The 230,686-nt window shown below is 57.7% G+C and carries 203 protein-coding genes and 10 tRNA genes (2 of these 213 cut by a window edge); 74 read left to right on the top strand and 139 right to left on the bottom strand.

What is annotated here, in order from left to right; translation table 11 throughout:
* Together C7H10_RS15010 and edd are read right to left on the bottom strand one after the other, a co-directional pair.
* On the bottom strand, window positions 1–474 hold the 5' end (the start) of the coding sequence (locus tag C7H10_RS15010) for a glucokinase (protein WP_106695502.1). 492 nt of this gene lie to the left of the window's left edge; the window shows 474 of its 966 coding nt (coding positions 1–474); it begins with the start codon at window positions 472–474; the stop codon falls past the left edge of the window.
* The gene (gene edd, locus C7H10_RS15005) at window positions 471–2,291 is read right to left on the bottom strand and encodes a phosphogluconate dehydratase (protein ID WP_106695501.1); all 1,821 of its coding nucleotides are present in this window, start codon (window positions 2,289–2,291) and stop codon (window positions 471–473) included. The genes C7H10_RS15010 and edd overlap by 4 nt, the downstream gene beginning before the upstream one ends.
* A gap of 198 nt (window positions 2,292–2,489) precedes the next feature.
* On the opposite strand from edd, the gene gap reads away from it, so the two are divergent.
* Together gap and pyk are read left to right on the top strand one after the other, a co-directional pair.
* Window positions 2,490–3,494: a type I glyceraldehyde-3-phosphate dehydrogenase gene (gene gap, locus C7H10_RS15000; protein ID WP_106695500.1), complete on the top strand. Its 1,005-nt coding sequence runs from the start codon at window positions 2,490–2,492 to the stop codon at window positions 3,492–3,494.
* A gap of 22 nt (window positions 3,495–3,516) precedes the next feature.
* A complete protein-coding gene (gene pyk / locus C7H10_RS14995) occupies window positions 3,517–4,965 on the top strand; it encodes a pyruvate kinase (RefSeq protein WP_106695499.1) in 1,449 nt (482 codons plus the stop codon).
* An 81-nt stretch (window positions 4,966–5,046) separates the two neighbouring features.
* Here the strand turns inward: pyk and C7H10_RS14990 are convergent, their stop codons facing one another.
* The 3 genes from C7H10_RS14990 to zwf are packed head-to-tail and all read right to left on the bottom strand — an operon-like array spanning window position 5,047 to window position 7,931.
* Window positions 5,047–5,697 carry a bifunctional 4-hydroxy-2-oxoglutarate aldolase/2-dehydro-3-deoxy-phosphogluconate aldolase gene (locus tag C7H10_RS14990; RefSeq protein WP_106695498.1) on the bottom strand — a complete coding sequence of 217 codons (651 nt, stop codon included), beginning with the start codon at window positions 5,695–5,697 and terminating at the stop codon, window positions 5,047–5,049.
* A gap of 52 nt (window positions 5,698–5,749) precedes the next feature.
* Window positions 5,750–6,463 carry a 6-phosphogluconolactonase gene (gene pgl, locus C7H10_RS14985; protein WP_106696012.1) on the bottom strand — a complete coding sequence of 238 codons (714 nt, stop codon included), beginning with the start codon at window positions 6,461–6,463 and terminating at the stop codon, window positions 5,750–5,752.
* Complete coding sequence (zwf, locus tag C7H10_RS14980; RefSeq protein WP_106695497.1) at window positions 6,456–7,931, bottom strand: glucose-6-phosphate dehydrogenase; 1,476 nt, start codon at window positions 7,929–7,931, stop codon at window positions 6,456–6,458. The genes pgl and zwf overlap by 8 nt, the downstream gene beginning before the upstream one ends.
* 204 nt (window positions 7,932–8,135) lie before the next feature.
* Between zwf and C7H10_RS14975 the strand changes: the two genes are divergently transcribed.
* The 4 genes from C7H10_RS14975 (at window position 8,136) to C7H10_RS14960 (ending at window position 14,475) form a co-directional block, all read left to right on the top strand.
* A complete protein-coding gene (locus C7H10_RS14975) occupies window positions 8,136–9,008 on the top strand; it encodes a MurR/RpiR family transcriptional regulator (protein WP_058089493.1) in 873 nt (290 codons plus the stop codon).
* Window positions 9,009–9,276: 268 nt separating this feature from the next.
* A complete protein-coding gene (gene lamB, locus C7H10_RS14970; protein WP_106695496.1) occupies window positions 9,277–10,602 on the top strand; it encodes a maltoporin LamB in 1,326 nt (441 codons plus the stop codon).
* A gap of 224 nt (window positions 10,603–10,826) precedes the next feature.
* Window positions 10,827–13,985 (top strand): pullulanase-type alpha-1,6-glucosidase, encoded by a 3,159-nt coding sequence (pulA, locus tag C7H10_RS14965; protein WP_106695495.1) that lies wholly within the window; start codon window positions 10,827–10,829, stop codon window positions 13,983–13,985.
* 61 nt (window positions 13,986–14,046) lie between these two features.
* Window positions 14,047–14,475, top strand: coding sequence for an early set domain-containing protein (locus C7H10_RS14960; protein ID WP_061331164.1), 429 nt, complete (start codon window positions 14,047–14,049; stop codon window positions 14,473–14,475).
* Between the two features lie 71 nt (window positions 14,476–14,546).
* On the opposite strand, the gene C7H10_RS14955 is transcribed toward C7H10_RS14960, so the two are convergent.
* The 6 genes from C7H10_RS14955 to tig form a co-directional block, all read right to left on the bottom strand.
* Window positions 14,547–16,400, bottom strand: coding sequence for a SurA N-terminal domain-containing protein (locus C7H10_RS14955; RefSeq protein WP_106695494.1), 1,854 nt, complete (start codon window positions 16,398–16,400; stop codon window positions 14,547–14,549).
* Window positions 16,401–16,545: 145 nt separating this feature from the next.
* Entirely contained in the window at window positions 16,546–16,818 is a 273-nt protein-coding gene (locus tag C7H10_RS14950) for an HU family DNA-binding protein (protein ID WP_008174603.1), read from the bottom strand.
* Between the two features lie 237 nt (window positions 16,819–17,055).
* Complete coding sequence (gene lon, locus C7H10_RS14945; protein ID WP_106695493.1) at window positions 17,056–19,473, bottom strand: endopeptidase La; 2,418 nt, start codon at window positions 19,471–19,473, stop codon at window positions 17,056–17,058.
* Between the two features lie 172 nt (window positions 19,474–19,645).
* Window positions 19,646–20,929, bottom strand: coding sequence for an ATP-dependent Clp protease ATP-binding subunit ClpX (gene clpX, locus C7H10_RS14940; RefSeq protein ID WP_106695492.1), 1,284 nt, complete (start codon window positions 20,927–20,929; stop codon window positions 19,646–19,648).
* A gap of 76 nt (window positions 20,930–21,005) precedes the next feature.
* Complete coding sequence (clpP, locus tag C7H10_RS14935) at window positions 21,006–21,641, bottom strand: ATP-dependent Clp endopeptidase proteolytic subunit ClpP (RefSeq protein WP_058090435.1); 636 nt, start codon at window positions 21,639–21,641, stop codon at window positions 21,006–21,008.
* Between the two features lie 164 nt (window positions 21,642–21,805).
* Window positions 21,806–23,110 carry a trigger factor gene (gene tig, locus C7H10_RS14930; RefSeq protein WP_061330964.1) on the bottom strand — a complete coding sequence of 435 codons (1,305 nt, stop codon included), beginning with the start codon at window positions 23,108–23,110 and terminating at the stop codon, window positions 21,806–21,808.
* Between the two features lie 946 nt (window positions 23,111–24,056).
* On the opposite strand from tig, the gene C7H10_RS14920 reads away from it, so the two are divergent.
* Entirely contained in the window at window positions 24,057–25,805 is a 1,749-nt protein-coding gene (locus C7H10_RS14920; protein WP_146136822.1) for a P-loop NTPase family protein, read from the top strand.
* Between the two features lie 36 nt (window positions 25,806–25,841).
* On the opposite strand, the gene C7H10_RS19485 is transcribed toward C7H10_RS14920, so the two are convergent.
* The 5 genes from C7H10_RS19485 to C7H10_RS14895 form a co-directional block, all read right to left on the bottom strand.
* Complete coding sequence (locus C7H10_RS19485; protein ID WP_425269125.1) at window positions 25,842–26,060, bottom strand: hypothetical protein; 219 nt, start codon at window positions 26,058–26,060, stop codon at window positions 25,842–25,844.
* Window positions 26,061–26,372: 312 nt separating this feature from the next.
* Window positions 26,373–26,457: transfer RNA gene (locus C7H10_RS14910), tRNA-Leu, on the bottom strand.
* A gap of 68 nt (window positions 26,458–26,525) precedes the next feature.
* Window positions 26,526–26,601, bottom strand: a tRNA-His gene (locus C7H10_RS14905).
* Between the two features lie 87 nt (window positions 26,602–26,688).
* Window positions 26,689–26,765, bottom strand: a tRNA-Arg gene (locus C7H10_RS14900).
* Window positions 26,766–26,797: 32 nt separating this feature from the next.
* Window positions 26,798–26,874: transfer RNA gene (locus C7H10_RS14895), tRNA-Pro, on the bottom strand.
* Between the two features lie 247 nt (window positions 26,875–27,121).
* On the opposite strand from C7H10_RS14895, the gene folD reads away from it, so the two are divergent.
* Window positions 27,122–27,976, top strand: coding sequence for a bifunctional methylenetetrahydrofolate dehydrogenase/methenyltetrahydrofolate cyclohydrolase FolD (folD, locus tag C7H10_RS14890; RefSeq protein ID WP_106695489.1), 855 nt, complete (start codon window positions 27,122–27,124; stop codon window positions 27,974–27,976).
* A 338-nt stretch (window positions 27,977–28,314) separates the two neighbouring features.
* Here folD and C7H10_RS14885 read toward each other — a convergent pair whose 3' ends face one another.
* From C7H10_RS14885 to C7H10_RS14875, 3 genes are all read right to left on the bottom strand, one after another.
* The gene (locus C7H10_RS14885) at window positions 28,315–30,495 is read right to left on the bottom strand and encodes a malate synthase G (protein WP_106695488.1); all 2,181 of its coding nucleotides are present in this window, start codon (window positions 30,493–30,495) and stop codon (window positions 28,315–28,317) included.
* Window positions 30,496–30,646: 151 nt separating this feature from the next.
* A complete protein-coding gene (cysS, locus tag C7H10_RS14880) occupies window positions 30,647–32,032 on the bottom strand; it encodes a cysteine--tRNA ligase (RefSeq protein ID WP_106695487.1) in 1,386 nt (461 codons plus the stop codon).
* A complete protein-coding gene (locus tag C7H10_RS14875; RefSeq protein WP_106695486.1) occupies window positions 32,032–33,711 on the bottom strand; it encodes a glutamine--tRNA ligase/YqeY domain fusion protein in 1,680 nt (559 codons plus the stop codon). The genes cysS and C7H10_RS14875 overlap by 1 nt, the downstream gene beginning before the upstream one ends.
* Before the next feature lie 160 nt (window positions 33,712–33,871).
* Here C7H10_RS14875 and C7H10_RS14870 point away from each other — a divergent pair, with 160 nt between their 5' ends.
* Window positions 33,872–34,372: a peptidylprolyl isomerase gene (locus C7H10_RS14870; protein WP_072677569.1), complete on the top strand. Its 501-nt coding sequence runs from the start codon at window positions 33,872–33,874 to the stop codon at window positions 34,370–34,372.
* Window positions 34,369–35,100: a UDP-2,3-diacylglucosamine diphosphatase gene (gene lpxH, locus C7H10_RS14865; RefSeq protein WP_106695485.1), complete on the top strand. Its 732-nt coding sequence runs from the start codon at window positions 34,369–34,371 to the stop codon at window positions 35,098–35,100. Before C7H10_RS14870 ends, lpxH begins: the two co-directional genes overlap by 4 nt.
* A gap of 28 nt (window positions 35,101–35,128) precedes the next feature.
* On the opposite strand, the gene C7H10_RS14860 is transcribed toward lpxH, so the two are convergent.
* On the bottom strand, window positions 35,129–37,462 hold the full coding sequence (locus C7H10_RS14860; RefSeq protein ID WP_106695484.1) for a PQQ-dependent sugar dehydrogenase: 2,334 nt from the start codon (window positions 37,460–37,462) through the stop codon (window positions 35,129–35,131).
* A gap of 169 nt (window positions 37,463–37,631) precedes the next feature.
* Between C7H10_RS14860 and C7H10_RS14855 the strand changes: the two genes are divergently transcribed.
* Window positions 37,632–39,491 carry an LTA synthase family protein gene (locus C7H10_RS14855; RefSeq protein WP_106695483.1) on the top strand — a complete coding sequence of 620 codons (1,860 nt, stop codon included), beginning with the start codon at window positions 37,632–37,634 and terminating at the stop codon, window positions 39,489–39,491.
* A gap of 1 nt (window position 39,492) precedes the next feature.
* On the top strand, window positions 39,493–41,298 hold the full coding sequence (locus C7H10_RS14850) for a glycerophosphodiester phosphodiesterase family protein (protein ID WP_082780488.1): 1,806 nt from the start codon (window positions 39,493–39,495) through the stop codon (window positions 41,296–41,298).
* Between the two features lie 23 nt (window positions 41,299–41,321).
* Here C7H10_RS14850 and C7H10_RS14845 read toward each other — a convergent pair whose 3' ends face one another.
* Window positions 41,322–42,092: a ferredoxin--NADP reductase gene (locus C7H10_RS14845; protein WP_061330955.1), complete on the bottom strand. Its 771-nt coding sequence runs from the start codon at window positions 42,090–42,092 to the stop codon at window positions 41,322–41,324.
* A 221-nt stretch (window positions 42,093–42,313) separates the two neighbouring features.
* Between C7H10_RS14845 and C7H10_RS14840 the strand changes: the two genes are divergently transcribed.
* Window positions 42,314–43,102, top strand: a complete 789-nt coding sequence (locus C7H10_RS14840) for a universal stress protein (protein ID WP_061330954.1) — start codon at window positions 42,314–42,316, stop codon at window positions 43,100–43,102.
* Window positions 43,103–43,192: 90 nt separating this feature from the next.
* Complete coding sequence (locus C7H10_RS14835; protein WP_061330953.1) at window positions 43,193–44,071, top strand: LysR family transcriptional regulator; 879 nt, start codon at window positions 43,193–43,195, stop codon at window positions 44,069–44,071.
* Window positions 44,072–44,124: 53 nt separating this feature from the next.
* Here C7H10_RS14835 and C7H10_RS14830 read toward each other — a convergent pair whose 3' ends face one another.
* Window positions 44,125–44,733, bottom strand: a complete 609-nt coding sequence (locus C7H10_RS14830) for a MiaE family protein (RefSeq protein WP_106696011.1) — start codon at window positions 44,731–44,733, stop codon at window positions 44,125–44,127.
* Between the two features lie 260 nt (window positions 44,734–44,993).
* On the opposite strand from C7H10_RS14830, the gene C7H10_RS14825 reads away from it, so the two are divergent.
* Complete coding sequence (locus tag C7H10_RS14825; protein WP_106696010.1) at window positions 44,994–47,588, top strand: bifunctional aconitate hydratase 2/2-methylisocitrate dehydratase; 2,595 nt, start codon at window positions 44,994–44,996, stop codon at window positions 47,586–47,588.
* Between the two features lie 301 nt (window positions 47,589–47,889).
* Here C7H10_RS14825 and putP read toward each other — a convergent pair whose 3' ends face one another.
* From putP to C7H10_RS19430, 12 genes are all read right to left on the bottom strand, one after another.
* Entirely contained in the window at window positions 47,890–49,380 is a 1,491-nt protein-coding gene (gene putP, locus C7H10_RS14820) for a sodium/proline symporter PutP (RefSeq protein ID WP_106695482.1), read from the bottom strand.
* 301 nt (window positions 49,381–49,681) lie between these two features.
* Window positions 49,682–50,461, bottom strand: a complete 780-nt coding sequence (locus C7H10_RS14815) for an AraC family transcriptional regulator (RefSeq protein WP_061331911.1) — start codon at window positions 50,459–50,461, stop codon at window positions 49,682–49,684.
* A 98-nt stretch (window positions 50,462–50,559) separates the two neighbouring features.
* Window positions 50,560–51,201, bottom strand: a complete 642-nt coding sequence (gene tmk / locus C7H10_RS14810) for a dTMP kinase (RefSeq protein WP_106695481.1) — start codon at window positions 51,199–51,201, stop codon at window positions 50,560–50,562.
* Window positions 51,201–52,262, bottom strand: coding sequence for an endolytic transglycosylase MltG (gene mltG / locus C7H10_RS14805; protein ID WP_167392915.1), 1,062 nt, complete (start codon window positions 52,260–52,262; stop codon window positions 51,201–51,203). The genes tmk and mltG overlap by 1 nt, the downstream gene beginning before the upstream one ends.
* Before the next feature lie 5 nt (window positions 52,263–52,267).
* Complete coding sequence (gene pabC, locus C7H10_RS14800; RefSeq protein ID WP_106695480.1) at window positions 52,268–53,086, bottom strand: aminodeoxychorismate lyase; 819 nt, start codon at window positions 53,084–53,086, stop codon at window positions 52,268–52,270.
* 7 nt (window positions 53,087–53,093) lie between these two features.
* Window positions 53,094–54,341 (bottom strand): beta-ketoacyl-ACP synthase II, encoded by a 1,248-nt coding sequence (gene fabF, locus C7H10_RS14795; RefSeq protein WP_061331908.1) that lies wholly within the window; start codon window positions 54,339–54,341, stop codon window positions 53,094–53,096.
* A 125-nt stretch (window positions 54,342–54,466) separates the two neighbouring features.
* On the bottom strand, window positions 54,467–54,700 hold the full coding sequence (gene acpP, locus C7H10_RS14790) for an acyl carrier protein (protein WP_008938713.1): 234 nt from the start codon (window positions 54,698–54,700) through the stop codon (window positions 54,467–54,469).
* 132 nt (window positions 54,701–54,832) lie between these two features.
* Window positions 54,833–55,576 (bottom strand): 3-oxoacyl-ACP reductase FabG, encoded by a 744-nt coding sequence (gene fabG, locus C7H10_RS14785; RefSeq protein WP_061331907.1) that lies wholly within the window; start codon window positions 55,574–55,576, stop codon window positions 54,833–54,835.
* Window positions 55,577–55,591: 15 nt separating this feature from the next.
* Entirely contained in the window at window positions 55,592–56,530 is a 939-nt protein-coding gene (gene fabD / locus C7H10_RS14780) for an ACP S-malonyltransferase (protein ID WP_106695479.1), read from the bottom strand.
* 125 nt (window positions 56,531–56,655) lie between these two features.
* Window positions 56,656–57,660 carry a phosphate acyltransferase PlsX gene (gene plsX / locus C7H10_RS14775; protein WP_208622842.1) on the bottom strand — a complete coding sequence of 335 codons (1,005 nt, stop codon included), beginning with the start codon at window positions 57,658–57,660 and terminating at the stop codon, window positions 56,656–56,658.
* 43 nt (window positions 57,661–57,703) lie between these two features.
* A complete protein-coding gene (rpmF, locus tag C7H10_RS14770) occupies window positions 57,704–57,883 on the bottom strand; it encodes a 50S ribosomal protein L32 (protein ID WP_011785345.1) in 180 nt (59 codons plus the stop codon).
* Between the two features lie 30 nt (window positions 57,884–57,913).
* Window positions 57,914–58,471: a YceD family protein gene (locus C7H10_RS19430; protein WP_106695477.1), complete on the bottom strand. Its 558-nt coding sequence runs from the start codon at window positions 58,469–58,471 to the stop codon at window positions 57,914–57,916.
* 146 nt (window positions 58,472–58,617) lie between these two features.
* Between C7H10_RS19430 and C7H10_RS14760 the strand changes: the two genes are divergently transcribed.
* Window positions 58,618–59,220: a Maf family protein gene (locus C7H10_RS14760; protein ID WP_106695476.1), complete on the top strand. Its 603-nt coding sequence runs from the start codon at window positions 58,618–58,620 to the stop codon at window positions 59,218–59,220.
* Between the two features lie 19 nt (window positions 59,221–59,239).
* Here C7H10_RS14760 and C7H10_RS14755 read toward each other — a convergent pair whose 3' ends face one another.
* From C7H10_RS14755 to rluC, 3 genes are read right to left on the bottom strand one after another with little or no spacing between them, the layout of a single operon-like run.
* A complete protein-coding gene (locus C7H10_RS14755; RefSeq protein ID WP_106695475.1) occupies window positions 59,240–60,295 on the bottom strand; it encodes a S49 family peptidase in 1,056 nt (351 codons plus the stop codon).
* Between the two features lie 24 nt (window positions 60,296–60,319).
* The gene (locus C7H10_RS14750) at window positions 60,320–60,967 is read right to left on the bottom strand and encodes an HAD family hydrolase (RefSeq protein ID WP_106695474.1); all 648 of its coding nucleotides are present in this window, start codon (window positions 60,965–60,967) and stop codon (window positions 60,320–60,322) included.
* Window positions 60,967–62,043, bottom strand: a complete 1,077-nt coding sequence (rluC, locus tag C7H10_RS14745; protein ID WP_106695473.1) for a 23S rRNA pseudouridine(955/2504/2580) synthase RluC — start codon at window positions 62,041–62,043, stop codon at window positions 60,967–60,969. Before rluC ends, C7H10_RS14750 begins: the two co-directional genes overlap by 1 nt.
* 591 nt (window positions 62,044–62,634) lie before the next feature.
* Here rluC and rne point away from each other — a divergent pair.
* Both rne and C7H10_RS14735 read left to right on the top strand, forming a co-directional pair.
* The gene (gene rne / locus C7H10_RS14740) at window positions 62,635–65,763 is read left to right on the top strand and encodes a ribonuclease E (protein ID WP_106695472.1); all 3,129 of its coding nucleotides are present in this window, start codon (window positions 62,635–62,637) and stop codon (window positions 65,761–65,763) included.
* 2 nt (window positions 65,764–65,765) lie between these two features.
* The gene (locus C7H10_RS14735) at window positions 65,766–66,308 is read left to right on the top strand and encodes a YecA/YgfB family protein (RefSeq protein WP_106695471.1); all 543 of its coding nucleotides are present in this window, start codon (window positions 65,766–65,768) and stop codon (window positions 66,306–66,308) included.
* Here C7H10_RS14735 and C7H10_RS14730 read toward each other — a convergent pair.
* On the bottom strand, window positions 66,305–67,171 hold the full coding sequence (locus C7H10_RS14730; protein ID WP_106695470.1) for a PHP domain-containing protein: 867 nt from the start codon (window positions 67,169–67,171) through the stop codon (window positions 66,305–66,307). The genes C7H10_RS14735 and C7H10_RS14730 overlap by 4 nt on opposite strands.
* Window positions 67,172–67,258: 87 nt before the next feature.
* On the opposite strand from C7H10_RS14730, the gene C7H10_RS14725 reads away from it, so the two are divergent.
* The 3 genes from C7H10_RS14725 to C7H10_RS14715 all read left to right on the top strand — a co-directional run bounded on the left by C7H10_RS14725 (window position 67,259) and on the right by C7H10_RS14715 (window position 68,657).
* The gene (locus C7H10_RS14725; RefSeq protein ID WP_058090407.1) at window positions 67,259–67,558 is read left to right on the top strand and encodes a YciI family protein; all 300 of its coding nucleotides are present in this window, start codon (window positions 67,259–67,261) and stop codon (window positions 67,556–67,558) included.
* A gap of 134 nt (window positions 67,559–67,692) precedes the next feature.
* A complete protein-coding gene (locus C7H10_RS14720) occupies window positions 67,693–68,361 on the top strand; it encodes a TIGR04211 family SH3 domain-containing protein (protein WP_061331897.1) in 669 nt (222 codons plus the stop codon).
* Window positions 68,362–68,366: 5 nt separating this feature from the next.
* Window positions 68,367–68,657 (top strand): PilZ domain-containing protein, encoded by a 291-nt coding sequence (locus tag C7H10_RS14715; RefSeq protein ID WP_061331896.1) that lies wholly within the window; start codon window positions 68,367–68,369, stop codon window positions 68,655–68,657.
* A gap of 52 nt (window positions 68,658–68,709) precedes the next feature.
* Here C7H10_RS14715 and rraA read toward each other — a convergent pair whose 3' ends face one another.
* Window positions 68,710–69,189, bottom strand: coding sequence for a ribonuclease E activity regulator RraA (gene rraA, locus C7H10_RS14710; protein WP_058090404.1), 480 nt, complete (start codon window positions 69,187–69,189; stop codon window positions 68,710–68,712).
* 49 nt (window positions 69,190–69,238) lie between these two features.
* The gene (ppsA, locus tag C7H10_RS14705) at window positions 69,239–71,611 is read right to left on the bottom strand and encodes a phosphoenolpyruvate synthase (RefSeq protein WP_072677590.1); all 2,373 of its coding nucleotides are present in this window, start codon (window positions 71,609–71,611) and stop codon (window positions 69,239–69,241) included.
* A gap of 132 nt (window positions 71,612–71,743) precedes the next feature.
* On the opposite strand from ppsA, the gene ppsR reads away from it, so the two are divergent.
* Entirely contained in the window at window positions 71,744–72,559 is an 816-nt protein-coding gene (gene ppsR, locus C7H10_RS14700; RefSeq protein ID WP_106695469.1) for a posphoenolpyruvate synthetase regulatory kinase/phosphorylase PpsR, read from the top strand.
* A 22-nt stretch (window positions 72,560–72,581) separates the two neighbouring features.
* Here the strand turns inward: ppsR and C7H10_RS14695 are convergent, their stop codons facing one another.
* Complete coding sequence (locus C7H10_RS14695; RefSeq protein WP_106695468.1) at window positions 72,582–75,506, bottom strand: insulinase family protein; 2,925 nt, start codon at window positions 75,504–75,506, stop codon at window positions 72,582–72,584.
* A 100-nt stretch (window positions 75,507–75,606) separates the two neighbouring features.
* On the opposite strand from C7H10_RS14695, the gene C7H10_RS14690 reads away from it, so the two are divergent.
* The 3 genes from C7H10_RS14690 to C7H10_RS14680 all read left to right on the top strand — a co-directional run bounded on the left by C7H10_RS14690 (window position 75,607) and on the right by C7H10_RS14680 (window position 78,645).
* Window positions 75,607–76,062, top strand: a complete 456-nt coding sequence (locus C7H10_RS14690) for a hypothetical protein (RefSeq protein ID WP_106695467.1) — start codon at window positions 75,607–75,609, stop codon at window positions 76,060–76,062.
* Between the two features lie 114 nt (window positions 76,063–76,176).
* Window positions 76,177–77,496, top strand: a complete 1,320-nt coding sequence (locus C7H10_RS14685) for a PEGA domain-containing protein (RefSeq protein WP_106695466.1) — start codon at window positions 76,177–76,179, stop codon at window positions 77,494–77,496.
* A gap of 51 nt (window positions 77,497–77,547) precedes the next feature.
* Complete coding sequence (locus C7H10_RS14680) at window positions 77,548–78,645, top strand: response regulator (RefSeq protein ID WP_106695465.1); 1,098 nt, start codon at window positions 77,548–77,550, stop codon at window positions 78,643–78,645.
* On the opposite strand, the gene C7H10_RS14675 is transcribed toward C7H10_RS14680, so the two are convergent.
* The gene (locus C7H10_RS14675; protein WP_244178294.1) at window positions 78,628–79,278 is read right to left on the bottom strand and encodes a nucleotidyltransferase family protein; all 651 of its coding nucleotides are present in this window, start codon (window positions 79,276–79,278) and stop codon (window positions 78,628–78,630) included. The two genes, C7H10_RS14680 and C7H10_RS14675, sit on opposite strands and share 18 nt — an antisense overlap.
* 75 nt (window positions 79,279–79,353) lie before the next feature.
* Between C7H10_RS14675 and C7H10_RS14670 the strand changes: the two genes are divergently transcribed.
* Window positions 79,354–80,226, top strand: coding sequence for a 6-pyruvoyl trahydropterin synthase family protein (locus tag C7H10_RS14670; RefSeq protein ID WP_106695464.1), 873 nt, complete (start codon window positions 79,354–79,356; stop codon window positions 80,224–80,226).
* Between the two features lie 285 nt (window positions 80,227–80,511).
* On the opposite strand, the gene C7H10_RS14665 is transcribed toward C7H10_RS14670, so the two are convergent.
* The 3 genes from C7H10_RS14665 to gltX form a co-directional block, all read right to left on the bottom strand.
* Window positions 80,512–80,587, bottom strand: a tRNA-Glu gene (locus C7H10_RS14665).
* Window positions 80,588–80,594: 7 nt separating this feature from the next.
* Window positions 80,595–80,670, bottom strand: a tRNA-Ala gene (locus tag C7H10_RS14660).
* Between the two features lie 116 nt (window positions 80,671–80,786).
* Window positions 80,787–82,268: a glutamate--tRNA ligase gene (gene gltX / locus C7H10_RS14655; RefSeq protein WP_061331886.1), complete on the bottom strand. Its 1,482-nt coding sequence runs from the start codon at window positions 82,266–82,268 to the stop codon at window positions 80,787–80,789.
* Window positions 82,269–82,413: 145 nt separating this feature from the next.
* Here gltX and C7H10_RS14650 point away from each other — a divergent pair, with 145 nt between their 5' ends.
* From C7H10_RS14650 to C7H10_RS14635, 4 genes are all read left to right on the top strand, one after another.
* A complete protein-coding gene (locus C7H10_RS14650) occupies window positions 82,414–83,376 on the top strand; it encodes a zinc ABC transporter substrate-binding protein (protein WP_061331885.1) in 963 nt (320 codons plus the stop codon).
* Between the two features lie 289 nt (window positions 83,377–83,665).
* Window positions 83,666–84,052 carry a nucleoside diphosphate kinase regulator gene (gene rnk, locus C7H10_RS14645; protein ID WP_106695463.1) on the top strand — a complete coding sequence of 129 codons (387 nt, stop codon included), beginning with the start codon at window positions 83,666–83,668 and terminating at the stop codon, window positions 84,050–84,052.
* A gap of 103 nt (window positions 84,053–84,155) precedes the next feature.
* A complete protein-coding gene (locus tag C7H10_RS14640; RefSeq protein WP_106695462.1) occupies window positions 84,156–85,331 on the top strand; it encodes a cytochrome P450 in 1,176 nt (391 codons plus the stop codon).
* A gap of 68 nt (window positions 85,332–85,399) precedes the next feature.
* A complete protein-coding gene (locus C7H10_RS14635; protein WP_106695461.1) occupies window positions 85,400–86,572 on the top strand; it encodes a trans-sulfuration enzyme family protein in 1,173 nt (390 codons plus the stop codon).
* Between the two features lie 68 nt (window positions 86,573–86,640).
* Here C7H10_RS14635 and C7H10_RS14630 read toward each other — a convergent pair whose 3' ends face one another.
* Complete coding sequence (locus C7H10_RS14630) at window positions 86,641–87,666, bottom strand: AraC family transcriptional regulator (protein ID WP_106695460.1); 1,026 nt, start codon at window positions 87,664–87,666, stop codon at window positions 86,641–86,643.
* 147 nt (window positions 87,667–87,813) lie between these two features.
* On the opposite strand from C7H10_RS14630, the gene C7H10_RS14625 reads away from it, so the two are divergent.
* The 3 genes from C7H10_RS14625 (at window position 87,814) to secD (ending at window position 91,567) form a co-directional block, all read left to right on the top strand.
* Window positions 87,814–88,692, top strand: a complete 879-nt coding sequence (locus C7H10_RS14625; protein ID WP_106695459.1) for a fatty acid desaturase family protein — start codon at window positions 87,814–87,816, stop codon at window positions 88,690–88,692.
* Between the two features lie 116 nt (window positions 88,693–88,808).
* Window positions 88,809–89,186 (top strand): hypothetical protein, encoded by a 378-nt coding sequence (locus C7H10_RS14620; protein ID WP_106695458.1) that lies wholly within the window; start codon window positions 88,809–88,811, stop codon window positions 89,184–89,186.
* Between the two features lie 74 nt (window positions 89,187–89,260).
* Window positions 89,261–91,567, top strand: coding sequence for a protein translocase subunit SecD (gene secD, locus C7H10_RS14615; RefSeq protein WP_106695457.1), 2,307 nt, complete (start codon window positions 89,261–89,263; stop codon window positions 91,565–91,567).
* A 62-nt stretch (window positions 91,568–91,629) separates the two neighbouring features.
* On the opposite strand, the gene C7H10_RS14610 is transcribed toward secD, so the two are convergent.
* Window positions 91,630–92,406, bottom strand: coding sequence for an SDR family oxidoreductase (locus tag C7H10_RS14610; protein ID WP_106695456.1), 777 nt, complete (start codon window positions 92,404–92,406; stop codon window positions 91,630–91,632).
* Between the two features lie 212 nt (window positions 92,407–92,618).
* On the opposite strand from C7H10_RS14610, the gene C7H10_RS14605 reads away from it, so the two are divergent.
* Both C7H10_RS14605 and C7H10_RS14600 read left to right on the top strand, forming a co-directional pair.
* Window positions 92,619–93,059, top strand: a complete 441-nt coding sequence (locus tag C7H10_RS14605) for a methylglyoxal synthase (protein ID WP_106695455.1) — start codon at window positions 92,619–92,621, stop codon at window positions 93,057–93,059.
* 76 nt (window positions 93,060–93,135) lie between these two features.
* Window positions 93,136–93,876 (top strand): hypothetical protein, encoded by a 741-nt coding sequence (locus tag C7H10_RS14600; RefSeq protein WP_106695454.1) that lies wholly within the window; start codon window positions 93,136–93,138, stop codon window positions 93,874–93,876.
* A 234-nt stretch (window positions 93,877–94,110) separates the two neighbouring features.
* Here the strand turns inward: C7H10_RS14600 and C7H10_RS14595 are convergent, their stop codons facing one another.
* Window positions 94,111–94,704 carry a class I SAM-dependent methyltransferase gene (locus C7H10_RS14595; protein WP_244178293.1) on the bottom strand — a complete coding sequence of 198 codons (594 nt, stop codon included), beginning with the start codon at window positions 94,702–94,704 and terminating at the stop codon, window positions 94,111–94,113.
* Window positions 94,701–97,832, bottom strand: a complete 3,132-nt coding sequence (locus tag C7H10_RS14590) for a DEAD/DEAH box helicase (protein ID WP_106695453.1) — start codon at window positions 97,830–97,832, stop codon at window positions 94,701–94,703. The genes C7H10_RS14595 and C7H10_RS14590 overlap by 4 nt, the downstream gene beginning before the upstream one ends.
* Window positions 97,833–98,126: 294 nt before the next feature.
* Here C7H10_RS14590 and C7H10_RS14585 point away from each other — a divergent pair, with 294 nt between their 5' ends.
* Together C7H10_RS14585 and C7H10_RS14580 are read left to right on the top strand one after the other, a co-directional pair.
* The gene (locus tag C7H10_RS14585; RefSeq protein WP_106695452.1) at window positions 98,127–98,756 is read left to right on the top strand and encodes an HPP family protein; all 630 of its coding nucleotides are present in this window, start codon (window positions 98,127–98,129) and stop codon (window positions 98,754–98,756) included.
* Window positions 98,750–99,781: an NAD(P)H-dependent flavin oxidoreductase gene (locus tag C7H10_RS14580; protein ID WP_106695451.1), complete on the top strand. Its 1,032-nt coding sequence runs from the start codon at window positions 98,750–98,752 to the stop codon at window positions 99,779–99,781. Before C7H10_RS14585 ends, C7H10_RS14580 begins: the two co-directional genes overlap by 7 nt.
* 45 nt (window positions 99,782–99,826) lie before the next feature.
* Here C7H10_RS14580 and C7H10_RS14575 read toward each other — a convergent pair whose 3' ends face one another.
* A complete protein-coding gene (locus C7H10_RS14575; protein WP_146136821.1) occupies window positions 99,827–100,741 on the bottom strand; it encodes a hypothetical protein in 915 nt (304 codons plus the stop codon).
* Between the two features lie 173 nt (window positions 100,742–100,914).
* Between C7H10_RS14575 and C7H10_RS14570 the strand changes: the two genes are divergently transcribed.
* Window positions 100,915–101,364 carry an acyl-CoA thioesterase gene (locus C7H10_RS14570; RefSeq protein WP_106695449.1) on the top strand — a complete coding sequence of 150 codons (450 nt, stop codon included), beginning with the start codon at window positions 100,915–100,917 and terminating at the stop codon, window positions 101,362–101,364.
* Window positions 101,365–101,370: 6 nt separating this feature from the next.
* Window positions 101,371–101,814 (top strand): gamma-glutamylcyclotransferase family protein, encoded by a 444-nt coding sequence (locus tag C7H10_RS14565; protein ID WP_061331871.1) that lies wholly within the window; start codon window positions 101,371–101,373, stop codon window positions 101,812–101,814.
* Window positions 101,815–101,817: 3 nt separating this feature from the next.
* Here C7H10_RS14565 and C7H10_RS14560 read toward each other — a convergent pair whose 3' ends face one another.
* From C7H10_RS14560 to C7H10_RS14550, 3 genes are read right to left on the bottom strand one after another with little or no spacing between them, the layout of a single operon-like run.
* Window positions 101,818–102,162 (bottom strand): YdbL family probable chaperone protein, encoded by a 345-nt coding sequence (locus tag C7H10_RS14560; RefSeq protein ID WP_061331870.1) that lies wholly within the window; start codon window positions 102,160–102,162, stop codon window positions 101,818–101,820.
* Window positions 102,163–102,202: 40 nt separating this feature from the next.
* Entirely contained in the window at window positions 102,203–102,382 is a 180-nt protein-coding gene (locus tag C7H10_RS14555; RefSeq protein ID WP_058092783.1) for a YnbE family lipoprotein, read from the bottom strand.
* A gap of 32 nt (window positions 102,383–102,414) precedes the next feature.
* Window positions 102,415–103,923 (bottom strand): intermembrane phospholipid transport YdbH family protein, encoded by a 1,509-nt coding sequence (locus tag C7H10_RS14550; protein WP_244178292.1) that lies wholly within the window; start codon window positions 103,921–103,923, stop codon window positions 102,415–102,417.
* A 97-nt stretch (window positions 103,924–104,020) separates the two neighbouring features.
* Between C7H10_RS14550 and C7H10_RS14545 the strand changes: the two genes are divergently transcribed.
* Together C7H10_RS14545 and C7H10_RS14540 are read left to right on the top strand one after the other, a co-directional pair.
* Window positions 104,021–104,878, top strand: coding sequence for a PA4780 family RIO1-like protein kinase (locus C7H10_RS14545; RefSeq protein WP_106696007.1), 858 nt, complete (start codon window positions 104,021–104,023; stop codon window positions 104,876–104,878).
* A gap of 128 nt (window positions 104,879–105,006) precedes the next feature.
* On the top strand, window positions 105,007–105,735 hold the full coding sequence (locus C7H10_RS14540) for a DUF3581 family protein (RefSeq protein ID WP_106695447.1): 729 nt from the start codon (window positions 105,007–105,009) through the stop codon (window positions 105,733–105,735).
* On the opposite strand, the gene C7H10_RS14535 is transcribed toward C7H10_RS14540, so the two are convergent.
* A complete protein-coding gene (locus tag C7H10_RS14535) occupies window positions 105,732–106,586 on the bottom strand; it encodes a putative RNA methyltransferase (RefSeq protein ID WP_106695446.1) in 855 nt (284 codons plus the stop codon). The genes C7H10_RS14540 and C7H10_RS14535 overlap by 4 nt on opposite strands.
* Window positions 106,587–106,814: 228 nt before the next feature.
* On the opposite strand from C7H10_RS14535, the gene dusA reads away from it, so the two are divergent.
* The 5 genes from dusA to C7H10_RS14510 all read left to right on the top strand — a co-directional run bounded on the left by dusA (window position 106,815) and on the right by C7H10_RS14510 (window position 111,327).
* Window positions 106,815–107,843, top strand: a complete 1,029-nt coding sequence (gene dusA, locus C7H10_RS14530; RefSeq protein WP_061331866.1) for a tRNA dihydrouridine(20/20a) synthase DusA — start codon at window positions 106,815–106,817, stop codon at window positions 107,841–107,843.
* A 119-nt stretch (window positions 107,844–107,962) separates the two neighbouring features.
* Window positions 107,963–108,931 (top strand): transaldolase, encoded by a 969-nt coding sequence (gene tal, locus C7H10_RS14525; protein ID WP_106695445.1) that lies wholly within the window; start codon window positions 107,963–107,965, stop codon window positions 108,929–108,931.
* 33 nt (window positions 108,932–108,964) lie between these two features.
* On the top strand, window positions 108,965–109,414 hold the full coding sequence (locus tag C7H10_RS14520) for a tellurite resistance TerB family protein (protein ID WP_106695444.1): 450 nt from the start codon (window positions 108,965–108,967) through the stop codon (window positions 109,412–109,414).
* A 15-nt stretch (window positions 109,415–109,429) separates the two neighbouring features.
* Window positions 109,430–110,557: a 3-deoxy-7-phosphoheptulonate synthase gene (locus C7H10_RS14515; RefSeq protein WP_106695443.1), complete on the top strand. Its 1,128-nt coding sequence runs from the start codon at window positions 109,430–109,432 to the stop codon at window positions 110,555–110,557.
* Window positions 110,554–111,327: a glycerophosphodiester phosphodiesterase gene (locus C7H10_RS14510; RefSeq protein ID WP_106695442.1), complete on the top strand. Its 774-nt coding sequence runs from the start codon at window positions 110,554–110,556 to the stop codon at window positions 111,325–111,327. The genes C7H10_RS14515 and C7H10_RS14510 overlap by 4 nt, the downstream gene beginning before the upstream one ends.
* 28 nt (window positions 111,328–111,355) lie before the next feature.
* Here the strand turns inward: C7H10_RS14510 and sthA are convergent, their stop codons facing one another.
* The 10 genes from sthA to C7H10_RS14460 all read right to left on the bottom strand — a co-directional run bounded on the left by sthA (window position 111,356) and on the right by C7H10_RS14460 (window position 121,717).
* Entirely contained in the window at window positions 111,356–112,747 is a 1,392-nt protein-coding gene (gene sthA / locus C7H10_RS14505; protein ID WP_061331861.1) for a Si-specific NAD(P)(+) transhydrogenase, read from the bottom strand.
* A gap of 62 nt (window positions 112,748–112,809) precedes the next feature.
* Window positions 112,810–113,052 carry a (Na+)-NQR maturation NqrM gene (gene nqrM / locus C7H10_RS14500; protein ID WP_058090108.1) on the bottom strand — a complete coding sequence of 81 codons (243 nt, stop codon included), beginning with the start codon at window positions 113,050–113,052 and terminating at the stop codon, window positions 112,810–112,812.
* Window positions 113,053–113,063: 11 nt separating this feature from the next.
* Window positions 113,064–114,113, bottom strand: coding sequence for an FAD:protein FMN transferase (locus C7H10_RS14495; protein ID WP_106695441.1), 1,050 nt, complete (start codon window positions 114,111–114,113; stop codon window positions 113,064–113,066).
* 9 nt (window positions 114,114–114,122) lie between these two features.
* The gene (nqrF, locus tag C7H10_RS14490) at window positions 114,123–115,349 is read right to left on the bottom strand and encodes an NADH:ubiquinone reductase (Na(+)-transporting) subunit F (RefSeq protein WP_061331858.1); all 1,227 of its coding nucleotides are present in this window, start codon (window positions 115,347–115,349) and stop codon (window positions 114,123–114,125) included.
* A 41-nt stretch (window positions 115,350–115,390) separates the two neighbouring features.
* Window positions 115,391–115,999: an NADH:ubiquinone reductase (Na(+)-transporting) subunit E gene (nqrE, locus tag C7H10_RS14485; protein WP_072677623.1), complete on the bottom strand. Its 609-nt coding sequence runs from the start codon at window positions 115,997–115,999 to the stop codon at window positions 115,391–115,393.
* Window positions 115,999–116,664, bottom strand: a complete 666-nt coding sequence (locus C7H10_RS14480; protein ID WP_058090112.1) for an NADH:ubiquinone reductase (Na(+)-transporting) subunit D — start codon at window positions 116,662–116,664, stop codon at window positions 115,999–116,001. The genes nqrE and C7H10_RS14480 overlap by 1 nt, the downstream gene beginning before the upstream one ends.
* Window positions 116,665–116,666: 2 nt before the next feature.
* A complete protein-coding gene (locus C7H10_RS14475; protein ID WP_106695440.1) occupies window positions 116,667–117,461 on the bottom strand; it encodes a Na(+)-translocating NADH-quinone reductase subunit C in 795 nt (264 codons plus the stop codon).
* Complete coding sequence (locus tag C7H10_RS14470; protein WP_061331856.1) at window positions 117,454–118,662, bottom strand: NADH:ubiquinone reductase (Na(+)-transporting) subunit B; 1,209 nt, start codon at window positions 118,660–118,662, stop codon at window positions 117,454–117,456. Before C7H10_RS14470 ends, C7H10_RS14475 begins: the two co-directional genes overlap by 8 nt.
* Window positions 118,663–118,666: 4 nt before the next feature.
* Window positions 118,667–120,013 (bottom strand): Na(+)-translocating NADH-quinone reductase subunit A, encoded by a 1,347-nt coding sequence (locus tag C7H10_RS14465; RefSeq protein ID WP_061331855.1) that lies wholly within the window; start codon window positions 120,011–120,013, stop codon window positions 118,667–118,669.
* A 234-nt stretch (window positions 120,014–120,247) separates the two neighbouring features.
* On the bottom strand, window positions 120,248–121,717 hold the full coding sequence (locus tag C7H10_RS14460) for a glyceraldehyde-3-phosphate dehydrogenase (RefSeq protein ID WP_061331854.1): 1,470 nt from the start codon (window positions 121,715–121,717) through the stop codon (window positions 120,248–120,250).
* Window positions 121,718–121,888: 171 nt separating this feature from the next.
* Between C7H10_RS14460 and mfd the strand changes: the two genes are divergently transcribed.
* The gene (gene mfd / locus C7H10_RS14455) at window positions 121,889–125,422 is read left to right on the top strand and encodes a transcription-repair coupling factor (protein WP_106695439.1); all 3,534 of its coding nucleotides are present in this window, start codon (window positions 121,889–121,891) and stop codon (window positions 125,420–125,422) included.
* Window positions 125,423–125,515: 93 nt separating this feature from the next.
* Entirely contained in the window at window positions 125,516–126,232 is a 717-nt protein-coding gene (locus C7H10_RS14450) for a CsiV family protein (protein ID WP_106696006.1), read from the top strand.
* Here the strand turns inward: C7H10_RS14450 and C7H10_RS14445 are convergent.
* Genes C7H10_RS14445 through C7H10_RS14425 form a run of 5 tightly spaced genes read right to left on the bottom strand, consistent with a single transcriptional unit; the run spans window position 126,216 to window position 130,414 of the window.
* Window positions 126,216–127,004 carry an S-methyl-5'-thioinosine phosphorylase gene (locus tag C7H10_RS14445; RefSeq protein ID WP_106695438.1) on the bottom strand — a complete coding sequence of 263 codons (789 nt, stop codon included), beginning with the start codon at window positions 127,002–127,004 and terminating at the stop codon, window positions 126,216–126,218. The two genes, C7H10_RS14450 and C7H10_RS14445, sit on opposite strands and share 17 nt — an antisense overlap.
* Window positions 126,988–128,196, bottom strand: a complete 1,209-nt coding sequence (locus tag C7H10_RS14440) for a mechanosensitive ion channel family protein (protein WP_106695437.1) — start codon at window positions 128,194–128,196, stop codon at window positions 126,988–126,990. The genes C7H10_RS14445 and C7H10_RS14440 overlap by 17 nt, the downstream gene beginning before the upstream one ends.
* A 23-nt stretch (window positions 128,197–128,219) precedes the next feature.
* Window positions 128,220–128,729: a L,D-transpeptidase gene (locus tag C7H10_RS14435; RefSeq protein ID WP_416376907.1), complete on the bottom strand. Its 510-nt coding sequence runs from the start codon at window positions 128,727–128,729 to the stop codon at window positions 128,220–128,222.
* Window positions 128,730–128,779: 50 nt separating this feature from the next.
* Complete coding sequence (locus C7H10_RS14430; RefSeq protein ID WP_061331848.1) at window positions 128,780–129,457, bottom strand: TetR/AcrR family transcriptional regulator; 678 nt, start codon at window positions 129,455–129,457, stop codon at window positions 128,780–128,782.
* 60 nt (window positions 129,458–129,517) lie between these two features.
* Window positions 129,518–130,414, bottom strand: a complete 897-nt coding sequence (locus tag C7H10_RS14425) for a hypothetical protein (RefSeq protein WP_106695436.1) — start codon at window positions 130,412–130,414, stop codon at window positions 129,518–129,520.
* 157 nt (window positions 130,415–130,571) lie between these two features.
* Here C7H10_RS14425 and C7H10_RS14420 point away from each other — a divergent pair, with 157 nt between their 5' ends.
* A complete protein-coding gene (locus C7H10_RS14420) occupies window positions 130,572–131,195 on the top strand; it encodes a riboflavin synthase subunit alpha (protein WP_106695435.1) in 624 nt (207 codons plus the stop codon).
* Window positions 131,196–131,199: 4 nt separating this feature from the next.
* On the opposite strand, the gene C7H10_RS14415 is transcribed toward C7H10_RS14420, so the two are convergent.
* The 5 genes from C7H10_RS14415 to C7H10_RS14400 form a co-directional block, all read right to left on the bottom strand.
* On the bottom strand, window positions 131,200–132,333 hold the full coding sequence (locus tag C7H10_RS14415) for a class I SAM-dependent methyltransferase (protein WP_106695434.1): 1,134 nt from the start codon (window positions 132,331–132,333) through the stop codon (window positions 131,200–131,202).
* 185 nt (window positions 132,334–132,518) lie between these two features.
* Window positions 132,519–133,586 (bottom strand): class I SAM-dependent methyltransferase, encoded by a 1,068-nt coding sequence (locus C7H10_RS14410; RefSeq protein ID WP_106695433.1) that lies wholly within the window; start codon window positions 133,584–133,586, stop codon window positions 132,519–132,521.
* 144 nt (window positions 133,587–133,730) lie between these two features.
* Window positions 133,731–133,904, bottom strand: coding sequence for a hypothetical protein (locus C7H10_RS19220; protein WP_167392914.1), 174 nt, complete (start codon window positions 133,902–133,904; stop codon window positions 133,731–133,733).
* Window positions 133,905–134,028: 124 nt separating this feature from the next.
* Entirely contained in the window at window positions 134,029–134,706 is a 678-nt protein-coding gene (gene can / locus C7H10_RS14405) for a carbonate dehydratase (RefSeq protein WP_106695432.1), read from the bottom strand.
* Window positions 134,707–134,771: 65 nt separating this feature from the next.
* Window positions 134,772–139,652 (bottom strand): NAD-glutamate dehydrogenase, encoded by a 4,881-nt coding sequence (locus tag C7H10_RS14400; RefSeq protein WP_106695431.1) that lies wholly within the window; start codon window positions 139,650–139,652, stop codon window positions 134,772–134,774.
* A 165-nt stretch (window positions 139,653–139,817) separates the two neighbouring features.
* On the opposite strand from C7H10_RS14400, the gene C7H10_RS14395 reads away from it, so the two are divergent.
* From C7H10_RS14395 to C7H10_RS14370, 6 genes are read left to right on the top strand one after another with little or no spacing between them, the layout of a single operon-like run.
* Entirely contained in the window at window positions 139,818–140,780 is a 963-nt protein-coding gene (locus C7H10_RS14395; RefSeq protein WP_061331841.1) for an AAA family ATPase, read from the top strand.
* 32 nt (window positions 140,781–140,812) lie between these two features.
* Window positions 140,813–141,751: a DUF58 domain-containing protein gene (locus tag C7H10_RS14390; RefSeq protein ID WP_106695430.1), complete on the top strand. Its 939-nt coding sequence runs from the start codon at window positions 140,813–140,815 to the stop codon at window positions 141,749–141,751.
* Window positions 141,748–142,218, top strand: a complete 471-nt coding sequence (locus tag C7H10_RS14385) for a DUF4381 domain-containing protein (protein ID WP_106695429.1) — start codon at window positions 141,748–141,750, stop codon at window positions 142,216–142,218. The genes C7H10_RS14390 and C7H10_RS14385 overlap by 4 nt, the downstream gene beginning before the upstream one ends.
* Entirely contained in the window at window positions 142,212–143,231 is a 1,020-nt protein-coding gene (locus C7H10_RS14380; RefSeq protein WP_106695428.1) for a vWA domain-containing protein, read from the top strand. The genes C7H10_RS14385 and C7H10_RS14380 overlap by 7 nt, the downstream gene beginning before the upstream one ends.
* Window positions 143,224–145,026 (top strand): VWA domain-containing protein, encoded by a 1,803-nt coding sequence (locus tag C7H10_RS14375; RefSeq protein WP_106695427.1) that lies wholly within the window; start codon window positions 143,224–143,226, stop codon window positions 145,024–145,026. The genes C7H10_RS14380 and C7H10_RS14375 overlap by 8 nt, the downstream gene beginning before the upstream one ends.
* The gene (locus tag C7H10_RS14370) at window positions 145,020–146,747 is read left to right on the top strand and encodes a BatD family protein (protein WP_106695426.1); all 1,728 of its coding nucleotides are present in this window, start codon (window positions 145,020–145,022) and stop codon (window positions 146,745–146,747) included. The genes C7H10_RS14375 and C7H10_RS14370 overlap by 7 nt, the downstream gene beginning before the upstream one ends.
* Before the next feature lie 28 nt (window positions 146,748–146,775).
* On the opposite strand, the gene ccmI is transcribed toward C7H10_RS14370, so the two are convergent.
* From ccmI to ccmA, 9 genes are read right to left on the bottom strand one after another with little or no spacing between them, the layout of a single operon-like run.
* Window positions 146,776–148,053 (bottom strand): c-type cytochrome biogenesis protein CcmI, encoded by a 1,278-nt coding sequence (gene ccmI, locus C7H10_RS14365; protein WP_106695425.1) that lies wholly within the window; start codon window positions 148,051–148,053, stop codon window positions 146,776–146,778.
* 36 nt (window positions 148,054–148,089) lie between these two features.
* On the bottom strand, window positions 148,090–148,575 hold the full coding sequence (locus tag C7H10_RS14360; RefSeq protein ID WP_425269124.1) for a cytochrome c-type biogenesis protein: 486 nt from the start codon (window positions 148,573–148,575) through the stop codon (window positions 148,090–148,092).
* Window positions 148,575–149,111 (bottom strand): DsbE family thiol:disulfide interchange protein, encoded by a 537-nt coding sequence (locus C7H10_RS14355; RefSeq protein WP_106695424.1) that lies wholly within the window; start codon window positions 149,109–149,111, stop codon window positions 148,575–148,577. The genes C7H10_RS14360 and C7H10_RS14355 overlap by 1 nt, the downstream gene beginning before the upstream one ends.
* On the bottom strand, window positions 149,108–151,114 hold the full coding sequence (locus C7H10_RS14350) for a heme lyase CcmF/NrfE family subunit (RefSeq protein ID WP_106695423.1): 2,007 nt from the start codon (window positions 151,112–151,114) through the stop codon (window positions 149,108–149,110). Before C7H10_RS14350 ends, C7H10_RS14355 begins: the two co-directional genes overlap by 4 nt.
* A 36-nt stretch (window positions 151,115–151,150) precedes the next feature.
* Window positions 151,151–151,630, bottom strand: a complete 480-nt coding sequence (ccmE, locus tag C7H10_RS14345) for a cytochrome c maturation protein CcmE (protein ID WP_106695422.1) — start codon at window positions 151,628–151,630, stop codon at window positions 151,151–151,153.
* 14 nt (window positions 151,631–151,644) lie between these two features.
* Entirely contained in the window at window positions 151,645–151,881 is a 237-nt protein-coding gene (ccmD, locus tag C7H10_RS14340) for a heme exporter protein CcmD (protein ID WP_106695421.1), read from the bottom strand.
* A gap of 3 nt (window positions 151,882–151,884) precedes the next feature.
* Complete coding sequence (gene ccmC, locus C7H10_RS14335; protein ID WP_106695420.1) at window positions 151,885–152,628, bottom strand: heme ABC transporter permease CcmC; 744 nt, start codon at window positions 152,626–152,628, stop codon at window positions 151,885–151,887.
* Window positions 152,629–152,681: 53 nt separating this feature from the next.
* The gene (gene ccmB / locus C7H10_RS14330; RefSeq protein ID WP_072677645.1) at window positions 152,682–153,407 is read right to left on the bottom strand and encodes a heme exporter protein CcmB; all 726 of its coding nucleotides are present in this window, start codon (window positions 153,405–153,407) and stop codon (window positions 152,682–152,684) included.
* Window positions 153,400–154,035 carry a cytochrome c biogenesis heme-transporting ATPase CcmA gene (ccmA, locus tag C7H10_RS14325; protein ID WP_106695419.1) on the bottom strand — a complete coding sequence of 212 codons (636 nt, stop codon included), beginning with the start codon at window positions 154,033–154,035 and terminating at the stop codon, window positions 153,400–153,402. The genes ccmB and ccmA overlap by 8 nt, the downstream gene beginning before the upstream one ends.
* A gap of 135 nt (window positions 154,036–154,170) precedes the next feature.
* Here ccmA and fliK point away from each other — a divergent pair, with 135 nt between their 5' ends.
* Together fliK and C7H10_RS14315 are read left to right on the top strand one after the other, a co-directional pair.
* Window positions 154,171–155,568: a flagellar hook-length control protein FliK gene (fliK, locus tag C7H10_RS14320; protein ID WP_244178290.1), complete on the top strand. Its 1,398-nt coding sequence runs from the start codon at window positions 154,171–154,173 to the stop codon at window positions 155,566–155,568.
* A complete protein-coding gene (locus C7H10_RS14315; protein WP_106695418.1) occupies window positions 155,565–155,882 on the top strand; it encodes an EscU/YscU/HrcU family type III secretion system export apparatus switch protein in 318 nt (105 codons plus the stop codon). The genes fliK and C7H10_RS14315 overlap by 4 nt, the downstream gene beginning before the upstream one ends.
* On the opposite strand, the gene C7H10_RS14310 is transcribed toward C7H10_RS14315, so the two are convergent.
* From C7H10_RS14310 to flhA, 16 genes are all read right to left on the bottom strand, one after another.
* The gene (locus tag C7H10_RS14310) at window positions 155,868–156,971 is read right to left on the bottom strand and encodes an ATP-binding protein (protein ID WP_106695417.1); all 1,104 of its coding nucleotides are present in this window, start codon (window positions 156,969–156,971) and stop codon (window positions 155,868–155,870) included. The two genes, C7H10_RS14315 and C7H10_RS14310, sit on opposite strands and share 15 nt — an antisense overlap.
* Window positions 156,968–159,247: an ATPase, T2SS/T4P/T4SS family gene (locus tag C7H10_RS14305; RefSeq protein ID WP_106695416.1), complete on the bottom strand. Its 2,280-nt coding sequence runs from the start codon at window positions 159,245–159,247 to the stop codon at window positions 156,968–156,970. Before C7H10_RS14305 ends, C7H10_RS14310 begins: the two co-directional genes overlap by 4 nt.
* A 26-nt stretch (window positions 159,248–159,273) precedes the next feature.
* The gene (locus C7H10_RS14300; RefSeq protein ID WP_061331825.1) at window positions 159,274–159,666 is read right to left on the bottom strand and encodes a DUF2802 domain-containing protein; all 393 of its coding nucleotides are present in this window, start codon (window positions 159,664–159,666) and stop codon (window positions 159,274–159,276) included.
* A gap of 65 nt (window positions 159,667–159,731) precedes the next feature.
* Window positions 159,732–160,220, bottom strand: coding sequence for a chemotaxis protein CheW (locus tag C7H10_RS14295; protein WP_072677648.1), 489 nt, complete (start codon window positions 160,218–160,220; stop codon window positions 159,732–159,734).
* Between the two features lie 160 nt (window positions 160,221–160,380).
* On the bottom strand, window positions 160,381–161,184 hold the full coding sequence (locus C7H10_RS14290) for a chemotaxis protein CheW (protein ID WP_106695415.1): 804 nt from the start codon (window positions 161,182–161,184) through the stop codon (window positions 160,381–160,383).
* A complete protein-coding gene (locus C7H10_RS14285) occupies window positions 161,177–161,974 on the bottom strand; it encodes a ParA family protein (RefSeq protein ID WP_072677650.1) in 798 nt (265 codons plus the stop codon). The genes C7H10_RS14290 and C7H10_RS14285 overlap by 8 nt, the downstream gene beginning before the upstream one ends.
* Before the next feature lie 187 nt (window positions 161,975–162,161).
* Window positions 162,162–162,944: a flagellar motor protein MotD gene (gene motD, locus C7H10_RS14280; protein WP_072677651.1), complete on the bottom strand. Its 783-nt coding sequence runs from the start codon at window positions 162,942–162,944 to the stop codon at window positions 162,162–162,164.
* Window positions 162,945–162,961: 17 nt separating this feature from the next.
* The gene (locus C7H10_RS14275; RefSeq protein ID WP_058090151.1) at window positions 162,962–163,702 is read right to left on the bottom strand and encodes a flagellar motor protein; all 741 of its coding nucleotides are present in this window, start codon (window positions 163,700–163,702) and stop codon (window positions 162,962–162,964) included.
* Window positions 163,702–164,868 carry a protein-glutamate methylesterase/protein-glutamine glutaminase gene (locus tag C7H10_RS14270; protein ID WP_106695414.1) on the bottom strand — a complete coding sequence of 389 codons (1,167 nt, stop codon included), beginning with the start codon at window positions 164,866–164,868 and terminating at the stop codon, window positions 163,702–163,704. The genes C7H10_RS14275 and C7H10_RS14270 overlap by 1 nt, the downstream gene beginning before the upstream one ends.
* 44 nt (window positions 164,869–164,912) lie before the next feature.
* Window positions 164,913–167,006: a chemotaxis protein CheA gene (locus tag C7H10_RS14265; protein ID WP_106695413.1), complete on the bottom strand. Its 2,094-nt coding sequence runs from the start codon at window positions 167,004–167,006 to the stop codon at window positions 164,913–164,915.
* 20 nt (window positions 167,007–167,026) lie between these two features.
* A complete protein-coding gene (locus C7H10_RS14260; protein ID WP_106696002.1) occupies window positions 167,027–167,812 on the bottom strand; it encodes a protein phosphatase CheZ in 786 nt (261 codons plus the stop codon).
* Window positions 167,813–167,832: 20 nt separating this feature from the next.
* The gene (cheY, locus tag C7H10_RS14255) at window positions 167,833–168,216 is read right to left on the bottom strand and encodes a chemotaxis response regulator CheY (protein ID WP_011785448.1); all 384 of its coding nucleotides are present in this window, start codon (window positions 168,214–168,216) and stop codon (window positions 167,833–167,835) included.
* Between the two features lie 159 nt (window positions 168,217–168,375).
* Window positions 168,376–169,119: an RNA polymerase sigma factor FliA gene (locus tag C7H10_RS14250; protein ID WP_106695412.1), complete on the bottom strand. Its 744-nt coding sequence runs from the start codon at window positions 169,117–169,119 to the stop codon at window positions 168,376–168,378.
* Window positions 169,120–169,151: 32 nt separating this feature from the next.
* The gene (locus tag C7H10_RS14245; protein ID WP_058090155.1) at window positions 169,152–169,964 is read right to left on the bottom strand and encodes a MinD/ParA family protein; all 813 of its coding nucleotides are present in this window, start codon (window positions 169,962–169,964) and stop codon (window positions 169,152–169,154) included.
* A 70-nt stretch (window positions 169,965–170,034) separates the two neighbouring features.
* The gene (gene flhF, locus C7H10_RS14240; protein WP_106695411.1) at window positions 170,035–171,351 is read right to left on the bottom strand and encodes a flagellar biosynthesis GTPase FlhF; all 1,317 of its coding nucleotides are present in this window, start codon (window positions 171,349–171,351) and stop codon (window positions 170,035–170,037) included.
* Between the two features lie 57 nt (window positions 171,352–171,408).
* A complete protein-coding gene (gene flhA, locus C7H10_RS14235; RefSeq protein WP_106695410.1) occupies window positions 171,409–173,583 on the bottom strand; it encodes a flagellar biosynthesis protein FlhA in 2,175 nt (724 codons plus the stop codon).
* Window positions 173,584–173,808: 225 nt separating this feature from the next.
* Between flhA and upp the strand changes: the two genes are divergently transcribed.
* Window positions 173,809–174,447 (top strand): uracil phosphoribosyltransferase, encoded by a 639-nt coding sequence (gene upp / locus C7H10_RS14230; RefSeq protein WP_106695409.1) that lies wholly within the window; start codon window positions 173,809–173,811, stop codon window positions 174,445–174,447.
* 2 nt (window positions 174,448–174,449) lie between these two features.
* Window positions 174,450–175,703: a uracil-xanthine permease family protein gene (locus C7H10_RS14225; RefSeq protein ID WP_106695408.1), complete on the top strand. Its 1,254-nt coding sequence runs from the start codon at window positions 174,450–174,452 to the stop codon at window positions 175,701–175,703.
* 280 nt (window positions 175,704–175,983) lie between these two features.
* Here the strand turns inward: C7H10_RS14225 and flhB are convergent, their stop codons facing one another.
* From flhB to C7H10_RS14105, 23 genes are all read right to left on the bottom strand, one after another.
* Window positions 175,984–177,120, bottom strand: a complete 1,137-nt coding sequence (flhB, locus tag C7H10_RS14215; protein ID WP_106695406.1) for a flagellar biosynthesis protein FlhB — start codon at window positions 177,118–177,120, stop codon at window positions 175,984–175,986.
* A 2-nt stretch (window positions 177,121–177,122) separates the two neighbouring features.
* On the bottom strand, window positions 177,123–177,908 hold the full coding sequence (gene fliR, locus C7H10_RS14210) for a flagellar biosynthetic protein FliR (protein ID WP_106695405.1): 786 nt from the start codon (window positions 177,906–177,908) through the stop codon (window positions 177,123–177,125).
* Window positions 177,909–177,912: 4 nt separating this feature from the next.
* Complete coding sequence (gene fliQ, locus C7H10_RS14205) at window positions 177,913–178,182, bottom strand: flagellar biosynthesis protein FliQ (RefSeq protein WP_106695404.1); 270 nt, start codon at window positions 178,180–178,182, stop codon at window positions 177,913–177,915.
* Between the two features lie 10 nt (window positions 178,183–178,192).
* A complete protein-coding gene (fliP, locus tag C7H10_RS14200; protein WP_106695403.1) occupies window positions 178,193–178,954 on the bottom strand; it encodes a flagellar type III secretion system pore protein FliP in 762 nt (253 codons plus the stop codon).
* A gap of 4 nt (window positions 178,955–178,958) precedes the next feature.
* Complete coding sequence (gene fliO / locus C7H10_RS14195; protein ID WP_106695402.1) at window positions 178,959–179,405, bottom strand: flagellar biosynthetic protein FliO; 447 nt, start codon at window positions 179,403–179,405, stop codon at window positions 178,959–178,961.
* A 1-nt stretch (window position 179,406) separates the two neighbouring features.
* Window positions 179,407–179,910, bottom strand: a complete 504-nt coding sequence (gene fliN, locus C7H10_RS14190) for a flagellar motor switch protein FliN (RefSeq protein ID WP_106695401.1) — start codon at window positions 179,908–179,910, stop codon at window positions 179,407–179,409.
* Window positions 179,903–180,901, bottom strand: coding sequence for a flagellar motor switch protein FliM (gene fliM / locus C7H10_RS14185; RefSeq protein WP_106695400.1), 999 nt, complete (start codon window positions 180,899–180,901; stop codon window positions 179,903–179,905). The genes fliN and fliM overlap by 8 nt, the downstream gene beginning before the upstream one ends.
* Window positions 180,902–180,941: 40 nt before the next feature.
* A complete protein-coding gene (locus C7H10_RS14180) occupies window positions 180,942–181,442 on the bottom strand; it encodes a flagellar basal body-associated FliL family protein (protein WP_106695399.1) in 501 nt (166 codons plus the stop codon).
* A gap of 180 nt (window positions 181,443–181,622) precedes the next feature.
* Entirely contained in the window at window positions 181,623–182,765 is a 1,143-nt protein-coding gene (locus C7H10_RS14175) for a flagellar hook-length control protein FliK (RefSeq protein ID WP_106695398.1), read from the bottom strand.
* Between the two features lie 85 nt (window positions 182,766–182,850).
* Window positions 182,851–183,201 carry an Hpt domain-containing protein gene (locus tag C7H10_RS14170; protein ID WP_106695397.1) on the bottom strand — a complete coding sequence of 117 codons (351 nt, stop codon included), beginning with the start codon at window positions 183,199–183,201 and terminating at the stop codon, window positions 182,851–182,853.
* Window positions 183,194–184,987, bottom strand: coding sequence for a SpoIIE family protein phosphatase (locus C7H10_RS14165; RefSeq protein WP_425269123.1), 1,794 nt, complete (start codon window positions 184,985–184,987; stop codon window positions 183,194–183,196). Before C7H10_RS14165 ends, C7H10_RS14170 begins: the two co-directional genes overlap by 8 nt.
* Window positions 184,962–185,267 carry an STAS domain-containing protein gene (locus C7H10_RS14160; RefSeq protein WP_058090171.1) on the bottom strand — a complete coding sequence of 102 codons (306 nt, stop codon included), beginning with the start codon at window positions 185,265–185,267 and terminating at the stop codon, window positions 184,962–184,964. Before C7H10_RS14160 ends, C7H10_RS14165 begins: the two co-directional genes overlap by 26 nt.
* Window positions 185,268–185,400: 133 nt before the next feature.
* Window positions 185,401–185,844, bottom strand: a complete 444-nt coding sequence (gene fliJ / locus C7H10_RS14155) for a flagellar export protein FliJ (protein ID WP_106695395.1) — start codon at window positions 185,842–185,844, stop codon at window positions 185,401–185,403.
* The gene (gene fliI / locus C7H10_RS14150) at window positions 185,844–187,235 is read right to left on the bottom strand and encodes a flagellar protein export ATPase FliI (RefSeq protein WP_106695394.1); all 1,392 of its coding nucleotides are present in this window, start codon (window positions 187,233–187,235) and stop codon (window positions 185,844–185,846) included. The genes fliJ and fliI overlap by 1 nt, the downstream gene beginning before the upstream one ends.
* Complete coding sequence (locus C7H10_RS14145; RefSeq protein WP_106695393.1) at window positions 187,216–188,106, bottom strand: flagellar assembly protein FliH; 891 nt, start codon at window positions 188,104–188,106, stop codon at window positions 187,216–187,218. The genes fliI and C7H10_RS14145 overlap by 20 nt, the downstream gene beginning before the upstream one ends.
* On the bottom strand, window positions 188,106–189,152 hold the full coding sequence (gene fliG / locus C7H10_RS14140; protein ID WP_106695392.1) for a flagellar motor switch protein FliG: 1,047 nt from the start codon (window positions 189,150–189,152) through the stop codon (window positions 188,106–188,108). The genes C7H10_RS14145 and fliG overlap by 1 nt, the downstream gene beginning before the upstream one ends.
* A complete protein-coding gene (gene fliF / locus C7H10_RS14135) occupies window positions 189,145–190,848 on the bottom strand; it encodes a flagellar basal-body MS-ring/collar protein FliF (protein ID WP_106695391.1) in 1,704 nt (567 codons plus the stop codon). The genes fliG and fliF overlap by 8 nt, the downstream gene beginning before the upstream one ends.
* A 15-nt stretch (window positions 190,849–190,863) precedes the next feature.
* Entirely contained in the window at window positions 190,864–191,232 is a 369-nt protein-coding gene (gene fliE / locus C7H10_RS14130; RefSeq protein ID WP_072677674.1) for a flagellar hook-basal body complex protein FliE, read from the bottom strand.
* 251 nt (window positions 191,233–191,483) lie between these two features.
* Window positions 191,484–192,941, bottom strand: coding sequence for a sigma-54-dependent transcriptional regulator (locus C7H10_RS14125; protein WP_106695390.1), 1,458 nt, complete (start codon window positions 192,939–192,941; stop codon window positions 191,484–191,486).
* A gap of 25 nt (window positions 192,942–192,966) precedes the next feature.
* A complete protein-coding gene (locus tag C7H10_RS14120; RefSeq protein ID WP_106695389.1) occupies window positions 192,967–194,205 on the bottom strand; it encodes a sensor histidine kinase in 1,239 nt (412 codons plus the stop codon).
* A 202-nt stretch (window positions 194,206–194,407) separates the two neighbouring features.
* Window positions 194,408–195,856, bottom strand: coding sequence for a sigma-54 dependent transcriptional regulator (locus tag C7H10_RS14115; protein WP_061331801.1), 1,449 nt, complete (start codon window positions 195,854–195,856; stop codon window positions 194,408–194,410).
* A 70-nt stretch (window positions 195,857–195,926) separates the two neighbouring features.
* Entirely contained in the window at window positions 195,927–196,256 is a 330-nt protein-coding gene (locus C7H10_RS14110) for a hypothetical protein (protein WP_061331918.1), read from the bottom strand.
* Between the two features lie 90 nt (window positions 196,257–196,346).
* The gene (locus C7H10_RS14105; RefSeq protein WP_106695388.1) at window positions 196,347–197,705 is read right to left on the bottom strand and encodes a DUF1329 domain-containing protein; all 1,359 of its coding nucleotides are present in this window, start codon (window positions 197,703–197,705) and stop codon (window positions 196,347–196,349) included.
* A gap of 222 nt (window positions 197,706–197,927) precedes the next feature.
* On the opposite strand from C7H10_RS14105, the gene C7H10_RS14100 reads away from it, so the two are divergent.
* Both C7H10_RS14100 and C7H10_RS14095 read left to right on the top strand, forming a co-directional pair.
* The gene (locus C7H10_RS14100; protein ID WP_106695387.1) at window positions 197,928–198,410 is read left to right on the top strand and encodes a DUF6586 family protein; all 483 of its coding nucleotides are present in this window, start codon (window positions 197,928–197,930) and stop codon (window positions 198,408–198,410) included.
* A 61-nt stretch (window positions 198,411–198,471) separates the two neighbouring features.
* Complete coding sequence (locus C7H10_RS14095; protein ID WP_072677681.1) at window positions 198,472–198,732, top strand: hypothetical protein; 261 nt, start codon at window positions 198,472–198,474, stop codon at window positions 198,730–198,732.
* A gap of 6 nt (window positions 198,733–198,738) precedes the next feature.
* Here C7H10_RS14095 and C7H10_RS14090 read toward each other — a convergent pair whose 3' ends face one another.
* Both C7H10_RS14090 and lexA read right to left on the bottom strand, forming a co-directional pair.
* The gene (locus C7H10_RS14090) at window positions 198,739–199,230 is read right to left on the bottom strand and encodes a cell division inhibitor SulA (RefSeq protein WP_106695386.1); all 492 of its coding nucleotides are present in this window, start codon (window positions 199,228–199,230) and stop codon (window positions 198,739–198,741) included.
* Window positions 199,231–199,270: 40 nt separating this feature from the next.
* A complete protein-coding gene (lexA, locus tag C7H10_RS14085; protein WP_058090186.1) occupies window positions 199,271–199,879 on the bottom strand; it encodes a transcriptional repressor LexA in 609 nt (202 codons plus the stop codon).
* Window positions 199,880–200,045: 166 nt separating this feature from the next.
* Between lexA and C7H10_RS14080 the strand changes: the two genes are divergently transcribed.
* From C7H10_RS14080 to C7H10_RS14070, 3 genes are read left to right on the top strand one after another with little or no spacing between them, the layout of a single operon-like run.
* On the top strand, window positions 200,046–201,047 hold the full coding sequence (locus C7H10_RS14080; protein WP_106695385.1) for an amidoligase family protein: 1,002 nt from the start codon (window positions 200,046–200,048) through the stop codon (window positions 201,045–201,047).
* Window positions 201,040–201,783, top strand: coding sequence for a gamma-glutamyl-gamma-aminobutyrate hydrolase family protein (locus C7H10_RS14075; RefSeq protein WP_106695384.1), 744 nt, complete (start codon window positions 201,040–201,042; stop codon window positions 201,781–201,783). Before C7H10_RS14080 ends, C7H10_RS14075 begins: the two co-directional genes overlap by 8 nt.
* Before the next feature lie 2 nt (window positions 201,784–201,785).
* A complete protein-coding gene (locus tag C7H10_RS14070) occupies window positions 201,786–202,472 on the top strand; it encodes an SIMPL domain-containing protein (RefSeq protein ID WP_106695383.1) in 687 nt (228 codons plus the stop codon).
* Window positions 202,473–202,482: 10 nt separating this feature from the next.
* On the opposite strand, the gene C7H10_RS14065 is transcribed toward C7H10_RS14070, so the two are convergent.
* Together C7H10_RS14065 and C7H10_RS14060 are read right to left on the bottom strand one after the other, a co-directional pair.
* Window positions 202,483–206,262 (bottom strand): translocation/assembly module TamB domain-containing protein, encoded by a 3,780-nt coding sequence (locus C7H10_RS14065; protein WP_244178289.1) that lies wholly within the window; start codon window positions 206,260–206,262, stop codon window positions 202,483–202,485.
* Window positions 206,259–208,007, bottom strand: a complete 1,749-nt coding sequence (locus C7H10_RS14060; RefSeq protein WP_106695382.1) for an autotransporter assembly complex protein TamA — start codon at window positions 208,005–208,007, stop codon at window positions 206,259–206,261. Before C7H10_RS14060 ends, C7H10_RS14065 begins: the two co-directional genes overlap by 4 nt.
* Window positions 208,008–208,224: 217 nt before the next feature.
* On the opposite strand from C7H10_RS14060, the gene C7H10_RS14055 reads away from it, so the two are divergent.
* Genes C7H10_RS14055 through C7H10_RS14045 form a run of 3 tightly spaced genes read left to right on the top strand, consistent with a single transcriptional unit; the run spans window position 208,225 to window position 211,816 of the window.
* Window positions 208,225–209,529 (top strand): acyl-CoA dehydrogenase family protein, encoded by a 1,305-nt coding sequence (locus C7H10_RS14055; protein ID WP_106695381.1) that lies wholly within the window; start codon window positions 208,225–208,227, stop codon window positions 209,527–209,529.
* A 17-nt stretch (window positions 209,530–209,546) separates the two neighbouring features.
* Window positions 209,547–210,755, top strand: coding sequence for an acyl-CoA dehydrogenase family protein (locus C7H10_RS14050; RefSeq protein ID WP_106695380.1), 1,209 nt, complete (start codon window positions 209,547–209,549; stop codon window positions 210,753–210,755).
* A 53-nt stretch (window positions 210,756–210,808) separates the two neighbouring features.
* The gene (locus C7H10_RS14045; protein WP_106695379.1) at window positions 210,809–211,816 is read left to right on the top strand and encodes a hypothetical protein; all 1,008 of its coding nucleotides are present in this window, start codon (window positions 210,809–210,811) and stop codon (window positions 211,814–211,816) included.
* A gap of 23 nt (window positions 211,817–211,839) precedes the next feature.
* On the opposite strand, the gene C7H10_RS14040 is transcribed toward C7H10_RS14045, so the two are convergent.
* The 4 genes from C7H10_RS14040 to C7H10_RS14025 form a co-directional block, all read right to left on the bottom strand.
* The gene (locus tag C7H10_RS14040) at window positions 211,840–212,346 is read right to left on the bottom strand and encodes a shikimate kinase (RefSeq protein ID WP_106695378.1); all 507 of its coding nucleotides are present in this window, start codon (window positions 212,344–212,346) and stop codon (window positions 211,840–211,842) included.
* The gene (gene sstT / locus C7H10_RS14035) at window positions 212,346–213,566 is read right to left on the bottom strand and encodes a serine/threonine transporter SstT (RefSeq protein WP_106695377.1); all 1,221 of its coding nucleotides are present in this window, start codon (window positions 213,564–213,566) and stop codon (window positions 212,346–212,348) included. Before sstT ends, C7H10_RS14040 begins: the two co-directional genes overlap by 1 nt.
* A gap of 139 nt (window positions 213,567–213,705) precedes the next feature.
* Window positions 213,706–213,782, bottom strand: a tRNA-Met gene (locus C7H10_RS14030).
* Between the two features lie 97 nt (window positions 213,783–213,879).
* Window positions 213,880–215,154 (bottom strand): acetyl-CoA C-acetyltransferase, encoded by a 1,275-nt coding sequence (locus tag C7H10_RS14025; protein WP_106696000.1) that lies wholly within the window; start codon window positions 215,152–215,154, stop codon window positions 213,880–213,882.
* Window positions 215,155–215,406: 252 nt separating this feature from the next.
* On the opposite strand from C7H10_RS14025, the gene C7H10_RS14020 reads away from it, so the two are divergent.
* On the top strand, window positions 215,407–216,813 hold the full coding sequence (locus tag C7H10_RS14020) for a 3-oxoacyl-ACP reductase (RefSeq protein WP_106695376.1): 1,407 nt from the start codon (window positions 215,407–215,409) through the stop codon (window positions 216,811–216,813).
* A 136-nt stretch (window positions 216,814–216,949) separates the two neighbouring features.
* Here the strand turns inward: C7H10_RS14020 and C7H10_RS14015 are convergent.
* From C7H10_RS14015 to C7H10_RS13990, 6 genes are all read right to left on the bottom strand, one after another.
* Window positions 216,950–217,025 (bottom strand) — tRNA-Val (locus tag C7H10_RS14015).
* 10 nt (window positions 217,026–217,035) lie between these two features.
* Window positions 217,036–217,112, bottom strand: a tRNA-Asp gene (locus C7H10_RS14010).
* 50 nt (window positions 217,113–217,162) lie between these two features.
* Window positions 217,163–217,238, bottom strand: a tRNA-Val gene (locus C7H10_RS14005).
* Between the two features lie 190 nt (window positions 217,239–217,428).
* Entirely contained in the window at window positions 217,429–217,686 is a 258-nt protein-coding gene (locus tag C7H10_RS14000; protein WP_061331734.1) for a hypothetical protein, read from the bottom strand.
* Between the two features lie 49 nt (window positions 217,687–217,735).
* Complete coding sequence (locus C7H10_RS13995; RefSeq protein WP_061331733.1) at window positions 217,736–218,596, bottom strand: DUF2846 domain-containing protein; 861 nt, start codon at window positions 218,594–218,596, stop codon at window positions 217,736–217,738.
* A gap of 146 nt (window positions 218,597–218,742) precedes the next feature.
* Entirely contained in the window at window positions 218,743–219,699 is a 957-nt protein-coding gene (locus tag C7H10_RS13990; protein ID WP_106695375.1) for a hypothetical protein, read from the bottom strand.
* Between the two features lie 173 nt (window positions 219,700–219,872).
* Here C7H10_RS13990 and purE point away from each other — a divergent pair, with 173 nt between their 5' ends.
* The 6 genes from purE to C7H10_RS13960 all read left to right on the top strand — a co-directional run bounded on the left by purE (window position 219,873) and on the right by C7H10_RS13960 (window position 227,245).
* On the top strand, window positions 219,873–220,364 hold the full coding sequence (purE, locus tag C7H10_RS13985; protein ID WP_061331731.1) for a 5-(carboxyamino)imidazole ribonucleotide mutase: 492 nt from the start codon (window positions 219,873–219,875) through the stop codon (window positions 220,362–220,364).
* A gap of 174 nt (window positions 220,365–220,538) precedes the next feature.
* Entirely contained in the window at window positions 220,539–221,657 is a 1,119-nt protein-coding gene (locus tag C7H10_RS13980) for a 5-(carboxyamino)imidazole ribonucleotide synthase (RefSeq protein WP_106695374.1), read from the top strand.
* Window positions 221,658–221,731: 74 nt separating this feature from the next.
* Window positions 221,732–222,310, top strand: a complete 579-nt coding sequence (gene sodB, locus C7H10_RS13975; RefSeq protein ID WP_058091808.1) for a superoxide dismutase [Fe] — start codon at window positions 221,732–221,734, stop codon at window positions 222,308–222,310.
* A gap of 255 nt (window positions 222,311–222,565) precedes the next feature.
* Window positions 222,566–224,626 (top strand): putative bifunctional diguanylate cyclase/phosphodiesterase, encoded by a 2,061-nt coding sequence (locus C7H10_RS13970; protein WP_106695373.1) that lies wholly within the window; start codon window positions 222,566–222,568, stop codon window positions 224,624–224,626.
* A gap of 23 nt (window positions 224,627–224,649) precedes the next feature.
* Window positions 224,650–225,237 carry a LemA family protein gene (locus tag C7H10_RS13965; RefSeq protein WP_058091810.1) on the top strand — a complete coding sequence of 196 codons (588 nt, stop codon included), beginning with the start codon at window positions 224,650–224,652 and terminating at the stop codon, window positions 225,235–225,237.
* A 10-nt stretch (window positions 225,238–225,247) separates the two neighbouring features.
* Window positions 225,248–227,245, top strand: coding sequence for a M48 family metallopeptidase (locus C7H10_RS13960; RefSeq protein ID WP_106695372.1), 1,998 nt, complete (start codon window positions 225,248–225,250; stop codon window positions 227,243–227,245).
* A 216-nt stretch (window positions 227,246–227,461) separates the two neighbouring features.
* Here C7H10_RS13960 and gspD read toward each other — a convergent pair whose 3' ends face one another.
* The 3 genes in view from gspD to gspN are tightly spaced (at most 32 nt apart) and all read right to left on the bottom strand, a layout consistent with a single transcriptional unit that may run on beyond the window.
* A complete protein-coding gene (gene gspD / locus C7H10_RS13955) occupies window positions 227,462–229,417 on the bottom strand; it encodes a type II secretion system secretin GspD (protein WP_106695371.1) in 1,956 nt (651 codons plus the stop codon).
* A 32-nt stretch (window positions 229,418–229,449) separates the two neighbouring features.
* The gene (locus C7H10_RS13950; RefSeq protein ID WP_106695370.1) at window positions 229,450–230,304 is read right to left on the bottom strand and encodes a type II secretion system protein N; all 855 of its coding nucleotides are present in this window, start codon (window positions 230,302–230,304) and stop codon (window positions 229,450–229,452) included.
* Window position 230,305: 1 nt separating this feature from the next.
* Window positions 230,306–230,686 carry the final stretch of a type II secretion system protein N gene (gspN, locus tag C7H10_RS13945; protein ID WP_106695999.1) on the bottom strand. It continues 411 nt past the right edge of the window, so only the last 381 of its 792 coding nucleotides appear in the window; the start codon falls outside the window, past its right edge — the gene reads right to left on this strand; it ends in the stop codon at window positions 230,306–230,308.

The following is a 230,686-nucleotide window of genomic DNA, read 5'->3' as shown; positions in this document are numbered from 1 at the left end:
CATCAGGGGGACCCAGCCGTTACGGATGGGCACAAGACCCGACACGCCAAGGCCCGTCCCCGGCCCCATCACCAGCCGCGGACGACGGGGGTCGCCCGGGCCACCGCAGACGTGTACGAGATTGGCTTCCGGCACATGGGGCACGCCCAGGGCCATGGCAGTAAAGTCGTTGATGACCTTGAACGCCGACCAGGCAAACTGCCGGCGAACCTCTTCGGTATCAAAGCGCCAATGATTGTTGGTCATTCGAACGTGAGTACCACGGACCGGAGATGCAACCGCCAGGCACGCCTGGCCAACCCCTTTCACTCCAACACGCTGGAGGTAATCCACCACGGCAAAGTCCAGGTTTTCGTAGTCACGACAGGCAAGCACCTCGATTTCCCGAGGTCGCACATCGCCCTGCGCCACCAGAGCAAAGCGCGCGTTGGTACCCCCGATGTCGCCAACCAGCGAATACAGCTTGTCTGTCATGACTCGTGATTCCAGAAAAAACTCGCCCCCTGTTCCGGGTTGCTGGCCGACCGACGCAGCCAACCGAACAGCTCCCTGCCAAACCCGTGATGATAGCCGCTAATGTCCGCCTTTTCAGGCTCGCGGACGGCAAGCTCCTGGCCACTGACTTCAATACTCAAGGTACCTTTAATGGCATCCAGGCGGATGAGATCACCGTTTTGCACCCGCGCCAGCGGGCCGTCATCCAGGGCCTCAGGGTACACATGAATCGCCGCCGGCACTTTACCGGAAGCCCCGGACATCCGCCCGTCGGTCACCAGGGCCACCTTAAAGCCACGATCCTGGAGCACCCCGAGGTAAGGTGTCAGCTTGTGAAGTTCCGGCATGCCATTGGCTTTCGGGCCCTGGAAGCGCACCACAACAACACAGTCTTTATCCAGATCGCCGGCCTCAAACGCAGCCTTCAGTTCGTTCTGCTCATTGAACACGACGGCGGGTGCCTCAATCACATGATGTTCCGGGGCAACCGCAGATACCTTGATCACCCCCCGGCCAAGGTTGCCATCCAACACTTTCAGGCCACCATCAGGGGCAAAGGGCTCATCCGCGCTGCTAAGCACTTCTGGGGCCAGGCTTTTCTCAACGGCAGGCTTCCACACCAGGCGCTCGCCTTCCATTTCAGGCATCTGAGTGTAGCGCTCCAGACCCTGCCCCACGACAGTCTGCACATCATTATGCAGATAGCCGCCCTCAAGAAGTTCCCGAATCAGGAACGGCGTGCCGCCGGCTTCATGGAAGGCGTTGATATCTTCCTGCCCGTTCGGATAAATGCGGGTCATGGACGGCACCACCGACGACAGCTCCGAGTAGTCGTTCCAGTCAATGATAATGCCGGCGGCGCGGGCGATCGCAATCCAGTGAATGGTGTGATTGGTGGAGCCACCGGTCACCAGCAAGGCCACCAGCGCGTTGACGATGGCTTTCTCATCCACCATATCGGCCAGCCCCAGATCTCCACCGTGGGGCCTGGACAGCTTGATCACCTGTTCGGTGGCGGCGCGGGTCAGCGAATCCCTCAGCGGCGTGCCCGGGTTGACGAACGCTGAACCCGGCAGATGCAGCCCCATCACCTCCACCAGCAACTGATTACTGTTGGCGGTGCCATAAAAGGTGCAGGTGCCCGGGCTGTGATAGGACTTGCTTTCCGCTTCCAGAAGCTCATCCCGGCCAATTTTACCCTCTGCATACAGCTGGCGGATGCGCTGCTTCTCTTTATTTGGCAGCCCGGACGGCATTGGGCCTGCAGGCACGAGAATCGTCGGCAGGTAGCCGAAGCTCAGCGACCCAATCAGTAAACCGGGTACGATCTTGTCACAGATGCCCAGCAGCAGGGTGGCGTCAAACATGTTATGGCTGAGCGCCACCGCCGTGCTCATGGCAATGGTATCCCGGGAAAACAGACTCAGCTCCATGCCCGGCTGGCCCTGGGTAACACCATCACACATGGCCGGGGTGCCGCCAGCAAACTGCGCTACAGAGCCCATGCCGTGGGCGGCCTCGCGGATGATGTCCGGGAACCTTTCATAGGGCTGATGGGCCGAAAGCATGTCGTTATAGGCCGAAACGATGGCCACGTTGGCCTTGTTCATAAACTTCAGGGTGTCTTTGTCGGCCTGGCTGCACGCAGCAAAACCATGGGCCAGGTTCCCGCAGGAGAGTGTGCTGCGGTGGGGCGATTGGGCCTTGAGCGCGGCCATCCGCTGCAGATAGTCCTGGCGGGTGGCGCGGCTGCGCTCGATGATGCGCTGGGTGACCTTGTCTACGATGGGGTGCATGGCGAACTCCAAGTGGGCTTTTGCAGTGATGGGGCACCGCAATCCGTTTGTTATGACTATCGTCTTTGTGAATGTAATTTTACCTATTTATTTTACTCTTTGAACCCATCAAACGTTCATTTTTCGTTTTTTTGTTGTTATATTTACTACATCGCAAACCGTAATCGAACAAAAAACAGCCAATACAGGAGTCGAGTCATGACCATCCGCATTGCCATCAACGGTTTTGGCCGCATCGGCCGCAATGTACTGCGCGCACTTTACGAAAATGACTACCGCAAGCAACTCCAGGTGGTCGCCATCAACGACCTCGGTGATGCCGAAACCAACGCCCACCTGTTGAAGTATGACAGCGTTCATGGTCGCTTTGACGGCGTCGTCAGTCACGACGCAGAATCGCTGACCGTCAACGGCGACCGTATCGCCATTACCGCCATCCGTAACCCGGAAGATCTGCCCTGGAAAGACTATCACGTGGATGTGGTGTTCGAGTGTACCGGGCTGTTTACCCAGCGGGACAAAGCCGCCGCACACCTCAACGCCGGCGCCCGGAAGGTGATTATCTCCGCCCCATCCGCAGACGCCGATGCCACCGTTGTCTATGGCGTTAATCACCGGGAACTGACTGCCAGGCACGAGATCATTTCCAACGCCTCCTGCACCACCAATTGCCTGGCACCGGTGGTCGCTGCCCTGCACAAGACCGTGGGCATCGAGAGTGGCCTGATGACCACCATCCACTCCTACACCAACGACCAGAAACTGAGCGACGTTTACCACTCTGACCTGTACCGGGCCCGGTCTGCCACCCAATCAATAATCCCCACCAAGACCGGTGCTGCCGCTGCCATCGGCAAAGTTATCCCGGACCTGGACGGAAAACTCGACGGCCTGGCCGTCCGGGTTCCAACCATCAATGTGTCGCTGGTGGATTTTGGATTTATTGCCAACCGTAATACCAGCGTAGCCGAGATCAATGAAGCCGTCCGCGAAGCCGCGCAGCACAGCCCGATACTCGGCTACAATACCGAAAAGCTGGTCAGTATCGACTTCAGTCACAACGCCCTGTCCAGCGTGTTTGACGCAAATCATACCCGGGTTATCGGCCGTCATGTAAAAGTCATGGCCTGGTATGACAATGAATGGGGCTTTTCAAACCGCATGCTCGACAACGCCATCGAGCTTATGAAAGCCGCTCAGTAACACCCAATAAAGGATCCACATCATGCTCAGGCGCACCAAAATTGTCGCCACACTCGGCCCCGCTACCGATACCCCGGAAGCCCTGGCCGCCATTATTGCAGCCGGGGTAGACGCCACCCGGCTTAACTTTTCTCATGGCAGTGCTGATGAGCATATCGCCCGGGCCCGGCGGGTAAGAGAAACAGCCGCAGCCCAGGGGCGCTTCGTCGCCTTGCTGGCCGACTTGCAGGGCCCGAAACTGCGAATAGCAAGGTTTGCCGAGAACAAAGTGACTCTGGTGGCCGGCCAGACCTTCGTCCTGGATGCCACCATGGACAAAGCAGCCGGCACCAATGAGCGGGTTGGCATCGATTACGAGCAACTGATCGAAGATGTAGAACCGGGGGACATTCTGGTCCTGGATGATGGCCGCATCGAAATGGAAGTCCAGAGCGTGGATGGCCACAGCATCACATCCCGGGTTCTGATTGGTGGCCCGCTTTCCAACAACAAGGGCCTGAACAAACGGGGAGGCGGCCTGTCTGCCGAAGCCCTCACCGACAAGGACAAACAGGATATCGTCACCGCGGCCCGCCTGGGCGCGGACTATGTCGCCGTCTCTTTCGTTCGAACGGCCGATGATATGCACATCGCCCGGAAACTGCTGCAAGACGCCGGCTCAAATGCCGGGCTGGTAGCCAAGATCGAGCGGGCCGAACTGGCCCATGATGAAGCGGCACTGGATGCCGTTATTCTGGCGTCCGACGCTGTCATGGTTGCCCGGGGTGATCTGGCGGTGGAAATCGGCGATGCCGAGCTGGTTGGTGTTCAGAAACACATCATCTCCCGAGCGCGGGTATTGAACCGGGCGGTGATCACGGCCACCCAGATGATGGAATCGATGATCACCAATCCCATGCCAACCCGGGCAGAAGTGTCGGATGTGGCAAACGCCGTGATGGACTACACCGATGCAGTGATGCTGTCGGCGGAAACGGCCGTGGGCGACTACCCCACGGAGGCCGTTGAAGCCATGGTGCGCATCTGCCTTGGGGCGGAACGCCACCCTTCCATGCATCAGTCCAAGCACCGGATCCACGAGAGCATGGAGCGGGTTGATGAGGCCATCGCCCTTTCGGCCATGTATGCCGCCAACCATCTGGAGGGCGTTCGCGCCATCATCTGCATGACCGAAACCGGCGCCACTCCCAGACTGATGTCCCGCATCAAGTCCAGCCTGCCGATATTTGCTTTCTCACGGCATCACTCCACACAACACCGCGTTGCCCTGTTCCGCGGGGTGCAAACCGTGCCTTTTGATTCCGCCAAGATTGCCAACGAGCAAACCAATGCCAATGCCGTTGCCGAACTCAAACGCAGGGGCGTGGTGAAGGAAGACGACCTGGTAGTGATTACCAAGGGTGATTACGTCAACGCCCAGGGAGGCACCAACACCATGAAGATTGTCCGTGTTGGAGCCGACATTCGCTGACGTCGGGCCCGAGCAACGCAGCTTGATAGCAAAAAGCCCACTCCTGAAAGTGGGCTTTTTCATGCCTGTGGGCGAGCAACATCACTTTAGCCGATCAAGACTGGCCCGCGCCACTTCGGTGATCACCTTCCACTCCCGGCGCTGGATAGCCTCTGCCGGCGTCAACCAGGAACCACCCACGGCCGCCACATTGGGCAGCGCGAGGTAGTCCCGCGCGGTATCCTGGTTAATCCCGCCAGTCGGGCAAAAGGTCACGTCCGGGAAAGGGCCCCGAAATGCCTTCAGCGCCGGCATCCCGCCCGACACCTCGGCCGGAAAGAACTTGAATTCGCGGTAACCCAACGAGTAACCCAACATCAGCTCGGAAACCGTGGCAATACCCGGTAACAATGGCGCCTCGGAGGTTAATGCAAACTCCAGGATCGCCTCGGTAACGCCCGGTGTAATCACGAACTGGGCGCCCGCAGCCTCCACTTGCCGGTACTGGGCAATACTGGTTACCGTACCCGCGCCAACCCACGCCTCGGGAATGGCTTTTCGAACCTGCTCAATCGCCCGCACCCCATGTTCAGTTCTCAGCGTAATTTCCAGCACCCTGATACCGCCATCCACCAGCGCACGACACAAGGGAATGGCATCTTCCAGTTCGTTGATGGCGATTACCGGCACCAGCGGCGAGGCACTAAGTACAGCCTGAACACGGTCTCTGTGATAATCGGAAAGTTGTGTCATCTATGTCTCCTGCATGCAGTTACTGACCGCTTTGTTTCTTACTGCCTCGTCATCACGGACTCCAGAACACCTTCAGTCCCGGCTTGAGAAATGCCCTGACCGGCATGGCCATAATGGCCTCTGGCCTGGCCATGGCTGCGGTCAGGGTGTCCAGCTTGTCATCCCCCTTCAGGTGCAGGGCGGTATACCTGGCACCGGCCAACACCGGACGCGTCAAGGTAATGCGCTGCTGGGCCTGGGACAGCGGGTTCATTGCCAGGACCAGATCCCTGGACTCCGGGTCCATGGCCTCTGGCAACTCCGGCGCATCCGGGAACAGAGACGCGGTATGACCATCATTCCCCATACCCAGGATCAACACATCCAGCGGCAGCTTTAGCCCGGCAAGTGCAGAGCGAACCCGTGGCAAACCCTCCTCAGGCGTTGCACCAACCTGTTTCAGCGAGAGAAAGCTGGCATCAGAAGCCTTGTTCTGCAGCAGATTCTCGCGCACCAGGGTGGTATTGCTGGCCGGATCTCCCTCGGGCACCCAACGCTCATCGGCCAGGAGCACATCCACCCGTGACCAATCCAGATCCACCTGTGAAAGTGCCTTAAAAAACGGCAAAGGCGTGGACCCACCGGAAACCACCAGGCTCGCCCTGTCAGCTCTCTCCAGACGCTGCACCAGAAAACGGGCGACATCAGCGGCAAGGGCTTCAGCCACCTGTTGAGGATCTTCCCCCGCCTCCAAAACCACACCATCCGGCAGGCGAATATCAGGCATCTTCATACCAGCTTCTCCCATCCCGGGTAATCATGGCGATGGATGCCACCGGCCCCCATGTTCCTGCGGCATAGCGCTTTGGTGGTTCGCCGCTGTCATGCCAGTTTGCAATAACCTGATCCACCCAGCGCCAGGCGTACTCAACCTCATCACGACGTACAAACAGGTACTGATTCCCCTTCATCACTTCCCACAGCAAACGTTCATAGGCATCAGGAATTCGGTCGGTTTCGAATGTCTCCGAGAACGTCAGTTCCAACGGCCCCTGGCGAAGGCGCATACCTTTATCCAGCCCCTGGTCCTTGGTGAGAATCTTCAGGGACATGCCCTCATCGGGCTGCAGGCGGATAATGAGTTTGTTATTGGCCAGATGCTTCTGGTCTGGATCAAAGATGTAATGGGGCGCCGGCTTGAAGTGGATAATAATCTGGGACAGCTTTTCCGGCAGCCGCTTGCCGGTACGGATATAGAACGGCACGCCAGACCAGCGCCAGTTGTCGATCTCCGCCTTCAAGGCCACAAAGGTTTCCGTCTCGCTGCCCTTGTTAGCCCCCTCTTCTTCCAGGTAACCCGGTACCGGCTGGCCGCCACTGGTGCCTGCGGTGTACTGGCCACGAACCACGTGGCTGCCCATCAATTCCGGGGTAATCTGCTTGAGCGCCTTGAGCACCTTCACTTTCTCGTCGCGAATGCTGTCCGCGGACAGATCCGCCGGCGGATCCATCGCAATCAGGCAAAGTAACTGCAGCAGGTGATTCTGGATCATGTCCCGAATCTGGCCGGCCTTGTCAAAATAACCCCACCGCCCCTCGATACCCACGCTTTCCGCAACCGTAATTTCCACGTGGGAAATGTGGTTCTGATCCCACTGGGAAGCAAAGAGGTTGTTGGCAAAGCGCAGGGCAATCAGGTTCTGAACGGTTTCCTTACCCAGATAGTGGTCAATCCGGAAGATCTGATTCTCGTTGTATACCTGCCCCAATTCGTCATTGATCACCCTGGAGGTTTCCAGGTCGTGGCCAATGGGCTTTTCAACCACGACTCTCGTCCGCTCATTGCAGCAACGGGTTGCCTCCAGATTGCGGGCAATCACCCCGTACATTGATGGCGGAGTTGCCATGTAGACAATCAACTGGTTATCCGGCTCGTCCCGCCAGTCCCGAAGCGCCTGGTAGCCCTCCGGGTCACTGAAGTCGAGACGCTGGTATTCCACTCGCTGGAGAAAAGCCTGCGCGATATCCGGGTCAAACTCCTCGGACTTCACGTGCTTTTTCAGTTTCTCCAGCAGCTGTTCTTTCACCTTGTCCGTGCTGGCCTCGGTTCGCGCAACGGCAAGTACGCGACTGCCAGGCGCCAGCAAGCCCGCCCGTTCAAGTTGATACAAGGCCGGGAAGAGTTTGCGCTGGGCAAGATCCCCCAGCGCCCCGAATAGCATTAGGTCACAACGGGTAGCGGTACGGTTGACCATCGGTTCCTTCTCTCAGTTGACAGCGACACCAGTCGCCTAAAAGGCATTATGTAGTAATTTTATAAAAATAATGACAGCTTGACCGGCATTTTCCAAGGGTATTTTTCATTAGTTGATATTTTTACTACACCAAAAAGTTCATAAACACGGTATAATCACTACAATTTCCGACAACGATGGCTCACCCCGAGGGAGTACCCAAACATGGCCGCAAACCATGCGCACCGTGACGACAATCTGCTGGAAGACATTCAGTCCCGGCTCGACAGCCTGAACAAATCTGAACGCAAGGTCGCGGAAGCCATCCTTCGTGATCCCAGCGCAGCCACTCGTTACAGCATAGCTGCCCTCGCCCGCGCTGCCGATGTCAGTGAACCCACGGTGAATCGTTTTTGCCGGGGGTTCTCCGCCACTGGGTTCCCCGACTTCAAAATCCGCCTCGCTCAGAGCATCGCCACCGGCACCCCGTACGTCGGCCAGAATGTTGAGCCAGACGACACCGTGGCAGAGTTCGCAGACAAGATCATGCTCAGCACCATCGCCAGCCTGGACAAAGCCCGTCAGTCCCTGGACCCCAAAGCCCTGGGCACCGTCATTGACTACCTGATTCAGGCCAAACAGATCAACTTCTTCGGCATGGGTGGTTCAGCCTCCGTTGCTCTGGATGCGCAACACAAATTTTTTCGTTTCAATATCCCGGTCACCTCTTACGACGACGCCCTGATGCAACGCATGGTCGCCGCCGGTGCCCAGGTAGGCGATGTCATCGTCTTAATCTCCTACACCGGCAGAACCAAAGAGGCCGTTGAGATTGCCAAGGTGGCACGTGCCAATGGTGCCACCGTGATTGGCATCACAAATCCGGAATCTCCGCTGGCTGAATGCTGTACAGCGGTGCTTGGCGTAACCGCTCCGGAGGACACCGAAGTCTATATGCCGATGTCCTCCCGCATCATCCACCTGACCGTGATCGACATTCTCGCAACCGGCGTGACACTCAAGCGCGGAAAGGATTTCCTGAGCCATCTCAAGAAGATAAAGGAAAGCCTCAAGGCTACCCGCTATCCGCTGGAGTAGTCACCCATAGTACTCGACTGCACCATGCAGACATCCTCCGGCAGGGGCGCAGCCATCTACGCCCCTCCTCCCCCCTGAAACTCACCCCCCAAATTCCCCGACTCGGAGGATGCACAAACACGCGGCTTGAGGAACCATGAAATCCGGTTTCCCAATGTCTGATTGGCAGAAGCTGCAATCAAGGGAACCGGAAGCCTGACCGGGACCTAGGAACCGGAAATTCCGCTTCCCTGACATGCAAGAATGACAAAAACACAGGACTCAAACGATGCACAATAAAAAGCCTCTCTTCGCTAGCAAGCTCCCACTGGCAGCTGCCATCACCGCAGCGGTCATGGCAACACCGGCCATCGCGGTGGACTTCCACGGCTATGCCCGGGCCGGAGCCTCCACCAATATCGGCAGCGGCGGCGAACAAACCTGTTTCGGCAATGGCGCCAGCGGTCATTATGTAGGCCGCTTGGCTGACGAATGCGACACCTATGCCGAGCTGTCACTGGGCGACGAGCTGTTCAGCCAGGACGGCAAAACCTTCCGCATTGATTCCATGCTTGCCTACAGCGCTGAGCCCCAGGGCAACGATTACCAGGCACTGAATGGCGGTAACAACATCAGCGGTATCGACTTCGCCAACGAAGAAGTCACCCGCAACAACGCAGACCCCTTCGGCGGCGGTGAGATTGCCCTGAGACAGCTTTATGTGTCTGCCAAAAACGTCGTCGAGTCGTTGCCCGGCGCCACCCTCTGGGCCGGCAAACGCTTCTATCAGCGTAAAGACATCCACCAGATGGATCTCTTCTACGTCAACAACTCCGGCTACGGCGCGGGTATCGAGAACATCAAGGCTGGCGCCGGCCACCTGTCCGTTGCCTATACCAATGCCGACACCAGCGACGGTGATGGCCTGGTGCAGAACAACAAAGTTGACGTTCGCTATGCCTTCCCCGTTGCCGGCGGCCACACCCTCGAGCTGATCGGTATCTACGCCATGGCGGACCTGACCGACCAGCAGAAAGACGCCGGCATTGAAGACGAGAACGGCTACTTTCTCACCGCCGAACTGTCTTCAGGTGTTATGGGTGGCTTCAACAAGTTCGCCGTGCAGTATGGTGCTGATTCCATGGGCTTCGCCAATGCCGAAGGCAGCAGTGGCGGGCGAGTGGATAACGGCAACGTTGCCGGCTACTTCGAGTCCAGCTGGCGCGTGCTCAACCACGGCGTGATCAAATTGGGCAATAACTGGGACCTGGGCCATTCCGTTGTCTATGAGAAAGCCAAACCCCATGATGCCGGCGCCCGTGATGGTGAGCGCCTGAGCATCATCGCCCGACCGATCTACAACTGGTCAACCGTAATGAGTACCGCGATTGAGATCGGCTACAGCGATACCGACCGCCCCTGGTTCACCGAATCCCAGGATCTCGGGAAAGTGGCCATCGCCCAGCAATGGCAGGCCGGCCCTGGCTACTGGGCGCGCCCCGTTATCCGCGCCTACGCCGCTACCTTCTTTGGGGATGAAGCCGAGGCCGCACGCGGTGGCGAGGGTATTGATGGCGACATTCAGATCGGCGCCCAGATCGAAGCCTGGTGGTAAGGCTCTAAACTCCACACGCTCTACTTGGACCTCCTTCAGGGCCGGCATTTGCCGGCCCTTTTTTTGCTCCTCGCCCAAGGACATCTACGCCCCGCTGCCACGTACGGCTACGCCCCGAAAATCCGCTCCCGGAGGGATGTCCTCGTGCACGCTTCACGCAACCATGAGGAAGATCCGGAGCGGATCTTCCACCAACAAAAACAATTGGAAAGAGGATGTTGACAATGCCTGACCATAAACGGCTCACGGGTGGCATAGTGCTGACCCTTGCGCTGGCTCTTACCGGCTGCAACTCCGGCAGTAGCAGCGACTCTCCGGCCAACGGCGGAAATACCGGCGCTGACGGCCTGCTCGAACCCGGGGCCAACGAGGCCCTGCTCTATTACAAGCGACCAGATGCCAGCTATGACGGCTGGGGCCTGCACCTGTGGAACGACGCCGGCGCTGGCTGTGACGGCCTGGCCGATGGTGTGCCGACCGACTGGGACAACCCAAGACTGGCCGACGGCATCAGCGACACCTACGGCGCCTATTACCGGATACCCATGCGCGAAGCCGGGGACTGCCTCAACTTCATTGTCCACAAGGGTGATGAGAAAGATATTGGCGGCCAGGACCACCGCTGGCACTTCGGTGCGCTCGGCAACCGCATTTTCACCGTCAGCGGCAGCCAGCTGTTATCCAGTACACCGATCGAGACCGACGGTATTACCATTGCTGGCGCCAGTGCCCATTGGGTGGATCGCAACACCCTGGTATTCCGGGACACCGGAAATCTGCCACGGGTTGAACTTCGCTATGACCACAATGCCGGTATTAACGTCAGCGACTCCGACACCCTGAGTGGTGGCAACATAGTGGAACTGACACCCACCACGTTACCTGAAGCCAGTGCAGACAAGTTCCCCCACCTGGTGGATTGGCCGGCCTACGAGATCAACGCTGACAGCGAAACGATCAAAGCCGCGTTAAAAAGCCAACTGGTCGCCGCAGCCTATAACAGTAACGACGAGCTGGTAACCGCCACTGGCGTGCAGATCCCCGGGGTGCTGGATGATCTGTTTGCCTTTAGCGGAGAGCTGGGCGCCATCGTCGACGCAAGCTCCGTTACCTTTTCGGTCTGGGCACCAACCGCCCAGAACCTGAAGCTTCATGTGTTCGATGAAGCCGGAAATCTCCTGCCCGGATATCCGGCCGAGATGATCGAATCCGACGGGGTGTGGAGCCATTCAGGAAGCCGCAGCGACCTGCTGGAGATGTATTATCAATACGAAGTCTCCGTTTACCACCCGAGAACCGGCGCCATCGAAACCACCCTGGTATCCGACCCTTACGCCCTCAGTCTCTCGGCGAACGGCCAGTACGCCCAGGTGGTGGACCTTGGCGAAGACTACAAGCCATCCGGATGGGACAGTCTTACGATTCCAGCGAGGTCAGCGCCGGAGGATGTCGTGGTGTATGAGGTGCACGTTCGCGATTTCAGCGCCACAGACGAAACCGTTGAGCCGTCCCATCGTGGCAAATACAAAGCCTTTACAGCCCCTTCTGATGGTAGTGTCGACAGCGTCGCACACCTGAGGGCCCTGGCCGAGGCTGGTGTAACTCACCTGCACCTATTGCCTGCCTTTGATATCGCCACCGTGAATGAGAACCCGAATCAGGTGGTCGATATTCAAGACGATTTCAACCGGCTGTGTGAGCTTTCTGAAGCAGCCGCCAGCGAGTTTTCTGAATACTGTGCAAGCGGGCAAACGATTCGCCAGGTTCTGGAAGGGTTTGACCCACTCACCGGTCACGCCCAGGCGCTGTATAACACGTTCCGCGACCTGGACAGCTTCAACTGGGGCTATGACCCGGTTCACTTCACCGTGCCGGAAGGCAGCTATGCCACAGAAGCCCAGGGCCCTCAACGCATCACCGAGTTCCGGGAACTGGTGATGGCAGCCTCCGACTTGGGCCTGAACGTGGTTCTGGATGTGGTCTACAACCACACCAATTCGTCCGGTCTTGCCGACAACTCGGTTCTGGACAAGCTGGTACCCGGCTATTACCACCGCCTGAACCCGGAAACCGGAGCCGTCGAGCAGTCCACCTGCTGTGAGAATACCGCCTCTGAGCACACCATGATGGAAAAGCTGATGGTGGATTCCCTGGTCACCTGGGCCCGGCACTACAAAATATCCGGGTTCCGGTTTGATCTGATGGGCCACCACATGCTGAGCAATATGGAAAAGGCCCTGGCGGCGGTGCAGGCGGTCGATCCGGACACCTATTTCTACGGTGAAGCCTGGAACTTCGGCGAGGTGGCCAACAACGCCAGAGGCATTAACGCCATCCAGACCAACATGGCCGGAACCGGTATTGGCTCCTTCAACGATCGCCTGCGAGATGCCGTACGTGGCGGTGGGCCCTTCGATGGGGGTGATGCCATTCGGGCCAATCAGGGGTTTGCCAACGGCCTGTTCACCTACCCCAACGATCGGAACACAGGCAGCGAGGATGAAAGAAACCGGTTACTGCAGATCAGTGACTGGATTCGTGTGGGCATCGCCGGCAGCCTGGCAGACTACCCGTTTGAGACCGCCACAGACGAGCTGAAAACCGCGGCCGAAATTGACTACAACGGGCAGGCCGCCGGTTACACGGCAGATCCCCAGGAAATCATCAATTACGTTTCCAAGCACGACAACCAGACTCTCTGGGACAACAACCAGTACAAAACCGACTACGCCGCCAGCACCCTGGAGCGGGCGCAGATGCAGGTTGTTGCCCTGGCCGTTCCGATTCTCAGTCAGGGCATCCCGTTCCTGCATATGGGCTCCGAGCTACTGCGTTCCAAATCCATGGAACGGGACAGCTATGATTCCGGGGACTGGTACAACGAGGTGGATTTCAGCTTCCAGGCCTCCGCCTGGAATCGCGGCCTGCCCCGCCAGGACAAGGATGGCTCTAACTGGGACCTGATCACCGAGGTCATCACCTCCGCTGGCAGTCACGCCAACCCCACTCCGGCGACGATCAGCTACACCAGGGATCAGGTGCTGGAGCTGCTAAGGGTGCGCAAGGAAAGCCCACTGTTCCGGCTGCAGACCGCGGAGGACATCAAGAGCCGCCTCAGCTTCCTCAACACCGGCTCGCAGCAAACTCCGGGGCTGATCGCGTTCAGCCTGCTGGATGACGGTACCGCCGGTTTGCCGGAGCTGGACCCTGCCAATAACGAGATTGTGGTGGTGATCAACGCCAGCAACACCACACAGACGCTGAACCACACCCTGGACGGGGATTTCTCCGTCAGGGCCGATACCTCCCCTGCCCAGTCTGCGGCTGCCGACGCTGGCGAGTTCCTGGTGCCCGGGCTCTCGGTTGCGGTATTTGCCCGCTGACCGGCGGGCCTCAACACAGCCGGCCATGCCGGCTGTGACCATTGATAACAAGGAGAACAACATGAAAAAAGTACTTGGCAATCTGGCACTGGTCTCTGTGCTTGCCATGACCGGTTGTGCCACCACCGGTGGTGAACGTGACTATAGCCAGTCACTGTATCTGCGCGGGCAGTTTGCCTGGTGGGATGCCCTGCCCGAATACAAGGTCAAGAAGGTCGACACCGGCGTCTACCGAACGGAAATCGAATTAAAGGCTGACGGCCAACCCTATGAATTCAAGTTTGGCGATGCCAACTGGAGCAATGGGACCAACTGCGGTTACCTGTCCGAGAAAGACGACAAGGAAGTAACGCTCAACACGCCGGTTCGAGCGAACTGTTCAGCCGTGTTTGAGAACTTCCGTTTCACGCCACCGGAATCGGCGGTATACGGCTTTTATTTCGACGTCACCGGTGAGACTCCCACGGTGTACATCAAAAAAGCCAACTGATTCCCTAACACGTAAAAAAAAGGGTGCCTGATGGGCACCCTTTTTTAATCACTCTTGATCGCACCCGGGAATCAATCCCTGTCGACCTCCGCGGTGTTTCTCAGGTATTGCTGATAAGCCATGTACTCACGCTGGCCCTCGAGCTGGGTCAGGAATTGACGCAACTGCTGGTATTCAGCGCCATCTGTATCCACCGCACCTTCGTTTACGGCATCAACCAGAATGATCGCTGCTTCACGCTGGCCAACGGCTTTGGCCATGGAAGGATTACCTTCGTCCGGGCGTGGCATGGCAAAGGCACGCTGAACCACAAATCGGCTCAGGTTAGCACCGTCTCGCCCCTGGTTCTCGAAACGCTGCCAGTCACCGGCATTCAGCGATTCGGGATCGTCTCCCGCCTCCAGGGCAGCCATCAGCTCATCCACTCTCGCCTCAAGCACCTGCCGGGTCTTGCGCGCTTCCAACATGGCGGCAATGTCGTCACGAACATCGGCCAGCTCACGCTGACGAGGCTCGAAATATTCGCGGACGCGAGCCACCACAGACGCATTGTCACCAACATCGATCAGTTCGGTATTGAAACCGGCCTGCAGTACGTCATCGGAAAACAGCTGACGCACCAGCCCGGCGTGATCGAAAGGCGCGGCTCCACCCTCCCGGGTTACCCCGTCCACTTCCCGCACGTCCAGACCAAGCTCTGCGGCAGGGCCCGCCAGATCGTCCGCCGCGTAGGCTGCGTCCGCCAACTGGGCACGCACTTCAGCAAAACGCTCGCTGGCACGGCTACGAGCCAGTTCATCACGCAGCTCGTCCCGCAACGACTCAAACGACGGCACATCGGAACGACGCACGCCCTCCAGTCGGATCAGGTGAATACCAAAGCTGGTTTCAACAGGGCCGGACACTTCACCGTCTTCCAGGGCAAAGAGCGCGTTCTCGAAGGCCTCATCGTAGACACCACGGCCGGCATAACCCAGGTCACCACCGTCACGGGCGGAAACCGTATCAGCGGAAAATTCCTCGGCCAGGTCCGCGAACGATTCACCTGCCTCCAAACGCTCCTGAATGGACGCGATGGTGGCTTCAGCGTCGCTACCGTCTTCAATCAGGATATGGGCAGCGCGCCGCTCCTCACGGGCGTATTCTTCGGCCTGCTCATCGTAAAAGGCCCGCAGGTCTTCCTCGGAGATTTCGATCGCATCCGCCAGGGCGCCCAACGACAGCGTAATGTAAGCCGCGTTAACCTGCTCGGGCTCACGGAACTGATCGGCGTTGTCGTCGTAAAACGCCTGAATCTCTTCCTCGGTTACCGTAATCTGCTCAGACAGGGAGTCTGCGTTGACGGTCAGCACACGGAAATCGCGGGTCTGATTCTGGATACGCAACAGTTGTGCGGCGTTTTCACTGGTCACAATACCGGTCTGCGCGATGGACGCACGAATCTGGTTGACCACGTAGTTCTTCCGCATGTTCTCGCGGAATTCACCCACGCCCATGCCAACATTGCGCACAGTCGCCACAAACCGGTCACGGTTAAACTGACCGTCTACCTGGAACTGGGGCATCTGGGTAATCAGCGCATCGATGTCGGCATCCGACAGCTCCAGTCCCTGAGCCTGGGCGTCGAGGGTCAGCACCCGCTCCTGGATCAGGGATTCCAGCACATCCCGACGGATCTGATCTTCATCCAGCATGGAGGGATCCGGGCTGTCCATCTGCATGAGCCGCTGCTGTGTTTCCAGCTGCACGGTGCGCAAAAACTCCCGCTCGGTGATGGAGTCTCCGTTAACAGTGGCCACTTCCGGCTCACCGGAAAAACCGCCAACAATGGCGTCCATCCCCCAGATTGACAGAGAAATGATCAGAAGGCCGATAATAACCTTTGCAATAGTACCCTGGGCGTTATCCCGAATATCTTGAAGCATGTTGTTCCTGAATCCCTGTTCAAGGTCGTGCTGGTGTTATTGGTGAGGCGGCTGCACTTTAACGTAAAAAGGCGCACCCTGTCCGGAATGCGCCTTGAATTCTTGCGGCAGCTTTCGCAAGCGAAAGCTGCCAAAGAAAGAGCCTTTACTTAACGGCGTCTTTCAGGGCCTTGCCTGCTTTGAATCCAGGCACTTTAGAGGCCGGAATCTTGATTTCAGCGCCAGTCTGCGGGTTGCGGCCAGTACGGGCGGCGCGCTCTTTCACAGAAAAGGTACCGAAGCCGATCAGGGTAACCTGATCGCCTTTCTTCAGTGCTCCAGTGATGGAGTTGGTCATGGCATCCAGCGCACGGCCAGCTGCAGCTTTGGAGATATCTGCGGACTCTGCAATTGCATCGATAAGTTCGGACTTGTTCACACTAAACCCCTTCGATTTCAGGTTGAAGATGTTATAGGTCGGTTTGTTTTTCGAGGACGTTCCCGACTATCGCATATGCGGTCGGAGAATTCCATTCTTCAGTTTTCTTATTCCTTTCGGTAGTACACCGGTGTTCGGAATAGGCACTTACTGCGCGGGAGCCCTTGGTATTGGCTGCTTCACGGCGAAACAGTTATACCAACGGGCTCTCAGGCATGTCAACAACTCATCGGGGGTTTAATGTGTATTTATGCGCTCGGCAGCATCGCCGGCGTCATCTCCGGCTTTCGACGAGGCGCCCTCTTTTGCCGAATCGGCGGTGCGCGGTTCCGGCTGGTAAGCCAGTGCAATGTCCAGAACCTCGTCAATCCACTTCACCGGACGAATCTCAAGAGAGTCTTTTATATTGTCCGGTATCTCTTTGAGATCCCTGACATTTTCATCGGGAATAATGACGGTCTTGATGCCACCCCGATGGGCTGCCAGCAGCTTCTCCTTGAGCCCGCCAATCGCCAGAACTTTACCCCGAAGGGTAATCTCACCGGTCATGGCCACCTCGGCCCGGACCGGAATTTTGGTCAGTGCAGACACCAGCGCTGTGCACATGCCAATACCGGCACTGGGGCCATCTTTTGGCGTTGCACCCTCAGGTACATGCACGTGGAGATCGTGCTTTTCGTGGAAGTCATCGGCAATGCCAAGGCCAGAAGCCCGGCTGCGAACCACCGTCAGGGCCGTCTGAATCGACTCCTGCATGACGTCCCCCAATGAACCGGTCTTGACCACTCGACCTTTACCTGGGGTCAGAGCACATTCGATGGTCAACAACTCGCCACCCACCTGGGTCCAGGCAAGCCCGGTCACCTGACCAATCTCGTTCTTCTCTTCCGCCAGACCATACTTGAATTTCTTGACGCCGGAGTAGTCCTCCAGCATCTCGGGCGAGAGGGTCACAGAGGCCTTGTCGTTGGCCTCTACGTGCTCCCTGACCACTTTCCGGCAGATCTTGGCGATTTCCCGCTCCAGGCCCCGCACACCCGCCTCACGAGTGTAGTAGCGGATCAGGTCACGCAGTGTCTGTTCGGGAATCTTCAGTTCGTCCTTGCGCAAACCGTTCGCCTTGATCTGCTTGGGCAACAGGTAGCGCAGAGCGATATTGACCTTCTCTTCCTCGGTGTAGCCCGGAATCCGGATGATCTCCATCCGGTCCAGCAGGGCCGGCGGAATATCCATGGAGTTGGAAGTACACACGAACATCACGTCAGAGAGGTCGTAATCCACCTCCAGGTAGTGATCGTTAAAGGTGTGGTTCTGTTCAGGGTCCAGCACCTCAAGCAGGGCAGACGCCGGATCACCCCGGTGGTCCATGCCCATCTTGTCGATTTCATCGAACAGGAACAGCGGGTTCTTCACGCCAACCTTCGACAGCTTCTGCAAAAGCTTGCCTGGCAACGCGCCGATGTAGGTTTTCCGGTGGCCGCGAATCTCTGCTTCGTCCCGAACGCCGCCCAGGGCCATCCGGGTATACTTGCGGTTGGTCGCCTTAGCGATGGACTGCCCAAGCGACGTCTTGCCTACGCCGGGAGGCCCAACCAGGCAAAGCACAGGCCCCTTGACCTTCTTCACACGGCTTTGCACTGCCAGGTACTCAAGGATGCGCTTCTTCACCTCATCCAGGCCGTAGTGGTCCTTATCCAGGATCTCACGGGCCTTCTCCAGATCGTGACGCACGCGGCTGCGTTTTTTCCAGGGCACCGCCAGCATCCAGTCGATGTAACCCCGCACAACGGTGGCTTCCGCTGACATGGGCGACATCATCTTCAGTTTGTTGAGTTCTGTTTCGGTTTTCTTGCGCGCCTCTTCCGGCAGGCCCGCTTCCTCGAGCTTCTGCTCAAGCTCTTCGAAGTCGTTATTGCCTTCGCCCAGATTGCCCATCTCTTTCTGGATGGCCTTCATCTGCTCGTTCAGGTAATACTCGCGCTGGCTCCGCTCCATCTGTTTCTTGACGCGTCCGCGAATGCGCTTTTCCACCTCAATCAGGTCGATCTCACCGTCCAGCTTGCCCAGCAGCAGGTCAACACGCTTGCGAACGTCCAGCGCCTCCAGCAGTTCCTGCTTCTCGGGAATACGCATTTCAAGATGGGCCGCCATGGTATCCACCAGGCGCTCCAGCTCCTGAATCCCCGTCAAGGCATTGGAAACCTCTGACGGCACCTTCTTGGACAGCTTCACATACTTTTCAAACTCGTCCATCAGAGTCTTGGTGAGCACATCCTCTTCGCGCTCAGGTAAAGACTCTTCTTCCATCAGAATGGCCTGTCCTGACAGGAAATCACCCTCGGAAATATCGGTAATGCTGGCCCTGGCATTGCCCTCAACCAGCACCTTGACGGTACCATCCGGCAGACGAAGCATCTGCAGTACGGTGGCCAGAGTACCCATGGAGAAGACATCCACGGCACCAGGCTCATCGGTTGAGGCGTCTTTCTGGGCGACCAGAAGGATTTCCTTGCTGCCCTCCATCGCGGCTTCCAGTGCCTGGATGGACTTCTCCCGGCCCACAAACAACGGGACCACCATGTGCGGAAACACCACCACGTCCCGCAGCGGGAGTAACGGGTAGTCTTGCACGGTTTCTTCAGATATACGGGTCATAGGGAATCCTCTGACAGCATTTTATTCAGCATATCACCCATCATTGGGGCGGCGGCGAAAATTGCAATCTTTTTACGAAAGGAACCGATGGGCAGGAACAGCATTCAGCGTCATGAAAAAGGGGCGATAGTCGCCCCTTTTCAATGCACTGCCAAATGACCTCAGAACTCAGTCAGTCCTCGGGTACCGCCTTGGCATGGTCGCTGCTTGCGTAGATCTTGAACGGCTCGGAGTCACCGCTGATGACGCTGGCATCAATCACCACCTTGGAGACGTCATGTTCAGATGGAATCTGGTACATGGTATCCAGCAGTGTGGCTTCCATGATTGAACGGAGGCCCCGGGCGCCGGTTTTACGCTCCATCGCCTTGCGCGCCACGGCACGCAGTGCGTCTTCCCGGAAGTCCAGCTCCACGCCTTCCATATCAAACAGTTTCTGGTACTGCTTGGTCAGCGCGTTCTTGGGCTCGGTGAGGATCTGCACCAGGGCTTCTTCATCCAGCTCAGTCAGCGTAGCAACCACCGGCAAACGGCCAACAAACTCCGGAATCAGGCCAAATTTCACAAGATCCTCGGTTTCGACATCACGGATGATGTCACCGGTATTCTTGCTGTCGTCCTGGCTCTTCACCGTTGCGGAAAAGCCTATGGAACTGCGCTCCGAACGCTCCTGGATCACTTTCTCCAGGCCGGCAAAAGCGCCACCGCAAATAAACAGCATGTTGGTGGTGTCTACCTGCAGAAACTCCTGCTGCGGATGCTTGCGACCACCCTGGGGCGGAACCGACGCGACCGTACCCTCGATCAGTTTCAGGAGCGCTTGCTGCACACCCTCACCCGACACATCACGGGTGATGGAGGGGTTATCGGATTTACGGGAAATTTTGTCGATTTCGTCGATATAGACAATGCCGCGCTGCGCCTTTTCTACATCGTAGTCACACTTCTGCAGCAGCTTCTGGATGATGTTCTCGACATCTTCACCCACATAGCCGGCTTCGGTGAGCGTGGTGGCGTCTGCAATGGTGAACGGCACATTCAGCATCCGGGCCAGCGTCTCAGCCAGCAGGGTCTTGCCACTCCCGGTCGGACCGATCAGCAGGATGTTACTCTTACCCAGTTCAACGTCGCTTTTGCCTTCGCCATAGCGCAGACGCTTGTAGTGGTTGTAAACCGCGACAGACAACACAACTTTGGCGCGATCCTGGCCAATCACATATTCGTTCAGGGTCTCGCGGATTTCCGCCGGCGTGGGAAGACGATCGCTGGCCTCTTCCTGGGCGTTTTCCTGAATCTCTTCGCGAATAATGTCGTTGCACAGGTCAACGCACTCGTCGCAGATGAACACCGAGGGCCCTGCAATGAGCTTACGGACTTCATGCTGGCTCTTTCCACAAAACGAGCAGTACAGCAACTTGCCGTTATCGTCGCCTCTGCCGTTTCTTTCATCTGCCATTGAAATACCTCTGTTCTTCGTTGGTCGGCGCAATCAAACAATACGCCGACCAGGGATGATGCGATGACTTTCAGTATTATTTATTCGGTACGCGCTTATCAAGTATTGTATCGATCAACCCGTACTCTTTCGCCTGCTGCGGATCCATGAAATTGTCGCGGTCAGTGTCGCGCGCGATGGTCTCGAGATCCTGGCCGGTGTGCTCCGCCAGCAAGGTGTTGAGGGTATGGCGAATCTTCAGGATTTCGCGAGTATGAATCTCGATATCCGTCGCCTGCCCCTGGTAACCACCCAGCGGCTGATGAATCATCACCCGGGAATTCGGCAGGCACGCCCGTTTACCCTTGGTGCCCCCTGACAGCAGGAAGGCGCCCATGCTGGCCGCCTGGCCGATACACAAGGTGGCAACATCCGGCTTTACAAACTGCATGGTGTCGTAGATGGACATACCAGCAGTCACAGAGCCGCCTGGGCTGTTGATATAAAGGTGGATGTCCTTGTCCGGATTTTCGGATTCCAGGAACAGCAGCTGAGCAACGACCAGGTTTGCCATGTGGTCTTCGACCGGGCCAACCAGAAAAATCACCCGTTCCTTGAGCAGCCGGGAATAGATATCAAAGGAACGCTCTCCGCGTGCCGTCTGTTCAATTACGATCGGCACCAGACCGGCGTTGGTTATCATTGTAGGGCCATCAAACGGTTTCTGCGTCATGTGCGCCTGAACTCCTTATGGACAATGGGCATGGACTCCTGTGGCAGGATATCCGGAAGTGATCGTCAGGATACCCTTATACTCTGCCACCAGTGAGCCCAGATGAAAACAGCCGGACACGCCGGCTGTTTCCAGAAAGCGACTCCGGGCCAGGCCCGGGGCCATCAGCGCTGGGGCTGACCGGCCTGAACCGCTTCTTCGTACTTCATTTTCTTCTCTTTCACTTTGGCCTGACCAAGCACATAGTCCACCACGGCATCTTCCAGAACAGATGACTCGATCTGAGCTTTCTGGTCCGGGTTGTTGGTGAAGTGCGCAACAACCTCTTCAGGCTGTTCATACGTAGATGCGATCTCCTGGATCTTTTCATCCACCTGGGCCGGCTCGGCCTTCAGGTCGTTCTTCTTGACCACTTCCTGGAACAACAAACCAGTCTTCACGCGGCGCTTGGCCTGCTCTTCGAAGATTTCCTTGGGCAGCTGCTGGAAGTCAACCTGGCCACCGAAACGCTGAACGGCATCCTGGCGCAGGCGATCAATTTCCTGATCCACCAGGGCAGCCGGAATCTCCAGCTCGGTGGTTTCCAGCAGTCCGTCAACAACGTCGTTCTTGACCTTGTTGGACACCGCCTGCTTGAGCTCGCGCTCCATGTTTTTCTTCACTTCTTCACGGAAGGTCGCTTCGTCTTCGGCTTCAATACCGAACTTCTTGAAGAACTCCTGGTCCAGTTCCGGCAGCTGCGGCTCTTCTACCTTGTGGATCTTGATATCGAACTTGGCAGGCTTACCAGCCAGGTCTTCGTTGTGGTAGTCCTCGGGGAACTCCACTTCGATTTCCAGATCTTCACCGGCCTTACCACCAACAATGGCCTTTTCGAAGCCCGGGATCATCTGACCAGAACCCAGAGTCAGACGATGGCCTTCAGCGGCGCCGCCTTCAAACTCTTCACCTTCGATGAAGCCTTTGAAGTCGATGGTCAGAACATCTTTGTTCTTGGACTTGCGCTTGACTTCTTTCATGGTGGCCTGCTGACGACGCAGGTTGTCAATCATGGTATCGATGTCTTTGTCGGTCACTTCAGCAACCGGCTTCTCTACCTCAACCTTGGACAGGTCGCCCAGCTCGATTTCAGGCAGCACTTCGAAGATGGCCACGAACTCGAGGTCTTTGCCCTCTTCCATGGTTTTCGGTTCAAACTTCGGCCAGCCAGCCGGGTTGATATCCTGCTCCTGCAGTGCCTTGATGTAATGGTCGCGCATGGCCTCGCCAACCACTTCCTGGCGAACGCTGTCACCGAAACGACGCTTGACCACGCTCATGGGCACCTTGCCAGGACGGAAACCGTTCAGGCGCACGGAACGGGCAGTTTCCTGCAGGCGTTTCTGAACCGCCTGATCGATTTCCTGGGCGGGCACACCAATCGTCATGCGACGCTCGATGTTAGAGGTCGTTTCAACAGACACTTGCATGGAAGTTCCTCAAATTACAGATTCTGTAGGTGAATGAAAATTAAGACAAAACCCTGTTCAAAGCGACAAGCCCGAAAGGGACGCAAAATTAAAAGCCGGTAGTTTATCACGGTTTACCCCACCGAGAGAATCACCCGGTAAGGCTGAATATCGCTTTGAGACCAGCGCCACAACCGACATAGATAAAAATGGGGGCATTACTGAAAAAAGAAAGGGTGGTGCGAGAGGAGAGACTCGAACTCTCACGGGTTGCCCCGCTGGAACCCAAAAGAGACACACCCTTATAAACCCCTTGTAAATCAGCATATTACAGGATTACTTCAAACTAAAAATTTACATTTTTGTGTCATTCTGGCACAACTTTGACACCCTTCAGGCACCCTGTTTAGCTGCTATTCCTCCTTCCTTTATATGCGTCAAATCGTGGCCACATATACGTCAAATCGTGGCTATTTTCGGGGGTAGGGTCAATCAAGACGGTAGCACCTCTGCTAACGAGTGGGGCGTTAGATCACAGAGAGCCCCGGATGCGGTTAAAGGTGCACTGGTCTGCGGGGCCCCAGAGGTGGTCAGTAGCAAAGTCACCCGTAAGCTGATGGTCGGTACTAACATCAGTATTCCCGTATCTATCACCGTACAGGCTCAGCAGGGTATGTCAGATGACGAGGCACGCAAGCAAAGCCGCGTAATGGGCGCAAGTTCCGAAAGCCAGATACGCAAGACTGTAATGGATATGCCCCTTCGGATGATGAGCTGTATAACCGTTTTCAACACGATGGATAGATAATCTGTCGTGCAACTCTCTAAGCAATTCTTTTTATTATAAAAGGAAGCCATGAGACACAAGGATGTGTCTTTTTCGTGCCAAACTTTCGAAAAATGCACCATAACCGGGGTATCTGGTAGTCTTCTATCAATCCGTATACACAGCATGGAGATACAACCGGTGTCATTGGACGTGATAAAAACACAGATGCGGCATTTTCTGGCGTCGAAAGAAGAAGAGGTTTTAGCTATCCGGGGTGATTGGGGGGTAGGTAAAACTTTCACATGGGATCAGACCTTACGCGAGGCTCAGGCGTTAAAACAATCCGGCGAAGACCCTAACGCTATCGGATTGAATTACTATGCCTACGTGTCACTTTTCGGTGTGTCTAGCCTACAGGATTTAAGGACTGAGATAGCTTTCAACAAATTAAATACAATTGATCTAAAACACGCAGAAGGCGTAAGGAAATTTCAGCAGGCATCCGGTAAATTCTTACCCAAAATCGTTACGCAAGCGCTTAAATATGCCGGCGTCAGTGCCGGTACCTTAGTTGATACCATGTTTGCGTCTATGTCTAACTCAATGATACGTAACACCATAGTTTGCATCGACGATTTTGAACGCTGCGACATTCCAGAAAAAGAAACTCTTGGCTTTATCAACGACCTTAAATGCAAACGTGGCTGCAAAGTTGTCTTATTACTTAATGAAAAACAAACCAAAGATTTCAAAAGCTATCGAGAAAAGGTAATAGATTACGATCTAGAGTTTAAATTACACCCATCTGAAACTAGGCAGCTTCTAAAATACGAGGTTGACGACGGGTTAATTGACCTAGTATTTGATCATTGCCAAAAGCTAAAAGTTACAAACCTACGAATAATAATAAAAACCCTTAAGCTATTAGAGCAAGCAAGAACAAGCCACAATTTAGAGAGCTATGGACTAGATTTACAAATTCAGTTCGTCAATACGCTTACTTTAGCAAACTACTGCTTTTATGGTCACGACACCAACACGCCAGATATAGGTTTTCTACTTGACCTAGAGGCCAGAAGCTCTACAAAGGTACTTCGATTGCTTCAAGACCAATACAAGGACGATAAAGTTACACCGGATCAAAAAGAAATAAATGAAAAATATAAAGTGTGGGACGATTTATTAATTAGATACGGATACCAAAGCACAGACAACTTTGACGAAGCTATAATAATGTCTGTCATATCTGGCTACATAGATAAAGATGAATTTAAGATAGTGGCGAAAGCAAAAGACGAAATATATAAATTTGAAAGCTCATCCAATGACATAAACGATGCAATAAATGCTTTCTACACATTGCTGATGAATGAAGAAAATCTAGAATTTCGCTCAAAAGAATTAATAAATTGCCTGATAGAAAATATTGAGAATGTAAGGCCAAAGAAACTAAATGATGCATACAAGATATTAAAGAGGATAGGAAAAAAAGAAGAAGCCAAAGAAATTATCAACCGATATATTGCCGTAAATATCGGACAGCACCACTATTTTTCTTTCGAAGATTCAGCACGGCGTTTAAGTTGGGACGATGACTTGAAACCCCTAATGGAAAAAGAATACAAATCAGCGATTAAAGTGCGCCCCGCGATAGATACTTTCAAAGCGATTATTTCACAGGACAATCCAATACCGTCAGAGCTAGACATAGAATCTTTAGAAGACCTAACATCAAATGACATTGAAGAGTTAATAAGGAATCATGAGGTTGGAAAACTGAAAAAGACTATAAAATTACTATTGGAGCTAAATGCTCATGACATGAGGTTAAGTCACATTTACACCAATACAATTAGTGTTTTACAGAAAATAGCCTGTGAATCAGAGCAAAAGAGAATGCTAGTTGAACATTATGGTATTCCAATGGACAACAGACTTGATGAATAACATTAAAAGAAAAAGGGGCATTCAGCTCCTTTTCAATCACTTTTTCCAGCTTGCTACAGTGTCAGCCCCGTACTTTACACGCCACTCTTTCAGCGTCTTATGGTTACCACCAGCGGTAACTACCTTTTCGCCCGTGTGAGGGTTAGTCCAAGTACTGGGAGTACGCTTAGAGCGTCCGCCAGGTGCTACCTCACCACCAATAATCTTAGCTACATCCTTAGCGTGTTTGGCGTGTTCATCCTTAAAGCTTTTCAAGCGCGGCTACACCCACCATCAAGGCACCTGAGAAGCCACAGGAGACGTATTTAAAAGAAAGTTGACCCCAGGTAGCACCATCCCTATAAACGTTCCCAGAAGGGCCTACAGGACCTGCCTTTTACCTACAACCAGCCATAAAAAAAGCCTCTAGATCGTCTCTAGAGGCTTTCTCAAATCAGACCGAAAGACGTTCAATCTGAATCTAGACCCTCAATGTTTGGCAGGACGTACTGACACTGATTGGCACATTTTGAATTCACACTCAAAAGGCCCTGCTCTACCAAATCCCGTAAGCCTTTGATTTAAAAGTGGTGCGAGAGGAGAGACTCGAACTCTCACGGGTTGCCCCGCTGGAACCTAAATCCAGTGCGTCTACCAATTCCGCCACTCTCGCGTATCTGGCACTGTACCGAAACGACCCAACGCCGTACAGACAGGCAGAAGAACAAACAAGGGGAAAAGTGGGGTGGACGAAGGGGTTCGAACCCTCGACCGCAGGAGTCACAATCCTGAGCTCTACCAACTGAGCTACGTCCACCACATCAGGGAGGTGCCTTTGGCGGCACTCACTACTGCTTGCTTCAACTTTGCTGGTTTGGCGATCCGGTCCGGACTCACGACTTGATGGCGCGCCCGGCAGGACTCGAACCTGCGACCATCCGCTTAGAAGGCGGATGCTCTATCCAGCTGAGCTACGGGCGCTTGACCGTTCGCCCACCTGAATATCCAGAAAATGGTCGGGGTAGAGAGATTCGAACTCCCGACATCCTGCTCCCAAAGCAGGCGCGCTACCAGACTGCGCTATACCCCGTTTCGACTGAACAACAAGTGCCTCAGCAAAGTTGGCGCGCATATTACCGGCGGCTGAGGCATCCGTCAACAACGATTTCAAAAATCATAGAGATAACGTTGCCTAAGAAGACCCGGGCAGGCACAAAAAGTTCCCCAAGGAGCTTTGCCTGAGTCCCGGTTCAGCGCATTGGCGTAAATGCCGAAGCATGAGACAATGCCCGGCCTTCACTTCTTCACTATTCATGCCCAACCGACAAGACGGAAACATGAGCGCCAAACTGATTAACGGAAAAGAGATCGCCGCCCGGGTTCGACAACAGGTGGCTGCGGGCGTACAGGCCCGGAAAGCCAAAGGCCTGAGAGCACCCGGCCTGGCAGTGGTTCTGGTGGGCAACGACCCCGCCTCCCACGTGTACGTGGGCAATAAACGCAAAGCCTGCGATGAAGCGGGCATTCTGTCGCTGTCCTATGACCTGCCCGAAGACACCTCTCAGGCGGCCCTGGAAGCACTGATTGATGAGTTGAACGAAAACCCCGCGGTAGATGGCATCCTGGTTCAGCTCCCCCTGCCCTCGCACCTGGACGCCGACCCGATCCTGGTGAAGATTCGCCCGGATAAAGACGTGGACGGGTTTCACCCCTACAACATCGGCCGCCTGATGCAGCGCAAGCCCTGCCTGCGCCCTTGTACACCGGCCGGCGTGATCACCCTGCTCGACTCCATAGGCACGCCCTACAAAGGTCAGCACGCGGTGATTGTGGGCGCCTCAAACATCGTGGGTCGCCCCATGAGCATGGAACTGCTGCTGAAAGGCGCCACGACCACCGTGTGCCACCGGTTCACCGACAATCTGGAGAAATTTGTGGGTGAGGCGGATATTCTGATTGCCGCCGTCGGCAAGCCCGGCATTATCAAAGGCGAGTGGGTAAAACCCGGCGCCACCGTGATTGACGTGGGCATCAACCGCATGGACGACGGCAAGCTCTGCGGCGACGTAGACTTCGCGGCAGCCGCCGAACGCGCCGCCTACATCACCCCGGTCCCTGGCGGCGTAGGCCCCATGACCATCGCCACCCTGCTGGAGAACACCCTCTACGCGGCGGATGTGCTTCACCGCTAGCTGTCTGTCAGGGTCTGTCCCCAAAGGGGACTGACCCACCTTTGCCCGTCCCCGCCCCGAAGCTCGAGCCCATGGATCTAAAAAGGGTCAGTCCCCATTCGGGGACAGACCCCAATGCCAAAGCTCGAGCCCATGGGTCCAAAATGGGTCAGTGCCCCAAGGGTCTGTCCCCAAAGGGGACTGACCCCCTTTTGCCCGCCCCTGCCCCGCAGCTAGAACCCATGGGGCCAAAATGGGTCAGTCCACGAGTGGAAGTCAGCAAAGGTGGGTCAGACCCCGTTCGGGGTCAGACCCGAAAAAAAACCCGCCGGAGCGGGTTTTTTTGAACGCGGAGCAGATTACTGCCCGTACTTGGCCTTGGCCTTCTGGCGGTAGGCGTGCAGAAGCGGCTCGGTGTAACCAGCCGGCTGCTCACGGCCTTTCAGAACCAGATCCACAGCTGCCTGGAAGGCGATGCTGTCGTCGAAGTTCGGGGCCATGTTGCGGTACGCGGCATCACCGGCGTTCTGCTTGTCTACTACGGCAGCCATGCGCTTCATGGTTTCCATGATCTGCTCTTCGGAGCAGATACCGTGGTACAGCCAGTTGCACAGCAGCTGTGAAGAGATACGCAGGGTCGCGCGGTCTTCCATCAGGCCTACATCGTTGATGTCCGGCACCTTGGAACAGCCCACGCCCTGGTCGATCCAGCGTACAACGTAGCCAAGGATACCCTGGGCATTGTTGTCCAACTCCTGCTGGATGTCTTCCGCGCTCAGTGAAGACGGATCGTCCATCACCGGAACCGTCAGGATGTCGTCCAGAGACGCCCGCTGACGGTTAGCCAGCTCTTTCTGCACATCAAACACGTTCACCTGGTGGTAGTGGGTGGCGTGCAAGGTAGCGGCCGTCGGCGACGGAACCCAGGCGGTGTTGGCGCCAGACTTCGGGTGGCCAATCTTGGCTTCCAGCATGCCGGCCATCAGGTCAGGCATGGCCCACATACCCTTACCAATCTGCGCAACACCAGACAGACCCGCTTCCAGGCCGATATCTACGTTCCACTGCTCGTAGGCGTTGATCCAGGTGGCCAGCTTCATCGGGCCCTTACGGATGAACGGACCCAGCTCCATGGAGGTGTGAATCTCGTCGCCGGTGCGGTCCAGGAAGCCGGTGTTAATGAACACGGTGCGATCTTTGGCAGCGTGGATACAGGCTTTCAGGTTCACCGTGGTACGGCGCTCTTCATCCATGATGCCCACTTTCAGGGTAAAGCGCGGCAGGCCAAGCGCATCTTCAACACGACCGAAGAATTCGTTGGTGAACGCCACCTCTTCCGGACCGTGCTGCTTGGGCTTAACAATGTAAACAGAGCCCTTGGTGCTGTTCTGGAACTTGCCATCAGCCTTCAGATCGTGAATGGCGATCAGTGAAGTGACCAGGCCATCCATCAGGCCTTCCGGAATCTCGTTACCGTCTTTCAGCAGGATGGCCGGGTTGGTCATCAGGTGGCCAACGTTACGAACGAACAGCAGGCTGCGGCCCTTCAGGGTCAGTTCGCTGCCATCAGCACCGGTGTAGGTGCGGTCGCCGTTCATACGGCGAGTCATCATCTGGCCGCCCTTCTCGAAGGACTCTTCCAGGTCACCTTTCATCAGGCCGAGCCAGTTCTTGTAGGCTACTACCTTGTCGTCTGCATCAACCGCCGCAACGGAATCTTCGCAGTCCATGATGGTGGTCAGGGCGGATTCCATCAGCACGTCTTTGACGTTGGCACCATCGTCTTTGCCGATCGGATGGCTGGCATCGATCTGGATTTCAAAGTGCATGCCATTCTTCACCAGCAGAACGCCAGTGGGGGCATCGGCGGCACCGGTGTAGCCAACAAAGCCGGACTCGTCTTTCAGGCCGGCGACTTCACCATTCTGCAGTTTCACCGCCAGTTTTCCGCCGTCGATGTAGTATTTGGCAGCATCTTTATGGCTACCGGAAGCCAGGGGCGCAGAGCCGTCCAGCAGGTTGCGGGCCCACTCGATGACCTTGGCACCGCGAACCGGGTTATAGCCGCGACCTTTATCAGCGCCATCTTCCTCGGAAATAGCATCGGTGCCGTAGAGGGCATCGTACAGGCTACCCCAGCGCGCATTGGCGGCGTTCAAGGCGAAACGGGCGTTCATCACCGGAACAACCAGCTGCGGGCCGGCCATGGTAGCGATTTCCGGATCTACGTTGGCAGTAGAGATTTTGAAATCGGCAGGCTCATCGACCAGGTAACCGATCTCTTTCAGGAACGCCTTGTACTCGGCCATGTCCAGCTTCTGGCCCTTGTGGTCACGGTTCCAGGCATCCATCTTTTCCTGGAGGGCGTCACGCTTGGCCAGCAATTCGCGGTTGCGCGGAGCCAGTTCGTTCACAATTTTGTCGAACTCGGCCCAGAATTTGTCAGCGTCAACACCGGTGCCCGGGATCGCTTCGTTATTTACGAAATCGTACAGATTCTTGGCGATCTGGATGCCGCCAACTTGAACGCGTTCTGTCATCGTTGCTTGCCTCAATGGGTTTGTAGTTCCCGACTCCCCTTCTAGCGCCACGGGCGCGGGGCATTCTGATTTGAGCGCCGCATTGTACGTGAAATTCCCTACAAGGTCATTCCCATGCAGCACAATGCGGCTTTAGGTGTAATGGTGCGAGTCAGGCCCGGCGCCAGGTGGTGCCTTCGCGACTGTCGTCCAGAATAATACCCTTTTCGAGCAGCTCATCCCGGATACGATCGGCCCCAGCAAAATCTTTCGCTTTGCGGGCATCGGCGCGGTCCTGAATCATGGCCTCAATATCTTCAGCAGTCAGCTCACTACCGGTATCGGCCTGGAAGAAAGCTTCCGGGTCTTGCTGAAGCAGCCCCAGCACGCCACCCAGACGAACCAGAATGGCTGCGCTGCGCTTGGCCTGCTCGTCATCGCCTTCACGGCGGTGATGATTGATGTCGTTGGCCACGGCATGCAAGACCGCGATGGCACCGGCGGTATTGAAATCGTCGTCCATCACTTCGGCGAACCGGCGATCGTGGTCGGTTTCCGGCACGTCACTGTCCTTGGCCGGGGTAATACCCCGCAGGGCATGATACAGCTTGGTCAACGTCCGCCCTGCCTCAGCAAGACTTTCCTCGGAATAGTCCACCTGGCTGCGATAATGGCTGGAGACCAGAAAGTAGCGCACCACTTCCGCCGGATACTTTTCCAGGATCTCACGGATGGTAAAGAAGTTGCCCAAAGACTTGGACATCTTCTCTTTGTTCACCCGAATGGCGCCGGCGTGCATCCATGTATGTACAAACTTGTGGCCGGTGGCACATTCCGACTGGGCAATTTCGTTCTCGTGGTGCGGGAACAGCAGATCCGGCCCGCCGCCGTGAATGTCGAAGGTGTCGCCCAGGCACTTGGTGGACATAGCCGAGCACTCAATATGCCAGCCCGGTCGGCCATCGCCCCAGGGAGACTGCCAGCTAACTTCGCCAGGCTTGGCGGCTTTCCACAAGGCAAAATCCGCAGGACTACGCTTGGCTTCCTGCACATCCACCCGAGCACCGGCCACCAGGTCTTCGAGTTTTTTCTTGCTCAGTTTGCCGTAGTCCGGGAAGGAATCCACCGCGAAATACACGTCACCGTTATCAGCCGCGTAGGCATGGTTGCCCGCAATCAGCGTCTGGATCATGGCGATGATATCGTCGATGTAGGCGGTAGCCCGCGGCTCATCGCTGGGAGCCAGCACACCCAGGCGCGCTTCGTCTTCATGCATGGCGTGAATCATGCGGTCGGTCAGGTCGGTGTAGACCTCACCATTTTCATCGGCCCGGCGCAGGATCTTGTCGTCGATGTCGGTGATGTTACGCACGTAAGTCACATCATAGCCACGGTGGCGCAGGTAACGGGTAACCACATCGAAGGCCACCAACACCCGGGCGTGGCCCAGGTGGCAGTAGTCGTAGACCGTCATGCCACACACGTACATGCGCACCTTACCCGGCTCGATGGTCTTGAACGCTTCCTTCTGCTGCGTCAGCGTATTGTAGATACGCATTACTTGCCTCCCTTGCCCCAGGAATCCCGAAGTGTGACTGTCCGGTTGAACACCGGCTTGCCGGCCTTGGCTGTCAGCTCCTGATCACAGAAGAAATAGCCCTCGCGCTCGAACTGATACGGTAAATCGGTCCTTGGCTCGGCCAGACTTTTCTCAACCCGCGCGCCCTTCAGCACCACCAGAGACTCCGGGTTCAGGTGATCCAGGAAGTCACCTTCCTTGTCGCTGTCCGGGCTCTCGTGGTTAAACAGTCGGTCATACAGGTTAATATCGGTTTCGATGCTGTCATTGGCCGATACCCAGTGAATCACGCCGTTAGGCTTGTAACCTTCCGGGTTCACACCCAACGTGTTCGGATCGTACTCGCATTTGAGTTCAACGATCTCACCGCTGTCATCGCGCACCACCTCTTTACAGGTCATCACGTAACCTCCGCGCAGACGCACCGCCTGCTCCGGCGCCAGACGTTTCCACTTACGCGGCGGCTCCACCTCGAAGTCTTCCCGGTCGATGTACAGAGTCTGGCTCCAGGTGACGTCCCGCTCACCCATCTCCGGCTTCTGCGGGTGCACCGGCAAGGTCAGGGTTTCGGTCTGATCAGCCGGGTAGTTGGTGAGAGTCACTTTTAGCGGGCGCATGACGCACATGGCGCGGGGCGCCCGGTCGTTCAGGTCTTCCCGGATGGCATACTCCAACATACCTACATCAACGGTACCACCAGCTTTGTTAACACCGATCATGTCGCAGAAGCTGCGAATGGATTCCGGGGTGTAACCACGGCGGCGCATGCCGGAAATTGTCGGCATACGCGGATCGTTCCATCCCTCTACCACATGTTCGTCCACCAGGCGCTTCAGCTTGCGTTTGCTGGTGATGGTGTAATTCAGGTTCAGCCGCGCAAACTCAATCTGGCGCGGATGGCACGGAACGGTGATGTTATCCAGCACCCAGTCGTACAGGGGGCGGTGGTCTTCGAATTCGAGCGTACACAGGGAGTGAGTAATCCCCTCCAAGGCATCAGAAATCGGGTGGGTGAAGTCGTACATCGGGTAGATGCACCACTTGCTTCCGGTCTGGTGATGGTCGGCGTAGCGAATGCGGTAAAGAATCGGGTCCCGCAGGTTGATGTTCGGGGAGGCCATATCGATCTTGGCCCGCAACACCAACTCGCCGTTCTGGAACTTACCGTCGCGCATGTCCCGGAACAACTGCAGGCTTTCTTCCACCGGGCGGTCCCGGTATGGGCTGTTCTTGCCGGGCTCCTTCAGGGAACCACGGTATTCAGCCATCTGCTCAGCATTCAGTGCACACACATAGGCCTTGCCTTTTTCGATCAACTCCTCGGCAAAGGCGTACAGCTGGTCAAAGTAATCTGAGGCGTAACGTACGTCGTCCGCCCACTCGTAGCCCAGCCACTCGACGTCCTGCTTGATGGCATCGATGTATTCCTGACTTTCCTTTTCCGGGTTGGTGTCGTCAAAGCGAAGGTTACACTCGCCACCGAAGGTTTGCGCAATACCAAAGTTCAAGCAGATCGACTTGGCGTGACCAACGTGCAGGTAGCCGTTGGGCTCCGGCGGAAAACGGGTAACGACCTTGCCAGTGTGCTCACCCTTGGCGATGGCGTCTTCGATCAGGCTCTGAATAAAATTGTGGGCTTTCTTCGACTCGGCGCTCATACAATCTCTGTCAACGGGGAATGGATCCGGGGAGCACGGTGCAGGCTCCCTTAAACCGCCTATTATACTCACAAATCGTTGCCGGACTCATGCACAGGACGAAACTCTTGAGTACAATGCAACCTTCAGACCCACAACCCCTATTTAACAGGACGACCTGATGATTCTGCTGCAGACCAACCACGGTGATATCAAACTGGAACTGGACTACGAAAAAGCCCCGGAAACCGCAAAGAACTTTGAGCAGTACGTTCGCGACGGTTTTTACGACGGTCTGATCTTTCACCGTGTTATCAGCAACTTCATGGTTCAGGGCGGCGGCTTTGAGCCGGGCATGACCCCGCGCAAAACCCGCGAGCCCATCCAGAACGAAGCCGACAACGGCCTGAGCAACATGGTCGGCACCATCGCCATGGCCCGAACCATGGACCCGCATTCTGCCACTGCCCAGTTCTTCATCAACGTGGAGAACAACGGATTCCTCGACCACACCGCCAAGAATGCCGAGGGATGGGGCTACTGTGTGTTCGGCAAAGTGGTTGACGGCATGGAGACCGTAAACAACATCCGCGCCGTTCGCACCACCATGCGTGCCGGCCACCAGGACGTGCCATTTGAGGACGTCATTATTGAAAAGGCCGAGGTTCTGGAGGACGCGTGACCACGCTGTTTATCTCGGATCTGCACCTTGAGGAGTCGCGCCCGGATATTACGGACGCGTTCCTGACGTTCCTGCGAGAGAAGGCAGCAGGGGTTGAGCAGCTCTACATTCTGGGCGATTTTTTTGAGGCTTGGATTGGTGACGACGAGCGCACACCGCTCCAGGAGCAGGTTGCTGGCGCCCTGAAGCAACTCAGTGACAGCGGGACGGCCATCTTCCTGATGCATGGCAACCGGGACTTCCTGATCGGAGAAGATTTCTGCCACCGGTCCGGCGCCACCCTGCTGGACGACCCGACGGTGATCGATCTGTATGGAACGCCTACTCTGCTGCTGCACGGCGACAGCCTGTGCACTGCCGATGTGGAATACCAGAAATTCCGCGCCAACATGCGCAACCCGCAGATGCAGAAGATGATGCTGGCCCGCCCCCTGGAAGACCGCCAGCAAATGGCAAAGCAATTACGGGCGCTGTCGATGGCCAAGAACCAGGGCAAGGCGGAAGACATCATGGATGTGACGCCAGAGGAAGTAGTCAAGGAGCTCGAAGCCCACGGCGTTCAGCTGATGATTCATGGCCACACCCATCGTCCGGCCGTGCACCACCTCGAAGCCAATAACAAACCAGCGCGCCGGATTGTGCTCGGTGACTGGCACAGCCACCTTTGGTGGCTGGAAGTACAGCCCGGCAAGGAAGCTGAGTTGAAAAAGCAGCCCCTGCAGCCTTAATGCCGCAGGGGCGCCCCTTCCTCAGGCCTTACCCGTCGGTGGGCTCCCGATAGGTTTCCAGACGGCGCAGCCAACCCGGCAACCAGCGTTCCCGCTCTATGGCCTGCTCTGCCAGCTCGGCGCGCCGGGTAAGCACCCGGCCCGCGGCCACCCGAAAGCGATCCAGCGGGCGAAGCCCCGGGCTCTTATCCATAGCCTGCAAGACCTGCAACAACCCCCAACCTTCGCCCTCATAGCGCTCCGTTTCTGAAAGCCCTTCGCCCTTGAAGTTGACGTAGTCCATCAACGCGTAGACACCACCGGGCGTTTGCCCAAGCTGCCACAAGCGTTCCCGAATAACCGGCCGCTGCGCTTCGGGCGCGGCATTAACCACCGTTTCCAGGGAGCGGGCGGCGCGTTCCTGGATAAAGCGCACCTGATAACCGCGGGTTTCATAAAGGAGTGCCCGCAGCGCCTTTACCTCATCGGTCGCACTCGAACTACTGAGAAAACCGGCACGGTCTGGCCAGGGCGCGCCTTGGGTGCGGGCGTCTTCCAGCCAGCCGGGAAGCTGCACACCGCGATCAACCATAAAGTCCAGAAGCGCCGGGAAACTCTCGGTAAAACGTCCGCTTTCGCCCTCCGGATACCAGATAAAGTGGCCAATCCCCAACGAAGGAAACGCTTCGCCCTCATTCCAGTGCACCAGGCATTCATGCCGCCCGGCACATTCGTTTCGGAAAATTCGTTCTCCAACCCAGGCCAGCTCTTCGGCCGTCAACGTCATGGCCTGTGCCTGCTCCAGCACCTGGCCCGACACTCGCAGCAACCGCCCATCGGCTGAGTCGGTCAAGAGATACAGGGCGCCGTCGGGCCCTTGCCGCACATCGCGGATACGCTCACCAAGCTCAGAAAACAGGCGCTCGCTTTCCACAACCCGGCCCTCGCTGAGAACAACCCGATGCACACTCTTATTGGCCAGGGCGCCGACAAACAGGTTGCCTCGCCAATGGGGGAACTGATGGCCGTCATACAATGTCAGGCCCGATGGTGCGATGGACGGCGTCCATGACCACAGGGGTTGCTCGGTACCCTCATATCGTTTGAATGGCGTTACCATAGCACCGGTATAGTCACGGCCATCGGTGGCCAACGGCCAGCCGTAATTGCGCCCGGCCTGGATCAGGTTGATCTCGTCACCGCCACGGGGGCCGTGTTCGTGAGCGATGACCCGGTCATTACCGGCATCGTAGACCAGCCCCTGAACATTTCGATGCCCCAGGCTGAAGATCTCCGGCAGAGCGCCGTCCACCTGTACGAACGGATTATCCGCCGGAATGGAACCGTCCGGATTCAGTCGCACGATGGTGCCCAGATGGCTGGACAGTTTCTGTGCTTCCTCCCGGAAATCGAAGCCATCCCCCAGGGTTACCAGCAAGGTGCCGTCGGCCAGCCAGGCCATGCGCCCACCGTAATGGGCATCACCATATTTACCCGGCCTGGCCCTGAAGATTTCCCGCACTTGCATCAGTTCGCTTCCGACAAGCTGGCCACGGGCGACGCACAGATGATTTTCCCGAACCGTGCCACAGGCATAGGCGAGGAACACACCACGACGGCGATCATCCCCCGCCCTGCCATCAAAGCCGGGCTCGAGTAGCACATCAAACAATCCGGCCTGGCCGGAGGCGAATACGTCCGGGACACCCGACACCTGCACCTGATGCCCATCCGGCGACACTTTTTTCAGTTCTCCAGCGCGCTCGGTCACCAGAAAATCACCCCCTGGCAGGAATGCCAACGACCACGGGTGATCAAGCCCTTCAGCGACCACGTCTATCCGATAATCGGCCGCTTCCTGGGCCAATGTCGGCTCCGGAGCGCCCACGCCGGCCAATACCAAGAAAGGTGCTATCAGACCATGACGGGCCACGGTCATGGTCAATTTGCCCGTCAGTTGCGCAAACACCCATCCCGCTACCGCTGCGGTCCCCAGCATCGCCAACAGCCCGGGCAGGGTTCGGGTTGCTGCGATCAGTGTCGGCATGGGCGCCAACACATCAACCAGGGCCAGCGTTGCCCACAACGCAAGAGCTCCACCAAGGGCATACCAGAAATCCCGGTAGGGCCAGCCCAACAACCGGAGCAATCCCGCAGTTACCAGGAAGCCCGGAACCAATGCAGCGGCCAGCAGCACCCCATAGACGGGCGCGAACCCAACCAGGTCCTGCCCCATGACAACGAGGCGATCCACCAGGCTGAACGAGGCCCCAAGGGCCGACAACGCCGACAGGTTGAACTGAGTCTGCACCAGACTGCCGAGAAACGCGCCGCACACCACCGCGATGGCTCCCGCAATTACGATTTGGACACTTTTTTTCATTCCCCTGCGCTTCCCGTAGTGATGATTTTCTGACAAAGGCTCTGATAACGAAGGAATTTTCAGAAACTTCCCGGCCATCTGATCCGTTACCTTAGCAAGCTCCAGCGGTTGAAGCACAAGCCTCTTGCCTCATACTGTTCATATAACGCAACTGACACGAGTGAACCCTATGACAGGGAACCGGGCTTCTCTTGCAGCCTGTTTCATACGCACCTTCTTCCTTGCCTGGATCTGGCTGGCAGTGATTCGCGGCCTGCTGATCATTCAAAGCGGGGTACTCCCGAGCCTGCCCGGTACCCTGGGCGGCGACGTTGCCGGGGCTTTTTTGCTGGCCGTATTCCTGCATCTATCCGTTGGCGTTGTCCGCGCCCTGTTGATCACCGCCCTGGGCGTCGCACTCTATGTGGCCGGCATGCACCTGACAGCCCATGGCACGCTTTTCCAACTGGCCTTCGCCGGCAAGGGTATGGACAGTACGTTCATTACCGGCAGCCTGCTCAACATCTATCTGATAACCCTCCCGGGCTACCTCATGCTGGCCTGGCTGTTGCACTGGCTGCATCGAAAATGGGCGCCCACCACAGAGCGTGCGCCAGTCCTGCTTATCAGTTCCGCCGTTCTGGTCACCGGCCTCTACACTCTGTCGTTTCCGAGCCTGACGACACCCGCCAATAATGTGGTGGCCAGCACCGTCGCCCAGGTTCCAGGTGCGTTGCTCAATCCGGTTGGCACTGCTATCGGTGACGAAACCACTGAACTCAGTGAGCAACTGGACAGACGAACAAACTTTTTCCACCAACAAACCAGCAACTTTCAGAATCCCGAGCCACCCAATGTTCTGTTGATCATGATCGAGGGGCTGTCCGGAGGCTACCTGCCGAAAATCAGCCAATATCACAACCTTCAGCCCATCGTCTCTCTCGACACTCTGGAGGCGACGTTCGACGCCTTCGGTTTCCGGGTCTACAACAACGTGCTGAGCATGGAACGGCAGACGGATCGCGGCACCTTTGCCCTGGTGTGCGGGCGCTACCCCGACTTGCGCCGGCCATCGGAGAAGATGTTGGCCGTCGCGGAAGACAAAGCCAATCCCGACTGCCTTCCGGGGAAGCTGAAAGATCAGGGCTACACCACCGCTTACTGGCAAGCTGCGCCAATCGAATACATGAAAAAAGATCAGTTCATGCCCCGGGCGGGCTATGAGAACGTTACCGGCGCAGAGGCATTTGGTCACGCGCAGGAACAGGATGGCTGGGGACCGCCAGACCCGACGTTCTTCCCGGACATTGCTGAACGCCTGAGTGAACTGGATAGCCAACCCGGCCCCTGGTTTGTCACAACCCTGAATGTCGGCACCCACCATCCGTTCAACATCGGACCAGAAGCCGAACAGGAACTGGAAGCCGAGCAGGCCAACCAATCTCCTGCTGAAGAAACAACGGGGCTCCCTGCCACCCAGATGGCTCGCAAAAAGGCCATGGTGGTCATGGCCAACTCCCTAGAACGCTTTCTGACACAGCTTGAGCAGGAAGGACTGCTAGACAACACTCTGGTGATTGTCACATCCGATGAATCCGGCGGCTTTGTTCGCGACGACCATGAGACCTTGCCGCTGAACAGCAACCTCGGCGTGCTGGCCATACGCTCGCCGGGCCGGCCAGACCTCAGTGAATTCGCACCGGAAAACCGGATTGTTGCCCAGTTCGACATCCCGATGACCATTCTGGATGCTACGGGCAACGGCCACCTGGCCGGGGACATGCTTGGCCGAAGCCTGCTGTCTGAGCCGACGGAGCCTGCTCGCGACCTGATGCTGGCCGACACCTACACCGGCATGAAGTACTTTCTCCGGGAATCCGGCACCCTGCTCGCCTGTACCGAATTGACTACCCGCTGCAGCAACTGGGCGTTCGATCCAGACAGACTGTTCGGAAGCCTGCAACAAACCGAAGACGAACCCTTCCTGTCCTTCGATGAGCGCCTGGCACTGCTGGAGAAAGCCACACTGCTGACCCAGGAAGGCGAATAACGTGCTACCCCTGCTAAGACAAGGCTTGGCCCTGTTCCGCCACCATCATCGGTCATTGCTTGCGCTCTACCTGACCTTCACCGGTTTATCCATCGCGGTATTTACACCGCTGATTACTGCCGCGGTGTCTCTGCTCAGGCCACTCACCGGTGACGCGGCCATCACAACCGGTGGCCTGCTGGACTTTCTGGCATCGCCGGGCGGCGTGCTCTGGCTGCTGGTAACCCTGTTACTTGCAGCGGTACTGATCGTCCTCCAACTGGCCGGGGTTACTTTGATCGCCGCCCAGACTGGCAATCACACCTCGAGGGCAGCCATCCGTGCCTTGGTGGGGATTGGTCGGCGCTTGCCGCAACTGGCTCTACTGGCCATCATTCAAACCCTGGCGCATTTGTTGATTGCCTTGCCATTTCTGGCGGCCATGGGCTTCGCCGCACATCTGTTGCTCAACAACTTCGACCCTTACCTGCTAAACCTTGAGCGCCCACCGATTCTCTGGTGGTTCCTTGGCTTCTGTCTGGTCATGCTGGGTGCCATTGTGGTGGCCAACGGCACCCTGTTTCTCCGCTGGATTCTTTCCATCCCGGCCCTGATGCTGGACCAACAAACACCGATGGCGGCCCTTCAACAGAGTGCCCGCGACACCCGCGGCGCTCATCGCGAAACGGTCGGTCTCCTGTCGCTTGGTATTGTCGCGGTGCTGGCCATGCCGGCCGTGGTAACGCTGGTGTTTGATTTGCTGGCGGCCAGTGTGTTCAGGGTTGTGCCAGCGAAAGCCAGTATCCTCTTGCCCGTGGTTATCCTGTTGGTGGGGAGCTACCTTCTCGTCAGTCTTGCCCTTACCTTCCTGGCCAGCTCGGCACTGGGCACCCTCATCGTCGCCCGCTACAAAGCAATACCCGGGCGCAAGCTGCAATGGCAGCAGCCGTCTCCGGACCGACAGGATGCAAAAACCGGGCGCCGGCTTTGGCTGCTCGAGGTCGTGATCATCGCGCTGGTACTGACCCAAAGCGTCCAAGTGGTCAACTCGCTGAACCAGCAAGACAAAGCGACCATAACGGCCCACCGTGGCAGCGCCTTCAAAGCTCCGGAAAATACTCTCAGCGCCATACACCAAGCTGTAGAGGACGGTGCCGACTACGTTGAAATTGATGTCCAACTGACCGCAGACGGCGTACCAGTGCTCTGGCACGACCAGGATATGGCGAGGATATTCGGAAAGCCGGAACGGATTGGCGATGTCCGGTATGACGACATCCATCATCTGGATGCCGGCTCATGGTTTGGTGATCACTTTGCCCATGAGCGTATCGCAACGCTGGAGCAAGCGGTCAAGGCCACCCGTGGCCAGGCCCGACTGTTTGTTGACCTGAAACCGAACCGCAACGAGCGGGCACTGGTAACCGCCGTTGTCCAGACCCTGCAAGAAAATAATGCCGTGGAAGGCACTATCATTGCAGCAGCTGACTGGCCCAGCCTGGAACTGGCAAAGCAAATGGAACCGGGCCTGAAAACCGCGTTGCTGGCACAGTTCGTGGTAGGCCCCTTGTGGCAGGATCGTTACGACATTCTGGCGCTGCGCCTGAACCGGGCCACCCCGGCAGCGGTCGCCAGGGCGCACAAGGCGGGCAATGAGCTGCATGTGTGGACTGTCAATCAACCGTCCGACATGGCACGCTTTCTCGATATGGGCGTTGATAATATCATTACCGACCGCCCGGATGTGCTGGCTGAGCTGATGGCAGAGCGCGCGGCGCTCAGCGATGGTGAGCGCCTGGCAATGCAGATCCGCAACTGGCTGAGGTAGACCGCAGCAGGCCCAAAGGCGGTTTACTGCTCCACAAACGCCCGTTCAATAACGTAGTGGCCCATGTCGCCGCCGCGAGCCTCACGGAAGCCCATGTTATTGAGAATGCTGCAGGTGTCCTTGAGCATGCTCGGGCTGCCGCAAATCATGAAGCGATCCTGCTCCACATCAAAATCGGGCAAACCGAGATCACGGGTGATCTTGCCAGTCTCCATGGCATCGGTCAGGCGACCCTGGTTGCGGAAGGGCTCACGGGTGACCGTCGGGTAGTACAGCAATTTGCCGTGCACCATCTCACCGAAAAACTCGTTTTCCGGCAGGTCCTGGATATCCTGCTGGTAAGCCAGCTCAGACACATACCGTACCCCGTGGGTCAGGATGACCTTGTCGTAGGCTTCATACACCTCAGGGTCTTTGATAATACTCATGAACGGCGCAAGCCCGGTGCCGGTGCTGATCAGCCAGAGATTGCGTCCCGGCAACAGGTTATCCAGCACCAGGGTGCCGGTGGGCTTACGACTGACCAGAATTTCATCCCCCACCTGAATCTTCTGCAGTCGTGACGTCAGTGGGCCGTCCGGAACCTTGATCGAGAAAAACTCAAGCTCTTCCTCATAGTTGGCGCTGGCGATACTGTAGGCCCGCATAAGCGGCTTGCCGTCTGTTTCCAGACCAATCATGACAAAGTGCCCGTTCTTGAAACGGAACCCCGGGTCCCGGCTGGTCTTGAAACTGAACAGAGTATCGTTCCAGTGGTGAACGCTGGTGACCGTTTCTTTCATCAGATTACTCATGGCAGCCTCGTTGTTGCGACTTCATACAGGTTATATGGGAATTCAATGGGTAAAGTTTAACCCGACAGGTTAAATCGACAAAACAGGCAATACTCATATATGTGTTCGATTTTATAGATATACATCGATAACAAACTGACCGGGGTCATGGTCTTCAGGTTACTCCTGAACTAGCCTGAAAGAAATTGGTCCCAGAACAAACAACCACCAGGGAGAACACCATGCTCGATCACCTGATTCTGACCGTGGACTACACCAAGGAATGGGAACAGGCTATGGAACAGCTGCCAGCTTTGCTCAAACTCCTGGGCACCCGGAAGATTACGCTCACCTATGTCCTGCAGACCCATAAACGACTGCATCCGGACGACACCGAAGGCTCGGCTACAGAACGGTTACGGAGGATCGGGGAACACCTCAAGAACAGCCTGGGCATAGAAACCGCCACCCACGTTTCCAAGGGTTTTGTTGCCCAGGAAGTCCAGGCTCTGGCCAAGAAACTCAACGCCGACGGCGTCGTAGCGTGCAACCGCAGCCATCGGGCAGCCAAGGAACTGTTCTTCGGAAACACCGCCCTGAACCTCGCCCGAATGACCAAAGTTCCGCTCTTGATCATTCCGGTCCAGGACGAGCCACCGGCGGCCGAAGAGGAGATTTTGCTTGCCACCGATGGATCAAAGGCGTCATTCAATGCCCAGGCAGTCTTTGAAAAGCTCATGGCCAACCAGCGCACCGGGCGCGTGGTATGGGCACATTCCGAGGAGCCGGAACAATCTGATGAAGCCACGGAACAGAGGATCAATGAACTGGCAGAGCGTCACCCAAACGTACACCGGAATATCCTGACCGGCCGGCCGGTGGACCAGATCCTGAAAACCATCAATGACACCCGCCCCCTGTTGACCATTATGGGGAAACGGGGCTCAACACCCATTCAGGAGATCATGATCGGCAGTACCACGGAACATGTGGCGGCCGGCAGCCCCTACCCGGTACTGATGATCCCCTGAACCGGCCATCACGGTTGTGTTGGCGGCAGTGACCGGCTAACGTATCGATCAGACAGGACATTTTCTTTCATCTATCCGGCCTGATCGATTATGAAGTACAGCTTCCGCCAACTCGAGGTCTTCCTCGCCGCCGCCCATTTCCAGAACATCACCCGGGCGGCGGAATCCCTTGCCATGTCGCAATCCGCGGCCAGCAGTGCCCTCAAGGAGCTGGAATCCCAGTTCGATATCCAGCTGTTTGACCGGGTGGGCAAACGGCTGCAACTGAATGAGCTGGGCCGACTGTATCGGCCGAAAGCCGAAGCCCTGCTGGCTCAGGCGAGGGAGCTGGAACAGGCCTTCAGCAAACACTCCGAGGTCGGCGCTCTGAAAGTGGGTGCCACACTCACTATCGGCAATTACCTGGCGGTAGGCGTGATGGCCGAGTACATGAGCTCGCCAAACCACCCGAAAGTCTCTCTGGAAGTTGCCAACACCAGCACCATTGCAAGACGGGTTCGAGACTTTGAACTCGATATCGGTTTGATCGAGGGCGAACTGCAGGCGTCGGAGCTGGAAGTGATTCCCTGGCGAGAAGACCGGCTGGTGGCCTTCTGCTCCCCTGACCACCCGCTGGCCGGCAAGGGCGAACTGACCGACGACGATCTGCGCGCCGCCACCTGGATTCTCCGGGAACAGGGCTCCGGCACCCGCCAGAGCTTCGAACGGGGCATGCACGGGCTACTGCCAGACCTGAACGTGCTACTGGAACTGGAACACACCGAGGCCATCAAGCGGGCAGTAGAAGCCAACCTGGGCATCGGCTGCCTGTCAGAGGTGGTCCTGGCCGACGCCTTCAAACGCGGCAGCCTGGTGCCCCTGGCCATCCCTCACCGCCAGTTCGACCGGCACTTCTACTTCATCCTGCACAAGCAGAAATACCGAAGTGCGGGGATTGCCCGGTGGATGACGCTGTGTGAGGAGCTTTAGAGATTTTTTTTCTCTTTTGTCCGTGAGCGTCTGTGAATGTCCGTGGCGAAGAGTCAGTAAGCGAGAGGCCCACTGTGAAACCGGAATTCCGTATCCGGCTCTTCAATCAGCTTCTGCTCGATGGCCATAAACTCCGCCACCCGATCTTGCACCGGGCCACCGTTGGCCCGCTGTGCCAGCACCAGATAATCCTGGTAATGCCGCGCTTCAGATTTCAGCAAACTGTTGTAGAACTCCGCCAGCTTGTCATCAAGGTGCGGCGCCAGGGCGGCAAAGCGTTCACAGGATCTCGCCTCGATGATGGCGCCTACAATCAACACATCCACCAAGCGGCCAGGGTCATCATTGCGAACGGCTTCACGCAGGCCTGCAGCGTAACGGGCCGGCGAAAGATGTGAATAAATCACCCCCCGCTTCTTCATGATCGCCAGCACCTGCTCAAAATGCCGCAATTCCTCCCGGGCCAGGCGGGACATCTTGTTGAGCAGATCGGTGTTGTCCACATAGCGGTACATCAGGCTCAGCGCGGTGGAGGCCGCTTTCTTCTCGCAGTGGGCGTGGTCAATCAGCATCACATCCTGATTGGCCAGCGCATTCTCAATCCACTGTACCGGCGTGCGGCAGGGCAAAAATTCGTGTATCTCTTTCAAGGCGTCATTCATGGCTTCAGCAGCAGTCTGATTCATCAAGCGCGGCAGTATAGCGCAGCTAGCAGATCTCTCCGACCTCTGTCCAACTTAACTTTATAAGGGGTTTCCTATAGAATGCAGCGCCAGATCAAGGAGTCTCTGAATAAATCCTGAAACCCCATCGGTGATTTGAGGCGTTATTCAGAGGCTCCTGCGGCCTTTTCGCCAAAAAACCTCCCGCCAGGCAAGCTTGCCTCCGGCGCGGGACATTCCAACTGATGAGGGTCCATATCGTGTTAGAAGCCTACCGTGAACACGTTGCCGAACGTGAAGCCCTGGGTATCCCACCCAAGCCCCTGAACCCCGAGCAGACTGCTGGTCTGATCGAGCTGCTGAAAAACCCGCCGGCCGGCGAAGAAGCCACCCTGGTTGACCTGTTGGAAAACCGCGTACCACCGGGCGTGGACGAAGCAGCTTACGTTAAAGCTGCGTTCCTGACCGCGATTGTTAAGGGTGAAGCAACGTCTCCTCTGATCGACAAAAAGAAAGCTGTGCAGCTGCTGGGCATGATGCAGGGCGGCTACAACATCGCGACTCTGGTTGACCTTCTGGACGACAGCGAACTGGCCGAGCTGGCCGGTGAAGAACTCAAGCACACCCTGCTGATGTTCGACGCGTTCAACGACGTTAAAGAAAAGATGGACGCTGGCAACGCCGTTGCCAAGTCTGTGGTTGAGTCCTGGGCCAACGCCGAGTGGTTCACCAAGAAGAACAAGGTTCCCGAAAGCACCAAGATGGTGGTGTTCAAGGTAACTGGCGAAACCAACACCGACGACCTGTCTCCGGCTCCGGATGCCTGGTCCCGTCCGGACATCCCACTGCACGCCCGCGCCGCTTACAAGATGGAGCGCGACGGCCTGAAGCCCGAAGAGCCCGGCGTAACCGGCCCGATGAGCCAGATCGACGAAATCAAATCCCGCGGCCTGCCGGTTGCTTTCGTCGGTGACGTAGTCGGTACCGGCTCTTCCCGTAAGTCTGCCACCAACTCCGTTCTGTGGTTCTTCGGTGACGACATCCCGGGCGTGCCGAACAAGCGTGCCGGCGGTGTGTGTATCGGTAACAAGGTTGCCCCGATCTTCTTCAACACCATGGAAGACGCTGGCGCCCTGGTATTCGAAGCACCGGTCGACAACATGAACATGGGCGATGTGATTGAAATCCGCCCGTACGAAGGCAAGATCCTGAACGAAGCCGGTGACACCATCTCCGAGTTCAAGTTCAAGTCTGACGTGATCCTGGACGAAGTTCAGGCTGGCGGCCGTATCCCGCTGATCATCGGCCGTGGCCTGACCGCCAAGGCCCGTACCGCACTGGGCATGGGCGCAACTGATCTGTTCCGTCTGCCAAAAGATCCGGAAGCCGGCACCAAGGGCTTCACCCTGGGCCAGAAGATGGTCGGCAAGGCCTGCGGCCTGGAAGAAGGCCAGGGCGTGCGCCCGGGTACCTACTGCGAGCCGCACATGACCACCGTTGGTTCCCAGGACACCACCGGCCCGATGACCCGTGACGAGCTGAAAGACTTGGCGTGTCTGGGCTTCCAGGCTGACCTGGTGATGCAGTCGTTCTGTCACACCGCCGCTTATCCGAAGCCGGTAGACGTAGAAATGCAGCACACCATGCCGGACTTCATCCGCACCCGTGGCGGTGTTTCCCTGCGTCCGGGCGACGGTATCATCCACTCCTGGCTGAACCGCATGCTGCTGCCGGACACCGTAGGTACCGGTGGTGACTCCCACACCCGTTTCCCGATGGGCATTTCCTTCCCGGCCGGTTCTGGTCTGGTTGCGTTTGCTGCTGCCACCGGCGTTATGCCGCTGGACATGCCGGAATCGGTTCTGGTTCGCTTCAAAGGCGAAATGCAGCCGGGCATCACCCTGCGTGACCTGGTACACGCCATTCCGCTGTACGGCATCAAGCAAGGCATGCTGACCGTTGAGAAGAAGGGCAAGATCAACGAATTCTCCGGTCGTATCCTGGAAATCGAAGGTCTGGAGCACCTGACCGTTGAGCAGGCGTTCGAACTGTCTGACGCTTCCGCTGAGCGCTCTGCAGCCGGTTGTACCATCAACCTGTCTGAAGAGTCCGTGGCCGAGTACCTGCGCTCCAACATCACTATGCTGCGCTGGATGATTGCCGAAGGTTACGGCGATCCGCGCACCCTGGAGCGTCGTGCCCAGCAGATGGAAGAATGGCTGGCCAATCCGAAGCTGATGCGTGCTGACAAAGACGCCGAATACGCTCACGTGGTTGAGATCGACCTGGCCGACATCAAAGAGCCGATCGTTTGCTGCCCGAACGACCCGGACGATGCCAAGTTCCTGTCCGAAGTGGCTGGCGACAAGGTGGACGAAGTGTTCATCGGCTCCTGCATGACCAACATCGGTCACTTCCGTGCCGCCGGCAAACTGCTTGAGCAGCACAAAGGCCCCCTGAGCACCCGTCTGTGGATGTCTCCGCCCACCAAGATGGACCAGGCCCAGCTGATGGAAGAAGGCTACTTCAACACTTACGGCACCGCCGGTGTTCGCACCGAGATGCCGGGCTGTTCCCTGTGCATGGGTAACCAGGCACGTGTAGCGCCGAAGTCGACTGTTCTGTCTACCTCTACCCGTAACTTCCCGAACCGTCTGGGTGATGGTGCCAACGTGTACCTGACCTCTGCGGAACTGGCAGCTGTGGGCGCGGTACTGGGCAAGCTCCCGACTCCGGCGGAGTACATGGAGTACGCCAAGGACCTGAACAGCATGTCCAAAGAGATCTACAAGTATCTCAACTTCGACCAGATGGACGAGTACACCAAGAAGGCGTCTGAGGCTTCTGTAGCCTGAGACCCTCCGAGGTAACTTACCTCTGATCTGAAAACGCCAGCCTTCGGGCTGGCGTTTTTTTGTGTCTCTAGTTTGGAGTTGGCTGTCTCTGGCATTCAGGTTTCGGAGTGTGCTGGCCGCGAGGTGGGGGAGTCTTTTCTTCCGGGAAAAACAACTCGCTTCGCTCAAACATCTTTTTCCCTGCAGAAAAGACTCCCCCACCCCGCCGCCAGCGCTGAACCATGTGCAGTTTTCAGGTACAAAAAAAGGGCTCCCCGCAGGGAGCCCTTATCAGATCACTGAATAGTATCAGTGACTGCTGTTACCGCTCGATATGCTGGTACTCTCCAGCATCGCTGGTAGCCAGGGTGACTACTACGATAGCGATGAAGGCGGCGATGAAGCCTGGGATGATTTCATAGACGCCCGGGCCACCCATGAAGCTGCCGTTCCAGCCCAGAGCAATCCACGCCATTACCGTGACAGCACCCACGATCAGACCAGCAAGTGCACCGGCACCGTTGGTACGTGACCAGGTCAGGCCGAGAATGATCAGCGGGCCGAAGGCGGCACCAAAGCCTGCCCAGGCGTTACTGACCAACGCCAGAACCTGAGAGTTGGGATCAGAAGCAATGAGCGCTGCAACCAGACCCACCGCAACAACACAGGCACGGCCGATGTTCACACACTCCTTGTCGGAAGCCTCTTTACGCAGGAACAGGCGGTAGAAATCCTCGGTCAGGGATGAGGAAGCCACCAACAGCTGACTGGAGATGGTACTCATAACCGCTGCCAGCAGAGCCGCATACAGGAAACCGGTGATCAACGGGTGGAACAGCAGGTCCGCCAGGATGATGAAAATGGTTTCCGGGTCCGCCACGTCCATACCGTTACGGATAGCATAGGCCCGACCGAAAACGCCCAGGGAGATGGCGCCAATCAGGGAGATGGCCATCCAGGACATGCCGATGTTACGGGCCACAGACACTTCGTGCACGGTGCGGATCGCCATGAAACGCACAATGATGTGCGGCTGGCCGAAGTAACCCAGACCCCAGGCTACGGCCGAGAGCCAACCAATCAGTGTCAATCCTTCGGTCCACGATAGCAACGTTGGGTCAACGCTGTTCAGGGTTTGAGACGCCTGAGCGAAACCGCCGCCGCCTTCACCAAACAATACCACTGCCGGCATCAACACCAGAGCCAGCATCATGATGCAGCCCTGTACAAAGTCGGTCATGCTCACCGCCAGGAAGCCGCCAACCACGGTGTACGCCAGAACCACACCCAATGTGATCACGATGCCCACGCCGTAGTCGCTTAACCCGCCGAAATTAAAGATGCCCGCAAAAGCACTTTCGAACAGCTTACCGCCGGCAACCAAGCCGGAGGAGGTGTAAACCGCGAAGAAAACAACAATAACAATCGCCGATACCGTGCGCAGCGGCAATGCTTTGGTTGGAAATCGGTTGGCCAGGAAGGCCGGTATGGTCAGGGCATTACCGTAGTGAACAGTTTGTTCACGCAATCTGGGTGCAACAATCACCCAGTTGATGAACGCGCCCACAAACAGGCCGATACCGATCCAGGCGTCCGCCAGGCCGGTAACAAACAACGCCCCGGGCAAGCCCAGAAGCAGCCAGCCACTCATGTCGGAAGCACCGGCCGACAAGGCCGCTACTTTGGGGCTGAGCCCACGTCCACCCAACATATAATCTTCAGCTGTCGCCGAGGCTTTCCGCATGGCGTAAACGCCAATGCCGATCATAATCGCAAAATACGCAAATAGACTGATCCAAACGCCAATAGCCATAAGGCTCCTCCGGTTTATTGAGTCGGACTGAGTCCGCTCTTAAGGCACAGGTACCACATCACTGTTGGTTGACTGGCCGTTGTTCTTGTTTACCCAAAATCCATCCGAATTGGAGCGAGGCAAGCCCCCGCACAGCCACTCCTTCACTATAGTTATTATTCACACCTTTACGACCAGGATTGCCGAGCAAAAAGTGCGATTCTACAGATGCATTAAGTTAGTATTACTACGGACCTACGGCTTACAAAATCCTACGATTCTTTTGCATAATCCTACGGGACTACCGAATTTACCGCCCAGTTCAGGCAACACTTTCATTAATCTGCAATCTGGAGGGTGTTGTGCCCTTGTATTTGCGCAACGCATTGGTCAAGGCACTCTGGGAGGAGAACCCGGTTCGGTAGCTTATTTCCGACACCGAGAGAGACGATGAAGCAAGCAGGTGAGCGGCCTGCTCAAGGCGGGTCTGCAGCAGAAACTGATGAGGGGTTATGCCCGCCACCTCCCGAAAAACCTCATGGAATCGACTGACACTGAGGCACGCCTCACTGGCCATTTCCTCGACAGTAATTTTTCGATGCAGGTTGGCCAGGATATAACGTCGGATCACCTCTGGGCTGATGCTTGCCCGGCTGGAAGACTGGACCTGACGGTCCACAATGCGGTCCGCCATGCAGTAAAGAATACTCGAAGCCAGATGCTGCTGCAGGGTGAGGTTGTCTGGCGCGCGGTCAAATTCACCGGCGGTAAACTGGACCAGCCCCTGTAACCGGCTGTCCATCTGCAGGGTGCGCGGCTTCTCGAAAAACCGCATCATCCGTTCGTAATCCGCATGGGCCGGCGTATTGATAGCGGGGGTGAGCGGGTCAAGATTGATCACCAGAACGTGGTTCTGATCATCGCCACAGTAATCGTGGCTTGCCTCAGTGGGCACAACACAGGCTTTCCAGGTATCCAGGTGAGCCCCGGTGCCACCGACACTCAACTCAGCCTCTCCCCTCACCCCGATGACAATCTGGTGGTGTTCGTGCCGATGCTGGTGAGCGGCGATGGGAAGCTTGAGAAGTTTTGCGTTGAGCATTAATGCTGCCGGCCGTTAACTGAGAATGTACATCAATTAAAGCAGAACATTACAAAAAGTGCACGAAATCGACGCAACTATGGCCGTACTCCGGTTAATCAGGCGGATTCCGCCATTTTAACCAGGGCAGCCAACAACGCCGACACACTGGCCGATACCTGCTCCAGCGGCAATGCTGCATTAACCACATGGTAGTTGCCAGGCATCGCCGTAGCCCGCGCCAGGTAGGTATCGCGAATGCGCTGGAAAAAGGCCAGGGTTTCCTGTTCAAATCGGTCGAGCTCTCCCCGCTTTTTCGCCCGGGCCATACCGGTTTCCACGGGCGCATCCAGCAGGATGACGTGGTCTGGCCGTACCTCACCCTGAACCAGGGTTTCCAGCAACGCGATACGCTCGGCGGGCACACCCCGGCCGCCGCCCTGATAGGCAAAGGTGGCATCGGTGAAGCGGTCGCACAGTACCCACTGCCCCTTGTTGAGGGCCGGAAGAATCCGGTTATGCAGGTGCTGGGCCCTCGCTGCGAACATCAACAGCAATTCTGTGGTTTCATGAACCGGCTCCTCCCGGGGCGACAACAACAACTCCCGGATGTTTTCCGCCATAGGCGTGCCACCGGGCTCTCGGGTAACGATAAAATCGATGCCGAGGTCCTTGAGGGTGTTCGCAGCGTTTTCCAGTTGTGTGGATTTGCCAACGCCCTCGGTGCCTTCGAAGGTAATAAAACGGCCTCTGTTGTGCATCATTCTTCCCGGCTGTTGTTCAGGGTTCCCGGTGCCGGAAACGAGCGGTAGCCCTCACGGCGATTCAACTGATACTCCCTGACCGCCTTCTGGTGCTCCGCCAGGGTTCGGGAGAACTTGTGGCTACCATCACCACGGGCAACAAAGTAGAGGGTATCGCCGTCCTCCGGATGCAAAGCGGCGTGCACAGAGTCCCGCCCGGGCAGCGCAATCGGTGTGGGCGGAAGACCGTTGATTCGGTAAGTGTTATAGGGGGTGTAGGTCTGAAGGTCGCTGCGGCGAATACGCCCCTGGTACTGGTCCCCCATGCCGTAGATAACGGTGGGATCGGTCTGCAGCCGCATTCCTTTTTGCAGTCGCCGCACAAACACGCCCGCCACTTCCCCACGCTCCCAGGGCACACCAGTTTCCCGCTCAACAATAGAAGCCATGATCAAGGCTTCATAAGGGGTATCGTAGGGCAAACCTTCGGCCCGGCTCTGCCATTCTTCCTCAAGCACGCTCACCATACGATTGTGGGCACGCTTGAGAATATCCAGATCAGACTCACTGGAGCTGAACATGTAGGTATCCGGAAAAAACCAGCCTTCAGGATGCTGATCTTCCGCGCCAACCGCCGCCATGACCTGTTCATCAGTCCAGTCACTGGTGACCTTTTTGAGCCGCTCAGAACGCGCCAGCGCAGCACGCATGTCGCGGAACGTCCAGCCTTCGATAAACTGGACCGACCAAAGCTTTACCTTACCTTCGACCATGGCATCTACCATGGCCACTGGTGTCATGCCGGGCAAGAATTCATAGTCACCCGCCTTGATCCTGGTCTGGTCCGGATAGAGGCGGCCATAGAGCCTGAGCCAGAGCGCATCCGACACATAGCCTTCATTCTCCAGCTGCCGTGCCACCCGGCTGAACCCTGTGCCTGCCGGCACGTTAAACAGCACCGGCTCGTCCAGTGCGACGGGTTGCTTCAGGGTTTGCAAACCCTGCCAGGCCCACAAGCCACCGCCGGCAGCAGCGAGCACGAATACAGCAACAACAACGATCAGTAACTTCTTGAACACGCGAATCAATCCAGTCTTGCCGGTGAACCGACGATTGTCGCAAGTCGCTGGTCAACAGGCAAATCGTGCCCGGCCAGATTGCGAACCGGCACCACCCCGACAACACTGTTGCTGAGCCAAAGCCCCTGACAGCCGCCGCCCAACAGTGTATCAAGCGTCAGTGGCATCTCCCGGAATTCGTGGCCGGCGATTCTCAGCCGGTCAAGCACGTAACGACGCATCACACCCGCAACCGCCAGGGTTGAAGCGGGCGGTGTCAGCCATACGTCTTCAAACAGCATGAACAGATTGGTCCGGGTGCCTTCCACCACATGGCCATCACGATTGCTCATCAGCACTTCAAAGACATCCCCTTGAAGTTCCCTGGCCGCCATCACCTGCTCAAGTCGGTTCAACGACTTGATCCCGGCCAGAAGCGGGTTCACTGTCAGCGGAACACGGGAGAAGTCGGCCACCACACCTTCCGGCCCGGGAACACTGGGGAAAGCGGAATGGGACACAATGAGAGACGGCTTCATGCGGGGCTCCGGGCGGTAGCCCCGCCCACCCGAACCACGGGTGAGGGTCAGCTTGAGCACCCAGTTTAAGGACGGGTACAGGCCGGAATATCGTTCCAGGGCGCGAGCGCAGGCTGCCTCAAGTTCCGGGCGCGCCACCGGGATGGCAAGCCGGCCGGCATCACGGACCATCCGGTCAAGATGATAACCCAGCAGGCTGGCCTTACCGCCCATGATGGCAATGGTCTCGAACAGACCATCGCCGTAGGCAAGGCCCCGGTCTCCCGGTGGAACACCACCGTCTTCAGCCCAATACAGATCAAACACAGTAGGGTCAGTCTTCGTAACGACTTACAATCAGCGTGCCGTTGGTGCCGCCAAAACCGAACGAATTCGACAGAGCAATCCGGACGTCCGCCTCTCGGCTCTTATGCGGCACCAGGTCCAGATCACAGCCCTCGTCTGGCTCGTCCAGATTGATGGTCGGCGGCAAAACCCCGTCACGCACGGCCAGTATCGAGAAAATGGCTTCGACAGCGCCAGCGGCCCCCAGCAAGTGGCCGGTCATAGACTTGGTGCTGCTCATGGCAAGCTTGTGTGCGTGCGCACCAAACACCGACTTGACCGCTGCCACTTCCGCTACATCCCCGACCTGGGTGGAGGTGCCATGGGCATTGATGTAGTCGACCTGTTCCGGTTGCAGACCTGCGTCACGGATGGCGTTGACCATGGACCGGCCGGCACCTTCGCCACTGGCGGGCGGCGCCGTGATGTGATGAGCATCATCGCTCATACCAAAACCGATCACCTCTCCATAGATGGTGGCTCCGCGAGCGCGAGCATGCTCCAGCTCTTCCAGCACGACCACCCCGGCACCGTCACTCAATACGAAACCGTCACGGCCTTTATCCCACGGACGGCTGGCTTTTTCTGGCTCATCGTTACGGGTTGATAAAGCACGGGCCGACGAAAAGGCCGCCACGCCAGAGCGGGTTGTTGCCATTTCCGAGCCACCAGCCAGCATGACATCCGCATCGCCATAGGCGATGGTCCGGGCAGCGTAGCCAATATTATGGGTACCTGTGGTGCAGGCGGTGACAATGGCAATATTCGGCCCCTTGTACCCAAAGCGAATGGCAGCATTGCCAGAGATCATGTTGATAACCGAGGCGGGCACAAAAAACGGAGACACCTTACGGGGGCCGGATTTCTCCATCTGGATCACGTTCTTCTCGATGTACTCCAGGCCACCGATGCCGGATCCGATGGCAATACCAACCCGCTCCTTGTCGAGATCGCCAAACTGCTCCAGGCCACTGTCGTCCACCGCCTGCTGGGCAGCAATCAGTCCGTAGTGGATAAAGGCATCCAGTTTGCGCGCCTCCTTGCTGGACAGGTAGGGTTCAATATCAAGATCCTTTATCGCACCTCCAATACGGGTGCCATAGTCAGTTGCATCAAACCTATCAATCAGCCCGATACCGCTGCGCCCTGCCCGGATGGCAGCCCATGACGACTGTACATCATTCCCCACCGGAGACAGCATTCCCATGCCCGTGACAACAACCCGTCGTTTACTCATAACCCTGTTCACCCGATTATTCCGTGTAACATCCAAACACTGAGACTTTCGTTCCACCAATAAAAAAGCCGTCCTTCATCAACCCCAAAGGACGGCTTTAGCCTGGCTATCTGATCAGCAGAGTATCAGGTGTGCGCGACGATGTAGTCGATCGCGTCCTGAACCGTGCCCAGCTTTTCGGCCTCTTCATCAGGAATTTCAGTCTCGAATTCCTCTTCCAGGGCCATAACCAGCTCAACAGTGTCCAGTGAGTCAGCGCCAAGATCCTCTACAAAAGAAGATGTGTTCTGAACCTCGGACTCTTTCACGCCCAACTGTTCACAAACAATCTTCTTAACGCGCTCTTCAACTGTACTCATAATGTCCTCACTTTATGTGTCAACCAAGCAACTCTATGGCTGCCAGTTTAGTTTAAACCCTACCTGCAAACAAGCAGGGATTCTGTCAAACATGTTGTGCGACAAGGGGTTGCACATCAGCCCGCAACGGGCTTAACCCATGTACATGCCGCCATTCACATGAATGGTTTCTCCGGTAACGTAAGCAGCGCCTTCCGATGCCAGGAACGCCACCACCGAGGCAACCTCCTCCGGTGACCCGAGGCGACCAGCCGGTATGATTTCCAGCATAGCCTCACGCTGCTTATCGTCCAGTTTTTTGGTCATATCCGTGTCAATAAAACCGGGCGCCACGCAATTGGCGGTAATGCCACGGTTGGACATCTCTTTCGCCAGGCTACGAGTGAAACCCTCCACCCCGGCCTTGGCTGCACAATAATTACCCTGCCCGGGGTTGCCCATACCGGCCACCACCGAGCTGATGTTGATAATCCGGCCCCAACGGGCCTTGGCCATGCCGCGAAGCACCGCCTTACTGGTGCGATACACACTGGAAAGGTTGGTTTCCAGCACGGCAGCCCAGTCATCGTCTTTCAGACGCATCAGCAGGTTATCACGGGTGATACCGGCATTGTTGACCAGGATCGCAGGCGCACCGGATTGTTCAGTCAACTGCTTCAGGCCCGCTTCAATACTTTCCGGTTCGGCTACGTTCATCACGATGCCATAACCCTGGTAGCCGGCTTCTTTCAGTCCACTGGTGATGGCCTCTGCGCCGGCTTCACTGGTCGCGGTACCAATGACTTCTGCACCCTGCCGGGCCAGCTCATGGGCAATGGCTTTCCCAATACCACGGCTTGCACCGGTAACCAGCGCAACCTTGCCTTCCAAAGACATAAACAACTCCGTTTATCAGGACTGGCCGAATGCCGCCAGGGCGCCGGCCAGAGAATCGGGATCTTCAATACCGTGCACCGGCAAACCGCGCTCAATCCGCTTGATCAACCCGGCAAGCACTTTACCAGCACCGCATTCAACCGCAACCGTCACTCCTTCATCACTGAGCGTGCGGATCGAGTCCGTCCACAACACAGGAGAGTATAGCTGCTTCAGCAGATTGCTCTTGAGCGTGTCTGCGTCTTTGACAACAGTAGCATTCACATTCTGGACCACCGGGATGACAGCATCGTTAAACCGGACATCTTCCAGGGCTTCGGCCAACTGTTCGGCAGCACCTTTCATCAGGGCACAATGGGACGGCACACTCACCGGCAGCGGCATCGCCTTCCGCGCCCCGCGGCCCTTACAGGCTTCAATAGCCCGCTCAACGGCAGCGGCGGAGCCGGCAATAACCACCTGCCCCGGGGCGTTAAAGTTCACCGCAGCCACCACATCGCCCTGGGCCGCCTCTTCACAGGCCGCAGCAACGTCTGCGTCTTCGAGCCCCAGAATAGCAGCCATGCGACCTTCACCGGCAGGGACAGCATCCTGCATAAGTTCGCCACGAAGCTGAACCAGTTTGACTGCTTCAATGAAGTCCAGACTTTCCGCGGCCACCAGCGCGCTGTACTCGCCCAGACTATGACCTGCGACGAAATCAGGACGTGGCCCATCCGAGACACACCACTGGCGCCACAGGGCAACACTGGCGGTTAACAGGGCCGGCTGGGTAACCATGGTCTGATTCAGCTCTTCAGCGGGACCGTGCTGGCACAGGTGCCAGAGATCGTAACCAAGAACGTTAGACGCCTCATCGAAGGTTTCGCTGATCATTGGCCACGCCTCGGCAGCATCCTTAAGCATGCCGACCGATTGGGAGCCTTGTCCGGGGAAAATAAACGCTGATTTCATAAGCGGAATCTTATCGTCATTGATGGGTTACTGGAGATTAGCCAATAGTACAATTCAGGCCAATTATCCGCGATTAACCCTGAAAATGCGGGTCTACTTTAGTCGGGACCCGACCGGGACAGGCATCATAACATCAGATCATCGAGTCTTTCGTTGATCCTTCGTGGCACTTCGAGCTCCACTTCCCGAACGGCCTGGCGAATAGCGGCCAGCATGGCGCGCTCGTTGGCATTGCCATGGCTTTTAATGACCACACCCTGGAGCCCAAGCAGGCTCGCACCGTTATGACGGGACGGGTCCATCAACTGAAGAAGGCGGCCAATAATCGGTTTTGCCAACCAGCCCACAAAGCGACCATAAAGCGAGCGGGTAAATGCCTGCTCAAGAAGCTCGATCAGCAACCCGGCGACACCTTCGCCGGTTTTCAATGCAATGTTGCCGACAAAACCGTCACAGACTACTACATCGGCGACATCCCGAAACAGGTCACTGCCCTCGACATAACCAATGTAATTGATGGTGTCGCATTGGGCTAACATATGGGAGGCAAGGCGAACCTGCTCGTTGCCCTTGATCTCTTCCTCGCCAACATTAAGCAAAGCAACACGAGGCTCAGGCTGGGCACAAATGGCCGAGGCCATGAGCGACCCCATCAGCGCATACTGATACAGGTTCTCCGCCGTGGAATCGACATTCGCACCGAGATCCAGAACGTGGCAACGGCCACGGAGGGAAGGAATAAGTTTGGCGATGGCCGGCCGTTCAATACCGGGATACATGCGGATAATCGACCGGCCGAACGCCATCAGGGCGCCGGTATTGCCAGCACTGACACACCCCTGGGCCTCGCCGTCCCGGACAAGCCCGAGCGCAATAGCCATGGAGGAGTTTTTCTTATGACGAATGGCGTGGGAAGGGCGCTCGTTCATGCGTACCACATCCGCCGCCTCAACGATGCGAATCCGTTCGTGCCCATCAACCAACAAGGCCTCGAGCTCGCTCCGGATTCCCACCAGAACAAGACTCAAGGCCTCATTTTCACGCACTGCTTCCAGCGAAGCATGAACCACCACCTCGGCGCCACGATCACCGCTCATGGCGTCGATAGCAATGGTGACCGGTTTACTCACCGCTCGTCCATGCGTCACGGGTCAGAAGGGTATCCCGACGATCTTACTCGTCGCGAGCCTCAACAACCTGCTTTCCGCGGTAAAAACCGTCCGGAGAGACGTGGTGACGACGATGAACTTCGCCGGTGGTTGCGTCTGTAGACAGAGCGGCGGCGCTCAGTGCGTCGTGCGAACGGCGCATGCCACGCTTGGAACGGGTCTTGCGATTTTGCTGTACAGCCATGGTTATGCTCCTGACCTATTTACGAAAACGTTAATGCTTTGTCGTCTTGAGACCCGCCAGAACACTGAACGGGTTATCTTCTCTTTTCTTTACCTCTGGCTCACTGGCAACGTTTGATGGTTCCAGTGCCTCCAGGTCTTCCTTTGCCGGGCATTCGTCCCTCTCATGGAGAGGAAAGGGTGGTAATACCAGCAATAGCTCGTCTTCCACCATGGCCCACAAGTCTGCGCTGAAGTCCTCGAACAGAAAGGGTTCCAGTGCTTTCGGCAATCGTTGGGCCTGCTCATCGTTGATGACCAACCCGAGATCAAAACGGGATTCCAGTGTCGTATGCATATCAGTCATGCAACGCTGGCACTCCAGTGTGACCGGCGCAGACAGCTCGCCCGACACAACCCTTCGGCGCTCACTATCCTGATAAAAGGACAGCTTAACATGGCATTCACTGCCATCCTGCAAGCCAGGAACTGCTTCTCGAAAACGAGCGAGACCCCTGAGTGGAACTACCCCCTCAAGTGTTCTGTTCTGCTCAGCCAACCGGATAGGGTCAACGGATTTCGGCAGTTCGGCGATCGGCGCTTTAGACATAGGCGCGCAATTTTAGGGGCGCGACCCGCCTCTGTCAAAGACTTAATCCACTTTCTGTCGGGGGTTCCGCTCCGTGTAGGGGTATTTTACGATATGGACCGGTAAAGCTGACAGATTCATCAATCCACCATCTCTATAAGGCAGCCATGACCTCACCCGGCCTTTTGCTAGCGTCATCATCCCCTTACCGCAAACGCCTGCTCGACCAGCTCGGCCTGCCCTTTGAGACCGCCAGCCCGAATATCGACGAATCGCCGCTACAAGGCGAACTACCGGATGCCCTGGCGGTTCGACTGGCCACCCAAAAAGCCCAGGCGCTTGCACCGGAGCACCCCGGAAAACTCATCATCGGCTCGGACCAGGTCGCCGCCCTGCCGGACGGCACACTGTTAAGCAAACCAGGCAGCCATGAGAGGGCGCTTGAACAACTCAGCCGGAGCAGCGGGAAAAGCGTGCATTTCCTCACCGGCCTGGCGGTGCTCGACACCCGGACAGGCGTTCTCGAACACTGCTGCGAAACCTTTATTGCACATTTCCGCGACCTTACCAGGGAGGAAATCAGCAACTACCTGCACCGAGAGCAACCCTATGACTGCGCTGGCAGCTTCAAGATGGAGGGGTTAGGCATAACCCTGTTCAAGGGGTTGGAAGGGCGAGACCCCAACAGCCTGATTGGATTGCCACTGATTGCCCTGAACGAGATTCTGATCCGGCTCGGTAACAACCCACTGCTACACCCCGAACCATAATCCGGGGTGTAGCAGGCCGTTAACGCAATTCGAGGCGCGATTCCAACATACGGGTAGCGACACCCTCGCCGACCGAGACGCCCAACTGGTCCACAAGCTCACGGAAGGGCGAGCGACGGCGACTGTAGTCCACCAGCTTCTCCTCACCCACCAACTGACGGGCCACCCAGGAGGTGCTGCCCAGCCCGTCCACCAGCCCCAGCTCAACAGCTTGCTCGCCACTCCACACCAGACCGCTGAACAACCGCTCGTCGTCTGCCAGGCGTTCACCCCTGCCCTCTTTTACGGCACTAATAAACTGCTGGTGAGTGTTTTCCAGCACGCTCTGCCAGAAAGCAACATCTTCATCGCGCTCAGGCGAGAACGGGTCAAGGAAAGCCTTGCTCTCTCCGGCAGTATAAAGGCGGCGATCCACACCGATTTTGTCCAGCATTTCACTGAACCCGAATCCACCGGCAATAACGCCGATCGATCCCACCAGGCTGGCCCGATTGGCGTAGATTTCATCAGCCGCCGCCGCGATGTAATAAGCACCAGAGGCGCCGATGTCCGAGATAACCGCGTAGACCTTCTTGTCTGGGTACTCTTCCCGTAGGCGTTTAATTTCATCGTAGACGTAGCCTGCCTGCACCGGGCTGCCGCCGGGGCTATTGATCCTTAACACCACTGCCTTTGAGCGCTCAGCCTCAAAGGCATTGCGCAGTGATGTCACCAGGTTATCAGCGCTCGCCAGCTCGTCTGCGGCAATAGTGCCCCTGACCTCCACCAATGCGGTGTGGTGACCGGCAACAGAATCAACACTGTCACCAAGAGGCGAACGTATAAAGAAAAGCAGCGCAAACAGGTAACCAAACGTCAATATCTTGAAAAAGATCCCCCAGCGACGGCTTCGACGCTGCTCTGCCTGCAGCGACATCACCAGCTTCTCGATCAGTCGCCAGTCGCGCCCCGATTCCGGCGGCAACGCCGGCTCTTTACTGCCAAACAAACCTCGCTTTCGCGCCGGCGCACTCTGCTCAGGCTCTGCAGGCTTGTCACCCCAGCCCGGCTCCTTATCCGATTCCCAGTCACTCATCCGCTATTCCTTAACCACAAACGATCATAGCCCCAGCGTACGCCGAAGCTCATCAACAGAACTCACTACCGCATGGGGATCATACTGTTCCAGCACGTCACGCTTATGCACTCCCCACTCAACCCCGATCGCCGGCATACCAATACGGCGAGCCATATCCAGGTCGTAGCGGGTGTCACCGATCATCACCGCCTGCTCAGGCCGGTAACCGTAGAAATCCAGAATTTCCTCAAGCATCAGCGGGTCGGGCTTGGATTTGGTTTCGTCAGCACACCGGGTAATGTCGAAATGGGTGCCCAGCCCGCTGGAGGTAAGTGCCACTTCCAGACCCCGGCGGCTCTTGCCGGTGGCCACCGAACAACTCCGGCCGGAGCCACGCAAGTCGGCCAGTATGTCCGCCATACCCTCGAATACGTTCTGGGGCGTGGTCACTTTCTGGAAAAAGTAACCCGCGTAACCCTCCCGAATCCGCATCATTTCCTCGCGACTCAACCCCGGGTACAGACGCTCCAGAGCCTCGATCATGCCCAGCCCAATAATATCCCGATAGGCTTCGCGCTCCAGCTCCGGGTACCCCAGCTCGGTTGCAGCCTGGTGCAAGCTGTCTGCAATATGGTCCACGGAATCAATGAGCGTTCCGTCCCAGTCAAAAATAACAACCTTTACATCCATCAATAACCACCCTTGCTACGCTGCTCAAGCTCTTTGAGCACCTTGGCGAATGGCTCATCATACGGCGCTTCGAGGCTCATTGCCTCATCAGATCCCGGCAATGTGAACTCGAGGGCCCTGGCATGAAGCATCAGCCGCTGCCCACCGATGGCCCGAAATGCCTTGAGACTGGCATCGTCCATATATTTGTCATCGCCGGCTATCGGGTGACCAGCCGAGGCGCTGTGTACGCGAATCTGGTGCGTGCGACCGGTTACTGGCGACGCCTGCACCAGACTGTACCCCTGGTATTGCTGCAAACAGCGAAACAGCGTCAGCGATTCCTTGCCTTCGGGACTTACTTTCACCCGCCGCTCGCCATTCGGCATCTCATAGCGCAGCAGCGGTTCATCAACCCGACCAATGCCTGCTGGCCAGGTGCCCGCCACCAGGGCGTGATAATGCTTACGAATGCGTTTGTGCCGCAGTTCATCCTGGAGAAAACGCAACGCCGACCGTTTTTTAGCCACCATCACCAAACCGGACGTATCCCGGTCCAGCCGATGCACCAACTCCAGGAACTTTGCCTGCGGCCGGGCCGACCTGAGCACTTCGATCAAACCAAAACTCAGGCCACTGCCACCATGAACGGCAATACCCGAGGGCTTGTTCACCACCAGCATATCGTCATTTTCAAAGACCACCGCCGCTTCCATAACCGATTGCACCCGATCACCGGGCGTAGGCGACTCCGGCTTGCTCTTCTGGACAATCGGCGGAATGCGCACCACGTCGCCAGCCTGAAGGCGGGAATCCGGCCTTACTCGACCTTTGTTAACCCGCACCTCACCCTTGCGAACAATTCGATACACAATGCTTTTCGGCACGCCCCGCAGGCGGGCGAGGAGAAAGTTGTCAACCCGCTGGCCGGCCATATCCTCGTCCACCGTCACCCACTGGACACCCTTCTGCACCTGGCCTGCCGGCAACTCTCCGCGATGCCCATCAGAGGACACCGGTCCTGCCCGGCCCGATCCCCCACGGGACGGATTGCCGCGTTTTGGCGGCTGACGACGGGCTACTGGCTTGCGCGACATGGGATACCTTTTACTGGGTGATAAACGCGGGATTGAACGAACACCGCTTTACTGTTATATTCCGGCGTGCTCTGCCGTTTGTCTACGGCCTGACGAACTCTGGTCAGAAGCCGGAGCGGCAGCAGTATACCGACACTGATTAAGAGATTGAACGCCGAAGCCCAATCATTACCGGGCCCGGCGTGAAACAAACTCCCGGACCACAGGGCAGACCCAGAGAGGCTGCGGCCTGCTCCGGGAGAGGAAAAACCGACCGGAAAACCGTCGGGCGACATCGCGAAGAATCACTACCATGCAAACCCGGGCCGTCCAGCAAACCAATACGACGTGAGACCCAGGAGTTTGTGTGAACCTGAAAACGGATATTATGCGTCAACAGACACTCACCCTATTCGACCTCTCCCTGCTGTCAGGCAGGCGGATCGTCGGCGGTGGTCTCAGACTTACAGGATCAAGCCCCATAAGGGTCTGATCCGTCTGGCCGCCGGCCCGCCCTGCTGTAACAGGGCCCGCGGCACGCACATCCCGCTTCGCTGATGCGAATCCCCCCGGTTTTCTGTCACTAACAAACGACAGGAACCCTTTCTTTCCATGAAAAGAATGCTGATCAATGCAACTCACCCTGAAGAGTTGCGCGTAGCTCTGGTAGACGGCCAACGGCTTTTTGACCTGGATATCGAATCCAGCACCCGCGAACAGAAAAAAGCCAACATTTACAAAGGCCGGATCACCCGTGTAGAACCCAGCCTTGAAGCGGCGTTCGTCGACTTTGGCGCAGAGCGTCATGGCTTCCTCCCGCTGAAGGAAATCTCCAAAGAGTACTTCAAGAAGTCTCCCGGCCAGATCGAAGGCAAGATCAACATCAAGGACGTCCTGTCTGAAGGGCAGGAAGTCATCGTACAAGTTGATAAAGAAGAGCGTGGCAACAAGGGCGCAGCCCTGACCACCTTTATCTCTCTGGCCGGCCGTTACCTGGTGCTGATGCCCAACAACCCACGCGCCGGCGGCATCTCCCGCCGTATTGAGGGTGATGACCGTTCCCAACTGAAAGATGCCATGAACGGCGTACAAGTGCCTAAATCCATGGGAATCATCGTACGCACCGCTGGAATTGGCCGTACCACCGAAGAGCTCCAGTGGGACCTTGATTACCTGGTACAGTTCTGGGAAGCCATTACCCAGGCGGCTGGCGAGCGCAAGGCGCCATTCCTGATTCACCAGGAAAGCAACGTTATCATCCGGGCGGTTCGTGACTACCTCCGCCAGGACATCGGCGAAGTCCTGATCGACGCCGACGGCGTTTATGAAGATGTACTCAGCTTTGTACGCGCTGTGATGCCCACCTTCGAGAACAAGATCAAGCTGTACAAGGATGAGATCCCTCTGTTCAGCCGCTATCAGATCGAAGGCCAGATCGAAACCGCGTTCCAGCGGGAAGTGAAGCTGCCCTCCGGCGGCTCCATCGTGATCGACCCCACTGAAGCACTGGTCTCCATTGATATCAACTCCTCCCGGGCCACCAAAGGTCACGATATCGAGGAAACTGCCCTGCAGACCAACCTGGAAGCGGCAGAAGAAATCGCTCGCCAGCTGCGCCTGCGGGACATGGGCGGGTTGATCGTTATCGATTTCATCGACATGACACCCGCCAAGCACCAGCGCGAAGTCGAGCAGAAAATGCGTGAAGCCCTGGAAATCGACCGGGCCCGCGTTCAGGTCGGCAAGATTTCCCGCTTCGGCCTGCTGGAGATGTCACGTCAGCGCCTGCGCCCATCACTGGGTGAAACCCGCAGCGAAGTGTGCCCGCGCTGTGAAGGCCAGGGCACTATCCGGGGTATTGAATCCCTGGCCCTGAGCATCATGCGACTGATCTACGAAGAGTCGTCCAAGGAAAAGACTGCCGAAGTCCGCGCCATCGTGCCGGTGTCCGTGGCTACCTTCCTGCTGAACGAAAAACGCAAGCAGTTGGCCGACATCGAGGCACGCCAGGGCGTTTCCGTGGTGGTTGCTCCGGTGCCAAATATGGAAACACCGCACTTCGAGATCATCCGTCTGCGTCAGGATGAAGCAACCCCTGAGCACATTGCCAGCCATCAGGTTGCTCAGGAATACAACGAGCGGGAAGAAGAAAGCGCCGAAGTACAGACCACCGAAAAGCCGGTTCGTGAGCAGGCTGCCGTGAAGGCCATCCGCCCCACAGCCCCTGCCCCGACAGCACCCCAGGCCGCCGCTGAACCTGCGGAGCCAGAAGAAGGCCTGTTCCGCAAGCTCGGCAAGAAAATTGCCTGTTTCTTCCGCGGTGAGCAGGAGCAAACCGACACCAAACAAGCCGCCGGTAACCGTGACCGCGCCGGAGACCGTCGTAACCAGGGCCGCCAGGACCGCCGCAAATCACGGGTAGCCCGTGACGACCAGCGCCAGGGTGGCAATCGCACCGGAAACGACCGCCGCCAGAGTGGCCAGCCAAACCGCGCTGATGATAACCGCAACCGTAATCGCGGCAACCGCAACGATGACCAGTCCCGCGGTGCCCAGAATCGTTCAGGGCAGCAGGACAAGGCCGGCGATAACCGCGGCGCGGACACAAAAGGCAGTGAGAACCGTCGGGACAACCGCAAGGACTCACAGGGTCGCAACCAGAACCGCAATCGTCCGCAGCGCGATGCGAAAGACCAGAAAGACAATCGCGAACCGCAACAAGATGCCCAGAAGGCGCCGGCCGAGAACAAGCAGGGTGGTGACGACAAACGTCGCAAGCCACGCCGCCAGCGTAATCGCGACGGCTCACCTGCCGAGTCTCCGGCCAGCACACCGGCCGCTCGCAAGGCAGAACGCAGCGAAAGGCACCAGAAGGATACTCAGCCCGAGAAAGGCGTAGAGACCGATAACGAAGAGGCGAAGCAACAACCAGCCCAGCAACCGGTTGAACAGCCCAAGAAGGTTGAAGCACCGAAGAGCGCTGCCTCCGAAGACAAGGCCACGGTGGAGACACCCAAGGCTGACAAGCAGGAACAACCGAAAGCCGACAAGGTGCCGGAAGAGAAAGCCGAGCAACCTGCCCAGCCGGCAGAGCAAGGCAACCAGGCTGACGGCCAGAAGGCGAGCGAAACAACCGACGCCACGGCTGACGCCGCGAAGCCGGCTGACGCGCCTGAATCCGGTAACGCCGAGAAGGACAAGGAGCCCAGGGAACCCCGCAAGGCTCGCCCGGCAAACCGTCAGCGCAAACCGAAAGCCGCAGACAAGGCTGCAGATAGCGCTAATGCTGAAGCGCCGGCCACCAAGACCGACAGCGAAGCAAAAGCAGCAGAGCCAACTGACAAGCCGGAAGCAACGCCGAAGCCCGAGAGCAAGCCTGCTGAAGCGACGGAAGCTTCAAAGACCGAAAGCAAGGCAGCAAACAGCGAAACGGCGAATGCCCCGAAGGCTGAAAAGGCAGAGCAAGCTGAAACTGCCGAAAAGCCCGGGGGTGAAGAACCAAAAGCTCAGCCAGAGAGTCCCGAGCCCGAGGCCAAGGCTGACCAGGCAGAACCTGAAGCTGAGTCTAAGACTGACGCAGAGCCCAAGGCAGAAGCAAAAGCCGAAGATGCGCAGAACGCCCCCACACAGGACGAAATGCCAGACGTTCCGGTCACTCCGGGCCGTGCATACAATGACCCACGTGAGGTCCGTAAGCGCCAGCGTGCGGCCGCCGAAGCCAAGAAGGCCGGGAGTAACTGAATATGCTGACCAATTCGGATATCGAGGCGCTGGAAGACATACTGTTCGCCGAGCCCTGGGGAGATGAAGCCCTGGATTTCTTCGGGTTCCACGGTGTGGTGTGTGCCAGCGTTATCGGCCCGGTCAGCCTGGAGGCGGAAGATATCTTCCGCCTCGCCACCGGCGCAGACACCCTGCCGGACGGCAAGGTACCGGAGGTCTTCGCTCACTGCGTGAAGGTATTGGCTTCTGATATGGCCCATGCCCTGGACATGGGGCAACCCCTGGAATTGCCCGAACCGGAAGATGGCGATCCCATGAACGCACTGGAAAACTGGTGCGCCGGGTTTGTTGATACCTTCCTGGAAAATGAAGAGGCCTGGCTCGATGCCGCCAGCGAGGAAGACGTCGCGGACCTGATGGTGCCGATGCTTACCCTGTCCGGCCTGTTCGAGGACGAGGACTTCCAGAACGTGCGTAACGATGAGAAGTTATCAGGTCGCATGGCGGAAGCCATTCCGGATTCACTGACGGACCTCTACCTGCTGTTCCACGCACCGGACTAAGCGCTCACCGGTTGCCTGAAATGATGCCAGACGGGCTCCAGCCCCTCTGGCATTTTCATGATACGGCCCAGCTCACACCAGGGCGCACCGGGAAAATGAAAGTCGCTGCCCTGAGACGCCAGCAACTGCTCCCGTCTTGCCAACTCTGCCACAAAACCAAGATCACCACTGGACTGCCCGGATACCGATACCTCAATGGCCCGACCACCAGCCCGGCGAAAATCCGCTGTCAGTTCACGCAGGCGGGTTGCCGTCAGCCGGTATTTTCGGGGATGCGCAAGCACAGCGATGCCGCCAGCATCAGTGATCCATTGCACCACTTCAGATAATTCGGGCCAGCAGGCCTTCACATCACCGGGCTTACCGGAGCCAAGGTAGCGTTTGAACGCATGGGCGGTCTTTGGCACCACCTCGGCGTCTACCAGAACCTGGGCAAAATGCGGTCGTCCGGGCACATCGCCTCCGGCCAGGGCTGTCGCTTTCTCCAGCAACCCGTCAACCTTCAGGCGAGCCAGCCTATCGGCAATCAACCGCGCTCGCTGCCACCGGTTCTCGTTCTGCTGCGCCAGCGCCTCCAGAAAGGCCGGATCCGCTTCATCGAAGTCCAGGCCGACCACATGAATGGTGTGGCTGCGCCAGACACAAGACAGCTCAACACCGCTAATCAGTGACAGCCCCAGTTCCTGCCCCCGGGCGCGAGCCTGAGCGAGACCAGCAATGGTGTCATGGTCGGTCAGTGCAAGATGGCTGACACCCTGCTCTGCTGCCCGAGCGACCAGGTCCTCCGGCGTTAACGCACCATCGGATGCGGTGCTATGGCAATGCAGATCAATGCACGGTTTCGGGTCTTGAGGTATAGTCACAAACAGTCCTGAACTGGGCGATAGCCGCCAGTGTACCAGTGTTGGCTATCCGGCCCTAACCAAACCGAGATTTGCACCGGAGCACCCATGTATTACGCCATTATCAGCGAAGATGTCCCCAACAGTCTGGCCCTTCGGATGACCGCCCGCCCGGCTCATGTTGCGAGGCTGGAAGCACTGAAAGCCGAGGGGCGTTTACTGGTAGCCGGCCCCCACCCGGCCATCGACTCCCCGGACCCGGGCGAAGCCGGGTTCAGCGGCAGCCTGGTCATCGCCGAGTTCGAATCACTGGAACAGGCACAGGCGTGGGCGGATGCCGACCCGTACATTGAAGCAGGGGTGTATCAATCCGTTACCGTCAAGCCCTACAAGGTTGTGCTGCCCTGAGCTGGTGATAGCGTAACCAGACAACAGCACTGCATGAGCGGATTGTAACCCGCGATTGCTTGAATACCCGTCACTGTGTGACAAAATTGCGTGTTTGAATGACCGTCAATAGACCATACCAGGGAACGTAATCCGTGACATCGCTCCGTCTTCTTCTCAGCCTTTTGCTTATCATCGCTTCGGTTTCCGTCGCTCAAGCCCGCACCGTATGGGTTGACGACAAGCTCTACCTGCCCGTTCGATCCGGAGCCGGCTCCCAGTTCCGGATTATTGAAAACGCGGTTCCCAGCGGCACACCGCTGGAGGTGCTGGAAGTAGGCGATGGTTACACCAAGGTGAGAACTCCCAAAGGCACTGAAGGCTGGGTTTCAAGCCAGTATCTCAGCAACCAGCCGATTGCCGCTGACCGGTTACGACGCGCCACCCAGCAACTGGAGCAGGCGCGATCGGAGCTCACGAGTGTCCGCGAGCAGTTGTCGGCCGTTACGGAAGAACGTGACAACCTGCAGAATGCCGAAAGCAGCCTTTCCAACCGCGCAGGTGAACTTCAGGAAGAACTCACCCGAATCAAGAATATCGCGGCGGACTCCATCAACCTGGAGCGACGCAACCGGGAGCTGCGCGAGGAGAATCAGAAACTGCGTAACGACCTGGAAGTACTGACGGCAGAGAATGAACGGCTTGAAGCCAGCAAGGATTCCGATTTCATGCTGCTAGGCGCCGGCCTGGTGCTCGGCGGTGTTCTGCTGGCCCTGCTCATTCCGATGCTCAAACCAACAAGAAAAACCGACAACTGGGCCTAAATGCCATGAAAGACTACTCGGAAAAACGTGACTTTCACCGGATGCAGGTAAACAGCCGCATTGAAATCACCAATGCCAGGGGCGATACATTCACCGGCATCTGCCGGGACCTGAGCGCCGCGGGCATGCAGCTGTTTATTGACGAGGCTGTCGCCGTGGGCAGTGAACTCAGAACCCGCCTGGAAGGCGCAGATAACCAGCTACCCCCGCTGGAGACCGTGTGTGAGGTCATTCGTTGCGAGCCAGAGGGCGAAGGTTATCTGATCGGCGTCAACATCACAGAAGTTACCCAATAAAAAACGGCGGCCTTCTGGCCGCCGTTTTTTATTTCTCCAGGACACCCCCGGGTCAAACCAGGGGCTTCTCGGATACGATGATGCCATTGTTATCGGCATACACGTAATGCCCCGGGTGAAAGGTCACGCCGTGGAAAGTAACCGGAATGTTCAGGTCACCAATACCACGCTTTTCAGTCTTCCGGGGAACCGTGCCCAGGGCCTGCACACCCAGGTGGGTCTGGCCAATTTCGTCCACATCCCGGATGCATCCGTAAATTATCAGCCCGGCCCAGCCATTCTCTGCGGCTTTCTCCGCCAGCATGTCGCCCAGCAGCGCATTGCGCTTGGATGCACCACCATCTACCACCATTACCCGACCGTTGCCCGGCAGGCCTACCTGCTCCTTGACCACGGAGTTGTCTTCAAAGCACTTCACGGTAACAATTTCGCCGCCAAACTGGCGCACACCACCGTAGTTATTGAAGCCAGGCTCAACCACCTGCACTTCCGGAAACTCGTCGCACAGATCCGGCGTAATGATCTTGCTCACCTGCTACTCTCCTTTTCCGAAATGTTAGCGTTTTCCGAGATACTCGCGCTCAGTCAATCTTCTCGTCAGCCAGGAAGAACCAGGTATCCAGCACGGAATCCGGGTTCAGGGATACCGTATCGATACCCTCGTCCATCAGCCATTTGGCCAGGTCCGGATGATCAGACGGGCCTTGGCCGCAGATGCCGATGTACTTTCCAGCCTTCTTACAGGCCTGGATAGCATTGGACAACAGGGCTTTGACAGCATCATTCCTCTCGTCAAACAAATGCGCAATGATACCGGAATCCCGGTCGAGGCCCAGAGTCAGCTGCGTCAGATCGTTGGAGCCGATTGAGAAACCATCGAAGTGCTCCAGGAACTGCTCCGCCAGAATCGCGTTGGCCGGAAGCTCACACATCATGATAACGCGCAGGCCGTTGTCGCCACGCTTGAGCCCGTTCTCCGCCAGCAAGTTAACCACCTGCTCCGCCTCGCCCACGGTGCGTACGAACGGTACCATAACCTCAACGTTGGTCAGGCCCATGTCGTTACGAACCTTCTTGAGCGCCCGGCACTCCAGCTCGAAACAGTCGCGGAAGGTTTCGGAGATATAACGGGATGCGCCACGGAAGCCCAGCATCGGGTTCTCTTCGTCCGGCTCATACAGGGTGCCGCCAATCAGGTTGGCATACTCGTTGGACTTGAAGTCGGACAGCCGCACAATCACTTTCTTCGGCGCAAATGCTGCGGCCAGGGTCGAAATACCTTCAACCAGCTTATCGACGTAGAAATCCACCGGGGAGGCGTAGCCGGCAATACGCTTTTCGACCGTCTGCTTGATATCACGGGGCAGGCCGTCGTAGTTCAGCAACGCCTTCGGATGTACACCGATCATGCGGTTGATGATGAACTCAAGGCGAGCCAGGCCAACACCTTCGTTGGGCAGCGCCTGAAAATCAAAGGCCCGGTCCGGATTGCCCACGTTCATCATGATCTTGAACGGAATGTTGGGCATGGAATCCACAGTGTTTTCCCGTAGCTCGAAGTCCAGGGCACCTTCATAGATCATGCCAGTGTCGCCTTCGGCACAGGATACGGTGACGTCCTGGCCATCTTTCAGCAATTCGGTCGCATCGCCGCAACCCACAACCGCAGGAATACCCAGCTCACGGGCGATGATCGCAGCGTGACAGGTACGGCCACCTCGGTCGGTGACGATGGCGGAAGCGCGCTTCATCACCGGTTCCCAATCCGGGTCGGTCATGTCGGTGACCAGCACATCGCCGGGTTGAACACGGTCCATCTCGTTAATGCTGGTGATAATCTTGACCGGACCACTGCCGATCTTGTGGCCGATGCTGCGGCCTTCCACCAGCACCTTACCGGTCTCTTTCAGCAGGTATCGTTCCATCACGTTGGCAGAGGCGCGGCTTTTCACGGTTTCAGGGCGGGCCTGAACAATGTAGATCTTGCCGTCGTCACCGTCTTTGGCCCACTCGATGTCCATCGGACGCTGGTAGTGCTTTTCAATGATCATGGCCTGCTTGGCCAGCTCTTCCACTTCCGCATCGGTAATGGAGAAGCGGTTACGGTCTTCCTGCTCCACTTTGACGGTTTCCACGAACTGGCCTTCGCCCGGCTCAGAATGGTAAACCATCTTGATGGCCTTGCTGCCCAGGTTCCGGCGCAGCACCGCCGGGCGGCCAGCCTCAAGCGTAGGCTTGTGCACGTAAAACTCATCCGGGTTAACCGCGCCCTGAACGACCGTTTCACCCAGACCGTAGGACGAGGTAATGAACACTACATCGCGGAACCCGGATTCGGTATCCAGGGTAAACATCACACCGCTGGAGGCGGTTTCACTGCGAACCATCTTCTGGATACCCGCCGACAGCGCCACCAGCTTGTGATCAAAGCCGTGGTGAACACGGTAGGAAATCGCCCGGTCATTGAACAGGGAAGCAAACACCTCTTTGACCGAGGTGCGAACCTGCTGAAGGCCAGACACATTGAGGAAGGTTTCCTGCTGACCGGCAAAGGAGGCATCCGGCAAGTCTTCTGCAGTGGCAGACGAGCGAACCGCCACAGCCATGTCTTCGTTACCATTCTGGAGTTTCGCAAACGCCTCTTTCAGGGCATTATCCAAGCTATCGGGGAACGGAGTATCAACAACCCATTGGCGAATCTGGGCGCCAACACGAGCAAGCTCGTTAACGTCGTTTACATCAAGGGCATCGAGCGCCTGGTCGATTTTGTCTTTCAGGCCATCGGTGGCCAGAAACTCGCGGTAGGCATAGGCAGTGGTGGCAAAACCACCGGGAACGGTAACGCCTGCATTGGCGAGATTACTGATCATTTCACCGAGGGAAGCGTTTTTGCCTCCAACCCGGTCAACATCGGACATTCCCAGGTGGTCAAACCAGATGATGTAATCTTCCAAAGCACGTCTCCCTTGAGTCTGTGTAGCGCGGAGTCTCGAATCTGGCGTGTATGATACTGTAACCTGCGGAAATTACCTAGGGAGCTTCGGAACAACTCCCGGCAATCAGCCAAAACCAAACCGGATACAGCCATGAAAAGAACCGCTTTTTTTATTTCGGACGGCACAGGCCTGACGGCGGAAGCACTCGGCCATGCCTTGCTTGCCCAGTTCGAGAAGATCGATTTTGAACGTATAACCGTGCCCTATATTGATGATGAAGAAAAGGCTCATGACCTGGTCAAACGCATCAACAAGGCTGCGGAGGTAGACGGTGCCGCGCCCCTGGTTCTCGATACCATCGTTAACAGCAGTATCCGGGAGATCATCAGTACCGCCGACGGCTTCATGATCGACATTTTTGGCACCTTCCTGAGCCCACTGGAGCAGGAACTTAACTCATCGTCGTCTTACACCGTGGGTAAGTCCCACGCCATCAATAACGAAAGCAGTTACGAGCGCCGGATCAACGCGGTGAATTTTGCACTGGATAACGACGATGGCGCTCGCACGCGACACTATAACGAAGCGGACCTGATTCTGGTGGGCGCCTCCCGAAGCGGCAAAACGCCGACGTGCCTGTACCTTGCGCTTCAATACGGCATCAAGGCGGCAAATTACCCCATTACGGAGGAAGATCTGGAGGATCAGAAACTGCCTGCGGCTCTGCGCCCCCACAAAGAGAAGATCTTCGGGCTGACGATTGAACCGGAACGACTGGCAACCATCCGGAATGAACGGCGACCGAACTCCCGCTACTCATCGATTCAGCAATGCATGCACGAAATCGAGGAAATTGAACTGATGTACAAGCGGGAGCGCATCCCCTACCTGAACACCACGGCCTATTCGGTTGAGGAGATATCCACCCGCATCATGGTCACAACGGGACTGAAGCGCCACCGGTAACACCGGTGGCTCAGCACTTGCCTCAGAGTTCCTGAATAGCCATACCGAGGCCTTCAGCCACAGCGCGGTTATCCGGGTTGGTAACCACTGCCACACTGGCGTTTTCCGGCACCAGCCAGGTATCAGCAACCCGTTGCAGCTCGTCCAGCGTCACCGCGAGCACTCGCTCCCGGAACCGGGCCCGCTGCTCCGGCGTGCGGCCAAACAGCTTGTTATGGAACGCGTGGCGAGCGGCACCGGCGGGTGACCGCGGGCGGTCCAACTGGCCGATAACACCAAGGATGGCCTCTTCAAGGGACTGTGCGTCGTGCTTTTCCGTGCGCAGCCAGTTCAGAGCACCGTCGAAGTCATCAAGGGTTTCCGCCAGCCTCGGGTCTCGGTATGAGAAGAAACGGAATACGCCATTGACACTGTCCTGGCCGGCACCGCCACCATAGGCACCTCCCTTTTCCCGGATAGCGCGGTGCAGGTAGCCATTGCGCAGGAAACCTCCCAGAACCGTCAGCGCGGCAGCATCCGGATGGTCCACCGCAACGGTGCTGTAGGCCTTGGCACAGAAATTCACCTGCGTTGACGTCAACCAGGCTTCACGGGTGCTGTAATTGACTGGCGCCATGGCCCAGGCGTCGCCTGCCTGGCCGGAATCATCCTGCCAGCAGGATTTGAGGTCATCCAGCATGGGCGCCAGCTGCCCGTCTTCGCCAATCAGCAGGAACTGCCGGTGCCGGTTGCGGATTTTGTCGTGCAGCGCCGCCAGGCTGTCACAGAATTCAGCCAGGGCTTTGTCATCCTTCAGGGATTTATCCAGCTCTTTGGTGCCACGGATACCCGCCAGGCCACCCAAACGGAAGGTCAGCCAGGAGCCGGCACTCAACCCTTGAGCCGCAGCGCCCATGGCCAGAGCGTGGCCACTGCCAGTCACGGCCTGCTCACGGCGCGCCCGCACCTGCGCAATAATCTCCCGGACACGCTCTTTCTCATCAAACCGGACGCCGGTGTATACATCCTTCAGTAACTGGGTAAGGGCCTTGCTGTTGCGGGCCAGGGCCTTGCCGCTGAAGATCAGGTAGCCGGACACGTCCTGGACATCATCAATACGCCCCTTGGCACTGAACGAGGCACCAATGCCGCCGGATTCCGCGGAAATCCTGTCCTGCATCTGCAGGTAGTCCAGATCACCACAACCCACTTCGGAAACGAGGGTGGTGTAATAAGGCAGTAGCAACAATTCCTGCTCAGACAGCGCCGGTACCGGCAATACAACCTGCTGATACACCAGGCCATTGGTGCCCCGGGAATACACGGTTGCTCCGATTTCGGCATCGTAGCTGCCCTCTGGTTCGGGCATCTGCAAAGGTACATCGGCCAAGCCAACCTTTGGCAGAATGGAATCGTCATCTTTACGCAGCTGGCGTTGTTCCAGGGCCTGGGCACGCTCCACAATCGCCTTCACTTCTTCCTCGGTCAGGCTGGCTTTACGGCGCGCCAGAGCCTCACGAATGGCCTGCTGGTGATGGTTCTCCAGCTTTTCATCCGGGCGCAAGGTCAGGGTCACCCGGTGAGGGTTGTCCAGCAGCTTGCGGCGAATCAGGCCCGGCACGTAGTCCGGATCTTTGATTTTCTCACGCAGGGTGGCCAGCACCGGCTCCAGATCCAGCAGCTCCACCGGGTCACCGCCGTGCACCATCGGCGCAATAGCGCTCATGATCAGCTGCAAACCGTAGGGGAAGCTGTCGCCGGCAATCTCGCGCTGATGCAGTTCCAGCTGGTGAAGAATGGCCTCCAGGCGATCCTGGCTGATGCCCTCTTCCACCACGTTCTGCAACGTGGTTTCTACCAGGGTCTCCAGATCTGCGCGTTTCTCTGGCTCGCTACCTTCAATGCCGCAAACAAAGGTCATTTCCCGGTTGGAATCTTCCAGGCCACACATGGGTGACGGCGCGTGGCCAATACCGGTAGTTTCCAGGGCCCGCATCAGCGGTGAGGCACTGTTTTCCAGCAATACGGCAGACAACAACTGGCCTTCCAGGTTTTCCTGCAGGTCAAAGCTGTGGCCCAGCAACCAGCCCATCACAATGTGTGTTTTGTTCTCTGTGCCTTCGCCGTCATTGACCGCATAGCCCTGCTCTACCCGCAGCGGCGCGAACATGCGCTTCTCGTCGTGTACCGGCAGCTCGATTTCCAGCCGATCAAACCGCTTGAGCGCCAGCTCCTCGAACTTTTCATGGTGCTCCCGGGCGGGAATATTGCCATAGGTAGCAAAAATGGCGTTGCTCGGGTGGTAATGATGCTTATAGAACTTCACCAGGTCATCGTAGGTCAGATCAACAATATGATCCGGCTCACCCCCACTGTTGTAGTGGTAGGTGGTGGTCGGGAACAGGTGGCTGGTGAGGTTCTGCCACAACTGGGAGGTAGGCGCACTCATGGCACCTTTCATCTCGTTGTAGACCACCCCGCGGTATACCAGGTCGCTGCTTGGGTCGTCCGGTTTGTCGAATTCCAGACGATGGCCTTCCTGGGCAAAATCCAGCGGGTCCAGCTTTGAGAAAAACACCGAATCCAGGTACACCGACAGCAGGTTGTCAAAGTCCTTGCGGTTCATGCTGGCAAACGGATAGGCGGTCCAGTCGCTGCTGGTGAAGGCGTTCATAAAGGTGTTCAAAGAACGCCGGATCATCATGAAAAACGGATCGCGGACCGGATAACGTTCGCTACCACACAGCGCCGTGTGCTCAAGAATATGAGCCACCCCAGTGGAATCCATCGGGAAGGTACGCAGCGCCACAAAAAAGACGTTCTCGTCGTTGTCCGCCGCCAGGTGAAGGTGGCGGGCGCCGGTTTTCTTATGGCGATATTCCTCAACCTCAAGGTTCAGCGTGTTGATCCGGTGACTGCGAAGTTTCTCGAAGGCCGGGTGAATTGCGTTATCGGTCGCTGCAGCCATTAAGACAATCCTGTGTATTGAACAATTGGAGAATTACAGGGTAACACGTAGTATCAGATATGATGCACGGAACGGACTCAACAAGGTAGCCTGCCGCATTATGACAGACCGCACCCCCAAGCATATCGACGCCCCGGAAGTAGCCGCCTGGTGGGCGGAAAGACGCCAGTACCTGGAGCGAATCCGCAAGGTACCGGAAATAAAACAGCGCTTCTGGCGAGAAGTTGCCATTTACCTGCTGCGCCGCCTGCTATGGTCGTTCGGGTTCTTCCCGATTTTCATCGCTTTCTGGCTACCGTTCGTTCTGTCCAGTTTTAATCCGGTGGTGATGGCGTCGGATATGATCCCCCTGCTGCAAGGGTTTGTGAATTCGAACCCTGAACAACAGGCCACCACCATCAGCACCTTGACCATTGCCTGGCTGTCGATCGGTTCTTTCTTCCTGGTTTTCGATTTCGTGCTGACGCCATTTCGGTCACCGTATCAATACGAAGCCGATGTGTACATGAAGTCCTGGGAGCAGCTCAATCATGACCAGCTTCCGGACAAAATGTGATTTGGCCAGCATTCTGGCTAACTTCAGACACTTTCTGTTACATAACGTTGCAGACAGTGGGTAAGATGAAACCATAAGAAAGTATCCGGTAAGTTTGGATCACGAGGTTTCGTCATGGTCGATTTCAGACCACTACTGTTCGTAAACGCCCTTGCGTTAATGCTCCTGGTTACCGCCGGCTTTGCCTCGGTTAGAAAAGACGTGCCCGAGGTAACCGTTCCCGGCGTGACCGAAACCATAGCCGCGGCGGCGGAGCCGGTCTTGGCACCAGAGCCACGGCCAGCGCCGGCACCTGCCTTACCGGAACCCGAACAGCCCTCGCAACCGGTATCTGAAACCGCCAGCGCCACACCCTTCACCCTGCCCCCCATGCCGGAACAGCCGGAGATGGTTGCCGTGGCAGAGCCGGTTTCAGCCATCAACACCCGGCTGGACACTCCTCTGGCTGAACGCCCGGTTCAGCAATCAACCCCGGAACAGGCAAAAGAGCCGCCGCCACCGAGCACTGGCAAACTGGTCTTGCGCTCCAATGTGGTGGGCGACCAGGTCACGATCAACGGCAAGACTTATGGCGCCACCCGGCTTGATCTGGAACTGAAGCCTGGGCGCTATGACGTAACCATCGAAAAACCCGGTTACCAACCCTGGACCGACACCGTTGCACTGACCGCAGGCCAGGAGCTGACACTGGTGGGCCGCCTGGAAGCCTACACCACGGTCAATTATCGCAACGGCGAATGGGTTGGTGGCGTAAGAACCGGCGACGGCACCTGGCAGGATGAGGCCGGCCTTCGCTACGAAGGACACTTTGTGGACGGCAAGTTCCACGGCACCGGTAAGGCCTGGTACCCCGACGGCAGCAGATACGAGGGCGACTGGGACAATGGCGAGCGCCACGGTGAAGGCCAATGGCGCAGCGCTGATGGCTCCGCCTATACTGGTCAGTTCGAACGGGATCAGTTCCACGGCAAAGGCACCCTGACCCTGGACAAAGGCGACATCCTCACCGGCAACTGGAGCCGCGGCCGCATGAATGGACATGGCTCGCTCACCACTGCTGATGGCATGCTTTACGTTGGTGGCTTCCGCAACGACGAATTCCATGGTCAGGGCGCCCTGACCTACCCGGACGGCCGCTCCTATGAGGGCGAATTCTCCAACGGCGAATTCCACGGCAAGGGCTCAGAAGTGTTTGCCGACGGCAAGAAGTACGACGGCCAGTACATAGAAGGCAGATTCCATGGAAGGGGCCTGCTGCGCAACCCGAACGGCAGTTCGATAGAAGCTACGTTCCGGCATGGCGAACCCTACGGACAGGTGCGCCTGACCACTGCGGCTGGCGAAGTCTTTACCGCCCGCACCACAGAACCCGGTGTGTGTTATCGGGACAAGAGTTATCGGGCAACGCAATGCCCGCAACTGGAAGGCTGGTAACCACCCGGCCGCAGTAACCACGTGTTTGCAGTAACAGGTTGAGGTAGTGACATGGCAATCAAAAACGCTCTGCTGGTGGACGACTCTAAAGTAGCAAGATTTGCGCTCAGCAAACTGCTTGAGGGTCGGGACATGGAAGTAAACATGGCGGGCTCTGCCGAGGAAGCACTGGACTTCCTGAAAAGCCATGATCGCCCGGACGTGATCTTTATGGACCACCTGATGCCCGGCATGAACGGCGTTGAGGCCACCAAAGCCATCAAGGGGAACCCGGATACCGCCGGCATCCCCATCATCATGTGCACCTCGAAGAAGTCCTCCTCGTTTGTGGAAGAGGCCCGCAATTTCGGGGTGTACAACATCCTGACCAAACCCCCGCAAACCGATGGCCTCAGCCTGGTTCTGGACCAATTGGCCAGTGACGTGGAACAGGGAACACTGCCGCCCACGGTTACCACCGCAAACGACGCCGAATTGCCGGATACTGAAGACGAACTGTTGCACATACCCACAGATGCCTCAGTGGAGATGTCACCGAAAGGCGAACTCGGCGCTAACGGACATACCAGCCCGAACGTGGTGCCACTGACCAGCGACCTGATCGAGCAGATTGCCCGTTCTGCGGTAAAAACCCACATCAACAACCGCCTGCACGAACTACTCAGTGACCTGTTTGACGAGCAGTTTGACCACCTGAAGCGGGCCCTGGACGAGAATCGGAGCAAACAGGACGCGGCCATTGAAGAACGGCTGAACGAACTCACCAAGCTGCTGGATGACCGCACCCGCAACCTTCGGGATGACGTTGCCGCCGAGGTCAACCTGAGCCTGAGCCAGGAACTGGCCCGGCTGAAGAAGGAACTGTCGAAAAACGCCGGCTTCACCGCTGAGCACATGGCAGAGCTGAAAGACCACATCACCAGCGTTCAGACCATCGACACCGAGTTCTGGCAGACCCTGCAGTCTGAGGCCATTCAGCAGGCCCACGAAATCTCCCGTGAAACCGCCGAAGACATTGCCCAGCGCACCATTGATCTGTATGTATCGCAACAGCGCTCTGCCAACTCCCGCATCTACACGCTGGGACTGGCGGTCAGCCTTGGCATATTCACTGTGGGTATTGCCTGGCTGTCAGGTTTGTTGGGCTAATAACCGCCTGACTTCCTGCCAACTTTCCGGGGTGTCAACATCCGGTTGCACCCCGGCAATATCAATGGCTCCAGCGGCGGCACGATTCAGTACCCGCCCTGCCCCGGCGTCGCCCGCCAGAGCCACCACTTGCGGCCACAATGAACGGGGTATCCAGGCAGGCACCCCCACACGATCCCCGTAACTCGCTCCCCATGGCCGCTCGGGCTCAGCGCGGGCCTGCGCTGCCAGCTGTTTCAACCCTTCGGGCGCCAGCAGCGGCTGATCTGCCAAGACTACAAACACACCCAGAGCCTGCCGCCCCAGTTGATGGATACCCGCCGCCAGTGATCCGGCCAGTCCTTGCGACCAATCCGGATGATAGATCCAGGCGCCCGGCTGCAGCGCGCAGCGGTATCTAACCAGGGGGTAACCACAACCGGCCACTACCCTGACCTGTCGGGACAACAAGCGAGCCTGCCCAACGGCCCTGGACAACAACGATTCACCACCCGGCAGCATCAGGAGTTGCTTCGTGCACCCCATCCGTGAGGCTCGCCCAGCGGCCAGCACCAATGCCGGAAACTGCTGATCGTGGGAAACATCGTTGCTGGTTAAGATATCGTTCTCCTTGGTATGCGGGAATCCAGGCAAGCCGCAGTAAACTGCTGAATCACCCGATTTTTGCTAGAATTCCGCCACCATGCAACCAAATCAGCCGGACCACCCATGAACCACCTCTTTGTCGACAACATCACCGTGATTGACTTTGCCTACCTGGACCCGGCCCGGGGCCTTGTGGGTGAAAGCTGGATTACAGACGTAGTCCTGGGCGGTGAACTGGACGACCAGGGTATGGTGTTCGATTTCAGCCTGGTAAAACGCACCATCAAGCGGGTAATCGATGAACGGGTCGATCACCGATTGGTGATTCCACGTGGCTATGAAGGCCTGAATTGGGACGAAGAGACACCAGATGCTTTCATTTGGAACCTGACCGATGGCAGCCGCATTGAACACCGCTCCCCGGACGAAGCCGTGGTGTGGCTGTCATCTGACCGGGTAGTGCCGTCTGCCGTGGCGGCCCTGCTGGAAAAAGAACTGAAAGCCGTTCTGCCTGGCAACGTCACGTCGGTTGAGATCAACCTGCGGGAAGATGTGATTGAAGGCGCTTACTACCACTACGTGCACGGCCTGAAGAAGCACCTGGGCAACTGCCAGCGCATCGCCCACGGCCACCGCTCTCCCATCCGCATAGACCGCAACGGCCACCGGGACTACGACCTGGAAAACCGCTGGGCCAAGTTGTGGAAGGATATCTATGTTGGCACCGAAGAAGACGTGACCCGGCGCTTTGTTGGCGAAGACGGCGTTGGCTACATCACCTTCGAATACGAAGCCAACCAGGGCGAATTCGCCCTAACCCTGCCGGAAAGCCGCGTATACATGCTCGACACCGACACCACCGTGGAACTCATTGCCGCCCACATCGCCGACAAACTGAAGGCAGAGTTTCCGGAAGACGAGATTCGGGTGAAGGCTTATGAGGGGGTTGGCAAGGGGGCGATTGCTTCTCGGGTCTGCCCCAGGGGTCTGTCCTAAGGGTCTGTCCCTTTGGGGACTGACCCACCTTTGCCCGTCTTGAGCACCACATTAGAGCCCATGGGATAAGCAGACCGCCGCCATCAGAAGGGCGGGGTCAGTCCCGCAGGGACGGACCCCTTTGTAGCCTTCACGTTTGGTGTCATAAAAAGGGTCAGTCCCTATGCGGGGACAGACCCCTGGGACTGACCCTTTAAAACCCTGCGGGTTTTGAGTAAGCATAAAAAAACCGCCCGAAGGCGGTTTTTTTATGGCTATCCGGTGGACTAAACCGTCAAGCCGAATTGGCGTCCCCTAGGGGGTTCGAACCCCTGTTGCCGCCGTGAAAGGGCGGAGTCCTAGGCCACTAGACGAAGGGGACTAGAAATTGGTGGAGCCAAGCGGGATCGAACCGCTGACCTCAACACTGCCAGTGTTGCGCTCTCCCAGCTGAGCTATGGCCCCTCAACGGATGCGTATATTAAGGATCCGCCCTTGGGGCGTCAACACCCGATTCCGCTTTTTTTAAAGTTTTTTGAACATCCCTGTTCGCGTCGTTCAATTAACCAACAAACCGCTCATCAAATACCCAGGGCGGCGTATTCCTTCTCTACTTTCTTGGTTTCTTTCTTGGAAAAGCCGCCCATCACATCCAGGGCATGACGCAAACGCGAGCGGGTCATGTCCGGGCCAAGCAGGGCCATAGAGTCCATCACCGACCAGGAATTCGGGGTTCCCGCAATGGCCACGAAGATCGGGAACATGAAATCCCCCATCTTGAGTTCCAGGGCTTTCGCCAGGGCCTTGATGTCAGCAAAGATGGTGTCCTTACTCCAATGGCGCTGGGCCTCCAGCTTCCACAGGGCGAACTGTAGCACCCGCTTGACCTGGCTTTCATCCAGCTTGTTATGGGCAAAGTCTTCTGGCTTCAGGTTCAGCATGCCGCTGAACATAAACTGGGCCATGGGCGCTACATCAGAGAACACCTCTGCCCTGCCCTTGATATGCGGCACCAGCGCTTGAAGGTCGTCGCGATTGAACCACCACTGATGCATCCGCTCCATGAACTGCTCATCGCTCAGCTCGTCACGAATCCACTGGCCGTTCAGCCAACGCAGCTTTTCCACATCAAACACAGGACCGCCGAGGGATACCCGCTGGATGTCGAAGTTCTCGATCATCTCATCCAGGGTGAACTTCTCACGCTCATCCGGCATGGACCAGCCCATCCGGCCCAGATAGTTGGTAACCGCCTCCGGCAGAAAACCCATGCGCTCATAGAAGTTGATGCTGGTGGGGTTCTTGCGCTTCGACAACTTGCTCTTGTCCGGGTTACGCAGCAGCGGCAAGTGGCACAGCTCCGGCATATCCCAGCCAAAGTACTGGTACAGCAGCTTGTGCTTGGGCGCAGAGTTAATCCACTCCTCACCGCGCAGCACATGGGTAATGCCCATCAGGTGGTCGTCCACCACATTGGCTAGATGGTACGTAGGCATGCCGTCGGATTTCAGCAGAATCTGGCAATCCACCTGGGCCCAGTCGATCTCGATGGTGCCCCGGAGCATATCCTGGATCTCGCACACGCCTTCATCCGGCACTTTCATGCGGATAACGTACGGATCACCAGCATCCAGGCGGCGCTTTACTTCTTCCTGGGGCAGCTCCAGGTCACCTTTGATGCCCGGGTTAAGCCCCTGGGCCTTGCGCTCTTCGCGAATGGCATCCAGCTCTTCCGGGGTGCGGAAGCAATAAAAGGCGTGGCCGGCCGTAACCAGGTCTTCCGCGTACTGACCGTACATGTGCTTACGCTCAGACTGGCGATAGGGGCCGTGTGGGCCACCCACATCGGGGCCCTCATCCCAGTTCAGACCCAGCCAGCGCAGCGCCTTGAGAATATCCTGCTCGGATTCGGCCGTGCTGCGGGCCTGGTCGGTATCTTCAATGCGCAGAATGAATTGACCACCGTGCTGGCGAGCAAAGCACAGATTAAACAGGGCCACGTAGGCGGTACCAACGTGGGGGTCGCCAGTGGGCGACGGGGCAATTCGGGTGCGTACAGTCATGAAACCATCCTGAAAATAACTGACCAGTGAATAAAGCCGGCATTATAGCGGCCATGGCTGGTTTTCGCATGATCCGGTTTTGCACCACGTACCTGAAGTGTAATATTATAACGTATCGCAAAACCCATCAGGACAGTCCTTCACCATGCAGATCAAAGCGTCTTACCTCGCACTCGGGCTGAGTGCCCTGGTTGCCTCGACTCCAGTCGCAGCAGCCAACATTGTCACCTCCATCAAACCACTGGAACTGATCGTCAAGGCGGTGGCCGGTGACGACGCCAAGGTAACCACCCTGGTGCCAGCGGGCTCAAGCCCCCACAACTACACCATGAAACCGTCCCAGCGCAGGGCCCTGGAGCAGTCCGATGTGATTTTCTGGGTAGGACCGGAGATGGAAACTTTCCTGAACCGGCTGCTGAGCGGTCGGGAATTCCAGGATCGCGCCATGGCCTTCATGGAAGGACCTGAAACCGATAAGGAAGAGGATCATCACGACCATCATGATGATCACCACGGCCACCACGATCATCATGACGATCATGGCCACCAGGAAGACGCGCATGCCCATCATCACCACCATGACCATGGCGACGGCGAAGACCCACACATCTGGATTGATCCTGCGCTGGCACTGGAGATGGCAAAAGACGTTCGTACCAGGCTAGCCACTCTGGACGGCATGAGTGCCGACCAACTTGATGCCAACCTGGCGCGGTTTGAAGAAAGCCTGGCCAAGGCTGAGCAGGACATTCGCGCGCGACTCAGCGGCGCAAAGAATATCAGCCTGTTCGCCTACCACGACGCCTTCACCCGTTTTGCTGAGCATTACGGCCTGACTCTGGACGGCGTACTGACCCTGAACCCGGAATTGTCCCCCGGTGCCAGGCATATCGCCGAAGTTCAACGCAAGCTGCAGCAAGCCAACCAGCCCTGTCTGCTCACGGAACCCCAGTTCAACCGGCAGTGGTGGCGCTCCATCACCGATGGCCTGGATGTCACCTTCAGCACCTGGGACCCGCTGGCCACCGATATTGAAAGCAATGTGGAAGGCTACATCAACTTCCAGTACAGCATCGCCGACGCGGTTACCAACTGCCTGCCAAAATAACCCCACCTGGCTCAGGGCCCGGCCATCCGTATAAACCGGCCGGGCCTCAATTGCACGTTGCTCTTTTCAGACACAGCGGGTAGATTTCAGATTATTGTCTATTCCCGTGTGATGAGTTCATCGTGAACAAACCAAGCACCAGCATTCACACATTCCCTCCGGCACTGCGGTCTTCTCTTGTGAACACCGGCAGGGCTTCTGTCCGTCTCTGATTTCGCTGAATCCCCCCAACACCTCCCCGGATTCAGCTCTTAACCAAACATACCTGAACCTTTTTCCGGAGATTACTATGTCTGATTTACCTGCGATTACTGTTGCCGAAGAAGATTACAACCGCCTCAGCACCCTGCTGGAGCGCATGGCCGGCAAATCCGCAGTGGCTGATGGCCTGGAGGAAGAACTGAGCCGTGCAGACCTCAAGCCGCTGGCAGAGATGCCCGAGGGCGTGGTTACCATGAACTCAATGGTACGATTTGTAGACGAAGACGCCGGCAAAGAACACGAGATGATGCTGGTATACCCCCACGAAGTGGGTGACGCGGACCACAAGGTGTCTATCCTGGCCCCGGCCGGTGCCGCCATGCTGGGCCTGAGCATTGGCGACAGCATTGAATGGCCAATGAAAGGCCGCAAGCCGATTCACCTGAAAGTTGTCAGCGTTACCCGAAAAGCATAAGCAATTTCCTTTACAAATATCAGCACTTGATATTTCTCCAAAGGCTCGACAGCCTCCGGTGTTAGGCTTCCACCAAGCTAACCGAATAATCCAAGGAGGCCGTATGGCAGAACAGCGTCACCAGGACTGGGACCCCAGAGCCAAAGACGTCCAGCAGAATCAGATCCGGGCCTACGATGACATGCGCCAGACCTGCCCGGTGGCCTGGAGTGACTACCAGCAGTGGACGCTGTTCCGCCACGCCGATGTGATGCGTGTTCTGGAAGACCACGACACCTTCAGCAATGCCGTCTCTGCGCATCTTTCCGTGCCCAACGGTATGGATCCACCCGAGCATACCCCCTACCGCAAAACCATTGAGCCGTACTTCGCCCCGGAACCCATGGCCCGTTTTGAGCCTCAATGCCGGGACGTCGCCCGGAGGCTCGTCAATGATCTGCAAAAGAACCAGCCGGTGGATGTGGTCAACGCCCTCAGCCGCCCATTCGCCCTGAAAATCCAGTGCGCCTTTATGGGCTGGCCCGACAGCCTTCACCAGCCATTGGCGGAGTGGGTAATGAAGAACCACCGGGCAACCCTGGCCGCCGACCGTGCCGCCATGGCGGAAGTGGCAGAAGAGTTCGACGGCTACATCCGTGATTTGCTGGATAGCCGACGCCAGGCTGGCGAGCAGGCACCGGATGACGTAACGACTCAGCTGATGCAAGAAAAGGTCAATGGCACCCCCATGACCGACGGGGAATTAGTCAGCCTGTTACGCAACTGGACCGTAGGCGAGCTGGCCACGATCTCCGCCAGCATCTCCATCCTGACCAACTACCTGGCCCACTACCCAGCCCTGTTGAACGATCTCAAGGCAGCGCCCGAACAGCTTTCCGACGCAATCGACGAAATCCTGAGGATGGATGCCCCGCTGATCTCTAACCGGCGCATCACCACCCGCGACGTGGAGATCGGCGGCCGCCACATTCCAGCTGGCGAAAAGATCACCCTGCTGTGGGCCTCGGCCAACCGGGATGAAGACACCTTCGGCGACCCGGACAACTTCTGCCCGCACCAGAACGCCCCGAAGAATCTGCTCTACGGCGCCGGAATCCACATCTGCCCCGGAGCACCGCTGGCGAGGATGGAACTGAAAATTTTCATGGAAGAACTGCTAAAGCAAATTACTGGCATAGAAGTTGTCGATAGCGACACCCCTGAGCGGGCCATGTTCCCCACCGGCGGCTTCAACTACCTCCCCCTCCAATTTTTGGGGTCAGACCCCAAGACATTTTGACCGGCTAAATGTAATGTGTGGCGGTATCTGAGTACCGGGGTCTGCCCCCAAATTAGACAGGACCGCCCATGACCAAGCCAGATAACCCAGGCCCCGCCACCCGCATCATTCACAACCGCCGCCACAAGGATGCGTTCGGCAGCCCTTACTCGCCGGTGTACAACACCACCACTTACCGGTTCGAGAACACGGCAGCCTTGCTGGATGTGATCGAGAAGCGCACGGAAGGCAACCTGTACACCCGCTGGGGCACCAACCCAAGCATCAATGAGTTGGAACAGGGCCTGGCCGGGCTGGAGAATGCGGAAGCGGCACTGGCGTTTGCTTCTGGCATGGCAGCCATTTCTGCGACGGTTCTGACCCATGGCCGCAAGGGCATTGTGTGCGTGGGCGATTTGTATGGTGGCACCCAGGAGTTGCTGAAAAACCACTGCATGGCATTGGGTATTGATGTGCAATTCCTGTTCAGGGAAGAGCTGGCGCAACTGGAAAGGCGGTTGGATGTGCCGGGCAAGCTGGTGTACTTCGAGACACCCGCCAACCCGAATCTGGCGGTCCTGGATATTCGCGCCATTGCCGAAATCGCCCACCGCCGCGGTGCCCTGGTGGCGGTGGACAACACCTTCGCCAGCCCCATTAACCAGAACCCGGTCAATCTGGGCGCAGACCTGGTACTACACAGCGCCACCAAGTACCTGGGCGGACACAGCGACCTGACTGCCGGCGCACTGATGACCACAGCAGAGCTGGCAAAACCGGTTGCCGCCTGGCGCAAGAACCTCGGCCAGCTAATCTCCCCGGAAACAGCGGCCCTGCTCTCCCGCAGCCTGCGAACCCTGCCGATACGAATCCGCCAGCACAACGAAAACGCCATGGCGGTGGCTCAGGCGATGGAACAGCACCCGAAAATCACCAAAGTCCACTACCCCGGCCTGCCCTCCTTCGAAGGCCACGAACTGGCCAAACAACAAATGACCGGCTTCGGCGGCATGCTCAGCATTGAAGTGCAAGGCGGCCAACAAGCAGCCGAACGTGTGGCGGATTCCCTGAAAGTCTTCCTCCTGGCCACCAGCCTTGGCGGGGTAGAAAGCCTGGTCAGCCAACCCAGCGCCACCAGCCACCACAGCCTGAGCCGGGAAGAACGCCTCAAACGCGGCATCGGCGACGGCATGCTACGCCTGTCCGTAGGCCTGGAAGACGCCCAGGACCTGATCGCAGACCTTAACCAGGCCCTGAAATAACCTTTGGGGTCAGACCCCAGGACATTTGGAGGGGCGAAATGTCTTGGGGTCTGACCCCAAAAATGGGTTTAGTCCGGCGTTCGTGGGGTGGCTTTGCGGTATTCGCCGGGGGAGCAGTTCATCCAGCGGCGGAAGGCTCGGGTAAAACTGGCGGTGTCTGTGTAGCCGAGGTGGATGGCGAGTTCGTCCAGTTTCATGGCGCTGTTCTCGAGCAGCTGTAACGCCAGTTGGCGGCGTTCTTCTTCCAACAGCTTGCGAAAACTGGTGCCCTCCTGGTCCAGCTTGCGCCGGAGACTGCGGGGAGACATGGCCAGGGATCTTGCCACCTCATCCAGCGATGCCACCAGCCCCAGTGGCCCGAGTAACTGCTGCCGCACCTGTCCGGCAAAGCCTCCAGATTGCCGCCGCTCAAGTTGCTGACGACATTGATGATCAAGCACTTGCACCAGGTGCGGGTCGAAGGTGGGTAGTGGCCGATCAGCATCGGCTCGCCGGATAACCAAGGCATTGCGCGGCTTGTGAAACGTCAACCTCACGCCGCTCAGCTCCTCAAGGCAGGAGGCATAGGCCAAAGGCTCGCCTTTCAGTTCGATCGCCTGCACATCAAACCCTGCCAGGCTCAGCTCTTTGAACAGATTCAGCCCCGTGGCCAGATCTCGCTCCAGCAAAAACTGGCGTAAATGCCGGGGAACATCGTCAGCATCAAACGCAACGCCGAAGTCATCACCCTCCACGAACGTGGACATCTGGCAGTAGGCGGTGCTGAGCGGTAGGTACCGTAAGGCTAATGCAGTGGCATCCCGCAAGGTACGGCTGGTGCGCAAGGCGAAGCCCCATATACCGAAGGTCGCCACGTTATACTGCAGGCCAATCCGGAACCCCAGAGCGGGCGTGTCTGGCAGCGCCAGAATTACGTTTTCGATCAGCCGCATTTCCTGGGCGCGGGTAATCAGGCCATCTGCAGCCTGCAGGTCTTCTTCAGCAATCCCGGAACCCAGCAAACAGGTCTGGCGATCCACACCTTGCCGGGCGGCAAAGTTGATCATGACCTGGCTAATGGTGACGGGGTGCAGAAGCGTATCGGAGTTTGACATAGCCCGGGAGTATGCCCCGCCGCCGTGAACCCGACAAGCGCACAAAGTGCCAAGGCCATTTATGCCTGTTGATTGGCCGAAGCTGCCCTGTCTGCACTGGCGCCGGGCGTTTACTGTGGACACTGTCCGAACCAACCGGAGAGTCCGATGACAGAAGACCTGACCACACTGAACAAGCAGGCCATCGCCGCCGCAAAAAAACACATGGGGGAAGTGGCCTGGCCCACAGTGGCGCTGACCTTTGCCACGGTGGGGGCTTTCGCGCTTACGCTGGCTCTTTTCGCCACCGGGCTGCTACCCGCTTGGGCCGCCACCCTGCTGATCGGTGCGCTGACGTATTTCTCCTACACCCCGCTGCACGAGGCCGTTCACAACAATATCCACGGTGAACACGACCAACTGACCTGGCTCAACCATTTGTGCGGGTATCTGGTTGCGCCGCTGATTGCCGTGCCCTACCAATCTCACCGGCTGGAGCACTTCACCCATCACCGCTACACCAACCAGTCGGATAAAGACCCGGACTTCCTCATCAGTGGCATGGGCAAGGGGCCTTTCAGCGCCCTGCTGACGGTACTCAAGTTCCTGTGGGTACAGAACACCTTCTTTGCCCGTCAACATTGGGGCAACGCATCCCGAAGGGAAAAAGTCATCTACTGCACCGAGCTGTTTGTCTCCATCGGTTGGCGAATCCTGTTTCTGTCGTTGGTCAGCCAGAGCGGCGCAATGGTGGTTGTTCTGCTCGGATACTTGATTGGCGGCGCCTTCACCGCCTACTGGTTTGCCTATCGGCCGCACCTGCCGTACAAAGAGCCCAAGCGCTACCGCAACACCAACAGCCTGATCATGCCCACCGCTATGAAGCCGCTTGAGTGGTTCTGGCTCGGGCAGAATCTGCACTCAATCCACCACCTGTTTCCCAGAGTGCCCTTCTACCGCTACCACGCACTGCATCGCGAAATAGAACCGGTTCTTCGGGCCCACGGCACTCCCATCATCGGCATCTTCAACCGCCGCCCGCAGTAATAATTTGGGGTCAGACCCCAGCACATTTGAAGGGGCGAAATGTCTTGGGGTCTGACCCCAACTTGAATCCCGGGGGCATTGCCCCAATAATGGAGAAACCTCCCGGGAACATTTCCATGAACAGAAACCTTGCAACACAGTTACCGCCCTGGCGCCGGATGGTGTCCGGCTTTGCCGTGGCTGTGTTTGCGCTGGTTCTTCTTTGTTCGATCACCCAAGCGCACGCTCAGCCGAGCCCGGCGGGCAAGGTTGTTGTCAATCACCTGGACCATCTGGTGGTTGCCAGCCACAACCCGGCGTTGGCGGTGGCAGACACCGGCTCAGCGGAAGACGAGCCCTTCATTGATTCCCCGGAGCACCTGGCCCGGCTTTTTGGCGCTGTGCTCTGGTCGCAGTCCCGCTCTCCGGTACCGGCAGCCGACTACCGCACCGAGCGAGCAGCGTCCCTCGCTGATTTCACCACTCCGCCCCTGCGGGCACCGCCCATCGCCTAATCCTCTGTACAGAACATCACGCAGACCGGCCGTAACGCCTGTCTGACCGCGACCCTGTTTATCAAGGATTACCGATGAAATCATTACGTTCACGGGCCATGGTGTATGGCCTGGTGATTGTGCTCGGGCTACTGAGCGCAATGCCGAATCTGTTGCCGGCCAACCTGGCCGACAAGTTCCCGGACTGGTACCTGGAGAACACCCTGTCACTCGGGCTCGACTTGCAGGGCGGCTCGCACCTGCTGCTGGAAGTTGACGCCACCGAACTGCTCGCCAACAACCCGGGCCAACCGGAAGACCTGCTCCTCAAAGATGCCGTAGAACGCAGCCTCGAAGTGGTACGCCGGCGCCTAGACGAAACCGGCCTGGTGGAGCCCAGCATTACCCGCCAGGGCAAGAACCATATCCTGGTGCAGATGCCCGGTGTGGCCGACCCGGCTCATATCCGCGAACTCTTAGGCACCACCGCCCAGATGACCTTCCATTGGGTTGCCAAGCCGGATGAAAGCCGGCGCTCCGCCGTTCTCCGGCTAACCGACGCCACTGGCGAACAGGAATATGTGCTGGAGAAACGGGTAGCCATGCAGGGCGAACACATCAGCGATGCCCAAATGGCCTTTAACCAAGACACTACCGAACCGGTGGTCAACTTCAAACTCGACTCCGAGGGCACCCGCCTGTTCGGCGACATGACCCGCCAGAACATCGGCCGGCCACTGGCCATCGTGCTGGACAATCACGTGATCACCGCGCCGGTCATCCGCAGCGTGATTGCCGGCGGCAGCGGGGAAATCAGCGGCTCCTTCACCACCGCGGAAGCAAGCAATCTGGCCCTGTTACTGAGAGCCGGCGCCCTGCCCGCACCCTTGCACGTCATCGAAGAACGCACCGTAGGCCCGGACCTCGGCAGCGATGCCATCGCCATGGGGGTGAGCACCGGCCTGCTCGGCGCAGCCCTGGTGATCGCTTTCATGCTTGGTATCTATGGCCGCTGGGGGTTGATCGCCTGTGCCGGATTAGCCGTGAACATCGGCCTGGTTCTGGGATTGCTCAGTATACTCGGGGCCACACTGACACTGCCGGGCATTGCCGGCATCATCCTCACCATTGGCATGGCGGTCGATGCCAACATCCTGATCAACGAACGCATCCGGGAGGAATCCCGTAAAGGCAAAGTCGCCTGGATGGCACTCCGGGAAGGCTTCGGGCGTGCCTACAGCACCATTCTGGACTCCAACGTGACCACCCTGATCGCCGTCAGCCTGCTGTTTATGTTTGGCAGTGGCCCGGTAAAAGGGTTCGCGGTAACCATCGGCATAGGTTTGCTCACCTCCCTGTTCACCGCCGTCGCCTTCAACCGCCTGGTCATGGAATGGTGGATCAAGGGCCGGGAGCGGGAGCCGCTCACCATTGCAGGGTTTGCCTGGCTGGATCGCCTAAGCGAGAGGGGCGTCAACTTCATGAAAGGCCGGGTGATTGGCCTGGTGCTGTCTGGCGTTCTGTCGATTGCCTCCATCGCCCTGTTCATCCAACCGGGCCTGGATTACGGCGTGGATTTCACCGGCGGCACCCTGGTGGAAGTGCGCGCGCCTTCTGTCTCTGTGGATGAGTTGCGAACAACCCTGCAAAGCCAGCAACTGGGCGCTGCGTCCATTCAGGAGTTCGGCCAGGACGGTGATTTCCTGATCCGGCTCCCGGCGGATGCCAGCTCCAACACAGGCGCGGCACACCCGGTAGACGCCCTGAAATCCGCCGTCACCAGCCTGCAACCGGATGCCAGCTTCCCGAAAGTGGACGTGGTCGGCCCGAAAGTCAGCGGCGGCTTCAGCGATGCCACCATCCTGGCCATCCTGTTGGCAGGCGCCGGCATGCTGGCCTACCTGTGGATTCGATTTGAATCCCACTTCGCCCTGGCCGCCACCATCACCATCGCCCTGGACCTCACCAAAACCATCGGCTTCTTCGCCCTGGCCGGTGTGGAGTTCAACCTCACCGCCGTGGCCGCCTTGCTGGCCCTGATTGGTTATTCCGTGAACGACAAAGTGGTGGTGTTCGACCGTATCCGGGAAAACCTGCGGCAAACACCGGACATGCCCATGCTGGAATTGCTAAACCGCAGCATCTCCTCCACCCTCACCCGAACCGTGTTCACCTCCGTGACCACCTTCCTGGCACTGTTGCCCATGGGCATCGCCGGCGGTGCTGCGGTATCCAGCTTCGCCCTGCCCATGCTATTCGGCATCGTGATCGGCACCAGCTCCTCCGTGTTCATCGCCTCACCCATTCTCTACTACCTGAGCGAACGCCGAATCCGCAAAGGCCTGGCCCAACTACGGCCCACCGCCGAGGAAATGCGCAAAGAACTGGAACTGATCCCATAACCTTTGGGGTCAGACCCCCGGACATTTCACCCAACGAAATGTCTTGGGGTCTGACCCCAATTTCAGCGGCTGACCAGGAAGTCGGCAAATTTTCGGGTGAGGAAACCAGGCAGGAGTTTGTTGGTGAACCACAAGCTGCGGGCGCGCCAGCCGGGGATGATCATGAATCGTCGGCGGTCAATGCCCTTGCGGATCTGTGCCACGGCATCCTCAAGCTGTAAGGTGCCGGCCATCAGCTTCAGGGCTTCCGTCTGCTTTGGGCGATTGAGACGCTCGGCCTCTACCATCGGAGTTTCCACCTCTGGTGGGCACACCAACGATACATCAACACCCTTGGCTGCCAGCTCGATGCGCAACACCTCGGCCAAGCCAACCACACCGTACTTGGACGCACAGTAAGCCGCATAGCCGTAACAGCCCACCAACCCCGCCATTGAAGCCACCAAAACCAGGTGCGAACCAGCGGCCATATGGGGCAGTACGCCAGCCACCACATTACGAGAGCCAATCAGGTTGATGTTGATGACCCGGGCATAGGCGTCGTCATCGATAGCCTCAAAATCCGCAGCAATGGCAATGCCCGCGCAATGAATCACCACATCGGGTTGCCCGCCTTCAGCGGCTTGGGAAAAGGCGATTCTCACCTCACCCGGTTTGGTGACGTCCATAGCAAAGGCGCGCACCCGTTCTGGCCCGGCAATAGCCGACAGCTCCGCTACCGCCTGCGCGGTCGGCTGAACATCGAACAACGTAACGACCGCCCCCGAACCCAGGTATGTTCGCGCTAAATGAAGGCCAATGCCGCTTGCACCGCCGGTGATATAGACCTGCTGCACCATGAGGTTTCTCCGGGTTGTCTTGTTATACCCCCAAGCATATCGCCCCCGGAAATCGCACCCCATGCCCCGGGCGCCCATATGGCAACCGACGGCGGGGCTATTGACCAGCCCTACAGACTGTGTTGCCCGCCCCATTTGTACTATTCCCCGTGCTTACCGATTGTGAAACACTTGACCACTTTCATGGCACAGCAAAGGAGCAAACCATCACAATGGCCGTAACATCCGTCGCCCTGGTGGCACACGACAACAAGAAGAAGGAACTGGTTGAATGGGCGAACGAAAACCGCACCCGCCTTGCGCCGCTGCGTCTATACGCCACCGGCACCACCGGCCGCCTGCTCAAAGAAAGCCTGCAACGTGAAGACCTGCACTCCCTGTTAAGTGGCCCTCTGGGTGGCGACCAGCAAATCGGCGCCAAGATAGCCGAGGGTGAAATCGACCTACTGGTATTCTTCTGGGACCCACTGGAACCCCAACCCCACGACCCAGACATCAAAGCCCTGCTGCGCATCGCCGCCCTTTGGAACATCCCGGTTGCCTGCAACCGCGCCACCGCAGAGTTCGTGCTGACCTCCGCCTACATGACCGACGACAATCACCGGTCACAAAAGCCGGATTTTTCCGATTACACCGGCCGCAAAGTTCGTTAACAGAAAGTCACAGGCATTTGCAGGATTTGGAACTAGTATTCAGATAAACCCTTCAAGGGAGTAGAGGGGAAATTTAATGCATTCCAGAATCCTTTTTATAGCCGCGGCGCTGGCCATCGCCAGCATGGCACCGGCCACCGCCTATGCCGATGGTCACGAGAGCAGTATTTATATTGCTGTGATCGACGACATACCCAGCACCACCATGGCGGTGCGATTACTGGAGGTTGCCTATCAACGCCTGGGGCTGGAGATGAGAACCCTGGTGGCACCCTCCCGGCGCGCCCTGATGATGGCAGACAACGGCAAGCTGGATGGAGACTTGTTCCGCATTGAAAGCGTAGCCGCCGATTATCCAAACCTCATACAGGTGGACTACCCGCTGCTGGAGGGAGGATTGTTCGCCGTAATGCGCGACCCCGCTGCGCAAACCCTGCCGGAACCAGGCGATGAACCGCTTCAAGTGGCGGTGCGCCGCGGCGTCATAATTGCCGAGCAAACCGCCGAAGCGCTGGGTATGGAGCCGGTGCACACTGAAAGCTACGAACAGATCAAAATGTTGCTTGAGCGTGGGCGTGTACAGCTGGCTCTGATCTCCGACATCGAGGGGCTGTCGCCACTGGCATCCGATAGCTGGAACCAGTTTGCTGTGCTGCCCGAGCCGGTTATTCACTTCCAGCTTTACCACTACGTGAACCGCCGGCACGGCAACCTTGCCCGGGAACTGGCACGGGTATTGGCAGAGCTGGAGCGCGAAGGCGTGAAAGACGACATCCGGGAACGTACGCTGGAGGAACAGGTAAACGGAGATTGGTAAACGGGCCACCCCGCTGAGGCGGCCCTATACGGCATCAGGAAGCTTTCTTCAGCTTCTTCTTCAGTGACTTGATCTTGGCTTCGTGCTTCTCGATCTTGGCTTTGCGGGCGTTGATCTTTTTCTTCAGGTTTTTCTCAACTTTCTTGGACATAACTGCCTCCTGGTTGTCATTGGCTTCCGGTTGGTAGCTACTTTCATTGTAAGTGGGGTTTAGGGGAAGGCAAGGCAACAGAATTAAGCCCGGTACACAGCGATCTCCCACCACACATCGGCACGGTTCAGCTGATCGGCACGCGGCCTATCCGGCAAAGGCACCGGCATAACGGCCCGGTGGCGGGCAAAGCTATCCAGCTCGGCTTTTGACACTTCGTAGAACTGGCGCTCACCATCCCCCGGTCCGTGTCGCAGAGTGATCACCAACATGCCAGACGGCGCCAGCAGTTCAGTCAAAATACGGAACGCCCGCTCTCGAGACGTAGGCGGCAGGTGCATCCACACCGCCGACACCAGCACCAGATCAAATCGGTAACTGAGTTTGCGGATTTCGCTCAGGTCCGGCAGGGCATCGTCCACCCACTGGATACTGCGATGAGCGGTTGCCACCTCGCCCAGGCGGCGCAATTCCGCTGCCGGTTCCACCGCCACTACGTCCCAACCACGCTCTGCCAGTGCCAGTGCATCTCGGCCGCTACCAGCGCCCACATCCAGCGCCAGACCGGCTTTCTTGTCCAACTGGGGAAGCCAGTCGCGGTGGACCTGTTCGAAGGTCAGGGACTGGTATTGGGTGAAGAATTTTGGGGCGTTTTTGTTGTAGGGACCGTAACTCATGCCACCGCCAGCTTAGCCGCCTGATGCCACATAAAGTTTGGCATCGGGGTTCGGAGTTTCCAGGTAATACTCATGGGCTGGGAACCAGTGTGAGACACGTAATCCACCTCACCATAATTCACAAATCCCATCGTGCGACCATATTCGTCTTTCGCCTGCTCTCTTACAAACAGGAACAACCGCTTGTTGAGGGCTTGGTGTTGAATATAGCCTTTCCCTTTGCCCCGGTCAGGCCGGGAACTGTTTTGCGACTGCCAGTGAAACAGCTGCTCGCTGATCGCGTAGTCGTGGTACATGGTGGTTGGTGAGAACTGCTTTTCGTTTTTGTCCAAGGTGACAAACAGCAGCTCGATGTTCTGATCCGGGATGACATACACGCCTTCCCTCGATGGTGGCTGGTGCTCGAAGGTCATGGCACCAAAGCCAACCAGAATCTGCTCTCGGGAATAGCGGGCGTGCAATCGCAACGGCACTTCCTGCAACCCCGGCATGGCCAGCTGTTCGTGCTTTGTTTTCGTCAGTTTCCAGTCGAGCACGTCCACCAGCTCCTGCTCCAGCCCCAGCTTGCTGAGTTCTGCCAGGCTTTGGGCAAGCGAATCAAATTCCAGCTCCGGCCCTGTTTTCTGCCAGAAATCGTAATGGCACATAAGGGCTTGGCGATCGTTGGCGTTATCCCAGCTAAAGCCGGCTTGGCATAGCTTCTGGAGGAACAGCAGATACTGGTGATCGTCACAGATCAGAATCCGGTTATAGATGGCCTTCTTCGCGAGCTTGAACGGCGAATCATCGGCTACGTATTCTTCTTTCGCTTTGCTTACCAACTCTGCCCAACTGCCCCGTTTGTATAGTTCGTTCAGGTCGATATGAGGATGATGGGTTAAAAAGTTTTTCAGCGTGAGAGGCTGCGTGGAATGCTGAGGAAACTGACGAACCAAAGACACCAGCCGCTTCATGGTCAGCGTGGCTTGCCGTATGTTGCTCAGCACCATTTCCTGGGTTTTCTTGGTGAGCTCAATCCGGCAACCCAGCGGTGCATGCGGGAAGCCCTGCTTGAGTTCCTCCGTAATCGAGCGTTCTGACTTACCCACCAGTGCCCGGAATTTGTTGGCAAAGTCGTACTCAGGCCGGGAGTTGCCCACGAAATCCAGAACCGTGCAGCAGTCTTTATCGTCTGCCAAACGCAGTCCACGGCCGAGTTGTTGCAGGAAGATGGTCAGGCTCTCGGTTGGACGCAAGAACAGCAAGGTATCGACTTCCGGAATATCGACGCCTTCGTTGAATATGTCGACCACACACAGAACGTTGATTTGCCCGGATCGAATGGCTTGCTGCTTTTGCTGGCGCTCGTGGCTGTTGTCACTGGTGAGCACATCCGCTTTGATACCGTGCAGTAGGAACTGTTGCGCCATGAAGTTTGCGTGGTCATGACCCACACAGAAAGCCAAAGCCTTCATACTTTCGATATCAGTGATGATTTCCCGCAAGCTTCGCAGAATCTTTTTTACGCGATTCTGGTTGTGCGTATACAAGTTCGTCAGCTGAGCAATATCGTAACGCCCACGACTCCAAGGAATGGTGCGCAGGTCGGTGTCATCATCTATTCCAAAGTATTGAAAGGGGCAAAGGTGCCGACGGTTAATAGCTTCCGGCAAGCGGAGTTCGGCGGCAATCACACCGCCGAAGTCGCTGAGGATATCCTCATTGTCATGCCGCTCTGGTGTGGCAGTTAGCCCCAGCAGTATCTCAGGCGAAAAGTGCTCCAGTACCGCCCGGTAACTGGATGCGGCAATGTGATGCACTTCGTCGATCACGATGTAATCGTAATAGTCTTCAGTGAGCTTTAGCTGATCCAGCTGGTTGTTTAATGTCTGGATCGACACGAACAACTGGCGGTAGTGCTCTGGCAACTGGCCGCCCACCCAGAGTTCGCCAAAGGCATTGTTTCGCAGCACGCCTCGGTAGGCTTCGCGGGCTTGCCGTAGGATTTCTTCCCGGTGCGCCACAAACAGAAAGTGGGCATTCGGTTTTGCTTTCAGGAACCGCTGAAAATCAAACGTCGAAATCAGCGTCTTGCCGGTGCCTGTGGCGGCCACCACGAGGTTTCGGAAACGCTGATGCACGTCCCTCTCGACAGATAACTGCTCCAGAATGTCCTTCTGGTGGGCGAACGGGGTGATTTCGAAATAGTGGGAGACACCGGGAACATCCAACCCTTTTTGCTGCTTAAGAGCTCGGTTTAGCTTTTCAGTGCTCTCCGCCTGCCCATCAAAACCCTCAAATTCGTCTGATGCCCAGTACGTCTCAAAAGTGCTCAAAGACTTGTTGATGATGTGAGGAATTTCTTGCGAGGTGATCTTCAAATTCCACTCGAGGCCGTTGGTTAATGCCGATCGGGACAGGTTAGATGAACCAATGTAACCCGTGTGAAAGCCAGTGTTCCGAAGGAACAAATAGCTCTTGGCGTGAAGCCTTTCGCGCTCGGTGTTGTAGCTCAGTTTCACTTCGGTATTGGGCAGGCTGGCCAGATACTCAACGGCTTTGGCATCCGTTGCCCCCATGTAGGAGGTGGTGATGATTTTCAGCTCACGACCACTGGTGGTGAAAGCTTCCAGCTCTTTCCGGAAAATGCGGATGCCGGCCCACTTGATGAACGACACCAGCCAATAAATCTTGTCTGCGGACAGAATCTCACGTTTGAGCTCGGATTCCAGTGACAAGCCGGCATTGCTGCCAGAGAACAGCTCGCTCTGCGTCAGGCCTGTTAGCGGAAAAATGTCTTCTACGTATTGTTTGAGGTTGGCAGCAACAGGGTTTTCCAGCTCGTAAAGCGCGGTGAGAAGCTTGCCTTGGCTATCGAGAAGGTTTTCCTCAAGAAAGCCTTCGTCAGAAATCTGGCTCTTGAGCCACATCAGCAGCTGGTTGGAGAGTTTGATTTGCTCTTGCAGCCGATCATCGCCCGACGGCACGGCTTCAATGGCAAATTCAAGGATGCTGGAAAGGAATCGTGACAGCCACACTGAGGCTTCGGCGTTATTGAGCTGGCGTTCACCGACGTAGAACTTGTCTCTGTCCAGTCGACTCTCGACGAGCTTGGTGATTAGCTGCTCGTAAATTCCAGTTTGTTGCATCCATTACATTCCGTGTTGACGACGACCATCGGCTAAACGCTGAGATCGCTGACTGTCATGATTGCTTGCTAACGAACTCATCATCGAACCTTAGCCTTCAAGGCTCATATTTCCAAGAAATTCCACAAGTTTTGCAGAGCAGGCAACCTTGGCCTTTCACTCTGAGGTTCAAGCCCGCACATTATCCAGATTACCCTTAACCCATATCGAAAATCCCTGTTTGCCTTGATATTCATCAGTGTTTACCATCGCGCCCCTTTCAATTAATGCACCAAATCAGGGCAAGCCAAGATCATGGGACGCAGGAACGAGCAGCTGCGCTGGCAGCTGGCCAAAGGATTGCTGAATGCACTTCATCTGGAACGACTGGCCACGCGGTACAGTCGAACCACGGTTATGGCTGTGTTCAATCTGATCAATGGTGGTTTCAGTATTGCGCTGGTCTCTTTTGTTGCGCTTGTCACCCAGGAAGCGTTTATCTTTCCCTCGCTCGGCGCCACCGCCTTTATTCTGTTCTATGTGCCCATGGCCCAACCCGCTTCACCAAGAAACACCCTGTGCGGACACCTCATTGGCGCTCTCACTGGGCTGTTCAGCCTGTACCTGTTCGGTTTGCAGGATCAGCCGTCTGCTTTTATGACGGGTGTCGACTTGCCTCGGGTGGGCGCAGCGGCCCTGTCTCTGGGGCTGGCCAGCTGCCTGATGGTGGTGTTCAGGGTAGCGCACCCACCAGCGGGCGCTACGGCGCTGATCGTTTCCCTGGGGCTGATGCCAGACCCGGTCCAATTACCTATACTGATGGCCGGTGTCGGCTTGCTGCTGGCGCATGCTTTTGTAATGAATCGCTTGGCCGGCATCCCCTACCCGCTGTGGTCCACAGCAACAGCAGGGCCCGTCATGCAGGATAGGAAAACGTCATGCTGAACTTTCTGGGAACAGATTTACCTATCATTCAGGCGCCCATGGCAGGCGTTCAAGACAGCCGGCTGGCGGCAGCGGTTTCCAGTGCCGGCGGGCTCGGATCGCTGCCTTGCGCGATGTTGACCGCGGCTGCACTCCGGGCAGAGCTTGAAGCCTTGAAAGGCAGCACAAACCGGCCATTCAACCTGAATTTCTTTGCCCACACTCCACCAGAACCCGATACCTCAGCGGAAAAGTCCTGGCGGGCGGCGCTGGCGCCCTACTATAGGGAATACGGGTTGGACGAAGGCGTTATTGCCAATGGCCCCGGGCGGCAACCCTTCAACACCGAGATGGCTGCCATTGTGGAGGAATTCCGGCCAGCCGTTGTGAGCTTCCATTTTGGCCTGCCTGCGCCCGAGTTGCTGCAACGGGTCAAAGCCGCTGGAGCTACGGTGCTGTCATCGGCTACCACGGTAGAAGAAGCCCTTTGGCTGGAGGGCAACGGAGCCGACGGCATTATTGCCCAGGGGCTTGAGGCCGGTGGCCACCGGGGTATTTTCCTGACAAAGGACATGAGCACGCAGATGGGAACGTTTGCCCTTTTACCCCAGGTGGTTGCTGCGGTGAGTGTGCCGGTTATTGCAGCCGGTGGCATTGCCGATGCCAGGGGCGTAAAGGCGGCACTGGCACTTGGCGCTGCGGCGGCCCAGGTGGGCACGGCGTTTATGCTGTGTCCGGAAGCCACAACCCGGGCGGTTCATCGCGAGGCGCTAAAGAGCGATGCGGCCCGGCACACGGCCATCACTAATTTGTTCTCCGGGGGCCCGGCAAGAGGCATTATGAACCGAGTGATGCGAGAGCTGGGGCCGATATCAGCCCTGGCTCCCGCTTTCCCATTGGCCACCAACGCCATAGCACCATTGCGGGCGGCCGCCGAGGCACAGGGCTCCGGGGATTTCTCGCCTTTATGGTGTGGGCAGAATGCCGCTGGTTGTAGGGAGGTTTCGGCTGGGGCTTTGTTAAAACAGTTGGCCGAAGATCTTTGAGGGGCTCGGGGTGAAGGCTTGGCCTTCACCCCGAGGAGATCGGATTTAGGGAATAAAGCCGATGGCGCTGCAGTCGTCAGTGCTGTCTACGATCTGACCGTCAACTCTGATTTGCACTGCGTCATCATCTTCAGTACTTGTGCCAAAAAGAATCTCCGCCACGCCATTGCTGGCTATCCGGAGAATGCCTGAGGCCGGGCAAGCTTCGCCATTGTTAATTTTTACAACTTGGGGAGTCGATAGCTGGATATAGCCACCAATGGCAGAGCCTATCAGCTTACCTTTGGTTGTGAAATCCACGGTAGCGTCGTTACCCTCCAATCGAGTTTCCACTTCGGTGATGGCCGCGTATCGATCACCAACCTTGAACTCAAACACATCCACGGTATCAATGAAACTGGCGAAACTTCCGGCTCTTGAATAATCGGCGTCAGCCCGTCCCCTTATTTTGATCTGTTCAGAATTCGACAACCGCAAACCTTCGATGCCATAGGTCTCAGAGCCCTCCAAAACGAAATCGGCCTCCTCGTCACCGCTAAAAGTGGCAACAAATCGATAGTCGCCACTGAGGCTAACGCTACCGAGCACTTGAGTGTTGATGACACAATCCTGTAATAACCATTTATCATCAATCCTGCCATCAGCACCCTCATCAGTCACAGTGGCAGTGCCACCTTGCTCACAGCTGATCGTGTCTGATGAGCCCGAATGTTGAGTTCTAAGGCTTTCCATCACCTCAAGGATCAGCGCCTGCCCCGTATTAATATCATCTTGTAAGCCCAGGATACCGCGAACATCCGACTCCGGACCAACCTCAACCGTTTGCTCCGCCAGATTATCGTTATCCAGAGTCAGGTCTGGCCCGTCAGAACCGCCACCTCCGCCGCCGCCACAGGCCGCCAACAAGGTAACGCTGGATAACACTGCCAAGCCACGCACACCTTTCCTTACAGCAGTCATAATTATTCCCTTTGTACAATCACACCAACACTATGTGTCTCGTCGGGCTAATTCCTTAGCCCACTACTTGCTTCTATATTCAAACACAGTTCGGAGACCGCTTTACAATAATGGGTCACATCGTCAAGTATGGAAAGCTGACCTGGCCAATCGGTATTAACTTAGGAGTCTTCATGTCGGAACAGCCTTTCCGTTTTCGCTTCCGGGTGCGCTATGGCGAATGCGACGCCCAGGGCGTGGTGTTCAATGCCCGCTATGCAGATTTCGTGGATATTGCTGTGAATGAGTATATCCGCACGCTGTTTGGTGATTACCAGCACCTGCTTGATCAGGACCTGGACATCCAGGTAGTCAGCATGACCGTTAACTGGAAAGCACCAGCGAAGTTTGACGATGTGCTGGAAGCCCGCATCAAGGCCGGGCGGCTGGGGAATACGTCTTTCACGCTGCACCTGGAATTCTTCCGGCACGGTGACGGGCAGTTTATCGCCGATGCAGACATCACCTACGTGCTTATCCAGCCTTCAAAGATGGCCAAGGCCGTCATTCCAGGCAGCCTGAGAGACAAGCTGGAAACCGGTGCGCCCGGGGTGCTGATCAGCCATGCCGGAGAGACTGTGTAGTAATTTATGAGAAAATCGATCAAACGCTCCCTGGCGCTGATTCTGACACTGCTGATGGTGGGCATTGCCTATCTCTGGCTGACCTTTGTCAGCAGCTTTGGCTATAACCCAACGGCGGAGCTGCCTGCCATCGACGAGGACGAAACCTATTCGGTGTTTGTGTACGGCACCCTCACCCGGCCCTGGGTGCGTTGGCTGGTGACGGGGCGTGCCGGCAGCAGCGAACTGGCAATACTCCCGGGTTTTCGCAAGGAAAAACTGGATATAAAGCCGGACGCTGATGCCAGCGTAGCCGGAGAGGTGATTGAAGTGAGCGCTAGTGAATTGCGGGCATTGGACAGGTACGAGCGGCTAGGTGTGCGCTACGAAAGGGTGGAGTTAACACTGCAGGATGGCCGATCAGCCTGGGTGTACAGGCTGATGGAGCCACTGATCCTTGAGCTGGAGTAGGCGTTATTTCTTCACCCACTGGCCATTGACCTGAACGAACTGCCCGGCCGGTGTTTTCTCGATAGCTTTCTTGCCAGCCACAGTTTCCACCTGAGTAACCGGTATGTCGTGCCGCTCGGCAATACGGGCATATTCATCCCGGCGCGCGTTGTTGATGGCCTGCACCACCGCAGGCGCATCGCCTTCTGCGCGCACCACTTCCAGGTATCCGGTCGGCGTTTCGCCCACCAGGCCCTGCTGTTTGACGGTTTCCAGTTTCTGCTTGGCTTCTTCCAGGCTCATGGCGAGCGCCGGCAGTGCCATGCCGATGGCCAGAAGGAAGGCGCCCAGTTGCATCAGTCGTTTCATCTTCAACCCCTTGATCTGCCCTTGGTCAGGCCGCTGTTGTTCAGAACAGGCCTTTATCACTGAACAGTTCATCCACTTCCCTGTCCACTTTAACGTAGATCTCGTGCTGGATTTTAACGTTCAGGTTCACGGTAATCGGCTCTTTCGGTGCCGCCATCTGTACGGTTGGCGTGCAGGCAATGAATGCCAACGGCAGGACCGATATCATCAGAACTCTCATCGCCAGCGGCCTGCGTGACCGCCACACATTGATCATGGTTTTGCCTCCTGCCCGGACTGTTGCAGCCGCTCCCGAACGCGTTCGGTAACCGCTTCGTTCACCCTGCCGCTCAGCTGTAGGCTGGTTAACAGCGCAGGAATGTCTTCTTCAAGATTGATGTTCAGCACCACCGGCTGGCCGCCGCGAACGCCCGGGCTTTGTCCTTCCAGCCGCAGGCCTAACATCAGCTTTCCATTCTTATCGTAGTCTATCGTGCTATCCAGCACCGAATAGTGAAAGTTTTGCAAAGCTTGCACCACCAGGTCCACGGCCTGGCTACCGCCCAACATGGCCTGAAGGCGCTCGCCCGGTAACCGCAAGCGGCCGCCCGGAACAATAGCCGCCATGGCGCCTTGCTCAACCTCTACCGATGTGCCGGAGATTATCAGCGGTATCCGGCCGTTTAGCCTGCCGGTGCCCTCAAAGCCTTCGGCCGGGTAAACTTCTAGCAGCCGTTCAAGCGATAACTCGTAGACGTCCAACGGGACGTTAACGGGATGATTGGCCAGATCGAAGGATTGCGGTGCGACTCTCAGGCGGCCATTGAGAAATTCGGCTGTGGCCTGCTGAATCTCTAACTGGCCAGTGAGCGGCTCGGCGGCCGGCGCCCGATAATCCGCCAGCAACCGCACCGGACCTATGCCAATACCGGAGTTGATCTGGGCAATCGTGATGTCGCGCAGGCGGGCAGCCAGTGTTTCGTCTTCAAGGCTGAACAACAAGCGGCCGCTCATATCGGAAAACGCGGTTCGATCGAAGACCCCATTCACCCCCGCCAGATTCAGCCGGGCATCCAGTGCGAGGGGGGCATCCGGTTCCTGCCGAAAGCTGGCGGCCGCCTCAAGCTGACCATGGTTTAACGTGAGCAACGAGGGCCACTGGGCGAGTGTATCAGCGAGTGCCGTGCCGGCTTGTTCAGCGGCCATGGCCATAGCTACTCGGCCAGCCATGAACTCCCCAGTCCGGCTTCTCAACACCACCTCCGCCAACAGGCCGGAATCTGATCGCAGCTGGCCCTCAAGGCTGAGATCAGACACAGCGCCACTCACCCGCCCGTCGAACCGCCAACCCTGGGGTTTCAGGCTGGGGTGTTGCAAGTCTTCAATCTCAATGGTGACCAGGCCAGCCACCGCAGTGCGGTCCACAAGGGCTTCGACGCCACCGAGGTTGATGGTGACGGTTACATCGGTCAGATCCAGCTGCACGTTATTTAAGAAAACCGAAGAATCTCCGGCGTTCTGTGCAAGGGTGGCGGCCGTCAGCCTTGAACCGGGTTTAAAACGGACGATAACCGCCTGGTTGTCTGCCTCAACCGAGTTAACCACCTCAGCCCGGATGCCGGTCACGCGCCAATCCGCAGTCTCGATATCCGGCAGGGCAATGCCCATTCGCCCCTGCTGCAGCAAGAACGACCAGTCCAGCGCGGAAGCTGACGGCACCCACAGCAAGCAGGCCAACAGGATGATCAGCGATCGCCATGGAAATCGTCCGCGCGGGATCAATACAACACTCCTTTGCTCACAATCAGGTAGTATGTGCCGATAAACGCTGGCCATGACCATACAGAGCCAGCAAGTTGAACCGGGCACAGAAACTTATATGAAGATACCAAAACGATTACAACCCCTCGTTGATGAAGGCATGGTGGATGAGGTGTTGTACCAGTTGATGAGCGGCAAGGAAGCCCAGGTGTTTGTGGTGCGCTGCGGCGACCAGGTGCGTTGCGCCAAGGTATACAAAGAGGCCCAGAAACGCAGTTTCAAACAGGCCGTTCAGTACCAGGAAGGCCGTAAGGTACGGAACAGTCGTCGCGCACGGGCCATGAGCAAGAAAACCCGCTATGGCCAGAAAGAGCAGGAAGACGCTTGGCTGAACGCCGAAGTAGACGCCCTCTACCGCCTGGCGGACGCCGGCGTTCGCGTGCCAGAACCTTTCGGTTTTGTTGACGGCGTGCTGCTGATGGAAATGATTGCCGACAGTGAAGGCAAGGCCGCGCCCCGGCTGGACGACGTTACCCTCACCCCCGAACAGGCCCGCAGTTACCACAGCAAGGTGATTGCCGACGTCGTGCGCATGCTCAGTGCCGGCCTGATTCACGGCGACCTGTCCGAATTCAATGTTCTAGTTGATGCCACCGATCCGGTCATTATCGACCTGCCCCAGGCGGTTAATGCAGCTGGCAATAACAGCGCGGAGCGCATGCTCGAGAGGGATGTAGACAACATGCGCCGCTATTTCGGCCGCTTTGCCCCGGAACTGCTGAATACCGATTATGGCAAGGAGATCTGGGCGCTTTATGAAGCCGGCGACCTGCACCCCGACAGCCAGCTGACTGGCTGCTTTGAGCACGACACCGAAAGCGCGAACGTGGATGAGCTGCTCGATGTAATTGAAGCCGCCAAGGAAGAAGAATGGGAGCGCCAGGAGCGCCTGCGGGATGCCGAAGACGAAGACTGACGTTGCCACCGGGCATTGTACGAAAGCCGGAGGGCCCTGCGGCGTTTAATCGTTTAGAATGGCAGGATCAATCTGCGGACCGACAAACATCTCGTTCCCTCATCTCTGCGATCCGTAAAAGGTACACCATGCTTTCAGAACGTTTTTATACCGTCCAGGACGGACGCATTGTTATTACTGCGCCCCAGGCCAGCCATTTTGCCAAAGAGATTGCCGGAGACTTCAACCCTATCCACGATCCGGACGCCCGCCGTTTCTGCGTGCCCGGTGACCTGCTGTTTGCCATTGTGGTCGGGCGCTTTGGGTTATCAGAGAACATGACGTTCCGTTTTCGCAATCTGCTTGGGGCAGAAATTCCCCTGGAGTTCCGGGAAACCGGTGACGACACCATCGAAGTCTGCGACGAAGCCGGCAAGGTCTACCTGGAAGTGAGCCGCAGCGGTGCGGTAATCCGAGACGAGCAAGTGATTGATGACTTCACCCGCGCCTACGTGGCGGCCTCTGGCAAGAATTTCCCCCACACGCTCAAACCACTGATGGAATCCCACGGGGTGATGTTTAACCCGGACCGCCCCATGGTGATGTATGAAAGCATGAGCGTGGCGATCAATAAACAGGACAATCTTCAGCCAGACCTGGAACTGAACAAGGCGGACCTGGAAGTGGCGGGCAAGCGCGGCAATGTGACCCTCTCGTACCACTTGATGTCTGATGGCAGCTCGGTTGGTGAAGTGTCCAAACGCCTGATGCTGGGCGGGCTCCGGGAATACTGCCCGGAGGCCATGGCTGGTATTGTTGAGGAGTTTTACCGGCTCAAGGCCCGTGGTACCCGGCTGGGCATGGAAAACGCAGATTAATCGCCCTCAGCAACCCGCTCAAAGGTGTGCAGGCAAACATCTACCGTGAGTGACAGGGAGTTCAGGGCAGCCGCCCGCTCCCGGCCTTCCGCGTTTGCCCGGTAGAAATGGGGCGTCATCGCCAGAAGGTCTGCGATGGGCTCCGCCCCCGCCAGATGCAGTGAAAACCGAACATCTTCCGAAGCCACTCGGCGAAATCCTTCCGGGGCTGGCATCACTTTCTTCGATTCGCTCCGGATTTCAGGATAGATAATTTCCCGCAGCTCCCGCAGGTGATCCTGCCCTGCGTCCACCTGAATCAGCTTGCCGCCCGGTTTGAGAACACGGCCGAATTCCGGGTACACGGGAAAGCCAAACAGGCAGAGAATACGGTCCAGTGAGCCAGGTAGCACCGGCAGATTCGCATTACTGCCCACCACCCAGCTCGGCCGTTTGTCTTCACGGGCCGCCGCCAGTACTGCCCATTTCGAGATATCCAGGCCCAATAGCGCCAGGGAGCGCTCATCGCCCGCCGCCCAGGCCAGTTGCCGCAGGTAATAGCCTTCACCACAACCGGCATCCAGGCAACTCAGTGTGGTGCTGGCCGGCGCATCGTCCAGCGTTGCCCGCGACACCGCCTCGGCAATCGGCTGGTAATACCCTGCCTCAAGAAACCGCTGGCGTGCCGCCACCATCACCTTACTGTCACCCGGGTCCAGCGAACGCTTCTTCTGCACCGGCAACAGATGCACATAGCCCTGCCGCGCAACATCAAAATTATGGCCACTGGCACACCGCCACGAACCCGACTCCCGCTGCAAGGCAGCGCCGTCCAGGGGGCAGGCTAAGGCGTCAAAGGCAGTGATGGTCATTCAATATCCTGTTGTCCGGTTCATCCACCGCGGATTATACATGCTGGGGTCAGACCCCAAGACATTTCGCCCGGTCAAATGTACTGGGGTCAGACCCCGGTACATTTTGTTACATTCGGGGATGGCACTGGGAGCCCCCTCGCAGCCTGCTTATTAGGGGTATTCCTGATAAACTAGGACGCTTGGATTTTCGTATGATCTGCGCCATTGCCGTTTACAGGTAGCTCTATGTCTTTTGTTCCATCGCCGATTCCATTTGCCGCCGATTCCGGCCCTTCCCGCCGCTTCTGTGTGGCCCCGATGATGGATTGGACAACACCTCATTTTCGCTACCTGGCGCGAGTTCTGAGCCGCCGGGCGTTGCTGTATACCGAGATGGTGACCACCGGGGCGTTGATTCATGGGGATACCGAGCGGTTTCTGCGCCATGATCCATCCGAATACCCACTGGCGCTGCAGCTTGGTGGCAGCCATGCCGGTGAGTTGGCTCATTGCGCAAAGCTGGCGCAGCAGTTTGGCTTTGATGAAGTGAACCTGAATGTCGGCTGCCCCAGTGATCGGGTGCAGAACAACATGATCGGCGCCTGCCTGATGGGCCATCCGGATAAGGTGGCGGAAGGTGTGGCAGCGATGATTGCGGCCACGGATCTGCCGGTCACCGTCAAACACCGTATTGGCATCAACGGCCGCGAATCCTGGGATGAGCTGTGCGAGTTTATCGAAACCGTTGCTGCAGCCGGCTGCAAGACGTTCATCGTGCACGCCCGCATTGCCATTCTGGAGGGCCTGAGCCCGAAGGAAAATCGCGATATCCCACCGCTGAAGTACGATTGGGTGTACCGTCTGAAACAGGCCTACCCTCACCTTGAAATCATCATCAACGGCGGCATCAAAACTTTTGAGGATTGCCATGAGCACCTGGCCCACACCGACGGCGTGATGCTGGGCCGCGAGGCCTACCACAATCCCTGGCTACTGGCCGACGTGGATACCGAATTCTTTGGTGAGCCGGCACCTGTCACCAGCCGTCATGATGCCCTGCGCGCCATGTTTCCGTTCATCCAGCAGGAACTGGACCGTGGGGTGTACCTCACCCACATGACTCGCCACATCATGGGATTGTTCCTGGGCCAGCCGGGCGGGCGGCAGTTCCGCCGACACCTGAGCGAGAACGCCAACAAGCCCGGTTCCGGCCTGGAAGTGGTGGAGCAGGCTCTGGCCAAAGTCAGGGAACCGGAACTCATTACGGAAAGTTGATCATCCCCATACCTTTTGTTGTCTTGTTCCTGTCGTAAGCTGCCGTTATTGTAGGGGTTACAAAGGTATTCTGGAGCTGGGTACCGCCATAACACCGCACAACCGGGACGACAGGACGAATGAATAGCAAGCTGGACCAACTGAAGACCATGACCACTGTGGTGGCCGACACCGGCGACCTTGACGCCATTGCCCAATGGCGGCCGCAAGATGCCACCACTAACCCCTCACTGTTGCTGAAAGCCGCAGCCTCGGACGCCTACCGCCCGATGCTGGACAAGGCCGTTGCCTTTGCCAGTCAGCGCGGGGGCTCTACCGCCGAACAACTGACCATCGCCACTGACATGCTGGCGGTGCTGGCCGGTAAAGAAATCCTGAACCTGATTCCCGGCGTCGTTTCCACAGAAGTAGACGCCCGGCTGTCGTTTGACACCGGTGCCACCCTGGAACGTGCACGCCGGTTGATCGACTACTATGACCGCCAGGGCGTAGACACCAGCCGGGTGCTGATCAAGATTGCCTCTACCTGGGAAGGCATCCGCGCCGCTGAGCAGCTGGAAAAAGAAGGCATCCACTGCAACCTTACCCTGCTGTTCTCCTTTGTACAGGCTGCCGCCTGCGCCGAAGCCGGTGCCTATCTGATCTCTCCGTTTGTAGGGCGCATTCTGGACTGGCACCTGGCCAGCACTGGCCGCGACAGCTACCCGGCGGCGGAAGACCCGGGCGTGCAATCGGTCACACGCATCTATAATTACTACAAGGCCAATGGCTTCAATACCGTGGTGATGGGGGCGAGCTTCCGTAATACTGGCGAGATTGAAATGCTCGCCGGCTGCGATCGCCTGACCATCAGCCCTGCCCTGTTGCAGGAGCTGAAAGACGATCAAGGCGAATTGCCCCAGCGCCTGAACGCGGGCCGCGCAAACACCGCCGACAAACCACACCACGTGGACGAGAAGCGGTTCCGCTGGGAATCCAACGAGGATGCCATGGCCACCGAGAAACTGGCCGATGGTATCCGCCGGTTTGCCGCAGACCAGATTGAACTCGAGAACCGGGTACGGCAGTTAGCGATCGAGGCTGCCTGATCGACACCCCAACCTATAGCCAAGGGGCGCTGTATGATTGATCGCCTGAAAAAACTGTTTGCGGTGCCGGAATCCGAGCCTGTGCAAACCGACGCCCACCAACTCGCTGTGGCGGCCACAGCCCTGATGGTGCAGCTTGCCCGTGTCGACAGTCACGAGGACGAGCGCGAGCTGAAGATTATTGTCGATTGCGCCGTTCAGGCCCATCAGGTTACCCGGGAAGAAGCAGAAGAGATTCTTGCCGACGCCCTGGCCCACGCAGAGGATTCCACGTCGTTGTATGAGTTCACCGGACAGATCAACGACCACTTTGACCAGCCCCAGAAACAGGCCCTGCTGGAAAGTATCTGGCGGGTGGCCCTGGCAGACGGCCGTATCGACAAATACGAAGAACACCTTATTCGCCGGATTGCGGACTTGCTGCATCTTAATCATCGGGAATTCATGCAGGCCAGGCACAGGGCGGAAGACGCCGCCGGTTAACCCCAAGGAGATTCCATGTTAGCCATTCTTCACCCCAACACAGAACTGGACAGCGAAGCCTACCGCCAGACCATGCACTACCTGGAAAACCTGCCTGGTGTCAGTGTTCGGGTACACGAGGTTCAGGGTGCCAGCCAGCGGCTGACAGAGATTTATCTGTTGGGCGACACCAAAACACTGAACAAGGAAGAGATTGAAGCGCTACCCGCCGTGGAGCGCGCCATCCGAATCTCTGATGACTACCGCATTCTGGGCCGCCACAAAGACGATCACCGCCAGAGCGGTTTCACCTACAACGGCGTCGAGTTCAGCCAGAACAACCTGAACATCTTTGCCGGGCTATGTGCGGTAGACGTACCCGAGCACGTTGAGCAGATGATGCAGGCGCTGGAGGACAATGGCGAGGTCTGCACCCGCATGGGCGCCTACAAACCCCGCACCAACCCATACTCGTTCCAGGGGCACGGCAAGGGCTGCCTGCCCTGGGTCTTCGAGAAAGCCGGCAAGCATGGCATCAAGGTTATTGCCATGGAGATTACTCACGAAAGCCATATCGAAGAGATCGATAACTGCCTGGAGAAACTGGGCCGGCCCACCGGTGTGATGCTGCAGATTGGCACCCGGAATACCCAGAACTTCGAGCTACTCAAAGCCATAGGCCGGCAGAAAACCTACCCGGCACTGCTCAAGCGCGGTTTTGGTATTACCCTGAACGAGTCGCTGAACGCCGCGGAGTACCTGGCCAGTGAGGGCAACGCCAACGTGATTTTCTGCCTGAGGGGCATGAAAACCGAGGCCGGCCAGCCGCACCGAAATATGGTGGATTTCGCCCACGTACCAGCGGTAAAGCGCCTGACTCGCATGCCGGTGTGTGTAGACCCGTCCCACTCCGTGGGCAGCCGGGACCGCTCACCGGATGGTATTCTGGACGTGATGCACGCCACCGCCCAGGGCGTGATCGCCGGCGCCAACATGGTGCTGGTAGACTTCCACCCGAAACCGGAGAAAGCTCTGGTTGACGGCCCTCAGGCCCTGCTGATGAAAGAGTTGCCGGCGTATCTGGAAGATATTCGCCTTTGCCACGACACCTGGAAGAAACGCCAGGCTATTTACCAGACTCTCAAGGATAGTACTGCAGAATGATCGTTTATGGTCACCGCGGGGCCAAAGGTGAGGCTCCAGAAAATACCATGCCCGGTTTTATCCATGCCTATCGGCATGGTATCCGGCACTTCGAGCTGGACCTGGTGCTGTCAAAAGACGGCGTGCCGGTGCTGGTGCACGACCTGACGGTAGATCGCACTACCGGGCAAAAGGGCAATGTCGGCCATTACACGGCCGCCGAGCTGGCCGACATGGACGCTCGGCGCAACACCAGCGCCTGGCCCCGCAAAGTGGGCATTCCGACTCTCGAAAACCTGCTCGACCAGTTCGACGATCTGGAGCATCTGCAGCTGGAAGTGAAGAAGGACAACCGGGCCCGCCTGAACATACTTTGCAATCGCCTGACAGAAGTGATCCAGCGCCGGAACCTTTACCAGACCGCCGCCGTTACCTCATCCGATCCCTGGTTCCTCAGGGAACTGAGGCGCCGTGACAAGAACCTCCGGATTGGCCTTGTGGCTGAGCGAAAGTTCCCGAAGCCGCTGAACCTGGCTACCCGCCTGGGCTGTGAGTATTTCTGTGTGAACTGGAAGATTCTGAATGCCGACATGGTTGCCCAGGCCCACAAGCGTAATATGCATGTGTCCACCTGGACGGTGAACCGCATTCACGACATGCTGAAGCTGGAAGAGATGGGCGTAGACAGCATTATTACCGACTACCCTACAAGCACACGGATGTTCTTCGACAACCGCGCCAGAGCCGTTCTGAGCTTGCCAGCAAAGGAAGGAATGCCCGAGCCGGCATAATACCGGCGCCGGTACGGAACTGACCGGATCAGAAGATCCGGTTCAGGCCGTTCAACGCCGCCACCCGATAGGCTTCCGCCATGGTCGGGTAGTTGAACGTGGTATTGATGAAGTAGTTCAGGGAGTTCGCCTCCCCTTTCTGGTTCATGATCGCCTGGCCGATGTGCACAATCTCAGCCGCTTGGTCACCGAAGCAGTGAATACCCAGAATCTCCCGAGTCTCACGGTGGAACAGGATCTTCAGCATGCCCACCGCTTCACCCGTGATCTGTGCCCGCGCCAGGTCCTTGAAGAAAGCCTGACCAACATCGTATGGCACTTTGGCTTCTGTCAGCTCCCGCTCGGTTTTACCGACGGAGCTGATTTCAGGAATTGTGTAGATACCCGTGGGCACATCATCCACGTATCGGAAATACTCGTCCTGGGTGATATCTGACGAAGCCGCACGGCCCTGGTCATAGGCTGCACTGGCCAGGCTCGGCCAGCCAATCACATCGCCCGCCGCGTAGATGTGGTCCACCTCGGTACGGTAGTGGTCATCCACTGCCAACTGGCCGCGGCCATTGGGCACCAGGCCCACATTCTCCAACCCAAGGTTTTCCGTGTTGCCACTTCGCCCGTTGCACCAGAGGAAGGCATCGGCGCGAATTTTCTTACCAGACTGCAGGGAAAGCACCACACCGTGGTCGTCGCCCTTCACCGATTCGTACTGCTCGTTATGGCGAACCAGCACACCGTTGTTGCGAAGGTGGTAGCTGAGCGCATCGGAGATTTCGTCGTCCAGGAATGACAACAGGCGACTGCCCGGGTTGATCAGGTCAACCTTTACACCCAGCCCGGCAAAAATGGAGGCGTACTCGGAACCGATAACGCCGGCGCCATAGATAATCAGGGTGCGCGGGGTGTGGGACAGGTTCAGGATGGAATCAGAGTTGTAAATCCGGTGATGGCGGAAATCCACATCGGGCGGCAGATACGGACGGGAGCCAGTAGCAATAATGGCCTGTTTGAAGTGGATGGTCTCCACAGACTTGTTGCCACGGATTTCCAGCCGGTGCGTGTCGACAAACGACGCACGGCCATTGATCAGGTCTACCCGGTTACGGGAATAGAACTGGGTGCGCAGCTTAACCTGCTTGCCGATGACCTTCTGCGCGTTCTGCAACACCCTCGGGAAGGAAAACCAGCGCGGTTCGCCGATATCCCGGAACATCTGATTGGTGTTGAAGGTGATGATCTGCTTCACCGAGTGACGCAGCGCCTTGGATGGAATGGTGCCCCAGTGCGTGCAGTTACCGCCCACCGTCGGTTTGTCTTCAATGATGGCGACTCGCTTGTTGTGCTTGGCCGCGTTCATTGCCGCCCCTTCACCGGAAGGGCCGGCGCCAATAACGACGACGTCGTAATGATGCTCTGCCATGTGCGCAGTGACTCCTTATCTACGCCATAAAATGCGTAGTTTTATTTATTGATGAGTGTCGCTTACTTTTCTGTGCGCGAGGCGTCGTAGGCCAGGTCTTCCGCTTTCTCAGAGGCCCCGGTCTCGCTGCGGCTTTCCTCACACTTCTGCGTGTTACCGCCACAAATATCACAGGACTGGCTGATGCCCAGGGCACCAATTCCACCGCAGGTGCCGCTGATGGGCTTACGGCCAAAGATGACGCCAATCGACATGCCGGCAATCAGAATGCCCACAATGAACAAAACGAGAAGAAAGGTACCCATACTGACCTCCTTTACTGAACCACGAAGGAAGAGAAAGCCGGTGTTTCATGCACCTCAAAGCCGCTCTCGCCTCGCACGATGAAATAAGCAGGAATATTTTCCCGCGTTGCCAGCGCCCGTGCCCGCTCATAACCCATCACGGTGAATGCGGTGGCTAGAGCGTCGGCAGTCATACTGTCTTCGGTAATCACCGTCACAGACGCTATCCTGTTGGTGATCGGCTTACCAGTCGATGGATCTATTGTATGCGAGTAACGCTGTCCATCCGATTCGTAATAGTTACGATAGTCACCGGAGGTTGCCATCGCATGCTGATCCATGGCCACTATCTTGCTGACCTGCCTTGCCTGTTCCGATGGCTCTTCAATGGCCAGGCGCCAGGCACCGCCGTCAGGTTTCCGCCCATTGACCCTCACCTCACCACCGATCTCTACAAGGTACGCCTGCACACCTTCACGGTCCAGGTAACGGGCCACCACATCGACAGCATAGCCTTTGGCAATCCCGGACAAATCGATGTACTGGGGCTTTTCGCTACGCAACGCCATGGCCTCTGCGTTCAGCTCGAGATAGCGGTAGCCAGTATCTGAAAGCGCTTTCTCAAGGGCCGCGTCGGACGGGACGGTATCAGGCCGGGCATCCGGCCCGAAGCCCCAGAGATTGACCACGGGACCGATGGTGATATCAAACGCCCCGTCGGTCAGCTCGGCAATTTCCTGGGAACGCTGTATCACTTCAAACAAGGCCGGAGAAAGCTCCGTCCACTCCGACTGGTCCTGTTTGCGATTCAACCGTGACAACTCGGAATCCTGCTTCCAGGTTGACATGGACGCATCCACCGCTTCCAGCTCTTTCTGAATACCCTGAGCCAGAGTCTGCAGGCGTTCCCTGTCTTCTGGCAATACGACGTTTATGTGATAGGTCGTTCCGAAGATACCTCCGGAAATCTCCCAGACTTTTTCCTTTTCCTGAAACGAGCAACCCGCCAGGGCAGCCATGATCAGCGTCATAAAGACGCCGACCACAACCACCCTGACGGGTCCAAACATGCGGGATGTCATCTGAGCCTGTTAACCTCCGAAATCATCCAGCATGATGTTTTCGTCCTCAACACCAAGATCTTTCAGCATCTTGATGACGGACGCGTTCATGATTGGGGGCCCACACATGTAGAACTCACAGTCTTCCGGAGCCGGGTGGTCCTTCAGATAGTTTTCGTACAACACGTTATGGATAAAGCCGGTAGGGCCATCCCAGTCGTCAGTCGGAAGCGGATCTGACAGGGCGCAATGCCACTCAAAGTTCTCGTTCTCTGCGGCCAGACCATCAAAGTCTTCCACATAGAACATTTCGCGCACACTGCGGGCACCATACCAGAAACTGATCTTGCGCTTGGAATTCAGGCGCTTGAGCTGGTCAAAGATGTGGGAGCGCATGGGCGCCATACCGGCACCACCACCGATGAACACCATTTCCGCGTCGGTCTTCTTGGCAAAGAATTCACCGAATGGCCCCATTACAGTGACCTTGTCACCCGGCTTCAGGTTGAACACGTAGCTGGACATGATGCCTGGCGGGTGATTGGTGCCCGGAGGCGGTGTCGCAATACGGATGTTGAACTTCAGAAGTCCCTTCTCTTCCGGGTAGTTCGCCATGGAGTAGGCACGGATGGTGTCTTCCTTGTTGATCGCCTTATAGCGCCAGATATCGTGCTTGTCCCAGTCTTCGTGGAACTCTTCCTCGATATCGAAGTCCTTGAAATCGATTTCGTAGGGAGGGCACTCCAGCTGCACATAGCCACCAGCGCGGAAGTCCACTTCCTCGCCTTCCGGTAGCTTCAGTACCAGTTCTTTGATGAAGGTGGCCACGTTATGGTTAGACACCACCTCGCACTCCCACTTCTTCACGCCAAAGAACTCTTCCGGTACTTCGATCTTCATGTCCTGTTTTACAGGAACCTGGCACGACAGGCGCCAGCCTTCTTTTTCTTCACGGTTGGTGAAGTGGGTCTTTTCAGTGGGCAGCATGGCGCCGCCACCTTCCAGAACCTTACATTTACACTGAGCGCAGGTGCCACCGCCACCACAGGCAGACGACAGGAAAATGCCGTTGCCCGCCAGGGTGTTCAGCAGTTTTCCACCTGCTTCCGTTTTCATGGTGTGTTCCGGGTCGTCATTGATTTCAATGGTGACGTCGCCGGTGCTGACCAGTTTTGAGCGCGCTGCCAGGATCACCGCCACCAGTGCAAGCACGATGACGGTAAACATGACCACGCCAAGAATAATTTCTGTATTCATGGTCTCGCCTTCTCGTAGTTATCCGATGATCCGGGTGCGCATTACAGCGAGATGCCGGAGAACGACATAAAGCCGAGCGACATCAGGCCGACAGTGATGAAGGTAATACCAAGGCCACGCAGGCCGTTGGGAACATCACTGTACTTGAGCTTCTCGCGGATACCCGCCAGGGCACCAATGGCGAGGGCCCAGCCCACGCCGGCGCCAAAGCCGTACACCACACTCTCACCAAAGTTGTAGTCACGCTCAACCATGAACAGTGACGCACCCAGGATCGCGCAGTTAACGGTGATCAGCGGCAGGAACACGCCCAGCGCTGCGTACAGCGACGGGATGTACTTGTCGAGAACCATCTCAAGAATCTGCACCAGTGCCGCAATAACACCGATGTAGGTCAGCAGTCCCAGGAAGCTCAGGTCAACATCTGGCAGACCCGCCCAGGACAGGGCACCTTCACGCAGAACGGTATTGAAAATCAGGTTGTTCACCGGCACAGACAGAGTCAGTACCACAACCACCGCAATACCCAGACCAATCGCCGCTTCTACCTTTTTGGAGATCGCCAGGAAGGTACACATCCCCAGGAAGAACGCCAACGCCAGGTTTTCAACGAAAATGGCCGTAACCAGAAGACTCAGATAATGATCCATTAGAAGGCCTCCCGGGTTTTATGGGCTGACATCTTGAAATCAGGCTCTTCAACCTGATCCGGCTTCCAGGTACGCAGTGCCCAGATGCCCAGACCGATGATAAAGAATGCGCTCGGCGGCAGCAGCATCATGCCGTTCGGCACATACCAGCCACCATCGTTAACCGAGGCCAGGATGGTGAAACCAAGCAGTTCACCAGAGCCGAACAGCTCACGGAAGAACGCCACGAACAGGATCGCAATGGAGTAACCCAGACCGTTACCGATACCATCCAGGAAGCTCAGCATCGGCGGGTTCTGCATGGCAAAGCCCTCGGCCCGGCCCATAACGATACAGTTGGTGATGATCAGACCAACGAATACCGACAACTGCTTGCTGATTTCATAGGCATAGGCTTTCAGTACCTGATCGACCACGATTACCAGCGACGCAATGATGGTCATCTGCACGATGATCCGGATGCTGTTGGGAATCTGGGTACGAATCAGCGATACCGCCAGGTTTGAAAAACCGGTTACCGCAATAACCGAAGCACACATTACCAGCGTAACGCTCAGGCTGGTGGTCACCGCCAGCGCCGAACAGATCCCAAGAATCTGCAGGGCGATGGGGTTGTTACTGAAAATCGGTTCAAAAAGAACCTTCTTGGCTGATACGTCAGACATGATCAGGCCTCCCCGTCGCGCAGATTTTTCAGGAACGGCGCGAAACCGTTCTCACCCATCCAGAAGTTGATCAGGTTCTCGACACCGCGAGCCGTCAGCGTTGCACCAGACAGGGAATCAATCTGATGCTCGCTGTCCGGATTGGCACCGCCTTTGATCAGGCGGATCTGGGGCTCACTCTTGTCGTCACCGTAGATCTTCTGGCCAACCCACTGGCTTTTCCAGCGAGGGTTGTCTACCTCACCGCCAAGGCCAGGCGTTTCCGCGTGGTCATAGAAGCCCAGGCCTTCGATGGTGTTCAGATCACCTTCCAGTGAAATGAACCCATACAAGGTGGACCACAGACCAGGGCCGTGAACCGGCAGCACCACACGAACCAGCTCACCATCCTCTTCGAGGATGTAAACCGTGGCTGCGTGGGCACGACGACGCAGATTGGCGGTGTCTTGCTCACCCGACAGGCGGGTAGACATGTTCGGATCACCGGCAGCGCGGTACTGGTTGTAGCTCAGTACATCAGGCACGCCAAGCTCTTCCGGGGTGGTGAACCGGCCAGTACGCAGGTCAACCAGGCGCGGCTCGAACTGACCAAACAGTTCTTCGATACGGGCCCGATTGGCGCCAGACTCAGCCATGCCGGCGGCCTGAAGGATATTGGACTTGATGTCCAGCTCCTGGTTCAGGGCCTGCTGCGGGCGCAAGGATACAGCTGCAGCAGACACAATCACAGAGCAAACGATACATAGGGCGAAAGCGACCTGAATGGTCTTTCCGACCGTCTCTTTTTTCTTAGCCACGTGCGAGCCTCCGTTTGATGTTGGCCTGAACCACGTAGTGGTCCATCAGCGGGGCGAACAGGTTGGCGAACAGAATGGCCAGCATAATGCCTTCCGGGAAGGCCGGGTTGACCACACGGATGAGGATGGTCATCACACCGACCAGAATGCCAAACATCCAGCGACCGGTATTGGTCATCGCAGCCGATACCGGGTCTGTCGCCATAAACATCATGCCGAAGGCGAAGCCACCCATAACCAGGTGCCAGTGAGCCGGAATGGCAAACATCGGGTTAGTCTCGGACCCGACAATGTTCAACAGCAACGACATGCCGATCATGCCGATCAACACCCCGCCGACAATGCGATAGGAGGCGATCTTCATGGCCAGGAGGATCAGACCACCAATCAATATAGCAATGGTGGACGTCTCACCCATGGAACCCTGAATGTTACCCACGAAGGCATTCATCCAGCCGATCTGGGTTTCCAGTGCTTCCAGGCCGCCAGAGGCAGCCCAACTCAGAGCCGTTGCGCCACTGAAGCCATCAACTGCAGTCCAGACAGTGTCGCCGGAAATCTGCGCGGGATAGGCAAAGTACAGGAAGGCACGACCAGTCAGGGCCGGGTTCAGGAAGTTCTTGCCGGTACCACCGAACACTTCCTTACCGATAACCACACCGAAGGTGATACCCAGGGCCACCTGCCACAGCGGAATGGTGGGCGGGCAGATCAAAGCAAACAGTACGGAGGTTACGAAGAAGCCTTCGTTCACTTCGTGACGACGCACGGTGGCAAACAGCACTTCCCAGAAACCACCCACCACAAAGGTGACGGCATAGATAGGAATGAAGTAGGCCATGCCGTAGACGAAGTTGTCCCACCAGCCGGCACCGGCGCCGGTCACGGCCAGGGCGGTGATAAAGGCTTCACGCAGGCCGCCATCGGCAATCATGGCATCCGGGTTGGCTGCCAGGAAATTGTTGGCCTGAAAACCAATGTTCCACATACCGAAGAACATGGCAGGGAAAGTACACAACCACACAGTGATCATGATGCGCTTGAGGTCTACGCCGTCACGCACATGGGCCGTGGTGGAAGTTACTTTGCCAGGGGTGTAGAAAATGGTATCAACGGCTTCGTACAGGGCATACCAGCGCTCGTACTTACCACCCTTTTCAAAATGATGCTCGATTCCATCGAGAAACTGTCGGATAGCCATCGTATTATCCCTCGATCTCGATTCGGGTCAGGTTCTCGCGGAGAATCGGACCGTATTCATATTTGCCGGGGCACACAAAGGTGCACAGCGCCAGATCTTCTTCATCCAGCTCCAGGGCGCCAAGTTTCTGTGCCACTTCGGTATCGCCAACAATCAGTGCTCGCAGCAGCTGAGTCGGCAGGATGTCCAGCGGCATCACCTGCTCATAGGCACCGACAGGCACCATGGCCCGCTCACTGCCGTTGGTGGTGGTGGTGAAGTTGAACAGCTTGCCACCGGTCAGCTTGGACAGGTAGATGTTCAGCACCGAGAACTTGTTGGTGCCCGGAGACAGCCAGCCAATGAACTCACGCTTGGTGCCTTCTTCCAGCACCGACACCTGATTGGCAAAGCGGCCCAGGTAGGCACAGGGGCCGTCACCACGACGACCGCCGAATACCGAGCCTGAAATGGCACGGACGTCGCAATCAGTGGCGATCTCGCCATCCAGCAGTTCCGGCAGGCTGGCACCCAGGCGGGTACGAACCAGGCGGGGCTTCAGGGCTTTAGGGCCACCGATAGCCACAATGCGCTCAACCGGCACTTCACCGGTCTCGAACAGTTTGGCGATATCGATCACGTCCTGATAATTGATGCTCCAGACAGTCTTGCTGGCTGAAACCGGGTCCAGGTGGTGGATATGGGTGCCCACATTACCGGCAGGGTGCACACCATCGAACTGGTGTACTTCGATGTTGTCTGCTTTTGGTACAGACACGTCGGAGCCGGGCTTGCCGGTCACAAATACCTTACCGTTGGTCAGGCGGGAGATGATGGTCAGGCCTTTTTCGAACGCCTTGCTGTTCTCGCCGATAATAACGGTAGGGTCTGCTGCCAACGGATTGGTATCCATGACAGAAACAAAGATGGAGTTCGGTGCGGAGTCGATTTCCGGAACCTTGCTGTAAGGCCGGGTGCGGAACGCTGTCCACAGACCGGATTCAACCAGGTTATCAACTACCTGCTGGCGTTCCAGGCCGGCAAGATCGGAATCGTTGTAGCGGGCATAGGTTTCCGCCTCATCGCCATCCACTTCGATGACAACAGACTGGAACACGCGACGCTCACCGCGGTTGATTTCTTTCACTACACCGGCTGCCGGTGAAGTATAACGAACGCCTTCGGTCTTCTTGTCCGTGAACAGCAGCGTACCGCGCTTGACACGGTCTCCCTCTTTCACAGCCATCGTCGGCTTCATGCCGTTGTAGTCAAAGCCGATCAATGCCACGTGGCGAATCGGTTTGCCGTCAGTAATGGTCTGTTCGGGAGCGCCGCTGATGGGAAGATCCAGGCCTTTTTTGATCTTGATCATTAGCCTCATCCAATCATCAGAAACTTTTCTGTGGATTTTAACGCCCGGCCCCGCCGCTCGGGGGTGAGAATATGGGTGCCAGACATACCCAAAATCGCGCCAATTATAGAGATTAAGGAAACCTATTTCCACCGGTAAGGAAAATGGTTTTATCCCTCCAAAGTAGTAAAAAAGCCCCGGCAGCTCACGCTACCGGGGCCTTTTGATCCGACTTGACTGAAACAGACTTAGACTTTAGTCACGTGCCCGCTTCGGAAAGATCGGGTAAGTTACGCCGGCCATCTGATTGACACAGCGGATAACCTGAGCGCTGTAACCGAACTCGTTGTCGTACCATACGTACAGAATCAGGCGCTTACCGTTGGCGATGGTGGCTTGGGCATCGACAATGCCCGCATGGCGGGAGCCTACGAAGTCTGTGGATACCACTTCCGGGGAATTCACGAAATCGATCTGCTTCTGCAACTCAGAGTGCAGAGCCATGTCGCGGAGGTAATCGTTCACCTTCTCTACATCCACGTCTGACTTCAGATTCAGGTTCAGGATGGCCATGGACACGTTCGGCGTCGGCACCCGGATAGCATTACCGCTCAGCTTGCCCTTGAGCTCCGGCAGCGCCTTGGCAACAGCCTTGGCCGCACCTGTCTCGGTAATAACCATGTTCAGTGCTGCGCTACGGCCACGACGGCTACCCTTGTGGTAGTTATCGATCAGGTTCTGGTCGTTGGTGTAGGAGTGAACGGTCTCAACATGGCCATCTTCAATGCCGTATTCGTCGTTGATGGCCTTCAGCACCGGTGTAATGGCGTTGGTGGTGCAGGAAGCCGCGGACAGGATCTTGTCTTCATCGGTAATCCAGTCGTTGTTGATACCATACACGATGTTCTTGATATCACCCTTGCCCGGCGCTGTCAGGATCACGCGACTGACACCCTTGGACTTCAGGTGCAGACCAAGGCCGGCTTCGTCACGCCACTTACCGGTGTTGTCGATCACAATGGCATTGTGGATGTCGTAGGCGGTGTAATCGACCTTGTCGGGGCCATCGGAATAGATCACCTTGATAAAGTTGCCATTAGCGATCAGGGCGGAGTTTTCTTCATCAACGGTGATGGTGCCATCGAAGGGACCATGCACGGAGTCACGGCGCAGCAGGCTGGCGCGCTTTTCCAGATCGTTTTCGGCACCGCCCTGGCGAACCACAATGGCTCGCAGGCGGAGATTGTTACCACCGCCGGCTTTTTCAATCAGGATGCGGGCCAGCAGACGGCCGATACGGCCAAAACCATAGAGCACTACGTCTTTGGTTTCGTTCTGGGCGTCCTGCTCTGACTGACTGGCATACTGGCCAACCACCGGGCCGATTTCACGCTTCAGGAATTCGGTGAGGTCACCGCCTTCAGCCTTGAACTTGACCGCCAGCTTGCCGATGTCCACGTGGGCGCGACCAAGATCCAGCTTGTCCATGGCCTGCAGGATCGGCAGCGTGTCGTGAACGGACAGCTCGCTGTTCTCAACCTGACGAACAAAACGATGGGCACGGATGATGTCGATCACCGACTGGTTGATGATCGCCCGGCCGTATACCGACGTAACAACGTTGTTTTTGCGGTACAGGCGGCCAATCAGCGGGATCATCGCTTCGGCGGTGGACTCTCTTTCTGTCCAGTTGGACAGGTGCTGGTTGATTTGTTCGTGACTCACGGTTGGAACCTCGTATAGCACTGGGAATAATTTTAAGGCGCACATTATCCAACTTAAGACGCCCGACGGCAAATAGCGATTTGTCGGTACCAGCCATGACACTGAAACCCCCGAACGCTAGAATAGCGCCGCTCGGTTCCAGACGCGCTAACTCAGGAGATTTGACAGCTCATGCCCCAAGGTTCCGCCCGTGCGGCCTCACCCGCCCCGTTGATTGCCCCGACGCTGCCGGATAAAAGCGCCGACCACCGCAAATGGGGCCAGCTTCACGGTTGCAGTGACGCCCTGGCCATCTGCGAGAGCGCCAAGCTGCATAAAGGGCTAACGCTGGTGGTTACCCGAAGCACCGATGAGGCCATCCGCCTGGAGCAAGCCATCCGGTTTTTCCTGAACCTGCCACCGGAAGAAGACGGCGCTACGGTGACCGCAGACGGCCTCGAACTGTTGTCGCTGCCGGACTGGGAAACCCTGCCCTACGACCTGTTTTCACCCCACCAGGACATTACTTCCAGGCGTATCCGCACCCTGCACCGGTTGCCATCCACACGCCACGGTGTTCTGGTGGTGCCCGCCCGCACCCTGATGCATCGGCTGGCGCCGCCAAGTTACCTACAAGGCAACACCCTGCTATTAAAAGTAGGCCAGAGCCTGGATATCGACAGCTGGCGCATGCAACTGGAGGCTGCGGGATATCACCACGCTGAAAATGTGTATGAGCACGGCGAATATGCCGTGCGCGGGGCGATTCTGGACATCTACCCCATGGGCTCCAACCTGCCCTACCGGATTGACCTGTTCGACGACGAAATCGAAACCTTGCGCACGTTTGACCCGGAAACCCAGCGCTCCATTGACCGAATCGAACAGATCGAACTGCTGCCAGCCCATGAGCTCCCCTGGCACAAGGAGGCCCGCTCCGGCTTCCGCAATCGTTGGTTTGAACACTTCCCCCATGCCGACAAAGACGCTCCGGTCTATCAGGACGTCAGCAACGGCATTACCCCGCCAGGCATCGAATATTACCTGCCATTGTTCTTTGACCAGACCGCCACTCTGTTCGATTACCTGCCGGCCACCACACTGGTGTTTACCGCAGACGGCCTGAACGATGCTGTTGCGGCTTTCGATGCGGAAACCCGCGCCAGGCACGAGGACCGCCGGCACGACCGACTGCGACCGATTCTGCCGCCGGCCGAGCTTTTCCTGCTACAGGACGAAGTGTTTGGCCAGATCAAGCGATACCCGCGCATCACCTGCACCCCCGACGCCATGGACGGCGCCGGCACTGCCAATTGCGGCGCCACACCGCTACCGGATGTCGCCATGGATGGCCGGGCAGCAGACCCAGCCGGGCGCCTCAAGCGTTTTATCAAAGATTTCCCGGGCCGCGTGCTGATTTGCGCCGAGTCTTCCGGCCGGCGCGAAGCCCTGATCGAGAACCTGCGGGATCACAAGCTAAAGCCTGTCACCCTCAGCGGCTGGCAGGCATTCACTGAAAGTGACAGCGCGACCCTGGCCATCACCATCGCGCCGATGGAACAGGGAATGGTGCTACCGGAGCAGAACCTCGCCCTGATTACTGAAACCGCGCTGTTCGGCGAACGGGTTCTGCAGCGGCGCCGGCGCGAAAAACCCACGGAAGTGGACGACCACGGCTACCGTGACCTGTCCGAACTGCGTATCGGCTCGCCGGTGGTGCATATTGACCATGGCGTGGGCCGTTACAAAGGCCTGGAAACCATCCATGCCGGTGGCCAGGCCGATGAGTTCCTGACCCTGGAATACGCCGGTGGCTCGAAACTCTACGTTCCCGTTTCCAGCCTGCACCTGATTTCCCGCTACGCCGGCACCGACGAAGAGCACGCGCCCCTGCACAAGCTCGGCACCGACCGCTGGAGCAATGCCAAACAAAAGGCCCTGGAGAAGATACGCGATACCGCCGCCGAGCTGCTGGACGTTTACGCCCGCCGAGAAGCCCGCAAAGGCTTCCAGTTTGAAGACCCGAAAGAGGCCTACCGGGCGTTCGCCGCAGGCTTCCCGTTCGAGGAAACGCCGGACCAGCAAGTGGCCATTCAGTCGGTGTTCGAAGACATGACCGGCGAGCGCCCCATGGACCGCCTGGTATGCGGTGATGTGGGCTTCGGCAAAACCGAGGTAGCCATGCGTGCGGCCTTCCTGGCGACTTGGTCAGGCAAGCAGGTGGCCGTGCTGGTACCCACCACCCTGCTCGCCCAGCAGCATTACGAATCCTTCCGGGATCGTTTTTCCGACACTCCGGTCACCGTGGAACTGCTCAGTCGTTTTCGAAGTGGCAGCCAGACCACCAAAGCCATGGCCGCTATCGAGGAAGGCAAGGCAGACATTGTGATCGGCACCCACAAATTGCTGCAGGGCGATGTGAAGTTCAAGAATCTGGGTTTGGTCATTATCGATGAGGAGCACCGGTTCGGTGTTCAGCAGAAAGAGCGGCTGAAATCCCTGCGGGCGGAGGTGGACATGCTTACGCTGACCGCTACGCCGATCCCGAGAACCCTGAACATGGCCATGGGGCACCTGCGGGATCTGTCGATCATTGCCACGCCCCCGGCCCGCCGGCTATCGGTGAAAACCTTCGTGCGCCAGCGTGAAGAGGCCATGGTGAAAGAAGCCATCCTGCGGGAAATCCTGAGGGGCGGTCAGGTGTACTTTCTGCATAACGATGTGTCGACCATCGAGAAAACCGCCGAAGACTTGCGCCGGCTGATCCCCGAGGCCCGAGTGGGCGTGGCCCACGGCCAGATGCGCGAACGGCAGCTGGAACAGATCATGTCAGACTTTTACCACAAGCGCTTCAACGTGCTGGTGTGCACCACCATTGTGGAAACCGGCATCGACATTCCCAGCGCCAACACCATCATCATCGAGAGAGCCGACAAGTTTGGCCTGGCCCAGCTGCACCAGTTGCGCGGCCGGGTTGGCCGGTCGCACCACCAGGCCTATGCCTACCTTTTGACGCCACCGCCCAAGAGCATCTCCAACGATGCCAAGAAACGCCTGGACGCCATCGCCGAGGCTCAGGATCTGGGCGCCGGCTTCATGCTGGCCACCCACGACCTGGAAATCCGCGGCGCCGGCGAGTTGCTGGGCGAGGAACAGAGCGGACAAATTGAAAGTATTGGTTTCACCCTCTACATGCAGTTGCTGGATGAGGCGGTAAAAGCCATTCGCGAAGGCCGTACCCCGAATGCGGAACTGCCGTTGAGCCACGGCACCGAAATGAATCTGCGCATCCCGGCATTGATTCCCGACGACTACCTGCCCGATGTGCACAACCGCCTGATGCTGTACAAGCGCATTGCCAGCGTACAGACCGAAGATGAATTAAAAGAACTTCAGGTTGAGATGATCGACCGCTTCGGATTATTACCGGAACCGGCCAAGAATCTGATCAACCAGACCCGGCTGCGTTTGAAAGCCGAGGCCCTGGGCATCGGGAAAGTGGACGCTGGCAAGGAATGGGTGCGACTGGAGTTCGGTGCAACCACACCGGTGGACCCCCTGGTGCTGGTTAAAAAAGTGCAATCCGCGCCGGACACCTACAGGCTGGAAGGCGCCAACAGCTTCCGCTTCCGGCTGAATGATGATTCAACCAGTGGTAAACTCGACGCCATTGCAGCCATGCTCACGGAATTGACGCCGGGCAACAAGCCAGCCAAGGCGTCGTGAGCAAACAACGACTCAGGTGGAGTAAGACTCTTGCAAGCCCAGCAATTCTGTTTACGGCACACACTGATCGGTGCCCTTCTGGCAGCAGCCCTCATGCTAGCCCCGACCGCCCTGATGGCCCAGAGCCAGTCAGGCAATACACCCCGGGACTACTACCGAGCGGAATTCGTTATCCTGGAACGACTGGTTGACCCGTCCGGCATTGAAGAAAAAATGTCCGGCAAACAGGTTGAGCCCACCATTCGGCCCGACAAAGCCCTGTGGGTAGACCAGGCCGATGGTCGCCGGCAATCCGATCTGAAGCTGGTGCCACAAAGTGAGCTGCACCTGAACCAGGCTGCCCGACGGCTTGAAAACAGCGGTAACTATCGGGTACTGGCGGCCACGGGCTGGTACCAGACTTTCCCGCCCGATTACGACGGCGAGCCGCTTGAGATTGCGCTGGGAGACTGGCTACAGGAAGCGGGCCAGCGAGCTGTGGAGGGTCATATCACCATTGACCGGCAACGCTTCCTGCACGTGGGCATTCATTTGAATCACTGGATGATTGACGAGAGCGCGCCGCGAGTTATGCAGGTAACACAGAATGTTTCAGAAGACGCCATGGAGCCTGGCGCCTCGGAAGCATCAGACCCATGGCCAGACACAGAAGGCGACGCCAGCTTCGGCCTGTCCGAGACAACCACGTCGGCTTCACCACTTCAACTGGCCACCTGGATCAGGGAAACCCGCCGCATGCGCAGTGAGGAAATCCACTTCATCGACTCCCCCACGATCGGCGTGCTGGTGTTTTTCAAGCGGGTGGAGTGAGCTCCCCAAGCTGACCAAGACCGGCCATTGAGCGCTCAAGGATCAACCGGACCCCGGACATTCCCTGCTCAATGGCCGCTTCAATCTCGGCCATGGTAATGATGTGGTCGGATTTGCCCGCCGCCCAGTTCACCACCAGGCCCAGACTCACGTAACGCATTCCCAGTTCCGCCGCCAACACCGCTTCCGGCATGCCGGTCATACCCACGATATCACAGCCATCACGCTCCATTCGGCGTATCTCTGCTGCCGTTTCAAGCCGCGGCCCCTGGGTGGCGCCATAAACACCAAAGTCCGAGAACGGAACCGCCGCCTCCTTTGCGGTGGCAACCAGTAACGCCCGGGCCTGCTCGTCGTAAGGCCAGGTGAAATCAATGTGGGTGACGTGCTCCAGCTCCCCTTCAAAGAAGGTACTCGGCCGCCCCCAGGTGTAGTCAATCAGTTGATCCGGAATAACCACATGAGCCGGCCCCATGTCAGGGTGAATACCGCCAACGGCGTTGACACCCACCAGGGTTCGAACGCCGGCATCATAGAGCGCCTGGATATTGGCCCGGTAGTTCACCTGGTGGGGCGGAATCCGGTGCGGGTTACCGTGTCGGGACAGAAACATCACCTTCTGTTGCCCCAGCACGCCATGAACCAGGGCGGAAGACGGCTCCCCCCAGCGGGTGGATACGGTTTCCTCACCCACAATGGTGAGATCACTGAGGCTGGTCAGCCCGGTTCCACCAATGATACCAACCGGCTTGCTATCAGCGACTGCTGTCATTCTTGCTCTCCACCTGTTTGCCTGCGCTTTGCTCCCGATTATCCTCATTTCCCGGCTCGGATACTGACGACTCCTCGCTGTCATTGCCACTAACCCTCACGCCATCGGGAAGGTGCAGTGTGCGGGTCGGGAAGGCCACTTCGGCGCCATGGCTTTCAATAATGTCACTGATCTTCAGCAGAACATCCTCTTTGACCTCATGGAACCGGACCCATTGGGTGGTTTTGGTAAAGGTATAAACCATGATGTCGAGGGATGACGCATTGAAGGCCAGAAAATTCACAATCAGCGTCTCATCGGCGGCAATATCCTCATGGCTCTTGAGCATGTCACGTATTTCATCCACGATTTTCTTCATGGCGTGAACGTCTGCGTAACGAATACCGATGGTTTCCGAGATACGGCGATTGGTCATCCGGGATGGATTCTCCACCGCAATGGTAGTGAAGGCCGCATTGGGAACGTAAAGCGGGCGTTTGTCGAACGTGCGAATGGTCGTCAGGCGCCAACCGATGTGCTCCACCGTACCCTCAATATTCCTGTCCGGGGAACGCACCCAGTCGCCCACTTTAAAGGGGCGGTCCAGATGGATGATAAAGCCACCGAAGAAGTTGGCCAGCAGGTCTTTCGCCGCAAAACCCACGGCGATGCCACCCACACCACCAAAGGCTAGAACCCCGGAGATGCTGAAGCCCAGGGTCTGCAATGCGGTCAGAGCCGCCGTGATGATGATCACTGCCCTCAGCAGTTTGCTGATTGCGTTCACCGTGGTGTAGTCCATCGGTTTGCGCATTTTCATGGGCGAGATCAGAATCTTTTCTGCCTCTTTGACCAGCCTGAGCATGGCCCAGACCAACACCCAGACAAATCCGATCTGCAACAGCGTACCGTTCGCCTTGAAGATTTCAGCATCGGAGAAGTGATGGGCCACCTCAGCTGCCCAATAGACCCCCTGCAACCAGATAAACGCCACAACCGGCTTGCGGGCGGCATGGAGCACAGCGTCGTCCCAGAGATTACGGGTGGCACTGAACTTGCTCTCCAGGGCAACGATCACGCGGGATGCAATGAATGCCGCAGTGGCCGTTGCAAACACCAGCATGAAGATCAGAATACCGGCACGCCACCCTTCCGAAAGCATTCCGAAATCTTTTATCCAGCTGTTCAAAATGCTTAATGTTTCTCCGATCATCGTATCCCTCTGAACGTCAGTAATTAAAGAATCAAGACCCGTGTGCCCGGCGCAACGCGGTCAAACAGGTCCGCAACGTCCTGATTGCGCATGCGAATGCATCCATGGGAGCGGGCAACGCCCATAGGCTCGGTATCCGGAGTGCCATGGATGTAGATAAAGCGGCGAAACGTATCGACCCCTGGCCCACGATTACGCCCCCATTCACGGCCGCACAGCCAGAGAATTCGGGACAGGATCCAGTCCCGGTCTGGGTGCGCCGCGGCCAACTCCGGCGAATAGCGCTCACCGGTGGGCCTGCGCGCGATAAACACCGTGTTCAGCGGCAGGCCGCGGCCGATCATGGCCCGCACATAGTGTTCACCGCGAGGTGTGCAACCGCTGGCGTTACGCTCCCCGGGACCATTCAGGGCAGTGGATATCCGGTAACGGGCTAACGCCTGCCCGCTGGAATCCACCAGCACCAGGGTCTGGTCGGTGATGGAAATCTCAATGTGCGAGATCAGGCTGGATGGTGTGTGTACAGGGGGCACGGCTCCCTCCGGTTAAAAACCAGAGGGAAGCCTACCCGAGGCGGGGAACCTCAGGCAACAGAGACTTTGCTCTCAGGTGGCGGAGTCAGCAATTTATCGGGCGCTTGCATGCCGGCTGCCAGGAATGGCACCAGCCTGGCGGCAATCTCCTGCACGGAGGTTTCAACACCCAGTTTGTTCTGCAGGATATCCCGCAAAGCATCACTGCTGGACATGGTGAACGCCGTGGCTCCCAGCATGAACTGGATGCGCCAGTAACGGTCAACGGCGGTGAGTTCCGGCGTAGCCTCTTTGAGCAGTCGCATGAACCGGCCAAACGGCTGGCTGTATTCCTGCTCCAGGAACTTTCGCAGATGGCCCTGGGACTGGGTGTAAGCCAGCCCCAACAGGCGCATGAAGATGGAAATGCCACGCTCATTGCGCTGGGGCATCCGTATGGCACTCTCAGTGAGCGCCCAGAGGGTCTGGTTTAGCGTGGGGGGATTGCCGTCACACCGCTCTTCCAGGTCGTCGAAGGCGGTTTCCAGAGTCGCCGAAAATGGCGTCAGAAATCGGGCAAAAACCGCGTGGATCAACGCGTTTTTAGACCCAAAGTGATAATTGACAGCGGCCAGATTTACTTTAGCCTTACTGGTGATCATCCGGAGTGATGTTTCGGAGAACCCCCGCTCGGCAAACAGCTCCTCAGCAGCGTCGAGTATGCGGTCAACGGTATCAGACTGCGCCATGTTGTTTTCAGTGCCTCTAGCAAACGTCTGTTTGAAACATACGTTTGAAGACCCACCATGTCAAGTTCGCTCGGCCGGCACCGCGGCAACCGATTGCCAACCCTTATCGATGGCTTCCTGATTACCATCGAAAAACGCCTGCTGAACGCGGCTGTACGCCTTTTCTGCTTCCAGCATGTAAATCAGATACAGGCGCACATACTCCCGCCGGACAAGTTGCCTGGCCAGAACCCGCTGTTCACTCAAGCGGATAATATCGCTGAACCTGGGATGCTTCAGTGCGGGGTTATACTCCGCCATCCTGGCGCATTGCCAAACCAGCCCCTCCTTGCCTTCCAGATGCTCCACGTGCTTCCGGGCATCACGCAGCAGGCGCTGCCGCTTAACCACAAGGTCCAGATAGGACGGCTTCTCAGTGTAGATCCGCCGGATGATCGGCACTCCCAGCAACAGGATGATAACGAAGGCTCCAAAGCCACCACCGGCAATCCAGGCCGGGATGAAACCGGTGAGCCCGGAGAGAAAAATGGTGGCGGCCACCAGTGCACTGAACACCCACAGGTCGCGACTCCGGCGGGCGGCAGCCATCTGATAGTTGGTTGGCCAGTCAGACATCGACAACAGGTCGAAATCCATCAGCAGCACCCGATCACACTGGCGCAGCATCAGTCTTAGCTTGCGCTGCTTTGATTCCGCCAGCGCTTTCTCTATGTCACCCTGTGACTCGCGCCCTGCCTCGTTGTCCTGCTCATCACCCCCCTCCTGTTCGGCGGGCTCCGGGGTTCGATCAGACTCCGACCGCGCCGCCTCTGATGCTTGCAGAGCCGCAGTGCGCTGAGCCGAGTTCAGGGCAGACCCCGCAGCGTCGGGCACCGGATCAGCCGCACGGCCCGGCCTCAGGACCGCGCCCGGAGCGTTGGCATCGTCTGTCAGGTTCTTTGCGGTTTGCTCAGCCATGAGGCCACCTTATCGGTTCGTTCCTTTTGCAAGTATCGGCCAATACGACTGTTTCTTGAATGTCCTGTTTGCCGACGCTTGTTCAGCGGGCTTTCTTGGCAACCGAACCGGCCACCGGTATCCTTGCTCGATCAAATCAGGGTTCAGGAGCACCACTATGTTTACCGGTATTGTTCAGGGTATCGCCAAAGTCACCGAGATTATTGCATCACCGGGCCTGAATACTCTGGTTATCGATTTTCCGGGGGCACGGGTTGAAGGAGTAACTATCGGGGCTTCGGTCGCCATTAACGGAACCTGCCTGACAGTCACTCGCCAGGACGGAACCCGCCTTTATTTTGACGCCATGCAGGAAACCCTGCGCCTGACCACACTTGGGGAGTTATCCCCCGGAGATACGGTAAACTTTGAACGGGCAGCGCGCATTGGCGATGAAATCGGCGGACATCTGCTCAGCGGCCACATTCATACCACGGCCACCCTGGTCGACATCGTCCGACCGGAGAACAACGTGACACTGTGGTTTGAGATTCCAGCCGAGTGGGAAAAATATGTGTTCCCAAAGGGCTACATTGCCATCAACGGCGCCAGCCTGACCATCGGCGAGGTGCGGGAGAACCGGTTCAACGTGCACCTGATTCCGGAAACCCTGCGCGCCACAACGTTCGGGAGCGCAGAACAAGGGCAAAGGGTGAACATTGAGGTAGACAGCCAGACCCAGACCATCGTAGACACCCTGGCCCGGCTTGGCTACGACCGGCCGCCGACAGCAAGGAGCTAGGGGGTCACAGGCAGGCTTCAAAAACGACGAAACGCGGGCTTGCCGCCCGCTGCACCACGCTGCTGAAATAGCGTTTCAGGGAGCGATGATAGCCCAGGTGGCGATTCCCCACCATCAATAAGGTGCCCTCGGGTTCCAGGTGCCGGGCAGCATCCCGGAATAGCCTCAAGGCAATGTGATCGCTTACTACCCCACCCTCATGAAACGGTGGGTTGAGCAAAATCAGCTGATAGTTTCCCGCGCCTCTGTCGACGCCGTCGGCATGGCAGACGCTGGCCCTTGCCTCAAACCCGCAACGCTTCAGGTTATGCCGTACACTCGCCACAGCCTGGGCAGACACATCGGCAAATTCCACACGGATATCGTCGCGGCAGGCCAGTGCCGCCAACCCTAGAATACCGTTGCCGCAAGCCAAATCCAGTACCCGGGCACCACTTGGGAGCCGGGCAACGGCAGGGGCTACAAGTGGCAGTAATTCACGGGTGCCAATGTCCAGACGGTCCCGGGCAAACACCGCAGGCATGGCCTCCACGGCGACTGGAACGTCCGGAACGGAATAACCTTTCCAGAGCCCTGACCAGCCCGCCAGGCTTGCCTCTCCCCGGCGACAAACCACAACACGCGCCTTTTTGCGCGCCGGCAGAACGGCTTCGGTGGGCATGGCTTCGGCAAATACATCAACACTGCGATCTGGAAGGTGCTTGATCATGCCCCCGGCAAGCAGGCAGCCATTATCGGCCAGTGCGGAATTCACCCAGCGCAGCAGCCACGCCAGGTATTCGCTTTGACGGGGCACACGCATGACGATCAGGTCAAAGGGCCCCTGCGGTGGATTCAGCCAACTGGCCAGCTGCACCGCGGAAGGTATATCGGGATTCAAAGAGATGTTAGCGCTCAATGCGCCACCCAGAACTGCGCTGTCCGCTACCGATACCGGTGCGTAATCAGACAACCCGAGCGTGAGTGCGCCAAACTGGTCATCCACCACCAACACACGATCGCCGGCGTGCTCACGGCGTAGGGCTTCGTCCAGAAGCAGCTCATCCGCTGCATCCCAGGCACGTAAGTTCGGGTCACTCACGCCGGGGCGACAGAGCACTCGCTGACCAGCAGAGAACTCTAACGTTGCGGTTGTCATTTTGGGCACTCTGTTTCAGGTTTGATGAAAATGACCGGTTTTAGGCTGTTTACTCTAGAAAATAATCCTAAGTTAGAGCTGTTCACGCCGAACACCCTTTCCGGTTACGTCGTCCGGCTCTTCACGCCCGGACGAACGGCACTTTTCCGGAGATACACTTTTGCCCCTTACCCCAGGGGCTTTTTTTATGGGCGCAACCCGGCACTGGCGCGGCGAAAAGCCCGATAAACCGTAAAGCGACGATCCTGAGCCAGTCGCTCTACCGGCCCGATATGCCGCTGGATGTCACCCTCGTAGGGCAGGAAACTGTTTGCCACCAGTCGCAACTCCCCTCCGGGCACCAGGTGGCTGGCCACATCCCGGAGAAACTGCTCGGTCATGGACGTGTCGGTTTTGACCCCGCTGTGGAACGGCGGATTGGTCACTACCGCCTGCCACCGCCCTCCCAGGGTCGAAAGCCCATCGGCAGCGTAGATCTGGCCATGCAAGCCTGCCTTGGCATAGGTGGCTTCGGAACAAAGCACAGCCTGGGCCTGGACATCCACACCGTCAACCGTCACCGGTGAGCGCCCATGCCGTTTGGCAAAGCCCTGCAACCAGCTACCGATCACGCCCGCACCACAGGCAAAGTCGAGCACGCGCTCCGCCTTCAAGGGTGACTCCGCCAGGGATTCAAGCAGCATCCGCGTGCCCGCATCAAGCTCCCCCTCACTGAATACCCCCGGCAACCCAGCCACGGCGATTTCAACGCCTGCACACTCGAGCTGGCTCCAGCTAATCCATTCACGAATATCAAACACCGGCATGGGCTGACTATTGGTGCCGACCCAGACCTGACAATGCCGGGCACTGTCCACCTTGCCCGTATCGGAAGCCACTTCCTTGAACTGTTTGGCCGCACCACCGATGCCCTCTTTCTTCTCGCCAATCAGCACCAACCTCGCGCCCTCACACCCCAGAAACCGAGCCATTGTCAGACGCAAAACCAGCTCCGCACGGGCCTTGGGCAGAAAAACCACAACGGTGTCGTAACCTGCGGCGGCCAGGCCATCGGTGTCGTAGCCAAAACAGGCGTGCCAGCCAGACCGTTGTGCCAATGCGCTGTATACGCCCGCATGCTCACTCATAGCCAGACCACTGTCACCGCATTGAGACAGTACAAGAGGCTCGGTAACACCCAGCAAGGCAATACGCCCCTGCAACAGATCGCGGTTACGAAGAAGAACGTCGTGGGTATTGGTCAGTGCAGACATGGATAGCAAGCCCGTTGGAGATCGTAAAAGGCGCTATGCTAACCGGAAAAAAGCCCTGAGTCTGCCATCGCGGCACATCAGGGCTTTATCAGAAAGGGAAACGGAACGGTCAATCAGAACACCAGTGGGCACCTGGTGAAGGCCTTACTTGTATCGAGCAACCGTGCCGACACGCAGTGCATCTTCCGGTGACATTCCCCAGTCTTCCTGGGGGCGAGGTTCGCTTCGCTTGCCGTCCTGCCGATTGCTACTCATAGACGTGCCCGCGTTTCTGCGAGCTTCGATTGCACTCAGGGCCTTTTGCATCAGTTCTTTCATGGTCACCTCCCTCATTACTACAGTAGCTACTGTACCAAACACAGGGGTGACCATCTGTGATGACGCCAAGGGTCAACAAGTGACGCCCGTCACGATTCTTTGACACTTTTTGACATTTAAAGTGTCATGTTTTTTGACGACCTGACCGGACCGGTCGCTCCACCAGCGCCTGAAGGTTTTTCAGACGAACCTTCTCACGCTCCTCCTCACCGGTGATCGCCAGCCCCATGTCACGCAGCAGGCCATCGGCCACATCGTAGACAAACCCGTGGACGGTCAGGGGTTGGCCACGGCGCCATGCCTCCAGGAGAATGTTGTTCTGGCACACGTGAGCTACTTGTTCCAACACGTTCAGTTCGCACAGGCGGTCCACCCGGTCCTCAACCGTCGGCAAGGCATCCAGAACGGACTGGTGGCGGTCCCGAACATCCTGTACATGGCGCAGCCAGTTTGAAATCAGGCCAAAGCCCTCGTTCAGCAGCGCTGCACGCACCCCACCGCAACCATAGTGGCCAACAACCATGATGTGTTTGACCTTCAGCACGTCAATCGCAAACTGAAGCACCGACAAGCAATTAAAATCCGTATGCACCACCACGTTCGCCACATTGCGGTGCACGAACAATTCCCCCGGCATAAGATCGACAATCTGGTTCGCCGGCACCCGGCTGTCTGCACACCCGATCCAGAGATATTCCGGTGCCTGCTGGTTTTTCAGGCGCTCGAAAAACTTCGGATCGCCCGCTTTGATACCGTCTGCCCAGGCACGGTTTTTCTCCAATAAATGTTGCAGGTGTGGCATTCACACGTCTCCCGGCATTGATTCCCGCCCGGGATTGAACGGGAATCAACGGCATAACGCAATAGTCAGTTGGTCTTGGCGTCTTCGGGCGACTGATGCATGGTGCTCTGGGCCAGGTCCAGAAGCTCCCGCAAGGCTACTGAAAACATTGCGTATTCGGGCTCCCGGGCACTCTTCAGCTCGGCCAGCATGGCTTTCCAGCGGTCAATCATGGGCTGATGCTTCACCTGCCAGGCATCCACACTGGCCATAACATCCTCGGGTTTTCTGGCCAGCTTAAGAACGCCGGTCGTCAGGGCCCGCTGCTGCCAATCCAGATCTTCCCGAAAACTCTCACGGGCCAGCGCCTGCCAATGGGAATTCGGTGTCAGCACCGCAATCGAGTTGGCAAACCAGTTAAGATCAAGCCGCTCACCCAGGTCGTAGTAGAGGTTGGCCACGGTCTTGAGTGGCATACCGGTTGCCTCCTGAGCTTCAATAATGCCCAGGGATGAATACAAATATCCGGTACCAGCCAGTACCTGGGCAAGGTCTTTTGGCAGGCCCGCACTGGCCAAGTCCGAATGGCGTTTTTCCCAGACGGCACACGCCTGCTCACCCAGGTACTCTGGCAGGCTGGACGTGATCGCCCAGACACTGTCGGCAAAGCGTTCCATATGGCTCTGGATATTGAGCTCTGCCCGGCGATTGCGAAGCAGCCAGCGCACAGCCCGTCGCATCAGGCGCATCAGGTCCTGCATCAGTTCTATCTGCAAACTGGCCGACACATGGTAATCCAGTGCTTCAATGCGGTCCCACCAGTTGTCAATGCGGAAGACGTCGCGGGCAATAATCCAGGCCAGGGCAATGGATGCCGCATCCGCGCCCGTTGACTGGTTCAGCCGCTCGACAAAGGTGATACCCATGTGGTTAACCATATCGTTGGCAATCTGCGTCGCGATGATCTCCCGCCGCAACTGGTGCTCGCCAAGCTCTGAGGAAAACCGCTTGGTGAGTTCCTTGGGGAACACCTTGTACATTTCCCCGGCCAGCAGCGGGTCATCCGGCAGGTCGCTGTCAATCAAGGTCTGTTTCAGGTCGCCTTTGACATAGGAAATCAGCACCGACAATTCAGGTCGGGTCAGGCCCTTCTTGGCCAGTTTGCGTTCCGACAACGCTTCGTCGTCCGGCAGAAACTCCAGATCCCGGTTCAGCTTGCCCTGACCTTCGAAGGTATTCATCAGCCGGCGATACTCCTCCAGGCGTGGCGCCGTATCGATACTGGCGATGCTGATGGCCTGGGTCTGGCGGTAGTTATTCTTGAGCACCAATGCGGAAACATCGTCGGTCATTTCTTCGAGCATGATATTGCGCTGCTTGCCGGTGAGATCGCCCATGGCGACCGCACGGTTGAGCAGGATCTTCATGTTCACTTCATGGTCCGAGCAATCCACACCGCCAGAGTTATCGATGAAATCGGTATTCAGCCGACCGCCTTTCAAGGCGTATTCGATGCGCCCGAGCTGGGTAAAGCCCAGGTTACCGCCCTCTCCGACCACCTTGCAGCGCAGCTCACCGCCGTTGACTCGAAGGCCATCGTTGGCTTTGTCGCCTACATCGGAGTGGCTTTCAGAGGCAGATTTTACATAGGTGCCAATACCACCCACCCAAAGCAGATCCACTTCCGCCTTGAGAATGTGGCTAATCAGCATATTGGGCGGCACACGGTCGGCCTTGATACCCAGCAGTTTTTTCATCTCCGGGCTGACCGGAATGGACTTGGCGCTCCGGCTGAATACGCCACCCCCCTTGGAAATCAGCTTGGCATCGTAATCGGTCCAGGCTGAACGGGGTAACTCAAACAGCCGCTTACGCTCCTTGAAGCTCTTTTCAGCATCCGGGTTGGGATCGATGAAAATGTGAATGTGGTTGAAGGCCGCTACCAGTCGTGTTTTCTCGGAGCACAGCAATCCATTACCGAAAACGTCGCCGGCCATGTCGCCAATACCAATGGCAGAAAATTCGTCTACCGCGGGGTTGATGCCCATTTCGCGGAAGTGCCGCTCAACCGACACCCAGGCACCCCGGGCGGTGATGCCCATTTTCTTGTGGTCATAGCCATTACTGCCACCAGAGGCGAACGCATCGCCCATCCAGAAGCCGTATTCGGCCGCCAATCCGTTGGCAATGTCCGAGAAGGTCGCCGTGCCTTTGTCCGCAGCAACCACCAGATAGTGATCATCGTCATCGTGACGGATAACCCGCTGCGGCGGCTCAATGGCCGAATCCACCAGATTGTCAGTGATATCCAGCAACCCGCGAATGAATGTTTTGTAGGCAGCAATACCCTCCGCCTGGAACGCCTCGCGGTCCGAAGGATCTGGCAGGCGCTTGGCCACAAAACCACCTTTCGCGCCAACAGGCACGATGACGGCATTCTTCACCTGCTGGGCCTTGACCAGGCCCAGAATCTCAGTGCGATAATCCTCGAAACGGTCGGACCAGCGCAGGCCACCACGGGCCACTTTACCGCCACGCAAGTGCACACCCTCAACCCTCGGCGAGTAAACGAAGATCTCGAACATGGGCATGGGCAACGGCATGTCCGGTATCCGGGTTGGGTCAAACTTCACGCTGATGTAAGGCTTCGGCTGACCGTCGGCATCCGGCTGGTAATAATTGGTGCGTAACGTGGCCTGCATCAGTTCCATGAACAGCCGCAGCACCCGGTCTTCACTGAGATTCTCAACTTCATCAAGGCCGGCATTGAACTCAATCTCCAGCTTCTGCTGGGCCGCTTCGCACTTACCCCGGCTCTGGAACCGGTCCGGATTGAAACGGATCTCAAACAACTCCAGCAGTGTCCGGGTCAGATTGACGTGGTTCACCAGGGTGTTAGAGATAAACGTCTGACTATTGGAGAAGCGGATCTGGCGCATATAGCGGGCATAGGTCCGCAACAACGCGATTTCCCTCCAGCTCATGTAGGACGACAGCATCATCCGGTTGAAGGCGTCGTTCTCCGCCTCACCGTGCCATACCCGGCGGAAAAGCTCCTCGAAGATCGGACGAATGCGATGAATGTCGACCACGCTGCCGGAATGGGCCTGCAGGGTGAAATCGTGAATCCATACCGTCTTGCCGGTACGGTCGATGACTTCGAAGGGGTGCTCTCCGATGACGCGGAAGCCAAGATTGTCGAAAATCGGCATCACATCCGAGAGGGGTAGCGGCTCATCCGGATAGAACAGCTTGAAGTGCAGGGTGCTCTCGTCTTCCTCCAGCGCCCGGTAAAAACTCATGGCCAGGTCATCGTTACGGGCCGAGGCGACAATGTGCTCCAAATCAATAGCCGCCCGCCGGGGAGAGAACATATCGGTATAGCTCGCCGGGAAGCCACCGGCCCATACCCGGTACATCTCGTTACCGTATTCCTCTCCGTAGGCTTCACTTAGCGCCTCATACAGGCCATCACGCCAGGATTGCGCCAGTTCAATGACCTTGTCCCGGATTTCCGCCAGCGGCAACTGCCGGTTTTCAACCTGTGGCACCCGGATGGTGAACTGCACACGGGCCAGCACCGATTCGGAGAAGTGGGTAACGAATTCGATGTCTTCCGCTTCCAGCCGGTCCAGCAGTACCTGCTCAACCTTCAAGCGCAGCTCGGTGTTGTAGATATCACGGGGGAAGAACGCCAGACAGGTCACGAACTGGCCGTAGACGTCTTCGCGCATGAACAGCTCAATTCGACGGCGCTCCTGGATGTACAGGATACTCTTGGCCACCCGCAACAGTTCGTCGGTTTCAATCTGGAACAGTTCGTCTCGGGGATACAGAGTGAGTATCTGCTCCAGCTCCTTGCCTGCGTAGTCGTCGGTCAGGAAACCGGAACGTTTCATGACACTCTGGAACTTCCGACGCAGCAGGGGGATTTCATCCGGCCGCTCGTTGTAAACCCGGGCCGTGTACAGCCCCAGGAACCGCCGCTCGCCAACCACTTCCCCTTTGCTGTTGAATTTCTTGACTGCGATGTAATCAGGGTACGCCGGGCGATGTACCCGGGAACGCTGGGCCGACTTGGCAAAGATGAAGATATCGTCCGTGCGGGTCATCTCGTGTCGGGTTCGCTGGGGCAGCTCATTCAGGCGAACCTTGTCAGGGCGCTCGTTGTTAACCCGCAGAATACCCAGCTCCGAATTTTCCACCCGGCGGACCACCATGCCCTGTTTGTCCTTCGCGAAGTCATACTCGTCATAGCCCAGGAACGTGAAGTGATCTTCCACCAACCACTGCAGGAAGGCCTTCGCCTCCTGCTTTCCTTCGTCACTGATGCCAGCCGTCGTGGCCTCGAGTTCGGAAAGAATCTCACTCACCTTGTTTTTGACAACCGGAAAGTCCTCCACGGCAATCCGCACTTCGTGGAGCACATTCTGCAGGGCATCCTCAAGGTTACGCAGATCTTCCGGCGCGCTGTGCCGGTCTATCTCCAGGACAATAAACGACTCGTAGGCGGCGCCGGCCGTCGCCTTTTTAGTGGATAACAACTTCTTGAGCTTGCCATCCTTGTCCCGCTGCACATTCAGGATCGAGTATTGAATCGAGTGCGTCCCGATCTCACGCTGATTAATGGCAATTCGTAGCGAATCAATCAGGAACGGGATGTCAGGGTGCAGGATGAAAATAACGGTATGAGTGGACTGCCATCCGTCGCTTTCCAGATCGGGATTGAATACTGAAACAGGTGTCGCCTCGGCATTACGTTTCTGGATAAACTGCCACGCCGAAAGCATCGCACCATAGGTATCCGAAAACCGGCGACTCACCAATTCCTCGAGAGGAACATGCGCATAATGCTGTCGGGCGAATTCCGCGATCTTTTTTGCCTCGGTCTTCGCAATCTTCTCTGAGAACGCATCGGCCAACTGTTCAAAAAACTGATCCTTGCTGGCGATTGTCAGCGCATTCATATCCAACCTCTGGTTTGTGTGAAATAAACGTAATCAGGGTATCGTCACATAAGCATAGTCAAGCCCTTGATTTTTGCCGGCCAGACACCAAAACTGCGGCAACTACTTACGCAGAATTTCGTCCCGCGCCCGCTGGACTATCAAGAACCAAGAGCAAAGAATTTCATGTCGTTACAGCAAACGTTTGGTGACCTCCGAGCACAACTGGCAAAACGCATCATCGGCCAGGAGAAACTGGTAGACCGGCTGCTGATTGCCTTGCTGGCTGATGGCCATTTACTGGTGGAAGGTGCCCCCGGCCTGGCCAAAACCACCGCCGTAAAAGCACTCTCCGACCACCTTGAGGGTGATTTTCACCGTATCCAGTTCACCCCGGATCTACTGCCCTCCGACGTCACAGGCAGCGAGATCTATCGGGCTGAGACCGGCCTGTTCGAGTTCCAGCGCGGGCCCATCTTTCACAACCTCGTGCTGGCCGATGAAATCAACCGCGCACCGGCCAAGGTTCAGTCCGCCCTGCTGGAAGCCATGGGTGAGCGCCAGATCAGTGTTGGCATGCAGACCTTCGCATTGCCCAAACTGTTCATGGTGATGGCCACCCAGAACCCGATCGAGCAGGAAGGCACCTACCCGCTGCCGGAAGCCCAACTCGACCGTTTCCTGATGCATGTGGTGATTCACTACCCGTCTGCCGATGCCGAGAGACAGATTCTGCACCTTGCCCGCAGCGACTACCGTCAGGGAATCCCGAACGTAGACATTCGTCTAACAGAGGATCAGGTGATGTCTGCACGTCAGGCGGTATCGGATATCTACATGGCAGAACCGGTTGAGCAGTACCTGTTAGCCCTGATTCTCGCCACCCGGGATGCCGCCAGCCTGGACCCGGAACTGGCCCGCTGGACCGCATTCGGCGCCAGCCCCCGTGGCACCATTGCGCTGGACCGTTGCGCCCGCGCCCTGGCCTGGCTGGACGGCAGGGATTACGTCACACCGGACGATGTCCGGACTATGGCCTTTGATGTGCTCCGGCACCGGATTTTGCTGACCTTTGAAGCCGAGGCTGAAGGCATGACCGCAGACACCGTGCTCCAGCGACTGATTGACCAGGTTCCGGTGACAGCCTGAAGTTACCTGCAGCAGGAGGCAGTAACGACAGCATGGCTAACGCAATTCCCGCCACCCACATCACCTTGCAAGAGCTGGTGAGACTGCAGGCTGACGCCCGGGCACTGAAGCTGCCTTCGGCACGGCCGGTGCGGTCCCGCCAGTCTGGCCTCCGGCAATCTCGCCAGCGAGGCCGTGGAATGACCTTCTCCGAAGTTCGCCAGTATCAGCCCGGGGACGATATCCGGAGTATCGACTGGCGGGTAACCGCCCGGCGTCAGGCTCCCCATACCAAATTGTATGAAGAAGAACGGGAGCGGCCGGTTCTGCTGATCGCTGACCTGGGCCCAACCCTGTTTTTCGCCAGTGCCGGCGCCTACAAGCAGGTACGTTGTGCCCAGCTCACAGCATTGCTCGCCTGGCTTGCGTTGTGGGCCGGTGACCAGGTAGGTGGACTGGTGTTCAACAGTGAGAAACTGGAAGTACTGCGCCCGGCACGGCGTCAGAAATCGGTACTGCGCCTGCTGGACCAGGTGGCCGGCCTGCAGCACCGGTCTGACTCACCGCCCGCCCCGTCCGCCGCTAACGAACACCGGCTTGATACCGCACTGGCAGAGGCCCGCCGGGTGGCCCATACCGGCAGTCGGATTTTTGTGATCAGCGATTTCATGACGGTCACAGACACAACAACCAGCCTGTTGGGTGCACTGGCCAGGCACAACAGCGTCAGCGCCATCCGTATTCTTGACCCTCTGGAAAACGAGTTACCACCTAGCGGGCGTTTCGCCGTTGCCGGCCCGGATGGCCCCATCTGGTTCGATGCCTCCAACACGGCCTTCCAGAGGGCATGGCGCGAAAAAGTGGCCTCCCACGAACGGCAGCTATCTGACTGCTTCCGCACCTCCGGGGTGCAGGCAGCCACGGTACTGACTCAACAGGAACCTGCCGCCGCACTACGTATTTTGCTGGGCCCGGGAGGTCGCATCGGATGAACGAACAGGACCCACTGGCCCAACTGCGGGATATCCACCTTCCGGACACCGGCGGAATCTGGCCGCCGGCGCCCGGTTGGTGGCTTCTGGCAATCGTGTGCGCCGTTGGTCTTGCGGTCGCGGTAACGCTGTGGCGGCGGCAGCGCCGAAAAACCGCGTGGCGCCGTGAGGCCCGCCGCCTGTTGACGGACCTTAAGGCCCGCGCCAGCAAAACCCCTGAGTGGTTTGGTGAGCTCAACACGTTCCTGAAACGGGTGGCCAGGCAGGTGCACCCCAACCAGAATCCGCAAGTCATGTCCGGTGAGCAATGGATCGCCTTTTTACTGGCGGCCGCGCCTGACAACCGGATAGCTTCCCGCCCGCTGGTGGAAGCCATGGTCGCCAGCACCTGGCAACCCAGCCCAACCGCCGACCCAAACCAGGCGCTGGATTTCGCAGTCCTCTGGCTGGAGGCACAGATATCATGAGCCTTGCTTACCCCTGGCTTCTGTTATTGGCGCTTCTGCCTCTACTGTTTCTAGTCCGCCGACACAGCAAACAGGCCGCCGATGCCCCGGTTATCCCTGTCGGCCATTGGCTTTCCGGGTTACCCGGCGTCAGCAGCAGTGGCCAGGCGACACCCCGCTGGCGGCGACTGCTGTTGTTGCTGGCCTGGCTATGCCTGGTGGTGGCCATTGCCAGGCCCCAGCATGTCGGCGAACAGATCCAGATGCCGGTCAGTGGTCGCGACCTGATGCTGGTGGTGGATATCTCCCCGAGTATGGATGAGAAAGACATGGTTCTGCACGGTCGTGGCATAGACCGGCTGGAGGCGGTAAAACGAGTACTGGATGAATTTATTGACCACCGGGAGGGTGACCGCCTTGGGCTTATCCTGTTCGGTACCGAGCCCTATGTGCAGGCTCCCCTGACCTTTGACCGGGAAACCGTACGCACCTTGTTGCATGAATCCGGCATCGGCATGGCGGGGCGGGCAACCGCTATTGGTGATGCCATCGGCCTGTCGGTCAAACGACTGCGCGACCGGCCCCACGACCAAAGGGTGGTGGTAATGCTGACAGACGGCGCCAACACAGCAGGCCAGATCACGCCGGACAAAGCCACCGAGATTGCCCAGGCAGCAGGCGTCAGGGTCTATACCGTCGGCATCGGAGCGGATTCCATGGTCCAGCGAGGCCTGCTGGGAACCCGACGGGTCAACCCCTCCCGCGACTTGGACGAAGACCTGCTGACCCGAATGGCCGAGCAAACTGGCGGGCGGTACTTCCGGGCCCGCAGCCTGCCGGAACTTGAAATGATCTACGACAGCATCAACCAACTGGAGCCCATTGAACAGGACGGGCAATTCTATCGCCCCGTCACCGAACTTTATGTCTGGCCTGCCAGCGCAGCGGCCGGCCTCTGGCTGCTCCTGCTGGCGACACGGCTTGGCGGGAGTATCCGGCACAAGGCAAACGACCCGGGGGCAGACCATGGCTGATTTTCACCTGATCCGGCCGCTGTGGCTGCTGCTGACGCTGACCATACCCCTGCTGTACCTGATGCGCCACCGGCTGCGGCACGGTGGCACCGGCTGGGAGCACTATATTCCGCCAGCGCTGCTGAACCCTTTGATCCGGCGTCAGGGTCAGCAACCAGGGGCCCGGACCATCTCTCCCTTGCTGCCACTGAGCCTCGGCATCCTCGCCCTGTCGATAGCACTTTCAGGCCCCAGTTGGCGCCAGGCACCAACGCCGTTGAAACAGCCCGAAGACAGCCTGGTGATTGTACTGGACCTGTCGTTATCCATGTTGGCAACGGATGTTGAGCCGGACCGTCTGACCCTGGCCAAACGCAAGATCCGGGACATCCTCAGTCTCCGGGAAGGAGGCCTGACCGGTCTGTTGGTGTATTCTGGTGATGCTCATGTGGTGACACCCCTGACCGAAGATCGCCGCACCATCGAGGCAATGCTCAACGTGCTGGAGCCAACCATCATGCCCGCCCAGGGCAATCGGGCTGACCTCGGAATAAAGCGCGCTGTCGAGCTTCTGGAGCAGGGCGCTCCTGGCCAGGGCCGGATTCTGCTGATTGCTGATGACGTACCGGCTCGGCACCACAACGATATCCGTGCCCGGTTGCAAGGCACCCCGTACAGCCTGAACACTCTGGTAGTGGGCTCCCGGGAGGGCGGTCCCATTCCCCTGGCCAAGCGAGGCTTCATCAGGGATAACGGAAATATTGTCATCACCCGGGCCGATCCGGACAGCCTTGCCAGACTGGCCCGGGAAAACCGTGGGTTCAGCCACGAATTGACTCTGGGTGACACCGACATCCGGCAACTGCGATTGCAACCCGAGGTTAGTGATGACTGGTCCCGGGGTGAGGATGGTCTGACCGTTAACCGCTGGCAGGATGATGGTTATTGGTTGTTGTGGCTTGCACTGCCCCTGTTACTGCTGGGCTGGCGAAAAGGGGCGTTTGCCGTCTGCGCAATGGCCATACTGCCACTGGCCCTGACTCCCCGCCCGGCAATGGCATTTGACTGGGGCGGGTTCTGGCAGCGAGAGGACCAGAGAGGTCCGGAGTTGATCGAGCAGAACCCGGCGCGGGCCGCTGATCTGCTTCAGAAACCAGGCTGGCGGGGCTCCGCCCTGTACCGGGATGGCAGATTCGATGACGCCGCCCAGGCCTTCGCAGACCAACCGGGCGCTGTTGGCCATTACAACAGAGGCAATGCCCTGGCCAGAGCCGGACAATTGAAGCAGGCTCTTGATGCCTACCAACAGGCCCTGGATGATCATCCCGACTTCGAAGATGCCCGGGCCAACCATGAGCTGGTCAAGCAGTTGCTGGAACAACAACAGGACTCAAGTTCGCAGAACGGCGATCAGAACCAGGATAATCAGGACCAGCAGGACAGTTCCGGTGACCAGAGCCAGGATTCACAGCAGGGCGAAGGTTCAGAATCGGAACAGAACGATCAGGGCAATGACCCCGGCCAGTCCCGGCAGCCAGATGCTGATCAGCCCGATGACACCGATCAGAGCGATGGAGAGCCCGAACAGGACACAGCCGAGGGCGAGCCGCAGGAACCGTCTGACAACACAGAGCAGGACACCGGCGAGCAGACCGCCGAGGCACCAGCAGCCATCTCTGAGCAGCCCCTCACCCAAGGCCAGGAGCAATGGCTCAGACGGATTCCAGACAACCCGGGCGGACTACTGCAGCGCAAATTCCTGCAGCAACACCAACAACGTCAGACCACACCGGACGAGGGCGACACACCATGGTAAAACGCTTTCTAAGAACCATCAGCCGTCTGGGCTTGCTCGTGTTGCTGACAGCCTCTTCGGCCTTGGCAGACACCCTGTCGGTGGAGCCAGACCGCACCCAACTGTATCAGGGGGAAGTCCTTACACTGACGGTCAAAGGCTCGATGAAAATCGACATCAACCTGAACAACCTGTTCAACTTCGATCTTTCTCAGTTGCCATCACCGGATATCGAGAAGGTTGAACCGGATTTCGAAATTCTTGCCCGGAACCAGCGTTACAGCGTGCAAACGGTCAATAACGACATGGTTGGCGAGATTACCTGGACCTACCAATTGGCGCCCACCCGCACCGGCACCCTGACCATCCCGGCGTTGACCTTCAAGGACACCAGCTCATCCCCTGTCACCGTTGAAGTGACCGACGGCACCCCACCCAATCAACCCGCCGCGGCCAGGGACAGTTTTATTGAGCTGGCAGCGGACAAAGCCGAGGTGTATGTTCAGGAACAGCTGGTGCTGACCATCCAGCTGTTTTTTTCCGGAAACCTGATTCGAGGCGAGCTTTCAGAGCCCGAACATCCCGACGCAATCATCGAGCCCCTGGGCAAACAGCGGGAATACGCTCGCTACCGCGATGGTATTCGCTACCGGGTGGTAGAGCGACGCTACGCCATTTTCCCGCAACAACCGGGTGAGCTGACACTACCCCCCATTCGTTTTGAAGGACAAGCCCGTGACGCCTCCGGCCAGCTCCGCTTTCTGCGGGACCGCCAGGAGCTTTTCGACGTACGGGTGAAGCCGGTACCAGACAGCTATCCCGCCAATCAAACCTGGCTACCTGCCAGCCAACTGAACCTGACCGATGAAGGACTGCCACCCTCCGGTGAACTTCAGGCGGGCACCAACCTGAACCGAAAACTGACACTGGAAGCCGTTGGCCTGCCGTCCGAAGCCCTGCCGGCACTGCCCCAGGCGGTACCCGATGCCATCCGCAGCTACCCGGAACAGCCACTGAGAAACACGGAAACCACCACAGACGGTCTGCGCTCGACCCTGCAACAGGTCTCTGCCCTGGTGCCGGTGCAATCGGGCGAGGCTGTGCTGCCGGCCATCCGCATCCCCTGGTGGAACACCCAGACCGACGAGCTCGAATACGCGGAATTGCCAACACGCCGTTACGCCATCGCCGGTGGAAGCGCCGTGGTCGCCGCGCCCTTATCTGAGTCCGGACCAACGCCGGACTCGCTGCCGGAGGCAACTGTGACTACGCCATCTGGCGCTGCCGGGGTGTCACCGTGGTTCATCTCCAGCCTCGTTCTGGCAGGCTTGTGGCTGGCCACGGCGGGGTTGTGGTGGTACTCCCGTAAGCGGCAGGCTCCAGCACATCACGAGAGTCATCCGGAGGATGCAAGCGAACGACAGGCTTTCGCCAAGCTCAAGGCGGCCATTGATGGCCTCTCAGCCCAGACCACCGGGCTCATGGTGACATGGGCAAGACTGCGATTTCCCGGTCAGGATTTCGTCACTGTGGAGGATGTCATCGACTTTAGCGGGGACCCGGGCCTGGCGAAATCGGTCGGGCGGTTTCAGGAAAGGCTGTTCTCCAATCATTCACCATCCCATGGCGACCTAGTAACCAAAGAGCTGACCAGGTGCCTGGAAGACCTGAGAAACCGTCAGGCGGTCCCGACCGACACAGCAGGTTTGCCGCCACTGTATCCGGCCGGCCTGTCACACTGACGGAGCCGGCCGCAGGGAACTCGGAGGCTCAGTTGGTGAGTTCCTGATTGATCACCAGATTCACGGGCTCACCTTGGGCATCCGCTGACAGCACCTGCGCCTCTACCCTGCCCTGCCAGTCTCCTGGCTGCGGGTTGACACTGCCGCTACGGCTGAGGCGCGCAATAATCACTACGTCCTGCTCGGCCGAAATGGTGGTTTCCGGAGACATCGCATATCGGTCATCCAGCCGGATATCCGCCGGCAAGGCGCCGGCGGTCAGACGGGCAACCGCCACCGGTGCCCCCTGGCTGGTACCCGCTGACCGGGCAAAAATGAACAATGCAGTATCGGCAGGGACCTGGTCCTGCAGATCTTCATCCAGCGATACCCGCAAAGAAACACCCGGGCCACTAGCCACCTCTGGTTCGGAGCGTTGCTCTGACGCTGGGGACTGCTGCCCCAGGCGCCGGTAGGACTCGTCAATGCCACCGCGAATTGAGGCAATCTGCGGGTGATCCGGCGCTACCTCGACAATCCGCTCCCAGTAGTCAATCGCCGCCCGATAGTCCTGCTGGCTGAATGCGCTGATGCCAAGCAATCCCAAAGAGTTCACCTCATCCGGGTTGAGCGATTGCGCCGCCTCAATAGATTCCAGAACCTCCGGAGTCAGCTCACCCTGGGTGGTAAAGAAAAGAGCTTGTGCGGCAAGACCGTGGGCGACAGCGCTGGATGCCGGGTCTTCTTCAACAACCGACGCCAACCGTTGGAACGCTCGGGCCGCATCTTCATAGCGTTCGATGCGCATGTAGGTCTGGCCCAGCATAGCCCAACCGTCAGCATTATCCGGATTGGCCTCCAGTCGGGTGCGCAACTGCTCGGCCAGTTCCGATACCCGGGCCACCTGCTCACCATCAGACGCATTCATCTCCTGCATGGTCAGGTACTGCTCAAGCTGCTCCATGGCTCCCCAGCGATCATAGGCCAGAAACGTACCCGCAGGCAGCAACAGGACTGTCGCCAAGCCCACCACCATCGCGCTTCGGCGCCCCGGAATGCGTTTCTCCGGCACCGCATTCTCCGGCACGTCATCCAGCATGGCACCTGCCAGCTCGTCTTTGAGCAGTCCATAGGTTTCGTCATCGAGAACACCCGACTCATGCTCGTTATCCAGCTCTTTCAGCCGGCTGCGATAGGCAAGCAGATTCTGGTTTCTCAGATCGGTTTCCAGTCTTGCTTTCGAACGATGAAAAAAGACCGGGTACAGTACAAACGCCAAAGCCAGGAGAATGAGTACCGTTGCGGCAATCCAGAATGTTTCGGTCATGGAGATATCATCACAGTTGAAAATGTATTACCGGAATCAGCTACGTGACGACTGATCCTTGTCAGCCAGCATCTGTTCGACTCGTGCTTTTTCCTCCGGGCTCAGCGGCGGCTCGTTCGAATCCCGCCCCCGGGACCTGAGCACCACACCCGCAACAATCAGCAGGCCACCAAACACCGCAATGGCAGGAAATGCCCAAAGTATGATGGTTCGACGATCAACCGGTGGTTTGTATTTGACGAACTCACCGAAGCGGTCAACCAGAGAGCCAACAATCTCGTCATTGGTGGCACCTGCCTGCATCATCAGGTAGACCTGGTCACGCATATCCTTGGAGATAGGCGCGTTGGAATCCGCTATGTTCTGGTTCTGGCACTTGGGACAACGCAACTCAGCAATCAGGTTTCTGAAGCGCTGCTCCTCAGCCTGGGTATCGAAATCGTAGAATTCGGGTGGCGCCTCTGCGTAGACAGGGAGTGCAAACGCCAGCAGTGCTGCCAGGATCACAGTCATAAATCGCATCAGCTATTCCCCTTGGCCTGATTGATCACAGGTAACAGGATCTCTTCCCACACCCGCTCGTTGACTACGCCCACGTGGCGGTAACGAACCACTCCCTGGGCGTCAATAACGAAGGTTTCCGGAGCGCCGTACACCCCGAGATCAAACCCAAGGGTACCCCGTGGGTCGAAAATAATGGTCTGGTACGGGTCGCCCAGGCGACCAAGAAAACGGAACGCATTTTCTTTCTGGTCCTTGTAGTTCAACCCGATGATGCGAATCCCCTTTTCGTTGGCCAGCCACATCAGATCTTCATGCTCATCCCAGCAGGCCGGGCACCATTCGGCCCAGACGTTCAGCAAGGAAACTTCACCCCGGAACAGGGACTGGTCCAGCATTTCCCCTGGCTCCCGCAGGTTTTCCAGGTTGAATTCCGGTACCGGTTTGCCGATCAGGGCCGACTCCAGTTCCGAGGGATCCTTGCCAATGCCGGAGGCCAGCAAGATTCCCACCACCAGGGCAACCACCAGGGGCATGAAGAGCATTACCCGTCTCATGCGTTGGCCTCCGCAGGCTTACTGCCCGAAGCGTCGGCTTCACCAGTCGATGCGACGTCTTTGGCCTCTGATCGGACTCGAATGCGGTATCGTTTGTCTGAAATGGCCAGGAAACCGCCGATGGCCATGACCAACGAGCCAAGCCACAACCAGCGAACCAGGGGCTTGTACTGCAGGCGAATGGCCCAGGCTTCATCGCTGATGCGCTCACCAATAGCGATAAAGACATCCCGGAACAATCCGGCGTCGATTGCCGCCTCGGTCATGACACTCATGCCCACCGGATAGTGACGCTTTTCAGGGTGCAGGTTGGCAATGTGCTTGCCATCCAGGAACACGTCGAATTCGCCGTACTCAGCGGTGAAGTTTGGCCCCCGCCGATCACCGATGTAGTTGAACACTACAGTGTAGTCACCAACTTCCGCTGAGCCACCCGGCACCATACGGACATCCCGCTCAATGCCATAATTGGACACCACGGTGGCCCCTGCAATGACCATTGCCAGGCCAAGGTGCCCGAAGACCATGCCGTAATAGCTGCGGGACTGGCGCTTCAGACCGTACCAGCGGCCCATTTTCGATGCGGACTTGTCCCATAGATCCCAAGCCGTGGCCATAGTTACCCAGACCGCGGTGAATACGCCGGCAAAGGCCCAGGGGACAAAGCCGCCATACACCAGCATCACTGCGGTGGTAACCAGCACGCTGACCGCCAGGGGCCAGAGCAGCTTACGGGCCAACCAGCCACCGTCGGTGCGCTTCCAGCGTGAGAAGATCCCGGCGCCCAACAACAGGCCAGTGGCCACAGCCATAGGGCTAAACGTGGCGTTGAAGAACGGTTCACCGATCGACAGCTTGCCCAGGTTCAGGTAATCCAGCACCAGCGGGTACAGGGTACCGATCGCCACCAGCATGGTTGCCGCTACCAGCAACACGTTATTCAACAGCAGGAAGATTTCCCGTGACAATGAGCCATAGCGGGAGCGAACGTGCACCACCGGTGCCCGGAAAGCATACAGGGTCAGGCTGGCGACCACGGTGATGCCCAGCAAGGCCAGCAGGAACGTACCCCGCTCGGGGTCATTGGCAAAGGAATGGACCGAAGTCAGCACACCGGAACGGACCAGGAAAGCACCCAGCAAGCTCAGCGAGAAGGTCACGATGGCCAGAAGCACGGTCCAGCTTTTGAACACGCCGCGCTTTTCGGTGACCGCCAGCGAATGCATCAGCGCCGTGCCGGACAACCAGGGTAGCAGAGAGGCATTTTCAACCGGGTCCCAGAACCACCAGCCGCCCCAGCCGAGCTCGTAATAGGCCCACCAGCTTCCCAATGCGATCCCCAGGGTCAGGAACGCCCAGGCCACCGTTGTCCACGGGCGGGACCAGCGGGCCCAGGCGGCATCCAGTTTACCGTTTATCAGTGCCGCGATGGCAAAGGCAAACGCAACTGAGAAGCCCACATATCCCATATACAGCATGGGCGGGTGAAGAATCAGACCAATATCCTGCAGCAACGGGTTAAGATCGCTGCCATCAGCCGGAATGTTCGGCAAAAGTCGGTCAAACGGATTGGAGGTAACGATAATGAACAGGAAGAACCCGACACAGATCATGCCCATCACCGACAATACCTGAGACACCATGGTAGACGGCAACTTCCGGCTGAATACCGCAACGGCCAGTGTCCAGCCCGCCAGCATCAGAATCCACAGCAGCAGGGAGCCCTCATGCCCCCCCCAAACCGCACTGAACTTGTAGTACCAGGGCAACATGCTGTTGCTGTTGTTGGCGACATAGGCAACCGAGAAGTCATCCACCATGAACGCATGGGTCAAAACGGCAAAAGCCAGGCCGGTAAAAACAAACATACCGGTCGACAGCGGGCGGGCAAACGCCTGCAGGCTGTCACGGCCAGTCAATGCCCCGGCTAACGGGACAACAGAAAGGAGTACTGCCAGCAGCAGCGCGATAATAAGTGCAAGCTGTCCGAGTTCCGGATACATCGGGTTCCTCCAGCAACAGGGGGTCGGAGTCGTTGATTAGTAAGCGGTGGATTCCGCGGCTTTCTCTACGTCGGCAGCCTGGTGCCTGCCTTTCGAAGCCCGTTCCAGGGCCTCGGCTACTTCCGGCGGCATATAGGTCTCATCGTGCTTGGCCAGCACCTGGTCAGCAACAAACCGGCCTTCCGCGTTGAGTCGCCCCATGGCAACAACGCCCTGACCTTCGGCAAACAGATCCGGCAGGATACCCACATACTCCATGGCCACGGAGGCGGAGTAATCAGTTACCCGGAATTCCACCTTCAGGCTCTCCGGATCACGCACCACGCTGCCCTCTTCGACCATGCCGCCAGCCCGTATGCGAACATCCACCGGCGCCTTGCCATCGGCGATTTCACTGGGGTCGTAGAACAGATTGATATTCTGACGCAAAGCATAGGTAGTCAGGCCAACGGCAATGGCAAGCCCGGCCACCAGGAACAGCACAATGGTCAGTCGCTTTTTACGAATCGGATGCATGAATTACCTGCTCTTCAGTCTTGGGGAATTTCAACTCGGGTAAAGCTTGCCGCTGCTTTGCCCGTTGCCTTGGCAGATGCCCGGCTTTCTGTGTCATGTCTGCGCTGGCAATCTTCCAGGGCCGATTGATTTCGTTTCACCGACCAGATCATCAAGCCGGCAAGCAGAACGGCAAAGACCGCATAACATACCCATACGTAGGGTCCGTGGCCTTCCATCGCAATAAATGCTGAGAACGAATCAAACGCCATCGGTCATTTCCTTCCTGCCAGTACCATGTCTTTTACCCACCGGGTTCTCTGCTCGCGGATCAGAATCTCGGTCTTCATCCGGATACAGGCCAACCAGCCAAACAGCAGGTACAGCCCCAGAACGGAAAGCAACAAAGGCACCCACATTTCCATGGGCATGGAGGGCTTTTCGGTCAGCTTGAAAGTGGCGGGCTGATGGAGCGTATTCCACCAGTCTACGGAGTATTTGATAATCGGGATATTCACTACCCCCACCAGGACCAGGACGGCGACGGCGCGGGCGGCAGATTTTTCATCGTTGATCGCCCGGTCCAGGGCAATGACACCACCATAAAGGAACAGCAGTATCAGCATCGAGGTGAGCCTTGCATCCCACACCCACCAGGTTCCCCAGGTTGGCTTACCCCAAACCGCGCCGGTAAACAGGGACAGAAAGGTAAAGATCAGGCCAACCGGAGCAATGGCTTTGACAAACACATCCGCCAGCTTCATGCGCCAGACCAGGGTCACGACAGCCGCGACCGCCATGGAAATGTAGATGGACTGAGCCAGGAATGCACTGGGCACATGGATGAAGATAATCCGGTAGCTATTGCCCTGCAGGTAATCCTTGGGTGCAAACGCCAGGCCCCAAACCAGCCCCGCTGCCAGCAGGAGCAAGCCACCGGCCAGAAGCCAGGGCATAAACCGGGTCGCAATCCCGAAGAACCACTTGGGGGAACCCAATTTGTGAAACCATTGCCACATCAGTTGGTCACCGTCTTACTGTTCATTTTGCCAGCGGGCGTGCCCCGGGGCGTTTAACTGTTGGACATGCTGATCCGCAACGCTGCCGCGGACGCGAACGGGGCCAGTGTCAGGGCCAGCACCAGAAATGCCCCCATCAGGGCCAGGTAGCCGGCCACCGGCGCACCCTCAGCCGCTGCCGCCACCGTGCCGGTACCGAAAATCAGCACGGGAATGTACAGCGGAATAATCAGTAATGACAAGAGCACGCCCGCAGAGCGTAGCCCCAGCGTCAACGCTGCACCAATGGAGCCGATCAGGCTGAGTACCGGCGTGCCGATCAGCAGCGTTAGACATAGAATTGCAACAGAGTTCCCGTCCAGATGCACCATAACGCCCAGAACCGGGGTCAGCACCACCAATGGCAGCCCGGTGAGCATCCAGTGCGCCAGTGTTTTTGCCAGGATAAGCAGGAACAGGGGCTGTGGCTGCAATACGAGCTGCTCCAGGGTGCCGTCATCAAAGTCGTGCCGGAACAGATGATCAAGGGACAGCAACACCGACAACAACGCTGCCACCCAGAGAATGCCCGCCCCAGACTGTTTCAGAAATCCTATCTCGGGGCTGACACCCAGGGGAAACAGGGTGACAACCATGACGAAAAACAAAAGAGGATTAAGCAAATCCTGCCGCTGCCGGAATGCGACCCGGACATCACGAGCAAATACCGCCACCATGGCACTGAGCGGCCCGACGCCCTGTTCCACCGGTTTTATCAAAGGGTGAGCCGAGCTATTCATCACACTGCCCCCCGCCCAAGGTAATACGCCCCATCCCCTCAACCTGAAGGTCATGGTGGGTGGTGACCAGAATGGCGCCGCCCTCTGCCGCTCGTTGCTTGAGCAGGGTTTCAATGGCCTGAACGCCATCCGCGTCGATGGCAGTAAATACTTCGTCCAGCAACCACAGGGGTTCGTCGGCAATCAGCAACCGGGCCAGCGCGACCCGCCGCTGCTGGCCTGCCGAGAGGTTGCGACAGGGAACATGTTCATACCCCGCCAGGCCAGTGCCGGCCAGGGCCTGGGCCAACACCTCGTCATTGACCGGGCGGCGTCCCGCCATCAGTGCCCGCAGGTTTTCCATCGGTGTCAGCAATGGTTTGATACCAGGCCGATGGCCCAGGTACAGGGTGTTTCGGTGAAACGACTCGCGATCATGCCCCCGGGGTTGCCCGCACCACAGAATGTCTCCAGACCAGGCATCGTTCAAACCCGCGAGAATACGTAACAGAGTGGTTTTACCTGAGCCATTGGGGCCCTCGACACGGGTGAGCGTACCGGGCACTATGGAGAAAGACAGGTTTTGGAACAACAGGCGCTCATCCCGTTCACACTCGAGATCAACCGCCTGTAGTAACGGCTCGGACATCGTGGCCCCGTTTCAGGACGAAGGATGCGCAGCAGGCATCGGGTGCATGGATGAAGGTCACGCAGGTACCAACATGAAATCACGGCATTCACAGCCAGCGCGGCGTATTATAACGAAAGCGTTACCGGAATACTCTTGCCCGACATCAAATCCATGACAATGAAGCTGAACGGCGGACAACCTCCAGTCAAAACACCGGACGCGCCTGCGGCCCGGAGCTCATCCGGGCAGGCTACCCCTGAACTTCGGGACGGTGCAACGTCTGTGCCCCGGGCAGACCCGCTCAAATCTGCACAGCAGCAGCTAATGCAACTCCGGCTCAGCAATAATGAAACCGCCCTGGCCCGTGTGGCCGACATTATTCAACAGAAAGGTGGTGGCCATGAACTGCTTCTGGAGTTGCGTGGTCGTGCCCTGGCGGTCTCGACCGGCCCGGATTCCGCGGGCCTGTCCGCGGGCGATCTGATCAAGGTGATGCGGGCCGGCAACGAGCTGCGACTGCTTGGCAAACTGGCCCCGGGGCCAGATGCCAGTATTGCGCGGGCACTGGCCCAGAGGCTGCCCTGGCAACAGAATTTGCAGGCCGGGCTCGGGCAACTGCTGCAAAGCCTGACCAGTGGATTGAAGCCTGGGCTACAGCCTGGCCAACCACCGGCCGGGAATGCCACCCAGCCCTTGCCTGCCCTGGCCCAGCAACAACTGCAGAACCTGCTTGCCAGCCTACCCCGCTCGGATGCCCTGGCACCCGGCGTGGGCAAGACCGATGGTATTGCCCAACAGGTCCGGCAATGGCTAACCGAAAGTGGTGTTTTCGCAGAATCCAGGTTGTTGCATTCCAGCCAGGCCCAGGGTTGGCCGACCGATCTGAAGCTGGCCCTGGCTCGGGTTGCAGGTGCACTCCTGGCTGCACAGGGCCAGGGGCCCGAACACTTCAATCGGCTGACCCCCCTTGCCAGTCACGACCTGGTTCAATCCCCTCTGCAATTCCCGAATTTCACTGCTTCTTCATCATCCAGCACGGCCGAACCTATATCGGTGGCACAGGCCCTGCGCCTGCTGGCCGGCATGCTGAACCGGATTACCGTCAATCAACTCCATAGCCAGGTGCTTACTGCCAGGGCCGGTGCCGAACCCGGCACACCCATCAACACGCTACTGATCGAATTGCCCTGGCTGACGCCGCAGCAGGAACCACGAATGGCTCAACTGCGGCTGGAACAGTACGAAAGGGACGAGGAGTCTGCCAGAACCACCGGTCATGCCACTGTCAGTGAATGGCGACTGGCGCTTTCCATGGATCTGGACGAAGCCGGGCCGCTTCACTTCGACGTTTCTTTCCGGTATCCATCCGTCAGTGCACAGGTGTGGGCAGAGAAGCAGAGCACCCTGCGCCAGGTACACGAAGAACTGCCGCTGCTTCGGCAGAGCCTGACCGACCTGGGGCTAGAGGTAAAAGACCTGGATTGCCGGCGCGGCAGCCCCCAGCGTACACAAACCCGACTGGAACACCGACTGGTGGACACCAAGGCATGAAGAACAAACAGACTGACACGGCCATACCGGCAGCCGTCGCCCTGAAATACGAAGGCGAACGGGCACCGGTTATCGCAGCAACCGGGACCTGGGAACTGGCGGAAGAGATTATCCGCATCGCCAGGGAGCACGACGTGCCGCTGTATGAAAATGCCGAGTTGGCCAGCATTCTCGCCAGACTGTCGTTGAACGAGGAAATCCCGGAAGAGCTTTACCGGGTGATTGCGGAAATACTCGCTTTCGCGTTTCACATTCGGGGCCGGACGCCCGGAGACGCCCGGCCAACCGAGGGCAGCGCTTCAGTTGATCAGTGAGCGAAGGGCCCAGGCCTGCTGCCAGTGATCCCCTTTGCGGGGCGCCACTGCGGTCTCGAAATAGTGCTTCAGGCGCCGCCGGTCTTCCGGCTGATCCTTGAGTGCAGAACCAATGATGTGGTGCATCAGGTGCTCCACAGTCATGGCTCCGCCACCGTAGTACCAGGCGTTCAGACTGGCCGCGTGGGCCACCGAGACAGCTTCGGCGGTTGAAAGGGCGGCGCCAGCCAGGCGGTCGGTGCTTCGTCCATCCAGGGTCTGGCCGTTGCGCAATTCGTGAAACAGCGTCACCAACACCTCAACCACTGGCTCATCCAGCGCCACCTCGACACCGGCACGCCGATTCGCCTTGGCTACCTCACGAAGGACGACGTCCATTTCATCAGCCAGGTAGCGGATAGGCCGAATTTCTTCGAAATCCATCCGGCGCTTGAGGGCGGCACTCATGCTATGCACACCCTCATCGATGCTGTTCGAGGTCGCCACCAGATTGAACCCTTCCCGGGCCAGGATGACCCCTTCCTCCCCGGCCAGTTCCGGAATCACCACAACCCGGTCAGACAATACCGACAGTATGGCGTCCTGCAACGCCTGGGGGCAGCGGGCTATCTCTTCGAAGCGAACCAGGCGCCCTTCCATCATGCCCCGTAGCAGTGGTGTTGGCACCAGGGCGTTCAGGGTGGGTCCTTCACTGTGCAGAATCGCTTCGTTCCAGCTGTACAAGAGCTGGCTAACCTGGCTGATGGCGCCGCCCTGAAGTGTCAACGTGGAGTTGCCAGAGATGGCTGCCGCCAACAGCTCAGACAGCCAGGACTTGGCCGTTCCCGGCTCACCAACCAGCAAACAACCACGGCTGGTGCACAGGGAAATAATAATACGGACCACGACACCACGATCGGCAACGAACTTGCGCTCGATGCCAAGCGTCTCATCGCCCAGCAGGAACTTTTCCACCCCACGGGGAGACATTTGCCAGCCAGGCGGAATCGGGCCCGGATCCATCGCGATCAGTTTTTCGAGCTCTTCCCGATAGGTCACCTCGGCCGGTTCCCGCTGGGCCGAACGGGCAGCTTGTTTGTTCTGTTTCATCCGATACTCCTGCGACCGCCGCGAACTTCCGGTGCCATCCGCTCTCTCGGTATGATGCGAGGCAACTCAGACAACGGGATGATCCCCTCAATAACGTGATCCAGCGCGCTGTCCCGCATGGTTACCAGACCGGCATCCAGTGCCCGCCAACGCAGCTCACCGATCGGTGGCTGGCTGGAGATGGCGTTCCGGATATCGGATTCCACCTCCATATACTCAATAATGGCCACCCGCCCCTGGGTGCCACGGCCGTTGCATTTGTCGCAGCCTTTGCCCTCGAAACAGCGGAAGTCCGCAGGGGCGCCATCCGGGAACACCTCGGCCATAATGGCAGGGTCCGGTTTGGCCGGTTTGCGACAATGTTTGCAGATGCGCTTGGCCAGACGCTGCGCAATCACCGCCAGCAGCTCACCGGCGATGGAGTTGGGGTGAACCCCGAGATCGTACAGGCGCTGGAGTGAATCCACGGCGTCGTTACAATGCAGTGTCGACAGCACCACGTGCCCGGTCTGGGAAGCCCGGATAGCTTCCAGAGCCGTCTCCTGGTCCCGGATTTCGCCCACCAGAATGACATCCGGATCTTCCCGCACGAAGGCTCGCATGGCATCAGCAAAGCTGAAACCAATGTCCGCACGCACGCGGGTTTGCTGGATGTTCTCAATGGAATACTCGATGGGATCTTCCACCGTGATCACCTTACGGCGGCCGTCATCGGCAAGGGTCTGCAAGCCGGCATACAGGGTTGTGGATTTACCCGAACCAGTCGGGCCGACCACCAGCACCAGGCCTGCCGGGTTATCCAGCAACCGTTGGTAGCGGCTGCCAATAGCGGGAGACATGCCGAGCTCGGCGATGGTCATGGCCCGCCCGGTCTGGGGCAATAACCGGATGATGGCATTTTCGCCATGCAACGATGGCTGGGTCTGGATTCTGAGATCGTACGAGGTATCTCCCAGCTGCAGGCGGGAGCGCCCGCCCTGGGGCAAACGGTGTTCGGCAATATTGAGTTCGGCCCGCAGTTTGATCACGTTGATCACACCCCGGATTTCACGGGCAGATAACTGATACTGCGGCAAGTCGCGCAACTCTCCATCCACCCGTAACCGGATTCGAACCCGGTTTTCGTAATGCTCAATGTGAATGTCGCTGGCTTTCTCACTGACCGCGTCCAGCAGGATGGCCTCATACACCGAAACCAGATAGGGGCTGATATTCCGGTTGTTACCCTTATCCTCACCCAGCAAGTCCCGGGAGCGTTCATTCTCGTTTTCCGGAACGGTCTTGCCGTGCTCTGCGACAAACCGGCTGCCTTTGACGGTCAGATCCAGTGCTGACCAGATTCTTCGGAAATCGGTAGGCGTGACCAGCAGGCACGTGATCCTGTGCCTGGGTGTCAGGCGCTCGAGTTGATCGGTGTGGGCGTCAGGGTCATCGGTGACCACGGTCAGGCTACCGTCTTCCTCTGCCACCGGGATCATCCGGGAAAGATCGAGGAAGGTACGGGAGAACCGTCTGAACAGCTCGGTTTGCAGGCTACCAAGCACTTCGTCAGCATCTGTAAAGGTCATTCCCCGCTGTTGGGCCAGGGACCGGTAAAGATCAATCTCTTCCAGGTTCAGCTTGCGCCGGACCACATCCAGAATGCGTTCGTTCTTCCCGGCCGCTTCCGCCCGGGCCTGCGCCAGAACCGCTTCGTCCACAATCCCCAGATCAATCAGGATCTGTTCGGCATTGCGATTGAAATCCACCCAACCCAGGGTTCGAACCCGCTCAATTCGGGTGCCACTGCGCTGAAACATGGCCAGGCTCGGCACCGGGCCCGCCCGGCCTTCCAGGCACACCAGTTTTCCGCCATCCCGCAAAACGGTCACCATCGCCGCCGGCTCGGGAATAAAGGTGGTGCACAGGATCAGGTCACATAGCTCGTCGGTTGGTATCCCATTACCCGCGTCAGCAACCAGCACCTCGACGTTGTGCTTACCTCCGAGGGTAAAACGCTCTCTGGCCTTCTCGGCAACGACCGGATTACGATCAACGTAAAGAACACGGTAGGCAAGTTCAGCGAGCACGGCGGTGAGATAGCCCGACCCGCCGCCAATGTGCATGACCACGTGGTCAGGCTCTATTTCCGGGCAAAGTGCCAGCAGATGTTCAACGGTTTCTTCTTTGGGAATGGAATGGCCAGTAATCGAGGGGCCAATATCAACACCGGAGACGAACGCCCGCCGGTCTACAGCATTGAGAGCCTCGGCGGCTCTCGGGTAGAGTTTCTTCATTCAGCAGCGCCTGTGACAGCTTTGGATCAGGCCGCCTGACGTTTCTTCAGTGCTGACACCAGTTCGGCCTCGGGGCGGGATATTCCGCACGTATTCATAAGATCGTCGATATCTGCACCAAGATCAACCAGGCGCGCTGCTTCGTCGTAGGAAATTCTCAGTGGGTCGTTCTGGCGCATTTCATCCAGGGCATTACGCAATTCGTGCAGTTGCCGTTCGCAGGCCACCAGGCGCTGGCCGACGCCCATGCTGCCGCTGGTCGTAGCGTGCAATTCACGGCCCAGGGTGTCGCATCGCTGTTTTGTTGAAGCCCGCAATGCGCTGATCTGACGCCCGTGGATGACACCCTGAACCAGGACCAGGCCAATCGCGACTGCAGTCAGGCCCCAGGGGAGCCAGGAAGGAATGGTATAACTCATGACAGACGTCTCCCTTGTGTGTCACCACGGAAGACGTCCATCGGGAGCGCTGGAAGGAGAGGCCCTTACAGCGATGCGATTTCAGCCCACTCGTGGTCTGACAACATTTTGTCGAACTCGACGAGAATAATCAGCTCGCCATTCTTGTTGCACACGCCCTGGATAAACTTGGCACTTTCCTCGTTACCCACGTTCGGTGCAGTTTCAATTTCACTGGCCTTGAGATAGACCACCTCCGCCACTGAATCCACCAGAATACCCATGACCTGGCTGGAGGATTCCATCACTACAATTCGCGTGGCATCCGTCACTTCTGCGTCCGCCAGGCCGAAGCGCCGACGGGTGTCAATAACCGTAACCACGTTGCCCCGCAGGTTGATGATGCCCAGCACGTAATCCGGGGCACCCGGTACCGGAGCAATCTCGGTATACCGAAGTACTTCCTGGATCTGCATCACGTTGATGCCGTAGGTCTCATCATCCAGGCGGAAGGTCACGTACTGCAGTACCTGATCATCCTGGGCCTGATTTACTTGTCCGCTCGGGGATGCCATAGCGCTCTCTCCTTCTCGGCTGCCCGGCGGGCAACCTGATCGTCAAAAATTCATCATCAGTGCCCAATACTATAGTTAAGGGCACAAACCGTGCCAGCCTTGCACGGTTTCTTTCAGTAACCAATCTGTACAGTTTCCGCCTGTACGCGGTCACCTCAACTCAACTCAGATCCAGATGGTGCTCCCGCTCGGCTCTCACCAACAGATGCGCCATGGTTCTGACATCAATCAACGCGCACATGTGATCAATCACGGTTCCAGCCAGCCAGGGCCGCTTGCTACGCGCGGTGCGCCAGCGAACCTCATCTGGCTTGAGGGTGAACGATTGGGCAACATCGTCACAGGCCAGGCCCCAATCGCTGTCATCCAGACGGATCACAAACCGATAATTATCACGGGCACCGGCAGGAACCCGCCCAGCCATAATCCATTCTGCGGTGTCGACCACCCGCAGATTATGGTCACGATCCGGGCGAATGCCCATGTACCACCGGGGGCTGCCGGGAATGGGCCGGATTTCTTCTTCAATCCGATGAATGGCACCAAGCAGGACCAGGGGTACCGCAAGCTGCAGGCCCGCCACCGTAAAAATCAGGCACTCAAACGGCCCATGGGACCACTCTGGCCGGGTCGGCGGTTCCGTGCTGGCTGGCACCGGCTCCGGGGTGGTTGCCACTGCGACCTCCGGCTGCCGAACCTCTTGCACCTGAGGCAGCACAACCTCAGCGGACACCGGCGGTGCGGGCGGCGCCTTCTCGATAACCGGGGCAGGCTCCCGTTTCACTATCTCGGCCGTTTTTTCCCGGACTCTGGCTATGGTTTCGGTCTTGGGTTCCGGCGCAGGCTGAACCTTTTCGGGTTCTTGCACCTGGGCACTGCTGGTTGCCGTGTGCAGAAGTTCGTCGAGGTAGCTGGCGATCGCCGCATCAGGCGTGGCCAGCTGTGCCATTTTTTTGTCAGCCATGCCGCCGCTCCTTCGCGGTAGCGGTTAACGCCAGAACATCGTCAAGCAGGTGCCGGTAGGCTCGAACGCCATGGGTGTCTGCATCCAGTGCCGATGGAATAACACCGGCCTGGCTGGCATCCCGGAACTTGGTGTCCACCGGAATGGCAAAACGCCAGAGCTTATCGCCGTAGGTTTTACGCAACAGATTCAGGCTCTTCACTGAGGCCTGGGTACGGCGATCGTAGAGCGTGGGCACAATGGTGTACGCCAATTCGTTCTTCTGGGAACGCATGATCATTTGCAAGGTGTGCAGCATGCGCTCCAGGCCCTTGATCGCCAGGAACTCGGTCTGTACCGGAATGATCAGGTGCTGGGCCGCCGCCAGGGCATTGACCATCAACACGCCCAACGACGGGGTGTTGTCCAGTATCACGTAGTCAAAGTCATCCCAGAGTTGCGCCAGGGCCCGGGAAACAATCAACCCCATCCCCTCCACGCCAATCATCCGTCGCTCAAGGGTGGCCAGGGCTGTGCTGGCCGGCAGCAACGACAGATTCGGACAACTGGTCTCGGTAATCAGCTGGGCAGGCAAGCCATCCGGCACCTTGCCCTGGTGCTGGAACAGATCGAAGACGCTATGTGCCAGCGAATCGGGGTCATACCCGAACCAGCTGGTCAGAGAGCCATGGGGGTCCAGGTCGACCACCAGCACGCGTTTGCCGCGTTCGGCCAACAACCCGCCCAGGGCTACCACCGAGGTTGTCTTACCTACACCACCTTTTTGATTGGCTACAGCCCAGATTCGCACTCTTGTCACTCCAGTTTGGCTATGCCCGACGGAAATACCGGCCGCTATTGACCATATCGGCACGCGGGCCCGAAACTTGACTGTCCGCTGTCCGTTTTACGCGGCAAGCCTTTGCCGATCCGGATGATAAAAAGACTGTAATACAGGAAGCGTGCCAGTTCGGCCATACGCATCTGCCACCGGCAGATTAGCGAACGGCACCACGAATACTGGCGTCTCGGGAAATCAGAAGCACAACCCGGCGATTACGGCGCCGCCCTTCCTCGGTGTCGTTTCTCGCTACCGGCTGGTACTGGCCGTAACCCACCGCCGCCAGACGTTCGGGCTCTACACCTTCCATCATCAACATACGAGCCACGGCCGATGCCCTGGCGCTGGAAAGCTCCCAATTGGATGGAAACCGGCTGGTTCTGATTGGCTGGTTATCGGTAAACCCCTCCACCTTGATGGCATTATCCCGGTTGCGAAGCACCGTCGCGATCTTCTCGATCACCTGGAACGCGTCATAGTGAGGTTCGGCGTCGCCACTACTGAACAGCATGCTGTTTGGCAGGTTGAGTTCCAACCACTGTTCATTGGTTTCCAGGCTGACCACGCCCTGGCTGATCAGTTCATCAAACTCCATAGTCAGTTGATCTGCCATGGTTCTGAGGGCTTGTGTGCGGCTTTCGGCATCCAGTTGAGGATTGCGCGGCGCCTCGGTGACCGGCGGGGGAATAACGTCTTCTGGTGAACTGGTCTGGGCCCGCAGTGGCTGGTCGCCCACCTGGACAGGCTGCACCGAGCGCTGGGGGGCGTTAAACACGCCTGTCAGGGTTTCGGACAGAACTTTGTATTTACCCTCGTTAACGGAAGACACCGAGTACATGACAACAAAAAAAGCGAACAGAAGCGTGATGAAATCCGCATAGGAGATCAGCCAACGCTCCTTGTTGTGCAGGTCATCCTGGGGTTGTCTGCGCCGACGCATAGGCTAGTCCGTCCTGATTACTGCAGGAAGCCCCGCAGCCTCAGTTCAATGGATTTCGGGTTCTCACCCTCAGCGATGGCGATGATGCCATCGATCATCATGTCTTCGTAGCGGGTACGTTCCTTGACGATACTTCGCAACTTGTTGGCGACAGGGAAAAACAGCAGGTTGGCCAGGGCCACGCCGTAGATGGTGGCTACAAACGCGGTGGCAATGCCGCTACCCAGAGACTGCGGGTCTTCAAGGTTGGTCATCACCTGAATCAGGCCCATGACCGCCCCAATGATACCGATCGTCGGCGAATAACCACCCATGGCTTCATAGATACGCGCCGCCTCAAGATCCCGCTGCTCACGGGATTCCAGATCCACTTCCATAATGCTGCGGATGGCTTCCGGCTCAGCGCCATCAACCAGCAATTGCAGCCCCTTGCGGGCAAATTTCTCCGGCTCCCGCTCTGCCAGGCCTTCAAGGCCCAGCAAACCCTGCTTACGAGCCTTGACGCTCCAGTCGATAACCTTGCCAATACCATCTTCCAGGCTGATATAGGGCGGTACGAATACCCAGCGAATCTGCGTCATGGCCCGCTTGAGCATGGGCCAGGAGGTTTGCAGAATGGTGGCCGCCAGTGTGCCCCCAACCACAATCAGCCCGGCGGGCCCGTTGAACAGGGACCCGACCGCACCACCTTCCAGCAGGTTGCCACCCAGGATGGCTACAAACGCAAGGATGATACCCAGCAGGCTCAGAATATCCATCAGCTCACGCCTTCAACCAGCCGGGGGCCAACTTCATCAAGCGGCAGGATTTCGTCACTCAATCCGGCCTTGGCAACGGCCATGGGCATGCCGTAGATGACCGAGGATTTCTCATCCTGGGACCAGACCACTGAGCCAGACTGCTTCATCATCCGGCAGCCTTCCTTACCGTCTGCTCCCATTCCCGTCAGGATGACGCCCAGGGTTTTCCCCGGGAAGCTTCGGGCGAGAGAACCGAAAGTGACATCCACACAGGGTTTGTAATTCAGCCGTTCGTCACCCGGCAGGATCCTGACTCTCGCCTGACCGCCACGATTTTCGATCATCATCTGCTTGCCGCCAGGCGCCAACAAGGCATGGCCAGGCTTCAGGATATCGCCATCTTCGGCCTGCTTGACCTGAATACGGCAAAGTTTGTTCAGGCGCTCGGCAAAAGCCGGGGTAAAGCTGGCAGGCATGTGCTGAACCAGCACAATGGGAGCCGGGAAAGAGGCCGGCAGCGCGGTCAAGACCTTCTGTAACGCCACCGGTCCTCCCGTGGAAGTGCCAATTGCAACCACGCTGTAATGTCTTGGTGCGGCTTTCCGGGAGGGCCGTCTTGGAGTTTCCGGCTCGCGGGTCGGCTCTGGCTGGACTGGGGCCGGGGCTGAGCGGTCGCGGGTTACCGGTCTGGCGGGCCGCTCTGGAGGCTGCGGGGCAGCCGGGCGCGTAACCCCGGGACGCGGAGCTGCCGGGCGTGCAGCCGGGGCCGCAGAACGACCGCTGGGCTTGCTGCCTGCCACGTCAAGAATCCGATCGATGAGGATTTTCTGAAGTTGGCTGGTATCCCGGGCAATTTCCTCGAAGTTCTTGGGCAGGAAGTCCACTGCCCCGGCTTCCAGGGCATCCAGAGTAACCCGCGCACCCTCATACGTCAGAGATGAGAACATCAACACTGGGGTCGGGTGCTTTTTCATGATTTCACGAACCGCCGAAATACCATCCATCACGGGCATTTCGTAGTCCATGGTAATCACATCAGGGCGCAGCTTTTCAGCCAGCTCCACCCCTTCACGGCCATTGGTTGCCGCACCAACAACCTCGATTTGCCCCGAGGCCGTGAGGATTTCCGTCAGCCGTTTGCGAAAGAACCCTGAATCATCAACGACCAGGACAGAAACTGTCATCCATTTCTCCTAAACAATCCTGCATGTTATCTGCCCCGGGACCGCTAACCGTAATGTTGAAGAAGGCTGGGTACGTCAATAATCAGGGCAATGCGGCCGTCACCGGTGATGGTGGCCCCGGCCATACCGGGCGTACCCTGTAACGCCCGCCCCAGGGGCTTGATCACCACCTCTTCCTGGCCGATCAGCTGGTCCACCACAAACCCGACCTGCTTTGTACCCATGGCCACAATCACCACATGGGCGTTTTCCGGCTCTTTCTGGCCAGCCGCGCCATGTACCAGCCAGCGCTTGATGTGGAACAACGGGAATACCTTGTCACGCACCACAATGCATTCCCGGCCATCGACGATGTTCGTTTTCGACAGATCCAGATGGAAAATTTCAACCACGTTCACCAGGGGCAAGGCAAAAGACTGATCGCCCAGCATGATCATCAGCGTAGGCATGATCGCCAGGGTGAGCGGCACCTTGATAATAATGCTGGTGCCCTTGCCCTGTTCAGACACGATGTTGATCTGGCCGTTAAGTTGGCCGATCTTGGTTTTCACCACGTCCATGCCCACGCCTCGGCCAGAAACATCGGATATCTGTTCCTTGGTCGAGAAACCGGCGGCAAAAATCAGGTTAAAACACTCGTTATCAGTCAGTCGATCTGCGGCGTCCTGGTCGTACAGTCCTTTCTCCACCGCTTTTCGGCGCAGAACATCAGGGTTCATACCCGCGCCATCGTCAGAGATGGAAAGCAGGATATGATCCCCCTCCTGTTCCGCAGACAGGGTCACAGTGCCTGCCCGGGGCTTACCGGCCTTTTCCCGCACCTCTGGCATTTCAATGCCATGATCAACGGAGTTTCTGACCAGGTGAACCAGCGGGTCGGACAGCGCTTCGACCAGGTTCTTGTCCAGGTCGGTTTCTTCCCCGTGCATCACCAGGTTGATTTCTTTCTTCAGCCCTCGGGCCAGGTCTCGTACCACCCGTGGGAAGCGCCCGAATACCTTTTTGATCGGTTGCATGCGGGTCTGCATGACCGCCGCCTGCAAATCGGTGGTCACCACGTCGAGGTTGGCGACCGCCTTGTGCATATGTTCATCTTCGCTCTCGGAGCCCAGGCGCTGCAGGCGATTACGGACCAGTACCAGCTCACCCACCATATTCATGATGTCGTCAAGGCGCTTGGTATCCACCCGCACGGTGGTCTCGGCTGCGGGCGCCGCATCTCTTGCCGGGGCGGAGGGGGCTGCCGGCTTGGCTTCCTGCCTGGCGGGTTCCGGCTGTTTTGGTTCCGGCTTCTTTGGCTCAGGCTTGGCCGCAGGCTCAGGTTTGGTCTCCGCTGCGGGGGCCGCACCAGGGCTCTTGCCTTTGCCATGCAGCTCATCCAGCAGGTTTTCAAACTCGTCATCGGTGATCAGATCATCGCCAGTGGATGATTTTGCCGGCTCTTCTGGTTCCGGCTCCGGCGGGGTGTCGTTATCAACAACCGGGGGGCCAGCAAACTGGCCTTTACCATGCAACTGGTCCAGCAGGGCTTCAAATTCGTCGTCGGTGATCTCGTCGCCGTCTGACCCGGCGTCGTTGGCGGAGGTGTTTTCCGGTGCGGCCGCCGGCTGTTGCTCTGCACCTTTTTCATCGGCCAGGGCATCCAGCAGTTGCTCAAACTCTTCGTCGGTAATATCGCCGGAATCATTGCCCGCACCGGCGGCAGGTTCGGGTTCTGGCGTTGCCGGTGCCGGCGCTGCCGTGTCGCCTTCCGGCTTGGCAAGTTCATCCAGCGCAGCGATCAATTCGTCCGGAGCCGGAGTCGGCTCTTCACGGTTACGAACCTGATCAAACATGGCGTTGACGTGGTCCAGAGCTTCCAGCACCACGTCCATCAATTCGGATGTGACCTTGCGCTTGTGGTTACGGAGGATATCGAACACATTTTCCGCAGAGTGACAGCAGTTGACCAGCGCTTCGAGCTGCAGGAACCCGGCACCGCCCTTGACCGTGTGGAAACCACGGAAGATGGCGTTGAGCAGGTTGCTGTCATCCGGATGCTGCTCAAGATCTACCAGCTGCTCGGACAGCTTTTCGAGAATCTCGCCGGCTTCAACCAGGAAGTCCTGCAGGATCTCTTCGTCGGCATCAAACGCCATGCGTCACCCTCTATAATCGTTCAGAAACCGAGACTGGATAACAGGTCATCAACGTCGTCCTGCCCCGAAACTACATCATCACGCTCCTCAGCCTTGATCTGAGGCCCTACCCCTTTTTCGGCCGATTCTTCTTTTTCTTCAATCTGGTGCACGGTGCCGGTGAGCTGGTCCACGTGGCTGGCCATCACCACCAGGCCAAGCAGGTTCTCTTCGACTTCTTTCACAAGAGCCGTGACTTTCTGGATAACCTGCCCGGTAAGATCCTGGAAGTCCTGGGCCAGAAGGATTTCTGACAGGTTGCTGTACAGGGTATCGGAATCTGTGGCCAGGCCCGCAAAGAAGCGATCAATGCGGCCGTACAGCTCCCGGAATTCTGCCGGCTCCATTTCCCGACGGCGCAACCGCTGCCATTCGTCTCGCAGGGCGGTCGCTTCGTCGCGCATGGTATGCGCCACCGGCATGCTTTCTTCGACCAGGTCCATGGTGCGATTGGCCGCCTGGCTGGTCATCTGGACAACGTAGGCCAGCCGATCCGAGGCATCGGACATCTTGGACAGGGCTTCTTTCTGCTCGGCACTGCGGGCGTCTATCTGAAAATTCCGGATAGCCTCGTGCAGGCTCCGGGTCAACCGCCCCACTTCCCGATAGAGGCTCTGGTCGCGAACTTCACTAAGCTCGTTGATCACCGACATCGCACGGGCGTAATCGCCGGAACTGATGCATTCGGCCAGTTCGGAGCTTTGCTGCTGGAGCTTTTCGGTTACCTCCGGGTCGAGGCCCTGATGGTTCTCGTTCTTGTCAGTCATGACAGCCATCCGACCTCTGGTTACTGGATTCGCTCGAAGATCTTCTCAATCTTTTCCTTGAGAACGGCAGCGGTAAACGGTTTGACGACGTACCCGTTAACGCCGGCCTGCGCCGCCGCCACAATCTGGTCACGCTTGGCCTCCGCGGTTACCATCAGCACCGGCAGATTCTTCAGGTTCTCGTCTGCCCGCACCGCCTTGAGCAGATCAAAACCCGACATGCCAGGCATGTTCCAGTCGGTCACCAGGAAGTCGTACTTGCCGCTCCTGAGCATGGGCAATGCAGTGTTGCCATCGTCCGCTTCATCCGTATTGGTGAAGCCAAGATCGCGCAGCAGATTCTTGATGATTCGCCGCATTGTGGAAAAGTCATCCACAATGAGAATTTTCATGTTTTTGTCCAATGGGACCTCCAGTCAGTAACACCCGGATTTCATTAAGCCTTTTGAAAGTCTAGCAGGCCGCTGCTTTAACCGCTTATTGTGTGGTGTTTGGCCGCGTTGTAAAGCGCCGGTTACCAAAATCTACACAGTTACGCGCCGCGCGGTCAGCGCCGGCCCGGTTTATTCTGGCTCGTCTTCCCGCCAATCGGACAACCGCCCCCTGAGACGAAGGGCCGCCTGGCTATGAATCTGGCTGACCCGGCTCTCGCTGACGCCCAGCACCGCGCCGATTTCCTTCAGGTTGAGCTCTTCCTGGTAGTAGAGGCTCAACACCAGCTTTTCTCGCTCAGGAAGCTCTTCGATTGCCTCTGCCAGGCTTTTCTGGAATGCATTTGATGAAATGCCATCCAGGGGATTATCGCTGGCCTCTGTTTCTTCTATCGGCAGCTCCCCGGATTCATTGAGCTCATCAAGGCTAAAAAGTCGGCCACTGTTGGCGTCTGCCAGGGACGCATGATATTCCGACAGGTCAATGCCCAGCTCTTCGGCAACATCGACATCCTGGGCCTCGCGCCCGGTGCGGTCTTCCACGGTTTTGATGGCTGCCGCGATACGGCGGGCATTGCGATGAACAGAGCGGGGAACCCAGTCGCCCTTGCGGATTTCATCCACCATGGCACCGCGGATACGAATGCCTGCGTAGGTTTCAAAGGTGGCACCCTTGCCGGTTGAGTATCGTTGCGCAGCTTCCAGCAGGCCAATCATGCCGGCCTGCATGAGATCTTCAAGCTGAACCGAGGCCGGCAAACGGGCCATCAGATGAAGGGCGATTTTCTTGACCAGCGGCGCATGCTCCTCAATCAGCTGAGAGGGGCCTTTTGCGCCAGCCTGATGGTAGATTCCCAGGTTTTTCGCCAATGTCATGTATCCGGTTTTCTTATAGGACTGGATTCAGATCAGACTTCGACGAGCCGCTCCACGAAAAACTCCAGATGCCCTCTTGGCGATGATGGCAGCGGCCAGCTGTCCACTTTCTCTGCCAGGGCACGGATCGCCAGCGACGCCTTAGCCCGTGGATAGGCATCCAGAACGGCCCGCTGCCGCTGAACGGCTTTTTTGACGGCTTCGTCGTAAGGCACGATACCTACATATTGTAGTGCTACATCAAGGAAACGCTCGGTGACACGGGTCAGTTTTTCATACAGATGCCGGCCTTCCTGCTCATTTCGCACCTGATTCGCCAGAATACGGAAACGGTTGGTGCCGTAGTCGCGATTCATCAGTTTGATCAGGGCATAGGCATCGGTAATGGAGGTAGGCTCATCGCACACCACCAGCAGCAATTCCTGGGAGGCCCGCAGGAAACTGACGACCGACTCGGAAATACCGGCTGCTGTGTCAACAATCAGCACATCAATCTGGTCACCCAGCTCGCTGAAGGCGTTGATCAGCCCTGCATGTTCCATCGGGCTCAACTGGGTCATACGCTGGGTGCCGGACGATGCGGGGACAATCTTGATACCACCCGGGCCGTTGACCAGAACGTCCTTGAGGTCGCACTCGCCACTGAGCACATCCTGCAGATTGCGATTGGCGGTAATGCCCAACAGCACGTCGATATTGGCAAGGCCAAGGTCTGCATCCAGCAACACCACCCGCCGGCCTTTCTGGGCCAGCGCGATACCGAGGTTGACGGACACATTACTCTTGCCGACACCGCCCTTGCCGCCGGTAACCGCAATCACCTGAACCGGATGTGGTCTGCTCATACTGTTATCAGTCTCTTACTGCGTTCTTGTGTGGGCACAAACGGCAGCGCACCGGCTGTACCACCGGGCCTCAGGCCCCTTCTGCAACGGCCTGGCCGTGCTGCATTGTTTTCAGGCGTTCTACGCCCAACCGCACCAGAGGAATGGCCTCTGCCCGGTGCAGGTCTTCGGGAATCTTCTGGCCATCGGTATACCATGCCACTGGCAGGCCGGTTTCCATGACAAAGCCCAAAGACTCACCCAGTGTCAGCGCTTCGTCAATCTTGGTCATGACGCAGCCTGCAAGGTTTGCCATCTTATAGCAATGCCACACGGATTTCATGATGCGCGGCTGGCTGGTGGCAGACACGACCAGATGGGTACGGATATTGTGATCGCTCCGGGCCAACTCCGCCAGCTGTTCCTGATAACCGCGATCCGAGCTGGTCAGCCCGGCAGTATCAATCAGAACCAGGTGCCGGTCTGACAATTCGTCCAGAATGTCATCCAGGGAATGACTCTCGTCCACAACCCGGACCGGAACATTGAGAATACGGCCAAACACAAACAGCTGTTCATGGGCTGCCACCCGGTAGCGATCGGTGGTGACCAACGCCAGGGAATCCGGCCCATGCTCCAGTACATATTGGGCTGCCAGCTTGCCAATGGTGGTGGTCTTCCCAGACCCGGTTGGCCCCACCAGCGCATAGACGCCGCCGGCCTCAAGCCAGTCTTCCCGAGCGGTACGTACGCCGGTGGCCAGCATCTTCAGGGATTGCTTCCAACCGTCTTCCAACCTGCCGGCGCGATGCTGACGAGACAGCGAGGTTGCCAGCTCCGCACCCAGACCAAATTCCTGCAGCCGCTCTGCAAGCCTCTGCTGAACCGCATTGGATGCCGCGACTGCAGGCTTCTCGGGTACCGAGGTACGGCCGCCGACCATCTCTCTCAGGGAGTTGATTTCCGCTCTCATGCTCGCCAACTCATCCGAGTAGCCCGCCTCTGGTCGGCCACCCGCATTGCCCACCGAGGTCGATCCACCAGCCAACTCACCTGACCCGTCGGCAGCCGGCCGGTCATCAGCCAGTGCACGATCATATTCCGCGCCGACACCCGCCCGCTTCTCCCGCACTTCGCGAATGCGACTGCGCGATCGGTTCAACTCTTCTTCCAACCGACGATGCTGGTCTGCCTGCAGCTCCGCCAGGCGCGAGCCGTTGGTGGCCTGTGCCGCTTTCTCGCCAAGGCGCTGGCGTGCCATATTTTCGTCATAGTCCAGGGCCGTCACAATTTCGACGCCTCCGTCCACCCGGCGATTGGACAAAATAACGGCATCCGGCCCCATCTCATGACTGACCTGTTTCAGGGCTTCGGCCATGGTCTTTGCAAAAAACCGTTGTACTTTCATAGCGTCTCATCCTCCACCGGCGTGCCCGAATCGGGTGTTCGCCTTGCCCTGCCGGCCTTACTGGCCAACTGAGGCGACTATCGTTATCTGTTTGTTATCCGGAATTTCCTGGTACGAGAGCACATGCAAACGCTCTACCCCATAACTGGCAAACTTTGCCAGCACTGGCCGCAAGGGCCCGGAAACCAGAAGAATCGCCGGCTTGCCCAGCATTTCCTGGCGCTGAACACTGTCCTGAAGAGACCGCTGCAGCTTTTCCACCATGTTGGGCTCAAGCACCAGGCCAATATCTTCCTGTCCGCCGGATTGTTGACTCTGCTGAACAGACTTAAGCAATAACTGTTCCAGATCGGGATCCAGAGTGATCACCGGAATCTCGGCATCGTTGCCACAGATGCTCTGAACGATCATTCGGCGAAGCGCCTGGCGAGCCAGGGTGGTCAACAGTTTCGGGTCCTGGCTTCTGGGGTGCACGTTAACAATGGCCTCGGCAATGGAGCGCATATCCCTGACCGGCACTTCTTCCCGGAGCAGGTTCTGCAGTACCCGCAGCAGGACGCTCACGGAAATCGTCGTAGGCACCAGCTCCTCCGCCAGTTTCGGAGCCATTTTCTCCAACTGGTCCAGCCACTTCTGGGCCTCTTCATGACCGATAAGTTCATGGGCGTGCTTTTGCAGAATCTGGTTAAGGTGGGTAGCCACCACCGTGCTGGCATCCACCACGGTATAGCCCAGGGTCTGGGCCTGGTCTTTCTTGTCTGGCTCAATCCAGATGGCATCCAGGCCAAAGGCCGGATCTTTGCCTGCAATGCCTTCCACCTTGCCAAACACCTGGCCCGGATCAATGGCCAGCTCACGTTCCGGGTGAATCTCCGCCTCGGCAATGGTCACCCCCATCAGGGTAATGCGGTAGACGTTTGGCATCAGGTCCAGATTGTCCCGAATGTGCACTGACGGCATCAGGAAACCCAGATCCTGAGACAGTTTTTTCCGAACCCCCTTGATGCGACTGAGCAGCTGCCCGCCCTGGGATTTATCGACCAGAGGAATCAGCCGGTAGCCCACTTCCAGACCAACTATGTCAACGGTCGCCACATCATCCCAGCCCAGCTCCCGGGTTTCACCGGGCGCCGGCAGCGCCTGTCCTTCTGCGCCGGACCGATCCTGAACCACCTCGCCACCGGCACGGGGCGCTCCACCAGCCATGCCGCCACGACCGGCGTAAACGCCCTCTTCTTCCACAGTCTGGCTTTGCTTTTTCCAGATCAGCCAGGCCGCACCGGCGGCAAGGCTGCCCAATCCCAGGAAGGCAACATGGGGCATGCCCGGAATCAGACCCAGGATAATCAGGATGACTGCGGCAATACCGATGGCCTTGGGCGCGTTGAACATCTGATGAATGATCTGCCCGCCCATGTCCTGGCTGGCCGTTACCCGCGTTACCATGATGGCAGCGGAAGTAGACAGCAACAGTGATGGAATCTGGGCAACCAGGCCGTCACCAATGGTCAGCAGCGCGTACCGCTGCATCGCCAGGCCAAAGTCCAGGCCATGCTGGAGCATGCCGATCGAGATACCACCAATGATATTGATCGCAAGAATCAGCAACCCCGCAATGGCATCGCCCTTTACAAACTTGGACGCACCATCCATGGATCCATAGAAATCGGCTTCCTGGGCAATCTCCGAACGGCGGCTTTTGGCCTCGTCCTGGTTGATCAGGCCCGCGTTCAAATCCGCATCAATGGCCATCTGTTTGCCGGGCATGGCGTCCAGGGTAAAACGGGCACTGACTTCCGACACCCGGCCGGCACCCTTGGTGACTACCAGGAAGTTGATGATCATCAGGATGGCAAACACCACCAGACCAACCGCATAGTTCCCGCCAATCAGAACCTCACCGAACGATTCGATCACCTTACCGGCAGCATCACCACCTTCGTGACCGTTGAGCAGGACAATCCGGGTAGAGGCAACGTTCAACCCCAGGCGCAGGAGCGTGGCAACCAGCAGTACCGTCGGGAACGACGCGAACTCCATCGGCCGAAGCGCGTACACACACACCAGCAGAATGACGATGGACAAGGTGATGTTGAAGGTAAAGAACACGTCCAGCAGGAAGGCCGGCATGGGCAGGATCATCATGCCCAACAAGCCCATAAGCATCAGTGGAATACCGATACTGCCCCGCGTCAGGGTTTTGACGTTACTCAGAACTAACGCTCTGTCCATGCTGGATACTTCTCCGCTCTGCCGTGCTTTTCAGAACTGTCAGGGTCGAAAATCTGACGCGGCGCGCCAATCTGGGAGAGTTATCGCAAGAACCGTACCAGGCCTTACAGTTTTTGATATTTACCGCACGACCAGCGCCTGACGCGGGCGCCCAGATACGGTATCCTTGCGCCATTTATTGCATCCGAAATCAAGCCCGAACATTCGAACACACAGGTGACCCCAATGCCGATCCACGAAGTGAAGCACCCCCTGATCCGCCATAAACTCGGCCTGATGCGCCGCGCCGACATCAGCACCAAGAATTTTCGTGAACTGGCACAGGAAGTTGGCGCACTTCTGACCTACGAGGCGACCAAAGACTTCAACCTGCAGGAAAAAACCATTGATGGCTGGGCCGGGCCGGTGACCGTGGAACAGATTCACGGCAAGAAAGTCACCATCGTGCCGATTCTGCGCGCTGGCCTGGGCATGCTCGACGGCGTGCTGAGCCTGATCCCGGTGGCACGAGTGAGCGTAGTGGGCCAGATCCGCAACGAAGACACCCTGGAAGCTGAAACCTACCTGGAAAAATTGGTGGGCGAGCTGGACCAGCGCATGGCCCTTATCATCGATCCGATGCTGGCCACCGGTGGCTCCATGATCTCAACCATCGACCTGCTCAAGAAAGCCGGCAGCACCGAAATTCGGGCCCTGGTGCTGGTGGCCGCGCCGGAAGGCGTCGAGAAAGTGCTGGAAAAACACCCGGACGTTTCCATCTACACCGCTTCTGTTGATGAGCGACTGAACGAGAAAGGCTACATCCTGCCTGGCCTGGGTGATGCCGGTGACAAAATCTTCGGCACCAAGCAGAAGGACGTCTGAGCATGCAGGAACACACCCATGAACCCGTATGGAAGCAGGCACTAGCCGGCTCCCAGATGCTCCTGGTCGCCTTCGGCGCCCTGGTATTAATGCCCCTGATCACCGGGCTGGACCCCAACGTGGCGCTGTTTACCGCCGGCGTCGGCACCCTGATTTTCCACGTGGTCACCGGCGGCCAGATCCCCATTTTCCTGGCCTCATCCTTTGCCTTCATCGCGCCGATCATCGCCGCCAAGGGCCGCTTCGGGCTGGAGGAAACTCTTGGTGGCCTGATGGCGGCGGGCATCCTGTACATCATCCTGGCCGGCGCCGTGCGGGCACGGGGCACGGGCTTTGTCACCCGCCTGCTGCCGCCCGTGGTCATCGCCCCGGTGATTATGACCATCGGCCTGGGACTGGCATCTGTGGCGGTGCATATGGCCTCTGGCCGCACCGGAGACGGCGCCGCCGAACTGGTGCCCTACAACACCGCCATCGTCATCGCCATGATCTCCCTGGCCGTCACCATCGTCATGTCGGTCTGGGCCAAGGGCATCTTCCGGCTGATCCCAATCATGTTTGGCGTTATCGTTGGCTACACCCTGTCCTGGTTCGCCGGCATTGTAGACATTACCCCGGTCCAGGAAGCCCCCTGGTTTGCCGTCCCCAACTTCGTCGCCCCCGCCTTCAGCTGGGGCGCCATCCTGTTCATGATCCCGGTCGCCATTGCCCCGGCCATCGAACACATCGGTGACGTACTGGCCATCGGCAACGTCACCCGCAAAAACTACCTGCAAAAACCCGGTTTGCACCGCACTCTGCTGGGCGACGGCCTGGCCACCAGCGCCGCCTCCATGCTCGGTGGACCGCCCAACACCACTTACTCAGAAGTCACCGGCGCCGTGATGCTGACCCGAAACTTCAACCCGAAAGTGATGTGGTGGGCCGCCGGTACGGCCATCGTCCTGGCCTTTGTCGGCAAGTTCGGCGCAGCCCTGCAGACCATCCCGGTTCCGGTTATGGGCGGCATCCTGTGCCTGCTGTTCGGCTCCATCGCCGTGGTCGGCCTGAACACCCTGATCCGCCACCAGGTAGACCTGTCCCAGTCCCGTAACCTGGTGATCGTTGGCGTAACCCTGGTGTTCGGTATCGGCAACATGGTGATTGGAACGCTGGAAGGTATTGCTCTGTGCGCGGTTGTCGCGATCGCCTTGAACCTGATCCTGCCAGGCGAGAAAGAAGCCTGGGGTAAGCGGATTCAGGAGCCCAAGGCTTAGTAGATGAATGTGGTCAGGTCGACATTGAATTCGGCCTGACCTCTCCACCAATAGCTGTCAGATTTCCATCCTGGCCTTGTCCGATACAATTCACGACCCCTCTGATTCCTATACTGGCCAATTCTGTCGCGAGCCGTCGGCATGGCCTCCCAAAAATCTCGAAGGCCATGGATGGCCGGAGCGAAGCGCTCAGGGACGAGCTCGTAGCGTTTTTTGGGAGGCCATGCCGACGGCTCGCCGCGCCAAACGATCAGGCTACAATAAGAACCAAACTCCAATATCAGATATCGCGCCGCATCTCCGGCGGTATCGGAAAATCAGGCATACCCGGTTTGGCCCCGCGCCCCTTGCGGAACTGCCGAAGCTGGAACACATAAGCCAACACCTGAGCAATGGCCATATACAAGCCATCGGGAATCTCCTGCCCCACATCGGTATTGTGATACACCGCCCGGGTCAGCGGCGGCGTCCTCAGGATCTCCACCTTGTGCTCACGGGCAATCTCCATAATCTTGAAGGCAATCTCATCCGCCCCCTTGGCCACCACCACCGGCGCTCCCATCGAATCCTGGTTGTACTTTAACGCCACCGCATAGTGGGTCGGGTTGGTAATCACCACATCCGCTGTCGGCACATCCTGCATCATCCGGCGCTGGGCCATCTCACGCTGCAGCTGGCGAATCTTGCCCTTTACCTCTGGTTTACCCTCGGTGTCCTTGTACTCGTCCTTCACCTCCTGCTTGGTCATGCGCAGTTTCTTCTGGTGGTCGTAGATCTGAAACGGCACGTCAATCATGGCAATGATGATGGTGGCACAGGACAGAAAAAAGAAGCTCCAGCCCAAAGTCCAGACCACATGGGCCATGGCCGGGACAACGGGCTCCTCAGCGATCGCAAGCAGGTCCTCAGTGCGCAGATTGAGAATCAGGATGGCCACCGCAAGCACCAACCCCACCTTGGCAATCGCCTTGACCAGCTCAATGAGGGAGCGCATCGAGAACATCCGCCCCAGACCCTTGATGGGATTCATCCGGCTGCCTTTCGGGGCAATCGCCTTGGCGCTGAACAACAAACCACCAATGCCAATAGAGCCTGCGATGGCCGCCACCAAGAGCATGATCAGAATGGGAGACAAGGCAAATGCAGCTGCCTTGGCAGAAAGTATGAGTTGAACACTCATGTGGCGGGTGTCGTAGATCGCGGCGCGCTCAATCACAAAGGCATCCCGCATGATGCTCTCAAGGGTTGCCCCAAGACTGCCTCCAAACATCAGAAGGCCGCCAGCACCAGCCAGTAACACCGACATGGTGGCCAGCTCTTTTGAACGGGCAGTCTGGCCGTCCTCCTTGGCTTTCTCAAGTCGTCGGGGGGTCGGCTCTTCGGTTTTCTCCTGGCTGTTATCGTTCTCTTCAGCCATGGCTATGGTTGCCCTTGCAGCTGTCGCATGAAATCGAAGGTTTCCCGGGTGTATTGCTCAAAGTGCGGCAGAAAATTGGCATGCAGCACCCAGATAGCAAACAATCCAAAAATCAGGCCAATGGGGAAACCCAGGGCAAAAATGTTCATCTGCGGGGCGGCGCGGGTCATCACGCCAAAGGAGATGTTGACGATGAACACGGCAGTGACGGCCGGCAGCGCCAGCAGAATGGCCGACACAAACATCCAGCTGATCCGGTGGGCAAGGTCCCACACACCCGCCTGGCCAAGCCCCTCCATGCCAATGGGCATGACGTAGAAACTCTCGATGAACACTTCGAACGCCACCAGGTGGCCGTTCATGGCGAGAAACAACAGAGTGATGGTGATGGTGTAGATTTGCGCCAGCACTGGCACGTTGACGCCATTGGCCGGGTCCATCATAGAGGCAAAGCCAAGACCCATCTGCATAGCGATCATCTGGCCGGCAATCACGAAAAGCTGCCACAGGGCGGTCAGCGCAAACCCAAGCCCAACGCCGATCAGGATTTGCTGCAGGGTGATCACAACGGCATCCGCACTGAACGCCTCAACCTGGGGAACTTCGGGAATCAACGGGGCAATGAGGACCGTCATCAGCAGGGCCAGCCCCAGACGCACCCGTGCGGGCACCAGCTGGGTGCCAAAAACAGGGATAACCATCAGGAAACTGGCCAGCCGGAACAGCGGCCACAGGTGCTGGCCCACCCATTGGCCGATCAGGTCTGCACTGAACTCCGCCGGTACCATCCCGTCAGCCGATCAGGAAAGGGATGCTGGATATCAGGCGATTGGCATGATCGAGCAGCAGGGTCAGCATCCACGGGCCGAGCGCAATGATCACTATCAGTGTGACCAACAGGCGAGGTAGAAAGCTCAGGGTCTGCTCGTTGATCTGGGTAGCTGCCTGGAAGGTACTCACCACCAGACCGATCACCAGACCCGGCCCGATAATGACAGCGGCAAGCAACACGATCATCCAGAGCGCTTCGCGCAGAATATCGATCACGGTCTCAGGGGTCATGGTTGGCCTCCTATATCCCGTAACTGGCGGCAAGGGTGCCCATAATCAGGGCCCAGCCATCCACCAGAACAAAGAGCATTATTTTAAAAGGCAAGGAGATGATGATGGGCGACAGCATCATCATACCCATGGCCATCAGAACACTCGCCACCACCATATCGATGATAAGAAAGGGTATGAACAGAATAAACCCGATCTGAAACGCCGTCTTGAGTTCACTGGTCACAAATGCCGGCATCAGCACCCAGAAGGAAACGTCTTCGGGGGTTTCATACTGCACATCGGCGATGCGCATAAACAACGCAAGATCCGACTCCCGCGTCTGCTCCAGCATGAACCGGCGGAACGGCTGGCTGGCCAGCTCCACGGCTTCCAGGGAGGTGACCTCCTCCTGCATGTAGGGCTGCAACCCCACCCGGTTGGCCTCTTCCAGCACCGGCTTCATGATAAAAATACTCAGGAACAGTGCCAAACCCAGCAGAATCTGGTTGGATGGCGTTGCCTGCAAACCCAGGGCCTGCCGAAGAATGGCGAAGACCACGATGATACGGGTGAACGATGTCATCATCATCAACATGGCGGGCAGGAAGGTCAGCGCTGTCATCAGCGCCAGGATTTGCAGGGTTACCGAGTATTCCTCGGTTCCGTTTTCTCCAGGCTGCACCGTAAAGGCCGGAATGCCTGGCAGGTCGGCAAAAGCCGCGGGCGCCAACAACAACCCGGGGAACAGCACAAGCAATGGCAGACAGCGTTTGAGCAGAGCCACGGTCATAGCGTCAGTCTTTCCTTTCCGGTGCCGACCAGGACTTGCCGATCATGCCCTGTAACCGGCGGGCAAACTCACCAGTGGGAGGGTTGGCGGAATCCACAACCGGGTGGTCGAATACCTGCAGAGTTCGAATGGTGGAAGGGGTAATACCCAGCAATATCTGTTGGCCACCCACCTCTACCAGGGCAATCCGCTCCCGGGCCCCGATGGCCAGCACAGAGACCACCTTGATCGCGTTGTTATTCATGCCGGTCATGCCGTTCATACGCCGGATCAGCCAGGCACAGCCGTAGATCACCGCGACAACCGCCAGCAACCCGAGGCCCAGGCTGACAATGGTCCCCAGGGTATCCGGCGCGTTTCGGCCAGCGCCCCGCGCCGGCGCACTGGCCTCCTCGGCGAATGCTGGAACAGAAAAAACAAGAGGCAACAGGCCGTTCAGAAGCCGCACCATGTTACTTTTGCAACCGTTTGATGCGCTCACCCGGGCTGATCACATCGGTCAGGCGGATACCGAACTTTTCGTTCACCATCACAACCTCGCCGTGGGCAATCAAGGTGCCGTTCACCAGCACATCCAGCGGCTCACCCGCCAGTCTGTCCAGCTCGATCACGGAGCCCTGGTTAAGCTGCAGCAGGTTGCGGATTGGAATCTGGGTGTTGCCCACTTCCATGGAAATGGTCACCGGAATATCAAGGATTACGTCGATATCCGGGGCATCCCCACTGCCACCCATACCTGCGTCATCAGGGAACTCTTCCATCGGGGCGGTACGTACACTCTGCCCTGGCTCTTCAGTCTCCTCAGCTTCGGCCATGGCGGCCGCCCATTCATCCTCGCGGCCATCGGTATCGCTTTCTTCAGAACCGCCGGTTTCCTCCATGGCAGCTTCCCATTCAGCAGCCAGCTTTTCGTCTTCGCTGAGCTCCTTGTCGTCTTTCTTGTCGTCCTCAGCCATTGCGTCCCACCTTCAGTTGTTTCTTAACCTTGGGCAATGTCGCCCGCTCATGAATTCTCAGCGCCAGCTTTCCGTCACGGGTTCCCAGTGTGGCCTTGTAGATCGGAATTCCGTTAGCGGTGACCGTCAAATGCTCGGGTACCTCCACAGGAATCACATCCCCGGCCTTCATCTTGGCAATATCCCTGAGGGAGATCCTTCGCCGGCAAACCGTTGTATTGATCGGAACGTTCACTTCCTTGATATCTTCCTGCAGGGCGTTGACCCAACGTTCATCAACATCGTCGATATCGCTCTGCACCCCGGCATCCAGAACATCCCGAATGGGCTCGATCATGGAATAGGGCAAAGCAAAGTGCAGCTCGCCACCACCGCCATCCAGTTCGATATGGAAGGTACTGACCACCACCACTTCACTCGGGCTGACAATATTGGCCATCGCCGGATTCACTTCCGAACTCAGGTACTCGAACTCCACCTGCAGGACGGCATGCCAGGCTTCCTTCATGTCGTGGAAAACCTGGTTCAGCACCATCTGGACAATGCGGGTTTCAGTGGGCGTGAATTCACGGCCCTCGATCTTGGCGTGCCTGCCCTCCCCGCCAAAGAAGTTATCCACCAGCTTGAACACCAGCTTGGCGTCCAGAACGAACAGAGAGGTGCCACGCAGCGGGCGCACCTTGCACAGGTTGAGACTGGTGGGCACATACAGGGTGTGAATATATTCACCGAACTTCATGATCTGCACGCCACCGGTGGAGACGTCAGCATTCCGGCGTAAAAGGTTGAACAGGCTGATGCGGGTGTAGCGGGCAAAGCGCTCGTTGATCATTTCAAGGGTGGGCATACGGCCACGGACGATACGGTCCTGACTGGCCAGGTCGTAGTTCTTTACGCCGGTTTCATCAGTCTCTTCATAGGTATCAATGTCGCCGTCATCCACACCGTGGAGAAGCGCATCAATTTCGTCCTGTGACAATAAATCCTGCATACCTGACCCTGCCCTGAGATTCGTTTACCCGATCGGGTACCTATTGCACTACAAAGTTTCTGAATAGCACACGCTTGATCGACGGCTCACCTTCTTCCTCAAGCACCTGATTGACGGTCGCCAGCAGCTGCTCTGCGAGAGCTGACCGCCCTTCCGGCGTTTGCAGCTCACTGAATTCACTGTTCCCCAAAACCATCACCAGCTGGCTGCGAATCAACGGCATGTGCGTTTCCGCCGCGGCCAGGGCGGCTGGGTCCGACGCTTCAAGTGACAGGTGAACCTGGGCGTAGCGCTGGCGACCCTGGGCCTGAACTGTCGTCACCAGAGGGCGCTCCAGGTCAATATAGCTGCTGGCGACAAAGGCCGGCTCTGACGTTGATGCCCGCTCGCCTTCACCGCCACCCGGAAGGCCACCCCCGAGGAACCAGAGCGTTCCAACGACCGAAAGCGCAACCGCCAGAACAATGATCACCACCAGCATGATGATGAGCTTCAGTTTACCTTTCTTGGCGGGTGCCGGTGCAGCAGTGTTCTCAGCCATAATGTCCGCTTTGTCAGTTTTTTGTCAGTCAGGCAATCTGCACCTGACTTTCCATGATTAATGCAAGGGGCGGGCCAGAACTCCCATCCCCCCGGTTCAGAACCGCAGTTTAGCGTTGCCGGAGGGGATGGGCAAAGAGGATTGGAGAGTTAACGGAAAGCGGTCAGAAAACGAACAAAATCAGGCAAACACATCCACCTCACCCTTCCAGCCCAGGTCGAGGCCAGCCATCTCTTGCAGGGACTCATCAGTATCTCCGGCCAACGGCCCGCCACTCTCACCAGCCGACGCATGCTCTCCGGAACCATCTCCCTGCTCACCACCCTGTCTGCCGGGCTGGTCGGAAACATCAAACTGACTCAGAGACAAACCCTGCTCCCCCAGCATATCCCGCAGCCTGTGGGAGTTGAGTTCCAGCTGCTCCCGTACAACCGGGTTGGCGGCATGCACGGTGATGTTGGCCTGGTCATTCTGTACCCGAACCTTTACCTCCATCGGTCCCATATCCGGTGGCGTCAGGTGAATTTCTGCCACGGACATGTTTCGGGCGGTCAGCCAACTGAGCTTGCCCATCACCTTGTCGCCCCATTCCGCCTGTCCCACGGGCACTTCCACCGATGTGGCATACCCCTTCAGGGGCAAAGCGGCCTCTGCCGCCAGCCGTGCGGGTTGCGCTGCCTGTTGTGAAGCAACCTCCAGGGCTGCCTGGAATCTGGGGGCAGACAACAGGTTGGCGGGATCAACCGGTCTTGCACTCTCACCGGCCACGCCGGCAGACAACAGGTCGGTTAATTGCGTACTCAGATTCATGGCGGTGGTCGCCGGGCCTTGTTGTCCGTTCTGGCCATTGATGGCGCCTTGCATGCCAGCCATCGGCATCAGGGCGGGATTCATCAGGGGATCGGCATCGGTAGCCGGCAAGGGATTGCCTGCGGGCACCAGCAAGGACTGCAGGCTTGCGAAGGTCATCGGCACAGAGTCGATCTGAGAAGGCTCTTCCTGTTTGGCCGCAGTGCGCTGTGAACCGGGCTCTTTAGCCTCTGTAACCGGGGAGCCCGGCTTGTCGGCACTTTCCGAAGCAGCGGACTCTTTGGGCGCATTGGCGTCTTTCTTGTCGGCACGCCGGGCTTCGCGCTTGTCCTGAACCGCGCGGTTCTGATCCTGTCGATCTGCCTGCTTCTGGTCCAGACGCTTTCTTTCCGCGCGGGATACCTCGTCAAACCGCGACTCAGAGCCGGAATCCCGATTGCCCGCCGGTTTGTTGGTCGCTGTGTCCTTCTGTGCCCCCGGAGCTGGCGCCTGGGGAAGAATCATCTGCTGCATGGCAACCTCTTGCCGCTTTATCAACCTGTATTGCCCGCAATCGGGCTCTGAGTGGAAGATTGCAAAAGAGATGCCAGAACAAGCCTCAGGTTGATTCACCGAAGGATTTCAGCCGTGTGGTTACCTCTGAGAATTCCACCTCTATGGCTTCTACAATGGGTTCTGCTTCATCCAGGTTGCCAGCTTTACCCGCCTGCTCCGCCTCCATACACAATGCCCCGAGACACGGAGCACCGATATTGATACAGCTGCCCTTGAAACTGTGGGCCGTTTTGGCGAAGGCATCGGCGTCGCCTGCTTCCAGGTTCTGCCTGAGGCTGTCCAGGCGCGTTCGCGAGTCTGCCAGATAGGTCTGAATCAATACTTCAAACTCATCTTCCATGACATCCTGCAATTCAGCCAACGCCTCTTCGTCAAGATGTGGTTTGTCAGTCATCTGCAATCCTCTGCGTATCGTTGTGGCCGGAAGGCGCATTGTCGGCGAGTGCGGTTGACTCCCAATCATAAACGATTTCTACATGATTGCCGCGCCCATGCACCCTCAACTGCCGGGTCATCCGGCGCAATAGTTCAAGGCCGCGGCCCGCGTAACGTGTACCGGGCGGTAACCTCTGATCCAACACCTTCTCAGAATAACTCTCAAAATCAAAGCCCTGCCCGCTATCCTCACAAACCACATGCAACCGACCGCCGGTATCCGTGGGCTGATGGCTCAGGGCAAACCGGATATAGTGGCCGTTGGTATGGGCCAGTCGACGTCTTCTTTCTTTGTAGTAGTGGCCAAATCCGTCGGGGGATGTTTTCCAATCCGACGGCAGTTCGAGCACGCCGTGTTCCAGGGCGTTGTTGTAGAGCTCGGACAACAGGGTGTAAACCTCACCGCTCTTGCGACGAAGACCAGGGACTTCCATACAAATGTGGAGCAGTAGGGGTAGCGGATTGAAATCCGCTAGCGTTCGCTCTCGCACTTCATAGACACAGTGCCAGTCGACCGGCCCGGACAGCGCCGATTCCGGCGCCCGGTCATTCCGTGCCTGGAGCTGTTCGTGATGAATGATTTCCAGCGCACACAGCGTCAGATCATCCGCGGCATCCGGTTTTCCGGTGAACATCCGGATGTGCTCCATCAACGCATCAAAGGGCTCCTTTGGTGGCTCAAGATCCGCCAGAACCCGGTGCACGCCTGCTTCCCCGAATTGCTCACCCCGGACATTCCGTGACTCCGAGAAGCCATCAGTCATGATGACAACCTGGTCACCAGGTTGCACAGGCAGTACCGTCATGGAGGCCTGGAACTGATCGGGGGCCTGAACCCCCAACGGCAAATGCCGGGAGGGGATGGTCAGGTGCTTGCCATTGGCACGCACCAACCAGCCATCCGGCAATCCGCCATTCCAGGCGCGCAGCTGGCCCAGCTTGAAATCAGCATCCAGCATGGCCCCACAACAGAACATCCCCACCGGCAGGATCTTTTTCAGCTTTCGATTGATCTCAGAGAGAATGTCCGCCGCGCCAAACCCCTTGGTTGCCATGCCGTAGAAAATCTCGGCAACGGGCATGGCGCCGATGGCCGCGGGCAAGCCATGGCCAGTGAAATCCCCCAGAAAAATCAATGTACCGCCCCCGGGACGTTCCGCCGCAAACAGTACGTCACCATTGAAGACAGACAGCGGGGAAGCGTGATAGCGAATATGGGGGGCATTCAGGCATCCGGTATGGGCAACGTTGTCGAATACCCGCCGAGCGACCATCTGTTCCTCTACCAGTTGTTCGTGCTGCCGGCGGATCTGGTCCCGCTGGTCCGATAACACCTGGTGCATCTTGCGCATGCGATTGAAGGCATTGATCTTGGCTTCCAGGATCACCCGGTTATAGGGTTTCACCAGAAAATCGTCACCCCCAGCCTCCAGGCAACGAGCCAACTCACTGGCATCGGACAGAGAACTCAGGAAGATCAGGGGGACTAGACGTTCACCGGCCAGGGCCTTGATCTGCCGGGCCGCCTCCATGCCATCCATTCTGGGCATCAGCGCATCCAGCAGGACAATATCCGGCTGCTGATCACAGAACAGGGCAACTGCCTCTACGCCGTCCCTGGCCTCAACAACCTGATGACCAAGTCGCCGAACCAGGGCAGAGAGGATCAGCCGGTCGCTGTCGCTGTCTTCAGCGATCAGTACCTTCAGGGCGTCGGCCTCAGCCGATGCTGAAGAGTTGCTCAAAATTGGAGATAGAGAGGATGCGCCGGACATCGCTATTGCAGTTCTCGATTGAGATACTGGCACTGTCTCCACCGGCATGGTCCCGCAACAGGAGCAACATACCCAGGGCGGAGCTGTCGAGGTAAGTGGTGTCGGAGAGATCGATCACATAACGGTTGACGCTGGCATCACTGTGCTCATAAGCGTCACGGAAGGCCTGATGAGTGCTGAAATCAAAACGGCCCTCTACCCGGATTGTCAGAGTCTGACCGTCGTCACTCCGGCGAGTTTCTATTGGCATTCCGTCACCCCCCGGCCCCTGTGTTCAACGATCATGGCAGTTCTCCCCGTTCAGCTTGTACCGTATCTGGGTAAGCATAGCCAAGTTAGCGAAAAATGCATCTGACATTACTGATTGAGATCAACCCGGCATGTCATCGGTTTCGGCGGGTGAAGGCGCGGCCAGCGGCTTCATCCGCCAACTTCTGATCCTTCATGTCCTGGTCCCGCTGTTCCTGTTGGCGGCAGGATTCAATGTACTTTTCCATACCCCGACGCCTCTCCCAGGCCTGCTGCCACTCTTTGCGGCGAACCTCGAACACCTGCTCGGCCTGCTGCAACTGGCGGTTCTGTTGGGCAATCACCTGATCGAGCTGGGCAATAAAGGCTTGCCAGGCCTGCAGGCGAGCCACGGGCACTATCCCCTGCTGGTTGGCACGGATCTGGTCACGGTATTCCTGCTGATAGCGTTCGAGGTTCTCCACCTGCTCCCGATGCGCTTCAGCCTGCTTGCGGGCCTCACCCATGCGCTCCAGGGCTTCCTGCTCCTTTCGTTCTTCCAGGGCGAGTACCGGTTCCAGCCGCCTGGAGCGCAACATCAACCTTCACCACGCTCAGCGGCGGGGTTATGGACGGCGGTCTTGCGCCGTTCTGGCGAGCGGCGCTCCGGAACCACGTCCAGCAACTGCTCTATGCTCTCGCTCAAGGGGGCGGACTCGTTCAGCCCCTGTTGCAGGAATTGCCGCATATTACCGATGTGCTGAATAGCAAAGTCGGTTTCAGGGTCAGAGCCCTTGACGTAAGCACCCACGCTAATCAGGTCCCGAGCCTGCTGGTAACGGGAATACACCTGTTTGAACCGCTGGGCGCGGGAGAAATGTTCGGCCTCGGTAACCTGAGGCATTACCCGACTGATAGACGCTTCCACATCGATGGCCGGGTAATGGCCCTCTTCGGCCAACCGGCGGGACAACACAATATGGCCATCCAGAATCGCCCGGGCAGCATCGGCAATCGGATCCTGCTGGTCATCTCCTTCGGTCAGAACGGTGTAAAAAGCGGTGATGGAGCCACCACCTGGCCGTCCGTTACCGGTGCGTTCAACCAACTGTGGCAATTTGGCGAAGACCGAGGGCGGATAGCCTTTGGTAGCCGGCGGTTCCCCCACGGCCAAGGCGATTTCTCGCTGGGCCTGGGCATAACGGGTAAGAGAATCCATCAACAGCAGCACCCGTTTACCCTGATCACGATAGTACTCGGCAATACGGGTGGTCAGCATGGCGGCCCGCAGCCTCATCAGCGGTGAATCATCCGCCGGTGCAGCCACCACAACCGAGCGGGCCAGACCTTCCTCGCCCAGAATGTCCTCAATGAACTCCTTGACCTCCCGGCCCCGCTCACCAATCAAGCCAACCACGGTGATATCGGCGTCGGTAAACCGGGTCATCATGCCAAGCAGCATACTTTTACCCACACCGCTGCCGGCGAACAGCCCCAGCCGCTGGCCCTGGCCCACGGTCAGCAAGGCGTTGATCGCCCGGATACCCACGTCCATGGACTGGCGCACGGGAGCCCGGTTCAGCGGGTTGATGATGTCTCCGGTCAGCTGGACCCTGGCTTCAGCCTGCAAAGGCCCTTTGCCATCCAACGGATCGCCGGCACCGTTCACTACCCGCCCCAGCATTTGCGGGCCCACCGGCACCAGGCTGGCCGACGACAGCGGAATCACCCTGGCGCCGGGCTTCAAGCCTTCGATGGCCGTTAGCGGCATCAGGTAAACCTTGTCTTCCTCGAAGCCAACCACTTCTGCTTCCACACTGCCGCTGCCTTCACCCTGAATGATGCAACGATCACCCACCACCATCGGGCAGCCAACACACTCGAGCGTCAGGCCCACCATGCGGGTCAGTCGACCAGACAATTCCGGTTCGGGTTCAGCAACAATGGCGCCCTGAAGCTGGCGCAGGCGTTCAGCCAGGCGGTAGGTCATCGTCCTCGCCCTGCTCTGGTGCGGCATTCTGCAAATCGGTCTCGGGACTGGTCATGTCGGATTCGCTCAGGACGTCCCGATGAAAATCGCTCCGGTCCCCCATGATTGAACCCAGCTCTTCATCTTCGGCGCCGGCGTGATTACTCAACTGCTCCTCAAGCATGCCCTGTACCGCTCGCTGAAAGCGTTTTTCAACGGTGTAGTCCACCAGACTGTGGCGAGACTCTACTTTGCATCCGCCAGGCATCAGGGTGTCGTCTTCAATGATCGAGGGGCTGACCTCCAACCGTTCGGCCACTTCGCGAACCGGCTCAAGGTCATCCGGGTGAATATGTATTCGAAGGTTGTCCGCGGTGGAAGGCAAGGCCGCGAGGGCCTTACGGACCACGTGGCGAATCTGGGAAGAGTCCAGGCTCAGCTCCCGGTAAACCACCGCCCTGGCCAGCACCGTGGTCAGGTTGACCAAGACAGATTCCAACTCTTCCTCATGACGCTGGATCGGCAACAATAGCTCACCCAGCAAATGCTCCAGGCGATCAACCCGGGATTCCACTTCCTTTCGAGTCGCTTCTTGGGCCTGCTGCTGGCCCTGTTCCCGACCTTCTGCTTCACCGGCCTGAAGCCCCTGCTGATGACCGTCCGCTCGACCTTTCTCGAAGCCGTCCTGGTAACCCGCCTCCCGGCCTTCCTGAAAGCCGTCTTCCCTGGCCGCCTGGCGAATCTCTTCAAGATCCCCCGCCGTCAGCGGTTTAACTTCCTGCTCTTGAACCACCTGATTGCCCCGCTCATCAAGCAGGGGAAGTTCCCACCGTTCCCAGGCGGTCAGCTGTTCTTTTGGAATACGCTTGGTGTCCTGGTCGGAATCTTTCATCACATCATTTCTTCACCGGCACCGCCGAGGGATATCTCACCGGCTTCTGCCATACGGCGGGCCACGGTAATGATGTCCTTCTGGGCAGCTTCCACTTCGCTGACTTTCACCGGACCTTTCGCTTCCAGATCGTCCTGCAGAAGCTCAGCAGCGCGCTTGGACATGTTTTTGAAGATCTTATCCTGAACTGCGTCATCAGCGCCCTTGAGCGCAACCACCAGCACTTCCGAAGATACTTCCCGGAGCAGCGCCTGAATGCCGCGGTCGTCCACTTCCTTGAGGTTGTCGAAGACAAACATCAGGTCTTCAATGGTGGAGGCAAGGTCCGGGTCCATGTCCTTGATGGAGTCCATCAGGTTGCCTTCAATGCCACGGTCCATGAAGTTCATGATATCCGCCGCCCGCTTGACACCGCCTATTCGGCTGGTCTGGGCTGCGGAACCGCCAGAGAACTGTTTTTCGAGGATGTCGTTGAGTTCCTGCAGGGCCTGGGGCTGGATGCTTTCCAGAGAGGCTACCCGCATCATGACATCAAGCCGGACTTTTTCATCCAGGGTTGCCAGAATTTCGGCGGCCTGGTCCGGATCAAGGTAGGAAATGACGATGGCCTGAATCTGTGGGTGTTCGTAACGGATAATATCGCCAACGGCCCGTGGCTCCATCCATTTCAGGGTATCCAGGCCCGTGGTATTGCCACCCACAAGGATCCGGTCAATCAGGCTGGCGGCTTTGTCATCGCCCAGGGCCTGGGTCAGCATGGCCCGGATGTAATCGTCGTTACCAACCCCGAGCCCGGTCTGGCCGCCCACGGCCTCGACGAATTGGTTCAACACAAAGGTAACGTCGTCTTTACTGATGTCCCTCATCTGGGCCATGGCAACGCCCACGCGCTGGACTTCTTTCGGGCCCATGTGTTTGAGCACCTCGGCGGCGTCTGCTTCACCCAGGGACATTAACAGTATGGCCGCCTGCTCCACACGCGGAATCTTGCGCTGCTGTTTTCTGGGGGCATTATCCCCCTGGAACTGAGCATTCTCTTCAGTCATCGACATTCACCCACTGGCGCATGACCTGAGCAACCCTGGCCGGGTCTTCCGCAATCAGGCCTTTGAGAGCATTCAATTGCCTATCATAACTGTCTGTGGCACCCGGCAAAAGCAGATCATCCTGGGCTGACATGGCGTCTCTGAGAGCGTCGCCGCCCTCGATGCTGTCAAGGCCACCATAGCCGCCACTATCGGAATCATCACCGCGTTCTCTGGTTCCCGCGCCAGAAAGGCTCTTGAGCGTGGGCCGTAACAAGCCCAACACCAGAATCAGAATCACCAGACCGGCCAGAATCTGTTTCATAAGATCCCAGAACCAGGGCTGTTCCCAGAATCCCGGCGTGTCAAACTCCACCGCATCTTCCGGTGAAAACGCCGTGTTCATCACCGTCACACTGTCGCCTCGGGCTGCCGAGTAACCGACCGCATCCCGCACCAGCATACTCAGGCGCTGAAGTTCGGATTCCGGCCAGGGCTCGTAGCTAACCTGCCCGGTTTCCGGGTTCACCACCTTCATGTCATCCACTGCCAGAGCAACGGTTACCCGCTTGATACCGCCCAACTGCTGACGGGTATAGCTGACGGTGCGGTCCAGTTCGTAGTTTCGGGTGGATTCACGACGCACATTCACCGGAGGTGCCGCCGGAGCACCATCGCCTTCCTGGCCCGCTACCTGTTCGGGCACGGTTGCATTGCCCGGGGGCTGGTTGCTGAGCGCACCGGGAATACCGCCATTCGCGCCGGCACCGCGTTGTTCGCTCAGCTCACGTTCGCTGCGCACCGCCTGCTGTTCCGGGTTGTACAGTTCTTCCGCCCGTTCCACGGCGGAGAAATCGAGATCTGCGGTGACTTCCGTTCGGAAGCGGCCATTGCCGACAATCGGCGCAATCATTGACGCCACCCGGCGCGTCAGGCGGTCTTCAACCCGCGCCGTATACTCGTACTGGTCTTTCATCTGGTCGGCATTGGCCCGGGTTTCGTCCCCGGTCAGCAGATTGCCGTTCTGGTCCACCACCGTGACCTGTTCCCGGCTCATCATCGGCACGCTGCCGGCGACCAGGTTAACAATGGCACGGATCTGTTCCTGTTCGGGCCGGCGACCGGCAAACACTTCCAGGAACACCGACGCCGTCGGCTCCCGGGCATCGCGGATAAACACCGAACGCTCGGGAATGGCCAGGTGTACCCGGGCATTGCGCACACCACGCATGGTGGCGATGGTGCGGGCCAGCTCACCCTCGAGACCACGGCGATAACTGATGGTTTCCATGAACTGGGAGGTACCCAGCCCCCGGTCCTGATCCAGCAACTCGTAACCGATGGTGCGCCGATCGGTCACCCCTTCGGCGGCCAGTTTCAGGCGGGCGTTATGAACTTCATTGGAGGGAACCAGAAGCGCGCCGGTGCGCGGGTCCATACGGTACTTGATGCCATTGCTGTCCAGAATCGTCGTGACATCCTGAGGGTTGTAGGCAGAGAGATCCCCCACAACCGGCTGGTAGTTGGGCTCCTGGGCCCAAAGCACCACGGCAACCCCCAGCGCAACACTGGCCGCCAGGCCGACCATCAGGCCAACCTGTCGCAACAGGTTCAGGCGGTTGAAACCCAGCAGAAGGTTGCTGCGGCTTTCAGGTGCATCCGCATCCTGGGTTGCCGGCACGTCAGAGGCAGTGGTTTGTGCTGGTACGCTTGCCATGCGGGTGCTCCGTTATCAGATCGGCATATTCATGATGTCTTCGTACGCTCGTACCACCCGGTTACGCACCTGGGTGAGGGCCTCGAAAGACACACTGGATTTCTGGGCAGCAATCATCACTCGGGTAATATCGACATTGGGGTCTCCCATGTCGTAAGCCGTGCGCAGGTCGTTAGCCTGCTTCTGGGCATCATTCACACTGTTGACCGCATTGCCCAGCATATCGCTGAAACTGGGAATTTCCCGGGGTTCCTGAACGTTGCGCGGGCCGTCAACACGGCCACGAACCGATTGATCCTGCTCAATACGCTGGTTCTGCATCATCTGGGAACGCAGGGAACGGATATCTGACAGAACGCTGTTGATGTCGGCACGTTGAACCATATTTCTCTCCACACTAACCAGGCTAAGCCCTCGGGCTTCACTTGTTCGTTACATGGAGAGGACTAAGCAAATGGCAGGCCAGGAACACTTTACCTTTCTAATTCAATAGATTGAGGATCATTAATGTCAGAGGGCGTTAATCAGTGACGGACATTTGACGGAGACAGGTAGCAAGGACAGGCGCATAAAAAAACGGCACCCCGTAGGGTGCCCGAAGGAGTATAGGTCTCGACAACAAACAAAAACGGCTTTTAGGCCAACGCAAGTTCGGACTCAAGGTCGATTCCGGCATCGCGCATCTGGGCCAGCTTGTAGCGGAGCGTTCTGGGACTGATCCCCAGTTGCTCTGCGGCCCGGTTACGACGGCCCCGTTCTTTCCTGAGCGTCTGGATAATAATACGGAACTCCTGCTGTCGCAGATCATCCCCCAGTGAACCGGCCTCGTGAAGCTCTTCACTGAGCGGTTCCGGTGCCGACTCCATCGGAACGGACTGGCTGGGTTCGGGCTCTGACGGCTGGTGATGAATCTGTGGTGCGACACTGTGCAAACCCGGTGAACTGAAATCGGCCCGGCCAGTGATCCCCAGCTCCAGGCACAAATCGCCCTCGTGAATCACATTGCCCTGCTGCAACACCAGCGCTCGCTGAATGGCATTATCAAGTTCACGAACATTACCAGGCCAGCCATGGCTGATCAGGGCCTTGCGGGCATCCTCCGCCAGGGCGATACCGGTAAGCTTCATTTTCCGGCAGTGCTTCTTGAGCAGGAATTTGGCCAGCGGCAGTATATCCAGCGGCCGTTCCCTCAGAGGCTGCCAGTGCATGGGGAACACCGTTAGCCGGTAATACAGGTCTTCACGGAACTTGCCCTCACGGACGTAATCCGCCAGGTCGCGGTTGGTGGTTGCCACGACACGAACATCCAGCGGGATGGTTTTTCGCCCGCCTACCCTCTCCACTTCACGCTCCTGCAATACCCGTAGGAGTTTAGACTGCAAGCCAAGCTCCATTTCGGAAATTTCGTCCAGCAGGATGGTGCCGCCATTGGCCTGCTCAAACTTGCCCGGGGACGACGCCACCGCACCGGTGAAGGCCCCTTTTTCATGACCAAACAGTATGGCCTCAAGCATGTTCTCGGGAATGGCGGCACAGTTAATCGCCACAAAGGGCTGATCTGCCCGGGGCGACTGCTGGTGAATATAGCGGGCCAGCACTTCTTTACCGGTGCCACTCTCACCGGAGATCATGACCGTGGAATCACTGCCGGCAACTTTCGCCGCCAACTGGAACATTCTTTTGCTGATAGGATCTTCCGCCACCGGTTCGTCACCGGATTTGGGTTTTGCTCCGCCAACCACCCTGGTGACCGCCTCCACCAGAACCTGAGGCTCGAAGGGTTTGACCAGATAATCAATGGCTCCGGACTGCATGGCAGACACCGCGTGGCTGATCTGGCCATAGGCAGTGATCAGCATCATCGGCAGCCCGGGATAATGACGCTGTACTTCCGCCAGCAGCTCGTGACCAGACATTCCCGGCATGTTGACGTCGCTGACCACCATATCGACGGGGTCGCGAGCCAGGGCGGCAAGCGCCTCCTGGCCGCTGGCAGCTTCCCGCACCCGGAACTTTGCCAGCTCCAGGGTCGTGACCAGCGCCTCCCGCAGGTCCCTGTCATCCTCAACAATCAGAATCTGGGCCTTCGCCATGGTATCTGCCTCCAACGTCTATTCGTTATGCTCTGTCGGCCAGGGTCGGCAGCTGCAGTGTCGCCACTGCGCCGCCCTGCTCCGGCGAGAAAATAGAAAACCGGCCGTTATGGGCCTTGACCACCGCCTGCACCACGGCCAGGCCTAGACCGGTGCCGTGAGACTTGGTGGTGTAAAATGCTTCGGTGATCCTTCCAGACTGCTCTTTCGAAAAGCCCGGGCCATTGTCCAGCACCCGTATCTCCATACCTTCAGCGGAGGACGCCAGCTGAACTTGCACGTCGGTGGCACCGGCTTCCAGGCTGTTGTTCACCAGGTTCATGCAGGCGCCGACCAGGGCATCGCGGTTGCACATCAATCGGCACTGGTCATCTATCCGGCTGTCCAGTGTCACATCAATACCACTGGCGGGTTTCAGGCCCTCGACGGCCGCTGACAGGGAGGCCACCAGCTTGCCGGCCGACAACTCCTCCGCCAGGCGGGTTTCGCCACGGGCGAAAATCAGCATGTCCCGCACCTGCTGCTCCAGGTGAGTCAACCTCGACATCAGTCGTGAAGCGCACCGCTGACGCAGCTCTTCGTCCAGATCCGGCTGGCTCAGGTGACCGCCGTATAAAATGGCGGCAGACAACGGAGTGCGGATCTGATGGGCCAGGGACGCCACCATCCGGCCCATGGCAGACAGGCGCTGGGCATGTGCCAATTGCGACTGCAGCTGCCGGGTCTCGGTCAGGTCGGTTAACAGAATCAACTGGCCGGGCTGGTTTTCCATGGTCCGGATTTCAATGCTGACGCGCCGGCCATCTTTGAGGGACACTTCGTGACCGTCATCGCTGCGGGGAGAAAAGCAGCGCCGGATAACATCCACCCAACGCTCGCCATCCAGGGGCTCCCCCAACAGCGCAATGGCCGCCGGATTGCACTGGCTGACCACGCCTTGCTGATCCAGCACCACCACGCCAGCCGGCAGGGCCTTGAGCAGAGTCGACAACCGGTCTGCCAACTGTTCCTTTTCCTCCAACTCCTGTTGACGCTGAAGCGTCTCGTGGGAGAGTTCACCGGAAAGCTGGTTTACGCGGGATTCCAGGGTTCGGTAGGAGTCGGTAATCTGCCGGGACATGCGATTAAACAACTCAAGCGCAGAGTCCACGGCCTCATCACCCTGTTGTGGAAACAGAGCGGTGACCTTGTCATTAACATCAGCAGCGGCATTGGCACCTGACTTCTGGTGACCGGATTCCATGGCAACGCGTGCGTGACTCATAACCTTCCCCCTGACGAGCCCTGACCGGGCCAACGGATCTTTCGTTCAGGTTTGGTAAAGCCAACACTGTGCCAACTTGAATTTTATTATATTTTTTAGAGTGTTAAGAAAAATACAAACTGGAGACCGACAAGTTTCCGTCGGTCAGAAATGCGAACGGCGCCGAAGGTTACAAACCTTTGACGCCGCTCAGGGGGAGCGATCAACCTTCGTCTGACTCTTCCCGAAGGCCGTATTTTCGGACTTTTTCCACCAGGGTGGTACGGCGGATTCTGAGTTTCTCGGCCGCCCGCGCCACTACGCCGGCAGCTTCATCAAGCGCCTGCTGAATGAGCTGCTTCTCCAGATTGGAGAGGTAATCCTTGAGATCGATACCGTTCACCGGCAACAGGGCCGGCGCATCCAGTCCTACCAGACCGGGAATGGCCGATGGCATGCCGGTGTCCTCTACCGGACGATTCTCGTCATAGTCGTCCACGTAGCGGAACTTCTTGGGCAGCTCCTGCACACCAATCACGCCGTAGGGATGCATGATCGCCAAACGCTCCACCAGGTTCGCCAGCTCCCGCACGTTACCCGGCCAGTCATGGCGACACAAGCTCATGATGGCAGCGGAGTTCATCCGCAGTGAGCCGCGCTTCTCTTTCTCCATCCGGGAGATCAGCTCATTGATCAGCAACGGTATGTCTTCAACCCGCTCTCGCAGCGCCGGCATTTCAATGGGAAATACATTGAGACGGTAATAGAGGTCTTCCCGGAAATCGCCGGATTCAATCATGTCTTCGAGATGCTTGTGAGTGGCGGCAATCACCCGCACATCAGCAGACTGGGTACGGTTACTGCCCACACGCTCAAAGGTACGCTCCTGCAACACCCGCAGAATCTTAACCTGCATGTTCAGCGGCATATCCCCGATTTCGTCCAGGAACAGGGTGCCTCCTTCGGCCAACTCAAAACGCCCTACCCGGGCGGTAATGGCGCCGGTAAAGGCTCCTTTCTCATGCCCGAACAGCTCGCTCTCCAGCAACTCTGCGGGAATGGCGCCGCAGTTGACCGGCACAAAAGGCTTATCCCGGCGGGAGGAATGATAATGCAGGTTACGGGCGACCACTTCCTTGCCAGTGCCGGATTCACCGGTGATCAGAACGCTGACGTCTTTATCAGCCACCTGTTCCATCAACTGGCGCACCTGCTGAACCTTGCGACTGGTGCCCACCAGACTGCGGAACAACTGAACACCCCGCTGCTGCCCCCGCTCCTTGCTGCGACTGAACTGGTCGTGGTAGATCTGGGCCCGGTAGAGTGAATCCACAAACTTGGTGTAGTTCAGGGGCCATTCCATCCTGGCGATAATGCGGTTCGCATCGTCTTCTGACACGCCCTTGAGGTCCGGGTCACCCACCAGAAGAATCGGTAGCCCCTGGGCCAGTTTGCACACTCTCTGAACATGCGCGGTGCTGGCGGCTTCTTCTCCGTTGATCACGGCTACGCCGATACTTTCTTTGGTCTGCTCGTCGTCACTCTCCAAAAGCGCCAATGCTTCGTCACCGGCCAGCACCTGCTCTTCGCCGACAAATTCGAGAATGGTGATCAGGTCCCTGCGCCTGGAGTCATCCTCACTCAGCACCAGCACTTTGTTATTTTTGGACATTCACGAGAATCTCTTTGGGAATTTGTGCGGTATTTAAGACTGTATAAGCTCAGGAGTCAATTTTATGACGCTATCTTTGGCGGTTTGTTGAAACGTTCTGATAAGCACGGGCCGCCGTACGGTTTTCATTGACGCCCTTGAGCGATTCCCGGGCTTCATCCCGGGCCTTGACCGCAGCCTGGTTTGCCGCTTCCACGAACTGATTCAAAGCGTCCAGGCGGTCCCTGATCAGGGCCGGATCGATGCGCCCCTGTTCCAGCTCCACCATTAACGGTTCAATTGCGGGTTTAACGCGGGCATTCAGTTCCGCAAGTTGCTCCCAGTCTTGGGCAGCGAGGGCCTGGTCCAGCTCGGACCGGAGTTGATCAAGACTTTCAAGAAGAGCCTGGGGGTCTGCCATGGGATGTACTCCACATTTCAACAGGATGTCGGAGCCTGGCAGTCGGTTGAGGCGGGTGCTGCCCATAAGCAGGCAGCACCCGGGGAAGGTTTACCGGCGCGCGGCCCTGCGGGCGGCGGCAGCGGTAAATTCGTTGCCCCGATACCCAGGCTCAAAATTATAGGCCGGGTAGCCGTTATCCAGGCCATCGATGTAGTAACGCTGTGCTTTCAGATCATACGTCATTTCCATGGTGGTCCAGAAGACCGGCACACTGTAATAGACAATGTTGTGTGCTTCGGATACACGCCAGAGTTCGCCAGCCTCGTTATATTCTTCCGTGGCCAGAATCTGCCAGCTGTCCTCATCAATGTAGTAAACGCGGCGATCATAGATATGGCTGATGCCGGTGCGTCGCTTCGCCTCGACTACCCACACCCGGTGAAGCTCGTATCGGGTCAGGTCCTGATTGATGTGGTTCGGCCGGATCACGTCATTTGGACGAACACTTTCATCGTGCAGTTTGTAGGCGTTGTAGGGAACGATCAGTTCACGCTTGCCCTTGAGTTCCCAGTCGTACTGGTTAGGGGCACCGTTGTACATGTCCTTCTGGTCGACTGAACGCAGTGACGATGAGTTCGGCAGATCCGTCTCATAGGCCAGATTCGGGGACCGGCGCAAACGGCGGGAACCGGAATCGTAACGCCATGCCAGTCGCGGTGAGCGAACCTGGTCAAGGGTTTCATGAACCAGGGTAATAGTGCCAGCCAGGCTGGACGGCGCGACGGTTTCGGTTTTCAGGTAGAAAATCTTGTTATCAATGTCTTCCAGCTCAGCACCGGGGCGACTGTAGGCGAAGAAATAGTCGTACTGGTTAACGACCGGGTTGAACGAGCCGTCGCGCTGCGGCGTAGCCGATGCACTGCGGAACGACAGTTCCTCACCCCGGTACCGGAGAATATGGTTCCAGATCGCTTCCAGGCCGTTCTGTGGAATGGGGAACGGACTGGTCATAATGGTGTCTCGAACACCGTTACCGTTATCCAGAAGTTCAGCTGTCAGTGCGTTCTGGTAAAACTTCTCGTAGACATGCTCGGGGAACGCTGCTGTTCGGCGGGCCTGGTACACCGGCATGAAAAATTCCGGGCCGTATTGCTCCAGCATCTGAATGTGGCCGTCCGACAGTATGTCCCGGTACTGGTCCAGATTGTCACGGGTAATAACGTACAGCGTTTCGTCTTCCGGGAACGGGTTAATCTCTACGGTGCCTTCGCGCCAATTGGCCGGGGGTGAAGCCAACCCGCCAGTCCAAGCCGGAATGGTGCCAGACTCGTTACCCGCCCGCTCTGCACCCACCGGCGTGAGATCATTCTTCAAACGCTCGGCCTCTGCCGGCGACACCTTTGCCAAGGCCGGACCTGAACACCCCAATACCGCCGCTGCAATAGCAGCAATTATCCGGTTCCGCATCCTTATTACCTCCAATAATGGACCACAAGACGATCAAAGCTTGTTCAATCTGTGCGCCTTTTTGCCAGTTTCAAACGACCGTTTCAAGTGATTGTTTGTAGTTTCTTGTGAAATGCAGCTATTACGGGGAGCCCAGGGGAGGAGAAATTTGCGCGCAAAAATGATAGACTCTGGCGGTTGTTCTGATTGGACTCTTGAACGCTCACGTAGTGCGGGTGGTAGATGGCATCACAATGGTACTCACTGGTAGCCCAAAAGCTTTTTCTGGCCAACACCTTACTCGCCAGGCTTGAGTCGGACACCAAGCGCTCCGCTGCGGAAACGGAAGCGCTGTCTCAGGGCTCCGCCGAGCTCCTGCTACGGGCAAGGCGAACGCTGCTGGTGATGATTGCGCGATACCATCAGCACAAAGCCGAAAAACCGCAGACACTGGCAGAACTGGAAACACTGTTTCCTTACGAGGTACACGAGACCCGGCTTTTGAGAGAACTGGCGGACACATCGGGAAGCTGGTGGAACCATCTTGACCAGGTTGAATCGGCTTTGAGCCAGCCTCCGACCACACGCAAGAATGTTACAGAAGAGAATATCATCGCGGTTTCAGTCGAACAGGGCCCGGACCGTTCCGCCGCCACACTCAGAAAGACCCTGGCGGCCATGACTGAACTGGCCAAACGGCTTGAGGAACAACACAGCGAGTGGTAGCCCCACCCTGTTGGCAAAATTCCCACACCGAATCGAATACACCAAGACAAAGGTTGAACGAATGTCACCATCGTTTTTTGAAATCGTACAACTTGCCAATGGCGACTATGCCTTGCGCCGCATTGATGACGACGCAGCGCCGTTGGTACGCATTTCCTTCTCGCAGGAGGCCAGGGAAATGATGGAAGATCGCGACATGAGCGTTGCCAAGGCGATGATTGCGGCAGGGATTGAGGCCGCCGGCAATATCGCACACGATATTGACTGGGACGATGACGACAATGATCTGGCCGAACCCCAGCCCCAATACACCCTCCACTGAACTCCTTTACCGATGACGCAGCACCACGCCGTGGCTGCTACCTTGCGCCGAAGCCTTTTGAAGGGACTCAAAGGCTGAACGCCCGAGCTTGTTAGTCCAGAGCACCACCGCATGACAGGTACCGGCACTCAAAGCACGCTCAGCCAGCTGCTGTGCTGAGTAATCGTTGGTTGAGCGCAATACCAGCAACTCACTGGCCACAATACCGTGCATCTTCTGCCACTTGCCAACCAGGGACTGTGGCGGGTCAATCAGAGCTAGCCAGCGCTTTTCCTGGTTCAGCTGGGTGAGCATAGGGAGCAGCAACTGGACGTTCTCCACCTGGCCTTCAGGAAGAATAATTTCCGTCACGTTACCGCCAAAATCCTTGGTTCCCCGACCAACGTCTGACGATGAGTGAAGGGCTGTGGACCGTGCTTTTCCTGTAGACACCGTGCGGGCGGGCATGATGGCCGCCGGCTGGAACGCCATGTTCTGAGTGAAGCTTAACTGTTCCATTGCTCACCTACCTGCGCTAATCGTTTCTTATTGCTGGTTATCAATGCAAATCTGATCGGCGGATCACGCCCACACCCAGACCTTCGATAAACAACTCCTGTTCAGCCAGATCAATTTCAATCGGGGCAAACTCTTCGTTTTCCGCAATCAACCAGACCTTTGAGCCGTCCCTGCGAAACCGCTTTACCGTCACTTCTTCACCAACCCTGGCAACAACCACCTGCCCGTTATGGACATCCTGAGTGCGATGCACTGCGAGCAGATCACCGTCGAGAATGCCAATGTCTTTCATGCTCATGCCGCGCACCCGGAGCAGGTAATCGGCGGATGGCGAGAAAAATTCCGGCTGCAAAGTGCAGTGCTCTTCAATGTGTTCCTGGGCGAGAATCGGGCTGCCCGCCGCAACCTGGCCGACAACCGGTAACCCCGGGTCCTGCTCCACTTCCGGCAGTCGAATCCCCCGGCTGGCACCGGGCACCATTTCGATGGCGCCTTTCCTGGCCAGGGCCCGCAAGTGCTCCTCTGCCGCATTGGCGGAGCGGAACCCCAGTTCGGCAGCGATTTCTGCCCGCGTTGGCGGGTAACCGGTTTCGTCTACGTAACGCCGGATGATATCCAGCACCTGGGACTGTCGCGCGGTCAGCTTCATGCATGTACTCCGGGTTTTTCATCCTGGTTTTATATACAGTGATTTGACTATATACAGTGTTTTATCCAGTGTAAAGCCCGATTGAAATTTTCTGCCATGTAATCGGGCCGCAGCATATCGGTGTGTTATGGTTTAAGTCCGTGAATTATATGGATGCAAGGTGCCAATGAATTCGACAGAGCGTTGTGCGATGCCGGAGCGGCTTCGTAATCACCATGGAGAAGAGCGTAGAGTTGGCGTGGAGATCGAACTCTCCGGACTGGGCTACGATGAACTGGTCGAACATGTCGCCCGCCTGCTCAAGGGCACCCCGGAGCTGGAGTCGCGTTATGTCACCAGCCTGGAGACTGACGCCGGAACCTTCACCATTGAGCTGGACTCTGATCCCGTGAAGGATCTTGACCTGGCGGACGAACGCCTGCCCGAGTCAATCCGCGAGCTGGGCACCCACGCCATGGATGTCATCGATTTTGCTGCAGAGCGCATTGTGCCTCTTGAGATTGTCGGGCCGCCTCTGCCCTTTTCCAGACTGGACCTGATAGAGGAACTGGTAGACCAGCTTCGCGACCTTGGCGCGGAAGGCAGCAGGGAAGCGATTTATTTTGCTTTCGGCCTGCAACTCAATCCCGAACTGCCGGACCTGGAACCCGCAACCATTGTCACCTACCTGCAGGCCTTCGCGGCACTTTATGACTGGCTCAAATCCCGGCATCAGATTGACATAAGCCGAAAATTTACCACTTACATCGAGCCCTGGAGCAGCCGTTACACGGATATGCTGATGGCGGAAAATTACGCTCCCGACCAGGCCTCGCTGATGAAAGACTATCTGAACTTCAACCCGACGCGGAACAAGGCCCTGGACCTTCTGCCACTGTTTGCACACATGGATTCAGAGCTGTTGCACGACTATGTGGACGACCCGAGAATCAAGAGCCGGCCGACGCTGCACTACCGGTTACCCGATTGCGATATCGACAACCCCCGATGGCATTTCTCCACGGTCTGGAACGACTGGGTGGTACTGGAGCAGATCGCAAACCATCCAGAGCACCTGAAAGAGCTCAGGGAACTGTTCCGCGAAGCCCAGACATTCAGTTTTCGCAACCTCACCCGCTCATGGCGTGACACCACGGAACAATGGCTTGAACAGCGCGGTTATGTCTGAGACCCAGGAAGCACCAGAATCGCCGGGGATCACCATTGGCATCAGCGGCCCCGCCCGGCGCAGCACCGCCCACAGACTGATCAATCTGGGCCTGCGGCTGCACGGTGCCCACACGCACTACATTCGCCCCGGATCCAGCACGGACGTCTCCCTGCTCGATGGCCTGGTGCTGTCTGGCGGCACCCACGTGCACCCCAACCGCTATGGCCAACAGCCACAAGTGACCGCAAGATACGACCTGAAACGGGACGAAACCGACTTCAGGCTGCTCAAGCAAGCCGAGGAAATAGACATTCCGGTACTGGGTATATGCCGCGGCGCCCAGTTCATCAATGTCTTTCATGGCGGGTCGCTGTGCCAGAACGTGACCCCGCTGCGAATGAAAACCCGTCACCGCCCTTTGCTGCTCCCCCTTCAAACAGTCCAGCTGGTCCATGACAGCCGGATAGGCCGGCTGATGCACAGCACCCTGATTGGTGCGAACCGTATTCACAGCCAGGCGATTAAACACCTGGGGCGGAATCTCAGGGTTACGGCACTGGACAACGACCTGTTTGTGCAGGCCATCGAAAACACCGGGCAACAATGGTTGATGGGGGTTCAGTGGCATCCGGAATACCTGCTGTATCACACCGGCCACCGGCGGATTTTCAGCCACTTTGTGCACGCCGCCCGGGCTCGGAAACTGGAGCGGCTGCAAAGCCAAGATATGGCCTTTGGCCAACAAGGAGACTGATCATGAAAAAATACACCAAAGCCTTGGCCGCAACGGTGTTCGTGGCTTCATTCGCGCCACTGGCCGTTTCCGCTGGCGAAGTGAGCCTGAGTGGCGAGGGCAGCATTCGCTACACTCCGGACAGCGCCCGTTTGCAATTTACCGCCAGTGCCGAGCACAACCTGCCAGAACGGGCTTCCGATCGCCTTTCCGAGACCATGGAGCAATGGCGCAAGGCCATACAGGGCATGCGCGACCAACTGGTGGACTACTCAGACGCGAACGTTAACCTGTATACCCGGTCGTTACCGGTTCAGGAGCGTGGGCAGCAACCGGAGAGAATGGCGGTGGCAAGCCAGACGGTCAGCTTTTCCATCGACAATCTTGAACTTCTGAACCCCCTGTTGGAACAGGCCCATAAGGCTGGTCTGCAATACCATCTGAGCGAACACCAATTCTTCCATTCCGACGAGGAGCGCCTGCAACGCCAGGCACTGGCGAGGGCAATCGAGGATGCCCGCAGCCGGTGTGCCTTTGTGGCGGAACAGTTGGGCAAAACCTGTGGTGAGGTCAAAACCATCAACATCAATGGCGGGCACCGCCCGATGCCCATGATGATGGCGGAAGCAAGAGCCGCCAGCGACACCGTTTCCAGTATCGCCCCCCGGGAAATCCAGGCCAGCGTCAACGCCACCTTCAACCTGGACTAACAACCGTCGATCAGAAATCCCGGGTGTAGAAGATATCCAGCGAGGCGGCCAGGCCATTGGCCGCCTCCAGATAGAAATACCGGCCCAGATCATAACGCAGTGCGACCGTGGTGATCGGTTCGAATATCCCGACGCCGTACCTCAGGCTCAATTCATCGGTTATGTATCCGCTGGCCACCACCGAAGCCTCATCCCCGGAACCTTCAGTTTCCAGGGTGAGATTGCGAATGCCCAACTCGTCTCCAATGCCCTGGGTCAGGCGGCTTGCCTGGGTCAGCCCCAGCGACAGAGCAGCTTGCGCCATCTGACCGTCGTCACCGCGGCTTTGAGGCGGGCGGCCCAGAATGATGTAGGACAGCGCATCGCTTTGGGGCATGGAGGGTTCTGAGAATACCTCGGTTTCAGGGGCGTTCACGGGGCCGCTAAGCCTGATACCGGCAACAACAGTGTCTACCCTGCGCACTGCCTCGATGTCCAGGTAGGGTTCTGTCAGAGCACCAACAAACAGGATTCGCGCTCGCCGCAGTTCCAGATCCTGCCCAAATGCCTGGTATTGGCCATTCACCAGTTGTAGCGCACCCCGGGTATCCATGTCGTTGCCAATCCGCAGGGTCCCCTCGAGATTCCCGGTCACACCGAAAGCATCAAACGCTACCCGGTCTTCGCCGACCACCACAGTCACGTCCATCACCATACGCCGGATGGTCGGTTCCTCGGTTTCAACTCCGACAATCACCTCATCTTCGGAGATAGAAACCGCTGACTCCGGAAGCCCCTTGATCTCGATCTCACCACGGGGTACTTCCACACGCCCCGACACCGAGAGTTCACCACTGCGGAAAGCAATGGTGAGGTCTGGCCCAACTTCAACCCGGGCATAGGGTTCGAAATTCACCGGCAGCCTGTCGCCAACAATCGACAGCTCAATCTCTGGCTCCTGCTGCCAATTGATCATCCCCGAAAGTTGCCCGCTACTGCGGTCGTTACTGTTCCAGCGCCCGCTGATATCAGCGGAATCACCGAGAAACTCGAGCACCAGAACCACATCATTCAGTGGGAGTGGCAGGCCCGGATCGTAAAAACGACCATTCGTAAGAGCCAGCTCGCCATGAATCATGGGGCGTAACAATGGGCCGGTAATCTCGCCCTGGCCGTTAACCTGACCTCCAATCTCTTCCACCCCGGCAAAGGCGGAAGCAAAAGCCAGATCCAGTGAGTTCAAGCTGAAACGGCCCTGTACCGGCCGCTCTTCGGCCATTGGATCAACCGCCAGCTCCGCAGTAAAATCGCCCAACTCTGGCCCCCGCAGGGCAACTGACAGCTCAGCTATGCTGGGCTGAAGATGGGCATCGACGGTCAGGCGCTCATGACTCAGGGTTTCCCAGTCATCCAGCACCAGAAATTCAAAGGTTCCCTCACCGGCATCCAGTGTGATTCTGCCATCCGGACCAGCGTCGGTCAGTGACAGGTCAACATCGGCATCCAGGCTGGCACTCCAGCGGAAGGTATCAGGCAACAGCGGCTCTAGGGCAGTCGTCGGAAACTGGCGAATCTGGAAGGCGATATGGGCATCCGGCAACAACTGTTGATCTTCAGCGCATACCGAACTGTCCTGCCAGCGCCAGCAGTGAGCGCCGAGGCTCAGGTTGCCTTCTTCGGTGTAGGAAAGTTCCGCCGGAGACTCCAGCTGCCACGTCTGGCCCGGGCCGGGTATATCGATTTCACTGCGGTTCAGGGCGCCCTGCCAGGCATCCAGGCCCTCACTCAGGGCGCCGGCGAATACGGCAAGCAGGGTCGCCTCACTGTGGCTGGCATTGACGGTTAGCTGATGCTCACCCCGGGTACCTTCAAGGCGCAGAGACACGCTTTCCAGCTGTTGATCAGCGGCACGAAACTCATTAATCTCCAGTGCTGCATCCAGCACACCGCCTGTGGCCAGACTGGCATCAAGATCCACGGCCTCAATCTGCAACAGATCCTGCCAGCTCAATCCGCGGCCAGCCATGACAAGCTCGGCGGTGGGATCATCCACGGTGCCAGCAAACTGCAGGCTGGCTTCCAGTTCACCAGCCAGACCTTCGGCAAACATCGCCGGTTCAGGCAACAGGACGGACAAGTTACCTGCCAGTTGGCTGCCGTAACGACCCTGCCCTTCAACACGGTTCTCACCCACGACAAGCACAAGATCATCCACTTGCCATTCGCGACCGTCACTGACCAACTGGCCCCGGGCGCGAGCATTGTTCCCCTGCCATCGTCCCTGCAGATTCCAGCCCGCCGTCATTCGGGGCAATGCATCGTCCTGAAGCCGGCCTTCACTGGTTACGTTGCCGTCCAACCGGGACTCCAGCATAGGCACCCAATAGCCCGGATTGAACTGATCCAGAACCAGGGCAGCCTGCCAAGCCAGCTGGGAAGAAAAATCGAGCTCGGCTTCACCAGACAGGGAACCCGCTCCGGTCGTCATGTCGAGCTGGGTGATACGGACAGCCTGCGTATCGCCATCAAGGCGGGCCTTCAGCTCGGCGTCCCCAAGGGGACCGGCAACCCGGGCGTCAAGATCCGCCTGGTAGCGGTCTTCCTGGTAACTTGCCCGACCTTCCAGACGGTTCAGCGAAACCGGAGGCTCGTCCAGCTCCGGCACCAGGCTGTACCAGGGGAAGCGGTCCAGGGCCAGCCCCACATCAGCGGCCAGACCATCGGCCCAGGAGGCTTCGCCCTGCACCTCCAGGGTTCCGGGTGGCTCACCGCCCTCCCGTTCCGGGCCGGCCATGGACAGTACCAGATCTGTCGCCTTCTCTGTGGTGACCAATCCCTGGATAGAAGTCTGGATATCACCCTCGGTACCCGGCAGTAGCGCCTGGGTGCGGGTCCTGAAACCGTTGGCCAGGGAACCGTCAAGGGTTAATCGCCAGTTCTTCAGCGTCAGTGTTTCCGGAAGATCATGATGGGCAAGAAAACGCTCGGATTCGAGTCTGATGGACGCTGGCAAACGGCTTTCCAGCGGCTGAACCTGCCCCTGTATATTCGCATTAAGATAACCACTACTGGCACCTTGCAACCGCAAGTCCCTGACGCTGCCACCCAGGTTAACGGTGATCTGCCAGTCATCTCCCGATGGCGGCGGCAAGGATACGTCAACATCAATATCCAGGGGCCAATCCCGCCGCATGTCAGCGCGACCACTCGCCGATACCCGTATCTCGTCCAGCTGATACAGCACGTGTTCAAGCTCCAGGCTGGCACCGGAGGCCCGGGATTGCAGCTCAAACCGGTCCCAGATGGCTCCGTCATTGACAGTCAGCGGCCCCAGGGCAACATCCCCGATCACCACTGCCAGCGGCAGGTTAATCCTGGGAAGGCTGATATCACCGGAACTTTCATCATCAGATTCAGAGGGCTGCAGGGTCACTGCAATCCGATCGGCCTTGAGCGTGTCCAGGCAGATGGTTTTTTCGAACAGGCAAGTCGGAGACCAGTCTACTTCCGGAGCCTCAACCACCACGCCCACACCATAGCCGTGCCATTCAAGGCGGTCGGCCTGCCACTGGCCAAGCAGGGAGCCTCGGTCGGCCTCGGTTTGCAACCCGGGAATCTGATCAATGGTCCAGGCCGTTCCCTTTTCGGTATGCAGGGCCAGCAAAATCAGCCCAACGAGCACCAGGGGCAAAAACAGCAACAATGTGACGACCAGCAACAGCCAGAACCACCAGCGCCGGCGCAGCGGCTTTTTGTGTTTCTTCGGCTGACCTTCAGCCTGCTCTGGTGGCACCGGTGGATGATCGGTCACAGCTCTGGCCCCATGGAAAAGTGAATACGCCAGCCGCCGCCAAACTCTTCGTCCAGGCCTTTCGCCAAATCCAGACGCAGCGGCCCTACCGGGCTCACCCAGCGAATCCCCAGGCCGGCACCTGTCGCCAGCCGGTCAAACACATCATTCACCGCGTTGCCCTTGTCGACGAACGCCGCCACCCGCCAGTTCCGGACAAACTCGTACTGATATTCGACACCACCGACCAGCTGAAAACGGCCACCAACGGCTACACCGTTGTCATCACGGGGCGACAGGGTTTCATAGCCATAGCCCCGGACGCTCTGATCACCACCGGCAAAGAAGCGCAATGAGGGCGGCACATCGGAAAAACTGTTGGTCGCCACCCCACCGAAGTTGAAACGGGTCAGGAACCGGTGATTATCAGCCAGGGTATACAGCCCCCTGGCCAGCACATTCACGTGCAGGATGTCCGCGTCGGAAATGATTGCACGGTGGGCACCGGTCACATCAAACTGCAATCGGTAGCCCCGGGACGGGTCCAGGGGCGAGTTGGCCTGGAGTTTGGAGTAACTGAGCCCCGGCAGCAACAGGCTGGAGTTGCCCCGCTCATCTTCGCCAATTTTGAAGCGCTCGCCTTCCCATCGAATGGACAACACCTGCATCCAGCCGGTATCCAGCCGATGCCGCCACTGTTGCCCCAGCGTCAGCCGTTCCGATTCCACGTCTTCGATATGCTCCCGCTGGTAACCCGCGCCCAACCGTAGGGAGTCCGACATTGGGGGATCCAGTGGAAGTTCGTACCAGCCGCTGACATTCTGACGCAGCTCCGAAAGCTCCGTGTCTGCGCCACGGCGATGCCCCATTGGATTAATGTAGTGCTCACGCCAGTTGCCCCGAAAGCGTGGCCCAACGTCTGTTGAGAAGCCAACACCGGCGCCTACCGACCGGGGCGGCCTGGGGGTAAGGCCAATATCCACCGGTATCACTCCATCCTCTGCCCGGTTCGGTGAAGCATCAATATCCACACCGGAAAAGTAACCACTGTTGGACAGATCGCCGTTGAGCTTCGCCACTTCATCGGCGTGGAAAGGAATGCCTGGTTCAAAGGTCACAAACTGGTTCAGTAAACCTTCGTCAAAACCGTGGCCTTCCAGGAAGGTAACCGCGCCCAGGCGATACCGCTCTCCGGTACGGTAGTGCAAGGTAATATCTGCGTGATTCTCGGACGGGTCTACTTCCAGTCGGCGGGTCACAAACTCACCGTCAAAGTAACCCAGACGTCGCGCCCGATTCTGTATGGCCTGCCGAAGCGTGTTGTAGCGGCCATGATGAAGCACATCTCCTTCCGCCGGCTCTTTCGGAATCTGATCAACCAGTGCCGGATCTTCACTGCCTGGCCCCTCGATCAGCACTGACCTGGAACGAATGCGGACGGGCTCCCCCGGCACAACCGTCAACACCAGCTCGGCCAGCCCATCCGCATTTTCAGTGACTTCGAATGTGATCACCGGATTGTAGTACCCCAGGGCCCGAATGGCCTGTTCAACCTGGGCTATCGCCGTGGAGGCGTAACGGCGCAGGCCATCGGCTGAGCGGCCTTCTACCTCACCCACAAAAATCCGGGCATTGTCTCTCAAGTCACTGTGATCGCCCTCAACCTCAACCCTGACCTGACTGGCATGGCTGGCAGACGCGCTCAACAGCACCGCAAGCCCGGTCAGCTTCAGGATTCTCTGTATGTGATGTCGGGGTAACAGCATGCGGTGTTTGGGTTTCCCACCTGGATGATTGACGAATCCCTGAGTCAGGGGGTGAGTTTACCGATAGCGGATGCGCGCTTCTACGCCTGGCGCGCCAAAATCACAATTGACCACAATGCCATCAGGGAATGCTACACCTGCCAATGGCCATTGTGACCTACGGAGCCATGCTCGGTTCCACGTGGTGCGATCAATCAGACAACCTCAGGAGTTCAGCGTGACCAGGGATCCAATCGGACTTGCACTCTCGATCATGAACCGGATATCCGGCAACCCTTTGCTCGATCGACTGGGCTTGAGATCTCCCCTTGAACGTACGGCATACCAAGGCACTCGGACCGGTTTCCGGACCATTGCCCTGGCGGGCCGTGAGTTCAAACGGGTTCGCAACTGGCTACCCCGGAAGCGACTGCCACCCGGGGCCCCAGGCGACCTGTTTGACCTTAGCCTCGACGACGACCAGCAAATGATTGTCGACAGCCTGAAACGCCTGGCCCGGGATGTCCTCAGGCCCGCAGCCCAGGAGGCCGACGAACAGGGCCGATTGCCTGAAGCCGTTAAACACGAGGCCGCTGCCCTTGGCTTGCCCATGTACGCGGTACCCAGCGAATTCGGTGGGGTGGCCGAACAGCAGTCACCGGTGACCAGCGTGCTGATTGCTGAGCAACTGGCCTGGGGCGATATGGCTCTGGCAATTCGGCTACTGGTACCCTTCAGTGTCGCCCAGGCGATCAGTTGCTGGGGCAATGGAGAGCAACAGTCCCGCTATCTGCCGGCCTTCTGCGAGGATACGCCTCCGGTGGCCAGTCTCGCCATTGACGAACCAACGCCGCTGTTTGACCCAATGCAACCATCCACCACGGCTACCGAGACCGACCAGGGCTACCGGATTAACGGCGAAAAATCGTTTGTGATTGCAGGCGCCGAGTGCGAGTTGTTGCTGGTCTCGGCTGCCCTCAATGGCACACCCCGGGTCTTTATTATTGAAACCGCTGGCCTAAACCTGGCAATAGCGGATACCCCGGGGATGGGGTTGCGCGCGGCGGAGGCCACCTCAGTCCGGTTCGACAACCTGGACGTACCGGCCGACGCACTGCTCGGCGATGACGATTTCTGTTTTCAGGCTTTCATCGACAGAGCCGCCCTGATGCGCTGCGGCCTGGCCATCGGTACAGCGCAGGCCGTGCTGGATTATGTCATTCCCTACTGTAACGACCGTCAGGCCTTTGGCGAGCCTATCAGCCACCGGCAATCGGTGGCGTTCATGATCAGCAATATGGCCATTGAGACCGACAGCATGCGCATGCTCACCTGGCGCGCCGCCAGTAGGGCCGAAACCGGCCGAAGCTTCCACCGGGAAAGCTGCCTGGCCCGCTTGCTGTGCAATGAGAAAAGCATGGAGATCGGAACCAACGGCGTCCAGCTACTCGGCGGCCACGGTTTTGTTAAAGAACACCCGGTAGAGCGCTGGTATCGGGATCTTCGCTCCACCGCCACTCACCATGGCGGCGTTCACGCCTGACACCAAGGACATTCGCTATGAATCTCGACATTCCTGGAAAGTTTGCACCGATTGTTCATCAGGCCCAACAGGTGGCCCGGGAAGTTTTCCGACCGATTTCCCGACATTATGACCGCGCCGAGCACGCCTATCCCAAGGAACTGGATATGTTCGCCTCCATCATGGATGGCATGAACGATGGCGCGGCCGATGGTGGTGCTGGGGCTGGCCGCCTGGCCCGGTCCGCCGGAGACACCGGCACCGGCAACCAGAATGGCACCAACATGAAAACCGTTCTGGGTCTCACGGAACTCTGCTGGGGCGACGTTGGCCTGGCTCTGTCCATCCCTCGCCAGGGTTTGGGTAACTCCGCCATTGCCGCCGTTGCCAACGAGCAACAGCTTCAACGGTTTGGCAAGACCTGGGCAGCCATGGCGATCACCGAACCCGGTGTCGGTTCGGATTCCGCCGCCATTCGGACGACGGCCACCAAAGACGGCGACCACTATATTATCAACGGTGAGAAGATCTATGTGACCGCCGGTGAAAGGGCCAATGCGGTTGTGGTCTGGGCCACACTCGACACATCCCAGGGCCGGGCCGCCATCAAATCATTTGTGGTGGAGAAAGGCACACCCGGAATGACCGTGGAGCGACTGGAGAAGAAACTGGGAATCCGCGCCTCAGACACGGCCGCTATCCGTTTTCACAATTGCCGGGTTCCGAAAGAAAACCTGCTGGGTGATCCCGAGATCAGCGTGGACAAAGGCTTTGCCGGCGCCATGCAAACCTTTGACAACACCCGACCGGTGGTCGCTGGAATGGCCATCGGAGTGGCTCGGGCCGCCCTGGAGCGCACTCAGGAAATTCTGAAGACAGCAGGATTGGACCTGGCCTACCAGCAACAAAGCTGGACAACCACCGCCGCTGTCCGGGAACTGCATTTGCTGGAAGCGGAACTGGAGGCCGCCAGGCTACTGACGCTCAGAGCCGCCTGGATGGCCGACAACGGCCAACCCAACTCCAAAGAAGCGTCCATGGCCAAAGCCAAGGCCGGCCGGGTGGGTAACCAGATCACGCTCCGCTGCGTAGAGCTGTGTGCATCACTGGGGTACCAGGAAACGGAACTGCTCGAAAAATGGGCCCGGGACTCCAAAATACTCGACATTTTCGAAGGCACCCAGCAGATCCAGCTTCTGATCATCGCCCGACGATTACTCGGAAAGTCGTCCTCCGAGCTGAAATAAGCTAACCTGTCAGGGACTTATATTATGCCCCTGACCAATGACAGGTAGCCCGGATGCTCAGGATTAACCGCGAAAACCTTCGGTCCAGCCATCAGTTGATCTGGTTCCTTATCGATTTCCTGATGCTGGGCCTACTGATCATCAACCTGGCCTTTATCATCTGGGACTCGATATACAGTTTCGTTGCGATTCAGAACCTGCTGGAAGAAAACCTCCCCGCCGTCAATGCGATCTACCAGCCGATCCATGAACGCTTTATTTTCTATGATCTGATCTTCGTCTCCATCTTCCTGACCGAGTTTTTTGTCCGCTGGGGCTACTCCGTCAAAGCCAAGGTCTACGACCGCTGGTATTTCTACCCGTTCATACACTGGTACGATCTGGTGGGCTGCATCCCCGTTGGCGGCTTCCGCTTCCTGCGGGCGCTGCGGATCATTTCGATCATCTACCGCCTGCACCAATACAAGATCATCGACTTCACCAGCACTCGCTTGTACCAGTTTGTGTCGTTCTACTACGAAGCCTTCATGGAAGAGTTATCAGACCGGATTGTTCTGAAGGTTCTGAGCGGCGTTCAGGATGAGGTAAAGCGTGGTTCGCCCCTGTTCGAACGTATCCAGACTGACATTCTGTTCCCGAGACGGTCCATGTTGTCGGATTGGTTATCGGAACGCGTCGCCCTGGCTGCGCAGCACGGCTATATTCCCAATAGAGGTGCCCTGCGAGTCTATCTGGAAGACCGTGTAGACAACGCCCTGAAGCAGAATCTTGAACTGTCGAGACTGAAATACCTGCCGGTGGTTGGCCCAACCATACAGGACACGCTGGAAAATGCCGTTGGCGATATTGTTGCAAACGTGATCCACCAGATCCTGGAAGATCTGGCGTCTTCCAGCAATCACGCTTTTATCGAAGATATTGTGAACGTGATGCTGCCGGAGCCGGGAGAAGAGAAAGGAGCAGACCAGGAACAAGAGGCGTTGATCAACCTGATTCTGGAAGTCATTGACGCCATCAAGGACCAGGTACGAGTGAAACACTGGCGGGCAAACCTGCCGTAATCTGTCCCCCCGGACAAATACCTTCAGAGCTTGCGGATAATAGCCTCACACAACTGGTCCTGATTGAAGCCCTCCCCTTTTATGGTCAGGTCTGCATAGCGGGTATAAAGCGCGAAACGCTCCTCGAACAACTCGGCCAGAGACTGGTCCGGCCGCCGTGAAATCCCCCGAAGGCTGTAATCGCCAATACGGTGAATCACCGTCTCCAGTGAAATGTCCAGGAACACCACAGTACCGTTGCGCTTCAAATGCTGCATTGCAGCATCACTGTACACTGCACTGCCGCCGGTACTGATAACCTGATTGTGAACGTCCAGCGCCAGCAGCACCTGCTCCTCGATCTGACGCAAGGCCACATAGCCGTCCTGATCAACAATCTCCTGCAGGGTACGGCCGGCCTGCTCCTGAATCAGCAGGTCGGTGTCGATGAACCCCATGCCAAGGCGCTTGGCCACCAGCACACCAATGGTGCTTTTGCCACTGCCGGGCATGCCGATGAAAATCAGATTGCGGCCAGTAGGATCCACCATCACACCCGATCCTCCGCCGCATGGCAGGCGGCTGCGGTAAACAGGACATCGGTGGAGGAATTCAGGGCCGTTTCAGTGGAATCCTGCACCACGCTGATTACAAACCCGATGGCCACCGCCTGCATGGCAACCTCGGCGGAGATGCCGAACAGACTGGTAGCCAGAGGAATCAGCAACAAGGAACCACCTGCCACTCCGGACACGCCGCAGGCTGCAACCGCGGATACCACGCAAAGCAGCAGCGCCGTTGGCAAGTCAACCGGAATGCCGAGCGTATGGGCTGTGGCCAGGGTAATCACCGAGATGGTAATGGCTGCTCCGGCCATATTGATGGTTGCCCCCAGCGGGATAGAAATCGCGTAGGTGTCCGGGTCGAGTTTCAGGCGCTCACACAGGTTGAGATTGACCGGAATATTGGCGGCCGAACTGCGGGTAAAAAAGGCGGTAATCGCGCTCCCCCGCAGGCAGGTAAACACCAGGGGGTACGGGTTCCTGCGTGTGTAAGCAAAGACGATCAATGGATTGGTCACCAACGCCACAAACAGCATGCAGCCCACAATCACGGCCAGCAAATGACCATACTCGAGCAGGGCCGCCACACCAGACTCCGCCAGGGTATTGGCGACAAGGCCAAAAATGCCCAAAGGTGCCAGCCGGATGACCAGCTTCACGATACCGGAAACAGCGTCAGACAAATCGTTCAGAACCGACCGGGTAGCATCGCCGGACTGTCGCAACATCAACCCAAGGCCGATAGCCCAGGCCAGAATGGCAATGAAGTTCGCATCCATCAGTGCCGTGACCGGATTGGTAACCACGCTCAAAACCAGGTTCTGCAGAATCTCAACAATACTGCCCGGCGGATTGCCGGCCACTTCCGGCATATCCAGAGTAAGCTCAGAGGGGAACACAAAGCTGGCAACAACGGCCACCACAGCGGCCAGCAGGGTGCCAACCACATACAGCAACAACACCCCGCGAATGTGGGTAGGTTGCCCCTTCTGATGGGCAGCAATAGCCGACGCCACCAGTACAAATACTAGAATCGGCGCCACGGCGGTCAGAGCCGAAATGAATAATTGCCCAAGCAGCGATACTGACCGCGCCGCCTCTGGCGCAACAATGGCCAACAGTATGCCGGCAACAATGCCGATGGTAATTTGGGGGATCAAGCCCATTTGCAGTAACGGGCGGAGGAAAGCGGGCAGCCGGCTGGACATGTAAAAGCTCCTGTTTGTTGACTAAGGGGCCGTCCACCAGGCGGGCACACCCATCGGCGACCTTCAGATCGGTAAATCGTATTTTTTGGATACAAAAAGCAAAAAGGCAGATCAGTTAGTACTGATCTGCCTTTTTTATTGGTAGCGGGGGCTGGATTCGAACCAACGACCTTCGGGTTATGAGCCCGACGAGCTACCAGACTGCTCCACCCCGCATCAAACTGGCTGTTTACCGGGTCACCCCGATCAACGTGGCGCGAATAATACGGCGTGAAGTTGCCCCTGTCAAAGGAAATTACGGTTTTCCCGTAACTTAGCGTTCCAGAATCGCCGTCACGCCCTGACCACCCGCCGCGCAGATGGAAATCAGGCCTCGACCACTGCCCTTTTCTTCCAGCAATTTGGCCAGGGTTGCGACGATACGACCACCAGTGGCGGCAAACGGGTGCCCGGTTGCCAGACTGGAGCCTTTCACGTTCATCTTTGCCCGGTCAATACTGCCCAGCGGCGTGTCCAGGCCCAGGCGCTCCTTGCAGAAGACCGGATCTTCCCACGCCTTCAGGGTAGACAATACCTGGGCGGCGAAGGCTTCGTGAATTTCGTAGAAGTCGAAATCCTGCAGGGTCAGGCCTGCCTTCTCCAGCATGCGCGGCACGGCATAGGCCGGCGCCATCAGCAGGCCCTCTTTCTTGTCCACGAAGTCCACCGCTGCCACTTCAGAGAACGTCAGCCAGGCCTTCACTTCCATATTATTGGCTTTTGCCCACTCTTCACTTGCCAGCAACACGCAGGAGGCGCCATCCGTCAGGGCGGTGCTATTGGCAGCAGTCATGGTGCCGTTTTCACGATCAAAACAGGGCTTCAATGTAGCCAATTTTTCAAGGGTGGTATCCGGGCGCAGGATGTTGTCTTTATCCAGACCCGCCATCGGTGTCAGAAGATCCTCAAAGAAGCCCTCGTCATAGGCCTTGGCCAGCTTCTGGTGGCTTTCCCAGGCCAGGCGATCCTGGTCCTCACGGGCAATATTCCACTCCTTCGCCGTGACCTGACAGTGATCCCCCATGGACAGTCCGGTACGCGGCTCGCCATTCTCCGGAATCTCCGGCATCAGGTGGCCAGGGCGGAAACGGCCAAGAATCTTCAGGCGCTCCTTGGCGGTTTTGGCTCGGTTCAGGTCCAGAAGAATCTCCCGCAAGCCCTCACCCACACCGATGGGCGCATCCGACGTGGTATCGGTACCGCCGGCGATGCCGCATTCAATTTGCCCAAGAGCAATTTTGTTCGCCACCAGAATGGCTGCCTCAAGCCCGGTACCACAGGCCTGCTGGATATCATAGGCCGGCGTTTCCGGTGCCAGGCCCGAGCTCAACACCGACTCACGGGTAAGGTTGAAGTCCCGGGAATGTTTAATCACCGCACCAGCGACCACCTCGCCCAGCCTCATGCCCTGGAGGTTGTAGCGATCCACCAGGCCCCGAAGCGTGGATGTCAGCAGCTCCTGATTACTGATTTTGCTGTAGGCGGTGTTGGAGCGGGCAAACGGCGTACGATTACCGCCAATAACAGCGACGCGGCGAATGCCGGGCACCTTTTTGGTAGCCCGAGAACCGGATTTCGTGCCAGTACGAGTGGTTTTTGGTGCCTGTGCCATAGCAAACTGTCCCTTCAGTGGTGATCATAAGTGGTTTGATTCAGGTTAGCCCAGAGTCTAGCGCCTGGCGCCCGTTGCTCATTGGCAACTCTGACAACGCCATGACTGAGTTGAGTCAATCCAATAACTGGCAGAAGCTTTACCCTTTGGGCTATTTCATACTCAACCAAACTCACAAGGAAGAACATCATGTCTGACCTCTACCTGAAACTGGTTAACACTCCGGTTGGCAAAACCGCCGCACAGTCGCTGGGCTTGCCCTCCCCGGCGCCCCTCAGCCGCCTGAAGCGGGTCGACCAGCCATTTATTGAAGGCGACGTATTGATTGGCGCAGGCGCCGGTGCCCGCGCTATCGCCACCCTTGGCTCAATCATTGGCGCCAGCCCGGCGGGCCTGCACCATGCCACGGGTATCGAAACCCTGGCGGACTCCGCTCAGGCGGGCAACAAAGCCAAGGCGCTGGATGTGTCCGGCGAAGTGAACGGAAAGTTCTCAGCCCTGGTATTCGACGCGACCGGTCTCAAAAACCCTCAGGAACTACGTGCTCTGTACGACTTTTTCCATCCGACCATCCGCAAACTGGCCTCCAATGGCCGGGTGCTGGTGATAGGCCTGGACCCTCACACCTGCCGGAAGGCACCCCAGGCCGCCGCCCAGCAAGCCCTTGAAGGCTTTGTACGCGCCGTTGGCAAGGAAATTGGCAAGAAGGGCTGCACGGCCAACCTGGCATGGATGGCTCCGAACGCCGAGAACCAGCTGGATTCCACGGTTCGCTTCTTCCTGTCTGCACGCTCGGCTTATGTTTCCGGCCAGGTGGTGCGTATTGGCAAAGCAGAGGAAGCCAAAGCCACCAACCCGGTGGCTCCGCTGGCCGGCAAGGTAGCCCTGGTCACTGGCGCCTCCCGGGGCATTGGCGCAGCCATTGCAGAAACCCTGGCCCGCGACGGCGCAACCGTTATCGGCCTGGATATCCCCCCGGCATTGGAGGAACTGCAGAAAGTAACCGACGCCATCAAAGGCAAGGCGCTGGCCTGCGACATTACCGAAGAAAAGGCACCCAAGCTGATTGCAGATTTCATTGAAAAAGGAACCGGCGGGGTGGATTTTGTGGTTCACAACGCCGGCATTACCCGCGACAAAACCCTCGGAAACATGCCAGCGCACTTCTGGGATATGACGATCGCTGTCAACCTGACTGCTGAGGAGTTGATCGATGAAGAACTGGCCGAGCGCAAGCTGATGCGCGACAACGGCCGTATTGTTTGCATTTCCTCCATCAGCGGCATTGCCGGCAACTTCGGCCAGACCAACTATTCCTGCGCCAAGAGCGGTGTGATCGGTTATGTGGAATCTATGGCAAAGCACCTGAAAAACGGCATAACCATCAACGCCATTGCCCCCGGTTTCATCGAAACCCAGATGACCGCCGCCATGCCATTCACCATCCGCGAGGCGGGCCGGCGAATGAACAGCCTGTCTCAGGGCGGACAACCGGTAGACGTTGCAGAAGCCATTGCCTGGTACTGCAACCCGGCTTCTGCCGGCGTTAACGGCAACGTTGTGCGGGTGTGCGGGCAGTCGCTGATCGGCAAATGATGCCGGACCTTGCACCAACCTGAACGACGAGAAACCGGGGGCATCGAGCTCCCGGTTTTTTGTATCGGGGAAGCGGTCAGACTTTCCTTCAGGCGAAAAAAAAGCAGATCCGTTTGGATCTGCTTTTCTTCACATCTGGTGGGTGGTGCAGGGATCGAACCTGCGACCCTCGCCTTGTAAGGGCGATGCTCTCCCAGCTGAGCTAACCACCCGGGAAAAAGTTGGCGGAGCGGACGGGACTCGAACCCGCGACCCCCGGCGTGACAGGCCGGTATTCTAACCAACTGAACTACCGCTCCGCATCGGTTCAACGCTGCAAATAAACGCCGAACCTGAAACCGCTTGAAAATGGTGGGTGGTGCAGGGATCGAACCTGCGACCCTCGCCTTGTAAGGGCGATGCTCTCCCAGCTGAGCTAACCACCCACTTCGTGGCCTTACTGTTCTTCAGGCTCAAAGCGGTCACTTGTTGCGCTTAGCGCTTGTTGATTCAGCATTGCTGCATCAACCAAGTGAGACGCGCATTTTAAGCATTTCACTCACCGTGTCAAATGTTTTCCGGAAAATTCATGAATTTTTTCTGACCCGGCATTACCTGAGCATTTATTAATCAAAATCAGGGGCTTGTGTGCCGTTTGCGCCCGCCAGGAAAGTCGCGCACCTCCCCGGTTTTCTGGCCCGCCTGCTCGCCCTTCTGACGCAACGCCAACTCACTGACTTTGTCTCTCCGTTCATTCGGTATCGCCTGACTGGCCAGCGAACGGTTGAGATCATCCAGCTTGACCCTGACATCCCGCCAGGACTCTTCCAGATAGGGCACCAGGCGCCCCGCCACTTTCTCGAATCGAACTACCAGATTATCTTTGAGCGACATTGTTTTTATCTCACCGCAGTCAACCAACTCCAGTGTAGACAACCCTCGCTCAGAAAATCCACCAGCCGCCGCCGGATTCCTCTTCACGGCGCCGCTTACGCTCCAATTCCAGCTTTGCGTAATCCCGCTCCAACGCCTCCAGCTTCTGATCCGCCTCCAGGGGCTCTGTGGGGCCACCACCGAACGGCCAGTACCAGGAGGCAGACTCATACTTACCCTGCTGTTTCAGTTGCTCAACCTCAAGCTCCCGCTCTTCCTCCAACGCCGCCTTTCGCTTCTTGTAATCCATGTCTTCATTGACCTCAACAATGGAAGCACCAGCATGATTCGGCGCCAGCAGGTCGCTGTTGAGGAACAGGGTGGAAACAATCTGACCGGACTGCATGGCGTAGTCACGGGTCACCAGCTGCAGATCGCCACTGGCCAGGGGATGATCCGGGTCCAGATCCGGATGGCGCCGCTCCGGCTCGGTCAGCTCGTTGTAACGCAGGTAATAGATCTTGCCGGGCTCAACCCGCAGCGTGGCATCGGCAATCAGGCTCAAGCTGAACGAATTCAGCCCCTCCAGTCCCAACAGCGGCCTGCGCATAGCAATGTGGCGCTCACCGGGTTTCACCTCAAGCCAGGTGTAGCTGTTGTTGCGGATGTTGAAGTAGTGCTTGTCGTCGATGTAGACGCTGGGCGACTCGATCTCATCCGCAGCCCATTGGGAGTGAGTGCGGTAGAAGTAAAGAACAGCATTGCGCTGATCCCAGGCATCGGTGTCGATATGGACAAAGTCATGCCCCGACACAGGATGCAGGAAAGCCCCCACACTCTTGCCAATAGATTGATAGATGGTACAGCCGGAGAGCGCCACCACACACAACAGGGCGATAGCGTTCCGAAGGTAAGGCACTCGTTTTTTCATTGTTATGCACTCTTCATCCCTATCGAGTTAGCCGATGATAACAACTGCCACTCAATAGAAATGAGAGCTACCGCAAGGGATGAATACAAATCGTTACATTCACCCCCTACACCTTGGAAGCCGAGTCTTCTGGAGAAGGCAAGAGCCTAGTTTCCGGAAACCTGCGAGCGAAGCTGGTTAACCTCTTCGGACAACCGGACCAGCCGGGAAGTAAGCTGAGACCGCGACGCATCCACCGCATCAACGGTTTTCTTGAGCTCAGACAGCTGATTCCTCAAAGCCCGGACCTCGCCGTCGCCCGCCATGGAGTCCACCTTCTGTTCCAGCGCGGCAATCTGGCCTTCCATGCCACTGATCCCCAGCTTTTGCTCCTGCTCAAAGCGCCTTATCCGGCTCTCAACCACCTGGTCCACATCACCGATCTGCTGACTCAACCGTGTCAACTGCTGCGTTGCCTCCTGGTTCGCTCGCTCCAGCGAAGCGACGGAATCGTCAAGCCGCTGCCGCACCTGCGCCACATCCGCCGACAACCCGGTGCGTGCCTGCTCCAACGATGAGGTCAAATCAGACGCAGCCTTGTTTGCCTGGGCAAGCTGATCATCAACATCCGCCAACCTTTGCTGGTGCTCATCAAGCCGTTTTTTGTTGCGCTCGTTGGCAATCACCCAGAGTTTACGGATTTCACTGTCTGCGGAATCCAGGCGCTCGTCATTAGCCGCAATCTTCTCCTCCAGGGAAGCTCCCCGCTCCTGCAGCGACTCCCCGGTTTCTGATAACTCACCCTCAAAGCGCGCCAGCGCCAACTTACTCTGCCGAGCCCAGTAATCCGCCTCTTCCAGCTGCCCCTCAAGGGCTTCAATACGCTCATTCTGAAAATACCAGCCGGCACCCGCGCCTGCGGCCACGACCACCAACAAAAGCCACATCAACAACCCACCTCCCGGGCCGCCACCGCCAGACGTCTTCTCCGGTTTTGGGGGCTTAGGAGGCTTCTGCCGGTTACTGGCGGATTTACCTTTTTGCCCATCAGGCTTTCTGGGCTCGGCGCCACCAATAGGGGGCTCAGCTCTCAGCTCGTCATCGTCCGGGCGAATGGGTTCCATTACTACTCCTGAATCGGGATGGTCAAAATGTCAGCCACGATAATACCCGTACTTAACAATCCGTTAAAATGAAGCCTTTTAAAGATTACCGGAACCACGCCCGCCCTGTGTTGCATGGTAGGTAGGCAAAACATACAATGGCCGGCTTTCCAATTATCACAGGACAGTTGCATATGCAGCCGCTTGTAGGACTCATCATGGGCTCGAAATCCGACTGGCCCACCATGGAACACGCCGCCGACATGCTCGAAAAACTCGGCGTCGCCTACGAAACCCGGGTGGTCTCCGCCCACCGCACCCCCGACCTGCTCTTTGACTATGCCAAAACCGCAGCCGACCGCGGCCTGAAAGTCATCATTGCAGGCGCCGGCGGTGCAGCTCACCTACCCGGCATGGTTGCCTCCCAGACCTCTCTGCCAGTCCTGGGCGTTCCTGTACAATCAAAGGCCCTGAACGGCCTGGATTCGCTGCTGTCTATCGTACAGATGCCTGGCGGCATCGCCGTTGGCACGCTGGCCATCGGCAAAGCGGGCGCCACCAACGCCGGCCTGCTGGCAGCACAGATTATTGGCACGTCTGACGATGGCGTCCGAAAGGCTGTTGACGAGTTCAGAGCAACACAGACACAAACAATTCTGGATAACCCTGATCCAAGAGATCAGTGAAGCCAACTCCCAAGGCTGGATGAGCAGTTCGGGGAAGGCTTTCCAAAACTGTGCGGAGCCATGGATGGCGGAGCCCAAGCGCCCCATGGATGGGCTTGAGCGTGTTTTGGAAAGCCTTCCCCGAACTGCTCACACCACCAATGTCAGAGCCGAAACCGTGGCAGGAGAAATTACATGAGAATTGGTGTACTTGGCGCCGGCCAGCTAGGCCGCATGCTAGCCCTCGCAGGCTACCCCCTGGCCAAAGACTTCGTGTTCTATGACATGTCCGGCAGTCCCAGCGCCGGCCTTGGCGAAGTCATCATCGACCGTGACGGCCAATACCTGGACGACTTCATCTCCCGGGTGGACCGCGTTACCTACGAATTCGAACACCTGCCCGTCGCCGTGGCAGAAGAACTCGCCAAACACAAACCCGTGCATCCCTGCCCCAGGGCCCTGGAAGTTTGCCAGAACCGCGAAGCCGAAAAGACCCTGTTCGGCCGCCTGGGCATCCCCACACCCCAATGGCAAATCGCAGACAGCGCCGAGTCACTCAAAGCCGCTGCCGAAGAACTCGGCTGCCCGGTGGTTGCCAAGTCCATCACCGAAGGCTACGACGGCAAAGGCCAGGCAGTACTGAAAACACCGGAAGAAGCACAAGCCGCCTGGAGCAGCATCGGGCACCCACGGGTGATCGTCGAAAAGTTCGTCAACTTCAAACGTGAAGTATCGATTATTGCCGTGCGCGCGGAGGACGGCGACCTGGCCTTCTACCCCATTGCCGAGAACACCCACCACGAAGGCATCCTTCGTTATTCCATTGCTCCCGCGCCTGCGCTTCAGGCACACATTCAGCAAGACGCAGAGAAATACATCAAATCTCTGCTGAACGAATTGAACTACGTGGGCGTATTAACCCTCGAGCTTTTTGAGACCGATGACGGCCTGGTGGCCAACGAAATGGCGCCGCGAGTACACAACTCCGGGCACTGGACCATCGAAGGTGCCATGACCAGCCAGTTTGAAAACCACATTCGCGCTGTCAGCGGCCATGCCCTGGGCAACGTGGCAGCCAGAGGGCTTAGCTGCATGATTAACATCATCGGCGAGCATGGAGACATTGAACGCATACTGGAACTGCCCTACGCTCATGTTCACCTCTACAATAAAGGTGAGCGCCCGGGGCGCAAGCTGGGACATGTAAACATTCTGGCCGACAGCTACGAAGAACTGGTGTGGCGGGTCCGGAACTGCGCACAGTTCCTGCCCGGCAGCCCCGAGTTTACAAGCACTCTTACACCAAGGGGTTGATTTAGCTCAAATCGCCCCTATATTGCTGTGACGTACACATTCAACATAAACAGAGAGACAGGGAGAACGACCTCATGGCATTTGAACTTCCCGCACTGCCTTACGAAAAAAACGCTCTGGAACCGCACATGTCCCAGGAAACCCTGGAATACCATTACGGCAAGCACCACCAGACCTACGTCACCAAGCTGAATGGCCTGATTGACGGCACCGATAATGCCAGCAAATCCCTGGAAGACATTATCAAGAGCGCTAGCGGCCCACTGTTTAACAACGCTGCGCAGGTGTGGAACCACACCTTCTTCTGGAACTGCCTGAGCCCGAACGGCGGTGGCGAGCCCACTGGCGCTGCCAAAGAAGCGATCGAGAAAGCGTTTGGTTCTTTCGAAGAGTTCAAGAAAGAATTCAACGACAAAGCCGCCAACAACTTCGGCTCCGGCTGGACCTGGCTGGTGAAGAAGGCCGACGGCAGCGTAGCCATCGTTAATACCAGCAACGCGGAAACTCCGCTGACCGGCGCTGACAAGCCGGTACTGACTGTTGACGTTTGGGAACACGCCTACTACATCGATTACCGGAACAGCCGCCCGAATTACCTCGAAGGCTTCTGGAACCTGGTCAACTGGAATTTCGTTAACGAAAATCTGGCCTGATCACAGAGTAGTGCCGTCGGAAGCTGCCCGGCCGCTTCCGCCTGAACGCCCGCCAGGTCAGCCTGGCGGGCGTTTCTGTATCCAAATGCGACGAAACCGCAACAAATCGATACACGCCCACCCATGATTATTTGAAAAAATCGGCCATACTCCATGCAGTTGCAAAAAATCTGAACCATACTGTCGTACACGGCAGGCCTGACCCTGGCGCCTGCACCCAAGAACAATCCGGACAGATGAGCCACAAGACTCGGAATGCAAACCGCCTTCAAAGTTGAAAATCACCTGGGATACCGAATCCTGCGCTGGGTGCTGATTGTCGCCCTGTTGACAGGCATCCTGGTCAGCACCGTTCAGGTTGTTCTCGACGCCAGGCGGGTATCCATGGAACTGGAACGCCAGGCCAACCAGACCATGGCAATGGTTCGTGACGCCGCCACCCAGTCCGTTTTCAGTATTGATGACACCCTGGCCCAGCAAGTGGTTGATGGCCTTTTCGCGCTGGAGCCCATTCACCTCGCTCGCATTTCCCACCCGGATGGCGACCAATTGGGCGGCCGGCTCAGGCCGCTGCAAGACCGGGCATTCCGCCCCATTACCGACCCCATTTTCGGCAGCATTCGTGAATACCGCGAAAGCCTGCACCGAGGCACCAGCCCAGACACGATCTACGGCTACCTTGAATTGCACTACGACACTGCCCCTATCGCTGAGAACTGGCTGAACCGGGCATTAATCACCTTTGGTTCAGGCATTGCACTGGCACTGATTCTGGGCCTTGTACTGTTCGTGGTGTTCCACCTGGTACTTACCCGCCCCCTTTTGCGCATTGTACAGTCCGTTCGCACAGTCGACCCGGCACGGCCCGACGACCGGCTGATTGCGGTTCCGGACGGACATCGGGCAGACGAGCTTGGGCTATGGGTGAACGCCACCAACAATCTTCTGGTATCTATCGCTGAGAGCCAGAAAAGGCATCAGGAAGCCGAAGATCGGGTCAATCGCCTGGCACGCTATGACACTCTGACCGGGCTACCCAGCCGCGACGCATTCATGGAAGACCTGCAACACGACATCGTGGCTGCCAGGGAATCCCATGGCACACTGGCATTGACGGTTTGCGGCATTGATGACTTCAAATCCGTGAACGAACAGTGCGGCTTCCGAACTGGCGACACCATATTGCAGACCGTCGCCAGTCGCCTGACCGCCAACCTGCCTTCGGAACGGTTCAGTGTTGCCCGGCTGGGCAGCGACCAGTTTGTGGTTGTTGAGAAGCGGCTGCGCGATGGATTTCAGGCGGCCGATACCGCCGAAAAGATTCTGGGCAGCTTCGCCACCCCGATCAACGCCGGCAACCACCGCATATCCATGACGGCTACCCTCGGTATTGCCTTGTTCCCCTCTGATGCTGACCAGGCCGACCGTCTTCTGCAAAGCGCCGAACAGACCATGGCACTGGCCAAACAGAATGGACACAATCATTTCCAGTTCTACGTAGCCAGCATTGATCAGGAAATCCGTGAACGCAAACAGCTTGAGAAAGACCTGAGCAACGCCCTCGCAAATCACGAGTTCCATCTGGTCTACCAGCCTCAGATCAACCTTGAGACCAAGCGAATTATCGGTGCAGAAGCGCTGTTGCGCTGGGAACATCCCGAGCGCGGCATGATCCCCCCGGACCACTTTATCCCCGTTGCCGAGTCCAATGGTGCCATTGTCGAGATTGGCCAATGGGTGCTCGACCAGGCCTGCTGGCAAGCCGCCCGATGGGCCAGTGAAGGCTCACCCCTTAGAATTGCTGTGAACCTGTCTGCTGTTCAGCTTCGCCAGGAATCAATCGTCGATGACATACTGAACACCCTGAAACGCCACAGCATTCCCGCCGGCCGGCTGGAGCTTGAGGTCACCGAAACCAGCTTTATGACCAATCTCACCGACGCCGTGGCCAAGCTGCATCGCCTTCATCGTGCAGGCATCAGCATCGCGGTGGACGATTTTGGCACCGGATACTCATCCCTCACCTACCTGAAGCAGATGCCAGTTCAGCACCTGAAAATCGACAAGCAGTTCATTCGGGACTTGCTGGTCAACGAGGAAGACACACGAATTGCCAACACCATCATAGACCTTGGTAAAAGCCTGAACCTTACCGTCGTGGCCGAAGGGGTTGAAACCGCTGAACAAGAGTACTATCTGAGCCAGCGTGGCTGTAAACTGGCTCAGGGGTACTTTTTCAGCAAGCCACTGCCACCCAAGGAATTTGAGACGTTTGTACAGACTTTCCATGCCCGTATCGTGGAAAATAACGCCTGAACCTTTCACCCTGAGGAGTAGTCATGGGAACGACCGTCATCGGCCTTGTTGTTATTGCCGTTGTCATACTTTACCTGGTGTTTATCTACAACAACCTGGTATCGCTGCGTAATCAGTTCAAGAATGGCTTTGCGCAGATTGATGTGCAGCTACAACGCCGCCATGACCTGATTCCCAACCTGGTGGAAGCCGCCAAAGCCTACCTCGTTCACGAAAAATCCACGCTGACCCAAGTGATGGAAGCCCGCAACAACGCAGTCAGCGCCCAGAAAGACGCGGCGAAAGACCCGGGAGATGGCACCAAAATACAGCGATTGGGCAGTGCCGAGAACCTGCTGACCAAAGCCCTGGCAAATTTCTACGCCGTCTCGGAAAACTACCCGGAACTGAAAGCCAACGAAACCATCCAGCAATTGATGGAAGAGCTCTCCAGTACCGAAAACCGGGTAGCCTTTGCCCGCCAGGCCTACAATGACGGTGTGATGACCTACAACATTTTCCGCGAGAAGTTCCCGAACAACATTGTCGCCGGCATGTTTGCCTTCAAGGAAACCGCCCAGCTGCAACTGGAAACCCCGGAAGCGCGCCAGGTACCAAAAGTCAGCTTCTGAGGCCTGAATCATGGCAAACTCCGGTTTCTTCCAGCGCCAGGCCCATGCCCGGCGCAATACCGGCCTGTTAATCGTACTGTTCCTGACAGCCGTCACCCTGATTACCCTGGCCGTTTGTCTGGTCGGTTACCTTGTCACCCGCAGCCAAACCTCCGCTCTGCCCTTCCATTACTGGCTCACTTCCAGCCACGGACTCACCACCGCACTTGCGGTGGTGTTGCTTATAGGCGTTGGCTCGCTGGTTCGCTGGGCAGACCTGGCTGGCGGCGGTAGCCGGGTGGCCAAAATGGTGGGCGCCCGTCCGATTGAGCCCGACACCAAAGATGCCGAGGAACGCAAACTTCGCAATATCGTGGAAGAAATGGCCATCGCCAGTGGCGTGCCCGTGCCAGACCTTTACGTGATGGGCAACGAGACCAGCATCAACGCCTTTGTGGCAGGCTACACGCCTGGTGAGGCCGTTATGGTGGTTACGCACGGCGCACTTACCCACCTCACCCGAGACGAGCTTCAGGGCGTGGTGGGGCACGAGTTCAGCCATATATTGAATGGTGATATGCGCATTAACGTCCGGCTGATTGCGCTGCTGGCCGGCATTCTGATGCTAGGTCAGATTGGCCAGTTCCTGCTTCGGGCAGGTTTCTACAGCGGCGGCCGAAGCCGAAACCGGGATGGCCGGGCGCAGGCTGCAATGGGCCTGATAGGTTTGGCCCTGATGATCATCGGCTATGTGGGTGTGTTCTTCGGCCGGCTGATTCAGGCAGCGGTATCCCGGCAAAGGGAAATGCTGGCCGACGCCTCATCCGTACAATTTACCCGTAACCCCGAAGGCATAGGCAGCGCCCTGTTCAAGATTGGCATGAAGGGCGGCTACCTGGACACCACCAGCCATGCCAGCGATATGAACCACATGTGTTTTGGTGAGTCGGCACGGATGAAGTTCAGCACCCTGCTCGCGTCCCACCCGCCCATCAACGAACGCATCAATGCGATCCAACCGGGTATGCTGGCACGCTTACGCAGCCGCCTGCGAGACACTGAACCAAGCCAAAAGCTGCGCCAGGACACCTCCAGAACTGCCGGTAAAGCGGGCCTGAACGACCTGGTCAATCAGGTTGTGGCGCCTGCCAGGGGCCGTAGTAGCTCATCACCGGTGCGCTCTTCCCTGGCACCCAATACGCCACAGCCGGCTGAAAAGCTGTCCACACGGGTAGGCACCGTCAGCGCCCAGAGCGAAGCCTTTGCTGTCCAGCTTCTGGAACAATTGCCATCCACCTTCCGTAACCTGCTCTACACCCGCTCCGGCGCGATTCAGCTGTGCTATGCCCTGCTGATCTTTGATCTCTCGCCGAGCATCCAGAAACAACGACTGACGCTGTTAACCGAACACCCGCTACTGGGCGCTCAGCCAGAACTGCTGGACAAGATGCTGCCAGCCCTGGCAAGGCTGGGTGAAACTGCACGCTTCCCGGTACTGGAACTGGCCATGCCGGCATTGCGGAAACTGGACCCGGAAGAACGCGACGCCCTGCTTGAAAACGTTCAGAAGCTGGTCGCAGCCGACAACCGGGTGAGCCTGTTCGAGATGGCCCTGACCACCTTCCTGAACCGGCATCTCGGGCTTGGCGCAGAACAGGTTGTACCGGTCAAATACAGGAACTATCGCCAGGTGATGCCGGCCCTGCGGCGCCTGCTCAGCCTGTTCGCCCGCGCCGGCACCGACACCCCTGAGGACGCAGACAAACTGTATCTTGAAGCCATGGCCGGCTTTGGTACCGGTCAGGAAGAAAGCAGAGCCGGGAAGGTGTCCATGCGAGAACTGAGAGAAGCGCTGGAAATACTGAATCGGCTGTCGCCGCTACTGAAGCCCGCCGTCATCGACGCCTGCGGCTACTGCGTGACCCACGATGGCAAGGTGGATGTTCGGGAGTATGAATTAATGCGGCTGGTGGCAGACCAGCTGGATTGCCCGATGCCTCTAAGGGGTCTGTCCCCGAACGGGGACTGACCCACCTTTGCCCGTCTGTTGCGACCAAGTCTGACCACGTACGTAGCCCGCCAAGATGGGTCAGTCCCCATTCGGGGACAGACCCTGGGGGACAGACCCACTTTTGCCCGTCTGTTGCACCCCAGCCTAACTACCTACTGGGCCTTCCAAAATGGGTCAGTCCCCATGCGGGGACAGACCCTGGGGGACAGACCCTGAGGGACAGACCCCTTGACCCTATTGCCTACGCCCCTGGAACAGCATATCAACGGAGGGCGGGTCTTCCGGGGCGGGCAGGCCGAGCTTTTCGCGGACTTCAAGGTTTACGTCCCACAGCTGGTTAAACTTCTCGGTAGTGGCAGCCACGCTCTCGTCTTTGCCGAGCATAATGGTCGGCCTCAGGAAGACCAGCAAGTTGCGCTTGATGCGGGTTTCAGATTCCGATGAGAACAGGCGCCCAAGCAACGGGATATCCCCTAGCAGCGGCACCTTACTCTTGTTGACCTGGAAGTCATCCTTGATCAGCCCGCCCAGAACCACGGTTTCACCATCATCGGCGAGCACAGTGGTTTTGATCTCACGTTTGTTAGTAATCAGATCGGAGGCGCCGGAGACCGTCGTGGTAGAGATATCCTCGGTGGTCTGCTCGACCACCAGCCGAACCAGGCCGTCGGCACTAATGGTCGGTGTTACTTTCAGGGAAAGGCCCACATCACGGCGCTCAATGGTGGTAAACGGGTTGGTGGTTCCATCACCGGTGACCGTCGACTGCCCTGTCCGGAACGGCACGTTCTGGCCCACAATAATCTCGGATTCCTGATTATCCAGGGTAATGATGCTCGGTGTCGAAAGCAGGTTGGCAGCGGATGAGGAAGACAGCGCCTGAATCAGAATACCCCAGGTGAGACCGTCCCGATCCCGCTGGCCAGCGCCAACGGTAATGCCTCCGCCCAACTGCGGCAGGGTATCGCCTACCAGCGCACCAATCACCGAGTTCAGCCCCAGCATGCCCTCACCACTGGTAAGGTTAGTGCCCATTACCGGGAAAGCGTTGGCAGACTCATCACCAGCCGCCAGTTGGACACCCAACTGATCTCCCAGCTCGTCACTGATCTCGACAATCGCCGCTTCAATCATCACCTGAGCCCGGCGCACATCCAGAGCGGCCACAATTTGCTCGGCTTCCTGCATCAACGACGGCTCGCCACGGACAACCAACGCATTCAAACCTTCATCGGCGAACACCGAGAAGCTTGCGGAACGGCTACCCGATGAGCCACTGCCCCCGGAACCACTGCCGGTACTCGATTCCCGCACCACTTCGCCCATCACGCCCTTTAGGATTTCGGTCAGGGCTTTGGAGTCAGCGTGCTTGAGTCGGATGACTTTTGTCGTGCCGCCAGTTGCCGAGGGCTGATCAAGCTGGCGAATCAAGCCCCGCATTTTGTCACGAAAAGTCTCGTCGCCCCTGAGAATCAGCCGATTGCTTCGCTCATCCGCAGTCACACTGTACTTTCTCGCGGAACTGTCACCGCTACCACGACGCAATTCATCGGGCGCGAGTTCCTGCAGGAGTTTGACCATATCGCCCACCCAGGCTTCCCTGAGCTGGATAACCTCAACCTCGTATTTGGAAGGGCTGTCCAGTTCGCGAACGATCTGCTCAATACGCTGGATATTGGACGAATGGTCACTGACAATCAGCGCGTTAGCTGCTGCCACGCCGGCCAGATGTCCATACTTGGCCACCAGCGGGCGCAGGATGGGCACCAACTCCAGGGCATTGGCATTATCAATTTGGATAACCCGGGTAATCAGCTGTTCAGATGGGGTAACCTCGAATCGATCCAGAATCTCGGCAGACTGCTTTGCATCCACCTGCTGGATGATCTTGATCACTTCTTCCCCGGGAATGGCGGTGAAACCGTGCACATTCAATACCGCCAGGAACAGATCATAGATTTCGTGCTTGTTCATGGGCGCACTGGACAGTACGGTCACCTTGCCCTTAACCCTGGGGTCCACCACAAAACTGTACCCGGTAATATCCGCCACCTGAGTGACAAAAGCCCGGATGTCCGCATCCTTGAGGTTCAACCGCCAGGTTTCATCCTGTGCCTGAGCCACCGATAGGATTGGCAACAGCAGAAGAAACACGAGGGTCCGGAGTACGTTGGTCTTGTGGTTATACATCTGGCGATATCGTCCTGTTGTAATGTTCCCGATCAGCGCCACTGCTCGGGTATGGCATAGCTGACGGTCAGTATGGAGCCGTCTCGTTCTATCTCGATATCCAGCTGGGCCTGGCTTCGCCAGTCTTCCAGCAGGGATTTGTCCTGTTCTACATCACCCAGGCGCTGACCGTTAATGGCAGTAATGACATCGCCCTGGCGCAGATTGACCGCATTGAGCATCGGGTTGGAGCCATCGTACACATACCCAGAAGCGCCGCTGTCATCCGCTGGCCGTAAGCCGTAAGCCGCCAATGCCGCCGCCCCTTCTGCATCCAGCTGCTGCCTGGCCCCGGCCAGGAAATCATCGGGCGATTCTGCCGCCTGAACCGGTGCGTCCGCAACCATTACCGAAGAGTCCAGCTTCTCTTCAAATGCGAGTGACTCATAGCGGCCACCACGCCGAATCAGAATGCGGTCTGATTCCACCTCGGCCAGCTCTGCATTACCGGGCAGGGTTTCACCTACCCGGTAATACTCGGTTTCACCATTGCTTCCGGCAACTATAGCACCGGAGTCTTCCGGCCGCTGCCCTATCAGCACCCCCTCGAGGCGCAACCGTAACCCGGTTTCCGGTGCGCTGCGGCGAACAACCTCTGCCACACCGGCCTGCTGCTCTGGCCGGCCGAAGAATTCGTAACCGGCGATGGAAGCCTGGGGTACCCGGTTCTGGGCGCCAGGTTGGCCACCCAACTGTGCCGGGACATCCGGAACCGGCCGATCAGACCATGCATACAGCCAGGTCAGTTTGGCTGCCGAAATACTGAGATAAACCACCAGGGCGACCAGAATAATGTTTGCCAGGGCTCTGGATAGACGCTCCTGATGATGTACTGCCAATCCTGCCACGTCAGAACCCTCCCGGCAGTATTGGCTGACGAACCCGGAACACCACATCACCCGGGCGCGCACTGTCGGGCCATGGCTGCTGCGCCAGGTCAACCATGCGCTTATATACCCTGAGCTCCATCATGCCGTCCCAAAGAATACTGGCATCCGCAGCTGGGCCATCGCCGCCCTGCTCCGATACCGTCAAAGCAACGCCACCCTCGGTGGTATCTACATTAGCCTGCATAGGCGGGAACTCTGCCTGCCCGGTCTGATTCCCCATAGGCCAGGTAACCAGCCCTCCATTCCAGCGCCCGACACCGTCGGCTTGCTGTAATCGGGTATCCGCGAAGACCAGGCGTAGTCGATCGATACTGACGTCCCCTTCAATCATCGCTCCGCC

This window comes from Marinobacter shengliensis (genome assembly GCF_003007715.1).
In the GTDB taxonomy this organism is placed as follows: Bacteria; Pseudomonadota; Gammaproteobacteria; order Pseudomonadales; family Oleiphilaceae; genus Marinobacter; species Marinobacter shengliensis.
The sequence above is the reverse complement of the archived record's forward strand: the minus strand, read 5'-3'. Positions and strand labels throughout refer to the sequence as shown.

Coding starts and splice junctions, on each gene's coding strand:
- edd (WP_106695501.1), bottom strand. CDS start 2,291: ATGCACCCCATCGTAGACAAGGTCACCCAGCGCATCATCGAGCGCAGC.
- gap (WP_106695500.1), top strand. CDS start 2,490: ATGACCATCCGCATTGCCATCAACGGTTTTGGCCGCATCGGCCGCAAT.
- pyk (WP_106695499.1), top strand. CDS start 3,517: ATGCTCAGGCGCACCAAAATTGTCGCCACACTCGGCCCCGCTACCGAT.
- C7H10_RS14990 (WP_106695498.1), bottom strand. CDS start 5,697: ATGACACAACTTTCCGATTATCACAGAGACCGTGTTCAGGCTGTACTT.
- pgl (WP_106696012.1), bottom strand. CDS start 6,463: ATGCCTGATATTCGCCTGCCGGATGGTGTGGTTTTGGAGGCGGGGGAA.
- zwf (WP_106695497.1), bottom strand. CDS start 7,931: ATGGTCAACCGTACCGCTACCCGTTGTGACCTAATGCTATTCGGGGCG.
- C7H10_RS14975 (WP_058089493.1), top strand. CDS start 8,136: ATGGCCGCAAACCATGCGCACCGTGACGACAATCTGCTGGAAGACATT.
- lamB (WP_106695496.1), top strand. CDS start 9,277: ATGCACAATAAAAAGCCTCTCTTCGCTAGCAAGCTCCCACTGGCAGCT.
- pulA (WP_106695495.1), top strand. CDS start 10,827: ATGCCTGACCATAAACGGCTCACGGGTGGCATAGTGCTGACCCTTGCG.
- C7H10_RS14960 (WP_061331164.1), top strand. CDS start 14,047: ATGAAAAAAGTACTTGGCAATCTGGCACTGGTCTCTGTGCTTGCCATG.
- C7H10_RS14955 (WP_106695494.1), bottom strand. CDS start 16,400: ATGCTTCAAGATATTCGGGATAACGCCCAGGGTACTATTGCAAAGGTT.
- lon (WP_106695493.1), bottom strand. CDS start 19,473: ATGACCCGTATATCTGAAGAAACCGTGCAAGACTACCCGTTACTCCCG.
- clpX (WP_106695492.1), bottom strand. CDS start 20,929: ATGGCAGATGAAAGAAACGGCAGAGGCGACGATAACGGCAAGTTGCTG.
- clpP (WP_058090435.1), bottom strand. CDS start 21,641: ATGACGCAGAAACCGTTTGATGGCCCTACAATGATAACCAACGCCGGT.
- tig (WP_061330964.1), bottom strand. CDS start 23,110: ATGCAAGTGTCTGTTGAAACGACCTCTAACATCGAGCGTCGCATGACG.
- folD (WP_106695489.1), top strand. CDS start 27,122: ATGAGCGCCAAACTGATTAACGGAAAAGAGATCGCCGCCCGGGTTCGA.
- C7H10_RS14885 (WP_106695488.1), bottom strand. CDS start 30,495: ATGACAGAACGCGTTCAAGTTGGCGGCATCCAGATCGCCAAGAATCTG.
- cysS (WP_106695487.1), bottom strand. CDS start 32,032: ATGCGTATCTACAATACGCTGACGCAGCAGAAGGAAGCGTTCAAGACC.
- C7H10_RS14875 (WP_106695486.1), bottom strand. CDS start 33,711: ATGAGCGCCGAGTCGAAGAAAGCCCACAATTTTATTCAGAGCCTGATC.
- C7H10_RS14870 (WP_072677569.1), top strand. CDS start 33,872: ATGATTCTGCTGCAGACCAACCACGGTGATATCAAACTGGAACTGGAC.
- C7H10_RS14860 (WP_106695484.1), bottom strand. CDS start 37,462: ATGAAAAAAAGTGTCCAAATCGTAATTGCGGGAGCCATCGCGGTGGTG.
- C7H10_RS14855 (WP_106695483.1), top strand. CDS start 37,632: ATGACAGGGAACCGGGCTTCTCTTGCAGCCTGTTTCATACGCACCTTC.
- C7H10_RS14845 (WP_061330955.1), bottom strand. CDS start 42,092: ATGAGTAATCTGATGAAAGAAACGGTCACCAGCGTTCACCACTGGAAC.
- C7H10_RS14840 (WP_061330954.1), top strand. CDS start 42,314: ATGCTCGATCACCTGATTCTGACCGTGGACTACACCAAGGAATGGGAA.
- C7H10_RS14835 (WP_061330953.1), top strand. CDS start 43,193: ATGAAGTACAGCTTCCGCCAACTCGAGGTCTTCCTCGCCGCCGCCCAT.
- C7H10_RS14830 (WP_106696011.1), bottom strand. CDS start 44,733: ATGAATGACGCCTTGAAAGAGATACACGAATTTTTGCCCTGCCGCACG.
- putP (WP_106695482.1), bottom strand. CDS start 49,380: ATGGCTATTGGCGTTTGGATCAGTCTATTTGCGTATTTTGCGATTATG.
- C7H10_RS14815 (WP_061331911.1), bottom strand. CDS start 50,461: ATGCTCAACGCAAAACTTCTCAAGCTTCCCATCGCCGCTCACCAGCAT.
- tmk (WP_106695481.1), bottom strand. CDS start 51,201: ATGCACAACAGAGGCCGTTTTATTACCTTCGAAGGCACCGAGGGCGTT.
- fabF (WP_061331908.1), bottom strand. CDS start 54,341: ATGAGTAAACGACGGGTTGTTGTCACGGGCATGGGAATGCTGTCTCCG.
- acpP (WP_008938713.1), bottom strand. CDS start 54,700: ATGAGTACAGTTGAAGAGCGCGTTAAGAAGATTGTTTGTGAACAGTTG.
- fabG (WP_061331907.1), bottom strand. CDS start 55,576: ATGTCTTTGGAAGGCAAGGTTGCGCTGGTTACCGGTGCAAGCCGTGGT.
- fabD (WP_106695479.1), bottom strand. CDS start 56,530: ATGAAATCAGCGTTTATTTTCCCCGGACAAGGCTCCCAATCGGTCGGC.
- rpmF (WP_011785345.1), bottom strand. CDS start 57,883: ATGGCTGTACAGCAAAATCGCAAGACCCGTTCCAAGCGTGGCATGCGC.
- C7H10_RS19430 (WP_106695477.1), bottom strand. CDS start 58,471: ATGTCTAAAGCGCCGATCGCCGAACTGCCGAAATCCGTTGACCCTATC.
- C7H10_RS14760 (WP_106695476.1), top strand. CDS start 58,618: ATGACCTCACCCGGCCTTTTGCTAGCGTCATCATCCCCTTACCGCAAA.
- C7H10_RS14755 (WP_106695475.1), bottom strand. CDS start 60,295: ATGAGTGACTGGGAATCGGATAAGGAGCCGGGCTGGGGTGACAAGCCT.
- C7H10_RS14750 (WP_106695474.1), bottom strand. CDS start 60,967: ATGGATGTAAAGGTTGTTATTTTTGACTGGGACGGAACGCTCATTGAT.
- rluC (WP_106695473.1), bottom strand. CDS start 62,043: ATGTCGCGCAAGCCAGTAGCCCGTCGTCAGCCGCCAAAACGCGGCAAT.
- rne (WP_106695472.1), top strand. CDS start 62,635: ATGAAAAGAATGCTGATCAATGCAACTCACCCTGAAGAGTTGCGCGTA.
- C7H10_RS14735 (WP_106695471.1), top strand. CDS start 65,766: ATGCTGACCAATTCGGATATCGAGGCGCTGGAAGACATACTGTTCGCC.
- C7H10_RS14725 (WP_058090407.1), top strand. CDS start 67,259: ATGTATTACGCCATTATCAGCGAAGATGTCCCCAACAGTCTGGCCCTT.
- C7H10_RS14715 (WP_061331896.1), top strand. CDS start 68,367: ATGAAAGACTACTCGGAAAAACGTGACTTTCACCGGATGCAGGTAAAC.
- ppsR (WP_106695469.1), top strand. CDS start 71,744: ATGAAAAGAACCGCTTTTTTTATTTCGGACGGCACAGGCCTGACGGCG.
- C7H10_RS14695 (WP_106695468.1), bottom strand. CDS start 75,506: ATGGCTGCAGCGACCGATAACGCAATTCACCCGGCCTTCGAGAAACTT.
- C7H10_RS14690 (WP_106695467.1), top strand. CDS start 75,607: ATGACAGACCGCACCCCCAAGCATATCGACGCCCCGGAAGTAGCCGCC.
- C7H10_RS14685 (WP_106695466.1), top strand. CDS start 76,177: ATGGTCGATTTCAGACCACTACTGTTCGTAAACGCCCTTGCGTTAATG.
- C7H10_RS14680 (WP_106695465.1), top strand. CDS start 77,548: ATGGCAATCAAAAACGCTCTGCTGGTGGACGACTCTAAAGTAGCAAGA.
- C7H10_RS14670 (WP_106695464.1), top strand. CDS start 79,354: ATGAACCACCTCTTTGTCGACAACATCACCGTGATTGACTTTGCCTAC.
- gltX (WP_061331886.1), bottom strand. CDS start 82,268: ATGACTGTACGCACCCGAATTGCCCCGTCGCCCACTGGCGACCCCCAC.
- C7H10_RS14650 (WP_061331885.1), top strand. CDS start 82,414: ATGCAGATCAAAGCGTCTTACCTCGCACTCGGGCTGAGTGCCCTGGTT.
- rnk (WP_106695463.1), top strand. CDS start 83,666: ATGTCTGATTTACCTGCGATTACTGTTGCCGAAGAAGATTACAACCGC.
- C7H10_RS14640 (WP_106695462.1), top strand. CDS start 84,156: ATGGCAGAACAGCGTCACCAGGACTGGGACCCCAGAGCCAAAGACGTC.
- C7H10_RS14635 (WP_106695461.1), top strand. CDS start 85,400: ATGACCAAGCCAGATAACCCAGGCCCCGCCACCCGCATCATTCACAAC.
- C7H10_RS14630 (WP_106695460.1), bottom strand. CDS start 87,666: ATGTCAAACTCCGATACGCTTCTGCACCCCGTCACCATTAGCCAGGTC.
- C7H10_RS14625 (WP_106695459.1), top strand. CDS start 87,814: ATGACAGAAGACCTGACCACACTGAACAAGCAGGCCATCGCCGCCGCA.
- C7H10_RS14620 (WP_106695458.1), top strand. CDS start 88,809: ATGAACAGAAACCTTGCAACACAGTTACCGCCCTGGCGCCGGATGGTG.
- secD (WP_106695457.1), top strand. CDS start 89,261: ATGAAATCATTACGTTCACGGGCCATGGTGTATGGCCTGGTGATTGTG.
- C7H10_RS14610 (WP_106695456.1), bottom strand. CDS start 92,406: ATGGTGCAGCAGGTCTATATCACCGGCGGTGCAAGCGGCATTGGCCTT.
- C7H10_RS14605 (WP_106695455.1), top strand. CDS start 92,619: ATGGCCGTAACATCCGTCGCCCTGGTGGCACACGACAACAAGAAGAAG.
- C7H10_RS14600 (WP_106695454.1), top strand. CDS start 93,136: ATGCATTCCAGAATCCTTTTTATAGCCGCGGCGCTGGCCATCGCCAGC.
- C7H10_RS14595 (WP_244178293.1), bottom strand. CDS start 94,704: ATGAGTTACGGTCCCTACAACAAAAACGCCCCAAAATTCTTCACCCAA.
- C7H10_RS14590 (WP_106695453.1), bottom strand. CDS start 97,832: ATGCAACAAACTGGAATTTACGAGCAGCTAATCACCAAGCTCGTCGAG.
- C7H10_RS14585 (WP_106695452.1), top strand. CDS start 98,127: ATGGGACGCAGGAACGAGCAGCTGCGCTGGCAGCTGGCCAAAGGATTG.
- C7H10_RS14580 (WP_106695451.1), top strand. CDS start 98,750: ATGCTGAACTTTCTGGGAACAGATTTACCTATCATTCAGGCGCCCATG.
- C7H10_RS14575 (WP_146136821.1), bottom strand. CDS start 100,741: ATGACTGCTGTAAGGAAAGGTGTGCGTGGCTTGGCAGTGTTATCCAGC.
- C7H10_RS14570 (WP_106695449.1), top strand. CDS start 100,915: ATGTCGGAACAGCCTTTCCGTTTTCGCTTCCGGGTGCGCTATGGCGAA.
- C7H10_RS14565 (WP_061331871.1), top strand. CDS start 101,371: ATGAGAAAATCGATCAAACGCTCCCTGGCGCTGATTCTGACACTGCTG.
- C7H10_RS14560 (WP_061331870.1), bottom strand. CDS start 102,162: ATGAAACGACTGATGCAACTGGGCGCCTTCCTTCTGGCCATCGGCATG.
- C7H10_RS14555 (WP_058092783.1), bottom strand. CDS start 102,382: ATGAGAGTTCTGATGATATCGGTCCTGCCGTTGGCATTCATTGCCTGC.
- C7H10_RS14545 (WP_106696007.1), top strand. CDS start 104,021: ATGAAGATACCAAAACGATTACAACCCCTCGTTGATGAAGGCATGGTG.
- C7H10_RS14540 (WP_106695447.1), top strand. CDS start 105,007: ATGCTTTCAGAACGTTTTTATACCGTCCAGGACGGACGCATTGTTATT.
- C7H10_RS14535 (WP_106695446.1), bottom strand. CDS start 106,586: ATGACCATCACTGCCTTTGACGCCTTAGCCTGCCCCCTGGACGGCGCT.
- dusA (WP_061331866.1), top strand. CDS start 106,815: ATGTCTTTTGTTCCATCGCCGATTCCATTTGCCGCCGATTCCGGCCCT.
- tal (WP_106695445.1), top strand. CDS start 107,963: ATGAATAGCAAGCTGGACCAACTGAAGACCATGACCACTGTGGTGGCC.
- C7H10_RS14520 (WP_106695444.1), top strand. CDS start 108,965: ATGATTGATCGCCTGAAAAAACTGTTTGCGGTGCCGGAATCCGAGCCT.
- C7H10_RS14515 (WP_106695443.1), top strand. CDS start 109,430: ATGTTAGCCATTCTTCACCCCAACACAGAACTGGACAGCGAAGCCTAC.
- C7H10_RS14510 (WP_106695442.1), top strand. CDS start 110,554: ATGATCGTTTATGGTCACCGCGGGGCCAAAGGTGAGGCTCCAGAAAAT.
- sthA (WP_061331861.1), bottom strand. CDS start 112,747: ATGGCAGAGCATCATTACGACGTCGTCGTTATTGGCGCCGGCCCTTCC.
- nqrM (WP_058090108.1), bottom strand. CDS start 113,052: ATGGGTACCTTTCTTCTCGTTTTGTTCATTGTGGGCATTCTGATTGCC.
- C7H10_RS14495 (WP_106695441.1), bottom strand. CDS start 114,113: ATGACATCCCGCATGTTTGGACCCGTCAGGGTGGTTGTGGTCGGCGTC.
- nqrF (WP_061331858.1), bottom strand. CDS start 115,349: ATGAATACAGAAATTATTCTTGGCGTGGTCATGTTTACCGTCATCGTG.
- nqrE (WP_072677623.1), bottom strand. CDS start 115,999: ATGGATCATTATCTGAGTCTTCTGGTTACGGCCATTTTCGTTGAAAAC.
- C7H10_RS14480 (WP_058090112.1), bottom strand. CDS start 116,664: ATGTCTGACGTATCAGCCAAGAAGGTTCTTTTTGAACCGATTTTCAGT.
- C7H10_RS14470 (WP_061331856.1), bottom strand. CDS start 118,662: ATGGCTATCCGACAGTTTCTCGATGGAATCGAGCATCATTTTGAAAAG.
- C7H10_RS14465 (WP_061331855.1), bottom strand. CDS start 120,013: ATGATCAAGATCAAAAAAGGCCTGGATCTTCCCATCAGCGGCGCTCCC.
- mfd (WP_106695439.1), top strand. CDS start 121,889: ATGCCCCAAGGTTCCGCCCGTGCGGCCTCACCCGCCCCGTTGATTGCC.
- C7H10_RS14450 (WP_106696006.1), top strand. CDS start 125,516: ATGCTAGCCCCGACCGCCCTGATGGCCCAGAGCCAGTCAGGCAATACA.
- C7H10_RS14445 (WP_106695438.1), bottom strand. CDS start 127,004: ATGACAGCAGTCGCTGATAGCAAGCCGGTTGGTATCATTGGTGGAACC.
- C7H10_RS14440 (WP_106695437.1), bottom strand. CDS start 128,196: ATGATCGGAGAAACATTAAGCATTTTGAACAGCTGGATAAAAGATTTC.
- C7H10_RS14430 (WP_061331848.1), bottom strand. CDS start 129,457: ATGGCGCAGTCTGATACCGTTGACCGCATACTCGACGCTGCTGAGGAG.
- C7H10_RS14425 (WP_106695436.1), bottom strand. CDS start 130,414: ATGGCTGAGCAAACCGCAAAGAACCTGACAGACGATGCCAACGCTCCG.
- C7H10_RS14420 (WP_106695435.1), top strand. CDS start 130,572: ATGTTTACCGGTATTGTTCAGGGTATCGCCAAAGTCACCGAGATTATT.
- C7H10_RS14415 (WP_106695434.1), bottom strand. CDS start 132,333: ATGACAACCGCAACGTTAGAGTTCTCTGCTGGTCAGCGAGTGCTCTGT.
- C7H10_RS14410 (WP_106695433.1), bottom strand. CDS start 133,586: ATGTCTGCACTGACCAATACCCACGACGTTCTTCTTCGTAACCGCGAT.
- C7H10_RS19220 (WP_167392914.1), bottom strand. CDS start 133,904: ATGAAAGAACTGATGCAAAAGGCCCTGAGTGCAATCGAAGCTCGCAGA.
- can (WP_106695432.1), bottom strand. CDS start 134,706: ATGCCACACCTGCAACATTTATTGGAGAAAAACCGTGCCTGGGCAGAC.
- C7H10_RS14400 (WP_106695431.1), bottom strand. CDS start 139,652: ATGAATGCGCTGACAATCGCCAGCAAGGATCAGTTTTTTGAACAGTTG.
- C7H10_RS14395 (WP_061331841.1), top strand. CDS start 139,818: ATGTCGTTACAGCAAACGTTTGGTGACCTCCGAGCACAACTGGCAAAA.
- C7H10_RS14390 (WP_106695430.1), top strand. CDS start 140,813: ATGGCTAACGCAATTCCCGCCACCCACATCACCTTGCAAGAGCTGGTG.
- C7H10_RS14385 (WP_106695429.1), top strand. CDS start 141,748: ATGAACGAACAGGACCCACTGGCCCAACTGCGGGATATCCACCTTCCG.
- C7H10_RS14375 (WP_106695427.1), top strand. CDS start 143,224: ATGGCTGATTTTCACCTGATCCGGCCGCTGTGGCTGCTGCTGACGCTG.
- C7H10_RS14370 (WP_106695426.1), top strand. CDS start 145,020: ATGGTAAAACGCTTTCTAAGAACCATCAGCCGTCTGGGCTTGCTCGTG.
- ccmI (WP_106695425.1), bottom strand. CDS start 148,053: ATGACCGAAACATTCTGGATTGCCGCAACGGTACTCATTCTCCTGGCT.
- C7H10_RS14360 (WP_425269124.1), bottom strand. CDS start 148,575: ATGCGATTTATGACTGTGATCCTGGCAGCACTGCTGGCGTTTGCACTC.
- C7H10_RS14355 (WP_106695424.1), bottom strand. CDS start 149,111: ATGAGACGGGTAATGCTCTTCATGCCCCTGGTGGTTGCCCTGGTGGTG.
- C7H10_RS14350 (WP_106695423.1), bottom strand. CDS start 151,114: ATGTATCCGGAACTCGGACAGCTTGCACTTATTATCGCGCTGCTGCTG.
- ccmE (WP_106695422.1), bottom strand. CDS start 151,630: ATGCATCCGATTCGTAAAAAGCGACTGACCATTGTGCTGTTCCTGGTG.
- ccmD (WP_106695421.1), bottom strand. CDS start 151,881: ATGGCGTTTGATTCGTTCTCAGCATTTATTGCGATGGAAGGCCACGGA.
- ccmC (WP_106695420.1), bottom strand. CDS start 152,628: ATGTGGCAATGGTTTCACAAATTGGGTTCCCCCAAGTGGTTCTTCGGG.
- ccmB (WP_072677645.1), bottom strand. CDS start 153,407: ATGAATAGCTCGGCTCACCCTTTGATAAAACCGGTGGAACAGGGCGTC.
- ccmA (WP_106695419.1), bottom strand. CDS start 154,035: ATGTCCGAGCCGTTACTACAGGCGGTTGATCTCGAGTGTGAACGGGAT.
- C7H10_RS14315 (WP_106695418.1), top strand. CDS start 155,565: ATGAAGAACAAACAGACTGACACGGCCATACCGGCAGCCGTCGCCCTG.
- C7H10_RS14310 (WP_106695417.1), bottom strand. CDS start 156,971: ATGAAACAGAACAAACAAGCTGCCCGTTCGGCCCAGCGGGAACCGGCC.
- C7H10_RS14305 (WP_106695416.1), bottom strand. CDS start 159,247: ATGAAGAAACTCTACCCGAGAGCCGCCGAGGCTCTCAATGCTGTAGAC.
- C7H10_RS14300 (WP_061331825.1), bottom strand. CDS start 159,666: ATGAGTTATACCATTCCTTCCTGGCTCCCCTGGGGCCTGACTGCAGTC.
- C7H10_RS14295 (WP_072677648.1), bottom strand. CDS start 160,220: ATGGCATCCCCGAGCGGACAAGTAAATCAGGCCCAGGATGATCAGGTA.
- C7H10_RS14290 (WP_106695415.1), bottom strand. CDS start 161,184: ATGGCTGACAAAAAAATGGCACAGCTGGCCACGCCTGATGCGGCGATC.
- motD (WP_072677651.1), bottom strand. CDS start 162,944: ATGCGTCGGCGCAGACAACCCCAGGATGACCTGCACAACAAGGAGCGT.
- C7H10_RS14275 (WP_058090151.1), bottom strand. CDS start 163,702: ATGGATATTCTGAGCCTGCTGGGTATCATCCTTGCGTTTGTAGCCATC.
- C7H10_RS14270 (WP_106695414.1), bottom strand. CDS start 164,868: ATGACAGTTTCTGTCCTGGTCGTTGATGATTCAGGGTTCTTTCGCAAA.
- C7H10_RS14265 (WP_106695413.1), bottom strand. CDS start 167,006: ATGGCGTTTGATGCCGACGAAGAGATCCTGCAGGACTTCCTGGTTGAA.
- C7H10_RS14260 (WP_106696002.1), bottom strand. CDS start 167,812: ATGACTGACAAGAACGAGAACCATCAGGGCCTCGACCCGGAGGTAACC.
- C7H10_RS14250 (WP_106695412.1), bottom strand. CDS start 169,119: ATGACATTGGCGAAAAACCTGGGAATCTACCATCAGGCTGGCGCAAAA.
- C7H10_RS14245 (WP_058090155.1), bottom strand. CDS start 169,964: ATGAGCAGACCACATCCGGTTCAGGTGATTGCGGTTACCGGCGGCAAG.
- flhF (WP_106695411.1), bottom strand. CDS start 171,351: ATGAAAGTACAACGGTTTTTTGCAAAGACCATGGCCGAAGCCCTGAAA.
- flhA (WP_106695410.1), bottom strand. CDS start 173,583: ATGGACAGAGCGTTAGTTCTGAGTAACGTCAAAACCCTGACGCGGGGC.
- upp (WP_106695409.1), top strand. CDS start 173,809: ATGCCGATCCACGAAGTGAAGCACCCCCTGATCCGCCATAAACTCGGC.
- C7H10_RS14225 (WP_106695408.1), top strand. CDS start 174,450: ATGCAGGAACACACCCATGAACCCGTATGGAAGCAGGCACTAGCCGGC.
- flhB (WP_106695406.1), bottom strand. CDS start 177,120: ATGGCTGAAGAGAACGATAACAGCCAGGAGAAAACCGAAGAGCCGACC.
- fliR (WP_106695405.1), bottom strand. CDS start 177,908: ATGGTACCGGCGGAGTTCAGTGCAGACCTGATCGGCCAATGGGTGGGC.
- fliQ (WP_106695404.1), bottom strand. CDS start 178,182: ATGACCCCTGAGACCGTGATCGATATTCTGCGCGAAGCGCTCTGGATG.
- fliP (WP_106695403.1), bottom strand. CDS start 178,954: ATGACCGTGGCTCTGCTCAAACGCTGTCTGCCATTGCTTGTGCTGTTC.
- fliO (WP_106695402.1), bottom strand. CDS start 179,405: ATGGTGCGGCTTCTGAACGGCCTGTTGCCTCTTGTTTTTTCTGTTCCA.
- fliN (WP_106695401.1), bottom strand. CDS start 179,910: ATGGCTGAGGACGACAAGAAAGACGACAAGGAGCTCAGCGAAGACGAA.
- fliM (WP_106695400.1), bottom strand. CDS start 180,901: ATGCAGGATTTATTGTCACAGGACGAAATTGATGCGCTTCTCCACGGT.
- C7H10_RS14180 (WP_106695399.1), bottom strand. CDS start 181,442: ATGGCTGAGAACACTGCTGCACCGGCACCCGCCAAGAAAGGTAAACTG.
- C7H10_RS14175 (WP_106695398.1), bottom strand. CDS start 182,765: ATGCAGCAGATGATTCTTCCCCAGGCGCCAGCTCCGGGGGCACAGAAG.
- C7H10_RS14170 (WP_106695397.1), bottom strand. CDS start 183,201: ATGACTGACAAACCACATCTTGACGAAGAGGCGTTGGCTGAATTGCAG.
- C7H10_RS14160 (WP_058090171.1), bottom strand. CDS start 185,267: ATGCCAATAGAAACTCGCCGGAGTGACGACGGTCAGACTCTGACAATC.
- fliJ (WP_106695395.1), bottom strand. CDS start 185,844: ATGTTGCGCTCCAGGCGGCTGGAACCGGTACTCGCCCTGGAAGAACGA.
- fliI (WP_106695394.1), bottom strand. CDS start 187,235: ATGACCTACCGCCTGGCTGAACGCCTGCGCCAGCTTCAGGGCGCCATT.
- C7H10_RS14145 (WP_106695393.1), bottom strand. CDS start 188,106: ATGAAAGATTCCGACCAGGACACCAAGCGTATTCCAAAAGAACAGCTG.
- fliG (WP_106695392.1), bottom strand. CDS start 189,152: ATGACTGAAGAGAATGCTCAGTTCCAGGGGGATAATGCCCCCAGAAAA.
- fliF (WP_106695391.1), bottom strand. CDS start 190,848: ATGGCAAGCGTACCAGCACAAACCACTGCCTCTGACGTGCCGGCAACC.
- fliE (WP_072677674.1), bottom strand. CDS start 191,232: ATGGTTCAACGTGCCGACATCAACAGCGTTCTGTCAGATATCCGTTCC.
- C7H10_RS14125 (WP_106695390.1), bottom strand. CDS start 192,941: ATGGCGAAGGCCCAGATTCTGATTGTTGAGGATGACAGGGACCTGCGG.
- C7H10_RS14120 (WP_106695389.1), bottom strand. CDS start 194,205: ATGAGTCACGCACGCGTTGCCATGGAATCCGGTCACCAGAAGTCAGGT.
- C7H10_RS14115 (WP_061331801.1), bottom strand. CDS start 195,856: ATGTCCAAAAATAACAAAGTGCTGGTGCTGAGTGAGGATGACTCCAGG.
- C7H10_RS14110 (WP_061331918.1), bottom strand. CDS start 196,256: ATGGCAGACCCCCAGGCTCTTCTTGAAAGTCTTGATCAACTCCGGTCC.
- C7H10_RS14105 (WP_106695388.1), bottom strand. CDS start 197,705: ATGCGGAACCGGATAATTGCTGCTATTGCAGCGGCGGTATTGGGGTGT.
- C7H10_RS14100 (WP_106695387.1), top strand. CDS start 197,928: ATGGCATCACAATGGTACTCACTGGTAGCCCAAAAGCTTTTTCTGGCC.
- C7H10_RS14095 (WP_072677681.1), top strand. CDS start 198,472: ATGTCACCATCGTTTTTTGAAATCGTACAACTTGCCAATGGCGACTAT.
- C7H10_RS14090 (WP_106695386.1), bottom strand. CDS start 199,230: ATGGAACAGTTAAGCTTCACTCAGAACATGGCGTTCCAGCCGGCGGCC.
- lexA (WP_058090186.1), bottom strand. CDS start 199,879: ATGAAGCTGACCGCGCGACAGTCCCAGGTGCTGGATATCATCCGGCGT.
- C7H10_RS14080 (WP_106695385.1), top strand. CDS start 200,046: ATGAATTCGACAGAGCGTTGTGCGATGCCGGAGCGGCTTCGTAATCAC.
- C7H10_RS14075 (WP_106695384.1), top strand. CDS start 201,040: ATGTCTGAGACCCAGGAAGCACCAGAATCGCCGGGGATCACCATTGGC.
- C7H10_RS14070 (WP_106695383.1), top strand. CDS start 201,786: ATGAAAAAATACACCAAAGCCTTGGCCGCAACGGTGTTCGTGGCTTCA.
- C7H10_RS14060 (WP_106695382.1), bottom strand. CDS start 208,007: ATGCTGTTACCCCGACATCACATACAGAGAATCCTGAAGCTGACCGGG.
- C7H10_RS14050 (WP_106695380.1), top strand. CDS start 209,547: ATGAATCTCGACATTCCTGGAAAGTTTGCACCGATTGTTCATCAGGCC.
- C7H10_RS14045 (WP_106695379.1), top strand. CDS start 210,809: ATGCTCAGGATTAACCGCGAAAACCTTCGGTCCAGCCATCAGTTGATC.
- C7H10_RS14040 (WP_106695378.1), bottom strand. CDS start 212,346: ATGGTGGATCCTACTGGCCGCAATCTGATTTTCATCGGCATGCCCGGC.
- sstT (WP_106695377.1), bottom strand. CDS start 213,566: ATGTCCAGCCGGCTGCCCGCTTTCCTCCGCCCGTTACTGCAAATGGGC.
- C7H10_RS14020 (WP_106695376.1), top strand. CDS start 215,407: ATGTCTGACCTCTACCTGAAACTGGTTAACACTCCGGTTGGCAAAACC.
- C7H10_RS14000 (WP_061331734.1), bottom strand. CDS start 217,686: ATGTCGCTCAAAGATAATCTGGTAGTTCGATTCGAGAAAGTGGCGGGG.
- C7H10_RS13995 (WP_061331733.1), bottom strand. CDS start 218,596: ATGAAAAAACGAGTGCCTTACCTTCGGAACGCTATCGCCCTGTTGTGT.
- C7H10_RS13990 (WP_106695375.1), bottom strand. CDS start 219,699: ATGGAACCCATTCGCCCGGACGATGACGAGCTGAGAGCTGAGCCCCCT.
- purE (WP_061331731.1), top strand. CDS start 219,873: ATGCAGCCGCTTGTAGGACTCATCATGGGCTCGAAATCCGACTGGCCC.
- C7H10_RS13980 (WP_106695374.1), top strand. CDS start 220,539: ATGAGAATTGGTGTACTTGGCGCCGGCCAGCTAGGCCGCATGCTAGCC.
- sodB (WP_058091808.1), top strand. CDS start 221,732: ATGGCATTTGAACTTCCCGCACTGCCTTACGAAAAAAACGCTCTGGAA.
- C7H10_RS13970 (WP_106695373.1), top strand. CDS start 222,566: ATGCAAACCGCCTTCAAAGTTGAAAATCACCTGGGATACCGAATCCTG.
- C7H10_RS13965 (WP_058091810.1), top strand. CDS start 224,650: ATGGGAACGACCGTCATCGGCCTTGTTGTTATTGCCGTTGTCATACTT.
- C7H10_RS13960 (WP_106695372.1), top strand. CDS start 225,248: ATGGCAAACTCCGGTTTCTTCCAGCGCCAGGCCCATGCCCGGCGCAAT.
- gspD (WP_106695371.1), bottom strand. CDS start 229,417: ATGTATAACCACAAGACCAACGTACTCCGGACCCTCGTGTTTCTTCTG.